205 protein-coding genes, 14 tRNA genes, 1 other RNA gene, 2 pseudogenes and 1 riboswitch (1 of these 223 running past the window's edge) are annotated in these 226355 nt (G+C 73.0%); of the genes and pseudogenes, 57 read left to right on the forward strand and 165 right to left on the reverse strand.

The genetic code is table 11. The annotated features are described in order from the left end of the window. Positions 1-396, forward strand: a 396-nt coding sequence (locus tag ABIB16_RS00005; RefSeq protein ID WP_354435967.1) for a transposase, incomplete at its 5' end; no start/stop codon positions are given. Here the strand turns inward: ABIB16_RS00005 and ABIB16_RS00010 are convergent. From ABIB16_RS00010 to ABIB16_RS00060, 11 genes are all read right to left on the reverse strand, one after another. Next, on the reverse strand, positions 382-666 hold the full coding sequence (locus ABIB16_RS00010) for a hypothetical protein (RefSeq protein ID WP_080696003.1): 285 nt from the start codon (positions 664-666) through the stop codon (positions 382-384). The two genes, ABIB16_RS00005 and ABIB16_RS00010, sit on opposite strands and share 15 nt — an antisense overlap. Before the next feature lie 546 nt (positions 667-1212). Further along, complete coding sequence (gene ribH / locus ABIB16_RS00015) at positions 1213-1695, reverse strand: 6,7-dimethyl-8-ribityllumazine synthase (protein ID WP_036383758.1); 483 nt, start codon at positions 1693-1695, stop codon at positions 1213-1215. Then, a complete protein-coding gene (locus ABIB16_RS00020) occupies positions 1692-3005 on the reverse strand; it encodes a bifunctional 3,4-dihydroxy-2-butanone-4-phosphate synthase/GTP cyclohydrolase II (RefSeq protein ID WP_069941991.1) in 1314 nt (437 codons plus the stop codon). Before ABIB16_RS00020 ends, ribH begins: the two co-directional genes overlap by 4 nt. Next, positions 3002-3658: a riboflavin synthase gene (locus ABIB16_RS00025; protein WP_069941990.1), complete on the reverse strand. Its 657-nt coding sequence runs from the start codon at positions 3656-3658 to the stop codon at positions 3002-3004. The genes ABIB16_RS00020 and ABIB16_RS00025 overlap by 4 nt, the downstream gene beginning before the upstream one ends. Next, positions 3659-4792: a bifunctional diaminohydroxyphosphoribosylaminopyrimidine deaminase/5-amino-6-(5-phosphoribosylamino)uracil reductase RibD gene (gene ribD / locus ABIB16_RS00030; RefSeq protein WP_144879182.1), complete on the reverse strand. Its 1134-nt coding sequence runs from the start codon at positions 4790-4792 to the stop codon at positions 3659-3661. Further along, complete coding sequence (pnuC, locus tag ABIB16_RS00035) at positions 4789-5493, reverse strand: nicotinamide riboside transporter PnuC (protein WP_004167571.1); 705 nt, start codon at positions 5491-5493, stop codon at positions 4789-4791. The genes ribD and pnuC overlap by 4 nt, the downstream gene beginning before the upstream one ends. 82 nt (positions 5494-5575) lie before the next feature. Further along, positions 5576-5720: riboswitch (FMN riboswitch) on the reverse strand. A 94-nt stretch (positions 5721-5814) separates the two neighbouring features. Beyond that, positions 5815-6486, reverse strand: a complete 672-nt coding sequence (gene rpe / locus ABIB16_RS00040) for a ribulose-phosphate 3-epimerase (RefSeq protein ID WP_144879180.1) — start codon at positions 6484-6486, stop codon at positions 5815-5817. A 16-nt stretch (positions 6487-6502) separates the two neighbouring features. Next, complete coding sequence (locus ABIB16_RS00045; protein ID WP_144879178.1) at positions 6503-8134, reverse strand: RsmB/NOP family class I SAM-dependent RNA methyltransferase; 1632 nt, start codon at positions 8132-8134, stop codon at positions 6503-6505. Beyond that, a complete protein-coding gene (locus ABIB16_RS00050; RefSeq protein ID WP_354436018.1) occupies positions 8131-9213 on the reverse strand; it encodes a methionyl-tRNA formyltransferase in 1083 nt (360 codons plus the stop codon). Before ABIB16_RS00050 ends, ABIB16_RS00045 begins: the two co-directional genes overlap by 4 nt. 14 nt (positions 9214-9227) lie before the next feature. Next, on the reverse strand, positions 9228-9812 hold the full coding sequence (gene def, locus ABIB16_RS00055) for a peptide deformylase (protein WP_044659674.1): 585 nt from the start codon (positions 9810-9812) through the stop codon (positions 9228-9230). After that, positions 9809-10795: a PD-(D/E)XK nuclease family protein gene (locus tag ABIB16_RS00060; RefSeq protein ID WP_044659673.1), complete on the reverse strand. Its 987-nt coding sequence runs from the start codon at positions 10793-10795 to the stop codon at positions 9809-9811. Before ABIB16_RS00060 ends, def (ABIB16_RS00055) begins: the two co-directional genes overlap by 4 nt. Before the next feature lie 158 nt (positions 10796-10953). On the opposite strand from ABIB16_RS00060, the gene ABIB16_RS00065 reads away from it, so the two are divergent. The 4 genes from ABIB16_RS00065 to ABIB16_RS00080 all read left to right on the forward strand — a co-directional run bounded on the left by ABIB16_RS00065 (position 10954) and on the right by ABIB16_RS00080 (position 11348). Beyond that, a tRNA-Gly gene (locus ABIB16_RS00065) sits at positions 10954-11027 on the forward strand. Positions 11028-11045: 18 nt separating this feature from the next. Then, positions 11046-11116 (forward strand) — tRNA-Cys (locus tag ABIB16_RS00070). A gap of 58 nt (positions 11117-11174) precedes the next feature. Continuing rightward, positions 11175-11246: transfer RNA gene (locus ABIB16_RS00075), tRNA-Val, on the forward strand. Positions 11247-11274: 28 nt separating this feature from the next. Continuing rightward, positions 11275-11348, forward strand: a tRNA-Gly gene (locus tag ABIB16_RS00080). Between the two features lie 100 nt (positions 11349-11448). On the opposite strand, the gene ABIB16_RS00085 is transcribed toward ABIB16_RS00080, so the two are convergent. Then, a complete protein-coding gene (locus ABIB16_RS00085) occupies positions 11449-12339 on the reverse strand; it encodes a siderophore-interacting protein (protein ID WP_049147987.1) in 891 nt (296 codons plus the stop codon). Positions 12340-12500: 161 nt separating this feature from the next. On the opposite strand from ABIB16_RS00085, the gene ABIB16_RS00090 reads away from it, so the two are divergent. From ABIB16_RS00090 to ABIB16_RS00110, 5 genes are read left to right on the forward strand one after another with little or no spacing between them, the layout of a single operon-like run. After that, on the forward strand, positions 12501-14096 hold the full coding sequence (locus tag ABIB16_RS00090; protein WP_052833454.1) for a pyridoxal phosphate-dependent decarboxylase family protein: 1596 nt from the start codon (positions 12501-12503) through the stop codon (positions 14094-14096). Next, on the forward strand, positions 14093-15418 hold the full coding sequence (locus ABIB16_RS00095) for a lysine N(6)-hydroxylase/L-ornithine N(5)-oxygenase family protein (RefSeq protein WP_044659670.1): 1326 nt from the start codon (positions 14093-14095) through the stop codon (positions 15416-15418). The genes ABIB16_RS00090 and ABIB16_RS00095 overlap by 4 nt, the downstream gene beginning before the upstream one ends. Positions 15419-15423: 5 nt before the next feature. Beyond that, positions 15424-16068, forward strand: a complete 645-nt coding sequence (locus ABIB16_RS00100; RefSeq protein ID WP_223246401.1) for a GNAT family N-acetyltransferase — start codon at positions 15424-15426, stop codon at positions 16066-16068. After that, the gene (locus tag ABIB16_RS00105; protein WP_020624757.1) at positions 16065-17900 is read left to right on the forward strand and encodes an IucA/IucC family protein; all 1836 of its coding nucleotides are present in this window, start codon (positions 16065-16067) and stop codon (positions 17898-17900) included. The genes ABIB16_RS00100 and ABIB16_RS00105 overlap by 4 nt, the downstream gene beginning before the upstream one ends. Further along, a complete protein-coding gene (locus tag ABIB16_RS00110) occupies positions 17897-20602 on the forward strand; it encodes a GNAT family N-acetyltransferase (protein ID WP_044659667.1) in 2706 nt (901 codons plus the stop codon). Before ABIB16_RS00105 ends, ABIB16_RS00110 begins: the two co-directional genes overlap by 4 nt. A gap of 74 nt (positions 20603-20676) precedes the next feature. Here ABIB16_RS00110 and zapE read toward each other — a convergent pair whose 3' ends face one another. Beyond that, positions 20677-21732 carry a cell division protein ZapE gene (gene zapE, locus ABIB16_RS00115; RefSeq protein ID WP_080981737.1) on the reverse strand — a complete coding sequence of 352 codons (1056 nt, stop codon included), beginning with the start codon at positions 21730-21732 and terminating at the stop codon, positions 20677-20679. 223 nt (positions 21733-21955) lie between these two features. Between zapE and ABIB16_RS00120 the strand changes: the two genes are divergently transcribed. From ABIB16_RS00120 to ABIB16_RS00130, 3 genes are read left to right on the forward strand one after another with little or no spacing between them, the layout of a single operon-like run. Then, positions 21956-22849 carry a sulfurtransferase gene (locus ABIB16_RS00120; protein ID WP_044659665.1) on the forward strand — a complete coding sequence of 298 codons (894 nt, stop codon included), beginning with the start codon at positions 21956-21958 and terminating at the stop codon, positions 22847-22849. Between the two features lie 37 nt (positions 22850-22886). Continuing rightward, complete coding sequence (locus ABIB16_RS00125; RefSeq protein ID WP_004167585.1) at positions 22887-23345, forward strand: SufE family protein; 459 nt, start codon at positions 22887-22889, stop codon at positions 23343-23345. Positions 23346-23352: 7 nt separating this feature from the next. Continuing rightward, complete coding sequence (locus ABIB16_RS00130; RefSeq protein ID WP_044659664.1) at positions 23353-23871, forward strand: aminoacyl-tRNA deacylase; 519 nt, start codon at positions 23353-23355, stop codon at positions 23869-23871. A 25-nt stretch (positions 23872-23896) separates the two neighbouring features. Here the strand turns inward: ABIB16_RS00130 and pgsA are convergent, their stop codons facing one another. From pgsA to ABIB16_RS00155, 5 genes are all read right to left on the reverse strand, one after another. Further along, on the reverse strand, positions 23897-24508 hold the full coding sequence (gene pgsA / locus ABIB16_RS00135; protein WP_044659663.1) for a phosphatidylinositol phosphate synthase: 612 nt from the start codon (positions 24506-24508) through the stop codon (positions 23897-23899). After that, positions 24508-25188 (reverse strand): HIT family protein, encoded by a 681-nt coding sequence (locus tag ABIB16_RS00140; protein ID WP_044659662.1) that lies wholly within the window; start codon positions 25186-25188, stop codon positions 24508-24510. The genes pgsA and ABIB16_RS00140 overlap by 1 nt, the downstream gene beginning before the upstream one ends. Beyond that, positions 25185-27203, reverse strand: coding sequence for a threonine--tRNA ligase (thrS, locus tag ABIB16_RS00145; protein ID WP_044659661.1), 2019 nt, complete (start codon positions 27201-27203; stop codon positions 25185-25187). Before thrS ends, ABIB16_RS00140 begins: the two co-directional genes overlap by 4 nt. Before the next feature lie 109 nt (positions 27204-27312). Then, on the reverse strand, positions 27313-31011 hold the full coding sequence (locus ABIB16_RS00150) for a DNA polymerase III subunit alpha (RefSeq protein ID WP_044659660.1): 3699 nt from the start codon (positions 31009-31011) through the stop codon (positions 27313-27315). Further along, positions 31008-31334 carry a DUF6504 family protein gene (locus ABIB16_RS00155; protein ID WP_036338972.1) on the reverse strand — a complete coding sequence of 109 codons (327 nt, stop codon included), beginning with the start codon at positions 31332-31334 and terminating at the stop codon, positions 31008-31010. Before ABIB16_RS00155 ends, ABIB16_RS00150 begins: the two co-directional genes overlap by 4 nt. Before the next feature lie 444 nt (positions 31335-31778). Here ABIB16_RS00155 and ABIB16_RS00160 point away from each other — a divergent pair, with 444 nt between their 5' ends. Next, a complete protein-coding gene (locus ABIB16_RS00160; RefSeq protein WP_354435968.1) occupies positions 31779-32504 on the forward strand; it encodes a DUF6318 family protein in 726 nt (241 codons plus the stop codon). 473 nt (positions 32505-32977) lie between these two features. Continuing rightward, positions 32978-33448 (forward strand): PKD domain-containing protein, encoded by a 471-nt coding sequence (locus tag ABIB16_RS00165; protein WP_004167595.1) that lies wholly within the window; start codon positions 32978-32980, stop codon positions 33446-33448. Here the strand turns inward: ABIB16_RS00165 and ABIB16_RS00170 are convergent. The 3 genes from ABIB16_RS00170 to ABIB16_RS00180 all read right to left on the reverse strand — a co-directional run bounded on the left by ABIB16_RS00170 (position 33363) and on the right by ABIB16_RS00180 (position 35538). Continuing rightward, a complete protein-coding gene (locus ABIB16_RS00170) occupies positions 33363-34232 on the reverse strand; it encodes a hypothetical protein (RefSeq protein WP_240756356.1) in 870 nt (289 codons plus the stop codon). The two genes, ABIB16_RS00165 and ABIB16_RS00170, sit on opposite strands and share 86 nt — an antisense overlap. A 213-nt stretch (positions 34233-34445) precedes the next feature. Next, positions 34446-35267, reverse strand: a complete 822-nt coding sequence (locus ABIB16_RS00175) for an SOS response-associated peptidase (protein ID WP_354435969.1) — start codon at positions 35265-35267, stop codon at positions 34446-34448. A 1-nt stretch (position 35268) separates the two neighbouring features. Then, complete coding sequence (locus ABIB16_RS00180) at positions 35269-35538, reverse strand: hypothetical protein (RefSeq protein WP_041102747.1); 270 nt, start codon at positions 35536-35538, stop codon at positions 35269-35271. Positions 35539-35743: 205 nt separating this feature from the next. On the opposite strand from ABIB16_RS00180, the gene ABIB16_RS00185 reads away from it, so the two are divergent. Genes ABIB16_RS00185 through ABIB16_RS00195 form a run of 3 tightly spaced genes read left to right on the forward strand, consistent with a single transcriptional unit; the run spans position 35744 to position 38147 of the window. After that, positions 35744-36838, forward strand: a complete 1095-nt coding sequence (locus ABIB16_RS00185; protein WP_061867737.1) for an S-(hydroxymethyl)mycothiol dehydrogenase — start codon at positions 35744-35746, stop codon at positions 36836-36838. Then, complete coding sequence (locus ABIB16_RS00190) at positions 36838-37494, forward strand: MBL fold metallo-hydrolase (protein WP_061867738.1); 657 nt, start codon at positions 36838-36840, stop codon at positions 37492-37494. The genes ABIB16_RS00185 and ABIB16_RS00190 overlap by 1 nt, the downstream gene beginning before the upstream one ends. 32 nt (positions 37495-37526) lie before the next feature. Then, entirely contained in the window at positions 37527-38147 is a 621-nt protein-coding gene (locus tag ABIB16_RS00195) for a uridine kinase family protein (protein WP_061867739.1), read from the forward strand. Between the two features lie 31 nt (positions 38148-38178). On the opposite strand, the gene ABIB16_RS00200 is transcribed toward ABIB16_RS00195, so the two are convergent. From ABIB16_RS00200 to nrdH, 9 genes are all read right to left on the reverse strand, one after another. After that, the gene (locus tag ABIB16_RS00200; RefSeq protein ID WP_044659655.1) at positions 38179-38949 is read right to left on the reverse strand and encodes a lipoate--protein ligase family protein; all 771 of its coding nucleotides are present in this window, start codon (positions 38947-38949) and stop codon (positions 38179-38181) included. Beyond that, positions 38946-39812, reverse strand: coding sequence for a thioesterase family protein (locus ABIB16_RS00205; protein WP_134377148.1), 867 nt, complete (start codon positions 39810-39812; stop codon positions 38946-38948). Before ABIB16_RS00205 ends, ABIB16_RS00200 begins: the two co-directional genes overlap by 4 nt. 85 nt (positions 39813-39897) lie before the next feature. Then, positions 39898-40575, reverse strand: coding sequence for a methionine ABC transporter permease (locus ABIB16_RS00210; RefSeq protein ID WP_134377147.1), 678 nt, complete (start codon positions 40573-40575; stop codon positions 39898-39900). Beyond that, complete coding sequence (locus tag ABIB16_RS00215) at positions 40572-41666, reverse strand: methionine ABC transporter ATP-binding protein (RefSeq protein ID WP_134377146.1); 1095 nt, start codon at positions 41664-41666, stop codon at positions 40572-40574. The genes ABIB16_RS00210 and ABIB16_RS00215 overlap by 4 nt, the downstream gene beginning before the upstream one ends. 3 nt (positions 41667-41669) lie before the next feature. Beyond that, the gene (locus tag ABIB16_RS00220; protein ID WP_123244148.1) at positions 41670-42575 is read right to left on the reverse strand and encodes a MetQ/NlpA family ABC transporter substrate-binding protein; all 906 of its coding nucleotides are present in this window, start codon (positions 42573-42575) and stop codon (positions 41670-41672) included. Between the two features lie 507 nt (positions 42576-43082). Beyond that, complete coding sequence (gene nrdF, locus ABIB16_RS00225) at positions 43083-44066, reverse strand: class 1b ribonucleoside-diphosphate reductase subunit beta (RefSeq protein WP_239074567.1); 984 nt, start codon at positions 44064-44066, stop codon at positions 43083-43085. Positions 44067-44315: 249 nt separating this feature from the next. Then, positions 44316-46442, reverse strand: a complete 2127-nt coding sequence (gene nrdE / locus ABIB16_RS00230) for a class 1b ribonucleoside-diphosphate reductase subunit alpha (RefSeq protein ID WP_502915445.1) — start codon at positions 46440-46442, stop codon at positions 44316-44318. A 47-nt stretch (positions 46443-46489) separates the two neighbouring features. Beyond that, positions 46490-46957, reverse strand: a complete 468-nt coding sequence (gene nrdI, locus ABIB16_RS00235; RefSeq protein WP_004167610.1) for a class Ib ribonucleoside-diphosphate reductase assembly flavoprotein NrdI — start codon at positions 46955-46957, stop codon at positions 46490-46492. Between the two features lie 11 nt (positions 46958-46968). After that, positions 46969-47214 (reverse strand): glutaredoxin-like protein NrdH, encoded by a 246-nt coding sequence (nrdH, locus tag ABIB16_RS00240; RefSeq protein ID WP_036313172.1) that lies wholly within the window; start codon positions 47212-47214, stop codon positions 46969-46971. A 411-nt stretch (positions 47215-47625) separates the two neighbouring features. Between nrdH and ABIB16_RS00245 the strand changes: the two genes are divergently transcribed. Then, positions 47626-47931, forward strand: a complete 306-nt coding sequence (locus ABIB16_RS00245; RefSeq protein WP_095354181.1) for a GNAT family N-acetyltransferase — start codon at positions 47626-47628, stop codon at positions 47929-47931. Between the two features lie 9 nt (positions 47932-47940). Here ABIB16_RS00245 and ABIB16_RS00250 read toward each other — a convergent pair whose 3' ends face one another. The 5 genes from ABIB16_RS00250 to ABIB16_RS00270 all read right to left on the reverse strand — a co-directional run bounded on the left by ABIB16_RS00250 (position 47941) and on the right by ABIB16_RS00270 (position 53541). Next, on the reverse strand, positions 47941-48984 hold the full coding sequence (locus ABIB16_RS00250; RefSeq protein WP_036338930.1) for a hypothetical protein: 1044 nt from the start codon (positions 48982-48984) through the stop codon (positions 47941-47943). Positions 48985-49189: 205 nt separating this feature from the next. Continuing rightward, positions 49190-50260, reverse strand: a complete 1071-nt coding sequence (locus tag ABIB16_RS00255) for a DUF305 domain-containing protein (RefSeq protein WP_036338927.1) — start codon at positions 50258-50260, stop codon at positions 49190-49192. 122 nt (positions 50261-50382) lie between these two features. Next, entirely contained in the window at positions 50383-51288 is a 906-nt protein-coding gene (locus tag ABIB16_RS00260) for a class F sortase (RefSeq protein WP_134377145.1), read from the reverse strand. A gap of 157 nt (positions 51289-51445) precedes the next feature. Next, positions 51446-52501: an Ig-like domain-containing protein gene (locus tag ABIB16_RS00265; protein WP_354403022.1), complete on the reverse strand. Its 1056-nt coding sequence runs from the start codon at positions 52499-52501 to the stop codon at positions 51446-51448. A 131-nt stretch (positions 52502-52632) separates the two neighbouring features. Continuing rightward, entirely contained in the window at positions 52633-53541 is a 909-nt protein-coding gene (locus ABIB16_RS00270; protein ID WP_127435147.1) for a LysR family transcriptional regulator, read from the reverse strand. A gap of 145 nt (positions 53542-53686) precedes the next feature. Between ABIB16_RS00270 and gabT the strand changes: the two genes are divergently transcribed. Then, on the forward strand, positions 53687-55009 hold the full coding sequence (gene gabT, locus ABIB16_RS00275) for a 4-aminobutyrate--2-oxoglutarate transaminase (protein ID WP_127435146.1): 1323 nt from the start codon (positions 53687-53689) through the stop codon (positions 55007-55009). Between the two features lie 81 nt (positions 55010-55090). Here gabT and ABIB16_RS00280 read toward each other — a convergent pair whose 3' ends face one another. Continuing rightward, a complete protein-coding gene (locus ABIB16_RS00280; protein WP_127435145.1) occupies positions 55091-55402 on the reverse strand; it encodes a hypothetical protein in 312 nt (103 codons plus the stop codon). Positions 55403-55713: 311 nt separating this feature from the next. Between ABIB16_RS00280 and ABIB16_RS00285 the strand changes: the two genes are divergently transcribed. Then, positions 55714-57027 (forward strand): APC family permease, encoded by a 1314-nt coding sequence (locus tag ABIB16_RS00285; RefSeq protein WP_238692760.1) that lies wholly within the window; start codon positions 55714-55716, stop codon positions 57025-57027. Between the two features lie 82 nt (positions 57028-57109). Here the strand turns inward: ABIB16_RS00285 and ABIB16_RS00290 are convergent, their stop codons facing one another. Genes ABIB16_RS00290 through ABIB16_RS00300 form a run of 3 tightly spaced genes read right to left on the reverse strand, consistent with a single transcriptional unit; the run spans position 57110 to position 61712 of the window. Beyond that, the gene (locus ABIB16_RS00290) at positions 57110-58495 is read right to left on the reverse strand and encodes an NAD-dependent succinate-semialdehyde dehydrogenase (protein ID WP_354435971.1); all 1386 of its coding nucleotides are present in this window, start codon (positions 58493-58495) and stop codon (positions 57110-57112) included. Beyond that, the gene (locus ABIB16_RS00295) at positions 58492-60153 is read right to left on the reverse strand and encodes an APC family permease (protein ID WP_036316957.1); all 1662 of its coding nucleotides are present in this window, start codon (positions 60151-60153) and stop codon (positions 58492-58494) included. Before ABIB16_RS00295 ends, ABIB16_RS00290 begins: the two co-directional genes overlap by 4 nt. Positions 60154-60179: 26 nt before the next feature. Next, positions 60180-61712 carry a flavin monoamine oxidase family protein gene (locus tag ABIB16_RS00300; protein ID WP_041103003.1) on the reverse strand — a complete coding sequence of 511 codons (1533 nt, stop codon included), beginning with the start codon at positions 61710-61712 and terminating at the stop codon, positions 60180-60182. Positions 61713-61873: 161 nt separating this feature from the next. Here ABIB16_RS00300 and ABIB16_RS00305 point away from each other — a divergent pair, with 161 nt between their 5' ends. Beyond that, positions 61874-62566, forward strand: coding sequence for a TetR/AcrR family transcriptional regulator (locus tag ABIB16_RS00305; RefSeq protein WP_036316951.1), 693 nt, complete (start codon positions 61874-61876; stop codon positions 62564-62566). A gap of 96 nt (positions 62567-62662) precedes the next feature. Here ABIB16_RS00305 and ABIB16_RS00310 read toward each other — a convergent pair whose 3' ends face one another. Together ABIB16_RS00310 and ABIB16_RS00315 are read right to left on the reverse strand one after the other, a co-directional pair. Continuing rightward, positions 62663-63742: a hypothetical protein gene (locus tag ABIB16_RS00310; protein WP_256748758.1), complete on the reverse strand. Its 1080-nt coding sequence runs from the start codon at positions 63740-63742 to the stop codon at positions 62663-62665. Between the two features lie 243 nt (positions 63743-63985). Then, positions 63986-64061 (reverse strand) — tRNA-Ala (locus ABIB16_RS00315). 169 nt (positions 64062-64230) lie between these two features. On the opposite strand from ABIB16_RS00315, the gene ABIB16_RS00320 reads away from it, so the two are divergent. Beyond that, the gene (locus ABIB16_RS00320) at positions 64231-65361 is read left to right on the forward strand and encodes an oxidoreductase (RefSeq protein WP_135101373.1); all 1131 of its coding nucleotides are present in this window, start codon (positions 64231-64233) and stop codon (positions 65359-65361) included. Positions 65362-65447: 86 nt separating this feature from the next. Here the strand turns inward: ABIB16_RS00320 and ABIB16_RS00325 are convergent. The 11 genes from ABIB16_RS00325 to ABIB16_RS00375 all read right to left on the reverse strand — a co-directional run bounded on the left by ABIB16_RS00325 (position 65448) and on the right by ABIB16_RS00375 (position 76146). Beyond that, a tRNA-Ala gene (locus ABIB16_RS00325) sits at positions 65448-65523 on the reverse strand. 121 nt (positions 65524-65644) lie between these two features. Next, positions 65645-66310 (reverse strand): histidine phosphatase family protein, encoded by a 666-nt coding sequence (locus ABIB16_RS00330; protein WP_036316944.1) that lies wholly within the window; start codon positions 66308-66310, stop codon positions 65645-65647. A gap of 12 nt (positions 66311-66322) precedes the next feature. Then, the gene (rsfS, locus tag ABIB16_RS00335; protein WP_036316941.1) at positions 66323-66748 is read right to left on the reverse strand and encodes a ribosome silencing factor; all 426 of its coding nucleotides are present in this window, start codon (positions 66746-66748) and stop codon (positions 66323-66325) included. Continuing rightward, complete coding sequence (nadD, locus tag ABIB16_RS00340; protein ID WP_036316939.1) at positions 66745-67392, reverse strand: nicotinate-nucleotide adenylyltransferase; 648 nt, start codon at positions 67390-67392, stop codon at positions 66745-66747. Before nadD ends, rsfS begins: the two co-directional genes overlap by 4 nt. A gap of 74 nt (positions 67393-67466) precedes the next feature. Then, entirely contained in the window at positions 67467-67691 is a 225-nt protein-coding gene (locus ABIB16_RS00345; protein WP_036316935.1) for a hypothetical protein, read from the reverse strand. Positions 67692-67770: 79 nt separating this feature from the next. After that, complete coding sequence (locus tag ABIB16_RS00350; protein ID WP_354435972.1) at positions 67771-69120, reverse strand: glutamate-5-semialdehyde dehydrogenase; 1350 nt, start codon at positions 69118-69120, stop codon at positions 67771-67773. 73 nt (positions 69121-69193) lie between these two features. Next, a complete protein-coding gene (gene proB, locus ABIB16_RS00355; RefSeq protein ID WP_069941379.1) occupies positions 69194-70399 on the reverse strand; it encodes a glutamate 5-kinase in 1206 nt (401 codons plus the stop codon). A 3-nt stretch (positions 70400-70402) separates the two neighbouring features. Continuing rightward, complete coding sequence (gene obgE, locus ABIB16_RS00360) at positions 70403-71950, reverse strand: GTPase ObgE (protein ID WP_020622077.1); 1548 nt, start codon at positions 71948-71950, stop codon at positions 70403-70405. Between the two features lie 169 nt (positions 71951-72119). Beyond that, the gene (rpmA, locus tag ABIB16_RS00365) at positions 72120-72377 is read right to left on the reverse strand and encodes a 50S ribosomal protein L27 (protein WP_002853915.1); all 258 of its coding nucleotides are present in this window, start codon (positions 72375-72377) and stop codon (positions 72120-72122) included. A 51-nt stretch (positions 72378-72428) separates the two neighbouring features. Beyond that, on the reverse strand, positions 72429-72734 hold the full coding sequence (rplU, locus tag ABIB16_RS00370; RefSeq protein ID WP_002853919.1) for a 50S ribosomal protein L21: 306 nt from the start codon (positions 72732-72734) through the stop codon (positions 72429-72431). A gap of 232 nt (positions 72735-72966) precedes the next feature. Beyond that, positions 72967-76146: an Rne/Rng family ribonuclease gene (locus ABIB16_RS00375; RefSeq protein ID WP_354435973.1), complete on the reverse strand. Its 3180-nt coding sequence runs from the start codon at positions 76144-76146 to the stop codon at positions 72967-72969. Positions 76147-76543: 397 nt separating this feature from the next. On the opposite strand from ABIB16_RS00375, the gene ABIB16_RS00380 reads away from it, so the two are divergent. Continuing rightward, complete coding sequence (locus ABIB16_RS00380; protein WP_044659082.1) at positions 76544-77203, forward strand: vitamin K epoxide reductase family protein; 660 nt, start codon at positions 76544-76546, stop codon at positions 77201-77203. An 86-nt stretch (positions 77204-77289) separates the two neighbouring features. Here the strand turns inward: ABIB16_RS00380 and ndk are convergent, their stop codons facing one another. The 15 genes from ndk to ABIB16_RS00460 form a co-directional block, all read right to left on the reverse strand. Beyond that, complete coding sequence (gene ndk, locus ABIB16_RS00385) at positions 77290-77712, reverse strand: nucleoside-diphosphate kinase (protein ID WP_012750845.1); 423 nt, start codon at positions 77710-77712, stop codon at positions 77290-77292. A gap of 75 nt (positions 77713-77787) precedes the next feature. Beyond that, the gene (locus tag ABIB16_RS00390) at positions 77788-78288 is read right to left on the reverse strand and encodes a DUF4233 domain-containing protein (protein WP_073115421.1); all 501 of its coding nucleotides are present in this window, start codon (positions 78286-78288) and stop codon (positions 77788-77790) included. Further along, the gene (locus ABIB16_RS00400; protein WP_354435974.1) at positions 78285-79838 is read right to left on the reverse strand and encodes a bifunctional folylpolyglutamate synthase/dihydrofolate synthase; all 1554 of its coding nucleotides are present in this window, start codon (positions 79836-79838) and stop codon (positions 78285-78287) included. Before ABIB16_RS00400 ends, ABIB16_RS00390 begins: the two co-directional genes overlap by 4 nt. Beyond that, on the reverse strand, positions 79838-83254 hold the full coding sequence (ileS, locus tag ABIB16_RS00405; protein ID WP_354435975.1) for an isoleucine--tRNA ligase: 3417 nt from the start codon (positions 83252-83254) through the stop codon (positions 79838-79840). Before ileS ends, ABIB16_RS00400 begins: the two co-directional genes overlap by 1 nt. A 278-nt stretch (positions 83255-83532) precedes the next feature. Further along, a complete protein-coding gene (locus ABIB16_RS00410; protein ID WP_044659087.1) occupies positions 83533-84168 on the reverse strand; it encodes a TIGR03085 family metal-binding protein in 636 nt (211 codons plus the stop codon). A gap of 80 nt (positions 84169-84248) precedes the next feature. After that, positions 84249-85685, reverse strand: coding sequence for an FAD-dependent oxidoreductase (locus ABIB16_RS00415; protein ID WP_095353789.1), 1437 nt, complete (start codon positions 85683-85685; stop codon positions 84249-84251). Then, complete coding sequence (gene cobA / locus ABIB16_RS00420; protein WP_354435976.1) at positions 85682-86950, reverse strand: uroporphyrinogen-III C-methyltransferase; 1269 nt, start codon at positions 86948-86950, stop codon at positions 85682-85684. Before cobA ends, ABIB16_RS00415 begins: the two co-directional genes overlap by 4 nt. Then, positions 86947-87870, reverse strand: a complete 924-nt coding sequence (locus tag ABIB16_RS00425) for an ABC transporter permease (RefSeq protein WP_044659090.1) — start codon at positions 87868-87870, stop codon at positions 86947-86949. Before ABIB16_RS00425 ends, cobA begins: the two co-directional genes overlap by 4 nt. Beyond that, a complete protein-coding gene (locus ABIB16_RS00430) occupies positions 87860-88585 on the reverse strand; it encodes an ABC transporter ATP-binding protein (RefSeq protein ID WP_354435977.1) in 726 nt (241 codons plus the stop codon). Before ABIB16_RS00430 ends, ABIB16_RS00425 begins: the two co-directional genes overlap by 11 nt. Before the next feature lie 31 nt (positions 88586-88616). Then, the gene (locus ABIB16_RS00435) at positions 88617-89957 is read right to left on the reverse strand and encodes a sulfate adenylyltransferase subunit 1 (RefSeq protein ID WP_354435978.1); all 1341 of its coding nucleotides are present in this window, start codon (positions 89955-89957) and stop codon (positions 88617-88619) included. Then, the gene (gene cysD / locus ABIB16_RS00440; RefSeq protein WP_060974121.1) at positions 89957-90892 is read right to left on the reverse strand and encodes a sulfate adenylyltransferase subunit CysD; all 936 of its coding nucleotides are present in this window, start codon (positions 90890-90892) and stop codon (positions 89957-89959) included. The genes ABIB16_RS00435 and cysD overlap by 1 nt, the downstream gene beginning before the upstream one ends. Before the next feature lie 32 nt (positions 90893-90924). Then, the gene (locus tag ABIB16_RS00445) at positions 90925-91650 is read right to left on the reverse strand and encodes a phosphoadenylyl-sulfate reductase (RefSeq protein ID WP_036316893.1); all 726 of its coding nucleotides are present in this window, start codon (positions 91648-91650) and stop codon (positions 90925-90927) included. Then, positions 91647-93362, reverse strand: coding sequence for a nitrite/sulfite reductase (locus tag ABIB16_RS00450; protein WP_036316987.1), 1716 nt, complete (start codon positions 93360-93362; stop codon positions 91647-91649). The genes ABIB16_RS00445 and ABIB16_RS00450 overlap by 4 nt, the downstream gene beginning before the upstream one ends. A gap of 117 nt (positions 93363-93479) precedes the next feature. Beyond that, positions 93480-94229 carry a sirohydrochlorin chelatase gene (locus ABIB16_RS00455; protein ID WP_036316890.1) on the reverse strand — a complete coding sequence of 250 codons (750 nt, stop codon included), beginning with the start codon at positions 94227-94229 and terminating at the stop codon, positions 93480-93482. Positions 94230-94272: 43 nt separating this feature from the next. Next, on the reverse strand, positions 94273-95067 hold the full coding sequence (locus ABIB16_RS00460) for an SDR family oxidoreductase (protein ID WP_044659094.1): 795 nt from the start codon (positions 95065-95067) through the stop codon (positions 94273-94275). Positions 95068-95206: 139 nt separating this feature from the next. On the opposite strand from ABIB16_RS00460, the gene valS reads away from it, so the two are divergent. Both valS and ABIB16_RS00470 read left to right on the forward strand, forming a co-directional pair. After that, positions 95207-97891: a valine--tRNA ligase gene (gene valS, locus ABIB16_RS00465; RefSeq protein WP_044659095.1), complete on the forward strand. Its 2685-nt coding sequence runs from the start codon at positions 95207-95209 to the stop codon at positions 97889-97891. 360 nt (positions 97892-98251) lie between these two features. After that, positions 98252-98587 (forward strand): DoxX family protein, encoded by a 336-nt coding sequence (locus tag ABIB16_RS00470; protein WP_036316984.1) that lies wholly within the window; start codon positions 98252-98254, stop codon positions 98585-98587. 83 nt (positions 98588-98670) lie between these two features. Here ABIB16_RS00470 and ABIB16_RS00475 read toward each other — a convergent pair whose 3' ends face one another. From ABIB16_RS00475 to ABIB16_RS00505, 7 genes are all read right to left on the reverse strand, one after another. Next, a complete protein-coding gene (locus ABIB16_RS00475) occupies positions 98671-99288 on the reverse strand; it encodes a mycothiol-dependent nitroreductase Rv2466c family protein (RefSeq protein ID WP_036316880.1) in 618 nt (205 codons plus the stop codon). A 62-nt stretch (positions 99289-99350) separates the two neighbouring features. Then, positions 99351-100649 (reverse strand): ATP-dependent Clp protease ATP-binding subunit ClpX, encoded by a 1299-nt coding sequence (gene clpX / locus ABIB16_RS00480; RefSeq protein WP_036316877.1) that lies wholly within the window; start codon positions 100647-100649, stop codon positions 99351-99353. A 167-nt stretch (positions 100650-100816) separates the two neighbouring features. Then, entirely contained in the window at positions 100817-101482 is a 666-nt protein-coding gene (locus ABIB16_RS00485) for an ATP-dependent Clp protease proteolytic subunit (RefSeq protein WP_041104792.1), read from the reverse strand. Between the two features lie 41 nt (positions 101483-101523). Beyond that, positions 101524-102138: a ClpP family protease gene (locus tag ABIB16_RS00490; RefSeq protein ID WP_169577765.1), complete on the reverse strand. Its 615-nt coding sequence runs from the start codon at positions 102136-102138 to the stop codon at positions 101524-101526. 267 nt (positions 102139-102405) lie between these two features. Then, positions 102406-103860 carry a trigger factor gene (tig, locus tag ABIB16_RS00495; RefSeq protein ID WP_041104794.1) on the reverse strand — a complete coding sequence of 485 codons (1455 nt, stop codon included), beginning with the start codon at positions 103858-103860 and terminating at the stop codon, positions 102406-102408. Positions 103861-103902: 42 nt separating this feature from the next. Next, positions 103903-103976, reverse strand: a tRNA-Pro gene (locus tag ABIB16_RS00500). 83 nt (positions 103977-104059) lie between these two features. After that, the gene (locus tag ABIB16_RS00505; protein WP_095353779.1) at positions 104060-104953 is read right to left on the reverse strand and encodes an SDR family oxidoreductase; all 894 of its coding nucleotides are present in this window, start codon (positions 104951-104953) and stop codon (positions 104060-104062) included. A gap of 76 nt (positions 104954-105029) precedes the next feature. Between ABIB16_RS00505 and ABIB16_RS00510 the strand changes: the two genes are divergently transcribed. Continuing rightward, a tRNA-Gly gene (locus tag ABIB16_RS00510) sits at positions 105030-105100 on the forward strand. 122 nt (positions 105101-105222) lie between these two features. On the opposite strand, the gene ABIB16_RS00515 is transcribed toward ABIB16_RS00510, so the two are convergent. Next, positions 105223-106134: an Fpg/Nei family DNA glycosylase gene (locus ABIB16_RS00515; protein WP_095353778.1), complete on the reverse strand. Its 912-nt coding sequence runs from the start codon at positions 106132-106134 to the stop codon at positions 105223-105225. Beyond that, positions 106135-106608: a ribose-5-phosphate isomerase gene (locus ABIB16_RS00520; RefSeq protein WP_044659097.1), complete on the reverse strand. Its 474-nt coding sequence runs from the start codon at positions 106606-106608 to the stop codon at positions 106135-106137. A gap of 194 nt (positions 106609-106802) precedes the next feature. On the opposite strand from ABIB16_RS00520, the gene pepN reads away from it, so the two are divergent. The 3 genes and pseudogenes from pepN to ABIB16_RS00535 all read left to right on the forward strand — a co-directional run bounded on the left by pepN (position 106803) and on the right by ABIB16_RS00535 (position 110589). Continuing rightward, entirely contained in the window at positions 106803-109424 is a 2622-nt protein-coding gene (pepN, locus tag ABIB16_RS00525; RefSeq protein ID WP_268259566.1) for an aminopeptidase N, read from the forward strand. Between the two features lie 91 nt (positions 109425-109515). Further along, positions 109516-109947 (forward strand): annotated as a pseudogene (locus tag ABIB16_RS00530) (OsmC family protein); the annotation flags it as partial. 168 nt (positions 109948-110115) lie between these two features. Beyond that, complete coding sequence (locus ABIB16_RS00535) at positions 110116-110589, forward strand: globin (protein ID WP_218832338.1); 474 nt, start codon at positions 110116-110118, stop codon at positions 110587-110589. A gap of 37 nt (positions 110590-110626) precedes the next feature. On the opposite strand, the gene ABIB16_RS00540 is transcribed toward ABIB16_RS00535, so the two are convergent. Continuing rightward, positions 110627-111337, reverse strand: coding sequence for a DUF8185 domain-containing protein (locus tag ABIB16_RS00540; RefSeq protein ID WP_041104807.1), 711 nt, complete (start codon positions 111335-111337; stop codon positions 110627-110629). 77 nt (positions 111338-111414) lie between these two features. On the opposite strand from ABIB16_RS00540, the gene ABIB16_RS00545 reads away from it, so the two are divergent. After that, complete coding sequence (locus ABIB16_RS00545) at positions 111415-112434, forward strand: acyl-CoA thioesterase (protein ID WP_041104809.1); 1020 nt, start codon at positions 111415-111417, stop codon at positions 112432-112434. 189 nt (positions 112435-112623) lie between these two features. Here the strand turns inward: ABIB16_RS00545 and ettA are convergent, their stop codons facing one another. Further along, entirely contained in the window at positions 112624-114306 is a 1683-nt protein-coding gene (gene ettA, locus ABIB16_RS00550) for an energy-dependent translational throttle protein EttA (RefSeq protein WP_036316848.1), read from the reverse strand. A 91-nt stretch (positions 114307-114397) separates the two neighbouring features. Beyond that, positions 114398-114949: a single-stranded DNA-binding protein gene (locus ABIB16_RS00555; RefSeq protein WP_041105330.1), complete on the reverse strand. Its 552-nt coding sequence runs from the start codon at positions 114947-114949 to the stop codon at positions 114398-114400. 198 nt (positions 114950-115147) lie between these two features. Between ABIB16_RS00555 and ABIB16_RS00560 the strand changes: the two genes are divergently transcribed. Continuing rightward, a tRNA-Arg gene (locus ABIB16_RS00560) sits at positions 115148-115221 on the forward strand. A gap of 115 nt (positions 115222-115336) precedes the next feature. Beyond that, complete coding sequence (locus tag ABIB16_RS00565; RefSeq protein WP_230277802.1) at positions 115337-116782, forward strand: DUF2079 domain-containing protein; 1446 nt, start codon at positions 115337-115339, stop codon at positions 116780-116782. A 36-nt stretch (positions 116783-116818) separates the two neighbouring features. Here the strand turns inward: ABIB16_RS00565 and ABIB16_RS00570 are convergent, their stop codons facing one another. Genes ABIB16_RS00570 through mptB (ABIB16_RS00580) form a run of 3 tightly spaced genes read right to left on the reverse strand, consistent with a single transcriptional unit; the run spans position 116819 to position 121580 of the window. Continuing rightward, positions 116819-118204 (reverse strand): glycosyltransferase family 87 protein, encoded by a 1386-nt coding sequence (locus ABIB16_RS00570; RefSeq protein WP_354435980.1) that lies wholly within the window; start codon positions 118202-118204, stop codon positions 116819-116821. Continuing rightward, positions 118201-119874, reverse strand: coding sequence for a polyprenol phosphomannose-dependent alpha 1,6 mannosyltransferase MptB (mptB, locus tag ABIB16_RS00575; RefSeq protein WP_354435981.1), 1674 nt, complete (start codon positions 119872-119874; stop codon positions 118201-118203). Before mptB (ABIB16_RS00575) ends, ABIB16_RS00570 begins: the two co-directional genes overlap by 4 nt. Positions 119875-119924: 50 nt before the next feature. Then, the gene (mptB, locus tag ABIB16_RS00580) at positions 119925-121580 is read right to left on the reverse strand and encodes a polyprenol phosphomannose-dependent alpha 1,6 mannosyltransferase MptB (protein ID WP_354435982.1); all 1656 of its coding nucleotides are present in this window, start codon (positions 121578-121580) and stop codon (positions 119925-119927) included. 90 nt (positions 121581-121670) lie between these two features. Here mptB (ABIB16_RS00580) and orn point away from each other — a divergent pair, with 90 nt between their 5' ends. The 3 genes from orn to ABIB16_RS00595 all read left to right on the forward strand — a co-directional run bounded on the left by orn (position 121671) and on the right by ABIB16_RS00595 (position 123785). Continuing rightward, positions 121671-122297, forward strand: a complete 627-nt coding sequence (gene orn, locus ABIB16_RS00585; RefSeq protein WP_354435983.1) for an oligoribonuclease — start codon at positions 121671-121673, stop codon at positions 122295-122297. Between the two features lie 102 nt (positions 122298-122399). After that, positions 122400-122475 (forward strand) — tRNA-His (locus ABIB16_RS00590). Positions 122476-122594: 119 nt separating this feature from the next. Further along, positions 122595-123785 (forward strand): tyrosine-type recombinase/integrase, encoded by a 1191-nt coding sequence (locus tag ABIB16_RS00595; protein WP_010078872.1) that lies wholly within the window; start codon positions 122595-122597, stop codon positions 123783-123785. Between the two features lie 116 nt (positions 123786-123901). Here the strand turns inward: ABIB16_RS00595 and ABIB16_RS00600 are convergent, their stop codons facing one another. From ABIB16_RS00600 to ABIB16_RS00635, 8 genes are all read right to left on the reverse strand, one after another. Continuing rightward, positions 123902-124210 carry a hypothetical protein gene (locus tag ABIB16_RS00600; RefSeq protein ID WP_119217353.1) on the reverse strand — a complete coding sequence of 103 codons (309 nt, stop codon included), beginning with the start codon at positions 124208-124210 and terminating at the stop codon, positions 123902-123904. A gap of 271 nt (positions 124211-124481) precedes the next feature. Beyond that, positions 124482-124760, reverse strand: coding sequence for a DUF3263 domain-containing protein (locus ABIB16_RS00605; protein WP_336627654.1), 279 nt, complete (start codon positions 124758-124760; stop codon positions 124482-124484). Between the two features lie 30 nt (positions 124761-124790). Next, complete coding sequence (locus ABIB16_RS00610; protein WP_134376847.1) at positions 124791-124988, reverse strand: hypothetical protein; 198 nt, start codon at positions 124986-124988, stop codon at positions 124791-124793. Positions 124989-125232: 244 nt separating this feature from the next. After that, positions 125233-125685: a PIN-like domain-containing protein gene (locus ABIB16_RS00615; RefSeq protein ID WP_134376849.1), complete on the reverse strand. Its 453-nt coding sequence runs from the start codon at positions 125683-125685 to the stop codon at positions 125233-125235. Then, on the reverse strand, positions 125682-126305 hold the full coding sequence (locus tag ABIB16_RS00620) for a DUF433 domain-containing protein (protein ID WP_134376851.1): 624 nt from the start codon (positions 126303-126305) through the stop codon (positions 125682-125684). Before ABIB16_RS00620 ends, ABIB16_RS00615 begins: the two co-directional genes overlap by 4 nt. Before the next feature lie 82 nt (positions 126306-126387). Then, the gene (locus tag ABIB16_RS00625) at positions 126388-127803 is read right to left on the reverse strand and encodes an HIRAN domain-containing protein (protein WP_336627653.1); all 1416 of its coding nucleotides are present in this window, start codon (positions 127801-127803) and stop codon (positions 126388-126390) included. After that, positions 127793-128401, reverse strand: coding sequence for a hypothetical protein (locus ABIB16_RS00630; protein ID WP_354435984.1), 609 nt, complete (start codon positions 128399-128401; stop codon positions 127793-127795). The genes ABIB16_RS00625 and ABIB16_RS00630 overlap by 11 nt, the downstream gene beginning before the upstream one ends. 256 nt (positions 128402-128657) lie before the next feature. Further along, positions 128658-129245 (reverse strand): MFS transporter, encoded by a 588-nt coding sequence (locus ABIB16_RS00635; RefSeq protein WP_354435985.1) that lies wholly within the window; start codon positions 129243-129245, stop codon positions 128658-128660. A 187-nt stretch (positions 129246-129432) separates the two neighbouring features. On the opposite strand from ABIB16_RS00635, the gene ABIB16_RS00640 reads away from it, so the two are divergent. Continuing rightward, a complete protein-coding gene (locus ABIB16_RS00640) occupies positions 129433-129738 on the forward strand; it encodes an antibiotic biosynthesis monooxygenase family protein (protein ID WP_010078879.1) in 306 nt (101 codons plus the stop codon). On the opposite strand, the pseudogene ABIB16_RS00645 reads toward ABIB16_RS00640, so the two are convergent. Together ABIB16_RS00645 and ABIB16_RS00650 are read right to left on the reverse strand one after the other, a co-directional pair. After that, positions 129657-131648, reverse strand: a pseudogene (locus ABIB16_RS00645) (heavy metal translocating P-type ATPase); the annotation flags it as partial. The gene ABIB16_RS00640 and the pseudogene ABIB16_RS00645 sit on opposite strands and share 82 nt — an antisense overlap. 32 nt (positions 131649-131680) lie before the next feature. Further along, positions 131681-131908 carry a heavy-metal-associated domain-containing protein gene (locus tag ABIB16_RS00650; RefSeq protein WP_036381311.1) on the reverse strand — a complete coding sequence of 76 codons (228 nt, stop codon included), beginning with the start codon at positions 131906-131908 and terminating at the stop codon, positions 131681-131683. A 189-nt stretch (positions 131909-132097) separates the two neighbouring features. On the opposite strand from ABIB16_RS00650, the gene ABIB16_RS00655 reads away from it, so the two are divergent. After that, the gene (locus ABIB16_RS00655; protein WP_354435986.1) at positions 132098-132772 is read left to right on the forward strand and encodes a Crp/Fnr family transcriptional regulator; all 675 of its coding nucleotides are present in this window, start codon (positions 132098-132100) and stop codon (positions 132770-132772) included. Between the two features lie 94 nt (positions 132773-132866). Next, positions 132867-133508, forward strand: coding sequence for a peptide deformylase (gene def, locus ABIB16_RS00660; protein WP_144861618.1), 642 nt, complete (start codon positions 132867-132869; stop codon positions 133506-133508). Positions 133509-133589: 81 nt separating this feature from the next. Here the strand turns inward: def (ABIB16_RS00660) and ABIB16_RS00665 are convergent, their stop codons facing one another. After that, entirely contained in the window at positions 133590-135035 is a 1446-nt protein-coding gene (locus ABIB16_RS00665; protein ID WP_354435987.1) for a glyceraldehyde-3-phosphate dehydrogenase, read from the reverse strand. A gap of 144 nt (positions 135036-135179) precedes the next feature. Between ABIB16_RS00665 and rnpB the strand changes: the two genes are divergently transcribed. After that, positions 135180-135558: RNase P RNA component class A (gene rnpB, locus ABIB16_RS00670), an RNA gene on the forward strand. A 21-nt stretch (positions 135559-135579) separates the two neighbouring features. On the opposite strand, the gene ABIB16_RS00675 is transcribed toward rnpB, so the two are convergent. After that, complete coding sequence (locus tag ABIB16_RS00675) at positions 135580-135894, reverse strand: hypothetical protein (protein ID WP_036381307.1); 315 nt, start codon at positions 135892-135894, stop codon at positions 135580-135582. A gap of 119 nt (positions 135895-136013) precedes the next feature. Here ABIB16_RS00675 and ABIB16_RS00680 point away from each other — a divergent pair, with 119 nt between their 5' ends. Further along, positions 136014-136811 (forward strand): YaaA family protein, encoded by a 798-nt coding sequence (locus tag ABIB16_RS00680; RefSeq protein WP_354435988.1) that lies wholly within the window; start codon positions 136014-136016, stop codon positions 136809-136811. A 34-nt stretch (positions 136812-136845) separates the two neighbouring features. On the opposite strand, the gene ABIB16_RS00685 is transcribed toward ABIB16_RS00680, so the two are convergent. The 3 genes from ABIB16_RS00685 to ABIB16_RS00695 form a co-directional block, all read right to left on the reverse strand. After that, complete coding sequence (locus ABIB16_RS00685; protein ID WP_354435989.1) at positions 136846-137856, reverse strand: reverse transcriptase-like protein; 1011 nt, start codon at positions 137854-137856, stop codon at positions 136846-136848. 81 nt (positions 137857-137937) lie between these two features. Next, positions 137938-138672 carry a zinc ribbon domain-containing protein gene (locus tag ABIB16_RS00690; protein WP_354435990.1) on the reverse strand — a complete coding sequence of 245 codons (735 nt, stop codon included), beginning with the start codon at positions 138670-138672 and terminating at the stop codon, positions 137938-137940. Then, on the reverse strand, positions 138669-139598 hold the full coding sequence (locus tag ABIB16_RS00695) for a Nif3-like dinuclear metal center hexameric protein (protein WP_354435991.1): 930 nt from the start codon (positions 139596-139598) through the stop codon (positions 138669-138671). The genes ABIB16_RS00690 and ABIB16_RS00695 overlap by 4 nt, the downstream gene beginning before the upstream one ends. Positions 139599-139711: 113 nt before the next feature. Between ABIB16_RS00695 and msrA the strand changes: the two genes are divergently transcribed. The 3 genes from msrA to epsC all read left to right on the forward strand — a co-directional run bounded on the left by msrA (position 139712) and on the right by epsC (position 141945). Further along, positions 139712-140293 (forward strand): peptide-methionine (S)-S-oxide reductase MsrA, encoded by a 582-nt coding sequence (gene msrA / locus ABIB16_RS00700; RefSeq protein ID WP_354435992.1) that lies wholly within the window; start codon positions 139712-139714, stop codon positions 140291-140293. Between the two features lie 85 nt (positions 140294-140378). Then, on the forward strand, positions 140379-141314 hold the full coding sequence (gene cysK, locus ABIB16_RS00705; RefSeq protein ID WP_354435993.1) for a cysteine synthase A: 936 nt from the start codon (positions 140379-140381) through the stop codon (positions 141312-141314). 43 nt (positions 141315-141357) lie between these two features. Continuing rightward, on the forward strand, positions 141358-141945 hold the full coding sequence (gene epsC, locus ABIB16_RS00710) for a serine O-acetyltransferase EpsC (RefSeq protein WP_354435994.1): 588 nt from the start codon (positions 141358-141360) through the stop codon (positions 141943-141945). 19 nt (positions 141946-141964) lie between these two features. On the opposite strand, the gene gnd is transcribed toward epsC, so the two are convergent. The 3 genes from gnd to ABIB16_RS00725 all read right to left on the reverse strand — a co-directional run bounded on the left by gnd (position 141965) and on the right by ABIB16_RS00725 (position 145229). Then, positions 141965-143527, reverse strand: coding sequence for an NADP-dependent phosphogluconate dehydrogenase (gene gnd, locus ABIB16_RS00715; RefSeq protein WP_269599840.1), 1563 nt, complete (start codon positions 143525-143527; stop codon positions 141965-141967). A gap of 81 nt (positions 143528-143608) precedes the next feature. Next, positions 143609-144523 carry a polyphosphate kinase 2 gene (gene ppk2, locus ABIB16_RS00720; protein ID WP_010078895.1) on the reverse strand — a complete coding sequence of 305 codons (915 nt, stop codon included), beginning with the start codon at positions 144521-144523 and terminating at the stop codon, positions 143609-143611. A gap of 205 nt (positions 144524-144728) precedes the next feature. Further along, a complete protein-coding gene (locus ABIB16_RS00725; RefSeq protein WP_041103632.1) occupies positions 144729-145229 on the reverse strand; it encodes a hypothetical protein in 501 nt (166 codons plus the stop codon). Between the two features lie 138 nt (positions 145230-145367). Here ABIB16_RS00725 and ABIB16_RS00730 point away from each other — a divergent pair, with 138 nt between their 5' ends. Continuing rightward, positions 145368-145691 (forward strand): hypothetical protein, encoded by a 324-nt coding sequence (locus ABIB16_RS00730; protein ID WP_354435995.1) that lies wholly within the window; start codon positions 145368-145370, stop codon positions 145689-145691. Positions 145692-145938: 247 nt separating this feature from the next. On the opposite strand, the gene ABIB16_RS00735 is transcribed toward ABIB16_RS00730, so the two are convergent. From ABIB16_RS00735 to ABIB16_RS00755, 5 genes are all read right to left on the reverse strand, one after another. Then, positions 145939-146283, reverse strand: a complete 345-nt coding sequence (locus tag ABIB16_RS00735; protein WP_060974034.1) for an AzlD domain-containing protein — start codon at positions 146281-146283, stop codon at positions 145939-145941. Next, positions 146280-147119, reverse strand: coding sequence for an AzlC family ABC transporter permease (locus tag ABIB16_RS00740; protein WP_127445798.1), 840 nt, complete (start codon positions 147117-147119; stop codon positions 146280-146282). Before ABIB16_RS00740 ends, ABIB16_RS00735 begins: the two co-directional genes overlap by 4 nt. 75 nt (positions 147120-147194) lie before the next feature. Further along, a tRNA-Val gene (locus ABIB16_RS00745) sits at positions 147195-147268 on the reverse strand. Between the two features lie 15 nt (positions 147269-147283). Continuing rightward, on the reverse strand, positions 147284-147790 hold the full coding sequence (locus ABIB16_RS00750) for a redoxin domain-containing protein (protein WP_041105380.1): 507 nt from the start codon (positions 147788-147790) through the stop codon (positions 147284-147286). After that, positions 147783-148214, reverse strand: a complete 432-nt coding sequence (locus ABIB16_RS00755; protein ID WP_041105382.1) for a DUF3052 domain-containing protein — start codon at positions 148212-148214, stop codon at positions 147783-147785. The genes ABIB16_RS00750 and ABIB16_RS00755 overlap by 8 nt, the downstream gene beginning before the upstream one ends. Positions 148215-148468: 254 nt before the next feature. On the opposite strand from ABIB16_RS00755, the gene aceE reads away from it, so the two are divergent. From aceE to fabF, 6 genes are all read left to right on the forward strand, one after another. After that, positions 148469-151219 (forward strand): pyruvate dehydrogenase (acetyl-transferring), homodimeric type, encoded by a 2751-nt coding sequence (aceE, locus tag ABIB16_RS00760; protein WP_159228119.1) that lies wholly within the window; start codon positions 148469-148471, stop codon positions 151217-151219. Positions 151220-151343: 124 nt separating this feature from the next. Continuing rightward, positions 151344-152546 carry a PucR family transcriptional regulator gene (locus ABIB16_RS00765; RefSeq protein ID WP_049145790.1) on the forward strand — a complete coding sequence of 401 codons (1203 nt, stop codon included), beginning with the start codon at positions 151344-151346 and terminating at the stop codon, positions 152544-152546. A gap of 106 nt (positions 152547-152652) precedes the next feature. Beyond that, positions 152653-153576, forward strand: coding sequence for an ACP S-malonyltransferase (locus ABIB16_RS00770; RefSeq protein WP_230277807.1), 924 nt, complete (start codon positions 152653-152655; stop codon positions 153574-153576). Between the two features lie 32 nt (positions 153577-153608). Continuing rightward, on the forward strand, positions 153609-154661 hold the full coding sequence (locus ABIB16_RS00775; RefSeq protein ID WP_256748705.1) for a beta-ketoacyl-ACP synthase III: 1053 nt from the start codon (positions 153609-153611) through the stop codon (positions 154659-154661). A gap of 61 nt (positions 154662-154722) precedes the next feature. After that, positions 154723-154968 carry an acyl carrier protein gene (locus ABIB16_RS00780; RefSeq protein ID WP_010078906.1) on the forward strand — a complete coding sequence of 82 codons (246 nt, stop codon included), beginning with the start codon at positions 154723-154725 and terminating at the stop codon, positions 154966-154968. Positions 154969-155144: 176 nt separating this feature from the next. After that, positions 155145-156389 carry a beta-ketoacyl-ACP synthase II gene (fabF, locus tag ABIB16_RS00785; protein ID WP_256748706.1) on the forward strand — a complete coding sequence of 415 codons (1245 nt, stop codon included), beginning with the start codon at positions 155145-155147 and terminating at the stop codon, positions 156387-156389. 34 nt (positions 156390-156423) lie between these two features. Here fabF and ABIB16_RS00790 read toward each other — a convergent pair whose 3' ends face one another. The 17 genes from ABIB16_RS00790 to ftsY form a co-directional block, all read right to left on the reverse strand. Beyond that, positions 156424-156927, reverse strand: coding sequence for a DUF3145 domain-containing protein (locus ABIB16_RS00790; RefSeq protein ID WP_036340144.1), 504 nt, complete (start codon positions 156925-156927; stop codon positions 156424-156426). 170 nt (positions 156928-157097) lie between these two features. Beyond that, complete coding sequence (locus tag ABIB16_RS00795) at positions 157098-158129, reverse strand: tyrosine recombinase XerC (RefSeq protein WP_256748707.1); 1032 nt, start codon at positions 158127-158129, stop codon at positions 157098-157100. 57 nt (positions 158130-158186) lie between these two features. Beyond that, entirely contained in the window at positions 158187-159455 is a 1269-nt protein-coding gene (locus ABIB16_RS00800) for a DNA-processing protein DprA (RefSeq protein WP_354435996.1), read from the reverse strand. After that, positions 159452-161056, reverse strand: coding sequence for a YifB family Mg chelatase-like AAA ATPase (locus tag ABIB16_RS00805; RefSeq protein WP_256748709.1), 1605 nt, complete (start codon positions 161054-161056; stop codon positions 159452-159454). Before ABIB16_RS00805 ends, ABIB16_RS00800 begins: the two co-directional genes overlap by 4 nt. Continuing rightward, on the reverse strand, positions 161053-161472 hold the full coding sequence (locus ABIB16_RS00810; protein ID WP_012750829.1) for a YraN family protein: 420 nt from the start codon (positions 161470-161472) through the stop codon (positions 161053-161055). The genes ABIB16_RS00805 and ABIB16_RS00810 overlap by 4 nt, the downstream gene beginning before the upstream one ends. Before the next feature lie 134 nt (positions 161473-161606). Further along, positions 161607-161930, reverse strand: coding sequence for a DUF2469 domain-containing protein (locus tag ABIB16_RS00815; protein ID WP_002853817.1), 324 nt, complete (start codon positions 161928-161930; stop codon positions 161607-161609). 116 nt (positions 161931-162046) lie between these two features. Beyond that, a complete protein-coding gene (rnhB, locus tag ABIB16_RS00820) occupies positions 162047-162799 on the reverse strand; it encodes a ribonuclease HII (RefSeq protein ID WP_354435997.1) in 753 nt (250 codons plus the stop codon). Beyond that, on the reverse strand, positions 162796-163395 hold the full coding sequence (lepB, locus tag ABIB16_RS00825; RefSeq protein ID WP_036312832.1) for a signal peptidase I: 600 nt from the start codon (positions 163393-163395) through the stop codon (positions 162796-162798). The genes rnhB and lepB (ABIB16_RS00825) overlap by 4 nt, the downstream gene beginning before the upstream one ends. Further along, on the reverse strand, positions 163392-164135 hold the full coding sequence (gene lepB, locus ABIB16_RS00830; RefSeq protein WP_269295294.1) for a signal peptidase I: 744 nt from the start codon (positions 164133-164135) through the stop codon (positions 163392-163394). Before lepB (ABIB16_RS00830) ends, lepB (ABIB16_RS00825) begins: the two co-directional genes overlap by 4 nt. A 36-nt stretch (positions 164136-164171) precedes the next feature. After that, positions 164172-164525 carry a 50S ribosomal protein L19 gene (gene rplS, locus ABIB16_RS00835; RefSeq protein ID WP_002853821.1) on the reverse strand — a complete coding sequence of 118 codons (354 nt, stop codon included), beginning with the start codon at positions 164523-164525 and terminating at the stop codon, positions 164172-164174. A gap of 248 nt (positions 164526-164773) precedes the next feature. After that, a complete protein-coding gene (trmD, locus tag ABIB16_RS00840) occupies positions 164774-165520 on the reverse strand; it encodes a tRNA (guanosine(37)-N1)-methyltransferase TrmD (protein WP_119217375.1) in 747 nt (248 codons plus the stop codon). Between the two features lie 3 nt (positions 165521-165523). Further along, positions 165524-166111 carry a ribosome maturation factor RimM gene (gene rimM, locus ABIB16_RS00845; RefSeq protein WP_101965524.1) on the reverse strand — a complete coding sequence of 196 codons (588 nt, stop codon included), beginning with the start codon at positions 166109-166111 and terminating at the stop codon, positions 165524-165526. 104 nt (positions 166112-166215) lie between these two features. Then, a complete protein-coding gene (locus tag ABIB16_RS00850) occupies positions 166216-166455 on the reverse strand; it encodes an RNA-binding protein (RefSeq protein ID WP_029248213.1) in 240 nt (79 codons plus the stop codon). Between the two features lie 2 nt (positions 166456-166457). Further along, positions 166458-166895, reverse strand: coding sequence for a 30S ribosomal protein S16 (gene rpsP, locus ABIB16_RS00855; RefSeq protein ID WP_036340115.1), 438 nt, complete (start codon positions 166893-166895; stop codon positions 166458-166460). Between the two features lie 200 nt (positions 166896-167095). Beyond that, positions 167096-168682, reverse strand: coding sequence for a signal recognition particle protein (gene ffh / locus ABIB16_RS00860; RefSeq protein ID WP_144860373.1), 1587 nt, complete (start codon positions 168680-168682; stop codon positions 167096-167098). A gap of 123 nt (positions 168683-168805) precedes the next feature. After that, entirely contained in the window at positions 168806-170068 is a 1263-nt protein-coding gene (locus ABIB16_RS00865) for an ammonium transporter (RefSeq protein ID WP_163720867.1), read from the reverse strand. A 194-nt stretch (positions 170069-170262) separates the two neighbouring features. Continuing rightward, on the reverse strand, positions 170263-171471 hold the full coding sequence (gene ftsY / locus ABIB16_RS00870; RefSeq protein ID WP_186313151.1) for a signal recognition particle-docking protein FtsY: 1209 nt from the start codon (positions 171469-171471) through the stop codon (positions 170263-170265). Positions 171472-171542: 71 nt separating this feature from the next. Between ftsY and ABIB16_RS00875 the strand changes: the two genes are divergently transcribed. Beyond that, on the forward strand, positions 171543-172847 hold the full coding sequence (locus ABIB16_RS00875) for an MFS transporter (RefSeq protein ID WP_354435998.1): 1305 nt from the start codon (positions 171543-171545) through the stop codon (positions 172845-172847). A gap of 12 nt (positions 172848-172859) precedes the next feature. Here the strand turns inward: ABIB16_RS00875 and ABIB16_RS00880 are convergent, their stop codons facing one another. Then, complete coding sequence (locus tag ABIB16_RS00880; RefSeq protein WP_235187718.1) at positions 172860-173687, reverse strand: ABC transporter ATP-binding protein; 828 nt, start codon at positions 173685-173687, stop codon at positions 172860-172862. A gap of 47 nt (positions 173688-173734) precedes the next feature. Beyond that, positions 173735-174619 carry an ABC transporter permease gene (locus ABIB16_RS00885; RefSeq protein WP_036313097.1) on the reverse strand — a complete coding sequence of 295 codons (885 nt, stop codon included), beginning with the start codon at positions 174617-174619 and terminating at the stop codon, positions 173735-173737. A 191-nt stretch (positions 174620-174810) separates the two neighbouring features. Between ABIB16_RS00885 and wecB the strand changes: the two genes are divergently transcribed. Next, positions 174811-175944 (forward strand): non-hydrolyzing UDP-N-acetylglucosamine 2-epimerase, encoded by a 1134-nt coding sequence (wecB, locus tag ABIB16_RS00890; RefSeq protein ID WP_254184808.1) that lies wholly within the window; start codon positions 174811-174813, stop codon positions 175942-175944. 26 nt (positions 175945-175970) lie between these two features. Here the strand turns inward: wecB and ABIB16_RS00895 are convergent, their stop codons facing one another. From ABIB16_RS00895 to coaD, 16 genes are all read right to left on the reverse strand, one after another. Further along, on the reverse strand, positions 175971-179195 hold the full coding sequence (locus ABIB16_RS00895) for a glycosyltransferase family protein (RefSeq protein ID WP_354435999.1): 3225 nt from the start codon (positions 179193-179195) through the stop codon (positions 175971-175973). Next, positions 179188-179796: a hypothetical protein gene (locus ABIB16_RS00900; protein WP_354436000.1), complete on the reverse strand. Its 609-nt coding sequence runs from the start codon at positions 179794-179796 to the stop codon at positions 179188-179190. The genes ABIB16_RS00895 and ABIB16_RS00900 overlap by 8 nt, the downstream gene beginning before the upstream one ends. Beyond that, a complete protein-coding gene (locus tag ABIB16_RS00905; protein WP_152634126.1) occupies positions 179793-181526 on the reverse strand; it encodes a hypothetical protein in 1734 nt (577 codons plus the stop codon). Before ABIB16_RS00905 ends, ABIB16_RS00900 begins: the two co-directional genes overlap by 4 nt. Next, the gene (locus ABIB16_RS11340) at positions 181523-182041 is read right to left on the reverse strand and encodes a hypothetical protein (RefSeq protein ID WP_049146032.1); all 519 of its coding nucleotides are present in this window, start codon (positions 182039-182041) and stop codon (positions 181523-181525) included. The genes ABIB16_RS00905 and ABIB16_RS11340 overlap by 4 nt, the downstream gene beginning before the upstream one ends. A gap of 50 nt (positions 182042-182091) precedes the next feature. Further along, the gene (locus ABIB16_RS00915; RefSeq protein WP_160311886.1) at positions 182092-183132 is read right to left on the reverse strand and encodes a glycosyltransferase; all 1041 of its coding nucleotides are present in this window, start codon (positions 183130-183132) and stop codon (positions 182092-182094) included. A gap of 147 nt (positions 183133-183279) precedes the next feature. Next, positions 183280-185238, reverse strand: coding sequence for a glycosyltransferase family 4 protein (locus ABIB16_RS00920; protein ID WP_049146029.1), 1959 nt, complete (start codon positions 185236-185238; stop codon positions 183280-183282). Next, positions 185229-186473 carry a UDP-N-acetyl-D-mannosamine dehydrogenase gene (gene wecC, locus ABIB16_RS00925; protein WP_354436001.1) on the reverse strand — a complete coding sequence of 415 codons (1245 nt, stop codon included), beginning with the start codon at positions 186471-186473 and terminating at the stop codon, positions 185229-185231. The genes ABIB16_RS00920 and wecC overlap by 10 nt, the downstream gene beginning before the upstream one ends. A gap of 91 nt (positions 186474-186564) precedes the next feature. Continuing rightward, positions 186565-188346, reverse strand: a complete 1782-nt coding sequence (locus ABIB16_RS00930; RefSeq protein ID WP_049146026.1) for a glycosyltransferase — start codon at positions 188344-188346, stop codon at positions 186565-186567. Beyond that, positions 188343-189530 carry a glycosyltransferase family 4 protein gene (locus ABIB16_RS00935; RefSeq protein WP_041103158.1) on the reverse strand — a complete coding sequence of 396 codons (1188 nt, stop codon included), beginning with the start codon at positions 189528-189530 and terminating at the stop codon, positions 188343-188345. Before ABIB16_RS00935 ends, ABIB16_RS00930 begins: the two co-directional genes overlap by 4 nt. Beyond that, positions 189520-190665, reverse strand: coding sequence for an LCP family protein (locus ABIB16_RS00940; RefSeq protein ID WP_354436002.1), 1146 nt, complete (start codon positions 190663-190665; stop codon positions 189520-189522). Before ABIB16_RS00940 ends, ABIB16_RS00935 begins: the two co-directional genes overlap by 11 nt. Positions 190666-190715: 50 nt before the next feature. Then, positions 190716-191633 (reverse strand): bifunctional DNA-formamidopyrimidine glycosylase/DNA-(apurinic or apyrimidinic site) lyase, encoded by a 918-nt coding sequence (mutM, locus tag ABIB16_RS00945; RefSeq protein ID WP_145015480.1) that lies wholly within the window; start codon positions 191631-191633, stop codon positions 190716-190718. Positions 191634-191637: 4 nt separating this feature from the next. Next, entirely contained in the window at positions 191638-192300 is a 663-nt protein-coding gene (gene rnc, locus ABIB16_RS00950) for a ribonuclease III (protein WP_012750822.1), read from the reverse strand. A gap of 73 nt (positions 192301-192373) precedes the next feature. Continuing rightward, positions 192374-192577: a 50S ribosomal protein L32 gene (gene rpmF / locus ABIB16_RS00955; RefSeq protein WP_002856390.1), complete on the reverse strand. Its 204-nt coding sequence runs from the start codon at positions 192575-192577 to the stop codon at positions 192374-192376. Between the two features lie 2 nt (positions 192578-192579). After that, positions 192580-193152, reverse strand: a complete 573-nt coding sequence (locus ABIB16_RS00960) for a YceD family protein (protein ID WP_002856392.1) — start codon at positions 193150-193152, stop codon at positions 192580-192582. A 174-nt stretch (positions 193153-193326) separates the two neighbouring features. Next, on the reverse strand, positions 193327-194241 hold the full coding sequence (gene galU, locus ABIB16_RS00965) for a UTP--glucose-1-phosphate uridylyltransferase GalU (RefSeq protein WP_336638600.1): 915 nt from the start codon (positions 194239-194241) through the stop codon (positions 193327-193329). A gap of 68 nt (positions 194242-194309) precedes the next feature. Then, a complete protein-coding gene (gene coaD, locus ABIB16_RS00970; RefSeq protein WP_036338106.1) occupies positions 194310-194783 on the reverse strand; it encodes a pantetheine-phosphate adenylyltransferase in 474 nt (157 codons plus the stop codon). Between the two features lie 132 nt (positions 194784-194915). On the opposite strand from coaD, the gene ABIB16_RS00975 reads away from it, so the two are divergent. Next, positions 194916-196169: an aminotransferase class I/II-fold pyridoxal phosphate-dependent enzyme gene (locus ABIB16_RS00975; protein WP_129867299.1), complete on the forward strand. Its 1254-nt coding sequence runs from the start codon at positions 194916-194918 to the stop codon at positions 196167-196169. 237 nt (positions 196170-196406) lie between these two features. Here the strand turns inward: ABIB16_RS00975 and rsmD are convergent, their stop codons facing one another. From rsmD to ABIB16_RS00995, 4 genes are read right to left on the reverse strand one after another with little or no spacing between them, the layout of a single operon-like run. Then, complete coding sequence (gene rsmD / locus ABIB16_RS00980; RefSeq protein ID WP_336639931.1) at positions 196407-196970, reverse strand: 16S rRNA (guanine(966)-N(2))-methyltransferase RsmD; 564 nt, start codon at positions 196968-196970, stop codon at positions 196407-196409. 3 nt (positions 196971-196973) lie between these two features. After that, complete coding sequence (locus tag ABIB16_RS00985) at positions 196974-199166, reverse strand: ATP-dependent DNA helicase RecG (protein ID WP_354436003.1); 2193 nt, start codon at positions 199164-199166, stop codon at positions 196974-196976. Further along, on the reverse strand, positions 199156-200196 hold the full coding sequence (locus ABIB16_RS00990; protein WP_206480807.1) for a DAK2 domain-containing protein: 1041 nt from the start codon (positions 200194-200196) through the stop codon (positions 199156-199158). Before ABIB16_RS00990 ends, ABIB16_RS00985 begins: the two co-directional genes overlap by 11 nt. Beyond that, positions 200193-201317: an LCP family protein gene (locus tag ABIB16_RS00995; RefSeq protein ID WP_095347298.1), complete on the reverse strand. Its 1125-nt coding sequence runs from the start codon at positions 201315-201317 to the stop codon at positions 200193-200195. The genes ABIB16_RS00990 and ABIB16_RS00995 overlap by 4 nt, the downstream gene beginning before the upstream one ends. 89 nt (positions 201318-201406) lie before the next feature. Between ABIB16_RS00995 and ABIB16_RS01000 the strand changes: the two genes are divergently transcribed. After that, positions 201407-201886 carry a DUF3515 family protein gene (locus ABIB16_RS01000; RefSeq protein WP_063190356.1) on the forward strand — a complete coding sequence of 160 codons (480 nt, stop codon included), beginning with the start codon at positions 201407-201409 and terminating at the stop codon, positions 201884-201886. A gap of 28 nt (positions 201887-201914) precedes the next feature. Here ABIB16_RS01000 and ABIB16_RS01005 read toward each other — a convergent pair whose 3' ends face one another. The 6 genes from ABIB16_RS01005 to leuC form a co-directional block, all read right to left on the reverse strand. Further along, positions 201915-203054 (reverse strand): D-alanine--D-alanine ligase family protein, encoded by a 1140-nt coding sequence (locus ABIB16_RS01005; RefSeq protein ID WP_354436004.1) that lies wholly within the window; start codon positions 203052-203054, stop codon positions 201915-201917. Then, positions 203051-204088 carry an NAD(P)H-dependent glycerol-3-phosphate dehydrogenase gene (locus tag ABIB16_RS01010; protein ID WP_354436005.1) on the reverse strand — a complete coding sequence of 346 codons (1038 nt, stop codon included), beginning with the start codon at positions 204086-204088 and terminating at the stop codon, positions 203051-203053. Before ABIB16_RS01010 ends, ABIB16_RS01005 begins: the two co-directional genes overlap by 4 nt. Further along, positions 204085-204741, reverse strand: coding sequence for a lysophospholipid acyltransferase family protein (locus ABIB16_RS01015; protein ID WP_241247602.1), 657 nt, complete (start codon positions 204739-204741; stop codon positions 204085-204087). Before ABIB16_RS01015 ends, ABIB16_RS01010 begins: the two co-directional genes overlap by 4 nt. 98 nt (positions 204742-204839) lie before the next feature. Next, positions 204840-206168 (reverse strand): UDP-N-acetylglucosamine 1-carboxyvinyltransferase, encoded by a 1329-nt coding sequence (murA, locus tag ABIB16_RS01020; protein WP_036312919.1) that lies wholly within the window; start codon positions 206166-206168, stop codon positions 204840-204842. Between the two features lie 172 nt (positions 206169-206340). Further along, complete coding sequence (leuD, locus tag ABIB16_RS01025; RefSeq protein ID WP_010078962.1) at positions 206341-206946, reverse strand: 3-isopropylmalate dehydratase small subunit; 606 nt, start codon at positions 206944-206946, stop codon at positions 206341-206343. A 3-nt stretch (positions 206947-206949) separates the two neighbouring features. Then, the gene (gene leuC, locus ABIB16_RS01030; protein WP_044659168.1) at positions 206950-208404 is read right to left on the reverse strand and encodes a 3-isopropylmalate dehydratase large subunit; all 1455 of its coding nucleotides are present in this window, start codon (positions 208402-208404) and stop codon (positions 206950-206952) included. Between the two features lie 228 nt (positions 208405-208632). Here leuC and ABIB16_RS01035 point away from each other — a divergent pair, with 228 nt between their 5' ends. Next, on the forward strand, positions 208633-209409 hold the full coding sequence (locus tag ABIB16_RS01035; RefSeq protein WP_078026043.1) for an IclR family transcriptional regulator: 777 nt from the start codon (positions 208633-208635) through the stop codon (positions 209407-209409). A gap of 122 nt (positions 209410-209531) precedes the next feature. After that, positions 209532-210998, forward strand: a complete 1467-nt coding sequence (locus tag ABIB16_RS01040) for a UDP-glucose dehydrogenase family protein (RefSeq protein WP_036312925.1) — start codon at positions 209532-209534, stop codon at positions 210996-210998. Between the two features lie 27 nt (positions 210999-211025). Here ABIB16_RS01040 and ABIB16_RS01045 read toward each other — a convergent pair whose 3' ends face one another. The 15 genes from ABIB16_RS01045 to ABIB16_RS01115 form a co-directional block, all read right to left on the reverse strand. Next, entirely contained in the window at positions 211026-212174 is a 1149-nt protein-coding gene (locus tag ABIB16_RS01045) for a thiamine-phosphate kinase (RefSeq protein ID WP_044659169.1), read from the reverse strand. Continuing rightward, entirely contained in the window at positions 212171-213931 is a 1761-nt protein-coding gene (locus ABIB16_RS01050; RefSeq protein ID WP_036338076.1) for a GTPase, read from the reverse strand. Before ABIB16_RS01050 ends, ABIB16_RS01045 begins: the two co-directional genes overlap by 4 nt. After that, positions 213928-215736, reverse strand: coding sequence for a dynamin family protein (locus ABIB16_RS01055; RefSeq protein ID WP_044659171.1), 1809 nt, complete (start codon positions 215734-215736; stop codon positions 213928-213930). Before ABIB16_RS01055 ends, ABIB16_RS01050 begins: the two co-directional genes overlap by 4 nt. Positions 215737-215842: 106 nt before the next feature. Further along, positions 215843-215915, reverse strand: a tRNA-Glu gene (locus ABIB16_RS01060). A 129-nt stretch (positions 215916-216044) separates the two neighbouring features. Beyond that, a tRNA-Glu gene (locus tag ABIB16_RS01065) sits at positions 216045-216117 on the reverse strand. A gap of 55 nt (positions 216118-216172) precedes the next feature. Next, positions 216173-216244: transfer RNA gene (locus ABIB16_RS01070), tRNA-Gln, on the reverse strand. A gap of 119 nt (positions 216245-216363) precedes the next feature. Continuing rightward, entirely contained in the window at positions 216364-217161 is a 798-nt protein-coding gene (locus ABIB16_RS01075; protein WP_135019811.1) for an HAD family hydrolase, read from the reverse strand. Then, entirely contained in the window at positions 217158-218735 is a 1578-nt protein-coding gene (gene gltX, locus ABIB16_RS01080; RefSeq protein WP_049145177.1) for a glutamate--tRNA ligase, read from the reverse strand. The genes ABIB16_RS01075 and gltX overlap by 4 nt, the downstream gene beginning before the upstream one ends. A gap of 50 nt (positions 218736-218785) precedes the next feature. Then, complete coding sequence (locus tag ABIB16_RS01085) at positions 218786-219580, reverse strand: fumarylacetoacetate hydrolase family protein (RefSeq protein WP_041103184.1); 795 nt, start codon at positions 219578-219580, stop codon at positions 218786-218788. Between the two features lie 194 nt (positions 219581-219774). After that, positions 219775-220020: a YbdD/YjiX family protein gene (locus ABIB16_RS01090; RefSeq protein ID WP_080772545.1), complete on the reverse strand. Its 246-nt coding sequence runs from the start codon at positions 220018-220020 to the stop codon at positions 219775-219777. Position 220021: 1 nt separating this feature from the next. Further along, a complete protein-coding gene (locus ABIB16_RS01095; RefSeq protein WP_041103186.1) occupies positions 220022-222283 on the reverse strand; it encodes a carbon starvation CstA family protein in 2262 nt (753 codons plus the stop codon). Between the two features lie 25 nt (positions 222284-222308). Then, the gene (locus tag ABIB16_RS01100) at positions 222309-223358 is read right to left on the reverse strand and encodes a branched-chain amino acid aminotransferase (protein ID WP_051995178.1); all 1050 of its coding nucleotides are present in this window, start codon (positions 223356-223358) and stop codon (positions 222309-222311) included. Between the two features lie 187 nt (positions 223359-223545). Then, complete coding sequence (locus ABIB16_RS01105) at positions 223546-224622, reverse strand: 3-isopropylmalate dehydrogenase (protein WP_135019757.1); 1077 nt, start codon at positions 224620-224622, stop codon at positions 223546-223548. Positions 224623-224693: 71 nt separating this feature from the next. Continuing rightward, positions 224694-226319, reverse strand: a complete 1626-nt coding sequence (metG, locus tag ABIB16_RS01110) for a methionine--tRNA ligase (protein WP_095353811.1) — start codon at positions 226317-226319, stop codon at positions 224694-224696. Next, positions 226312-226355: the 3' end of a DUF8692 domain-containing protein gene (locus ABIB16_RS01115; protein WP_354436006.1), read on the reverse strand. 646 nt of this gene lie beyond the right edge of the window; the window shows 44 of its 690 coding nt (coding positions 647-690); the start codon falls outside the window, past its right edge — the gene reads right to left on this strand; its stop codon occupies positions 226312-226314. The genes metG and ABIB16_RS01115 overlap by 8 nt, the downstream gene beginning before the upstream one ends.

Consider the following 226355-nt stretch of genomic DNA (forward strand, 5'->3'; position numbering starts at 1 on the left):
GGGGACTCCCCGATGCTGCTTCCTCTTCTGGAGCAGCTGCGCGTGACCCGGCCAGTAGGGCGGCCCCGGACCCGCCCTGCGGCGGTGCTGGGCGATAAGGCGTACTCCTCCCGGGCGATCCGCACCCACCTACGCGCCCGTGGGATCAAAGCGGTCATCCCCGAACCGGCCGACCAGCAGGGCCACCGCAGACGGCGCGGTGCCCGCGGCGGGCGCCCCATTGGCCTCGACGCGGACGCCTACAAGGGCCGCAACGTCATCGAGCGCCAGTACGCGCACCTGAAGCAGTGGCGGGGCCTGGCGACCCGGTATGACAAGTACGCGATCGTCTACCGGTCCGCTGTGGTGCTGGCTGCTGTGATCGCATGGTCCAAACGATTGTCAGACATGCCCTAGGGCTTCGATGACCGCGGCCTGGCTGGGCGTTGCCGGGTTCGTGGCGGCCTCTCGACGCACCGCGTCGCGGATCGCTTCGGGCACTCGCACGTTCAGGGCCACGGTCGGCGCCCCACGCCGCGCCAGGGGCGCATACCCACCGGCCGGGTCCGAGGTCGTTGCCGGTTCTGCGGGGATCACCGCTCCGGGAGCCGGGGTCTGGGGGGCCGGGGTGGGCTTGCGTCGCTGTGCTCGCAGACTCAGGTCGGGCTCAAGCTGCTTCTCGTTCATGCGGTGATCCTTTCGAAGATGAGGCCGGCCAGGTCGGCGTAGGCGGAGGCGACGGGTTCGCGCTTCTCATAGTGGCCCAGCCAGTCGCAGGCCAGACGTGCACCGGGGACGATGGAGCGGGCCGGCACCAGGGGGGTGAGCAGCAGCCCGGTCTCGCGCAGCTCCCAGCAGGGCCATGGACTGTTTGAACGCGGCCACGCTGCGGCAGGCTCCGTGCACCCCGACGCAGTCGTCCGAGGCGGGGCGGGCCGCATAGATCACCCGTCTGCGGCGGTGAACGCGTTGGGGGTCAACGGCCCGCCCTGACGGTCGGGGCAGTGGACGACGAGCTGTGGATGCCGCGAGCGAGACGAAGGGCGGGGGCTTCGCGTCTCCGCCTCTATCGTCGGGTCCCCGCGCCCTCCGGCCGACCCCATCCATGACGGCGCGGGGCTGCCGGCGTTCCGGACGGGCCCGGTTGACCGGCCTGCGATCACCCCACCGGCCCCGGGGACAGGGTCCACGTCGAGAGCAGCCGACCCAGCAGGCAGCCCCGCCCGGCCACCCTCAGTCCCGTGGCGTGACCGAGCGCAGCGCGAGCTCGGTGAGGACGGCCGCCTCGAGGGCCTCGCGTCCCTTGTCCTCTCGGGATCCGGGCAGGCCCGCCCGGTCGCGGGCCTGCTGGTCGGTGTCCACGGTGAGCACGCCGAAGCCCACGGGAACGCCGGTGCGCACCGAGACCTCCGTCACGCCCTGGGTCACGGACTGGCACACGTAGTCGAAGTGCGGGGTGTCCCCGCGCACCACGACGCCGAGGACCACGACGACGTCGAAGCGCTCCGCCAGCCGCGCCGCAGCGACGGTGAGCTCGACGGTGCCGGGCACGCGCACGAGCACGGGCTCCAGGCCCAGGTCGGCCGCGGCGGCCTGCGCCCCGGCGATCAGCCCGTCCATGATCTCCGTGTGCCACTGGGCGGCGACGATCGCCACGTTCAGGCCGCTCGCAGCGGCGGGGTCGGGGGTGAAGGTCGGGGCTCCGGCGCCGCTCATGGGGTGTCCTCCTGGTGGGTGGGGTGGGTCGGGTCGGTGGTCGGGTCATCGGCCGGCGTGGCGGGGCCGCCGGTGGCCGTCGGCGGTTCGAGCACGCGGTCCGCCAGGGCGTGGGCCATGCGGTCCCGCTTGGTGCGCAGGTAGACGACGTTGTGCTCGGTGACGGGCGTGGGGGCCGGGACACGCTCGACGACGTCGATGCCGGCCGCCCGCAGCCCCGCGACCTTCGCGGGGTTGTTGGTGACCAGGCGGATGCGCCGATGGCCGGCGGCCGTGAGGACGGCGGCGGCCCCGGCCCAGTCGCGCGCCTCGGCGGGCAGACCGAGGGCGAGGTTGGCCTCGACGGTGTCCATCCCCTCCTCCTGGAGCCGGTAGGCGCGGATCTTGTTGGCCAGGCCGATGCCGCGTCCTTCGTGGCCCCGGAGGTAGAGGACGGCGCCGCCCTCGGCCGCCGCGCGGGCAAGCGCGTCCTCGAGCTGGGGGCCGCAGTCGCAGCGCAGGGAGCCGAGGACGTCGCCGGTGAGGCACTCCGAGTGCACGCGGACGGTGAGGGGACGCTCCGAGTCGGTCTCCCCCGCCACGAGCAGCAGGTGCTCGGCCCCGGTCTCGGCGTCCACGTGCACGCTCACGCGGAACAGGCCGTGCCGGGTCGGCAGGGTGGCCTCGGCGGGGACGGCGGTCAGGGCCGGCGTCGTCTCCTCCAGGTGGGCCACGAGGTCCTCGATGGAGATCAGCACGAGGCCGTGCTCGTCCGAGAACTCCCGCAGGGCGGGCAGGCGCATCATGGTGCCGTCGTCGTGGACGAGCTCGGCGATGGCGGCCACGGGCGCGACGCCGGCCAGGCGGCACAGCTCGACGCCGGCCTCGGTGTGGCCGCGGCGGGCCCGGACGCCGCCGGGGACGGCGCGCAGGGGGAACACATGACCGGGCCGGGTCAGGTCGCCGGGGGCGGCACCGGGGTCGGCGAGCAGGCGGAGGGTGCGGGTGCGGTCGGCGGCGGAGATGCCGGTGGTGACGCCGGCGGCGGCATCCACGCTCACGGTGTAGGCGGTGCCCTTGGGGTCCTCGTTGACGGTGGTCATGGGCGGCAGGGCCAGGCGGTCGGCCAGGCCGGCCGGCAGGGGCGCGCAGATGACGCCCGAGGTGTGGCGGACGGTGAAGGCGGTGACCTCGTCCGTGGCCAGGGCGGCCGCGTAGATCAGGTCGCCCTCGTTCTCGCGGTCGGCGTCGTCCACGACGACGACGGGCCGGCCGGCGGCGATCGCGGCGATCGCCACGGGGACGGGGTCCAGACGGATGTGCTCGCTCACGGGCGGGCCTCCTCGGTGGGTGCGGCGGGGGCGGAGGGGATGAGCGCGAGGCGCTCGGCGTACCGGGCGAGCACGTCGGTCTCGAGGTTGACGCGGTCGCCCGGCCGCAGGGCGCCCAGGGTGGTGGCCTCGAGTGTGGCCGGGATGATGCCGACCTCGAACCAGTGCGCGGCCGCGCCCGGGTCGGAGACGGCGGTGACGGTGAGGGAGACGCCCTGCAGGGCGATGGCCCCCTGCGCGGGGACGTAGCGGGCCAGGCGGGCGGGCAGGCCGATGCGCAGGGTGGTCCAGGCCCCGTGCGGGGTGACCGCGAGGACCTCGCCGGTCCCGTCCACGTGGCCCTGGACCACGTGCCCGTCCAGGTGGTCGGTGGGGCGCAGGCAGCGCTCGAGGTTGACCCGGTCCCCCGGGGCGCGGTCGCCGAGGCTGGTCATCCGCAGCGTCTGGCCCATGAGGTCTGCACGGAACACGCCGGGGCGCTCCGTGGGTCCGTCGAGGGCCGTGAGGCACACGCCGTCGACGGCGAGCGAGCCGCCGGCGGGCAGCCCGTCGAGGGCGCCGCCGGCGTCGAGGGTCAGCAGGGCGGTGTCGGCGGCCGCGTCGTGCTCGAGGGCGACGACGGTGCCGAGATGGGTGACGATGCCGGTGAACACTCAGTCCTCCTGGAAACGGGTCGGGGCGGGGGCGGTGGGCAGGCGCGGGGCCGGCACCGGGCTCAGGTGGGTCCAGACGTCGACGCCGAGGGCACGGGCGGGGCCGCCCTCCGCGGGGTCGGGATGCCAGCGCGGTCCCTCGGACAGCGTGGCGACGTCCAGGCCGGCGACGGCGGCGCGGCCCGGGCCGAGCAGCAGGGGCGCGGTGTAGACCATGAGCTCGTCCACGAGGCCGGCGCGCAGCCACGCGCCGAGCACGCGGGGCCCGCCCTCGATGAGCACGTGCTCGGCACGGCGGCCGTGGGGCCAGGGCCCGGGATGGGCGGCGAGCGCGGCGAGGACGGCGTGCGGATCGTGGTCCGGCACGTGCAGCAGGACCGGGTGGGCGCGCAGGGCGGCGCCGTCGGGCACGGGCCGGTGACCCTGGACGACGGGCACGGGCTGGTGCGCGAGTTCGGCGCCGGCGGCGTCACGGGCGGTGAGGCGGGGGTCGTCGGCCAGGACGGTCCCCGTGCCGACGACGATGGCGTCGACGCGGGAGCGCACCTCGTGGGCGTGGACGCGGGAGTCCGGGCCGGTGATCCACTGGCTCGTGCCGTCGGCGGCCGCGGCGTGGCCGTCGAGGGACTGAGCGAGGTGCCCGGTCACCCACGGACGGCCTGCGTCGCGGACCTCGCGCCAGCGGGCGGTGAGCGTGAGGGCGGCCGCCTCGCCGGTGGGGCCGGTGACGTGCACCCCGTGCGCGGCGAGGCGGGCCGCGCCGCCGCCGTCGTGACCGGTGGGGTCCGCGACGGCGTAGCGCAGTGCGCCGATCCCCGCGTCCAGGACGGCCTGCGAGCAGGGGCCGGTGCTGCCGGTGTGGTCACAGGGCTCGAGGGTGACGTGCAGCGTCAGGCCGGCGGGGTCGAGGGCGGCCAGGGCCGGATCCGCGGCGCGGGCGGCCCGCCAGCGGGCGAGGGCGTCGACCTCGGCGTGGGCGGTCCCCCGTCCGCGGTGGTGCCCGACGGCCAGGACGCGGCCGGCCTCGTCGGTCAGGACGGCCCCGACGAGGGGGTTGGCGCCGCGCACGCCGCGCAGCGCGGCGTGGACGGCGAGGTCCATGGGGTCGGCGGACGGGGTCTCGGCGGCGCTCATCGGGCGACGTCCCCCTCGGGGCCGTCGGGCAGCAGCGTCTCCACGGCGGGCTTGTCCCGGTCTGTGGCGCGCAGCCACACGAAGAAGCCGATCAGGGTGAAGGCGCCGTAGAAGGCGTACATCACGGCCGAGGCGTAGTAGCCGGTGCTCCACAGCAGGGGCACGCCGACGACGTCCACGGCCACCCAGATCAGCCAGAACTCCACCCAGCCGCGCGCCATGCCGTAGGTCGCCAGCAGCGATCCCACGAACGTCCAGGCGTCCGCCCACACCGGCTCCCACGAACCCAGCGCGCGGAACACGGGGGTGAGGGCGACGGTGCCGACCGCCATGGCCGTCACGAGGAACACGCGCCCGCGCCAGCCGGCCCACTCCGGGGTGATGGCGGGAGCGTCCTCGGCGTGGCCCCGGCGGGCCTGACGCCAGCGCGCCCAGCCGTAGACGGAGACGGCGATGAACATGACCTGTCGGCCGGCCTGGCCGAGCAGGGTGGCGTGATCGGCCCCCGTGAACAGGGAGGCGAGGAAGACCGTCAGGAGGATGAGGTTGCCGAGGATGCCCACGGGCCAGGCCCAGACCCTGCGCGCCATGCCGCCCAGGGCGGAGGCGAGGCCGAAGACGTTGCCCAGCACCTCGCGCATGAGCAGGCCACCGCCGGCGACCGGGATGGTCCAGTTGAACGCGTCCACCAGCCAGTCCATGACCGTGACGCCACCTCCTCGGGTCGGGACTCCGAGGGGTGCGCTCCGCAGCCCTCCCGCGCAGGGCGCGGAACGGCTCCGCCGCGTGCCTCTCCCATCCCGACTGTACGGTCGGCACCGGAATTCCACCGGTCAGGCCGCTCGGCACCGCCTCGGATGAGGACGGGCCGCGCGGTTAGCGGGCTGTCACCGCCGGTGCGGACTTCCACCGCATCTCGGAGCACGTTGCTGTCCAGCAGTATCGCACGCCCGGCCGGCCGGGCACGACGGAAGACGTCGGGCGACGTCCGGCGCGGCGGCCGGGCGACCGCGTCGCCGGGCTCAGTGGCAGGCGCGGGCGGCGGCGGTGCGCAGGCCGACGAGCGCGGCGTCGGGGTCCTCGGCGCCGAACACCGCGGAGCCGGCCACGAACACGTCGGCCCCGGCCTCGGCCGCGCGTTCGATGGTCTCGCGGTTCACGCCGCCGTCGACCTGGAGGGCCAGCGGGGCGGACCCGCCGTCGAGGGCGCGGCGGGCCCGGCGGATCTTCGGCAGCACGACGTCGAGGAACGCCTGCCCCCCGAAGCCGGGCTCCACGGTCATCAGCAGGAGCATGTCCAGCTCCGGGAGCATGTCCAGGTAGGGCTCGACCGCGGTCGCCGGCCGCAGCGCCATGCCGGCCTTCGCTCCGGCCGCGCGCAGCTCGCGGGCCAGTCGGACGGGCGCGGCCGAGGCCTCGGCGTGGAAGGTGACGGACTCGGCCCCCGCTTCCGCGTAGCCGGGCGCCCAGCGGTCGGCGTCCTCGATCATCAGGTGGATGTCCAGCGGCAGGTCCGTGGCGCGTCGGATCGCCTCGACCACGGGCAGGCCGAGGGTGAGGTTCGGGACGAAGTGGTTGTCCATGACGTCCACGTGCACCGCGTCTGCGCTGGGGATGCGGGCCAGCTCGTCGGCGAGGCGGGCGAAGTCCGCGGACAGGATCGAGGGGTGCAGGCGCGGGGCGCGGGCGGTCATGGGCGGGTCCTCTCGGTCAGGCGCCGGGGGCGCGCAGCAGGGCCAGGAACATGGCGTCGGTGCCGTGCCGGTGCGGCCAGAGCTGGGCCGTGCGGGCGACCACATCGGCCGGCTCCGGCGCGCCGGCGGGTTCGGCCTCGTCCAGGCGCAGGTCGTCGAGCGCGACGGCGTCGAGGGCAGTGCGGGCGTCGAGCAGCTCCAGCTCGGGGTGGCGGCGCACGAGGTCCTGGACCTGGACGACGGTCTCCGCGACGTGCGGGGAGCAGGTCACGTAGGCGAGCACCCCGCCGGGGGCCAGGACGGCGACCGCCGCGTCGAGCAGCTCGGCCTGCAGACCGGTGAGCTCGGCGAGGTCGGCCGGGGTGCGGCGCCAGCGCGACTCGGGTCGGCGGCGCAGCGCCCCGAGGCCGGTGCAGGGGGCGTCCACGAGGACGCGGTCGAACGCCGGGGCCGCCTCGGGGGCGTCGGCGATCGTGCGACCGTCCCCGGCCCGGACGGTCCAGGCTCCGGCGGGCACGGCGGCGAGTGCCTGCCGGACGAGGTCGGCGCGGTGCGGGGCGACCTCGTTGGCCACGAGCGTCGCACCCCGCTCGGCGGCGAGGGCGGCCAGCAGGGCCGCCTTGCCGCCGGGGCCGGCGCACAGGTCGAGCCAGCGCTCGGCCCGCCCCTCGGCCGCGGGGACGGGTGCCTGGGCCAGGGCGCGGGCGGTGAGCTGGGAGCCGGCGTCCTGGACGCGGAGCACGCCCTCGCGCACCCCGGGCAGACGGCCGGCGTCGCCGCCGGAGTGCAGGGCGGAGTCCGGGGCCAGCGGCCCGGGTTCGGCGCCGTCGTCGAGGGCCGCGGCGAGCGCCTCGGCCCCACCGGCCACGGGCAGGGCGACGAGGTTGACCACGGGCGGGGCGTTGTCCGCCTCGAGCAGGGCGGCCAGCTCGGCGTCGCGGTCGGCGATGTGGCGGGTGCCGCGGTGAGCGGCCAGGGCCTGGCGCAGCGCGCGGACGATCCACACGGGGTGCGAGGCACGGACGGCCAGGGCGGCGTCGCCGCCGTCGGCGGGGGCGACGTCGGCCAGCCACTCCTCGAGGGGGCGTTCGGCGACCCGACGCAGCACCGCGTTCACAAACCCGGAGGCGCCGGCCCCGATCTCGGCGCGCACGAGGGAGACGGTGGCGTCGAGGGCGGCGTGGGCGGGCACGCGCATGCCCAGCAGCTGGTGGGCGCCGAGCCGCAGGGCGTCGAGCACGGGTGGGTCGATCTTCTCGAGCGGGCGGTCCACGCAGCGGGTCAGGATCGCGTCGTACAGGCCGAGCCCGCGCAGGGTGCCGTAGGCGAGTTCGGTGGCGAAGCCGGCGTCGCGCCGGTCGAGGCGGGCCTGGCGGATGCGCGCCGGGATGACCAGGTTCGCGTACGCGTCCTCGGCATGGACGGAGCGGACCACCCCGAACGCGACGCGGCGCGCCGGGTCGGCGGTGCGGGAGCGCTGTGACGGCGCCTGCGCCGAGTACTTCCGTCCGGCGCCGGAGCGACCCCGGTTGCGGGTGCGCCCCTGCGCGTCGCGGCGGTCCTGGGCGTCCGGCCGGGGTGCGCGGCCGCGTTCCCCGCGGGCCCCTCGCTCGCCCCGGCCCTGTCCTGGCTGTCTCTCGCGGCTCATGCGCGTGCCTCCTCGTCCTGTGCCGTGGCGTTCCGCGCGGCCTCGCGTGCCGCGGCCCGGGCGGCGGCCTCCCGGTGGGCCTGTTCTTCGTGGTGGGCGAGCGCCTCCCCGGCCAGCAGCGCGGCCCCGGCGGCGGCGCCGCGCGCCCAGTCGGCGGCCGGCATCAGCTTCCTGCCCGCCGGCTGGACGCGGGAGAGCCGGACGGCCCCGCCGGACGTGCGCAGCCAGGCGGCCTTCGCGGCCACCAGGATCTGCCCGGGAGCCGCGGCGTCGAGTACGGAGGGCCAGCCGTCGTCGCCGGCGCGGACCGGGGCGACGCCGTCGAGCTTGAAACGGGCCGGGGCGGCGCCGTCGTCCGCGGTCAGCCAGCCCCAGGCGCCGGGCTCGGGGGTGACGCCGTTGATCCGGGCGGCCACCTCGGCCGCCGGGCGGGCGGGGTCCACCAGGCCGTCTGCGGCCGTGAGCTTCGGCGCGTGGGTGGGTTCGCCGCGCTGGGGCGTGGCCGTCGCGGTGCCGGCCGCCAGGCGGTCGAGCACGTCGATCACGAGCGGGCCGCCGCGCTCGGCGAGGTCGGTGAGCACGGTCCCGGCGGTCTCGTCGGCCGCGACGGGGCGGGTGAGTCGGGCGAAGACGGGTCCGGTGTCCAGGCCCTCTTCGAGCTGGAACACGTCGGCGGCGATCTCGGTCTCCCCGGCCATCACGGCGCGCTGAACGGGGGCGGCGCCGCGGTAGGCCGGCAGCGCGGAGAAGTGCAGGTTGAGCCAGCCGTGGCGCGGGATCTGCAGGGCCTCGGCGGGCACGAGCGCCCCGTAGGCGACGACGGCGGCCACGTCCGCCTCGAGCGCGCGGATCGCCTGGAGGGCATCGGCACCCTCGGGTCCGCGGAGTCGGTCGGCCTTGAGCACGGGCAGGCCGGCCTCCTCGGCCACGACCGCGACCGGCGACGGGGTCAGCACCCGCCGGCGCCCGACCGGGGCGTCCGGCCGGGTGAGCACGCCGACGACCTCGTGGGGCGAGTCGAGCAGGGCGCGCAGCACGGGCACGGCGGTCTCGGGCGTGCCGGCGTAGAGCACGCGCAGGGGCGTCGGGGCGGTCATCGGGCGGCTCCTGTTCCGGCGGCGGGGGCGGCGGGGGCGCCGAAGACCGAGCTGACGGCGGCCGCGCGCTCGGCCCCGATGCGGCGGGCGGCGCGGTCCACCTCGCCGGCGCGCATGCGGCGGCGGGCCTCACGGCGTTCCTCGCCGTCGAGGCGGTCGACGTAGAGGATCCCGTCGAGGTGGTCGGTCTCGTGCTGGAGACAGCGGGCGAGCAGGCCGGTCCCCCGGTGCTCCACCGGGTTCCCGTCGACGTCGGTGCCGCGGACGACGGCTTCGGCGGCGCGCGCCGGGTGGTAGCGCAGCCCCGGCACGGACAGACACCCCTCGCCCGGCTCCCGCAGCGCCTGGCCGGCGGTCTCGAGTACGGGATTGACCACGTGCCCGGCGACGCCGGCGACGTCGAACACGAAGACGCGCAGGCCCACGCCCACCTGGGGCGCGGCCAGGCCCACGCCCCCGACGGCGTGCATCGTCTCGATCATGTCCGCCACGAGGGCGCGCACATCCGCGCCCGGGGGCACGGGCGACGCGGCGGTGCGCAGGACGGGGTCGGGGATGGTGCGGACGGGCAGGACGGTCACGCCGTCACCCTATCGCCGCCCTCGGCAGACGCCGGGCGCGACGACGACCCGTCGGGCGCCACGTCCGGGGCGGCGTGGGAGCCGCCGCCGAACGCCGCGGCGCGCACGGCCTGCAGTCCGGTGGCCGCCGACGCCGGGACCGACGGCGGAGGCGGGCCGATGACGCGGAGCGCGGGGCCGGCGTCGTCCACGGCCTGCGCGTGCTTCCAGACCTGGCGCAGGGCCCAGAACTTGTGCCAGTGGCGGGGCAGCACACCGGGGTTGGCCTGGTGCACGGCGACCTCGGTCTCCCCCAGGGCGACGCCGAGCAGCATCTCGGCCTGGCCGTGCCGCCACTCTTCCCAGGTGCCGGCCTCGGGGTCCACCAGGGACTCCTCCGCCTTCAGGCCGGCGGTCAGCTGCATGACCACCTTGGGATCGAGCGCCTTGACCCGTCCGTCCCGCCCCGTGCCCTTCGTCTTGTAGTCGATCAGGCACAGCCGGCCGCCGATCCGGGCGACGAGGTCCAGCGTGCCCGCGTAGCCCACCGTGTGGTTCCAGACGGTGATCTCGGCCGCGATCGGCCGGACGTCGTAGAGGTCCCACCACTCGTCGAAGCGGTCCGCGTAGGCGCCCTCGCCGTGCTCGATCAGCCGGGCCCGGGCCTCCGCCATGGTGTGGGGGCGGCCGAGGGCGCGCTGGGCCACCTGCTCGGCGTAGTCGTGCACGCGGTCCCCGCGCTCGGCCGCGGCGTCCCGGTAGCGGGCGGCGGCGTCGGCGGACTGCCGGGCCACCTGCTTCAGGCGCGCGGCGGAGCCCACGGATTCCGCCAGGCGCGGATCCTGGGTCACGGACTGGGCCGCCATCCACCCGACCCAGCCGTCCAGGTCCGTCTTCTCCATGCCGATCACGGTGGTGATGGACGGGACCTCGGGCAGGCCCGAGAGGGAGCGCGCGTACATGCGCCCGTGGGGGGTCTGATGCGCGAGGCGTGGCTGGGTCATGGTCAGCCATTCTGGCAGGGTCCGCGGACCCCCGACGGGGTGGCCCGACACGCCAGCGGACGCCGATTTTGCATCCGGGCGGAGATGGCCTAGAGTTCTTTCTCGTTGGAAAACGCAGGTGAGCGGCTCGGACGAGCGGATCCCGGCGGCACCGACACGCGGATGTAGCTCAGTTGGCTAGAGCGCCACCTTGCCAAGGTGGAGGTCGCGAGTTCGAATCTCGTCATCCGCTCGCTCAACCTTCACCCCTGGTCGGGTGGCCGAGAGGCGAGGCAGCGGCCTGCAAAGCCGTATACGCGGGTTCGAATCCCGTCCCGACCTCGCAGCCTTCTCCGACCGGGAGTGGCGGCATGTTCACCACCTCTTCGGAGGTGGACGAGCGCGATTGGCGCAGCGGTAGCGCGCTTCCCTGACACGGAAGAGGTCACTGGTTCGAACCCAGTATCGCGCACGGAGACGATCCGTGACGATCGACTCAGGCGGATGTAGCTCAGTTGGCTAGAGCGCCACCTTGCCAAGGTGGAGGTCGCGAGTTCGAATCTCGTCATCCGCTCCCCACACGAAGGGCCCCTCCTGACGGAGGGGCCCTTCGTCGTTCCGGGGCGTGCGGTCGGCCTCGTGCTCGGAGCACGGACGCCGACCGTCGGACGGGATCAGAGCCGCGGGCCGTCCACCCGCCAGTAGCCGCTGAACATGATCGCGCGCTTCGGTGCGATGCCGCGGCGGACGATCACCCGCCGCGCCGCCGTCGCGAGCGACTGCTCGCCGCACGCCCACACGTGGTCGCGGGGCGCGGCGGGGAGGTCCTCGAGGTGCGGCGTGAGCAGGGCGCCCGGCACGGCGTCTCCGCGGTGCAGGACCGTGAGCGTGGCGCCCTCCGGGACCTCGAGGGCGGGGACGTGGTCACGGCCGGGCACCTCCAGGACGACGTCCATCCGGCCCCCGCGCGGCGTGCGACGCTGCGCGGCGAGGGCGGCGGCGATGCTCGGGACTGCGGTCTCGTCCCCCACCACGAGGTGCGACTCCCCCGCCGCCGGCAGACGATAGGCGCCCGTCCCGGTGCGGAAGCCGGCGACGTCGCCCGGACGTGCGGTGCGCGCCCACGTGCCGGCGGGGCCCGCATGGTCGTGCACGACGACGTCGACGTCGATCTCACCGACGGAGGGCCGGTGCTCGGCGACCGTGTACCACCGCAGATCCGGCCGCACGTCCTCGGGGATCCGCCCGACCGCTCGCCGCGCATTGAGCGCCGCGGGATCGGGCATCACGAGCGCCCGCCCCGGGGGCGGGGTGAGCAGCCCGAAGTACTCGTCGCAGCCCTGCGGGGTGAACGTGCGGAACTCCTCCGCGGCGAACGTGAGACGACGCAGCCGGGGGGCGAGCAGCCACGTGGCGCGGACCGTCATGGTCCACTGCGGATACTCGTCGCGGTCAACGGGCATCGCCTGGCCGAGGGCCGCGAGCCCGCGGTAGGCCTTCATCTGCAGGGCCTCGACACGCGAGGGACGGGCGGCAGGCGGGGGGAGGACGGAGGAGCTCGTCATCCGGTCATCATAGGTGAGCCTCACCTTTGCTGGAGTCCTCCCTTTGAATACGTCACGTCATTGTTGCGTATTTGCTTTCTTAGGTAAGGCTTCCCTACTGTGCGGGACGTCCGTGGCGCACGCCGCCCGGAGCCGACGACCCCCTCACGGAAGGCCCTCCCATGCTCCCTCGCCTGTTCGGACTCGGCGATCCAGCCGCCTACCTCGACGCCACCGGCAGGGCGGCCCGGGTGGCCGTCGACACCGCCTACGACCGCGCGGGGGTCCACCCGGACACCCCGTCGACGCACCTGGCCGACGCCGTCGGCGCCGTCGACTTCTCGCAGCCGACGGGCAGCCTCGACGACGCCCTCGCCGAGGTCGCGGAGCTCTACGCCCACCAGACCACCGCCTACCACCACCCGCGCTATGCCGCTCACCTCAACTGCCCGGTCCTGCTCTCCAGCACCGCAGCGGACACCGTGCTCGGGGCGCTCAACACGGCGGTCGAGTCCTGGGACCAGGCCCGCTCCGCGGCGCTCATGGAGCAGCGGCTCCTGGCCGAGGTCGGACGCTGGTGCGGGTTCGCCGCGGGCGACGGCGTCTTCACCTCCGGAGGGTCGGCCTCCAACCTGCAGGCCATGACGCTGGCCCGCGGCCGCGCCGTGCAGCGCCTCACCGGCCACGCCGGGCTCGCCGACCTGCCCGCCGAGGTGCTCGGCTCGCTGCGCGTCTTCGTCAGCGCCGCCACGCACTACAGCATCGCCAAGGCAGCCGGCCTGCTCGGGCTGGGTCGCCACGCCGTGGTCGTCGTCCCCACCGACGCCGCCGGGCGTCTGGACCCCGGGGCCCTGGCCGAGGCGGTCGAACGTGAGGTGGCCGCCGGTGCCGTGCCGATGGTCGTCGTCGCGACGCTGGGGACCACCGACCGCGGCGCCATCGACCCGCTGCCGGCCATCGCCGACGTCGCCGAACGCCACGGGATGTGGGTCCATGCGGACGCGGCCGTGGGCGGGATCCTCGCCGCGAGCGCGGCGACGCGCCACGAGCTGCCGGGGCTGCACCGTGCGGACTCGGTGACGATGGACTTCCACAAGACGTTCTACGTGGGGCTGGCCTGCAGCGCGCTGGTGGTGCGGGACGCCGAGAGCCTGCGCCATGTGACGGTGCATGCGGACTACCTGAACCCGGAGGACAGCGTCCATCCGAACCTGGCGGATCGGTCCTTGCAGACGAGCCGCCGGTTCGACTCGCTCAAGCTGTGGCTGACGCTGCGTGAGCATGGGGCCGAGGCGGTGGTGTCCCTGTTCGCGGGGGCGCGCGAACGCACGCGGCAGGCGTGCGGGATCCTGCGGGCCCGGCCGACGTTCGCGGTGCTGGAGGATCCGACGCTGGTGACAGTGCTGTTCCGGGTGCGGGCCGAGGGACTGTCGGAGGAGGAGTGCACGGCGGTGCAGGCGGCGACGCACCGGGAGCTCGTGGCCGGCGGGCGCGCGCTGATCGCGACGACGGTGGTGGACGGGGTGCCCCATCTGAAGTTCACGATCCTGAACCCCGCGGTCACCTCGGGCGAGCTGGAGGAGCTGGTCGACGTCGTGGAGGAGGCGGCGCTGCGGCACGTCGACGCGGTGCGGGCGAGCCGTCATCGGTGGCGCGGGGTGGCGCGGACCCGTCCGCATGGCCCGTCGGTCGCCGTGTCCTGCACGCTCCCCGCTTCGGCGGGGCCACGTCCGTCCGCGGCGCGCGTGGACGAGCACGGAGAGCAGGTGTGCGCATGAGCCCGGCGTCCACGTCCCCCCGCCGCGTGCTCGCGATCGGGCTGGGCCCGTTCAACCTGAGCCTGGCCGCGCTGGCCCACCCGCTGCCCGACGTCGAGGTGGAGGTGGTGGAGAGCCGCGACGCGTTCGTGTGGCACCCGGGCATGATGCTGCCGGGCGCGCAGATCCAGGTGCCGTTCCTCGCGGACCTGGTGACGTTCGCGGACCCGACCTCCCCGTACTCGTTCCTGGCGTATCTCAAAGCGATGGGCCGGCTGCACCGCTTCTACATCCGGGGTTCCTGGTACCCGCTGCGGCGGGAGTTCTCGGACTACTGCGCGTGGGTGGCAGCCCAGCTGCCCGGCATCGCCTACGCGACCACGGTGACGGCGGTGCGGTGGGACGATCAGGCGGACGAGTTCGTGGTGGAGGCGGCCTCCGCGGCCGGGACCAGCACGCACCGGGCCGACCACGTGGTGGTGGGCACGGGCACGGTGCCGTCCCTGCCCGCGCCGCTCGCGCGCGTCGCGGAGGAGTCGGCCCGGGTCGGCGCGTCCCCCGTGGTGCACACGGGTGAGTACATGGGCCGTCGCGAGGACATCGCCGGGGCCGGGTCGGTCCTGGTGGTGGGCAGCGGCCAGTCGGCGGCGGAGTGCGCCCTGGACCTGCTGAACGCGGGCCACCCGGACCTCACGTGGGTCACGCGCTCACCCCGGTTCTTCGGCATGGAGGTCGGCCAGCTCACGCTCGAGCTGACCTCGCTGGACTATGAGCGGCACTTCGCCACTCTGCCCCGGGCGCGGCGGGATGAGATCAACGCATCCCACCGGTCCCTGTACAAGGGGATCAGCGAGTACACGATCGAGGACGTCTACCACGCGCTGTACGAGCGCCAGGTGGGTCCGCTGGACCCGGCCCGGCTGTGGCCGGGCACGTCGGTGACGGACGCCCGCCTGGTCGCGGGCCCGGGTGCGCCCCGGGTGGAGGTCACCCTGCGCGACGAGGAGACCGGGGTGACCGGGGGGCGCGTGGTGGACCGTGTCGTCGCGGGCACGGGCTACCGCCACCCGGACCATCCGTTCCTGGAGCCGGTGCGGCACCTGCTGCGCGCGGAGGACGGTCGGACGACGGCGAACGCGGACCACGCGATCGACGTGAGCGGCCGCCGGATCTTCGTGCACAACACCGCCGAACAGCCCCTGGGTCTCACCGGCCCGGACCTGGGCATGGCGGCGGAGCACAGCGGCCGCATCCTCAGCACGATCGCCGGCCGCCAGGTCTACGCGCAGGCCGAGTCGATCGCGTTCCAGGACTTCGGTGCCGTCGCGGCGGGCGTCCGGTGAGCGCCGTGACGCCGCCGCAGACCACCGTGGACGGTGCGGCCGCGAGCGCGGCCCGTCGTGTGGAGCTCCGTCCCGTGGGCGCGCAGGACCATCCGCTGCTGCACCGGTGGGTGACGTCCCCGCACGCCGTGTACTGGGAGATGACGGAGGCGGGTCTGGCCGACGTCGTGGCCGAGTACGAGGCGATCGCCGCGCACCCGCACCACCACGCGCACGTGGGGCTCGTGGACGGGACCGCGACCTTCCTGGTGGAGGTCTACGACCCGGCCCACTCGGAGCTGGCCGGACGGTATGCGGGCGCGCCCGGCGACGTCGGCCTGCACGTGCTCGTCGCCCCGACGGACACCCCGGTGCCCGGGACCACGGACCTGGTGATGGCCGCGGTGGTGCGCTGGTGCCTGGCCCAGCCGGGGGCGCGGCGCGTCGTCGTCGAGCCGGACGAGCGCAACGCCGCCATCCGGGCGAAGAACCTGGCCGCCGGGTTCACGGAGCTCGGTCCCGTGGCGCTGGGATCCAAGACGGCGATGCTCTCGATCGCCACGCCCGAGTCCTTCACTGCCAGCCGGATCGGCGTCCTCGCCGCCGGGCTGGACCTCACCCTCCCCGAGCCCCCGCTCCTCCTCACCCCCGACAGGCAGGTGTCCGCATGACCCCCGTCCCCCCGTCCTCCCCGTCCCGCCTGGACGCGCTGACGGCGCCGACCGCCCGGCACGCCCACCGGCTGCTCGTCGCCAAGGCGATCCGCGAGTTCACCCATGAGCGGCTCCTGACGCCGGTGCGCGGCGAGCGGGTCGACGACGCCGGCCGCCACGCCTACACGCTCACCCTGGGCGGGGTGCGGTGGACGTTCACCGCGCGTGCCCTCCCGCTCGAGCACCTCGGCGTGGATCCGGACTCGGTGTGCCGTGCCGGGGATCCGGACGCGGTGGCCGTCGACCGCTTCGTCCTCGACGCGGCCGAGGTGCTCGGGCTGGCCGGCGAGGCGCTGGACGTCTATCTCGAGGAGCTCGCCTCCACCTTCGCCGCCCGGTGCCACACCCTGGCCGGCGAGCGCCCGTCCGCCGCCGACCTGGTGGACGCGGACTACACGGCGGTGGAGGCCGCCATGAGCGAGGGACACCCGGGCTTCGTGGCCACCAACGGCCGCATCGGCTGGGGGGCCACGGAGTACGCGATGTTCGCCCCCGAGGGCGGGCGGGCGCTGCACCCGGTGTGGCTCGCGTTCCCCTCCGAGCTCGGGGGACGGTGGACCTGGCCCAAGACCGCGAGCGCGGGCGCCGCCGTGCCGGCGCCGCCCCCGCCGATCACCGAGGCGGTGGCGGGCCTGTGGGCGGAGCGGGCGGCGGCGCTCGACGTCGATCCGGAGGCGTACACGCTGATCCCGGTGCACCCGTGGCAGTGGGAGCACCGGATCCAGGTGGCGTTCGCCCCCGACCTCGCCGCGGGGCGGCTGGTGCACGTGGGCGAAGACCCGGACGCGTTCACGGCCATGCAGGCGGTGCGCACCCTGTTCAACGCGAGCGACCCGCACGCCCCGCAGCTGAAGACGGCGTTGTCCGTGCAGAACATGGGGTTCGTGCGCGGCCTCTCCCCCGCGTACATGTCCGTCACCCCGGCGATCAACGCGGTGGTGGCCGACCTCGTGGACTCCGACCCCCTGCTCGCGAGGTGGGGCTTCGGGGTGCTGCGGGAGTACGCCTCGGCCGGGTACACCGGGGACGCCTTCCATGCCGTGGGCTCGAAGGGTCCTCACACGAAGATGCTCGCCGCCCTGTGGCGGGAGAGTCCGCTGCCGCGCCTGGCGGAGGGCGAGCGGGTCATGACCATGGCGGCGCTGCTGCACCGGGACGGCGGGGGCCGCTCCGTGGCGGGGGCGCTCGTGGAGCGCTCGGGGCTGACGGCGGCGCAGTGGCTGCACGGGGTGGTGACGGCCTACGTGACCCCGCTGGTGCATCTGGCCGCCGCCTACTCGACCGTGTTCATGCCCCACGGGGAGAACATCGTGCTCCGCCTGCGGGAGGGACGGGTCACCGGCGCCTTCCTCAAGGACATCGGGGAGGAGGTGGTGGTCGGCGCGGACGGCGTCCCGCTCACGGAGCAGACCCGGCGCATCCGCATCGACCTCACCGACGAGGACCTCTCCCTCTCCTTCTTCACGGACATGCTGGACGGCGTGCTGCGCCATCTGGCCGACGTGATGGACGCGGACGCCCTGCTGCCGGCGGAGGAGTTCTACGCCGTGGTGGGGCGGGTCCTCGCCGAGTACACGGCCCTGGGGCTCGCGGATGTGGAGCGCCTCGGCCTGGACGCGGAGGACTTCGCGCACTCGTGCCTGAACCGGTTGCAGCTGCGGAACGCCACGCAGATGGTGGACCTGACGGACCCGTCGGGCTCGCTGCTCTACGCCGGTCGCCTGGCCAACCCGGTGGCCGCGCCGCTGCGCCGCGCGCTGGCGGAGCTCCGGCAGGACGCCGCGGCATGAGCGCGGACGCGTGGACCGGGACGGCGACGGGTGACGTGGCGGGCCGTTGCCACCGGGACGCGCACGGCGTGCCGACGCTCGTGGCCGCGTCCCTGCCCGAGCTGGCCTACCTCCAGGGGTGGCACGTGGCGACGGAGCGGGCCTGGCAGGTCGACTGCGAGCACCGCCGGGTCACCGGCATGAGCGCCGAGGTGTTCGGCCCGCCGGCGGTGGCGAACGACGTCGCCGCCCGGCAGATGGACCTGGACGGTGCGGCCCGCCAGGCGTTCGACGCCCTCGACGACGCGGAGGACCGGGCCTGGTTCACCCGGTTCGCCGACGGCGTGAACGCGGGGCTGGACGCCGGGGCCCGGCGCGCGCCCGAGTTCGCCGCCCACGGGGTGAAGCCGCTGCCGTTCGACCCGCACACGGCGCTCGCCCTGCACCTGGGCTACAACGTCTGGCTGACCAACGCGCCGGCCGCCCTGTTCCGCACCCTGCTGGCCGAGCGCTTCCCCGCGCTCGCCGCGGCGCTGATCTCGCCGCGCCCCGACGCGGACGGCTCGAACGCCTGGGCGGTGCGCGTCGGCGCCGAGGGCGCTCCGCTCGTGGCCGCCGACCCGCACCGGCTGCTCGAGCTGCCCGGCGTCTACCAGCAGGTGCGCCTCGTGGTGGAGGCCGAGCGTCCCCGGGACCGCGTCGACGTCGTCGGCCTGGCCTTCCCCGGTGTGCCGGGCGTCCCGCATGTGGGGCAGTCCGAGCACGTCGCGTGGGTGACGACCTCGGCGATGGTGTCCTCGCTCGAGATGGTCCTCGAGGACGCCCCCGAGGGGCCGGAGGTCCTCGACGCCCGGACCGAGCGGGTGCACGTGCGCGGCGGCGACCCCGTGGACGTGCGGGTGGCCCACACCCCGCGCGGGCGGCTCGTGGACGTGCCCGGCGCCGGCCCGGTGAGCATGCGGTTCCCCGCCTGGGACCGCGCCGACACCGGCCTGCCGAGCGCGCGCCGGCTGCTCACGGCCGCGAGCGCCGCGGAGGCCTGCGCGGTGCTGGACGGGCACGTCGAGCCGGTCAATCGCGTGATCGTCGCGGACCGGCGGACGGTGCTCACCCGGCACGCCGGGGCCGTGCGGCGCCGGGATCGACGCTCGGCCTGGGGTGCGGCGCGGGCCTCCGCGCTGGGCCGGGGCTCCGCCGACGGGTCCCTCGATCAGCGCTGGGTGCGCTGGCCCGCGCCGGCCGCGGCGGACGACGTCGTGGTGGCGGCCAACGAGCCCCACCCGGACACCGCCTGCCTCACCGTGGACGCGTGCGCGCCGTGGCGGTCCCGCCGCATCCGGGAGGCCCTCGAGGCGCTGGCACCGCAGGAGCGGACCGTGGACGCGATGGCCGCCCTGCAGACGGACACCCGGACCCCGGGCGCGCCGCGGGCCTGGCTCGCCGACGCCGTCGACGCGCTCGTCGCGGACGACGTGCTGGCCGCGGAGTCCGTCCCGGCGTGGGCCGGCGACGCCGCCGCCGGATCGGCCGCGGCCCGCTGGTGGCTCCTCGTGGAGCACGAGGTGGCCGCCGCCCTGATCGCGCACCTGCCGCCCGCCTCGCGGGCCCTGCTCGGCGGCCCGTGGGCACCGTGGGGCGACGCCGCCGCATGGGTCGGCGCGGCGCTCGCCGAGCGCGGGCCGGAGCCGCTGCGCGCGGCCCTGGGGGTCGCAGCGTCGACGAGGGACCTCGTGCGGGCCGCCGTCGCCGCCGTCGGCGACGCCGCTGAGCCGCCGGGCCCCGACGACACGGCTCGGACGTGGGGTGCGGCGCATGCCCTGACCCCGTTCCTGTTCACGCACGAGCATCCCGGCGGGCCGGATGTGCCGGGGCTCGCCGACGTGCTCGACACGATCGGGTCCGTCCGGGTGGGCGGCACCGCGGACGCGGTCTGCGCCACCTCGCACGCCCCCGGCCTGGCCGTCGGCACCCACCGCGGGCCAGTGGCCCGGGTCGTGTTCGACCTCGGCGACCGCACCCGCAGCCGGTGGGTCGTCCCGTTCGGCGCCTCCGGTCTCGGAGGCGGGCACGTGACGGATCAGCTGGACGCGTGGGCCGCCGGCCGCCTGCTGCCCGTGCCGTCCGGTCCCGTCCCCCCGTCCGCCGGCAGCGGCGTCGCACCCGCCCGCTCCGTCCCCGGCGGGGCCCCTCCGGGACGCATCGTGGCCGAGGTCGGCGTCGGGGCGTTGGGCCTGACCATGACGCGCGTCCGCCCGGCCCTGGACGCCCCGCTGATCCACGCACTCGTCACGGAGCCGCGGGCGGAGTTCTACGGGATGCGCGGGCACAGCGTGCAGGACGTCGAGGAGGTCTACGACTTCCTCGAGTTCCAGCCCACCCACGCGAACCACCTCGTGTGGCACGGCGGGACCCTCGTGGCCCTCGTGCAGACCTACGACCCTCGCGCGGAGGAGGTCGGCGGCGCCTACGAGGTGCGGGACGGGGACCTCGGATTCCATTTCATCACCGCCCCCGGCGGCCTGCAGGGGCGCGCCCGCGCCACGGCCTACCGGAGCATTGTGGACTGGTTGGGCGCACGCCCCGGCACGCGTCGGCTCGTGATCGAGCCGGACGTCCGCAACACGCGGGCCGTGAAGACCGCCCGGGCTCTGGGCTTCACGGTGGACCGGGAGGTCGAGCTGCCGGGCAAGCGGGCGGCGCTGTGCTTCCGCGCCGTGCACTGACCCTGCCCCGCACACGGCGACGGCGCGCACCCGCCTCGGTGCGCGCCGTCGTCGTGCCGGTCAGGGGCGGTGGCTCACTTGTGCTCGGCCACGCCCGTCTGGCCCTCCCGGACCAGGGCGGTCATGCGGGAGACCGTGCGGAAGTACTTCTTCATGTAGCCGCCGTGCATCATCTCCTGCGTGAACAGGGCGTCGAAGGGCACACCGGAGGCGAGGACGGGCACGTCCTTGTCGTACAGGCGATCCGCGAACACCACGAAGCGCAGGGCCGTGGCCTGCTCCGTGATGGTGTGCACGTCGTGGAGGGCGAGCACGTCCACGTCCTTGACGAGCTCGCGGTAGCGGGAGGGATGCACGCGGGAGAGCATCGCGGTGAGGTCCGCGAAGTCGTCCACGGCGAGCACACCCGCGTCGGGGAAGTTCTCCTGGGCGGTGGCCTCGACGGCGGCGTCGTCCAGCGGCGACGGGGCGGCGGAGAGGCCGCGGTGGCGGTAGTCCTCGCCGTCCACGCGGATGACCTCGAACTGGTCGGCCAGGACCTGGATCTCGCGCTTGAAGTCCTGCGCCGCGAAGCGCCCCTCGCCGAGCGAGCCCGGCAGGGTGTTGGAGGTCGCCACCAGGCGCACGCCGGCGTCGGCCAGCTCGCGCATGAGGCGGGACATCAGCACGGTGTCCCCCGGGTCGTCGAGCTCGAACTCGTCGATGCACACGAGGGTGTACTCCTTGAGCTCGTCCACCGCCTTGCGGAAGGACAGGGCGCCCACGAGGTTGGTGTACTCCACGAACGTGCCGAACGCCTTGGGCCCGGGGGCCGCGTGCCACGTCGAGGCCAGCAGGTGGGTCTTGCCGACGCCGAAACCGCCGTCGAGGTAGATGCCGGCCGGCCCTGCCGCCCGCTTCTTCCCGCCGAACAGGCCGCCGAGGAACCCGCCGCCCGAACCGCCCCGGCCGAGGTCTGCCGCGAACCGGCGCAGCCGCTCCACGGCCTGTGCCTGCGAGGGGTGCGCGGGGTCCGGGATGTAGGTGTCGAAGGACACCGTGCCGAAGCGGTACGACGGGTGGAAGCCGGACAACAGCTGGTCCGGGGTGACCTGCGGCGAACGGTCGGCGAGGTGGACGATCTGAGCCACGGGACACTCCCAGGGTCGACGACGGGGATTCCGGGCCATGCTATCGGGCCGCGGACCCGACCCATGTGACCTCGCGTGTCCCGGACTGAGGGGCCCCTACCCTCTTACGTGACACCGACGTGCCGTAATCTGGCGCGCAGGGCACGGACACGGAACCCGCCGTCGTCGTGCCGCCCGCCCCGGGCCCGTGCGGGCCCGCCCCGACGCGAAGGAAGGCAGTGCCATGACCGATACCGCCGCGAAGTTCTCCGAGTACGCCCACCCCGAGAAGCTGGTGTCCACGCAGTGGGTCGCCGACCATGTCGGCGACGAGGACGTCGTGGTCCTCGAGTCCAACGAGGACGCTCTCCTCTACTCCACCGGCCACATCCCCGGCGCCCAACGCGTCGACTGGCACACCGAGCTCAACGACCCCGTCACCCGCGACTTCGTCGGCCCCGAGGCCTTCGCCGAGTTCGCCGCCTCCAAGGGGATCTCCCGGGACACCACCGTGGTGTTCTACGGCGACAAGTCCAACTGGTGGGCCGCCTACGCCCTGTGGGTGTTCACCCTCTACGGCCATGAGGACCTGCGCCTGATGGACGGCGGCCGTGACAAGTGGATCGCGGAGGGACGCGAGACCACCCGCGAGGTCCCGACCGTGGCCCGCGCCGAGTACCCGGTGATCGAGCGCGACGACCACACAGATCGTGCCGCCCGCGAGGACGTCCTGCAGGCCATCGGGACCACCCCGCTGATCGACGTCCGCTCCCGTCCCGAGTACACGGGCGAGACCACGCACATGGCCGGCTACCCGCAGGAGGGCACCCTGCGCGGCGGCCACATCCCCACGGCGGCGTCCGTGCCGTGGGCGTCCGCGGCCAACGAGGACGGCACCTTCAAGTCCCGCGCCGAGCTGGAGCAGGTCTATCGCGCCGGCGCCGGGCTGCAGGAGGGTGACGACGTGATCGCCTACTGCCGCATCGGCGAGCGGTCCTCCCACACCTGGTTCGTGCTCAAGTACCTGCTCGGCCACGAGGACGTCCGCAACTACGACGGCTCCTGGACCGAGTGGGGCAACGCCGTGCGCCTGCCGATCGCCGTCGGCGAAGAGCCGGGCGAGGCCCCCGCGCGCTGAGCCCCCGGCACGGCGTGGATCACTAGACTGGGACACCATGACCGAGAACCACGCCGTGCCCGCCGCCCTGGCCGAGATCATCGACGACTTCGCCGGGGTGCCCGATCCCGAGAAGCTCGAGCTGCTGCTGGAATTCTCGGACGAGCTGCCGGCGCTGCCGGAGCGCTACGACGGCCACGAGGCCGAGATGGAGCAGGTCGTGGAGTGTCAGACCCCGCTGTTCCTGGCCGTGGAGCTCGAGGGTGAGCCCGGTCCGCAGGCCCCGGTCCGCCTCTTCATCACCGCTCCCCCGGAGGCGCCCACCACGCGCGGTTTCGCCTCCGTGCTCACCCAGGGCCTGGACGGGCTGAGCGCCCTCGAGGTCCTGGACGTGCCCGAGGACATCCCCACCCGCCTCGGTCTGGCCAAGGCCCTCACCCCCCTGCGCCTGCGCGGAATGTCCGCCATGCTCGGCCGCATCAAGCGCAACGTGCGCGAGCAGGCCGGGATCGCCTGAGTCCGCCGTGGGCCAGCGCAAGAAGGATCGCAGCGCCCGGCACGGGGCGGCCACACCGGCCGTCGCCGCCCTCGAGGCCGCCGGGGTCCCGTACCGGCTGCACACCTTCGACGTGGCCCTCGACGCCGGCGGCGAGCGGTTCGGCGTCCAGGTCGCCCGGGCGCTCAGCGTGCCCGCCGACCGACTGTTCAAGACGCTGATGGTGGCGGACCCCGACGGCGCGCTCGCCGCGTGCGTGGTGCCCGTGTCCGGTCAGCTGGACCTGCGGGCCGCCGCCGCGGTGCTGGGCGTCAAGCGACTCGCCCTGGCCGATCTGGCCGTCGTCGAACGCCGGACCGGCTACGTGCGGGGCGGCGTCTCTCCCCTGGGCCAGCGCCGGCCCCACCCCGTCGTCCTGGACTCCTCCGCCCTCGACGCGGAGCTCATGTACGTCTCCGGCGGGCAACGCGGCCTGGATGTGGAGATCGCGCCCGCCGACCTCGTGCAGGTGACGGGCGCCGTCGTCGCGGAGATCGCGGCGGACTGACGGGCGGGTCCTGCGGCCGGGCCGGTCAGACGTCGTCGCGCGCCTGGCGGCGCACCACAGCCATGCGCTGGCCGACGGTGACCAGGGAGGCTGCGGCGAGCAGCCCCAAGGTGACGGCCAGGACGACCGGGGGCAGACCGAGGCCGGTGAGGCCGGCGACCACGAGGGTGGCCACGAGCCGTTCGGCGCGCTCGGCGATGCCCACGTGCGCGTCCCAGCCGAGGGCCTCCGCCTTGGCGCGCACGTAGGAGACGAGCATGCCCAGGGCCAGGCAGGCCCCGGAGAGCGCGCCGACCGCGGGTGCGGCGCCGACGCCGAAGCCCCACAGGCACAGCCCGAGGAACACGGCCGCGTCCTGCACGCGGTCCAGGGTGGAGTCGAGGAACGCGCCCCAGCGGCCGGTGGACCCGGCCTCGCGCGCCATGATCCCGTCCACCAGGTCCGAGAACACGAACGCGGTGATGAAGAGCGTGCCCCAGAACAGGTGCCCCAGGGGGAAGAGCACGAGCGCGCCCAGGCTCACGCCGAGTGTGCCGACGACCGTCACGGTGTCCGGACTGACCCCGGCCCGCAGGAGCGTACGGGCCACCGGGGTGAACAGGCGGGTGGTGACGCCGCGCGCGTGACGGTCCAGCATCAGGCGGGGTCTCCGGCCCCCGGGCGAGGATGCTCGGCCGCGGCACGGGCGTTGGCCGCCCGGCGCGCGGCGTGGTCCCGGGCGGCCCGGTCCCAGACGCCCGCGAGGATCTGCCGGGTCTCCCCCAGGGTCTGCGACATGTTCTTGGTCCGAGCGATGATCGGCAGGAAGTTGCCGTCGCCGGTCCACCGCGGCACCACGTGCTGGTGCAGATGGGCCGCGATCCCGGCGCCGGCCACCGCCCCCTGGTTCATGCCGAGGTTGTAGCCGGACGCGCCGGCGGCCTGGCCGAGGGCGAGCATCGCCGTCTGGGTCAGCTCCGCCATCTCGGCGGCCTCCTCCGTGGTGGTGTCCGTGTACAGGGGCACGTGGCGGTAGGGGCAGACGAGCAGATGACCGGGGTTGTACGGGTACAGGTTCAGCACCACGTAGGCGGTGCGGCCGCGGTGGACGATGAGGGAGTCCTCATCGTCGCGCTGCGGGGCCGCACAGAACGGGCAGGTGTGCTCGTCCTTGACCTGGCCCGTCCCCTTGGACACGTACGCCATGCGGTGGGCGTTCCAGAACCGCTCGAAGGCGTCCGGGGCGCCGGGCAGCTCGAAGCCGTCCGTGGCGGCGGCGTCCGCCGACGCGCGGGCCTGCGCCCGCGCGTCGGATCCGCCGGTGCCGGGGCTGGTCATGGGGTGACCTCGCGCTCGCGCACCGCCTTCACGATGCGTTCGATCGCCTCCTCCACCGGCACGCCGTTGTCCTGGGTGCCGTCGCGGAAGCGGAAGGACACGGCGTTCGCCTCCCTGTCCTCGCCGCCGGCGATCAGCACGAACGGCGCCTTCTCCTTGGCCGCGGTGCGGATCTTCTTCGGGAAGCGGTCCGAGGAGTCGTCCAGGCGCGCCCGGATCCCCTCGGCACGCAGCTTCGCGACGACGTCGTCCAGGTAGTCGTTGAATGCCTCGGCCACCGGGATGGCCACGACCTGCTCCGGGGCAAGCCAGGCCGGGAACGCGCCGGCGTAGTGCTCGGTGAGGACGCCCAGGAAGCGCTCGATGGAGCCGAAGAGGGCGCGGTGGATCATCACGGGGCGCTGACGGGTGCCGTCGGCGGCCTGGTACTCGAGGTCGAAGCGCTCGGGCAGGTTGAAGTCCAGCTGGATGGTGGACATCTGCCACGTGCGGCCGATGGCGTCCCGGGCCTGGACCGAGATCTTCGGGCCGTAGAACGCGGCGCCGCCCGGATCCGGGACGAGCTGCAGACCGGAGGCCTCCGCGACCTCGGCGAGGGTGCGGGTGGCCTCCTCCCAGATCTCGTCGGAGCCGACGAACTTCTCCGGGTCCTTCGTGGAGAGCTCGAGGTAGAAGTCGTTGAGGCCGTAGTCCTTGAGCAGGTCGAGGACGAAGTTGAGCGTGGTGGTCAGCTCCTCCTTCATCTGCTCGCGGGTGCAGTAGATGTGGGCGTCGTCCTGGGTCATGCCGCGCACGCGCGTGAGCCCGTGGACCACGCCGGACTTCTCGTACCGGTACACGGAGCCGAACTCGAACAGCCGCAGCGGCAGCTCACGGTAGGACCGGCCGCGGGAGCGGTAGATCAGGTTGTGCATGGGGCAGTTCATCGGCTTGAGGTAGTAGTTCTGCCCCTGGCGCGTGATCTCGCCGGTCTCGGGATCACGGACCTCGTCGATGTGCATGGGCGGGAACATGCCGTCCGCGTACCAGTCGAGGTGGCCGGACACCTCGTAGAGGTGCTGCTTGGTGATGTGCGGGGTGTAGACGAACTCGTAGCCGGCCTCGGTGTGGCGCCGACGGGAGTAGTCCTCCATCTCCTTGCGGATGATGCCGCCGCGCGGGTGGAACACGGGCAGGCCGGAGCCGAGCTCGTCCGGGAAGGAGAAGAGATCCAGCTCGGCGCCGAGCTTGCGGTGGTCGCGGCGCTCGGCCTCGGCGAGGCGCTCCTGGTAGGCCTTGAGGTCGTCCTTGCTGGCCCAGGCGGTGCCGTAGATGCGCTGCAGCTGCTTGTTCTTCTCGTTGCCGAGCCAGTAGGCGGCGGCGGAGCGGGTGAGCGCGAAGCCGTTGCCGATGAGCTTGGTGGAGGGCAGGTGCGGGCCGCGGCAGAGGTCGCACCACACGGCGTCGCCGGTCTTGCGGTCCACGTTGTCGTAGATGGTGATCTCCCCGGCCCCGACCTCCACGGAGGCGCCCTCGCCGGCGGTGTCCGCGGCATCCTTCTTGCCGAGCAGCTCGAGCTTGTAGGGCTCGTCCGCCATCTCGGCGCGGGCGGTCTCCTCGTCCACGACGCGGCGGCGGAAGGTCTGGCCGGACTTCACGATCTTCTGCATGAGCGAGGAGATCTGCTTGAGGTCCTCGGGGGTGAAGGGCTCGTCGACGTCGAAGTCGAAGTAGAAGCCGTCCGTGATGTACGGGCCGATGCCGAGCTTGGCGCCCGGGCGCAGCTGCTGCACGGCCTGGGCCATCACGTGGGCGGTGGAGTGCCGCAGCACCTCGAGGCCCTCGGGCTCCGTGATGTCCACCGCTTCGACGGACGCGCCGGCAGGGATCTCCCGGGCCAGGTCCCAGAGCAGGCCGTCCACCCGCATGACGGCGGTGGTCGGCTTCTCGCGGAAGAGGTCGAGGCCGGTGGTGCCGTGCGTCACCTCCCGCAGCTCTCCGTCCACGGTCAGCAGGATGTTCTTCGGCTCCGACACGGTGCTCCTTCGAGGTCTGGCTTCGGGATCGGTGGCGTACGGGGGCCACCGTCGGCCGCGTCCCATTCTAGGGGCGCGGCCGGACGGCGGGGCACGGAGGCGGACGGTCTCATCTGTCCGGGGTGGGCAGCAGCTCCCACGTCTCCGGGTGGGGCACCGGGATCGGGGTGTGCTCCGGAGCGGGCCGATCGGGTGCCGTGCGGCCGGGGCGGGCCCCGCCGGCCGGCCCGACGTCGGTGCGCACCTTCACGGGCCAGCCGCCCGTGCCGTGGTGCGGGATGTCCGGCAGGGGCTGCGCTCCGGTGCCCGCCCGGCCGCTGCGGCGCGCGGCGGCGGCTCGGCGGTCCGCCGCGAGCCAGTCCCGCCACTGCTGCCGGGTGGCGTCCAGGTAGTCGGGGTCCGGGAGCGTCTCGGGCCGGTGCAGGTCCCAGGCGCGCACGGCCTGGACGGACACGGCCCGGTCGCCGGTGCGCCGGACGGTGCCCTCGATCAGCAGGAGGCGGGCGGAGAAGAGCATCTCCCCGGAGGCGTGCTGGGCCTCGGTGAAGAAGGAGGCGTCCACGCAGCCGGTGCCGTCGTCCACGGAGAGGAACACCACCCGCTTGCCGCTGCGCATGGGCGGGGTCTGGGTGGCCACGCGCACCCCTGCCACGAGCACCCGGGACTGCGTGCGCAGCCCGAGCAGGTCCTTCGCCCGGGTGACGCCGAGCGCGTCCAGGTACGGGGCGTGGGAGTCCATGAGGTGGGCGGTGACGTCCAGGGCGGTGAGCTCCAGCTCGGTGCGGACCCGGGCGGCCGGGCCCGGGTCCGGGAAGAGCGGGGCGAGGGCGGTGAGCTCGGTGTCCGGCAGGTCCAGGGCCAGCTGGCCCTCCACCTGCCGTGGACGGGCGGACCGCGAGCGCGGGGCGGTGCGGCCGGGGGCGGTGCCGCGGGTGGTGGAGTGCTGGAGTTCGAGGTGGTGGACGAGGTCGGTGCGGGAGGCGCCGCCGGGTGGGAGGAGGCAGTCGAGGGCGCCGAGCTGGGCGAGGCGTTCGAGGTTGCGGGCGGTGGGGCGGGCGCGGTCGCGGACGTCGGCGAGGGAGCGGTAGGGACGGCCGGCGTCGAGGCGGTCGGTCTCGGCTTCGCTGAGTCCGGAGAGGCTGGTGAGGGGCAGGCGGATGCCCCAGCGGCCGGGGGCGCCGTCGTCGATCTCGGGGTGGGCGGGGACCCACTCGACGTGGACGTGGCGGGAGGAGGCGTTGACGTCCACGGGGAGGACGGGGATGCCCATGCGGCGGGCCTCGGCGACCATGAGGCGGGCGGGGTACATGCCGGGGTCGTGTTCGAGGATGGCGGCCATGAAGGCGGCGGGGTGGTGGGTCTTGAGCCAGGCGGAGTGGTAGGTGGGGACGGCGAAGGCGGCGCCGTGGGCCTTGCAGAAGCCGAAGGAGCCGAAGGCGGAGAGGGTGGCCCAGACCTCGTCGATGACTTCGAGGGAGTAGCCGCGGGCGAGGGCGCCGGTGCGGAAGGCCTCTTCGACGAGGTGTTCCTGCGGGCCGCCGAGGAGGCGGCGGTGCTCGTCGGCGCGGGCCAGTCCGCAGCCGGTCATGACGTCCATGGTGCGTAGGACCTGTTCGTGGAAGACGGTGACCCCGTGGGTCTCGGCGAGGACGGGCCGCAGGTCGGGGTGCGGGTAGTGGGCGGGTGCCCAGCCGTGCCGCTGTTCGAGGAAGGGTCGGACCATGTCGGACTGCATGGGGCCGGGGCGGAAGAGGGAGATGTCCACGGTGAGGTCGTTGAACTCGCGGGGGGCGAGTTTGCCGACGAGTTCGCGCTGGCCCGGGGACTCGATCTGGAAGCAGCCGAGGGTGTGGGTGGTGCGGATCATCGCGTAGGTGGCGGGGTCGTCGAGGGGCACCTGTTCGAGGTCGATGCGCTCGCCCGTGGTGCGTTCGACCTCGGCGATCGTGTAGGCGATGGCGGACTGCATGCGCACGCCGAGGATGTCGAGCTTGAGGAAGCCCATGGGGTCCATGTCGTGCTTGTCGAACTGGCTCATGGGCAGGCCCATGCCGGAGGGCTGGACGGGGGTGCGGTGCAGCAGGGTGGCGTCGCCGAGGATGACGCCGCAGGGGTGCATGGAGATGTGGCGGGGCAGGCGGTCGAGGCGTTCGGTGAGGTCGACGAGCAGGTCCAGCTGGCGGTCGCCCTCGGCGCGGCCGGACTCGATGCGGCGGGAGAGGCCGCCGAGTTCGGGCATGCGCTGGAGTGCCTCGCGGAAGTTCGAGGCGGAGAAGCGCCAGAGCTGCTTGGCGATGGCGTCCACCTCGGGTTCGGGCATGCCGAGGGCGAGGCCGGCGTCGCGGACGGCGCCGCGGGCCCGGTAGGCGTTCTGCATGCTCATGAGGGTGGTGCGCTCGGCGCCGAAGCGATCGACGACGGCGCGGTAGATCTCGTGGCGGCGGGCGGACTCCACGTCGATGTCGATGTCCGGGAGGGTGGAGCGGTCGGTGGAGAGGAAGCGCTCCATGATCAGGCCGTTGGCCATGGGGTCGACATGGGAGATGCGCAGGGCGTGGTTGACGAGGGAGGAGGCGCCGGAGCCGCGGGCGGCCACGCGGATGCCCATGCCCTCGATGAGGTCGACGACGGCGGCCACGGTGAGGAAGTAGGAGGAGAAGCCGAGTCGGGTGATGATGCCGAGCTCGTGCTCGGCGCGGTCCTGCAGGTCTCGGGCCGCCTGGCTGGTGCCGGGGAGGCCTCCCCCGGTGTGGAGGTGGGGGTAGCGGGCGAGGAGGCCGGTGCGGGTGCGCTCGCGCAGCACGTGCTCCGGGGGGCCGTCGATGCCGATGACGGCGGCCTCGGGGACGCGGGGCACGCCCCAGCCGAGGTCGGTCTCGGGGTCGAGTGCGCAGGCCTCGGCGAGGCGGCGGGTGGCCTCGAGCAGGGGGGCGGGGCGGTCGTCGGCGGCGAAGGCGACCTCGTGGGCGATGCGGTGCATGGCGGCGGTGGACTTGAGCCAGCCCTGTCCGTTGGGCTGCAGGTCGTGGAGGGCGTCGAGGGAGCTGAGGGCACGGACGGCGTCGAGGACGTCCGCGGTGGCGGCACCGTCCGGGGCCGCGTAGCGCACGGCGTTGGTCAGGACGGCGGGGATGCGGGCCTGGCGGGCGGCGCGGAGGGTCTTCACGGCGTGCCCGGTGTCGAGGCGGCGGCCGGGGGCGGAGAGGTGGGTGACGACGTCGGCGTGGGGGCTGCCTGCGGGCAGGGCCGCCTTCCAGCGGCGCAGGGCGGCGAGGCCGGCCGCGTACCGGCGGCGGGCCAGGTGGCGGCCGACGTCCGAGTCCGGGCCGAGGAGGACGAACAGCTCGGGGGTGGGCGGGTTGTCTCGGTTGGCGGCGGTGGGGACCCGGCCGGCCGCCGCGGCGGCGAGCTCGGCGACGCTGGCCCACGGGCTGCCGCCTGCCGCTCCCCCGGTGGTGCGGGCGTGGGCGGCGGAGACGAGCTCGCACAGGGAGCGGTAGCCGGAGCCATGACAGCCTCCTCGGGCGAGCACGACCACGCGGCCGGCGTTCTCGTCCTCGCTCCACCGGACGGCCAGGTCCACGCCCACGATCGGGGTGATGCCGTGGCGCAGGCAGGCGCCCACGTGCTTGGCCATGCCGTAGAGCCCGTCCCGGTCGGTGCAGGCCAGCAGGTCCATGTCCGCGGCCGCGGCGGCGGCCACGAGGTCCTCGGGCCAGCTGACCCCGTAGTGGGCGCTGAACGCGGAGGCGACGTGCAGGTGGGCGAAGGGTGCGGCGGTGCGTCCGGCCGCGGTGGCCCGGCTCATGCCGACCGCCTCAGGTCCTGGGCGTGCTCGTGGACGCGCACGAGCCGCCACCGGCCGGAGTCCAGGTGGTGGGCGACGTCGAGGGTCTGCAGGGGCGCGGCGCCGGCCCGGGCCAGGCGGACCTGCAGCCGCCACATCTCGTGGTCGACGAGACCGGCGCCGCGGCCCTTCTCCGCGCGGACCTCCTCCGCCCACCAGCGGCGCCGCTCGAACCAGCGCACGGGGCGCTCTGCGAGGACGTAGTCCCGCCCGTTCCAGCGCAGCCCCTGCGGGGTGCCGTCTGCCCCGCACTCCACCGCCACCGACTGTGTGAGGACTCCCATTCTGCTTCTCTCCCTGTGCACTGCTGACCGGACCGACGACGGGGTGCCGTCGGGCGATGGGAGCGCGGCCCGTCCGGCGGACCGGACGCGGGGAAGAAGTGGGAAGGTGGGGCCGCACCCCCGATCGTACTCGAATATGTGTTCGAATGCGATGGAGGCGAACGTAGGGCGGCCGCCGGACACGTTAAGGACGCATGGCCCCCGGGATGGGAGGGACCGAGTCCTGACCGCGGACCTCGACCCGACCCTGGGGCGCACATGCACGAGAAAATCGTCTCTTGGGCCGGAAGAAGTGCGCCGGCACGGTCCTGTGGACAATGCGAGCAGGACCACAATCCGCCTGCGTATACTCCGAACCAACCGGGCCTCGCATGCCACGGGCACCGCGCTGCGGGATCAGCGCGGGAGGCGCGGACACACGACGGACGTCCAGTTGGAGGGGAAATGTCTCTCACCGCACCCGGGCGCGCCCTGCGCCGCCACCGATTCGCCCAGGCCGGCACGCTCAGCGTGGCCTTGGCGCTCGCACTGACCGCCTGTGGCGGGCAGTCCGAGCCCGCCGAGTCGTCGACGACGTCACCCTCGTCCGCCAAGCCCGCCGTCGAGACGTCCGCGCCCGCGAGCACGAGCGAGACCGCGGGCGTCAGCTCATCCCCCACGGCCACGGAGAGCAGGTCCGGCGAATACGTGCCCGCGTCTGCTGACGGCCCCGCGCGGAACGTGCCCAAGCCAGAGATGCCCGCCGCCATGAAGGAAGAGACCAAGGAGGGCGCCGAGGCGGCGATTCGCTATTTCTGGGACGCGCACTACTACGCCGAGCAGACCGGAGACACGGAACTCCTCGACTCTCTCTACAGCGAGTATTGCGAGTTCTGTTCGGTCCGTAGCGACAGCATTGATGGAATTTATAAGGATGGTGGCTGGTACACCGGCACGGAACCTCGAATTGACTCGATGCTCACTGCACAGTCGGAGAACGGGTACATCTCGACGTTGCTCATCACAACTGAAGACGGGACCGGGTATTCCAGTGATGGCTCCATTCCAGAGGACGCCCGAGTCGCACATGCGTCGAAGCAGCCCTGGCTAGTAGAGGTCTCCTACGACACCAACAACGGCCGCTGGGTGATTGATGAAATGACCTACGAGGGTGGAGACCCGTCTCAATGAAGCACCAGACACTGATTGCTATGGCAGCGGCTATCACGCTAGCTAGTGTCGGAGCGACAGGCGCCTGGGCTGTCACTTCGCCTTCCTCCGCCACCTGCAAATCAACGAATATCAATTATTCCGCTCGATCAGACTCTTTTAATGGAACGTCTCACTGTCGTAATGAAAAAAGGCCTGATCGCAAAAGTGCTGTGACCGCGGGGAGCAGGAGTCGAGACTCTGGCAGAGACTCCCACCTAGAGCACAAGACGGTCAGTGCATGCTTCTCAGGGCAGCTGGGCAATCCGGATTTCGAGAGCTGCCGAGAGCAGGAGGACAACTTCTGCCCCGAGGGTTCATGGATCCGGGCGCAGACCATAGACACCCGTCAACCTGATGCGAATCCCGTCTATGGCGCCCCCAAATGTTGGACGGCCAAGGCCTCCAGCAACGGCGCCCCGCCCGTCTCCATCGACGAGGTCCGCACGCTCCTCGTGCTGGAGCCTGAGATCCGGTCGGACAATGGCGGACGCGGGATCCGCAATGCGGAGACGAACTTCTACGCAGACGCCGAGACGCGCACGCTCGTCACCACCCTCAACGGGGTCGAGGTCGAACTCCGCGCCACGCCGGTGAGCTTCCACTGGGATTACGGGGATGGGTCCCCCACCAAGACCACCTCGGTCGCAGGCCAGAGCCAGCCGGAGTTCAACGTCCCCACCCCCACGAGCCACGTGTACGAGGACACCGGGCAGTACACGGTCCGCCTCACCACCGTGTACATCGGCGAATACCGGGAGGCCGGGGGCGAGTGGGTGCTCATCCCGGGCACCATCAGCCTCGACTCGGCCCCTGTCACCGCGAATATCTGGCGCACCATCACCCGCAATGTCGCCGATGACTGCAGCGTCGACTCCTCAGCCTGGGGCTGCACCGGCCCCATCGAATCCGCTCCGGCCGGCTGAGCACAGACCGCGGGGCGGCCGACGGTCTCCCGTCCACCGCCCCGCGGCCCCCTCGTCGGCCGGGTGTGTCAGACCCGGCGCACCCGCCCCCGGGCCATGAGCACGAGTCCCGCGCCGAGGGCCGCGAGCGCTCCGAGCGCGCCCGCCGAACCTCACGCCCGGTCTCGACCGTGTCCGGGGTCGTGTGGGTCTCCTCCCCGCCCGTTCCCTCCCCCGGTTCCTCCCCGGCCACGGGAGCCGGAGTGTCGACGGGCTCCTGCTCGGCGGGCGGCACCGGGTCCGCCTCGCCGGGAGACGGGGCGTCCTCCCCCGCCGGCACGTTCAGGGCCCAAGGCTTCTGCCCGTCCGCGAGCAACTCGACGAGCGCGAAGACGTCGGACCGCGCCGCGTCCTGGGTGATGATGACGTCCTCACTCTTGGTCATCCCGTCCAGCGACCAGTCGAGGACGAGGCGGTCGTCGGTCGGGTATGTCGCGTCGGCGAGGTAGTGAAACCCGGTGAAGGAGTCCACCGTGGTGTCGCGCCAGAGGGCACCCCAGCGCGGACCCCACGAGAGTTCCGCGACCGCCGCGTCGTCGCCCAGGCCTTCGGACCGGAACGGCAGCAGCACGCCCGACTCGGCGTGCTCCAGCGTGAAGAACCACTCGGGGTTGTCCCCGAACACGGGGTCGGCCAGGCTGTGCTCCCCCCACGCGTAGACGAGCCCGGCAGAGGGGCCTCTGTTGCCCTCCGGAGTGCCGGCGGCCTCATCGTAGAGGGCGGCGGCCACCGGGGTGCCGTCCACGGACAGGGCGAACAGGAGATGGCCGTCTCCGGCCTCGCCGTGGCACCCCTCCGAAAGATGCGGCGCTCATACCGGCCCGGTGACACCCACGCTACGCAGAGCCCATTCTCAGGGGGAGTTCAGAACGGTCTCGGATCCGTCTCGATCCGATCACGATGCCGCGGCACCGCGCTCCCGCGTCTCACGGGCCGATCACCGTCGTCGCCCCGTCCCTCAGAGCAGCGTGCCCTGCTGCTCTCTCATCTCCTGGATCAACTCCGGCCCGTTGTTCCGGACGTTCCCCACGGCGCCCTCCACGGGCCGCAGCGACCAGCCCGCCGCGACGTCGTACGCGCGGGCGCACACCTGGCCCACGAGGGCGTCGGCTTCTTCGGCGGACCCGAGCGTGTCCGGGGTGAGCCACCGGTCCATCGTCTCGGCGTCCATGGGCACGGGCAGCCGGTCGTGCAGCTGGCCGAGTGCGGCGAGCACCGGATCGTCGTCGTCCGCGTCGGGCGCGGCCATGGTGAGGATCGTCGTCGAGAGGACCCAGGCGTCCTCCCCCGCGGCCTTCGCCTCGGGGTCCTGCCACCACTCGTACAGGCCGGCGAACCAGATGACCGGCCCCTCGCCGTCCCCGGCCCCGGCCGGGTGCACGTAGTAGGGCTGCTTCTTCGCGGCCCGCCCGTCGGGACCCTCGGCGCCAGGCTCCGGCGTCTTCCACTCGTAGTAGCCCTCCGCCGGTACGGCGCAGCGGCGGGCGCGGACGGCGGCCCGGAACGTCGGCTTGGAGGCCACGGTCTCCGAGCGCGCGTTGAACACACGGGACCCCACGGACAGCCCCTTCGCCCACGGCGGCACCAGGCCCCAGCGGGCCACGTGGATCCGCCGGGTCACCCCGGCACCGCCGTCGTCCGCATGCGCCACGAGGATCGGCACCTCGGCTGTCGGCGCCACGTTCCAGCTCTGGCGCAGCACCAGCTCCTCATTCGTCTCGGCATCGCCCAGGGCCACCAGGTCGCTCGTGGCGCGGGCCATCACGTAGCGGCCGCACACGTCAGCGATCCCTCCCGTCCCGGCCACGCTCGACATACATCCACGCGATGCCGAGGGCGAAGCCCATCATCGCGCAGCCGAGCACAGTGCCCCAGGGCCTTTCGGTGCCCAGTCCGAACACCACCCCCAGGCCGACGCCGATCAGCAGCCCCACCAGTGGGATGCGCCACTGAGCGAGCGCCCCGGTGCCGTTCCGGGCACCGGCCGGAGCCCCGGCTGGAGCCTCCGGAGCTTCGTACGCCTCGTCCTCGTCTCTGCCCTGTCCTGCCACGGTTCGCCCCTCCGTTCACATCGGTGCTGCGGGTCAGGTTGCAGTCTCCCCCGGCCGCCGCGGCGACACCACACACCAGGCCCCCCGGCTGCTCACCGATGCGTCGCACAGACACCTGTGATGGGATGGGCAGAACGAGCCCGCACGTCGCGCCGCCCCACGCATGCGCGGCATCGGGCAGATCCCCACCACCAGGAGGAACAACGTGTCCCAAAAGGTCCGCGGCGTCGTCGCCATGGCGAAGGACGCCCCCGTCACCATCGAGACCATCGTCATCCCCGATCCGGGACCCGGCGAGGCCGTCGTCGACATCAAGACCTGCGGCGTCTGCCACACGGATCTGCACTACCAGCAGGGCGGGATCGGCGACGAGTACCCGTACCTGCTCGGCCACGAGGCCACGGGTGTGGTCTCCGCGATCGGCGAGGGCGTCGACCACGTCAAGGTCGGCGACACCGTGATCCTCAACTGGCGCGCCGTGTGCGGCGAGTGCCGCGCGTGCCGGAAGGGCGAACCGAAGTACTGCTTCAACACCCACAACGCGACCCAGAAGATGACCCTGGAGGACGGCACGGAGCTGTCCCCGGCCCTGGGCATCGGGGCGTTCGCGGACAAGACGCTCGTCCACGCCAAGCAGTGCACCCAGGTCGACGGCGTCGACACGCCCGAGGAACAGGCCGCGGTCGGCCTGCTCGGCTGCGGGATCATGGCCGGCATCGGCGCGGCCATCAACACCGGCGAGGTCAAGCGCGGCGAGTCCGTGGCCGTGATCGGCTGCGGCGGCGTCGGCGTGGCCACGATCGCCGGGGCGAAGCTCGCCGGCGCCACCACGATCATCGCGGTGGACATCGACGCCAAGAAGCTCGCCAAGGCTGAGGAGCTCGGCGCCACCCACACCGTGAACTCGAAGGACGAGGACCCCGTGGAGGCCATCCGCGCGGCGACCGGCGGCTTCGGTGCCGACGTGGTCATCGAGGCGGTCGGCCGCCCGGAGACCTACGAGCAGGCGTTCTACGCCCGGGACCTGGCCGGCCGCGTCGTCCTGGTGGGCGTGCCCACCCCCGGCATGGAGCTGAAGCTGCCCCTGCCGGAGGTGTTCGGCCGCGGCGGCGCGCTGAAGTCCTCGTGGTACGGCGACTGCCTGCCGGAGCGCGACTTCCCGATGCTCGTGGACCAGTACCGCCTGGGCCGCCTGCCGCTGGACGAGTTCGTCACGGAGACCATCGCCCTCGACGAGGTGAACGAGGCCTTCGAGACGATGAAGTCCGGCGACGTCCTGCGCTCGGTGGTGGTGCTCTGATGGCGCGCATCGATCACCTGGTCACCTCTGGCACGTTCTCCCTGGACGGGGAGACGTTCGACGTGGACAACAACGTGTGGATCGTCGGCGGCGCGGAGCAGTGCGTCGTCATCGACCCGGCCCATGACGCCTCGGCCGTCTGGAAGAAGGTGAACGGCCGCCAGGTGCTGGCCATCGTCCTCACCCACGGCCACGACGACCACATCCGCCAGGTCCAGGAGTTCCGCCAGATGGTGGACGCCCCCGTGCTGCTCCACCCCGCAGACCGCATGCTCTGGGACGACGTCTTCCCCGACGAGGAGCCCGACGGCGCGCTCGCCGAGGGCGACGTCCTGCGCGTGGCCGGCGTCGAGCTGCGGGTGCTGCACACCCCCGGCCACTCCCCCGGCTCGGTCTGCCTGTACGCCCCCGCCCTGGGCGAGGCCGGCGACGACGGCGCCCCGACCGGCGTCGTGTTCTCCGGCGACACCCTGTTCCAGGGCGGGCCCGGCGCCACCGGCCGCTCGTACTCGGACTTCGACACGATCATCGAATCCATCCGCGAGCGCCTGCTCCCGCTGCCGGAGGCCACCGTGGTCCACACCGGCCACGGCGACTCCACCACGATCGGCACGGAGAGGCCGCACCTGCAGGAGTGGATCGACCGCGGCCACTGAGGACGCGCCGAGGTGGGGAAGAATGGTCCCCCGTGACCATCCTCCCCGCCTCGCCCCCTCCCTCCGTGATCCTGCTCGGCGGCGCGTCGGGCTCCGGCAAGTCCTACCTGGCCCGGCGGCACGGCCGGCCCCACCTCTCGCTCGATGCCTTCTACCGTCCGCAGTCCGACGACGGCGCCGCGGGCGGGCCCGGCCCCGCGTTCCCGCGCACCCCGTACGGCGAGATCGACTGGGACCACCCCGGAACATGGGATGAGCAGGCGGCGGTGGACGCCGTCGTCGAACTGCTCGAAGAGGGCGCCACGCGCGTGCCCGACTACGACATCTCCACGTCCTCCGTCCGCGGGCACAGCACCGTCGCGCTCGAGCCGGGCGGGGTGATCGTGGCGGAGGGCATCTTCGCCGAGCGCATGCCCGCCGCCCTGGACCGGGCCGGAGTCCGCTACGCGGCCTGGTACATCGACCAGGCGCGGACCACGACGGCGGCCCGCCGGTTCGTGCGCGATGTCGCCGAGCGTCGCAAGCCCGTGCCGTTCCTCGTGCAGCGGGGCTGGTCCCTGTACCGGACGGACGCGGCGCGCCGGGCGGCGGCCGTGGCGGCCGGCTTCACCCCGCGACGCAAGCGGGAGATCATCGCGGATCTCACGGCCTGACGGGCCGCCCGCAGCCGGGCCGCCCGTGCCCTCAGCCGGCGGTGCCCGCGCCGAGGACGGCGAGCTGCTCGTCCACGACCTCGAGCCCGGCGGCGGCGGCCCACGCCGTGTACTCCTCCCGCAGGGCCACGGCGAACGCGGGGACGCTCACCCCGGGACGCACGTCCTCGGCCGCGCCCGCCGTGCGGGGGTCCATGTCCAGGCCGAGCTCCCGGTAGACGTCGACGAGCACGGCCCGCAGCGGGGCGGGGTCGGACACCACCACGTGGGTGGAGAACAGGAACGCCCCCTTCACCACGCGCTGCGCGGAGCCGGCCAGCTTCACCGGGTAGGTCGGCGCAGGACCCTGCACGGAGAACTCACCCGGGCAGTACTCCCCCGGGATCTCGCCCACGGAGGCGGGCACGTCCATGCGCGCGAACGCCCGCACGAACAGGTCGGCGAACTCGGCGAACCGGGCCTGCTGGGTGAGTGCCGCGTCCTCCTGCTGGCTCAGGTGGTCCACCACCAGGCAGCCGTGATGGTAGGCCGCCGCCCGCCCGCCGGCCCGGCGCACCACCGGCGCGAAGCCGTGGGCCCGGGCCGCCGCAGCCGCGGCCGCGAAACCGGGCAGCCGCGCGTCGCGCTGGCCGAACGCGACCGTCGGTTCGGGCACGTAGACGCGGATCAGATCGTCGAGGGCCCTTCCCTCGGCCGCGGCGGCGCGGAAGACGGCCAGCTCGCCCATGGCCCAGTCGAGGTCTTCAGCGGCCCCGAGGGTCCGCTCCTGCACGGCCCAGCGCAGCCGGGGAGCTGGGCTCACAGGCCGCCCTCGACCGGCCAGGAGCGCAGGGTGAGGGTCTGCTCGACGTGGGCGAAGGGGCCGTCGTCGTCGTGGAGGACGGTGCTGGTCAGGCCCACGCCGTCCGGGCCCACCGTGACCTGCCCCGCGAGGCCGAGCCAGTGGCCGGTGGGCTCGCGGTACAGGTGGATCTGCAGGTCCACGTTGGGGAAGAACCACCCGCCCGGCTTCGCCGGCAGGGCGGGGGCGATCCCGTTGGCCGCATCGGTGAGGCTGATCAGGCGCACCAGGTCGCTCGTGCTCTCCCCCGCCACCATCTCGCGGTCCGTGGTGAGCCACACCCGGCCGTGGCCCGGCCCGTGGCCGGGCAGGACGACGCCGTCGAGGGAGGCGATGTACCCGCCTCCCCATCCGTGGAGCGCGTTGTGCGACTGCGCCTGCGAGCGCGGCGGGAGGGGCTCGTCCGGCAGCTGGGCGACGGCGGAGGTGTCCGAGGTGGACAGCAGCCAGGCCCGCAGGGTCAGCACGGTGCGGCCCCGGGCGTGGAGCACGGACTCGACGAGCTCGATGGTGCGGCCCGGACGCAGGGTGCGCGTGACCACCTCGAGCTCGCCCGACCAGAGCGTGCCCAGGATGTCGTAGGAGAGCCGTCCCACCCGCAGCCCGGGGGTGGTCTCGTGCGCAGCCACCTCGTGCAGCAGCAGGCCCGAGACGGCGGCCATGTGCATCTCCTCCTGCCGCCATGCGCCCTGGGCGTGCACGGTGGAGCGCACGCGGGAGGTGCGGACGCCGTCGGCGTCCACGGTGGGCTCACCGAGGCGGACGTAGAAGGCCAGGGGATCGTCGGCGACGGAGGTCGCGGGGGTGGAGGTGATGTCGGTCATGGGCCGAAGTCTGCCAGAACGACGACGGCCGGTGACGTCCCCGCGGGGATGTCACCGGCCGTCTTCGTGCGGACCGAGCCGGGGTTCAGCGGCGCATGACCTTGCGGGCGATGCCGTTGCCGATCAGCTGCAGCGCCTGGACGAACACGATCACCACGATCACGGCCAGCCAGGTGACCTCCGGACGGAACCGGTTGTAGCCCTCCACGATGGCGAAGTTGCCGACGCCACCGCCGCCGATGATGCCCGCCATGGCGGACATGTCCACGAGCGAGATGATCACGAACGTGAAGCCGAGGATCAGCGGGCCGAGGGCCTCGGGCAGCACCACGGTGCGCACGATCCGCATGCGGGAGGCGCCCATCGCGCGGGCGGCCTCGATCACGCCGGGGTCGAGGGAGACGAGGTTCTGCTCCACGATGCGGGCGATGCCGAACGTGGACGCCCAGATCATGCAGAACACCACGGCGGTGTTGCCGATGCCGGTGCCGAGCGTCGCGATGGTCAGCGGCTGCAGGGCGGCGATGAGGATGACGAACGGGATGGGCCGGATGAGGTTCACGATGAAGTTCGTGACCAGGTAGACGGCGCGGTTGGCGAAGATGCCGCCCGGGCGCGTGGTGTAGAGGACGAGCCCGACCAGCAGGCCGAGGACGCCGCCGATGACGAACGCCCAGCCGACCATGTAGAGGGTGTCCCCCACGGCGGTCAGGAGCTCGGGGCCGTAGTACCCCCAGTCGAGGTTCTGGAAACGGTCGATCACTGCTGCACCTCCTGCACGTCCCCGGCGCCGGCCAGGTCCGCGACGAACGCGTCCACCGCGGCGGGCTCACCCGTGAGCGCCACGGTGAGCAGGCCGTACGCGGAGTCCTTGGTGGCGGACATGCCGCCGTGGGCGATCTCGAAGCTGACGCCGCGCGTCGACGCGGTGCCGAGCACGGCCGACACCGCGGCGGCGTCCTTGAGCGAGACCATGATCAGCCGGCCCTCGGTGCGCGCCCGGATGCGGGCCACCTCCTCGGCATTCGGCCGATCCTTGAGCGCCGTGGCCACGAAGGACGCGGCGTCGGCGGAGTGGGCGGGCCGGGAGAAGAGGTCGTAGACCTTGCCGGACTCCACCACGCGGCCGGTGTCCATCACGGCGACGCGGTCGGCGATCGAGCGGATGACCTCCATCTCGTGGGTGATGGCCACGATCGTGACCCCGAGCTCCTCGTTGACGCGGCGCAGCACGGAGAGCACCTCGTGCGTCGTCGAGGGATCCAGGGCGCTGGTGGCCTCGTCCGCGAGCAGGATCTCCGGCTCGGCGGCCAGGGCGCGGGCGATGCCGACGCGCTGCTTCTGGCCGCCCGAGAGCTGCTCCGGGTAGTGCTTGGCCTTGTCCGCCAGGCCGACGAACTCGAGCAGCTCCGCCACGCGAGCGCGGCGCTTGGAGCGTGGCCAGCCGGCCGTGTCCAGGGCGAACTCGATGTTCCCGGCCACCGTGCGGGAGGTCAGCAGGTTGAACTGCTGGAACACCATGCCGATGCGGGTGCGCAGCGGACGCAGCTTCGCCTCGGACAGGTGGGAGACCTGCTGGCCCAGCACCGTGACGGTGCCCGACGTCGGCTTCTCCAGCCCGTTGATCATGCGGATCAGGGTGGACTTGCCGGCGCCGGAGAAGCCGATCACGCCGAAGACCTCGCCGCGTCGCACGGAGAGCGAGACGTCGTCCACGGCCGTGACGCCGCGGCCCTTCTTGGCGGCGTAGACGCGGCTGACGTGGTCGAAGACGATGACCGGCTCCCCCGGGGCGCCCTCAGAGTGGCGCCCCGGGGTGACCGCGTCACGGTCGGACGTATGGGAACCTGCCATGGATCAGGCGTCCTGCTTCGCGATCGCGTCCTGGTACTGCTTCAGGGTCTCGTCGATCTGGGCGGCGTCGAGCTGCACCGGCACGCTCGTGTCGGAGGAGAGCTTCGCGGACTCGTCCAGCACGGCCTGCTCGTGGTACAGGGCCGCGACCTTCTTGTAGGTCTCGTTCTCGCGGTCCGCGCGGCGCACGGCGAAGCCGTTGACGAACGGCTTGGCGGAGTCGGCCTGGGGGTCGTCCTTGAACAGGGCGGTGTTCGTGTCGATGCCGGCGTCGGCCGAGAACGTGTTGTTGATGACCGCGCCCTGCACGGACTCGAGCGCGTTCACGGTCTGCTGCGCGGCCACGGGCTGCACCGTCACGGTGGAGGCGGCCTCGTCGATGTCGCGGACCTCCGGGCGGATGGTCTCGTTGGACAGCTTCAACAGGCCGGCGGCGACGAGCACGTTGATGGCGCGGGCCTGGTTCACGGTGTCGTTCGGGATGGCGACGGTGTCGCCCTTCTTGAACTCGGAGACGTCTTTGTACTTCTTGGAGTACAGGGGCAGCGGGATGATCTCGGTGGTCCCGATCAGCGTCAGGTCCTTGCCGGAGGCCTGGTTGTAGTCGGCCAGGTAGGCGATGTGCTGGAACCAGTTCATGTCGATGTCGCCGTTGTCCAGCGCCGGGTTCGGCTGCGTGTACTCGGTGAAGTTGCGGATCTCGACGTCGATGCCGTGCTTCTCCTTGGCGAGCTTCACCAGGGCGCGGTGCGTCTCGTTCTCGGACACGACGCCGATGCGCACGGTCTGGGCGCCGTCGTCGCCCTTCTTCTCGGCCTGCGAGTTGCAGGCGGTCAGGGCGAACGCGCCGACGGCGGCCAAGGACAGGCCGGCGAAGGAGCGGCGGGAGATGTTCGAGGGGGTCGTCATGGGGTTCTCCTTGGAGGACGGTGCGACGTCGCCGGCGCGGGTGGGCACGGCGGGTGCGGAACGGTGCGGGGTGGGCCGTGCGGTGGGTGATTCCCCGCGGGGCACAGCACGGCGGGCGGGGGGCGAGAGACGCCCCGAGCCGGAGGCCGGGATCCTTTCGAACGCTGCTCTTGCCCGTCCCCCAGTCACCGCGGGCTCCCCTCGAGGGGTCTGCACGCAGCGGAGGCGGGCCGCTTCTCGGTCCGTTGCCACCCGTGAACATGGGGTTGGCGAGCGGCTCGTCGTGGGACCACGTGGACCCGCCGAGGCGGGGTCCACAGCCGCTTCTCCTGAAGCTGGGCCCAAGCCTATCGCAGCGTGTGCGCTCCATCGGGCAGGGCGGTGACGCGCAGCGTCATACTGCGGGGCCCGGGGCCGACGTGTGATGCCCCCGCGAGACGACGACGGCCGGGCGCCTCCGCGGGGAGGCGACCGGCCGTCGTCGGGACGGGGCTCAGGCGGACGGGATCAGAAGTCCCAGTCCTCGTCCTCGGTGTTCTCGGCCTTGCCGATCACGTAGGAGGAGCCGGAGCCGGAGAAGAAGTCGTGGTTCTCGTCCGAGTTCGGGGAGAGCGCGGAGAGGATGGCGGGGTTCACGTTCGTGGTCTCGGCCGGGAACATGGGCTCGTAGCCCAGGTTCATCAGCGCCTTGTTCGCGTTGTAGTGCAGGAACTTCTTCACGTCCTCGGCCAGGCCGAGGGCGTCGTAGAGGTCATGGGTGTACTCGACCTCGTTCTCGTACAGCTCGAACAGCAGCTCGAAGGTGAAGGCCTTGAGCTCCTCCCGCTTCTCCTCCGGCAGGGTCTCGATGCTCCGCTGGTACTTGTAGCCGATGTAGTACCCGTGCACGGCCTCGTCGCGGATGATCAGGCGGATCAGGTCGGCGGTGTTGGTGAGGCGGGCGTGCGCGGAGAGGTACATGGGCCAGTAGAAGCCCGAGTAGAAGAGGAAGGACTCGAGCAGGGTGGAGGCGATCTTCTTCTTGTACGGGTCCTGGCCGTCATAGCGCTCCACGATCAGGCCGGCCTTGGCCTGCAGGTTCCGGTTCTCACGGGACCAGCGGAACGCCTCGTCGATCTCCGGGGTGGAGGCCAGCGTGGAGAAGATCGAGGAGTACGACTTCGCGTGCACCGACTCCATGAACGCGATGTTCGTGAGGACGGCCTCCTCGTGCGGGGTCATGGCGTCCGGGATGAGGGAGACGGCGCCCACGGTGCCCTGGATCGTGTCCAGCAGCGTCAGGCCCGTGAACACGCGCATGGAGAGCAGTCGCTCCTCGTCCGTGAGGTGGGACCAGGACTGGACGTCGTTGGACAGCGGCACCTTCTCCGGCAGCCAGAAGTTGTTGACGAGGCGGTTCCACACCTCCACGTCCTTCTCGTCCTGAATGCGGTTCCAGTTGATCGCCTCGACGAGGTGGGACTGCTGGGTCTCGGTCACGGCAGGGCACATCCTTCAGAAGAATTCGTTGAGAATCCGCGGATTCCGGGGGCTCTCGGGAGCACGGTCATCGGGGCGCGGGTCCGGGACAGTCTAGGCCCGCAGGGGCAGCGGCAGCCACTCGGGCGGGTCCGGGCTCACGACGTCGTGGGCCCGCCCCGCCCGGCCAGGCGCGCCGCCCCACTTCGCGGCGGGAAATCGAGCGCACCTGCGCTCAGAAGCGCGGAATACGCCGGATTTCCCGCCTCGAAGGGCTGGCTGTCAGAGCATGCAGCTGACGCAGCCCTCGACCTCGGTGCCCTCCAGCGCGAGCTGGCGCAGGCGGATGTAGTAGATCGTCTTGATGCCCTTCGTCCACGCGTAGATCTGCGCGCGGTTCAGGTCACGGGTGGTGGCCGTGTCCTTGAAGAACAGCGTCAGGGACAGGCCCTGGTCCACGTGCTGCGTCGCCGCGGCGTACGTGTCGATGATCTTCTCGTAGCCGATCTCGTACGCGTCCTCGTAGTACTCGAGGTTCTCGTTGGTGAGGTACGGCGCCGGGTAGTACACGCGGCCGAGCTTGCCCTCCTTGCGGATCTCGATCTTCGAGGCCACCGGGTGGATCGAGGAGGTCGAGTTGTTGATGTAGGAGATCGAGCCCGTCGGCGGGACGGCCTGCAGGTTGCGGTTGAAGATGCCGTGCTCCATGACGGAGGCCTTCAGCTCACGCCAGTCGTCCTGCGTGGGCAGGGCGATGCCGGCCTCGACGAACAGCTCGGCGACGCGCTCGGTGGCGGGCGCCCACTCCTGGTCCGTGTACTTGTCGAAGAACTCCCCCGAGGCGTACTTCGAGTCCTCGAACCCGCCGAACCGCTGGCCGGTCTCGATGGCGATCCGGTTCGAGGCCCGCAGCGCGTGGAACAGCACCGCGTAGAAGTACATGTTCGTGAAGTCGATGCCCTCCTCCGAGCCGTAGTGGACGCGCTCGCGCGCCAGGTAGCCGTGGAGGTTCATCTGCCCCAGGCCGATGGCGTGGGAGGCCGCGTTGCCCTTGGCGATGGACGGCACCGACTGGATGTCGGACATGACCGACACGGCCGTCAGCGCACGGATCGCGGTCTCCACGGACCGGCCGAAGTCCGGCGAGTCCATGGTCTTGGCGATGTTCATCGAGCCGAGGTTGCAGGAGATGTCCTGGCCCACGTGGGCGTAGCTCAGGTCCTCGTTGTACTCGGAGGCCTCGGAGACCTGCAGGATCTCGGAGCACAGGTTGGACATGGTGATGCGGCCCTTGATCGGGTTCGCGGCGTTCACGGTGTCCTCGAACACGACGTACGGGTAGCCGGACTCGAACTGGATCTCGGCGATGGTCTGGAAGAACTCGCGCGCGTTGATCTTGGTCTTCTTGATCCGCGCGTCGTCGACCATCTCGTAGTACTTCTCGGTCACGGAGATCTCGGAGAACGGCACCCCGTAGACGCGCTCGACGTCGTACGGCGAGAACAGGTACATGTCCTCGTTCTTCTTCGCCAGCTGGAACGTGATGTCCGGGATCACGACGCCGAGGGAGAGGGTCTTGATGCGGATCTTCTCGTCCGCGTTCTCGCGCTTGGTGTCGAGGAAGCGGTGGATGTCCGGGTGGTGCGCGTTGAGGTACACCGCGCCGGCGCCCTGGCGCGCGCCGAGCTGGTTGGCGTAGGAGAAGGAGTCCTCGAGGAGCTTCATCACGGGGATGACGCCGGAGGACTGGTTCTCGATCTGCTTGATGGGCGCGCCGTGCTCGCGGATGTTGGTCAGCGAGAGGGCCACGCCGCCGCCGCGCTTGGACAGCTGCAGGGCGGAGTTGATGCCGCGGGCGATCGACTCCATGTTGTCCTCGATGCGCAGCAGGAAGCAGGAGACGAGCTCGCCGCGCTGCTTCTTGCCCGAGTTGAGGAAGGTGGGGGTGGCCGGCTGGAAGCGGCCGGCGATCATCTCGTCCACCAGGTGGGTGGCCAGCTCCTGGTCGCCCCGGGCCAGGTGGAGGGCGACGACGGCGACGCGGTCCTCGTAGCGCTCGAGGTAGCGCTTGCCGTCGAAGGTCTTCAGGGCGTACGAGGTGTAGAACTTGAACGCGCCGAGGAAGGTCGGGAAGCGGAACTTGGCCTTGTAGGCACGATCGAACAGGCCCCGGATGAACTCGAAGGGGTACTGCTCGAACGTCTCGGTCTCGTAGTAGTCGTTCTTCTGCAGGTAGTCGAGCTTCTCCTCCAGGTCGTGGAAGAACACCGTGTTGGTGTTGACGTGCTGCAGGAAGTACTGGCGCGCGGCCGCGTGGTCGGCCTCGAACTGGATGCGACCGTCGGCGCCGTAGAGGTTCAGCATGGCGTTGAGCTCGTGGTAGCCGAGGTTCTGCCACTCGGCGGGCATGTTCTTCGCCTGGCGGATGAGGTCCGCCTCGGTGGGTGCGGTGGTGGTCATGTCCACAGTCCTTCCAGGCCGCCGCGGACGCGTTCGACGTCGTCGGGCGTGCCCATCAGCTCGAATTTGTACATGAGGGGCACCTGGCACTTGCGGGAGATGATGTAGCCGGCCAGGCAGTAGCCCTCATGGAAGTTGGTGTTCCCGGACGCGATCACACCCCGAATCCAGTGACGGTTCTCCGGGACGTTGAGGAACTTGATCACCTGCTTCGGGACCGCGCCCGGCCCGCTGCCCCCGCCGTAGGTGGGGGTCATCAGGACGTACGGGGCGGTGGCCCCGAGGGTGGGCTCCCGGGTGATCAACGGCAGTCGAGCCACCCGGTCCTCGGGCAGCTCGAGCTTCTCGACGAAGCGGTGCGTGTAGTTGGAGGCGGAGGAGAAGTAGATCAGTCCCGCGTCGGTGGGGACGAGCCCCTGCGCCTCGGCCGAGCGGATGTGGCTCGGGTCCGCGGCGACGGTCATGTCGACTCCGGTCAGGCCACCGATGCCGCGGCGGACTCGGCGAGCTCGGCGATCTTGTCCGGGCGGAAGCCGGACCAGGAGTCGGTCTCGGTGACGACGACGGGGGCCTGCATGAAGCCGAGGGCACGGACGCGCTCGAGGGCGGCGGGGTCCTGGGACATGTCCACGACCTCGTAGGCGATGCCCTTCTTGTCCAGTGCACGGTAGGTGGCGTTGCACTGCACGCAGGCCGGCTTGGTGTACACGGTGACGGTCATGGCGATCCCTGTTCCTTCGTGGTCTCTGGTGGTCTGCGGGTGTCGGCGCGGCGCCCGCGAGGTGAATCACGGGGCGTGCCGAACATCTGCGTCGATACTACATCTAGTGATCACAGCCGGGAACCATCCCTACATGTAGTAGTCACACCGCTGTAGTTACGTATCCCCACCCTCTGCCCATCCTGTCCACACCCTGCTGTGCGAGACGATCCGCGCGGACATGCGGGACACGCCGGGACCGAGGTCGACTGTCCACAGCCGGTGGAGATCTCGGGGCCGGGTTCCCACAGCCGGAAAGTCGGGTTCGCCACGTCCGCGAGCGGCGTGTCCGGCCCCCGCGGACCACTACATGTAGGAGCCCGCCGCCGGCCGGCGTCGGAATACCCCGTGACCACCGGGGGTTGCCCCGGCATGAGCACCTCCCCCACCGTCACCCGCAATGACGCCGAGTCCCGCTACGAGCTCCACGACGGCGGCACACTGCTCGCCGTCCTCGACTTCCGGGACAACGGCGCGGCCGTCTCCCTGAACCGCGCGTTCACCATCCCGGTGCACCGCGGCCGGGGCCACGCCGCCGCGCTGACCGCGGGCGCCGTCGAGGACATCGCGACGAACGGCGGCCCCGCAGGGGGCCGCCGCATCGTGCCGATGTGCTGGTACGTCGCCCAGTGGTTCGACGAGCACCCGGAGAAGAGCGCGCTGCTCGCGCCCCACTGACCGGCGCGGTCAGGCCGCGACGCGGTGCCGGCGCACCACGGCCAGGACGCCCGCGGCCAGCACCGCGACGGCGACGGGCCACGCCGCCGGACCACGCCCGGTCTCGACCGTGTCCGGCACCGTGTGCTCGCCGTCGGCCGGATCCGCAGGGGTCTCGGGCTCCGCCGGCGAGGTGGGAGTGTCGGGATCGGCCGGCTGGCCCGGAGCGTCGTCGAACGGGCCGGCCACGGGGAAGGTCACGAACCCCGGGATCCGCCCGTTCTCCCAGTCGTAGAGGTCCACGCGGGGATCGCCGAACCGCACGGTCACCGTCCGCGTCGTCGTCACGCCGTCCCTCGTGGCCCGCAGGGTGACGGTGTCGGATCCGGTGAAGCCCTCGGGCGCCTGGTACACGTAGCCGCGCGGCCCGCCGGTCTCCTCCTCCGTCACCTCGACGACCCGACCCTCGGCCGGGCCCGCGACGAGCGTCAGCGGCGCCGCCTCATCGCCCGTGTACGAGGAGATGAACACGTGTCGCTCCCCCGGCGCCGCGAGCAGGGTGGTGTCCCAGGCGGTGGGGAGCATGTGGAAGCCGAGCTCATGACGCTGGTCGGCGCGCAGCGGCTCGCCCGGGTCAGCGTCGGTGAGGTCGGCGTCCGGACCGTAGGTGAGGGCGGCCACCTCGCCGCCCAGGACGTAGAGGGTGTAGACGACGGGACCGGTCCCCGACTCGCCCAGGCTCCGCCGGGCCGCGGCGACGTCGAAGTCACCGCGCTCCAACTCGTCGTCGTACGTGAACGGGACCTCGGTCTCGGCGCCGCGGGCCTCCCCCTCCAGCACCGGAGCCACCGTCAGGCGGACGTCGGACTCGTCCACCTCGAACTCGGTGCCGAAGGAGGCACCGGTCTCACCCTCCGCGCCGGCCACGAGGAAGGATCCGCCGGGCAGGCCGTGCTCGGCGGTCCATCCAGCGGGGTGGGCGGGTGAGGCGAGGGCAGGGGTCGCCCCCAGGCCGGTGAGAAGGACGCCGGCGCCCAGGGCGGCGGCAAGGCGGGTCGGTCGGGCGGTGCGCATCGTGCTCCTCCAGGGGTGCGGTGCTGCGACGGGCCGAAGGGTTCTCCGGCTCGGACGCCCGAGGTCGACCGGATGCCGCACTCGCCGCGTCGGCACGAATCTACGCCGCACGGACGTGAGGCGGGTCACCATCCGGTGACGAAGCGCTATCGACTCGGTCACGGCGACGCGCGATGCGGATCGGGCCGCCCGGCCGGCCGGTGTGTCAGCGGGATGCGCTGGGCGAGGGGCTTGCCCCGGAGGAGGGGCGCGGGGTGGCCTGCGCCGTGTCGGCCGGGCTGGGCGACGGGCTCGCCGATGCGGTGTCCCGCCCCCGCTGGTCCTCGGCGTCCCGGCCGGACGCGCTGGCGGAGCCCGACGCGCTGGAGGAACTGGGCGAGCTCGACGACGGCAGCACCGGCTTCTGGGTGGCGCGGAAGTTGCGCACCCGCTGCAGCGGCTCCGGGACGAAGTCCGAGGGGACGGAGCCGCCGTCGGCGCCGGTGCCCTCGATCTTGATGGGGCCGGTGAACCCGGACGGTTCCGCCGTGCGCGCCCCGCTCGACCCGATCACGCCCATCTCCGCGAGCGTCGCGGCCAAGCTCTCCAGCTCCTTGCGGTGGCCCTCGACCACGCTGGAGGCCAGCTCCTTCGCCGCGTCGTCCGAGCCGTCCTCCGCCTCCGTGGCGGAGATCGTCAGCGCGCCCTGATAGAGGCGGCGCATCTGGAGCAGGTAGATCCGTCCTGCCTCCTCCGGCTCGGCGGCGGCCAGCACGTTCTTCTCCCGGTCGGACAGGAGTCCGGCGCGCAGCTCGTCGCCCACGATCTCCGCCGGCTCCGCGTCCTCCGTGGACTCGGGCTGCGCAGACGGGGTCGCCTCGGCACCCGCACCGCGCACGTCATCCGAGGGGACGCCCCAGCCCTCGAGCATCGACTCGAGCCGGCCCGCCCGCTCCTCGTGCTCGGACTTCATCCGTTCGGCGGTGGCCCGGATCTCCTGGTCCACGCCGTCCTTGCCCAGCACCTGATCGGACTGCTGGATCGCGTCGCGGTGGTTGCGCAGCAGCAGACCCGCGAACTGGATGTCCGCCGCGAGCGGGTCGGCGGACGTCTGGCTGGGGCTGGCCAGCACGCCCTCCAGGTAGGTGTTCCCCGCCTCCGTGCCACCGGTCTGTCCGGGCTCCTCGGCGACGCTGCAGCCGCCGGTGGCCAGGGTGATGCTCAGGAGCGCCCCTCCGACGGCCACGCTCCAGCGGCGGGGGTGCACGCGGGCGGGGGCGATGTCGGCTCGGCTCATGGGCGCAGGTCCTCTCGGCGGTCGTCACCCGGTCACGGGGTCAAGGGCGGTCCGACGCGGTCGGCCGCCCCGGCCTCCCCAGGGTACCCCTCCGGCCTCCCGGCCCCGGGGTCGCCGCGGCCTCAGGCGACGCGGGTGGCCTGCACCACCCAGTTGTTGAAGGCGTTCCCGGCCATCCCGGTGCCCGGCACGAGGTCGCACGTGATCAGCGTGACCTTCGCGTCGTCGCCCCCGGGCTCCCATGCCCAGCGGTGCGACGGATCCTGGGTGAGCGCCTCCTTCTCCATCGAGACCGCGTCCGCGTCCGCCTCGAAGGCGGCCTGCGTGCCGTCGTCGTATGTCACCACGACGACGGCACCCGCGCGCACGTCGCCCAGGTTCCAGAACACGTCCCGCACGCCGTGGTAGACGACGTGCCCGGCCAGGACCCCCGCGTACCGGGACCGCTCCCCCGGCGTGGTGCCCCACTGCGGCGGGCCGTACCAGCCGACCGTCTGTGGCTCCGGGTCCAGGTCGCCGCCCTCATCCAACTGCGTGAGGTCGATCCCCGCTCCGACGATCTGCTCGCCGTCCTGGTGGACGTCCACGTGCACGGGCGTCGCCGTGACCTCGTCCCACGGGGCGGCGGGGCCGGAGAGGTGGGCGGCCGCGGCGGGGGTCGGCTCCTCGGACGGTGCCGGCTCCTCGGACGGCGCCGGCTCCTCGGTGGGGGTCGGCTCCTCGGACGGCGTGGGTGTGCCGGCGAGCTCCTGGGTCTCGACGGGAACCGCCGCCTCCCGCGTGGGTGACGCCGAGGACGGGCTCGGCGTCGGGGTCGGGGTGGCCGTCGTTGCGGGGCTGGGCGTGAAGCGTGCCGAGGACGGCGACGGCGACGGCGACGGGGTCGCGGACGCCGTGGCGCTGAGGGTGGGGGCGGCGCTGATCGGCACGGCGCCGACCGCCAGCACCCCGCGCAGCGCGAGGAACACGAGTCCCAGGCACAGCAGCACCAGGACCACCCACAGGGCGCGTCGGACGGTGGTGTTCATCCGGGTTCTCCCCTCGTGTGCATCGACGCGGCCCGCCCGGGGCCGCGTCCGACGACGGCATGGTCTCACGCGCTCCGGCCTCGGCCCGGCGCGTCGTCCGTTCGGGATGGCCGAGGCGACCGGGACGCGGGTGCGCCCCGGCCGCCTCGGTGCGGGCTCAGGCCAGGCCGAAGGTGCGGCGCAGGCGCACCAGAACGCCGGCGGCCAGGGCGCCGATGGCGGCCAGGCCCCACGCGGAGCCGTTGCCGGTCTCGACCGTGTCCGGGACGGTGTGGCCGTCCTCGGCCGGCTGCTCGGGAGCCGGGGCCGCGGGCTCGCCCTCGTCGACGACCGGTTCGGCCGGCTGCTCGGGCTCGGCGGGCTCCTCGGGGGCGGGGGCCGGATCGACCGGCTCCTCCGGGGCGGGCTCGGGTTCCGGAGCCGGCTCGGGGGCGGGCTCGGGTTCCGGAGCCGGCTCCGGCTCCGGCTGCGGCTCGGGGGCCGGCGCCGGGTCGATCGGGGTGGGCGTGGAGTCGCCCGGCAGGTCGAGCACCTCCACGGTGAACTCGACCGTCCGGGTGACGCCGTTCGCGGTCATCACCACGGTGAAGGTGTCGGTCCCGAGGAAGTCCTTCTCCGGGGTGTAGCCGAAGGAGGTCCCGCCGATCTCGACGGTCCCGTGCTTCGGCGCCACGGTGAGCTCGGCGTCGATCGGGCTCGGCACGCCGCCGTCCTCGGTCACGAGGGACTCGACGACGGTCGCGTTCTGGTCCGTGTAGACCCGCCACGTGGCGACCTCGGCCCAGTCCTCGAACGGGATGAACTCCTCGGCCTCGATCGGGGTCATGGTGCCGTCGGCGGCGAAGGCCGCGCCGAAGGCGAGCTGGCCGGCGCCGTAGACGTGCACCTCGTAGGGCTGCGCCAGGTCGCCGCCGAGGACCTGCTCGATGTCGTGCATGAACACGGCGCCCATGTCGTCCTCGGTGATGAAGTCGACCTGGATCTCGGTCTCCTCCCCCGACGCGGTGACGACGACGGCACGGATGTCCTCGGTCGCGAAGTTGTCGTAGAGGACGAACTCCATCAGGTCGTCGTCCGCGCTGACGAACGTGCCGGACGGGGTGCCGTGCTCGGGCGTCCAGGTGGCGGCGTGGGCCGGGGCGGCGGCGACGCCGACGAGGACGGCTGCACCGAGGGCGGCGGCGGACAGGCGGGCGGGGAACTGCAGGGACATGGGGTCCTCCGGTTCGGCGGTGCGGGCGTGGTGTCACCCCGAGTGAGTGCAGGTGACGTGGGTCACGGACACGTCGATCCTATCTGCCACATGTGCATCTGGTGAGCGCCGCCTGGCCGCAGCCGCAGAATTCACTCACTCTTCATGTGGGACGCCGCATCCCCGGGCTCGGCATAGCGGTCCCAGACGAAGGCCTGCAGCCGACGGGCGATCGCCTCCAGCGTCGCGGCGGCGAAGTGATCCTCCCGCCATGCCGCGTGCAGTCGCACCGCGAGCGCCCGCCCCTGCGCGATGACCCGCACCGGCGTCAGCTCGAAGGCCGGGTCCTCGGTGACGACGGCGACGCCCGCCCCCGTCGCGACCAGGGCCTGGGCCACCCGCCCGGAGTTCGCCTCGACGAGGGCCGGTGGCGTGAGGCCCGCCACGGCCACGGCGCCGTCGAGGACGCGCCGCGCCATGAAGGTGCGGGCGGGCGCGACGACGGGCTGGGCCACGAGGTCGTCGAGGGACACCCGCGTCCGGCCTGCCCAGGGGTGGCCCGGGGCGACGTACGCCCAGACCGGCAGGTCCATCAGCGGCAGCGACGCGACGGAGGGAGGCGGCACCGTCGGCATCACCACGAGGTCGTGCCGCGCGACGGCGTCGAGCAGCGAGTCGTCGAGCTGGGTCTCCGCCACGCGCGGGCGCGGGTCCTCCTCGCCGAAGGTGGCCACGAACGGCAGCACGACGTCGATGAGGGTGGTGCCCGGTGCGGCCACGGCCACGTCCGTGAGCCGCCCGGAGGCGAGCGCGCGGGCCGCCTGCTCCGCCCGTCGATGGGCGACGAGAACCTCGCGCGCCACCGGGAGGAACGCCTCGCCGGCCGTCGTCAGCTCGAGCCGGCCGCTGACCCGGGCGAACAGGGGCAGGCGCAGCTCACGCTGCAGCCGCTGCAGCTGCCGACTGAGCGCGGACTGCACGAGATCCAGGCGGATCGCCGCCCCCGAGACCGTGCCGACCTCGGCCACCGTGACGAAGGCCCGGAGCAGTTTCTCCTCCATGCCGGATGAGCATAGCCGCCATGCCAGATGATCACTGGACGGCATGGACTCAACGCCCCACCATGGGAGGACGCGGCCCGACGCGTCGTTGTCGTGCCCACCCGTCGTCCCCGCTCCCCGTGAGCCGTCCCCAGGAGGCACCCCCATGACCGCCACCCCCGACCTCGAGCAGACCCGCCATCTGGCCACCGAGCTGCCCGGCCCTCGCTCCCGTGAGCTCGCCGAGCGCCAGCAGCGTGCCGTCCCGGCCGGCGTGGCCACCACCATGCCGGTGTACGCGGCCCGCGCCGCGGGCGGCATCCTCGAGGACGTGGACGGCAACCGGCTGATCGACCTGGCCTCCGGCATCGCCGTGACCTCCGTGGGCGCCTCCCACCCGCGCGTCGTGGCCGCCGTCCAGGAGCAGGTCGCGCGGTTCACCCACACCTCGTTCATGATCACGCCCTACGAGGGCTACGTGGCCGTGGCCGAGCAGCTGGACCGCACCAGCCCGATCCCCGGCGAGACCCGCACCGCCCTGTTCAACTCCGGCGCCGAGGCCGTGGAGAACGCCGTCAAGGTGGCCCGCGCCTACACCGGCAAGCAGGCCGTGGCCGCGTTCGACCACGCCTATCACGGCCGCACCACCCTGACGATGGCGCTCACCGCCAAGTCCATGCCCTACAAGCACAGCTTCGGACCGTTCGCCCCCGAGATCTACCGCGTGCCCGGCTCCTACCCGCTGCGCGACGGCCTGTCCGGCGCCGAGGCCGCGCAGCGTGCCATCTCCGCGCTGGAGAAGCAGATCGGCGCCGACAACCTGGCCGCCGTGATCATGGAGCCGGTCCAGGGCGAGGGCGGCTTCATCGTCCCGGCCGAGGGCTTCCTGCCGGCCGTGGTCGAGTGGTGCAAGGCCAACGGCGTCCTGTTCATCGCGGATGAGGTCCAGTCCGGCATCGCCCGCACCGGCACCTGGTTCGCCTCCGAGACCGAGGGCATCGAGCCGGACCTGATGGCGACCGCCAAGGGCATCGCCGGCGGCATGCCGCTCTCCGGCGTCACCGGCCGCGCCGAGGTGATGGACTCCGTGCACCCGGGCGGCCTCGGGGGCACCTACGGGGGCAACCCCGTCGCCACGGCGGCGGCGCTCGCCGTGTTCGAGGCCGTCGAGGAGGGCGGTCTCCTGGAGAAGGCCCGCCGGATCGAGCAGGTCATCCGCGAGCACTTCGAGCAGAACGCCGACGACCGCATCGCCGAGGTCCGCGGCCGCGGCGCGATGATGGCGATCGAGTTCGTGGACCCCGCCACCGGCGAGCCGGACGCGACGCTGACCGCCACCGTGGCCGCGGCCGTGCGCGCCACCGGCGTCATCCTGCTCACGTGCGGCACCTACGGCAACGTCATCCGCTTCCTGCCGCCGCTGACCATCGGTGAGGACCTCCTCAAGGAGGGCCTGAGCGAGGTCACGAAGGCGCTGCGGTCCGCCTGAGCCCCCGCCACCGGCGGACCGACGACGACGGCCCCGCATCCCCGTCCGGGATGCGGGGCCGTCCGCCTGTCGGCAGAGGACTCAGATGTCGTCCTCGTAGGCGGGGCCGCCTTCGTTCTCCATGGCCTCGAGGCGCCGGGACTTCTCGGCGGTGAAGATCCGGCGGACCCCCGTGCCGCCGAACTCGTCCTCCGGGACCAGCCCGACGCCGTACTTCCGCAGGGCCTTCTCCAGACGCAGACGCTCGTCCACCCGCAGGTCGGCCAGCCCCTTCTCGAAGCGGCGCAGCTGCTCCTTCTCGAGGCCGGCCGCGGTGGCCAGGGTGCGGACACTGACCTGGGCGAGAGCGCGGCCGGCACGCGCCACGTCGAAGGTCATCGGGGTGGGGTACATCAGACATTCTCGATTCTGCAGTTCTCGACGGGGATCCGATCCATGATGGCCACGCCCCGGATGAAGGGACAAGGGCGCGCCAGCCTAGAACCCGCTGTGCGGTAGGCACCCAGCCGACGGAGACGACCCTGGCCGACGATCGGGGAGAATATGGCGGTCATCACTCCCCCACCCCCGAGAAAGGGGGCTCCATGAGCCACGTGACCTCTTCCCCGCCCGAGACAGGGCCGGGTCTCAAGAAGACCCTCTCGTCGCTCGACGCCTACGCCATGGGCTTCGGCGCCATGATCGGCTTCGGCTGAGTCGTCCTCGTGGGCGGCTGGCTCAAGAACGCCGGCACCTTGGGCTCGATCATCGCGATCGTCTCCGGCGGCCTGATCATGACCGTCGTCGCGCTGGTGTACGCCGAGCTCGTCGCAGCGATCCCGAAGGCCGGAGGCGAGCATCACTTCCTGCTGCGTGGCATGGGCGCGCGGTGGAGCTTCCTCGGCTCGTGGGGCATCACGGGCGGATACATCTCGATCGTCGCGTTCGAGGCCGTCGCCCTCCCCCGCACCACCGCGTACATCTGGCCCGAGATCGAGTCGATCCCGCTGTGGAACGCCTTCGGCTCGGACGTCTACCTCGTCTGGGCGCTGGTCGGCGCCGGGGCCGCCGTGGTCATCACCTGGATCAACTACATCGGCGTCAAACTGGCCGGCATCGTGCAGACGATCGTCGTCGCCACGCTGCTCGTCATCGGCGCACTCCTGGTGTTCGGGGCCGGAACGGGTGGCTCCGTCGCGAACTTCGAGCCGCTCTTCACGGACGCCCGGGGCCTCTTCACGGTGATGGTCGTCGTGCCGTTCCTCTTCGTGGGCTTCGACGTCATCCCTCAGTCGGCCGAGGAGCTCAACATGCCCCCTCGCCGCATGGGCGTGATGATCATCGTCTCGGTGGCCGCCGCGACCCTCTGGTACATCATGGTGATCCTGACGAACGCGTCCTCGATGCCCCGTGAGCAGCTCGTGAACGCCGACCTCGTGACGGCTGACGCCATGGCGGCCCTGTTCCACAGCCCGGCCATGGCCAACGTGCTGCTCGTGGGCGGCCTGGCCGGCATCCTCACCTCCTGGATCGCCCTGCTCATGGGCGCGGCTCGCCTGCTCTACGCGATGGGCGTCTCGGGCATGCTGCCCCGCTGGTTCGGACACATCCACCCGAAGTACCGGACCCCGTCGAACGCGGTGCTGTTCATCGGCGTGCTCTCCATCGCGGCGCCGTTCTTCGGCGCGGGCGCCCTGGGCTGGTTCGTGGACTCCGGCTCCCCGTCCATCGTGTTCACCTACATGATGGTCTGCGTCGTGTTCCTGCTCCTGCGCCGCCGCGAGCCGGAGATGGACCGCCCCTTCCGCGCGGGCGGCGCGACCGCCGGGCGAGTGCTGGGCGTGACCGGTGTGATCCTCACAGCGGGGCTGCTCAGCCTCTACATCCCGGGGATGCCCGCCTCCATCGCCCCGATGGCCTATGCCTTCTTCGGCCTGTGGTGGCTGCTCGGCTTCGTCTTCCTCTTCCGCATCCCGCGCGGGATAACCCCGGGCGAGGACGCAGAGGAGCGTCTACTGGAACGTCTGGCGCGTCGCTGACCCATCGCTCCCGCCACGCCGGCGGGACGCGGACGGGCCCGCCTCCGGTCACCGGAGGCGGGCCCGTCGTCGTCGTGGGGTGTCAGTCCTGGACGAAGTACATCTGCTTGTTGACGAACTCGTCCATGCCGAGCGGGCCGAGCTCGCGGCCGAAGCCGGAGCGCTTGATGCCGCCGAACGGGATCTCCGCCCCTTCTCCCGCCGGCGTGTTGACGTTGGCCATGCCGACCTCGAGCTGCCGGGCGATCCGCTCGGCCTGAGCCTCGTCCTGGGAGAACACGGCGCCGCCCAGGCCGTACTGGGAGTCGTTGGCGAGAGCGAGCGCCTCGTCCGCGGACTCCACCTTGTAGACGACGGCGACGGGGCCGAAGAGCTCCTCGCGGTAGGCGTCCATCTCGGAGGTGACGCCCGTGATCACGGCCGGGGCGAAGCGGGCGCCCGCCTCGTCCGTGACGGTCCCGCCGACGTGGACGGTCGCGCCCTGCTGACGGGCCCGCTCCACCTGCTCGGCCAGGCCCTCGGCGGCACCGCGCGAGGACAGCGGGGTGAACACCGTCGGGTCCTCGTCGGCGGCCTCCCCGGGCTTCATGGCGTCGGCCAGGGACACCAGCTCGGCCACGAAGGCGTCATGGATGTCCGCCGAGACGATCATGCGCTTGTTGGAGTTGCAGGCCTGGCCCATGTTGTACATGCGGGTCGCCCACGCGGTGCGGGCGGCCTCGGCCGGATCCTCGGCGTCGAGCACGATGTACGGGTCCGACCCGCCGAGCTCGAGGACGGCCTTCTTGAGGTGCTGGCCCGCGAGCGCGCCGATCACGGAGCCGGCCCGCTCGGAGCCGGTCAGGGAGACGCCGGCCACGCGCGGGTCGGCGATGAACTCGGCGATCTGGTCGTGCGTGGCGAACACGTTGGTGTACACGCCGGCCGGCACGCCGGCGTCGTCCATGATCTGCTGCACGGCCAGGGCCGAGCGCGGGCAGATCTCGGCGTGCTTGAGCACGATCGCGTTGCCGAGCATGAGGTTCGGCGCGGCGAAACGGGCGATCTGGTAGTACGGGAAGTTCCACGGCATGACGCCCAGCAGCACACCCAGGGGCAGGTGGCGGATCATGGCGCGGCCGCCCCCGTAGGTCTCCATGGGGCGGTCCGCGGCGAGGGTGGGGCCCTTGTCCGCGAAGTAGCCGAAGATGGCCGAGCTGAACTCCGCCTCCTCGACGCCCTCGGTCACGCGCTTGCCCATCTCGGTGGCGATGATCTGCGCGAGCTCGTCTTTGCGCTCCTCGAAGAGGTCCGCGACCTTCTGCACGATGGTGGCGCGTTCCTCGATGGGGCGGGCGGCCCATGCGCGCTGGGCGGTCTCGGCGGCGGCCAGCACCTGGTCGACCTCACCGTCGGCGAGGGCGGGGAAGGTCTCCACGACCTGGTCGGTGCTGGGGTCCTGCACGCGATAGCCGGTGGGGGTGCTCATGAGTGGGTCCTCTCGTTGGGGTCCCGGACCACGGCAGTGCCGTCGTCGTCCGGACGGATGATCGGGATGGGTCGGGTCGAGTCCGTCTGCGGCAGGGTCTCGCCACGGAAGTAGGCCGGGTGGCGCAGCCGCGTCCACATCATCAGTACCACGCCGATGGCCAGCACGCCCATGCCCAGGATGAACACGGTGCCGACACCGAACACGGAGGAGCCGGAGCCGTAGTCGGGGTCGGTGGAGTCCATCGCGGTCACGCAGAACATCACCAGCAGCACGAGGCCGCCGATCAGCGGGAACAGGAAGGTGGTGAGGGCGTTGCCCACCGAGGTGAACCACTCGCGGCGGAAGTACCAGACGCAGGCCAGGGCGGTGATGCCGTAGTAGAAGCAGATCATCAGGCCCAGAGCGGTGATGGTGTCCCACAGGGCGTTCTCGGAGAGCAGCCGCGTGACGACGTAGAAGAGGCCGGCGAAGCCCGCGCACACCCAGGTCGCGAAGGCCGGGCTGTTGAACCGGGGGCTCAGCTCGGCGAAGCGCGCGGGTACGGCCCGGTAGAAGCCCATCGCCAGCAGGGTGCGGGCCGGGGAGACCATGGTGGACTGCAGGGAGGCCAGGGAGCTGACGAGGATCGCGCTGGACATGATCACGGCAAAGGGGCCCAGGATCGGGCCGGCGAGGACCGCGAAGATCGACTCCTGGTTGTCCGGGTTGCCCGCGCCCAGGCCCTCGGAGCCGATGCCCGCCCAGGAGATCACGGCCAGGGCGGACAGGATGTAGACGGCGATGATGACGAACACGGTGACGGCGGCGGCCCGGCCGGGGGTGCGCTCGGGGTCCTTGGTCTCCTCGTTCATCGTGAGGGTCACGTCCCAGCCCCAGAACAGGAAGATGGACAGGGAGACGCCGGCCGCGACCACACTGAAGTCGCCCGCGGTGAACGGGTTGAACCAGTCCAGCTGCACCGGGGTGGGGTCGAAGCCCGCGCCACGGGAGGACTGCGTCAGGGCGGCGACCGCGAACGCACCGAGGGCCAGGATCTGGAAGGCCACCAGGATGTACTGCAGGTGCTTGGTGGTCTCCATGCCGCGGTGCGAGATCCATCCGGCCAGGGCCAGGTACACCAGGGTCAGGGGGATGTTGACCCACAGGTTGCCGGCCAGGTCCGCGATGGCCTGGCTCCCGGTGATCTGGGCGAGCAGCAGGAACGTGAAGTCGACGGCGACGGCCGCCAGGTTGGACAGCACGATCACGGAGGCGGCGATGAGCCCCCAGCCGCCCATCCACCCGACATACGGCCCGAAGGCGTGCGTGGCCCAGGTGAACGACGTGCCGGAGTCCGGCACCCGCGTGTTCAGCGCCCGGTAGCCGAGGGCCACCAGGAGCATCGGGATGAAGCCGAGCAGCAGGATCGCGGGCACGTGGGTGCCGACGGTGCTGATGGTCGGCCCGAGGCCCGAGGTCAACGTGTAGGCGGGGGCGACGACGGAGACGCCGATCACCACCGCCCCGAGCAGGCCGACCTTGCCGGCCTGGAGCCCCTTGTTGCTCACCCCGCCCGGGTTGAGCAGGTTGACCTGCTCGATGGCGGAGGTGGTCGGGTACACGTGCTCGTGTCCCTCATTGTCGACGACGCGGCGTCGTGGGGTGGATGCGCTCATGAGGATGTCCTTGTCCGTCGGGCCGGTCAGCCGGTGGGCTGCCCCGCGTCGGTGGCTTCCCGCTCGGCGATGGCCAGGGCGGCGGCCTCGCCCATGCGGATCGCGCCGTCCACGTGCTGGTAGCCCTCGGCTGCGATGTCCGAGCACGCGTAGTGGATGGGACCGGTCGGGCGGTTCTGGAGGTGGCCCCAGCGGGAGAGCCCGCCGAGGTCGTAGCTGGTGGCGTAGGCGCCTCGGGTCCACTCCTCGGCGGCCATGTCCGAGAGGAAGAACGCGATCGGCTCGAGGGTCCGGGGGCCGAGGTACTCGGCCATGGCGCCGAGGATCGCGGCCTTGCGCTCCTCCTCCGGCAGGGCCCACATCTGCTCCGCGTACACGTCGGACACGAAGCCGACGAGGGTGCCGTGCGGGTCCTCCTTGCCCGGGGCGCCACCGGCCAGGTTCTCGCCGCGGTTGGTGTTGTCATAGATCTCCTGGACGAGACGGCCCCCACCGAAGCACGTGCCGGACAGGCCCTCCTCGCGCCAGAACGGGGTCTCGTACACGGCGTGCACCTTGATGACCAGGCCCATGGAGATGTGCTGGTGCGCGATCTGCTGCTCGCGCGGCATCGGCGGCTCGAAGGAGATGCGGCTGTAGAGGTTCGGCGGGACGGCCAGGACCGCGTAGCGGGCGTGCACCTCGTAGTCGTCAGTGAGCGCCACGACGTCGCCGGCGGCGCCGTCGTGCGCCACGCCGTTGCGCACGTCTGCGGCCACACCGTTCTTCTCGTCCGCGGTGGACGGGTCCGGCTCGGCCCAGCGCAGGGTGCGCACCGGCTGGCCGAGGACGACGTCGTCGCCCAGCTCGGCGGCCATGGCCAGGGACACGGACTGCATGCCGCCCTCGACGCGCTTGTCCAGGATGAAGTCCTCGTCCACCAGGTTGCGGAACGACCCCGCCGAGGCGGACATGAGCAGCGCCTGGAGCAGGGAGAAGGTGTGGGAGGGCTTGGTCAGCATGCCGGAGGCGATGTAGATGGAGACGTTGTCGATGGCCTCCGGGTCGTCGGACTGCTGCTCCAGCCAGTGCCGGAAGGAGATCTTGTCCAGCTCGGCGGCCCGCGGGTGCTCCCACGGGGCGGCGGCGTCGATCTCGGCGGTCAGTTCGTCGATCTTGGCGATCAGGCGATCCATCTCCCGGTCCGTCTTCTCGGCCACCGGGAAGTCGAGGCCGTCGTAGACGTGGCGTTCTCCGCGCGGGTCCACGTAGACGTTGCGACCGTCGCGGAAGCGGGAGAACGTCGGCAGGCCGAGCTCCTCCACCAGGGAGATGAGGCGGGTCTGGTCCGGGGAGATCCACTGGCCGCCGATCTCGATGAAGTGGTCCTTGCCGTCGGCGCCCTCGACCAGGCCGTTCCAGGTGCGGCCGCCGACGCGCCGGCGAGCCTCCAGGACGGTGACGGACAGGCCCTGGGCCTTCGCGGTGCGGGCGGCCATGAGGCCGGCCGGGCCGGCGCCGATCACGACGACGTCGCTCGTCCGGCGCTCGCGGCCGGCGGTGGCGGGGGCGGTGGTCATGGGGTGCTCCTCTGGCGGGGACGGGGCATCGGGCGGGGCCCGGGTGAATGCCGTTCATTTAGAGTGTCGGCGCTCACTGTACGGGCCGCGCGCCGGGAAGGGAAGGCTGGTCCGTAGCCGGCCTGACACCTCCTGCCCGTCCGACGGGTCAGAATGGCCGGATGGACGAGACCACTGAACCGCCCCGGGCGCGCCGCCACCGCGGACGACCTCTCTCCCCCGCTCTGAGCCGCGAAGCGATCGCGGACGCGGCGCTCGCGGTCGCCCGCACCGAGGGATACGAAGGGCTCACCATGGCGGCGGTCGGCCGTCGCCTGGGCGTGGCGCCGAGCGCGCTCTACAACCACATCAGCGGCAAGCATGAGCTGCTCGTCCTGCTGCAGGACGCCGTGATGGGCGAGGTCTCGCTCGTCGAGCTGGAGGCCGCGATCCGGGGCGAGGTGCCCGTCGTCGCCGCCCTGCGGGCGTGGGCGCGCTCCTACCGCGACGTCTTCGCGGCCCATCCGCCGCTGATCCCGCTCATCGCGACCCTGCCGATCGAGGGAGCCCCGTCGACGCAGCGGGTCTACGAGACGGTGTGCGCGGTGCTGGCCCGGACCGGTCTGGCGCCGGAGCAGGTGCTGGCCCGGGTGATCGCGCTCGAGTCGTTCATCTACGGGTCTGCGTACGACGTCGACGCTCCGGCCGACATCTTCGAGGTGGCGGGGGCGCAGGAGCGCCTGCCCGCGCTTGGCGCGGCCGCCGAGGCCTTCCGGGCGGGCGGGGGCACGCGCGCGACGGGGGCGCGGAACCCCTATGCGGACGCACCCTTCGAGGAGGGACTGGACCTGCTGCTGGCGGGCCTCGGCGACTGACGCGCGGGCTGCCGGCCGCGTGTCATGCCGGCACGGACGCGCCGCCCCTGAGCGTAAGAGGGGCGGCGCGTCGAAGGATCTGTGCGCGGCGGGCTGTCAGTCGGTCAGGCCCAGACGACGGCGGGCCGCGACCTGCACTCCCGCGGCGGCGGCGCCGAGGCCGGCCAGCCACCAGCCGGTGGACTGCCCCGTCTCGACGGTGTCCGGGGTCGTGTGCTGCTCGTCGGCGTCGTCCTCGACCGGAGCGGGCTGTTCCTCCTCGTCCCCCGGAGCCGGGGCGGCCTCGTCGCCCCGGAACGCGGCGAGCGCCGCGGCGGTGTCCGGGTCGGTCAGGTCGAGCGGCTTCCCGTTGAGGACGCCGTCCTCGGCTTCGACGAAGCCGTCGTACGCGGCGGGGATCTCCTCGCCGACATGCACCGTGACGGTCTGGACGTGGGCGACGTGCTCGCTGTAGAAGTCGACGGTGAAGGTGTCCGTGCCGACGAAGCCCTCCTCGGGGATGTACCAGGCACGGAGCTCGGAGTGCTCCGAGTCACGGAACGCGAAGACCTCACCGTGGGCCGGCTCGGTCACCACCTCCGCGTAGGTGTTCTCCATCGTCGGCGCGGCGACCATGTGGAGGATCTCGGCGCCCTCCACCCCGGGTGCCAGCTGCATGGCCGAGTCCCAGACCAGGGGCCGGTCCCCGAGGTGGCCCGTCTGCGGGCCGTCGACGGAGTGCACGGCCGCCCCCTGATCGTCGGCGAGGTCGGCGTCCGCCTGGAGCGTGATGCCCATGTTCAACATCTGCCCGTCGGCCACGACGTCGTACCGCACGAGGCCTTCACCGGCCGCGCCGAGCGCGCGGCGGGTCTCCAGGACGTCCACCGCGCCGCCGTCGATGACGTCCAGGGCGGTGAACTCCACCTCCTGGCCGCCCTCCAGGCGGATGCCGTCCTCGGCCACCGGGGTGAGCGTGAGCGTGAGGTCCTCCGGGTCGTAGCCGTCGTAGGTCTGGAAGAAGGCGGCGGTGACGTTCTCGTGGTCGACGGCCTGGAAGTAGCCGGCCTGGGGGCCATGGGCGTCGTCCCAGGCCGCGGCGGGGCCGGCGAGGGCGACGGTGGTGATGAGGCCGGCGGCGGCGACGGCGGCGGGCAGGTGACGGAGGGAGGGACGACGGGTACGGATGACGGACATGGCAGATCCTCACTGAGTCGGCCGGACAGGGGTGGCGGTCCCCGCCTCTGCAGCACCGGTGGTCCGGGCTCCACGGGTGGAGACGCCTCGAGTCTGTCCGCCGAGAGCCTGCCGTGAAAGGGCTGTGCGACGTCGATGCGTGATCGACGCTGGACCGCAACCCGGTCGTGACCGGCGGGTCTCGACGGCGAGCTGGCCGTTACGACGACGAAGGCCCGGTCCGTATGGACCGGGCCTTCTGCCTGGTGGAGGTAAGGGGATTCGAACCCCTGACCTTCTGCATGCCATGCAGACGCGCTACCAACTGCGCCATACCCCCAGGTGGGTGATGCCCCCGTTTCCGGCGGACCGGCCGGAGCACCTGAATAGAATACCCGGCCCGCGGCAACCGCGCAAACCGGCCGAGCGGCGTCGATGGACCGCCGCGGCCCCACGGCCTAGCGTGCAGGGGACGCCCCCATGCCCGCCGCCAGACCAGGAGGTCCTGCATGCCCCCCACCGACGCACCGATCCGCACCGCCCTGATCGGCTACGGGTTCGCCGGGAAGACGTTCCACGTCCCCCTGCTCCACGCCACGGAGGGACTCGCTCTCACCCATGTCGTCTCGAGCCGCCCGGACGCGGTGCACGCGGACCTGCCGGACGTCGTCGTGGTGCCTGACGTGGACAAGCTCCTGGCTCGCCACGACGTGGACCTCGTGGTGATCGCCGCCCCGAACGACCAACACGCGCCGCTCGCGCGCACGGCCCTGAGGGCGGGTAGGCACGTGGTGGTGGACAAGCCCTTCACGCTGAGTCTCGCCGAGGCGCGGGAGCTTCGCGACCTCGCGGTCGAGACCGGGCGGGTGCTGCGGGTGTTCCAGAACCGCCGCTTCGACAGCGACTTCCTGGGCATCGCCGAGCTGGTCCGCTCCGGCCGGCTCGGGGACGTCGTCCACCTCGAGTCCCGGATCGACCGCTTCCGCCCGACCGTCCGGGACCGCTGGCGGGAAGCCGCGGTGCCCGGGGGCGGCATCTGGTTCGACCTCGGACCGCACCTGGTCGACCAGGCGCTCCTGCTCTTCGGTGTCCCCGAACGCGTAGACGCCGACCTCGCGGCCCTGCGTCCGGGCGCCCCGGTCGAGGACTGGGCGCACTGCGTGCTGCAGTACCCGGGCCGGCGCGTGGTCCTGCAGGCGTCGATGCTCGTGGCCGGCGGCAGCCCGCGCTTCGCGGTCCACGGCACGCGTGGCTCCGCGGTGAAGGAACTGCCGGATCGGCAGGAGGTTCAGCTGCGCGCTGGTCTGCTCCCCGGCGCCGAGGGCTGGGGCGTCGATCCGGACCCGATCCTCCTGCACGACGGGGAGGGGAACACCGAGCGCGTCCCCGCGCCGATCGGAGCCCAGCAGCGGTCCTACGCGGGCGTGCGCGACGCGATCCTGGGCCGCGCGAGCAGCGACGCCGCCACCCCCGACCAGGCCGTCGCCGTGATGGCGGTGCTCGAGGCCGCCGTCGCCTCGGCGCGGGAGGGCCGTGCGGTGGAACCCGCACTCACGGCGGCGGAGCGCGCAGCGTACCCCGGCGTGTCCCCCGCACCGACCGCGGCGGAGCGACATCACCGCAGTGCAGAACCGCGGTGATGTCGCGGGGCGGCGGTCGCCTCCCGGCCCCGCACGGGAGTCCGACGACGACGAAGGCCCGGTCCGTACGGACCGGGCCTCCTGACTGGTGGAGGTAAGGGGATTCGAACCCCTGACCTTCTGCATGCCATGCAGACGCGCTACCAACTGCGCCATACCCCCAGATGTGGGCGTCGCCCGCGATGTTCACGCGCCGTTTCCGGCCCGTTCGCCTCGCTGGCAACTCGACCAGCGTACACGGTCCCCGCGCGGGCACCAAATCGGCGTCCGGGCCGAGGCGCCCTCAGATGTTGTAGCCCTCGAAGGTCCAGTCGCCCCAGCCCTCGGCCCCGGTGTCGGCAGTGAACGCGCCCTGCAGCACGGCGGCGCGAGCGTTGCCGATCCGTTCCATCGCCGCGAAGGCCTCGCCCTCGTGACGCAGGAGCAGCCCCGTGGCCGCGCGGATCAGCGCACCGTGGGCCACGACGAGCAGAGTCTGGGCACCACCGTCGCGCGGAGTGTCTGCCCAGTGCGGGGGCACGTGTCCGCGCAGCGCACGCAGGGCCCGCTCGCCGCCCCCGCGCAGGGTCTCCCCGCCCACGGGGCCGGCGTCGAGAGCCGGCTCGGGCCGCCAGAGGCGGTGCTCGTCCGGCCAGCGTTCCGCGATGGAACTGAGCTCCAGGCCCTCCCACTCTCCCCCGGCCAGCTCCATCAGCTCCGGGTCGACGGCCACGGACGCCGCGCCCACCCGGGCTTGGAGGACGATCTCGGCCGTGCGCCGCGCCCGGGCCAGCGGGGAGCACACGGCCACGAGCTCCTCCGCGTCCTCGATCAGGTCGCCCACGGGCCCGCCGGCGGCGCGACGCGCCTGGCCCTCCCCCTCGGCGTTCAGCTCGATGTCCGTGTGCCCCTGGTACCGGTCCAGGGCGTTCCAGTCGGTCTCGCCGTGTCGCAGCAGGATCAGGCGCATCTCCCGGCCCGCTCAGGAGGCGTGCGAGGCGGAGGCGCCGTCGTCCTGGGTGGCCGCGTCCGGTCGGGTGCTCTCCTCCGGCAGGCCGAGGTCGATCGCCGGGGTGTCCTTCCACAGGCGGTCCAGCGCGTAGAACTCGCGGTCCTCGCGATGCTGGACGTGCACCACGAAGTGTCCGTAGTCGAGCAGCACCCAGTGGCCGTCGGACCGGCCCTCGCGACGCAACGGCTTGAGCTGCTCGTCCTTCAGCAGCGCCTCCTCGACGCCGTCGACGATCGCGTTGACCTGACGCTCCGAGGCGCCGGAGGCGATCAGGAAGGCGTCGGTGAGGCCGAGCCGCTCGGCGACGTCGAACGCGACGATGTGCGTGCCGAGCTTGTCCGCGGCGGCGGCCGCGGCGGTGGTGAGGGCGTCCAGGGTGGTCTGGGGAACGGTCACGAGGTCTCCTCTTCCGAGACGTAGAGGTGGTGCTTGGCGATGTATTGGACGACGCCGTCCGGGACGAGATACCAGACGGGCCGGCCCCGGCGGACGCGCTCCCGGCAGTCCGTGGAGGAGATCGCCATGGCGGGGATCTCCATCAGGGAGACGTCGGCGCCCAGGCCCATGTCCGAGAGGTCGTGGCCGGGACGGGTGACACCGACGAAGTGCGCCAGGTCCCAGAGTTCGTCCACGTCCTTCCACGTGAGGATCTGGCCCATGGCGTCCGCGCCGGTGATGAAGAACAGCTCGGCGTCCGGGTGCAGGCGGCGCAGGTCCCGCAGCGTGTCCACGGTGTAGGTCACGCCGGGGCGGTCGATGTCCACGCGGGAGACGGTGAACCGGGGGTTGGAGGCGGTGGCCACCACGGTCATGAGGTAGCGGTCCTCGGCCGGGGAGACCTGCCGGTCCGACTTCTGCCACGGCTGGCCCGTGGGGACGAAGACGACCTCGTCCAGCTCGAACTCGGCGGCCACCTCGGAGGCGGCCACGAGGTGCCCGTGGTGGATCGGGTCGAAGGTGCCGCCCATGATGCCGAGGCGACGACGGTGCGCGCCCCCGGCGGTGGGCGCGGGGACGGGTGTGCGGGAGGCGACGGTCATGCGCTCAGGAGACGAACGGACGGCCCGCCGCGTCGCCCCCGGCGGAGGCGGCGACGCGGCGGGCCGGTGAGACGTCAGTGACCGGAGGTGTGCGAGCCGCGGCCGGTGCCGTGGTGCTGGACCGCGGTGGTGGGCTCGGGCAGGCGCAGCGCGCGGGAGCGCATGGACATGGTGGCGGCCAGGGCGGCCATCAGCAGCGCGAAGACGAGCAGGCCGTACCAGATGGGGTCCATCGGCAGCTCGTTGACGACGTGGTGGCCCTCCTCGGCGGCGGCCAGGATCAGGGAGGTGTTCAGCATGGATGCTCCTCGGTGCAGCGGGTCAGACGGCCGGGCCGGGGCCGGGCCGAAGGGGTCCTGGTGTCCATCGTAGCCCGGCTCAGCGGCGGATCTGCCCGTCGCCGCGCAGGATCCACTTGGTGGTCGTGAGCTCCTCCAGGCCCATGGGCCCGCGGGCGTGCATCTTCTGGGTGGAGATGCCCACTTCGGCGCCGAGGCCGAGCTCGCCGCCGTCGGTGAAGCGCGTGGACGCGTTCACGATGACGGCCGCGGCGTCCACCTCGGTGATGAACCGCTCGGCCGCGGCCAGGTCGTTCGTGACGATGGCCTCGGTGTGGCCCGTGGACCACCGGCCGATGTGCTCGATCGCCTGGTCGAGGGAGTCCACGACGCGCACGGCCATCTCCATGTCCAGGTACTCGGTGCCCCAGTCCTCCTCGGTGGCGTCCACGGCGTCCCGGGCGTGGTCGCCGCGGTCGGCGAGCGTGGGCAGCCAGGCCCGCGCGGCCTCGTCCACGTGCAGCAGCACGCCGGCACGGGTGAGGGCGCGCAGCACTTCTCGGCCCACCTCCTCCGCGTCCCGGTGGAGCAGCAGGGTCTCGGCCGCATTGCACACGGAGGTGCGGTGGGTCTTCGAGTTGAGCACGATGTCCACCGCCATCTGCTTGGGTGCGGAGGCGTCCACGTACAGGTGCACGTTGCCCTCACCCGTCTCGATCACGGGCACCCGGGCCTCACGGACCACGCGCTGGATCAGCTCACGGCCGCCGCGCGGGACGAGGACGTCCACCGCGCCACGGGCGGCCATCAGGGCGGCGACGCCAGGACGTCCGAGGTCGTCGATGCCCTGGATGATGTTGGGGTCGAAGCCCTGGTCCACGAGCGCCTCCCGCAGCACCTGGATCAGGACCGCATTGGTGGACTCCGCGGCCGAGCCGCCGCGCAGGATCACGCCGTTGCCCGACTTCAGGGCGATGCCGGCGATGTCCACCGTGACGTTCGGACGGGCCTCGTACACGGCGCCCACGACGCCCAGGGGCACCCGCACCTGGCTCATCCGCACGCCGTTGGGCAGCGGGCCGCCGCGGACCACGGTGCCCACGGGGTCCGGCAGGCCGGCCAGGGTCTCCAGGGCGAGGGCCAGCGCCTCGACGCGCGCCTTGTCCAGCTTGAGGCGGTCCAGCATGGCCGCCGAGGTGCCGGCCTCGCGGCCGCGGCTGCGGTCCTCGCGGTTGGCCGTGATGATCGCGGCCGCGTTGGCGCGCAGGGCCTCGGCCATGTGGCGCAGGACGGCGTCCTTGCGGACGCGGCCGGCGGTGGCCAGCTCGGGCACGGCCTGACGCGCCCACTCGGCCCGTTGGCGGACGGCCTCCTCGACCTCGGGCGTCGGCGCCTCGGCGTCCTGGCGGCCGGACTGATCCTGGGGTGCGGTGCTCTCGGTGGTCTGCATGCCCCCAGCCTATCGAGCGCCCCGGACGAGGCACGAGGCCCCGGTCCGTCGCCGCGGCCGGAGCCCGTGCCGGTCAGCGCTGCGGCGGAGCCAGGCGCACCCAGTCGTCGGCGTGCACGACGACGCCGTCGTAGCCCGCGCCCAGGTCCTCGCGGAGGTCGGCGGTCGTCCGCCCGAGCATGGCGGGCAGCTGCGACGAGGAGTACTGCACGAGGCCGCGCGCCCGCACCCGGCCATGCGCATCCACGATCTCGACGACGTCGCCCGGCGTGAAGGCGCCCGTGCAGCCGGTGATGCCCGCGGCCAGCAGGGAGCGGCCGCGGTCGATCGCCCCGGCCACCGCGCCGTCGTCGATGATGAGCCGACCCCGGACCTCCGCCGTGAGGCCGAGCCACGCCGCGCGGGCGGACCGGCGGCGGCCGGTGGCGGAGAACCACGTGCCCACGTCCTCCCCCGCGAAGGCGGCGCCCGCATTGGCGGCCGAGGTCAGCAGGGTCGGGATGCCGGTGGTGGCCGCGATGCCGGCCGCGTCCACCTTGGTCACCATGCCACCCGTGCCCACACCCGCGGAACCGGGCACACGCACGTCGACGCCGGCCAGATCGTCGTCCGAGGTGACCTCCGGGATGCGCCGCGCGTCCGGGTGGGAGGGGTGGCCCGTGTAGAGGGCGTCCACGTCCGAGAGCAGGACCAGCAGGTCCGCCTTGCAGAGGTTGGCGGTGAGGGCCGCGAGGCGGTCGTTGTCGCCGAAGCGGATCTCGCGCGTGGCCACGGCGTCGTTCTCATTCACGATCGGCATCACGTCGAGCGTGAGCAGCCGCGACAGGGCGCGGTGCGCGTTCGTGTACTGGGTGCGCCGCATGAGCTCCTCGGCGGTCAGGAGCACCTGGGCCACCTCGGTGTCGTGCCGGCCGAAGCTCGTGGTGTAGTGCGCCATGAGCTTGCTCTGGCCGACCGCCGCCGAGGCCTGCTGGGTGGCGGTGTCCTTGGGGCGTCGGCCCAGCCCGAGGTGGGGGAAGCCGGCCGCGATGGCGCCGGAGGACACGAGCACCACCTGGGTGCCCTTCTGCCGCTCGGCGGCGAGGACGTCCACGAGCCGGTCGATGGCCGCCACGTCCAGGCCGTCCGGGGTGGTCAACGAGGACGAGCCGATCTTCACGACCACTCGGCGTGCGGCCTGCATCGTCTCCCGCGAGGTCACGGGGTTGGCCTGCGGGTCCTCAGAGCCGCGCGTGGCGGGGGTCGGATAGCGGGTGACGACGGTGCGCCGCACGGACATGGATCATCCCTCTCGATCGTCGGTGTCGGTCCACAGGCCGGAGCGTCGCTCGGCCTCCATCTCGGCCCGGGTCGCCGCACGGGCGGCCCGGCGGGCATCCTGCTCGGCGCGCTTCTCCGCGCGGGTCGCGCGGGTGCGCTCGTCGAGCCGCAGGTCGGTGCCCCGGGGCCCGGCGAGCAGCTCGGCTCCCGCGGACAGCGTGGGCTCCCAGTCGAAGACGACGCCCGTGACGTCGTCGCCGATCACGACGGCGTCGCCCGGCCTCGCACCGGCCTTGAACAGGCCGTCCTCGACGCCGGCCCGCTGGAGCCGGTCCGCAAGGTAGCCGATCGCCTCGTCGTTCTGGAAGTCCGTCTGGGCGACCCACCGCTCGGGCTTCTCGCCGCGCACGCGGAACAGCGGCTCGAGGTTGCGCTCCTCGCGGCGGATCGTGAATTCGGCCCGCTCGCCGCGGCGGCGATGCCGGCGCGGCACCTCGACGGGCGCGGCCGGTGCGGGCTCGACCACCCGGGAACGGGCCTCGGCCACGAGCTCGGCCATGGCGTATTTGAGGGCGTCCAGGCCCTCGCGGGCGAGCGCGGAGATGTCGAAGACCCGCAGGCCGCGGCCCTCGAGCTCGTCGCGGACCATGTCCGCCATCGCGGCGCCGTCGGGCAGGTCGGTCTTGTTCAGGGCGATGAGGCGGGGCCGCTCGTTCAGCGGCACGACGCCCTCCCCGCCCTGGGAGAAGACGGGCTCCACCGCGTAGGCCTCGAGCTCGGCCTCGATGGCCTCGAAGTCGGCGATCGGGTCGCGGTCGGACTCGAGGCTGCCGCAGTCGAGGACGTGCACGAGCGCGGCGCAGCGCTCCACGTGGCGCAGGAACTCCAGGCCGAGGCCGCGGCCCTCCGAGGCGCCGGGGATCAGGCCCGGGACGTCGGCCACGGTGAAGCGCACGTCGCCGGCCTGCACGACCCCGAGGTTGGGCACGAGCGTGGTGAACGGGTAGTCCGCGATCTTGGGGCGGGCCGCAGACAGGGCCGCGATGAGGGAGGACTTGCCGGCCGAGGGGAAGCCCACGAGCGCGACGTCCGCCACGGTCTTGATCTCGAGCGTCAGGTCCCGGCTCTCCCCCGGCAGGCCGAGCAGCGCGAAGCCGGGCGCCTTGCGCTTCACCGAGGCCAGAGCCGCGTTGCCGAGGCCGCCCTGACCGCCGGCGGCGGCGACGTAGGTCGCGCCCTCCCCCACGAGATCGGCCACGATGTTGCCCTGCTCGTCCTTGACCACCGTGCCGTCCGGCACCGGCAGCACGAGCGACTGGCCGTTCTTGCCCTCGCGGTGGTCTCCCATGCCCGGCTGGCCGTTCTCGGCGGACCGGTGCGGGGCGTGGTGGTAGTCCAGCAGCGTGGTGGTCTGCGAGTCCACCACGAGGGTGATGTCGCCGCCGTCGCCCCCGTCGCCGCCGTCGGGGCCACCCAGGGGCTTGAACTTCTCGCGATGCACGGAGACGCACCCGTGCCCGCCGTTGCCGGCGGTGAGGTGGAGGACCACGCGGTCCACGAAGGCTGCCATGGGAGTGCTCCTAGGGGCTGGAGGGATCGGACTCAGACGGCCCAGGGGCCGGAGACGCCGACGGCGGGGGCGGGTCCGGTGGATGCCGGGCCCGCCCCCGCCGGGGCGTCAGGGGGTGCGGGTGTCCTCGCCGGGCGAGGGTCCGCACGCAGACCGCACGAGTGTCAGATCACTCCGCGGCGGGGACGATGTCCACGACCTTGCGGCCGCGGCGCTGGCCGAAGGCCACGGAGCCCGCGGACAGCGCGAAGAGGGTGTCGTCCTTGCCGCGGCCGACGTTGCGGCCCGGGTGGAACTTGGTGCCACGCTGGCGGACGATGATCTCGCCGGCGTTAACGTCCTCGCCGCCGTAGCGCTTGACGCCGAGGTACTGCGGGTTCGAATCGCGGCCGTTCTTCGAGGAACTGCCGGCCTTCTTATGTGCCATTGCTGTTGCCTAACCTCTCGGATGCTCGGTTTCGCCGGTGCCGGTGACGGCTCAGGCGATCCCGGTGATCTTGACCGTGGACAGCTCAGAGCGGTGGCCCTGGCGCTTCTTGTAGCCGGTCTTGTTCTTGTACTTCATGATGACGACCTTCTTGCCACGGGAGTGGGAGACGACCTCGGCGGTCACCTTCACACCGGCGGCATCGGCGCCAGCCTTGACCTCGTCCCCGTCCACCAGCATCAGAGCGGGCAGCTCGACGGAGCCACCGGTCTCAGCGGGAACGCGGTCAAGGGTAACGAGGTCTCCGACGGAAACCTTCTCCTGGCGGCCGCCAGCGCGGACAATCGCGTACACCACTTGGGACTCACTTCTCTCGACGTTTCAATGGATCAGATCGGGTTCTGCTCGCCCGCACCTCGACCGCGGCTGCGTCCGGGTCCGGCGGTCCCTCACCGGGACATGCGGGAGCGTGCGGGCGGTGAACACCGATGGTCCAGCATACTCGCTGCCGGGCGTCCGGACCAAACAGAGGCGTGTCGGCGCGTCGCCGCCGCCCGGGGCAGGCCCGGGACGGCGGCACCGACGACGGTCAGCGGCCGCGACGGGCCAGGTCGGCGGCCTTCACGCCGACGCCGAGCATCACCGGGGCGGCACCCTGCGGCTCGGCGGGGGTGGACGCCTCGGCCACGGTCGCGGTGAAGCGGCCGCCCTGGGCGCCGCCGGGCGCGGCCTGGACCTGGACGTGGACGCCGTCGGACGACACGGCGCGACGCGAGCGCCGGCGCGGCGATCCGGGCGCCGGGGCCGCCTGGGCCTCGGCCGGGGCGTCCGCGGCGGACGCCTGTTCCGCGTCCGCCGCGGGCTCCACCGTCGGGTCGGTCGCCGCAGGCTCCACCATCACGGCCTCCTCGACGGCGGCCGGGGCGGCGGGCTGCTCGTGGACCTCGGTGGCGTCCGTGGACTCCTCGGGCGAGGGCTCGGTGGCCTCCACCGGAGCCGCGTCCGTGCGGTCGGCCGTCCGCTCGGCGGACGCGTCCGCACCGGCGGCCGTACGGACGACACCGTCGCTCGAGGCCCGGCGGGACCGGCGGCGCCGGGGCGCCGGGGCATCCTCGGCGGGCACCGGCTCCGATGCGTCCTCCGCGGGCGCGGCCGCCGAGGACTCGGCGTCCGCGGCGTCGTGTCGCGACGGCGTGGCGCGCTCCGCGCCCTGGTCCTCGGCGTCGGTCTCGGTCGAGGCCGCCTCGCCGTCCCGCCGGGACCGCCCACGGCCACCCCGGCGACGCCGGGACCGGCGGGGACGGTCGTCCTGCGCCTCCGCGTCCTCCGGGGACTCGGCCTCGGCGACGGCGGCCACGGCCTCCTCGGCCTGCGCGACCGGGTCCTGGTGCTCGGGGACCTCGGAGGCGGCCGGCTCGGCGGCCTCCTCCTCGGTCTGACGGGGCTGATCGGCGGACGCGGCGGTGCCGTCGTCGTGCGACCGCGCGGCATCCTCGGAGCCCGCGGCCTCGGCGCCGGTGTCCGCCGACTCCTCGGTGCGGCCCCGGCCACGGCGGCGGCCCCGACGACGCCGGCGACGCGGCGTCTCCTCCTCGTCCGCCGCGGCCGGCTCCCCGGCCTCCGCGGGCCCGGTCGACGCGGCCTCGACGGCCTCGGCCACTGAGTCCTCGGCGGCGTCCGCCGCCTGCTCGGCGGGGGCGGGCTCCTGCGCGGGGGTCTCGTCCTCGGCCACCTTGCCGGAGGCCTTCGCGATCGAGTGCAGGGCGACCCGGGCGGCCTCGGCCCGCTCACGGCGCTGCCGCTCGTCCTCGGAGTCGGCGTGCTCGGCGCCCGTCGTCGTGGCCGCGGCGGCGTGGGCGTGCTCGCCCTCGCCGTTGCCCCGGCGCCGGCGACGACGGCGGCCCTCCGCCTCGCCGCGCTGCTCACCGCCGGAGCGGCCCCGCTCGACGGGGGTGTCCTTGATGATGATGCCGCGGCCGGCGCAGTGCTCGCAGGTCTCCGAGAACACCTCCACGAGCCCGGTGCCCATGCGCTTGCGCGTCATCTGGACCAGGCCGAGCGAGGTCACCTCGGCGACCTGGTGCTTCGTGCGGTCCCGGCCCAGGCACTCCACGAGACGCCGCAGCACGAGGTCGCGGTTGGCCTCGAGCACCATGTCGATGAAGTCGATGACGATGATGCCGCCGATGTCCCGCAGGCGCAGCTGCCGGACGATCTCCTCGGCGGCCTCGAGGTTGTTCTTGGTGACGGTCTCCTCGAGGTTGCCGCCGGAGCCCGTGAACTTGCCGGTGTTCACGTCCACCACGGTCATGGCCTCGGTGCGGTCGATCACGAGCGAGCCGCCGGAGGGCAGGTACACCTTGCGCTCGAGCGCCTTGTGGAGCTGCTCGTCCACGCGGTGGGTGGCGTACAGGTCCTCGCCGTCGTGGTCCTCCGGCACCCAGTGGTGCAACCGGTCCAGCAGGTGCGGGGCCACGTAGGTCACGTAGGCCTCGATGTTGTCCCACGTGGCCTCGCCCTGCACGAGCATGGCGGAGAAGTCCTCGTTGAAGACGTCGCGGACCGTCTTGATGGTCAGGTCCGGCTCGGCGTAGAGCAGCTCGGGGGCGAGCACCTTGGTGCCGGACGCCTTCTCCTGGATGCCCTCCCACTGGGCGCGCAGACGGTTGATGTCGTTCTGCAGCTCCTGCTCGGAGGTGCCCTCGGCCGCGGTGCGCACGATCACGCCGGCGTCCTGCGGCAGGTGGTCCTTGAGGATCTTCTTCAGACGCGAGCGCTCCACGTCCGGCAGCTTGCGGGAGATGCCGGTCATCGAGCCTCCCGGCACGTACACGAGGTAGCGGCCGGGCAGGGAGACCTGGCTGGTCAGACGGGCGCCCTTGTGGCCCACCGGGTCCTTGGTGACCTGGACGAGCACGGTGTCGCCGGACTTGAGCGCGTTCTCGATCTTCCTCGGCTTGCCGTCCAGCTGGGCGGCGTCCCAGTTGACCTCGCCCGCGTAGAGCACGGCGTTGCGTCCGCGGCCGATGTCCACGAACGCGGCCTCCATGGACGGCAGCACGTTCTGGACCTTGCCCAGATACACGTTGCCGATCATCGAGTCCTGCGTGGTGTGCGAGACGAAGTGCTCGGCCAGCACGCCGTCCTCGAGCACGGCGATCTGGATGCGCTGGTCGCGCTGGCGCACCAGCATCTTGCGGTCCACGGCCTCGCGGCGGGCCAGGAACTCGGCCTCGGTGATCACGGTGCGGCGACGCCCGCCCGAGCGGGAGTCGCGGCGGCGCTGGCGCTTCGCCTCGAGCCGGGTGGAGCCCTTGACGCTCTGGACGGTGTCCGAGGCGGTGCTCACGGCCTGGCGCGGCGCGCGCACGCGGGTGACGGTGTGCTCGGGATCGCCGGCCTCGCCGCCGTCGAGCTCCATGTCCACCTCGCCGCGGCGGCGTCGGCGGCGCCGGCGGGAGACCACGGCGCCCTCGGCCCGGTCCTCGGACTCTCCGGCGTCCTCGTCCTCGGAGCGCTGCCGGGACGTGGTCTCGGTGCGCAGGACCTCGATCAGGTTCGCCGGCACGGCGAACGGGTCGGTCGGGTCGACCTGCAGCGTCGGCGCGCTCGGCTCCTCGGGCGCGTCCGCGGCGTCGTCGGACGCGGGGGTCCGCTCCGGCTGAACCGCCCCGGCGGCGGTGTCCGCCGCGGTCTGCGTCACGGCCTGCCCGGCCGTCTCCTCCACGCGTTCGTCTGCGCGGGTCGTGTCCTCGTTGTTGGCCGCCATGGCAGCACCTCCCGCCGACCGACGACGCCACACTCGCCGCCGCCCGGCGTGTCCGCGTCCGCCGCCGGCCGCGTTGCCCCGGGCGCCGTGCGCCACGGGTGCGCCGGGAGGCGGACTCCGAGAAGTCATCGGGTGGACCGCGTCGACCGTCAGGGCCCGGCGCGGAACCGCTGCGCCCTCGAGATCGGGGCCTGGGCGTCACGTGCCGTCCGCCGGCCGGCGCACGGACGCACACGGGCGGGGCCCGGCGTCCACCTCCCGCACGATGCTCGACGCGGGGGCGCCTCGGCGGCGGCCCGACGTCGGGCGCGCAGCGGGCTGCCCCGCGGTGTGGCCACGGGACGGCCAGGGCCGATTCTCTCACATCCGCCCCGGGCACGCGCCTAGAATCGTGTCCATGCCTGCGACCCCGCTGACGGACGACATCCGCCTCTCCCCCGCCGACGACATCCCCGCCGAGGAGGCCCGGCTCACCTGGTACGCCCGGCCCGCGGGCACGGCGGCGCTGCTCCTGATCACCTCGCTCGTGGCGCTGACGGCCACCATCATCATCATCGTCGAGCGCGCCCTCCTCACCGCGGACCCGACGCACCGCACGTCCTGCGACCTCAACCCGTGGGTGTCCTGCGGCCAGGTGATGCAGTCGTGGCAGGCCCACACCTTCGGCTTCCCGAACACGTACATCGGCGTGGTCGCGTTCTCCGTGCTCATCACCGTGGGGATGTCCCTGCTCGCCGGCGCCCGCTTCGCCCGCTGGTACTGGCTGCTGATGAACGCGGGGATCCTGGCGGGCTTCGCGTTCTGCGTGTGGCTCTGGTACTCGGCCGTCTACAGCATCGGCACGCTCTGCCTCTACTGCATGATCGTGTGGGCCATGGTCATCGCCCAGCTCGTGCTCGTGACGTCCCGGAACCTGCAGACCGGCACGCTGCCGGCCCCGGCCGGTCTCGTCCGCCTCGCCCGGGAGCTGGCCTGGCCCGTGATCGTGCTCCTCTACGTCCTGGTGTTCGCCTCGATCCTGCTGGAACTGGGCCTCGGGGTCATCGGGATCGACTGAGCCCGCGCTCCCCCACCGGGCACGACGACGGCGGCCGGTCACCCCACCAGGGTGACCGGCCGCCGTCGTGCGGGCCCGGAACGGGCTCAGCCGAACCAGATCGCGAGCTCGCGCTCGGCCGAGAGGGTCGAGTCCGAACCGTGGACGAGGTTCTTCTGGACGGCCTCGCCCCAGTCCCGGCCCAGGTCGCCGCGGATGGTGCCCGGGGCGGCCACGGTGGGATCGGTCTTGCCGGCCAGCGAGCGGAAGCCCTCGATCACCGAGTCGCCCGTGACGCGCGCGGCCACCACGGGGCCGGAGGCCATGAACGCGACCAGCGGCTCGAAGAACGGCTTGCCCTGGTGCTCCTCGTAGTGCCGCTCCAGCATGGCGCGGGTGGGCGTGAGCATCTTCAGATCGGCGATCACGTAGCCCTTGCGCTCGATGCGCGCGAGGATCTCGCCGACCAGGTTGCGGGCCACCCCGTCCGGCTTGATGAGGACGAGGGTCTCTTCGGTGTGGTGCGTCATGGGGTGTGCTCCTAGCGTCGTCGGACGGCCGCGAGCGCGGTCCGGTTCCCGCTCCACCCTAGTGGGGCCCGGGTCTCAGCGTCCGTGCTCGGCCTCCCAGGCGGCCTCGAGGCGGTCGCGCTGGGCGTTCTCGACGTCCATGGCACCGCCCTTGATCACGGCGTACGCCCACGTCAGCGCGAAGAGGGCCCCCACCACGAACATCGAGTACTCCCAGAAGCCGGAGGCCAGCAGGACGGCCTGGATCGCCCAGCCGATCGCGATGCCGACGGGCTTGCGCACCAGGGCGCAGGTCAGCACCGCGACGACGGCCAGCGCGGAGTAGCCCGCCACGAACCACCAGGCGCCCGGCTCGTCCCGGTGCATGCCGAACAGCATGAGCCCGAGGAAGAAGATGAGCACCGCCTCGAGCATGAGGATCGTGGAGGTGAACAGGGCGCGCACGGAGCGTCGGCGCCGGCGAGTGCCGGGGCGCCACTGCCGCTGGGCTCGCGTCTCGCGCTCGGGGCGCCAGGACTCGTCGCCGAAGCGCCCCTGCTCCGGGGCGCCTCCGGTCTCCGGCTGGTCGGGGCTCATCGGTCCTCCTCCGGCCGGCGGCGGGCGCCGGCGTCGTCGCGGTCCTCGAGCAGCTCGAGGATCTCCGGGTCCAGGTCGTCCTCATCGGCGTCCGCCAGCCCGACGGCGTCGAGCAGGTCGGCGGGGTCGAGGCCGCGGGCGGCCACGGTGACGGGGCCGGCATGGCGGGGCTCGCCCACGAGGGTGCGGACCTCGGCGGCCAGGGTGATCGAGCCGAGCACGAGCACCCCGCCGCCGGTGCCGGAGGCCAGTTCGTCCGCGCTCGTCTCCAGGGCCTCCGCGCGGCCGACCGCCCACTCGAGGGCGTCCGGCACGGACTCGGTGGCGTACACGTCGTCCTCGGGCCAGCCGGCGTCGACGGCCATGCGGGCCAGCTCCCCGGCCGGGATGGCACGGGCCGAGGAGGACTGCGTCACCGCGAGGTCCTCCACGTCGTCGCCGAACGCCCGGTAGAGCGCCGCGAGCATGCCCGGCGCGTCCTTCTCCTGGAGGATCCCGACGACCAGCGAGAGGCGGGTGAAGCCGAACGCCTCCTGCACCGCGCGGGCCGTGGCCCGCACGCCGTCCGGGTTGTGGGCGGCGTCCACGATGAGCGTGGGGGCGGTGCGCAGCACCTCGAGCCGGCCGGGCGAGGTGACCTGGGACAGCCCCTCGCGCAGCAGCTCCTCGTCCAGCGGCCGCTCGCCGCCGCCCAGGAACATCTCCAGGGCCGCCACGGCCACCGCGAGGTTCTGCGCCTGGTGCTCCCCGAGCAGCGGCAGGAACAGGTCCCGGTACTCGGCCGCGAGGCCGCGCACGGACACCTGCTGGCCGCCCACGGCCAGGGAGCGCTCGAGCACGCCGAACTCGACGCCCTCGAAGCGGAACGGCACGTCGGCCGCCCGCGCCGCCTCGAGCAGCGCCTGGGCGGCGTCGCGCTCCTGGGCGGCGGAGACGAGGGCGCCGCCGGGCTTGATGATGCCGGCCTTCTCCTCGGCGATCTCGGCCTCGGTCTCCCCCAGCAGATCTGTGTGGTCCAGGGAGATGGGGGTGACCACGGAGACGACGGCGTCCGCGACGTTGGTCGCGTCCGTCACACCCCCGAGGCCCACCTCCAGGACGACGACCTCGACGGGCTCGTCCGCGAACACCGCGAAGCCCAGCGTGGTGACCGCCTCGAAGTACGTCAGCGGGACCTCGCCCGCGGCCTCGAGCTCCGCGTCCACGGTCTGCACGATCGGGAGGATCTCCCCCCACACGCGCACGAAGGTCTCGTCGGCCACCGGGGCGCCGTCGATGCTGATCCGCTCCGTGACGCGCTGCAGGTGCGGCGAGGTGTAGCGCCCGGTGCGCAGCCCGTAGGCACGCAGGACGGCCTCGACCATCCGCGCCGTGGACGTCTTGCCGTTGGTGCCGGTCAGGTGGATCACCGGGGCCGCGTGCTGCGGGTCGCCGAGCAGCGCGAGCACGCGCCGCATCGGCTCGAGCCGCGGCTGCATCTTGTTCTCCGGGGCGCGGGCGAGCAGGTCCCGGTAGACCTCCTCGACCGTGCCCGGGACGTCCGCGCGCATCACGCGTCCGCCTTCGCGACGGTGACGGCCACGGTCTTCATGGCGTCGTCGGCCGGGTCCTTGCGGGGGTCGGCCGCACCGGAGTCCACGAGCTCCAGGTCCACCGTGAGGGTCTCCTCCGCGACGAGGCCGCGGTGGACCTCGAGCGCCGCCACGACGGCGGTGGGGCCCTCGATCCGCGTGCGCACGCGGTCGGAGACGTCCAGGCCGGCGTCCTTGCGGGCCGCCTGCACGGCGCGGACCACGTCCCGGGCGGTGCCCTCGGTGGCCAGCTCCGCGGAGACCTCGGTGTCCAGGACGAGGAAGCCGGCGGTGCCGGGCAGCACGCCCACCGCGGTCCCCTCGGGGGCACCGGTGGAGACGGTGCGCAGCTCGTAGAGCGCGGGGGCCAGGGTCACGGTCTCGCCGTCGGCGAGCGTGACCGCCAGGCCCTCGGCCGTCTCCTCGTACGCGCCGGCGTCGACCGCCTGCTTCACGAGCGGCACCTGCCTGCCGAACGCCTTGCCGAGCTCGCGGAAGTTCAGCTTCAGCTCCGTGCCGATGCCGCAGCGGGCGATCGCCTCCTCCGAGAGCTCGGTGAGCTCGACGTCCTTGAGGTTCAGCTCGTCCGCCACGATGCGGGCGTAGGTGCCCTCGAGGCCCGCCGCGTCCGGGACGACGACGGACAGGCGGGGCAGTGGCAGGCGCACCCGGCGCCCGGCCCCCTTGCGCAGGGCCGAGCCGGCCGAGCTGATGCGGCGCACCGCGTCCATCCGGGCCACGAGGGAGTCCGCCTCGGGCCCGTGGGGGAACAGGTCGGCGTCCGGGTAGTCGGTCAGGTGGACCGAGCGGCCGCCCGTGAGACCGCGCCAGATCTCCTCGGCGATCAGCGGCATCAGCGGTGCGGCGGCCCGGGCGAAGGCCTCCAGGACGGTGTAGAGGACGTCGAAGGCGACGGTGTCCTCGTCGAAGAACCGCTCACGGGACCGGCGGATGTACCAGTTGGTCAGGGTGTCCATGAAGCCGCGCAGCGCGTCCGTGGCGTCCGAGACCTCGTAGGCGTCCAGGCTGGTCTTGACCTCCCGCAGCATGCGGCCCGTGGCGGCCAGGATGTACTGGTCCAGGGGGTCCTCTGCGGTGTGCCGCTCCTGCGCGCGGTACCCCTCGGGGCGGGCGCCGCCGTCGTGCGCGGTGTTCGCGTACAGGGTGAAGAAGTGGTAGGCGTTCCACGCCGGCAGCAGCACCTGGCGGACGCCCTCGCGGATGCCCTCCTCCGTGACGATCAGGTTGCCGCCGCGCAGGATGGGGCTGGCCATGAGGAACCAGCGCATGGCGTCCGCGCCGTCGCGGTCCAGGACCTCCGTGACGTCCGGGTAGTTGCGCAGCGACTTGGACATCTTCTGCCCGTCCGAGCCGAGCACGATGCCGTGCGCGATCACGTTGGAGAACGCCGGCCGGTCGAACAGGGCGGTCGCCAGGATGTGCATGGTGTAGAACCAGCCGCGCGTCTGGCCGATGTACTCCACGATGAAGTCCGCCGGGTTGTGCGTGGGGAACCAGTCCGCGCGCTCGAACGGGTAGTGCACCTGGGCGTACGGCATGGAGCCGGAGTCGAACCAGACGTCCAGCACGTCCTCGACGCGGCGCATGACCGCGCCGGCCGCGGCGGCCTCGGGGTCCGGGTGGGGGCGGGTGAGGTCGTCCACCCACGGGCGGTGCAGGTCCACCTCGCCCTGGGCGTTGCGCGGCAGGCGGCCGAAGGCCTCCTCGATCTCCGCGAGCGAGCCGTAGACCTCCTGGCGGGGGAAGTCCGGGTGGTCGGACTCCCACACCGGGATGGGCGAGCCCCAGTACCGGTTGCGGGAGATGGACCAGTCGCGCGCGTTGGCGACCCACGTGCCGAACTGCCCGTGCTTCACGTTGCCGGGGATCCAGGTGATCTCCTCGTTCAGCTCGAGCATGCGCTCCTTGACCTGGGTGACCTTGACGTACCAGGACGTCACCGCGCGGTAGATCAGCGGCGTGCGGCACCGCCAGCAGTGCGGGTAGGAGTGCTCGTAGGAGGCCTCCCGCGCGAGCCGACCCAGCGAGCGCAGGGCGCGGATGATCGTGCGGTTGGCCTCGAAGACCTGGACGCCGGCGATCTCGCGCAGGTCGCCGCGCCCGACGTCCTCGCGGGCGAACAGCGGCAGGAACCGGGCACCGGAGTCCACGGAGAGCAGCACGGGGATGCCGTTGGCCTCGCACACGCGCTGATCGTCCTCACCGTAGGCCGGCGCCTGGTGGACCACGCCCGTGCCGTCCTCGGTGGAGACGTAGTCGTCCACGAGGATGCGGTGGGCGCCCTCGACGCCGAGGTCACGGCCGTTGACGGTGAAGGTCTCCCCGCGGTGGGCGTCGAACACGTCCGTGAACAGCGGCGCGTAGGCCAGACCGCCGAGGCGGGCGCCGGGGATCGTCTCGGTGACCGCGGCGCGGGCGGCGTCGGCATCGGCGTAGCCGAGCTCCCTGGCGTGGGCGCCCACCAGGTCCACGGCCAGGAGGAAGCGGTCCCCGTCCGCGGTCGCGCCCTCGGGGCCGGCCGGCACCACGGCGTACTGGATCTGGGGGCCGACGGCGAGGGCCGCGTTGGTCGGCAGCGTCCAGGGCGTGGTGGTCCAGGCCAGGACGTGGACGCCGGCCAGGTGCGCGGCGAGCGCCGCGTCGGCGCCGCCGTCGGGCACGAGGGCGGGGTCCGCCGGGAGACCGGTGATCGGGAACGTGACGGTGACCGAGGGGTCCTGGCGCATCTTGTAGACGTCGTCGTCCATGCGCAGCTCGTGGTTGGACAGCGGGGTCTCGTCGTTCCAGCAGTAGGGCAGGACGCGGAAGCCGCGGTAGGTCAGGCCCTTGCGGTGCAGCTCGGAGAAGGCCCAGATCACGGACTCCATGAAGTCCGGGGTGAGGGTCTTGTAGTCGTTCTCGAAGTCGACCCAGCGGGCCTGGCGGGTCACGTAGTCCTGCCACTGGTCCGTGTACTTCAGGACCGAGGAGCGGCAGGCCTCGTTGAACGTGTCGATGCCCATGGCCTCGATCTCGGACTTGTCCGTCATGCCCAGCTGCTTCATCGCCTCGAGCTCGGCGGGCAGGCCGTGGGTGTCCCAGCCGAAGCGGCGCTCCACGCGGCGGCCCTGCTGCGTCTGGTAGCGGGCCACGAGGTCCTTGACGTACCCGGTGAGCAGGTGGCCGTAGTGCGGCAGGCCGTTGGCGAAGGGCGGGCCGTCGTAGAAGACGAACTCGTTCTGCGAGCCGTCCTCGTTCCGGGTGGGACGCTGGTCGATCGAGGCCTGGAAGGTGCCGTCCTCGTCCCAGTACGCCAGGATGCGGCGCTCGATCTCCGGGAAGCGCGGGGAGGCGGGGGTGCGGCCGTCAGGGGCGGAGGAGGCGAGGGGGTACACGGGGGTCCTTTGCGTCCGGGGCGTCGGTTCCGTGCAAGGACGCCCGAGGGCCCGACCCTCCGGCCGGCCGCGGACGCGGTACCACCTTGCTTGCCGGCGTCGGGAGGTCCCCGGGGTGCCGGCCGCTTGATGACTGCTGTGACGGGCTTACCCGTCCGGTTCTACTGGGGCCGTGCGGCCCGTTCTTCCGGAGGCTCGCCGGTGATGGCCGGGTCGACGCCTATGCCCGCCAGTGTAGTGGACGCTGCGCCGGCCCGTGGCCGCGGGGCCGGAGCGCGTCAGAGGGCGGTGCGCACGGCCGCCGACGCGTCGCCGTCGATCTCCACGTGCACGGCGTCCCGGCCCGAGGCCCAGAGGAGGAGCTCCCCGACCTCGCCGGTCACCGTGACGGGCGCCCGCAGCGCCACGGCCCCACGGGTGACGGTGACCGGGGCGCGACCCGGGCCCTGGAGGACCACCGGCGCCGCGGACTTACGCAGGAACAGCGGGGCCATGCGGCGCAGCGAGCGGTAGAGGGCGTCCTCCTCGTCCGGGGAGAACGAGCGCGGGGCGGGCAGCGAGCCGCTGGCCGCGGACTCGCCGCGCCGGACGTCCTCGAGGTGGATGAAGTGCTCGGCCGCGTTCACGTGCCTATCCGCCGCCCGCATGGGGTTCAGCGCCGACGGGCCCGCGGCCCACTCCCGCACGACCTCGGCGTAGTCGCGGCGCTTGGTGTCCGCGGTCAGGCGGTCGAGGTGGCGGGACAGCGGCGGGATGAACAGGGCGGCGAAGGCGTCGGGCCGGCTCTCCCGCAGCCAGAGGTGGGCGGCGAGGTCGCGGGTGCTCCAGCCGCCGCACAGGGTGGGCGCGTCGGGGCCCTTCTCGAGCAGGAGGTCAGCGAGGCGGGCACGTTCGGCTGCGGCGAAGGTGGTCATGGGCACCACGGTAGGGAGCGGGCCGCGGCGCGGGCGAGGGGTGGCCCGCGCCCCGCCGCGGGTCCACCCGACGGGAGGACTCAGCCTTCGGCGCCGAGGAGGACACCCTCCCGGGAGATGCGGGTCATCTCCTCCCGGTCCACGACCTTCACCCGCTCCCGCGCCACCGGCCCGGCCTGCGTGGCCTGCGCACCCAGGGACTTCTCATGGTCATCCAGAGCATGCCAACCGGCCCACGTCGTGTACGGCACCTCACGGGACTCGAGCAGCTCGATCACCGACTCCTCCGACGGCTCCTGGGCCGTCCACAGCCCCGGCTCGTCCTCGATCAGATGCTTGATCGTCTCCAGGGAGTCACCCTTGGTGTGCCCGATCAACCCCACCGGGCCCCGCTTGATCCACCCCGAGGCATACAGACCCGGCACCGGGGCGCCGTCCGCGTCCAGCACCCGGCCCTGCGCGTTCGGGATCACCCCGCGCACCTCATCGAACTCCACCCCCTCCACCGGGGACCCGAAATAGCCCACCGCCCGGTACACCGCCTGCACCGGGTAGTCCACGGTCTCCTGGCTCGGGCGGACCCCACCGGAGCCGTCCAGCTCCATGCGGCGCATCCGCAGGCCGTCTACCCGGCCGTCCCCGTCCTCGTCCAGGAACTCCTCGGGGGCCTGCAGGAAGTGCAGGTGCAACCGACGCGAGGCGCTCTGCTGACGGTCCTCCTGCTCCATGAGCCAGTTCGTCAGCGTGCCCACCATGGTGCGGACCTGGTTGTTCTCCTCGATCGCCTTCTCCGAGGCCTCATCGAAGTCGAAGTCCTCCTCGTACAACACGATGTCCACATCCCGGGAATGCGCCAGCTCCCGCAGCTCCAGCGGGGTGAACTTCACCTGCGCCGGCCCGCGCCGGCCGAACACGTGCACATCCGTGACCGGGGACGCGGCCAGGTCCCGGTACACGTTGTCCGGGATCTCGGTGGGCAACAGGTCCTCGGCATGCTTGGACAGGATCCGGGCCACATCCAGGGCCACGTTCCCGTTGCCGATCACCGCCACCTGCGTGGCCTCCAACGGCCAGTGCCGCGGCACATCCGGGTGCCCGTCATACCAGGACGCGAAGTCCGCGCCACCGAATGAGCCGGCCAGCTCCACCCCGGGCACGTCCAGGGCCGCGTCGCGCACAGCCCCGGTGGAGAACACGATCGCGTCGTAATGCCGACGCAGGTCCGCCAGGCTCAGGTCCGTGCCGTAGTCCACATTCCCCAGGAAACGGATGTCGCCCCGGTCCATGACCTTGTGCAGGGCGTTCACGATGCCCTTGATGCGCGGATGGTCCGGGGCCACCCCGTAGCGGATCAGGCCGAACGGGGCCGGGTACCGGTCGAACAGGTCGATGCTGACACGGAAGTCCCGCTCCTCCTTGGTCAGGATGTCCGCCGTGTACACCCCGGCGGGTCCGGCACCGATGATGGCGATGCGCAACGGGCGGTCAGGCCTCGAGGCCGAGGGGGTCAGGGTCATGCTCGTGCTCCTTCGGAGGTCGGGTTCAGGGTCAAGATCGGGGCAGGGACACCGGCCGCAGGCGCGCCGGTGGCGTAGGGGCTCAGGCGCACGACGTCGCCCACGACGATCACGGCGGGGTTCTCCACACCGACGGCGGCCGCCTGCGCGGCGATGGTCTCCACCGTGCCCACGGTGACCCGCTGGTCCGGCATCCAGCCGCGCTCGATGATCGCCACGGGCGTCGCGCCGTCGAGGCCGCGCTCCGTCAGTCGGCGCGCGGTGTCCGCGAGCCGGCGCACGCCCATCAGCAGGACGAGCGTGTGGTCGGCCCGGGTGGGCACTTCGGACAGCTCTTCGTGGCCGGTCACCAGCGTGAAACCGGTGGCGACGCCGCGATGCGTGACCGGGATCCCCGCGGCGGCGGGCACCGAGACGGCGCTCGTGACACCGGGCACCACCTCGACGTCGACGCCGTGGGCGCGGCAGTGCGCTGCCTCCTCGCCGCCGCGGCCGAGCACGTACGGGTCGCCGCCCTTGAGCCGGACGACGACGCGGCCGGCCCGGGCCTCCCGGACCAGGACGGCGTTGATCTCGTCCTGCGTGGCCAGGTGGTTCCCGGGGGCCTTGCCGACCTCGATCACGGGCACCACCGGGTCCAGCTCGGCCAGGAGGGCGCGCGGGCCCAGCCGGTCGGCGACCACCACGTCGGCCTCCGCGAGCAGCTGCCGGCCGCGCACGGTGATGAGCCCGGAGTCGCCGGGGCCGCCGCCGACGAGGGCCACGCGACCGGGCTCGGCGGACGCGCGCCGCCGCCGCAGCGGCAGCCGCCCCGTGGACAGGGCGAGGGTGATCGCGTCCTTCAGGGCGCGGGCACGGCGAGGGTCTCCCCCGGCGTTGACGGCCACGGTCACGTCCCCGGCCCGGACGACGGCGGGCGTCCAGGCGGCGGAGGACTCGGCGTCGGAGGCGTCGACACACCAGACGCGGCGGGCCTCGGCGTCGGAGGCCACGGCCCCGTCCACGGCCCGGTCACCGGTGACGGTCTGGGCGAACCAGACCCCGTCGAGGTCGGACGGGCGGTAGGGGCGGCGATGCAGGGTGAGCAGGCCGGCCGCCGCGAGCCGCTCCACCTCCTCCCCCGGCTTCGGGGCCACCACGGTAACGAGCGCGCCGGCGTCGAGGAGGGCACCCACGCGGCGGCCGGCCACGCGCCCGCCGCCCACGACCAGGACGGGCCGGCCGAGCAGACGCAGGGAGGTGGGGTACAGATCGGACGCGGTCATCGCGTGCTCCCTTCCAGCAGCCCGCGGCGGCGCAGCATGCGCCGCTCGACGGGGCCGAATGCGGCCAGTTCGACGAGGACGCCGACGGCCAGGATGGTCAGGACGGCGCAGAGGACGACGGCGAGGTCGGACGCGGCACGTCCCTCGTGGAGCAGGGTCCCGAGTCCCACGCCCATGGGCCCGCCGACGGCGATGATCTCGGCGGCCATGAGGCCTCGCCACGCGAAGGCCCAGCCCTGGCGCAGGCCGGAGACGAAGGCGGGCAGGGCGGCCGGGAGGACCACCAGCAGGGCGGTCTCGAGACGCGAGGCGCCCAGCACCCGGGCCGCGCGACGCAGCTGCGGTGGCACCTGGTCCGTGCCGGTGGTGAGGCCGGCGACCACGGCGGGGACGGCGCCGGTGAGCATCACGAAGTACGCGGTGGCGTCGCTGAGGCCGAACCACAGCACCGCGAGCGGCACCCAGGCCACGTTGGGCAGCACCATCAGGGCCGTGAGCAGCGGGCCGAACGCCCGCCGCAGGACGCCGACCTGTCCGAGCACGAGGCCCAGCCCGACGCCGACGACCACGGCGAGTGCGAAGCCCACGACGGCGCGGCCCACCGACGTCGCCACTGCCTGCTGGACGAGGCCCTGCGCCCACAGCGTCCCGAAGGCCCCGACGACGTCGCCGGGACCGGTGATCGGCTCACCGCGCGCACCGGCCAGCCACGCGAAGGCCTGCCAGATCGCCACGAGCAGGACGACGGCGGCCACCGGGAGCAGGACCCGGCTCCAGTCCCACCCGGCCAGACCCGTCCGACGGGTCGAGTCGACGGCCTGGAGCGCGTCGAGGCCGCTGTCGAGCTCGCGCAGCTCGTCGTCGGTGGCGGCCCCCGGCGCGCGGCCGGGGGCGTCGAGGGTGGGGGTGTCAGTGCGCATGGCGACGGATCTCCTGACCGAGTCGGGCGGTGATGGCGGCCGTGAGGGCGGCCGCGGCGGGCGCGTCGTGGCGGGCGGCCGCGGGCACGTCCCATTCGGCGACGACGCGACCCGGACGTGAGGACAGCAGCAGCACCCGCTGGCCGAGGCGGACGGCCTCGGCCACGTTGTGGGTGACGAACACGACCGTCCGACCGGTCTGCCGCCACACGCGCTCGAGCTCCCCATGCAGCAGGTCGCGGGTGATCGCGTCCAAGGCCGCGAACGGCTCGTCCATGAGCAGCAGGGGGCGGTCCTGGGCGAGGGCCCGGGCCAGGGCGACGCGCTGGCGCATGCCGCCGGAGAGCTGGTGGGGTCGCAGGTCGGCGGCGTCGCCCAGGTGGACGAGGCGCAGCAGCTCCCCGGCACGCTCCCGACGCTCCGCCGCGGGCACACCGGCGAACCGGAGGGCGAGCTCGATGTTGCCGCGGGCGGTGAGCCACGGGAAGAGGGCGGCGTCCTGGAACATGAACGCGGCCCCCTCCCGGGGAGTCTTGACGACGCCCGCGGTGGGCGCCTCGAGCCGGGCGATGAGGTTCAGCAGGGTGGACTTGCCGCATCCGGACGCGCCGAGCAGGCAGACGAACTCACCCGGCTCGATCCGCACGGAGACGTCCTCCAGCACGGGCGTGGGCCCGCCGAAGCTCTTGCCCACGTCCTCCATCACCACCGTCATGACCGCTCCCCTCGCGCCGTCGTCATCCGGATCAGGCCTCGTCGCCGCCGCGCACCATGCCGGCGGCGAGCGTGGCCCCGTCCTGGGGGTCGATCACGAGGAACGCCCCGGTGCGCCGATGCACGGCGTAGGGCTCCACGGGCAGCGGCGCGGCCAGGTGCAGGCGCACCTGTCCGATGTCGTTGAGCCCGAGGGTCTCGGCCGGGTCGAGCCGCAGGGTGTCCAGGTCGAGCCGGCCGGCCACCTCCTGGACGAGCGCCCGGACGACGGCGGTGCCGTGCTTGACGAGGACCTGCTGCCCGACGCGCAGCGGCGCGGCGGAGAGCCAGCACAGCGCGGCGGCCACCTCCGCGGTGGGACGCGGGGCGGTGTCCGCGGCGGCGATCGTGTCCCCGCGGGCCACGTCCACCTCGTCGGCCAGACGCAGGACCACCGACTGCGGGGAGGAGGCCTCCTCGAGGGATTCGCCGGCGGCGTCGACGCCCACCACGGTGGTGGTGCGCACCGGCTGCCCCGGGGTGAGGACGGCGACGGCGTCCCCGGGCCGGACGGTGCCCGCCACGACCTGCCCGGCGTAGCCGCGGTAGTCGCGGAAGACCTCCGGGTCGAGGCCGGGGGCCAGGGCGCCCTGGGGGCGCACCACGAGCTGCACCGGGAAGCGGAAGGAGGCCGCGGCGTCGTCCTCGGCGTCCGCCCCGGGCAGGGACTCGAGCAGCTCCATGAGCGTGGGGCCGGTGTACCAGTCCGTCCGCGCGGAGCGGGTGACCACGTTGTCGCCCTGGAGGGCGGACACCGGGACGCTCACCGCGTCGGAGAGGCCGAGCTCCCGGGCCACGCGCCGAACGTCCTCGGCGATCGCGGTGAAGACCTCCTCGGAGTAGTCCACGAGATCGATCTTGTTGACGGCGACGATCACGTGCGGCACCCGCAGCAGGGCCACCACGCTCAGGTGGCGTCGGGTCTGCTCCAGCACGCCCTTGCGGGCGTCCACGAGCAGCACGACGGCGTCGGCCGTCGAGGCGCCCGTGACGGTGTTGCGGGTGTACTGCACGTGCCCGGGGCAGTCGGCCAGCACGAAGGTGCGCCGGTCCGTGGCGAAGTAGCGGTATGCGACGTCGATCGTGATCCCCTGCTCCCGCTCGGCGCGCAGGCCGTCGGTCAGCAGCGCCAGGTCCAGCCCGCCCTCGGCGCCGCCGAAGCCGCGCTCGGCGGAGGTGCGGGCCACGGCCTCGAGCTGGTCGGCCAGGACGGCCTTGGAGTCGTGCAGGAGGCGGCCCACGAGGGTGGACTTGCCGTCGTCGACCGAGCCGGCCGTGGCCAGGCGGAACAGGGTCCCGGCGGGGGCGTGCCGGTCCAGCAGTGCGGTGCTCATCAGAAGTACCCGTCCTTCTTGCGATCTTCCATGGCCGCCTCGGAGATGCGGTCGTCGGCGCGGGTGGCCCCGCGTTCGGTCAGGGTGGAGGCGGCGACCTCGAGCACGACGTCCTCGACGGTGGCGGCCTCCGAGAGGACGGCGCCGGTGCAGGACATGTCGCCCACCGTGCGGTAGCGCACCGTCCGCGTGGTGACCTCCTCGTTCTCGGCCGGGCGGGAGTGCTCCCCCACGGCGCGCCACATGCCGTCGCGGCGGAAGACCTCCCGCTCGTGCGCGTAGTAGATGGAGGGCAGCTCGATGCCCTCGCGGGCGATGTACCGCCACACGTCCAGCTCGGTCCAGTTGCTGATGGGGAACGCGCGGACGTGCTGGCCGGGGGTGTGACGGCCGTTGTAGAGGTTCCACAGCTCGGGGCGCTGGTTGCGCGGGTCCCACTGGCCGAACGCGTCCCGCAGGCTGATGATCCGCTCCTTGGCCCGCGCCTTGTCCTCGTCACGGCGGCCTCCCCCGAAGACGGCGTCGAACCGGTTGGTCCGGATCGTGTCCAGCAGGGGGGTGGTCTGCAGGGTGTTGCGGGTGCCGTCGGCGCGCTCACGCAGCTCGCCGCGGTCGATGTACTCCTGCACGGAGCCCACCACGAGCCGCAGGCCGAGCCGCTCCACCGTGCGGTCGCGGAACTCGAGGACCTCGGGGAAGTTGTGGCCGGTGTCCACGTGGACCACCGGGAAGGGGATCCTGCCCGGCCAGAAGGCCTTCGCGGCCAGGTGGAGCATCACCACGGAGTCCTTGCCGCCCGAGAAGAGCATGGCGGGGCGCTCGAACTCGGCCACCACCTCGCGGATGATGTGGATCGCCTCGGCCTCCAGGGCGTCCTGGACGTCGGGCCCGGCGGGGCTCACGGTCCCCGGGTCGGGGGCATGGGTGAGGGTCATCGTGTCTCCTTGGTCTGTCTCGGGTGCGGCGCTCAGACGTGGATGCCGCACTCGGTCTTCGCGGTCCCGGCCCAGCGCCCGGCTCGGGGGTCCTCCCCGGGGGCGACGGGGCGGGTGCAGGGGCGGCAGCCGATCGAGGGGTAGCCGTTCTGCAGGAGCAGGTTCACGGGCACGTCGTGGTCCGTGGCGTAGCCGACCAGGTCGTCGAAGCTCCACGGGGCGACGGGGTTGACCTTGACCATGCCGTGGGCCTCGTCCCAGCCCACCAGCGGGGTGTTCGTGCGCGTCGGCGCCTCGTCCCGGCGGACGCCGGTGAACCACAGGTCGTATCCGGCCAGCGCCCGGTTGAGGGGCTCGACCTTGCGCATCGCGCAGCACAGCCCCGGGTCGCGGGCGAACAGGTCCTTGCCGTGGCGCTCGTCCTGCTCGGCCACGGTCAGCTCCGGGAGCACGTCCACCACGGTGACGGCGAGGCGGCGGGCCACCTCGTCGCGCGTCGCGAGCGTCTCGGTGAAGTGGTAGCCGGTGTCCAGGAAGAGGACGTCCACGCCGGGCATCCGCTGCGCCACCAGGTGCGGCAGGACGGCGTCGGCCATGGAGCAGGCCACGGCCGCCCGGCGGAGGTCCACATGGCGGGCGGCCCAGTCGACCACCGCCTCGGCGGGGGCGTCCCAGCCGAGCTCGGCGGCGCCGGACTCCGCGAGCGCCTGCAGGCGCTCGAGGTCCTCGGTCGGACGGGTGGGGGGAACGGTGCTCATCGGAGGGCCTCCTCGTCGACTCGGTGCGCCCACCGGGCGAAGGTCTCGCCCGGCTCACGCTGCTCGTCGTACCGGCGGACGACGCGCTCGACGTAGTCGACCAGCCCGTCCGCGCGGACCTTCAGGCCGCGGACGCTGCGTCCGAGGCCGGCCTCGGCGCGGTCCACGGAGGCCAGCCCGCCGCCCAGGTGGACCTGGAAGCCGGGCGTCTGGCCGCCGTCGTCGTCCGGGAGCAGCTGGCCCTTCAGGCCGATGTCCGCGGTCTGGATGCGGGCGCAGGAGTTGGGGCAGCCGTTCACATGCAGGCTCAGCCGCTCGGGGAGGCGGTCGGCGAGGTCGGCCAGGCGCTCCTCGAGCTGGGCGATCGCGGCGGTGGCGGTGTCCTTCGTGTCCACGATGGCGAGCTTGCAGAACTCCAGGCCCGTGCAGGCGATGGTGGAGCGGCGGAATACGGACGGCTCCGGGTCCAGTCCCAGCTCCTTCAAGCCGGCCACGACGGCGTCCACCCGGTCCCGCTCCACGTCCAGCACCACGATCTTCTGGTGGGGGGTGGTGCGCAGCCGCGTGGAGCCGTGGGCCTCGAGCAGGTCCGCGAGGGCGGTGAGGGTGGTGCCGCTGGAGCGGCCGACGACGGGGGCGGCGCCGATGTAGAAGCGGCCGTCCTTCTGCTCGTGGACCCCCACGTGGTCGCCGGGACGGGTGGGCGGGGCCGGGGCGGGTCCGTCGGGCAGGGCGTAGCCGAGGTACTCCTCCTCCAGCACGGTGCGGAACCTCTCCGGCCCCCAGTCCTCGAGCAGGTACTTCATGCGGGCCTTGTTGCGCAGGCGCCGGTAGCCGTAGTCACGGAAGATGCTCACGACGGCGTGCCACACCTCGGGGGCGCGCTCGGCCGAGACGAAGGCACCGATCCGGTCGGCCAGGCGGGCCTTCGTGGACAGGCCGCCGCCGACCCACAGGTCGTAACCGGGGCCCAGCTCGGGGTGCACCACGCCGATCAGGGAGACGTCGTTGATCTCGTGGACCACGTCCTGGGAGGGGTGTCCGGTGATGGCGGTCTTGAACTTGCGGGGCAGGTTGGAGATCTCGAGGTCGCCGATCCAGCGGTCCGCGATCTCCCGGATCACGGGCGTGGGGTCGATGATCTCGTCCGCGGCGATCCCGGCCACCGGTGAGCCGAGGATCACGCGCGGCACGTCGCCGCAGGCCTCGGTGGTGGACAGGCCCACGGACTCCAGGCGCCGCCAGATCTCGGGGACGTCCTCGACGCGGATCCAGTGCAGCTGGACGTTCTGCCGGTCGGTGATGTCCGCGGTGTCACGGCCGAAGTCGGTGGAGATCCCGCCGATCACGCGCAGCTGCTCGGTGGTGAGGTCGCCGCCGTCGATGCGCACGCGCAGCATGAAGTAGCGGTCCTCGAGTTCGTGGGGCTCCAGGGTGGCGGTCTTGCCGCCGTCGATCCCCTGCCGACGCTGGGTGTACAGGCCCCACCAGCGGAAGCGGCCGTGCAGGTCGTCCGAGGGGATCGAGTCGAAGCCCTCGTGGGCGTAGACCTGCTCGATGCGCTCGCGGACGTTCAGGCCGTCGTCCTGCTGCTTGAACTCCTCGTTGTGGTTCAGGGGGGCGGTCCCGTCCACCTTCCACTGGCCGTGCGGCTTGGCGGAGGGACGGCGCGGAGTGCGCGCCGGCCTCGACGTCTCGTTCACCTGGGTCATGGCCGCCACGCTAGGAACCCGGCATGCCGGCCCCAAGATCGTCGACGCGGTTCGTCACGTTCCCGGGGCCGGGCCGCGGCGGGGACCCGGTCCGGCCCCGGTCGTGTGACGGACGGCTCAGCGGCCTCCGGCGGCTCCCCTCGGGGCCTCTACGAGGGCGGACCGCAGCCGGTCCAGGGCGATCCGCGCCACCAGCGGATGCGGCAGCAGGGGGTCGGTGACCGCGTCCGCGCCGGCCTCGCCGAGCCGGTCGTGGAAGTACCCGGGGGCCAGCAGGTGGGCGGCCACCACGGCGCGACGGCCGGCGGCGTGCACCCGGGCGACGGCGTCGGGCACACGGGGGGTCGCCGCCGCCCCGAACGCCGCGGTCACGGGCAGTCCCGTGGCCCGGGCCAGGGCCCCGGCCAGGGCGTGCACCTGGGCCTGGCCGTCCGCGGCGCGGGTGCCGGCCGCCGCCAGGATGACGTCCGATGTCGCGGCCTCACCGGCCGGCACCGCCCGGGCCACCCGCTCGGCCAGAACGGTCACCAGGCGCGGCTCGACGTCGTCCCCGGCCCCGGCCAGCGGTGCGGCGGCGATCGTGCCGGGTCGGGCGGCTGCGGCGTGGTGGATGTCGTGGTGGACGTGATGGCCCAGGGACAGCAGCAGCGGCACGATCACGGCCGGCTCCCCCGGGGGCAGGGCCGCCACGACCTCGTCGAGGGAGGGGCTCTGCACGTCCACGTAGGCCTCGTGGACCTGGGCGCCCGGCCCCTCGGCGGCCAGGAGGGCCGCCAGGTCGGCACGGAGGCCGTCGATCACGTCGCGGCCGGCCGCGTCGTGCGTGCCGTGGGCGCAGGCGATCACGTGCAGCACGGGCGCGCTCATGCCGAGCCCACCGCGTCGGCCCACACGTTCTGCGGCCCGCCGCTCACCGGCGGATCACCTTGTGCTGGGCGGCCTGGGCGACCGGCCGCATCACGATCTGATCCAGGTTCACGTGGTGGGGCAGCTCGACGGCGTGGACGCACACCTCGGCGACGTCCTCGGCGGTGAGCGGCTTCTCCACGCCCGCATACACGGCGTCCGCGGCGGACTGGTCGCCGCCCAGGCGGTTGCGGGAGAACTCCTCGGTGTGGACCATGCCCGGGAGCACCTCGATCACCCGCACGTTGTGCTCGGCCTCCTCCAGGCGCAGCGCGCCGGTGAGCCCGTGCTGGCCCATCTTCGCGGCGTTGTAGCCGGCGCCGCCCTCGTAGGCGGTGACGGCGGCGGTCGAGGTCAGGTTGAGCACGGTGCCCTCGCCGTGGGCGCGGAGCATGGGCAGGAACGCCTGGCACATCGTCAGGGTGCCGAGCACGTTGACGCGGTACATCCACTCCCAGTCGGCGCGGTCGCCCACGCCCACCGCGTCCGTGCCGAGCGCTCCGCCGGCGATGTTGACGAGGGTGTCGGCGCCGCCGTCGGCCTCGACGCGCGAGGCCAGCGCGGCGACGGCGGCCTCGTCCGTGACGTCCAGGGCGGCGGGGACGACGTCGCCGCTCACGCCCTCGGCCCGGGCGTCGGCAGCGAGGGTCTCGAGGCGCTCGGCCCGGCGGCCGACGGCGTACACGCGCCAGCCGCGGCGGGCGAGCTCGAGGGCCGTGGCGCGGCCGATGCCGCTCGTGGCCCCCGTCACGACGGCGGCGCGGGCGGGGTTCTTCGCAGGTTCATGGGTGTGGCTCACGCCTCCGACCGTAGCCGAGCCGTGCCGTTCGGAGCACCGCCCCGTTCACCTCCGCCAGGTCGACCGACTGGAAGGGCGGGACGTCCCGGGCATCGTCGCAGGCCCGGCCCGCCGCCCCGGTCATGGGAGGATGGCGGGCATGGCTGAGAACACGCAGGGCACAGACACGCCCATCGACGCATCGACCCCGTCCACCCCCGCCGCCGGCGCCGTGGCCGTGCCGGACAAGCCGGCCCTCGAGGGCCTCGAGGAGAAGCTGACCGCCCGCTGGGCCGACGAGCGCACCTACGCGTTCGACACGCAGACCACCCGCGAACAGGTCTACTCGATCGACACTCCCCCGCCGACCGCCTCCGGCTCGCTGCACGTGGGCCACGTCTTCTCCTACACGCAGACCGACGTGCTCGCCCGCTACCAGCGCATGAACGGCAAGAACGTGTTCTACCCGATGGGCTGGGACGACAACGGCCTGCCCACCGAGCGCCGTGTGCAGAACTACTACGGCGTCCGCTGCGACCCCGCCAAGCCGTACGTGGAGGGCTACCGCCCGCCGGAGAAGCCGGCGAAGAACCAGCGCGACTGGGACGTGATCTCCCGCAGGAACTTCATCGAGCTCTGCGAGGAGCTCGCCGTCGAGGACGAGAAGGTCTTCGAGGACCTCTTCACCCGTCTCGGCCTGTCCGTCGACTGGGACATGACCTACCGGACCATCGACGACGTCTCCCGCGCCGTCTCCCAGCGCGCCTTCCTGGCCGGCATCGCCTCGGGCGACGCCTATCTGGCCGAGGCCCCCACCATGTGGGACGTGACCTTCCGCACCGCCGTGGCCCAGGCCGAGCTCGAGGACCGCGAGGTCCCCGGCGCCTACCACCGCTACGCCTTCACCGCTGCGGACGGCGAGCAGGTCTTCATCGAGACCACCCGCCCCGAGCTGCTGGCCTCCTGCTCCGGCCTGGTCGCCCACCCGGACGACGAGCGCTACCAGCACCTGTTCGGCACGACCGTCACCTCCCCGCTGTACGGCGTGGAGGTGGAGGTCTTCCCGCACCCGCTGGCCAAGCCGGACAAGGGCTCCGGCATCGCCATGGTCTGCACCTTCGGCGATCTCAACGACGTCACCTGGTGGCGCGAGCTGCAGCTGCCCACCCGCACCCTGATCGGCCGTGACGGCCGGTTCGCCGCCGACGCCCCCGAGTGGATCACCACGGACGCCGGCCGACAGGCCTATGCGGACACCGTGGCCGGCAAGACCGTGTTCTCCGCCAAGCAGGGTGTGGTGGACGCCCTCACCGCGGCCGGCCTGCTGGACGGAGAGCCGAAGAAGATCATGCACGCCGTGAACTTCTACGAGAAGGGCGACAAGCCGCTCGAGGTCGTCACCTCCCGCCAGTGGTACATCCGCAACGGCGGCCGCGACGCCGACCGCCGCGCGGAGCTGATCGAGCGCGGCCGCGAGCTCTCCTGGCACCCGGAGCACATGCGCCACCGCTACGAGAACTGGGTCGAGGGCCTCAACGGTGACTGGCTCGTCTCCCGCCAGCGCTTCTTCGGGGTGCCGATCCCGGTCTGGTACCCGCTGGACGCGGAGGGTGAGCCCGACTATGAGAACCCGATCCTCCCGGCCGACGAGCAGCTCCCCGTGGACCCGGCCGCCGAGGCCGCCCCGGGCTACTCCGAGGACCAGCGCGACGTCCCCGGCGGCTTCACCGGCGACCCGGACGTCCTGGACACCTGGGCCACCTCCTCGCTGACCCCGCAGATCGTGGGCCGCTGGTCCCGTGACGAGGCGTTCTTCAACAACGTCTTCCCGTTCGATCTGCGCCCGCAGGGCCACGACATCATCCGCACCTGGCTGTTCTCCACCGTGGTGCGCGCCCACGCCCTCAACGGCTCCGTGCCGTGGACGGACACCGCGCTCTCCGGCTGGATCCTCGACCCGGACCGCAAGAAGATGTCCAAGTCCAAGGGCAACGTGGTGGTCCCGACCGACATCCTGGACCAGTTCGGCTCGGACGCCGTCCGCTACTGGGCCGCCTCGGCCCGCCTCGGCGCGGACACCGCCTACGAGGTGGCGCAGATGAAGATCGGCCGCCGCCTGGCCATCAAGCTGCTCAACGCCGCCAAGTTCGTGCTGAACCTGGGCGCCACGCAGGACGCCGTCATCCGTACGGCCGACGACGCCGCGGCCGTCACCAACCCGCTGGACGCCTCCCTGCTGACGCGCCTCGCGGCCACCGTGGAGCAGGCGACCCGCGCGTTCGAGGCCTACGACTACGCGCGTGCCCTCAACGTGACCGAGCAGTTCTTCTGGGCCTTCACGGACGACTACGTGGAGCTCGTGAAGGACCGTGCCTACGGTGGCCACGGCGAGGCCGAGCAGGCCTCGGTGGTGACCACGCTGGCCACCACCCTGGACGCCCTGCTGCGTCTGCTGGCCCCGTTCCAGCCGTTCGCCACCGAGGAGGTGTGGAGCTGGTGGCGCGCCGGCTCCGTGCACACCGCCGCGTGGCCGGGCGCCGCGGACGAGGTGGCGGCCCTGTCCTTCGCCGCCTCCGCCGGCGACGCCGAGGTCCTGCCCACCGTGGCGCAGGTCCTGGGTGGCATCCGCAAGGCGAAGTCCGAGGCCAAGGTGAAGCAGCGGACCGAGGTGCGCTCCGCCGTGGTGACCGGACCGGCCGACTGGCTCGAGAAGCTGCGCGGCGGCCTGGCGGACCTCAAGGCGGCCGGCAACATCGCGGACCTGTCCCTCACGCAGGGCGAGGCCGGCGAGTCCGCGCCCCTGACCGTCTCCGACGTGCAGCTCGCACCGGTCGACGACGACTGACCCGCGCCGCGCGTTCCCGGACGGTGTCTCGGGAGCGCACGCGGCACGACGACGGCCCCGTCGCCCATCACGGGCGGCGGGGCCGTCGTCGCGCCCGTGCTGCAAACCCGAGTCTGCCGTCAGCGTGGGATGTTCGTGGCCCGGATCCGGTAGGGCACAGCACGCGTCGGACAGTCCGCCGCCGGATCGGAGTTCGTCGGGAGGCGGCCCTCCCGGGGGTGTCGTGGTGCACCTCCCGGTCGTGCTCCTGCCGCATGTCGCAGTGCGGTCACCGCGGCAGGGGTGGACACTGAGAGGATGAGACCGACACCCGATCCCGCCCCGGCCGGCCGCCGCGCCTGCGACTCCTCCGCCCGGCGGATGTCCGCCGCCCTCGCCGCCATGGGCGTGCTCCACTTCGTCCGACCTGAGCCCTTCGACGGGCTGATCCCGCCGTTCCTGCCCGGCTCGGCCCGCGCGTGGACCCACGGCTCCGGCGTGGCCGAGCTGGCCGTGGCGGGTCTGCTGGCCGTCCCGCGCACCCGGCGCGCGGGCGGACGCGCCGCGCAGGCGCTCTTCCTCGGCGTGTGGCCCGGCAATGCGTGGATGGCCTGGCGGTGGCGACGCCGGCCCTGGCCGGCGCAACTGGTCTCCCTCGGGCGGCTGCCCCTGCAGGTCCCCCTGATCCGCGCGGCCGGCAGAGTGGCGCGCAGCTGACCCCCGCCGCCCCGCACCCCGACGACGCCGGCCCCACACCTTCGCGCTGAAGGTGTGGGGCCGGTCTCGTGCGAGCCGGGGGCTCAGTCGAACTGCGGATCCGTGGTGCGGGCCCGCTTGATCTCGTAGAAGTACGGGAAGTCGGCCAGGGCGACGGCGCCGTCGAAGATGCGGCCCGCCTCCTCGCCGCGCGGGATGCGGGTCATCACGGGACCGAAGAAGGCCGTGCCGTTGAACGCCACGACGGGCGTGCCGACGTCGTTGCCCACGAGGTCCTCCGCCTCCTTCTGGCTGGCGCGCAGCTGCTCGTCGGCCACGTCGGTGCGGGCGGCGTCCAGGATGTCCGCGTCGTGGCCCAGCTCCTCGAGGGCCTCGGCCACCACGGCCTCGTAGTCCGTGCGGCCCTGCTCGTGGATGCGGGTGCCGACCGCGGTGTACCACGGGCCGAGCGCCTCGGCACCGTGCCGCTCGCGCACCTGCACGGCGGCGCGGGCCGGCAGCCAGGCCTTCTCGAGGCGGGCCAGGTAGTCGGGGTCCAGGTCGCGGCCCTCGTTCAGGACGGCGAGCGACATGATCTTGAAGACCACCCGCACGTCGCGCACCTTCTGGACCTCCAGGATCCACCGGGAGGTGATCCAGGCGAACGGGCACGTGGCGTCGAAGTAGAAGTCGACGGTGGGCTGCTGCGTGGTGTCGGTCATGCTGTGCTCCTTGCGGTCAGGGAGCCGTCTCGGCTCCGGTCGGTCCTGCTGGGCGACGGCGGTCAGGCGCTCCGGCCGCGTCGACGTCGTTCCACCTCGGCCGGGATGAGCGTGGGCTCGGCCTCGCCGCGCACCACGTCCCCGGAGATGACGACCGTGCCCACATCCGAACGGGAGGGCAGCTCGAACATCACGGGCTTGAGGACGTTCTCCATGATGGAGCGCAGGCCGCGGGCGCCGGTGCCGCGGGCCTCGGCCTGGGCGACGACGGCGTCCAGGGCGTCCTGCTCGAACTCGAGCTCCACGCCGTCCATGAGGAACATCTTCTGGTACTGCTTGAGCAGGGCGTTCCTCGGTTCGGTCAGCACCCGCACGAGCTGTTCGTGCGTGAGGTCCTCGACAGTGGTGATCACGGGCAGGCGGCCGATGAACTCGGGGATGAGGCCGAACTTCAGCAGGTCCTCCGGCCGCACGTCCGCGTAGGTGACGTCCCCCGCGCCCAGGTGGTTCAGGGGCGCGCCGAACCCGATGCCCTTGCGTCCGGCACGGGAACCGATGATCTCGTCCAGGCCCGCGAACGCGCCCGCCACGATGAACAGCACGTTGGACGTGTCGATCTGCAGGAACTCCTGGTGGGGGTGCTTGCGCCCGCCCTGCGGCGGCACCGACGCCACCGTGCCCTCGAGGATCTTCAGCAGGGCCTGCTGCACCCCCTCGCCGGAGACGTCCCGGGTGATGGAGGGGTTCTCGGACTTCCGCGAGATCTTGTCGATCTCGTCGATGTAGATGATGCCCTGCTCGGCCTTCTTCACGTCGTAGTCCGCGGCCTGGATGAGCTTGAGGAGGATGTTCTCCACGTCCTCGCCCACATAGCCGGCCTCGGTGAGGCTGGTGGCGTCCGCGACCGCGAACGGGACGTTGAGCCGCCGGGCGAGGGTCTGCGCGAGATACGTCTTGCCGGAGCCGGTGGGGCCGACCATGAGGATGTTCGACTTGCCGACCTCGACGTCCGCGAGGTCGTCCCGCTCGGTGAGGCGGTCGGCCAGGTCACCGCCCCGCGCCTGCGGCCCACGCACGCGCTTGTAGTGGTTGTACACGGCGACGGCGAGGGAACGCTTGGCCGCCTCCTGACCGATCACGAAGCTCTCGAGGTGGTCGAAGATCTCCTGCGGGGTGGGCAGGACGGTCTCGTCCGCCTCCGCCGCCTCGCCGAGCTCCTCCTCGATGATCTCGTTGCACAGCTCGATGCACTCGTCGCAGATGTAGACACCCGGGCCGGCGATGAGCTTGCGCACCTGCTTCTGGCTCTTCCCGCAGAACGAGCATTTCAGCAGGTCAGCGCTCTCTCCGATACGCGCCATGGTGGTACTCCTCGAAGGCCGGGCGGAGACGTCCGCCCCGCGCGGGCGTCGTCGCTGTCAGATTCCGTCCAGCATACGGCCGTGGACGGACACGTTAAGGGACCGGGTCCCCGGTCGGCGCCGAGGGGCCCGGCCGCGCGGCCGGACCCCTCGGCGGGCGTCGTCGGTCAGGCAGACGGGCGGGTGATCTTGCGGGAGGCGAGGACCTCGTCCACGAGGCCGTACTCGAGGGCCTGCTCGGCCGAGAGGAACTTGTCCCGGTCGATGTCCTGCGAGACCTCCTCGGGCGTGCGGTTGGTGAGGGAGGCCAGCGTCTCCTCCATCCACACGCGCATCCGGTTGATCTCCTGGGCGTGGATCTGCAGGTCCGTGGCGGTGCCGCGGTCGCCCTGCATCGCCGGCTGGTGGATCAGCACGCGCGCGTTGGGCAGCGCCAGACGCTTGCCGGGGGCGCCCGCGGCCAGCAGCACGGCCGCGGCGGAGGCGGCCTGGCCCAGGCACACGGTCTGCACCTCGGGGCGGATGAACTGCATGGTGTCGTAGATCGCCGTCATGGCCGTGAACGAGCCGCCCGGCGAGTTGATGTACAGGGTGATGTCACGTTCGGAGTCCATCGCCTCGAGCACGAGCAGCTGGGCCATCACGTCGTCGGCCGACGCGTCGTCCACCTGCGCGCCGAGGAAGACGATGCGGTCCTCGAAGAGCTTGGCGTAGGGGTCCTGACGCTTGAAGCCGTAGGGGGTGCGCTCCTCGAACTGCGGGAGGATGTAGCGCGCGTCCGGCGTGGGCAGGGAGGGCATCCCGGTGGGGAGCCCGGCGGGGAACTGGGTCATTCTTGGTCTCCTGGAGAGGGTCGGGACGGTCCGGGCCGGGCTCAGCCCCGGACGCCGCCGCCGCCGGTCACGGACGCGGCACGGTCGGCGATGTGGTCGATGAAGCCGTACTCGAGGGCCTCCTGCGCGGTGAACCACTTGTCACGCGCGTTGTCCTCGAGGATGGTCTCCACGGACTGGCCGGTCTGCTCGGCGGTCAGCTCCGCCATCACCTGCTTCATGTGCAGGATCAGCTGGGCCTGGATGCGGATGTCCGACTCGGTGCCGCCGATGCCGCCGGAGGGCTGGTGCATCAGCACGCGGGCGTGGGGGGTGGCGTAGCGCTTGCCCTTGGTGCCGGAGGCGAGCAGGAACTGGCCCATGGACGCGGCGAGGCCGGTGGCCACCGTCACGACGTCGTTGGGGATGTACTGCATCGTGTCGTAGATCGCCATGCCCGCGGTGACGGAGCCGCCCGGGGAGTTGATGTACAGGTAGATGTCCTTCTCCGGGTCCTCGGCCGAGAGCAGGAGCAGCTGGGAGCAGATCGCGTTGGCGTTGTCGTCACGGACGTCCTCGCCCAGCCAGACGATGCGCGACTTCAGCAGCTGGGTGTAGAGGAAATCCTCGCGCTGCGCCGGGTCCACCGAACGCATGCTGGGGGTGATGTCGGTCATCACTTCCGCCTTCCTGTCGAGATGTCCACGGGCCTCCCGAACGGCGGCCGCTCGCGCGGACGGACGGGTCCCTGATCGAGTCCGACACTAGCCGGGCGTCCGGGCCAGCGCGCGGGACGCCGTCGGCGTTTCGCTGTTGGCGCAGGTTGTCGCGGACCCCGCCCGGGGCCGCCCACCGGGGCCCCGGGACGACGACGGCGCCCCCACCGGCGTGGGCGGGGGCGCCGTCGTCGTGGCTCGGCGGGGGTGCGTCCCCACCGGCCGGGATCAGGCCTGCTCGGCCGCCTCGGCGTCGTCGGCCTGCTCGGCCGGGGCCTTCTTGGCCGTCGACTTCTTCTTGGCCGGGGCCTTCTCGGCGGGCTTCTCCTCCGCCTCGTCGGCGCCCTCGGCCTCGGCGCCCTCGGCCTCAGCGTCGAGGGCCTCCTGGCCGCCCGGGGTCACGAACGCCGTCAGGTCCACGGCCTTGCCGTCGGTGTCGGTGACCTCGGCGTACTCGAGGACCTTGGCCAGGGCCTTGCGGCGGCGGACCTCGCCCATGATCATCGGGATCTGCCCGCCCTGGTCGAGCATCATGGCGAACTGGTTCGGGTCCATGCCGTACTCGGAGGAGGTGGCGATGATGTACTCGATCAGCTCACCCTGGTCGACCGTGACCTCCTCGGCCTCGGCGACCTCGTCCAGGATGACCTCGTTGGCGAACGCCTCGCGGGTGTTCTGCTCGAGCTCGGCACGGTGCTCGGCGGTGTCGTGGTCGTCGCCCGCGGTGTGGCCGCCGGCGGAGAAGTGCTGCTCGACCTGCTCGGCGATGACGCCGTCCGGCACCGGGACCTCGACGAGCTTGGCCAGCTCCTCGAGGACCTTGTCGCGGGCCTCGACGCCCTGGCGGTTCACGGCCTCCTCGGCGGCCTGCTTCTTCAGGTCCTCCTTGAGCTCGGCGATGGTGTCGAACTCGGAGGCCAGCTGGGCGAACTCGTCGTCGGCCTCGGGCAGCTCGCGCTCCTTGACGGCCGTCAGCTCCAGCTTGACCACGGCGGTCTCGCCGTCGTGCTCGCCGCCGTTGAGCGTGGTCTCGAAGGTGGCGTCCTCGCCGGCGGACAGGCCGTCGAGGGCCTCGTCGATGCCCTCGAGCATGGTGCCGGCGCCCACCTGGTAGGACAGGCCCTCGGCCTGGTCGACCTGCTCGCCGTCGACCGTGGCGGTCAGGTTCATCGTGACGAAGTCGTCCTGCGCGGCCGGGCGGTCCACGTCCTTGAGGGAACCGAAGCGCGAGCGCAGGGCGTCGAGGGCCTTCTGCTCGTCCTCCTCGGTGGCCTGGGCGGGCTCCACCGTCACCTTGAGGCCCTTGTAGTCGGGCAGCTCGATGGTCGGGCGCACGTCGAACTCGGCGGTGAAGGCCACCGGGCCCTCGGCGTTCTCCGCGTCCGGGGTGGCGGTCACGTCGACCTCGGGGCGGGAGATCGGGGTGAGCTCGGCCTCGGCGATGGCGGCGGAGAACCAGGTGTTCAGGCCCTCGTTGACGGCCTGGTCCACGACGATCTCGCGGCCGAAGCGCTGCTCGATCAGACGTGCCGGGATCTTGCCCTTGCGGAAGCCCGGGATCTGCACCTGGTTGGCGATGTCCTTGAACGCCTTGTCCAGGGCGGGCTTCACCTCCTCGAACGGCACCTCGACGGTCAGCTTGACGCGGGTCGGGCTGAGGTTCTCTGCGGTGGACTTGACCACGGATGACTCCTGTTGGTGGTGGTGGATGGTCTTGACGTCGAGTCGGGGTGACAGGATTTGAACCTGCGGCCTCACGCTCCCAAAGCGCGCGCTCTACCAAGCTGAGCTACACCCCGCCGTCGTCCCCGACGCCGGCGGGCTCACGCGGTGGAGGCTCGCCGGGCACCCGAGGGACTGCCCGAGGGCAGACTGTGGAATCCTAGCGCGCCGTCTCGCGCCCCGCGAAAAGCCGCGATCGCCGGCCCGTGAAGCCGTCCATCGTGGCGTTGACCCCGAGGACGTCCATCGTGCGGTCGAAGACGGGCGCCGGCAGGGCGCGCAGGGGCGCGATCAGGCCGACGGCGCGCGGGAGCAGCAGGCGGGTGCGGCCGGCCTCGACGGCGTCCAGCACCTCCTGCGCCACGTGGTGCGGATCCAGCACGGGCAGCAGCCAGGGCACCCGGCTGCGCACGCCCGCGAACATCCCGGTGTCGATGTAGAAGGGGCAGACGGCCAGGGAGGTGACGCGGCTGCCGTCCTTGCGCAGCTCCGCGGCGAGGGACTCGGCGAACCCGACCGCGGCGTGCTTGGTGGCGGAATAGTCCGTCTGGCGTGCGACGCCGACCAATCCCGCAGCCGAGGCCACCGTGACCACGGCCCCGCGGTCCCGGGCCCGCATTCCGGGCAGGACCGCCCGGGTCAGCCAGTACGGCGCGAGTGCGTTCACCTCGAAGGTGCGGCGGATGCCGTCCTCCGTGGCGTCCTCGAGGCGCGCTCCCGTCACGACGCCCGCGTTGTTCACGGCGACGTCCACCTCTCCGGCGCGGGCGGCGGCGGCCTCGACGGCGGCCGCGTCCGTCACGTCCACGCGCTCGGCCTGGGCGTCCGCGCCCTGAGACCGGATCTCGGCGGCGACGGCCTCAGCCCCCTGCAGGTCGAGGTCCCAGACGACGACGCGGCCCGCGCCGCGGCGCGCGGCCCCCAGGGCGATCAGTCGACCGATGCCGGACGCGCCGCCCGTCACGAGGACGGTGGCGCCGCGCAGGGACAGGGGACGACGGCCGGCGAGGGCGGACGCGGCCCTGCGGAGGGCGGGACGGGAGCCGTGCATCATGCCTCTTCCCCCACGGCCGACGCGGGCCCGCCGTGATACGGTGTCAGCCGCTGGTCCGCGCCGAGCGCGGCCCCGCGGGGATGTAGCTCAATGGTAGAGCCCCAGTCTTCCAAACTGGCTACGCGGGTTCGATTCCCGTCATCCCCTCCGGACCTCATGAGCCGGGTCATCGTGTGCACACGATGGCCCGGCTCATGGCTTTCTCGGGTGCGTCGTCGTCCGCGCCGGTGCCTTGACCGCTGTGCCCGGTCGGGCCTGCTACAGGCCCCTCAGCTCTGACAGGTGAGGCACCGGTAGAGCTTCCGGGCCGCCATCTCCTCCACCACGATCGTCTCGCGCCCGCACACGAGGCAGGCCAGGCCCTGCCGCTGGTACACGTAGTTCGCATGCTCGGGCCAGGCCGCTTCGGCAGGGATCCCCGGCCGGTGCTCGGGCCGCGTGGTGACGATCCGCCCGAGCCGCACGCCCTCCCGCATGAGCGCGGCGTTGTCCGCCCAGAGGAATGCCAGGTCCGACGCGGAGACCTCCCGGGCCGGCCGCCACGGGTCGATGCCGGCGCGGAACAGCGCCTCGGCCCGGAAGATGTTGCCGATCCCGCTGACGGCCGCCTGGTCCATCAGCACGACGCCGATCGGCCGCCGTGTCCGCCGGGCGAGGTCGTAGAACGGCGCGGGATCGTCGTCGCTCAGCGGATCCGGGCCCAGGCCGGCGACGACGTCGGCAGCCTCGGCCGGAGTGAGCGCGCGGCACCGGCTCGCGCCGATCAGGTCGGCCCAGCCGTGCTCGGCGCGCAGTCGCAGCCGGACCGTGGCGGCCGGCGGCGGGGGCTGGACCCAGCCGTCGGCGTCGCGAGCGGGCTCGGCGGCCGGGGCGCCGTCGTCGTGGACCTCCCGCTCGCCGATCCGGCGGGGTGCGCCGATCGAGGACGCGGCCGCGAAGTCCTGATCCCCGCCGAAGGTCCACGCCCCGTACATGCCCAGGTGGACGTGGAGCACGTGGCCGCCGGAGACGTCGGCGAAGAAGTGCTTGCCGTGGGCCCGGGCGCGCTTCAGGACCTGGCCGTCGAGCAGGGCGGCCCCCTCGGCGAAGCGGCCCTGCGGACTCGTGGCGCGGATCCGGCGGCCGCCGAAGACGTCGGTGAACTGGCGCGCGAGACGGTGGACGGAGTGGCCCTCAGGCACTCACATCAGCACCTCTCCGGTGGTCTCGTAGTGCGCGATCTTCCCGATGCGGCGCACGTGGCGCTCGTCCTGGGAGAACGGTTCGGCCAGGAACGCCTCGATGAGCTCGGTGGCCTCCTCGAGCGAGTGCTGTCGACCGCCGACGGCCACGACGTTCGCGTCGTTGTGCGCGCGGGCCAGCCGCGCCGTGTCCAGGTTCCAGGCCAGGGCGGCTCGGACGCCGGCCACCTTGTTGGCGGCGATCTGCTCGCCGTTGCCGGAGCCGCCCAGCACGATGCCGAGCGAGTCCAGTCCCTGCTCGCGGTCGGCGACGACGGCGCGGGCGGCGTTGATGCAGAAGCCCGGGTAGTCGTCCTGCGCGTCGTACTCGGTGGGTCCGTGGTCCACCATCTCGTAGCCAGCGGCGGTGAGGTGCTCCACCAGGTGGGCGGACAGCTCCATGCCGGCGTGGTCGGTGGCGATGTGGACGCGCATGCGCAGACTCCTTAGGGGCGGTGGCTCGGGGTCCCCGCCAGTCTAGTGAGGGGCGGGGCATCCAGAGGCCGACGACGACGTCCGGGCCAGGTGGCACACTGGGGAGCACCGTGCCGTGGCCCCCATCACAGGTCCCGGCCGTGCCGCATCCACCCGACCCCAGGAGGAGTCCGACCGTGACCACCGCCGCCGCCATGAACATCACCCGCGAAGAGGCCGCCGCGCGCGCGGCCGCCCTCACCGTGGACGCGTACGAGGTGAGCCTGGACCTCACCCGCGGAGCGGAGCACTTCCACACGGCCACCACCGTGACGTTCGCGGCCACGCAGGACGCGGTGGGCACCCACACGTGGATCGACTTCGTGGCGGAGCAGGCTCCCACGGTGACCCTCAACGGCGAGGCCCTGGACGTGGCGGACTTCGACGGCGCCCGACTGCGGATCGGCCCGCTGGCGGCGCAGAACACCCTCGTGGTCGACGGGCTCGGGGACTACAGCAACACCGGCGAGGGCCTGCACCGGTTCGTGGACCCCGTGGACCAGGAGGTCTACCTCTACACCCAGTTCGAGGTGCCGGACTCCCGCCGCATGTTCGCGGTGTTCGAGCAGCCCGACCTCAAGGCCGCGTTCCGCTTCACGGTGACCGCGCCGGCGCACTGGGCCGTGGTGTCCAACCAGCCGGAGGCCTCCCGCCGCACCCTCGGCGTCGTGGCGAACGAGGAGAACCCGCAGGGGGTGGACGCCGCGGTCTGGGAGTTCAAGCCCACCCCGCGCATCCCCTCCTACATCACCGCGCTCGTCGCCGGCCCGTACGCCTCCGTGCACTCGGAGCTGACCAGCGCCGACGGCCGCACGATCCCCCTCGGCGTCTACTGCCGCGCGTCGCTGGTGGAGCACCTGGACGCGGAGAACGTCTTCGAGCTCACCCGCCAGGGCTTCGAGTTCTTCGAGGCCCAGTACGGCCACGCCTACCCGTTCGAGAAGTACGACCAGCTGTTCGTGCCCGAGTTCAACGCCGGCGCGATGGAGAACGCCGGCTGTGTGACCTTCCTCGAGTCGTACGTCTTCCGCGGGACCGTGCCGGAGGCGCTGATCGAGCGCCGCGCCATCACCATCCTCCACGAGCTGGCCCACATGTGGTTCGGCGACCTGGTCACCATGCGCTGGTGGAACGACCTGTGGCTCAACGAGTCCTTCGCCGAGTTCATGTCCACGCTCGCCGCCGCCGAGAACACGCAGTACACCAGCGCCTGGACCACCTTCTCTTCCATGGAGAAGAACTGGGCCTACCGCCAGGATCAGCTCTCGTCCACGCACCCCATCAAGGCCCGGATCCGCGACCTCGACGACGTGCTCGTCAACTTCGACGGCATCACCTACGCCAAGGGCGCCTCGGTGCTCCGCCAGCTCGTGGCCTGGGTGGGCCAGGAGAACTTCATGGTCGGCGTCCGCGCGTACATCGCCAAGCACGCGTGGCAGAACACGGAGCTGCCGGACCTCATGACCGAGCTCGAGGCCGCGTCCGGCCGCGACCTGGCCGAATGGACCCGCGTGTGGCTCGAGACCTCGGGCGTGAACACGCTGCGCACCGAGGTGGAGACGGATGAGGCCGGCACCATCACCGCGCTGCGTCTGCGCCAGAGCGCCCCGGACGGCTCACCGTCGGCGCCCGGCGACGACGTGCTCCGCCCCCACCGTCTGGCCGTGGGCTTCTACGACGTGGACGAGGCCACCGGCCGCCTGATCCGCACCGAGCGCTTCGAGCTCGACGTGGCCGGGGAGGTGACCGAGGTCGTCGAGGCCGCCGCCCGCCGTCGTCCCGCCGTGATCCTGCCCAACGACGACGACCTGGCCTACGCCAAGCTGCGCCTCGACGACGCCTCGTGGGAGGCCGCGTCCACCCGTCTGAAGGATGTGGACGGCTCCCTGGCGCGCACGCTGCTGTGGGGGGCGGCCTGGGACACCGTGCGCGACGGCGAGGCCTCCGCCGCCTGGTTCGTCGACCTCGTCCTCGCCAACGTCGGCCACGAGCGGGACTCCTCCGTGGTGCAGACGCTGCTGCGCCAGCTCGCGACGGCGATCGGCCTGTACCTGCCCGAGGACCAGGCCGAGGCCGTGCGGGTCGCGGCGGCCGACCGTCTGTGGGGCCTCGTCGCGGAGGCCGAGGACGGCTCGGACAACCAGCTGCAGTTCGTCAAGGCGTTCGCCCTGCACGCGCGCACCACGGCGCAGCTGGACCGCCTGTCCGCCCTCGTCGACGGCACCCGCACCGTGCCCGGGCTGGACCTCACCACGGACCTGCGCTGGGAGCTGCTCACCGCGCTGGTGGCGGCCGGCCGCGCCGGGGAGGCCGAGATCGCCGAGGCCGAGCGCGCCGACGCGACCGCCACGGGCGCGCTCGCCGCGATCCAGGCCCGGGCCGCCGTGCCGACGGCCGAGGCGAAGCGCGCGGTCTGGGACCGGGTGATGGCCGGCGAACTGTCCAACACGGAGCAGCGCCAGGCCCTGATCGGGTTCGCCCGGGTCCATGACGCCGCGCTGATCGCGCCCTTCGCGGACGCCTACTTCGAGGGCGTCGAGGCGATGTGGGACTCCCGTTCTCACGAGATGGCCGAGACCGCCGCGACGCTGGGCTACCCGACCGCCCAGGTCACCCCGGAGATCGCCGACCGCGCCACCGCCCTGTCCGAGCGGCTGGCCGACACCCGCGCGGGGCTGTCCCGCGTCCTCGCCGAGGGCCGGGACGAGACGATCCGCGCCCTGGCCGCGCGCGAGCACGCGACGGCGCACGTGCATCAGGTCCACGCCGGGGCCTGAACCGGGCGGGGGCTGGTGGGCATTCCACGGAAGATGCCCTCCAGCACCGCCCCCGCCGCCGTCGAGGCGCGGGCTGGCTAGGCTGGAACCCATGAAGCACACCTTCTCCCTGCGCACCGAGTGGACGGGCGACCGCGGCTCGGGCACCTCCGGCGTCCGCGACTACGACCGCTCCGTGGTGATCCAGGACGCCGCCGTCGGCGAGATCCAGGCCTCGGCCGCCCGCCCCTTCCGCGGCGACGACTCGAAGTGGAACCCGGAGACCCTCCTGCTCGGCGCGCTCGCCGAGTGCCACGTGCTCTCGTACCTCCATGTCGCGGCGACCTCCGGGGTCGTGGTCACGGGGATGACGTGCGGGGTCGAGGGCGAGCTCGAGGTGGACGGCGACGGCGCCGGGCGGTTCATCGCGATCACGCTGCGGCCCGAGGTCACGCTGCAGGACGAGGCCGACCGGGAGCGGGCCGAGGCCCTCCACGCCGAGGCGCACCGGCTGTGCTTCATCGCGAACTCGCTCTCAGCCCCGGTCGCCGTCGAGCCGGCCCGCCCCGAGGCCCCGCCCACCGGCACGCCGACGCTGCCGGACCACTCCGCGCGCCTGGGCGCCCCCCTGGCGGTGCTGCGGCCGCGCGTCGCCAAGGGCCCGTCCCGTGTGACGGGCCTGGCGGAGCGGCCCACCGAGGTCGAGCCGGTGATGCACGAGGGCACCCCCGCCCCGGTGGACCAGGTGCGCGCCCGCGACGCCGCGGCGGGCCCCGCCGGTGCGACCCCGGGGACCCCGGCCGCGCCCGGTCAGGCCACCAGCTTCTACGACGCCGTCGGCGGCCGCCCGACCTTCGACCGGCTGACCGCCGAGTTCTACGCCCGCGTGCGCGAGGACGAGATCCTCGCCCCGATGTATCCGCAGGACGACTTCGAGGGCGCCCAGCGCCGGCTGCTGATGTTCCTGGAGCAGTACTGGGGCGGACCGCGGACGTACTCCGAGGAGCGCGGCCACCCCCGCCTGCGCATGCGCCACGCCCCGTATCGGATCGACCCGGCCGCGCGCGACGCGTGGCTGCGCCACATGCGCGCCGCCGTGGACACGCTGGAGCTGTCACCGCTGCACGAGGCCGAACTCTGGGACTACCTGGAGCGGGCCGCCCACTCCCTGCAGAACTCGGCCTGACCGGCCCGCGGTCCGCGCCCCGACATGGGGCGTGGGCTCACACCGCCATGGCGGGGCGGCCCAGTACGAAGCCGCCGGGGGTGTCCAGGCGCGTCCACGGCCCCGCCGTGCTGAGCCGGGCGCGGCCGCCGGGCCGCAGGAAGCCCAGCGCGTGCGCGCCGAAGGCCATGCCGGCCGGGAACTGCAGCGCCTCGCCCCCGAGCAGGGGTCCCCACATCTGCGCCCGGACCTTACGGACCAGCGCCTCCCCCGGGTTCTCGGGCAGGGCGTCCCGCACGGCGTCGGCGCCGCGCGTGGCCACCTCGGTCAGCTCCTCATCGGCGACCTCGGCCACGGGCGTCCAGCCACCGCGCGGCGGGGTCAGCGCGGTCCAGGTGACGTGCTCGCGGCCCGGCGGCACGGCGAAGGCCAGGTCGACGGGGTCCTGGCCGCGCATCCGGGCGGTGCGCTCGGTGACGGAGCCCAGGGCGACGACGGCGTCCAGCTCCGCCACGCCGTCGGCGGTCGCCAGGGGCACGGTGCGCAACCCCAGGACGACGGGCACCCCGTCTCCGAGCCCGGCCGGCTGCAGCACGGAGACCCACTGGGCGAGCATCGGGGTGCGGGAGCGCCCTGCCTCAGGCACGACGTGCAGGCGCATCCCCGTGTCGGCGACGCGACGGGCGCGGGTGGCCAGCTGCTCGAGGTCCCGCACAGCGCGGTCGTCGACGAAGCGGAGGACTGGTGCGGCGGCGGAGTGCTCGGTCATGCAAGCATTGTCCCAGGTCCGTCGCGTCCCGGGCCGCCCCGCCGTCGCGGGGTCCATCCACGTCGAAGGAGCCGTTCGTGCCGCAGCGCCATCCCCGTCCCCGCCCCGGTCGCGCACCGGCCCGCCCGGCCTCGGCCCCGAAGGACCCCACCGACGTGCTGCGCGGGATCCTGGAGCTGACGCCGGCCGCGCAGGACCCGGTGACGGGTCAGGTCCGCTTCACGGGCACGACCCCCCGCCAGACGCACGGCCGGGTGTTCGGCGGCCAGGTGCTCGCCCAGGCGCTGGCGGCCGCCTCCCGCACGGTGCCGGCCGCCCGCCCCGCCCACTCGCTCCACGGCTACTTCATCCGCCCCGGGGACGCGCTGCAGCCCATCACGTTCACCGTCGAGACGCTGCGGGACGGCCGCTCCTTCTCCGTCCGCCGGGTGCTGGCCTCCCAGAACGAGAAGGCCATCCTCGCCCTGACCTGCTCCTTCCAGGAGCCCGCCGGCAGCGCGCTGGACCACCAGGTGGCCATGCCGGAGGGAGTGCCCCGGCCCGAGGACCTGCCCACGACGGCGGACGTGCTGGGCGGCATCAACCACCCCGTGGCCCAGGAGTGGGCCTGGTCCCGGCCGTTCGACATCCGCCACGTCACCCCGGCCATCTATGTGGACCCGGCCGCGGAGACCGAGAACCGCAACATGGTGTGGATGAAGACCTTCACGCCCCTGGCGGACGACCCCGCGCTGCACCTGGCGGCGCTCACCTACGCCTCGGACTACACGCTCCTCGAGCCGATCCTGCGGCAGCACGGCGTGGCCTGGATCCAGCCCGGCATGTCCGCGGCCTCCCTCGACCACGCGATGTGGTTCCACCGGCCCGCCCGCGTCGACCAGTGGCTGCTCTACGTCCAGGACTCCCCCAGCGCCCAGGGCGCGCGCGGCCTCGGCACGGGCGCCGTGTTCGCCGAGGACGGGACTCTCGTGGCCACGGTCGCCCAGGAGGGCATGATCCGCCTGCCCGAGGGGGCCGCCGCCCGGCGGGCGCGGGTTCGTGGCGCGGCCCAGCGCATGGCCATGCGAACGGTGCTGCGCCGCAGCTGGCGGCGCTGACCCGGCGGTTCCACGGGGGGTGAGGCTGCCGATCGGGCCCCGCCACGGGTGAGGCGGCTCGACGTCCGCGCCGCGCGCGGGCCGTTCATGGTGGTCGACGTGCACCCGCCCCGGGACGACGACGGCCCGTCGCGATCGCGTGATCGCGGCGGGCCGTCGTCGGCGCGGCGCCCGGGGGCAACGGCCGGCTCAGTCGCGCGTGAGCTTGCGGTGCGTCACGCGGTGCGGGCGGGCGGCCTCGGGACCGAGCCGATCGACCTTGTTGGCCTCGTAGGACTCGAAGTTGCCCTCGTACCAGTACCAGTTGGCCGGGTCCTCCGCGGTGCCCTCATAGGCCAGCATGTGGGTGGCCACGCGGTCCAGGAACCAGCGGTCGTGGGAGACGACCACCGCGCAGCCCGGGAACTCGAGCAGCGCGTTCTCGAGGGAGGTCAGGGTCTCCACGTCGAGGTCGTTGGTGGGCTCGTCGAGGAGCAGCAGGTTGCCGCCCTCCTTGAGGGTCAGGGCCAGGTTCAGGCGGTTGCGCTCACCGCCGGAGAGCACGCCGGCCTTCTTCTGCTGGTCCGGGCCCTTGAAGCCGAACGCGGACACGTAGGCGCGCGAGGGCATCTCGACGTTGCCGACCTTGATGTAGTCCAGGCCGTCCGAGACGACCTCCCACAGCGACTTCTCGGGGTCGATGTTGGAGCGGGACTGGTCCACGTACGAGATCTTCACGGTCTCGCCGATCTTCAGCTCGCCGCCGTCCAGGGGCTCGAGGCCGACGATGGTCTTGAACAGGGTGGTCTTGCCGACGCCGTTCGGGCCGATCACGCCGACGATGCCGTTGCGGGGCAGGGAGAAGGACAGGCCGTCGATGAGGACGCGGTCCCCGAAGCCCTTCTTCAGGTCCTTGGCCTCGATCACGACGGTGCCCAGGCGCGGGCCCGGCGGGATCTGGATCTCCTCGAAGTCCAGCTTGCGGGTCTTCTCGGCCTCGGCCGCCATCTCCTCGTAGCGGGCCAGGCGGGCCTTGGACTTCGCCTGACGGCCCTTCGTGTTGGAGCGGACCCAGTCGAGCTCCTCGGCCAGGCGCTTGGCGAGCTTGGCGTCCTTCTTGCCCTGCACCTCGAGGCGGGCGCGCTTGGTCTCCAGGTAGGTGGAGTAGTTGCCCTCGTACGGGTAGAGGCGGCCGCGGTCGACCTCCGCGATCCACTCCGCGACGTGGTCGAGGAAGTACCGGTCGTGGGTGACGGCGATGACGGCGCCCGGGTAGGAGGCCAGGTGCTGCTCGAGCCACAGCACGGACTCGGCGTCCAGGTGGTTGGTGGGCTCGTCGAGCAGGAGGAGGTCCGGCTTCTCCAACAGCAGCTTGCACAGCGCGACGCGGCGCTTCTCGCCACCGGAGAGGTTTGTGACCGGCTCGTCCCCCGGGGGCGTGCGCAGGGCGTCCATCGCCTGCTCGAGCTGGGAGTCGATGTCCCACGCGTCCGCGGCGTCGATGGCGGACTGCAGTTCGCCCATCTCCTCCATGAGGGCGTCGAAGTCCGCGTCCGGGTTCGCCATCTCCTCGGAGATCTGGTTGTAGCGCTGGATCTTGCCGTAGATCTCGCCGACGCCCTCCTGGACGTTCTCGAGCACGGTCTTGGACTCGTCCAGCTTGGGCTCCTGCATCAGGATGCCCACCGAGTAGCCGGGAGAGAGCCGCGCCTCGCCGTTCGAGGGCTCGTCCAGCCCGGCCATGATCTTCAGGATCGTCGACTTGCCGGCGCCGTTGGGGCCGACCATGCCGATCTTCGCCCCGGGGTAGAACGACATGGTGACGTCGTCCAGGATCAGTTTGTCGCCCACCTTCTTGCGGGCCTTGACCATCGTGTAGATGAATTCCGCCATGCGGCCCAGGCTAGTCGGTGGCCGCGGGATTCCACTCATCGTGCCGATCCCGCGACCACCGAGCCCGCTCCCCCTCCGTGCCGCCCCGTGGTCAGGCGACGCCGGCCGCCGCCGGCTCGCGCTCGGGGGCGCCCGCGTCCGACTCGTCCGGGCCGGTCGAGGCCGGGGCGTCGCCACCCTGGAACCCGTCCGGCAGGCCCGCGCTGAACCCGTCGCCGACCGCGCCGGCCCGCCCGCCCGACGCGTCGTCGTCGCGCGGGGCCGACTCGGGGCGCGGCACGGCCGCGCGCTGGCTGCGCTGGAACGCCGCCGAGCCGAAGCCCAGGTCCAGCCCGACGGCGTCCGCCACCACGTCCACGGACGTGCCGGAGCGCTCGCCCGAGGACCAGTCGCGGACCCGGAGTCGACCGGTGACGATCACGGGGTTGCCCTTCTTCACGGACTGGGCGGTGTTCGAGCCGAGCTGGCCGAACGCCGAGATGCTGTACCAGTTGGTGTGGGCGTCCACCCACTCGGCGGTCTCGCGGTCGAAGCGCCGCTCGGTGGTGGCCAGGCGGAAGCCGGTCACGGCGGCCCCCGATGCGGTGTGGCGGGTGGCGGGGTCCGTGGCCACGAAGCCGCGCACGGTGATGAGGTCCTGCATGGTGTGCCTCCTGGGCTGGGCCCCGGTGGGCGCCGGGGCGGGTCGTCGGTGCATCGGCTGATCCGCCATGGCCAGACAACCCCACCGCGGGGCACCCCGGCAGGATCGGGGCCGGTCTGGGGACGCGCGGAGGTCCCCGGGCGACTGTGCAGGAGCCGACGGCGCCGCGGCCGGCGGCCGTTAGACTGACACGGCCCAGCCCCAGTAGCTCAGCTGGACAGAGCAGCGGCCTTCTAATCCGCCGGTCGGGGGTTCGAATCCCTCCTGGGGCACCCAGACCAGGGGCGGAGCCGTCCGAGCACGCCCGACGACCGCCCGAAGGAGACCGTCCTGGACCGTCTGCGCTCCTGGCTCCGCGCCCCGCGACCCGCCGTCCCCGAGGTCCGTGTGACCCGTCGCGAGGGCGTCCAGCTGGCCGCCCTGCTCGTCGCGGCCGCGGCCCTGTACGTGACGCACTCCTTCCTGCGGTACGCCACCTACGAGGCCAAGGGCTACGACCTGGGCATCTTCGACCAGGTGGTGCGGCAGTACGCGCTGTTCAACGCCCCCCTCAGCTCCGTCAAGGGCGTGGACTTCCACATCCTCGGCGATCACTTCCACCCGATCCTCGCGCTGCTGGCCCCCTTCTACTGGGTGTGGCCGGACCCCCGCATGCTCGGCGTGGTCATGGCGCTGGCCCTCGCCGCGTCCGCCGTGCCGGTGTACCTGTTCGCCCGTCGTCGCACGGGACACGGGGTGGCCCTGGCCGCCGTCGCCGCCCTGCTGCTCTCCTGGCCCTTCCAGGCGATGGTGAACTGGGACTTCCACGAGGTCACCCTCGGCGTGCCGATCCTCGCCTGGCTCGTGTGGGCCCTGGACGGGCAGCGGGCGTGGCTCGCCACCGGCCTGGCGGCGCTGCTGCTCACGGTCCGAGAGGACATGGGCGTGACCCTGCTGGCCGTGGCCCTGGTGATGGCGATCCGGCGCTTCTGGCCGCAGGCCGCGGTCACCGCCGTGCTGGGTGTGCTCGGCTACTGGTTCGCCACGTCCGTGGTGATCCCCCACTACTCCCCCACCGGGGCGTTCGGCTACTGGCAGTTCACCGCCCTGGGCCCGGACATGCGCAGTTCGGTCCTGTTCCTGCTGACCCAACCGTGGAACGCCGTCGCGGTGCTGTTCGACCACCCGCTGAAGGTGGCCCTCTGGCTCCTGCACTTCGTCCCGCTGCTGTTCCTGCCGGTCCTGAGCCCGCTGACGCTGATGGCCCTGCCGATCCTGCTCTCGCGGCTGTTCAACGACCGGCTCAACGTGTGGGCCCCCGTCTACCAGTATGACGCGATCCTCGCCCCGCTGCTGCTCATGGCCGCGCTCGAGGCGGCCCACCGGCTGGCCGGACGCCGGGACGCGCTGCGCCGACTGCCCGCCGTCCTCGTCTCCACGGCACTGGCCACCGGCCTGATCGGCACCGCGTTCTTCCCGCAGGTGTACCCGCTGCACCGCACGATCGTCGGCGACATGACGATGACGCAGCACGCCCGCGACCTCGACCACGCGGTCGCGCTGATCCCGGACGGGGTGTGCGTCGAGGCCGCCGACAACGCCGTGCCGCACCTGACGGCCCGCACCCACGTCGGGCTGCACGGGGACATCGGAGACGAACTGGCCACGTGGATGATCGTGGACACCTCGGTGCCCGAGCTCGGCGGCTGGGACCCCCTCACCCCGGAGCAGGCACTGGCCCGCGCCGAGCGGCTCGGCTTCGAGCGGGTCTGGTCCGCGGGCGACGTCGTCGTCCTGCACCACCCGGACCGCGCGGTCTCGCCCACCTGCACGACGTACCTCGAACACCGCTGAGCCGCGCCCCACGGCGTCGGCGGACCCGCCCCGCCGTCAGCGGTCCGCGGACCCGCCGAGCGGCTGCAGGCCGCGTCCGGCCGGGGGAAGGAGCAGTCGGTCACGCGCACCGGTGAAGACGCCGGCGTGTGGGTCCTCCGCCACCCCCGGGGCGATCTCGGGGGCACCCTGGTCGAGGGCGGTGCGGCGCACCGGGTCACGGGCAGGGTCCAGGACGTCCTTGACCACCGTGGTCATGAGCCACACGAGGGCGACGATGTGCGCCACGATCCCCGAGGCGTACCAGGCGGTGATCCACCAGGCGCCGCCGGCGAACGCCCCGTCCGAGGTGATGCGGGCCGACTCCATCCACACCCCGCCCCAGTGGTAGACCTCCACGGCCTGCCAGATCCAGAACGCGCGCCACCGCGGCGTCGCGAGGACCACGAGCGGGATCAGCCACATCACGAACTGCGGCGAGTACACCTTCCCCCACAGGATGAAGGACGCCACGATCAGGAAGCACAGCTGGGCCATGCGCGGACGGTGCCGCGCCGCGAGGGCGAGGTAGGCGATCCCCGCGCAGCACACCAGGAACAGGCCGTTCTGGAGCGTCGTGAACGTCTCCCCGGACCATCCCGTCCAGGCCAGCGCCAGCCAGGTCGAGGAGAAGGAGACCGCGCGGTCCCCCGAGAACGTGTAGAAGCGGGACCACTGGTCGAACGCCGTCAGCATGAACGGGAGGTTCACGGCGAGCCAGGCCGCCGCCCCGGCCACGGCCGCCTTCACGAACCCGGCCCAGCGGCCCGTGCGCAGCGCCAGCACGAAGATCGCGCCGAAGAAGAACAGCGGGTACAGCTTCGTGGCGGTGCCGAGTCCGATGAGCAGGCCGGCGAGGGTCGGACGGCCCGCCGTCCACGCCCACAGGGCCAGGGCGGCCAGCATCACGGCCCACAGGTCCCAGTTGAGCATCGAGGTGAGGATGATCCCCGGGGCCAGGGCCACGAGGAGGGCGTCCCGGGAGCGGCCTCGCGCGGTGTACGCGGTCGCGACGACCAGCACGATCCAGCAGAGCACCACGCCGATCGCGTTGACGTCGAAGTAGGTCACGGTGCGCTCGTGCAGGTCGCCGGAGGAGGGCACGAGCCACATGGTCACGCCCGCGACCACGGCCAGCAACGCCGGGTACTCCATCCACTGCTCGGGTGGCAGCGGCGTGTAGAAGGGGAAGTGGCCGTCGGAGAGGCCACGCGTGGGGAACAGCTGGGCGAAGTCCGAGTAGCACATGTGCGCGTGCACGCCGGGGGCCGCCCAGCCGTTCACGCGGCACCACTGCTTGGTCAGCACGCCGACGGCGGCGGCCACCACGGTCAGGCCGACGAGCAGGCCGACCCAGCGGGCGCTCGGGCGGGTCGGGGCGGGACTGCGGGGGTGGGAGGTCACGGTCTCTCCTGGGGGATGCGGGTGGACGAGGAGGCGGGGTGCGCGGCGGTCGACGGCGGCCCGTCGGGCGGTGCGTCCGGCGGCACGCCCGCCTCCGGAGGCGTCGACGACGCCGCCTCGGCCCGCGGCTCGACCACCTCCAGGGGAGGACGCCGCCGCCCGGGGAACAGGGGCGCGGTGACGGGATCGCGGTGGATGATCCATCCGATCCCCGCGAGCATCAGGACGAGGGTGAACACGCGAACGGCCAGGACCGGCAGCCACTGCGCCACGGAGAGCTGGTCCACCACGCCGACGCCGGTGAGCAGCAGCACCGCGAGCGCGGTGACCCACCCGAGCCAGCGGGGATGGTCGGCGCCCCACGACAGCGGGCGGAGGGCGCACGCCAGCAGCGGCAGGACCCAGAGCAGGTACCACGGCTGGATGATCGGGGCGGTGGCGACGGCCACCACGAGCACGGCCGCCGCGCTGAACACCGGGTCCAGGGGCCGGCGGCGCAGGGCCAGCCACGCCGTGAAGCCGAGGGCCGACACCGTCATCACGGTGTAGAAGGCCGCGGCCACGTCGCGCGCCCCCAGGGGCGTCACGGCCTCGACGACCGCGCCGAGCAGCAGACCGAGCAGGCCCACGGGGGCATACGGGAACGCCGCGTCCCCGCTCGTGAGCATAGCCGGGACCCAGCCGAACCAGAGGCCGGAGCCGGCGCCGAGGATCGTGAGGACGGCCAGGGAGATCACCGCCGTCGTGAACCACGGGCCGAGCCGGTCCCGCCGGCGCAGGCGCGGATCAGCCGCGCGGAAGCGCTCCCAGCCGGTGGGCAGGAGCATCGCCACGAACGGCAGCACGAGCGCCGTGAGCGGCTTGATGGCCACCGAGAGGGCGATCAGCACGATCCCCCACAGCGCGTGCACGCGCCGGCGCGGCCGACGCACCATGAGCACGATGCCCGCCAGCATCAGCCCGGACATCAGCGCGTCGTTGTGCACGCCGGCGATCATGTAGAGCAGGAACAGGGGGTTGGCCACGCACACCCAGGCCGCCCACGCCCCGCACCGCCCGGCCGCCTCGGCCAGGCGGGGCACGGCCCACAGGCACAGGGCCAGGCCCGCGAGCGCCAGGAGCCGGAACGCGGTGACGGAGAGCTCGATGTTCCCGCCCGTGACGTGCCAGACGGCCTCCGCGCACAGCAGGAACAGCGGACCGTACGGGGAGGGGGACTCGGCCCAGATGGAGTCGGCGCCCTGCATGAACCAGCCGGGCAGGGCGGACACGCCCTGCGTGTAGGGGTCGAGGCCGAGGGCGAGGAGGCGGCCCTGCTGGAGATAGGAGAACACGTCCCGGGAGAAGATCGGCAGGGCGAGCATCAGCGGGGCGGACCACCACCAGGCGGCCCGGGCCACCAGCCGGCCGTGCTCCTCCCAGCGGCCCCGCAGCGCGCGGCCCAGCTCGAGCCAGGATCGGACGAGGAGCAGCGAGCCGGCGGCCAGCAGCACGGTGCTGAGCAGCACGCCGGGCAGGTAGACCCGCAGCGGGTTGAGCAGGGTGGTGCCGGAGAACACCGAGTCGGGCGTCATCGGCAGCCACCCCACACCCCAGGAGCCCGCCGTGATGAGCACGGACGCCCACGTGCCCCGGCGGACGGCCGCCTCCGGCTCGGGCTGCGCCGCCACGCGGCTCGGACGGGGCCCTCGGGCGCCGGTCGTCGCGGGGGCGGCGGGCCTCACTCCCCCGGCTCCACGGGTCGAGGGGCGCCACGGAGCCGGGCCAGGCCGGCGCGCACGGCGGGGCGCACGTGCCAGTGGTCCTTCACGAACCGGCTGGTGCGGCGGTCCACGACGAGGATCCACAGCAGACACACGGCGGAGACGATCAGGGACACGGCCTTGACCTGGTCCGCGATGTCCAGGAACTGCCAGGTGAAGAGCTGGTCCGACGCGCCGAACGCCAGGAAGTAGCCGACCGTGAACACGACCCACTTGATCTGCCAGTTGTCCCGGATGCCGATCACGGCGAAGAACGGCAGCAGCCACAGCAGGTACCAAGGCTGGATGATGGGCGAGAGGATCACCAGCGCGGTGAACGCCCAGGTCATGCGCGTCATCACGCGGTCCTGGCGGCCGAGGAACATCAGGGCCAGCACGATGAGCACCGAGAGCACGCGTCCGGCGGTCTTGTACACGCCTTCGACGGCCTGCACGTCCGCCCCCTGTCCGAGGAGCTCGCTCGCCCCCACCGTGATGAGGGACAGCATGCCGATCGGCCCCCACGGCACGGTGCCCGTGCCCGTGCCGACCATGACGGCCACCCAGCCGAAGCCGAAGCCGTTGAGCACGCCCACCAGGGCCATGAGGCCGAAGGAGATCCCGGCGGTGAGGGCCCAGAAGGCGAACCGGCGCGGCCATCGGGCCGTCGGGCCGGCCCACAGCAGGCCGATGAACGGGAGCAGCACGAGGGTGATGGGCTTGATGCCCAGGGACAGGGTGACCAGCACGACGCCGGCCACCCCCCACGCGATGGACTGCCCGGGCCGCTGGGGGCGGAGCGGATGCCCGGCGCGCAGCGCGCACCACGTGCCGGCCAGGGCGAGGCCGACCATGAGGGCGTCGTTGTGCCCGGACGCGACGAAGCTGATGGTGAAGAGCGGGTTGGCGGCGCTGATCCACTGCGCCCACGCATCGTTGACGCCCAGCCGGCGGGCGAGCAGTGGCACGAAGACCATGATCAGCGCGACGCCGGCCACCGCCACCAGGCGGAACAGGAAGATCGCCAGGTCCGGGTTCATGTCCCCCGAGATCGCGACGACGGCCTGCTCGATCCAGAGGAAGATCGGACCGTACGGGGTCTCGGAGTCCGCCCAGGTCGCGTCCGCTCCGAGCTGGAACCAGTTGGACAGCGAGGAGATCGTGTCCACGTAGGGGTCCTGCCCCGCCTCCATGAGACGGCCCTGTCCCACGTAGGCGAAGATGTCCCGGCTGAAGATCGGCAGGGCCACGACCTGGGGCAGGCACCACAGGACGGTGGCGAGGTTGACCGTGCGCAGGGCGCCGCGGCCGAAGGGGCGGATCGTCTGGCCCAGCCGCAGCCAGGCCCAGAACATCACCCAGCAGCCAAGGGTGAGGAGCACCGTGCCGGCGAGCACGCCGCCCTCCTGGGTGCGCCACGGAATCAGCCACTGCCAGCGGTTGATCGGGGAGGCCGAGGCCAGCCAGCCGACGGAGTACGAGCCCGCCACCAGGAGGAGGGAGCCGAGGGTCCCCACGAGGATGGGCCACCAGTCCGCACCGGCGACCTGGGGGTCCGTGCGGAGGCCGCCGATGCCGACGTACTCCGGCCGGTGGGCCGTGGACCCGGACGGACGCGGGGTCGACACGCTCATGCGACGGGTCCTTCCGTGCGGTCCTGCGAGGGCGCGCGAGGGCGCGGCTCGCTCGAATCTACCATCGTGACACGCGAGTAGCCTGGGGGCATGAGCGAGACGAGCATCCCCACGCCGGAGAGCGCCCCCCTGGTCTGGATCGACTGCGAGATGACCGGCCTGCACCCCCAGGTCGACGAGCTCGTCGAGGTGGCGGTGCTCATCACGGACGCCGAGCTGAACATCCTGGACGAGGGCATCGACCTGGTGATCCGTCCCTCCGCGGCGGCCTTCGAGCAGATGGACCCGTTCGTCCGGGACATGCACACCACCTCCGGCCTGCTGCCGGAGCTGGCGGAGGGCCTCGAGCTCGACGACGCCGCCGCGCGCGTCCTCGAGTACATCGCCGCCCGCGTGCCCGCCGGCAAGGGCCTGCTGGCCGGCAACACGGTGGGCCAGGACAAGCTGTTCCTCGCCCGCTACATGCCCGCCGTCGTCGACCACCTGCACTACCGGATCGTGGACGTGTCCACCGTGAAGGAGCTGGCCCGCCGCTGGTACCCGCGCGCCTACTACCAGGCCCCCGCCAAGACCGGCGGCCATCGCGCCCTCGGGGACATCAAGGACTCCATCACCGAGCTGCGCTACTACCGGGCCGCCGTCATGGCCCCCGCCCCCGGCCCCACCACGGAGGAGGCCCGCGCCATCTCACAGGTGGTGTCCGGGGCGCAGGCCTGAGCCGGCACCCCGGCCCCACTGCCCCGATTCGGCGCTGCGCGGGATCTCGTGTACTGTGGACCCCGCTGCGTCGCGCGGATCCGTCCGTGTGAAGCAGGCGTGGTGGGCGTAGCTCAGTCGGCAGAGCGTCTGGTTGTGGTCCAGAAGGTCGCGGGTTCAATCCCCGTCGCTCACCCCACCGTAAGGCCCGGAATCATGCGGATGATTCCGGGCCTTATCTCGTCTTGGTAGTGCTGTTGGGTAGTGCTCGGTCCCCACGGGGTACGCACATCATCGGAGAGCACCAGGAGAGATGCGTTGGCTACCATCCAGACGCGCACGAACAAGGCCGGCCGGACCACGTACCGGGTCGGCTTCTACGAGGCCGGCCGGTTCCAGTGGCTGCCGGCCCTCGCCCGCGAGGCCGGCGCCCAGCGCGTCAAGGCGATCGTGGAGGACCCGCGGCAGGGGCCCACGGTGGCCCGCCGGATCCTCGAGGCCCAGGTGGACAGTGCCCCGGGCATGCCCACGCTCGCCGAGTTCTTCCCGCGGTACATCGAGCACCGCGGGCTCCGCTGCACCCCGGGCACCCTGGCCGGGTACGAGGCAGAGGCCGCGCGCACGTTCCTGCCCCGCCTCGGCGAGCTGCCCGTGGACATGATCGACCGCCGCACGGTGGCCGAGTGGATCCGGTGGCAGCTGCAGCAGCCCACGGCCCGCTGGCGCGCGGCCGCCGCCCGCGCCGCGGCCGCCACTCCCCCGCGGCCCGAGCCGCCGCTGGCCACGGTGTCTCCGAAGACGGTCCGCAACGCGCACGCCCTGCTCTCCGCGGTCCTCGGCCTCGCCGTCCAGGAGGGCATCCTGCCAGCCAACCCCGCGCGCGGCGCCGACCTGCCCGACGACGACGTCGAGGAGGAGCGCGGCATCTTCAGCCGAGCCGAGTGGGCGCGCTTCTACGCAGCCATATCCGAGTCGTACCAGCCGCTGCTGATCGTCCTGCTCGTCACCGGCGCCCGCTGGGGCGAGGCCACCGCCCTGCAGGTCCGCGACCTCGACGTCGCAGCCAGCGTCATCCACGTGCGCCGCGCCTGGAAGAAGGGCAAGGAGGGCGCCGTCCTCGGCGTCCCCAAGACCGCCCGCGGCCGCCGCACGATCATGCTCCCCGACTGGGCCGTCGAAACACTCGAGCCATTGGCCGCCGGCCGTGCCGCCGACGAGTTCCTCCTGACCGCCCCCGGCGGCGGCGTCATCCACCGCACGAACTTCGTCGAGCGCCACTGGAAGCCGGCGCTCGCGGCCGCCGGGATCGCCAAGCACCTGACCCCGCACAGCCTGCGGCACACGTTCGCCTCGTGGGCCCTCATGGATGGGGTCCCCGCACAGGTCGTCCAGCACCGCCTCGGTCACGAGTCGCTGCAGACCACCTCCCGCGTGTACGCGCACCTGCTGCTGGACGCCCAGCGTGCCGCGGTCGACGCGATCGGCTGGGAGCCTCCCCCCGGCGCCTGACCCCTGGCGCAGCGAGAGGCCCCGTCCAGCTGGCTGCTGGACGGGGCCTCTCTTGCGCTTCCCTTCGCGGCCTCCACGCTCCCCGAGGGGGCGGACACGTTAAGCGGCCGGCGTGGTCACGGGCCCGTCACGATGGCGTCGCACTCCACCGAGGGCAGGTCACCGGTCTCGCTTGTCTCGCGGTCCAGGGGTGTGCGCGCGTTCAGCACGGTCAGGCTGCAGGCCACCCGGCCCTCGCCTAGAGCATCGTCGGCATACGCCGCCACCTGCACCCGGTCGCCCAACTTCGCCTGCGGCACGTCCAGGATCAGCCACTGACCAGGCCCGGCGTGCTTGGACGGGATCCGATCATTCGGCGGCATGGTCATGGTGGCGAGTTCGCCGTTGACTGCGACGCTCGCGCGGACCCTGATCGACCGCGTCACGCTTGGGTCGTCGGGTACCCACTGCAGGAGTGCAGAGACCGACACGGGGCCCTGCGAACGCGCGGGCTGGGCAGCTGCCGCAGCGCGCGAGGTGGATGGGGCAGGGCTGGCCGAGGTGGCCGCTGCACTGGTCGTGGGGCCGGGGGTGGCGGGAACATCAGCTCCGCATCCCGTGAGCGCGAGGCCGAGTGCGGCGCACAGGGCGGCTGCGCGGCAGCGGATGGAGGACATGGACGGCCCCTTCGTTAGGTGAGAGTGATCACAGCGTAGATCAACCTTCAGAGGCCACCGCCGCCCGCACCGCGCGCTCGCGGGTCAGCCGAGCCTCCCTGGCCCGCCGCGTGATCACCGGGTAGACGGCGATCGCCACCGGGTCCTCGGACAGCACCGCCACGCGCATCGTCAGCGCCGTCCCCCGCAAGCCGACCAGATGCTCAGCAGCCCGGTCACGCGCGGCCCCGTGCCGCCACCGCCGCCCCCACAGCTGCAGCACCATGTGGTCACGCACGGACAGGCAGCCGGCGCTCGCGGGCGCCTGGGTGGTGGTCATGTCGAGAAGGTACGTCCGGGGTCGGACAGGCTAGACGGTCTCGCGGTGCTCGGGGATCCGGGCGGCGAGGTGCTCCCGCTCGGCCCGGGTCAGCCCGGCGAGCCGGTCGGTGAGCACGAGCGGGGTCACCCACAGCTCGTCGGCGAGCTCGTCCAGGCTCATGGCCCAGGGCAGGGCGTCGGCGAGCTGTTCGAGTGTGATGAGCTGCCGGGCCGCGGCCGCGCGCATGGCGTGCTCGGCGGCTGGCAGCCGCGGTGGCCGTGCTCGAGGTGCACGAGCTCGTGGGTGAGCGCGCACCGCCGCTCGGCCTGTGTCATGCGGGGGTCGAGCCAGACCAGGTCCGCGCCATTCGTGGCGGCCGGGACGGCCGCATGCGGGCGGGACCACACGACGACGACGTGGCTCAGCGCGCGCAGCGCCCTCCAGGGGTGGAACATGCTGGCATCCTGGCCGTGACGGCGGACACGTTAGATCAAGCGGCCTTCTTGACCAGCCGGTCACGGAACGAGATCAGCGGGCTGCTCTTCACGCGGGGACCGATGCCGATCTGCACGTTCGAAAGCCGCACCTGGAGCGGACTCTCGGTCGATTGGACTAGCTCCAGGACATCGGGCATGGCTGACACGTAGGTGGACGTGGCGATAGCGAGGCTGCGGATGCCGGGCTGATGCGACTGCTTCCGCCCAATCCAGTGGATCCCGTGCTCAAGCAGTGCGTCGAGTTCCTCGAGGTTGTCCATGATCTGTGCCCGGTCCTGGGTCAGGAGCGCGTTGTATCCGCGAGCATGCATGGCGGCAAAGAGCTCGACGTCGAGCAGGCCAGCCAAGCCAACCGCCGAGACGTGCTCGAAGGTGTGAGCTGGGTGGAGCATAGTGAGCGGGGCGCAGATGCCAGCGTGCTCATTCTCGTCGACGAGGAACTTCATGCGGCCTGCCCCCCGCTCTGCCGCACCTGGAGGTCGAACGACAGGGCGTCAGCAGCGGCCTCCGCGGATACCGTCGGGTAGAAGGCGGGCAGGAGATCAGTGGTGAGGTCCCCATCGCGGACGAGGTCGGCCACGACATCGTAGGGGACGCGCGTGTCTTCGATCGTCGGCCAGCCGCCCATGCGGCCGGGAACGACTGCAAGGTGAGGACGCGGGTGCTCGAAGTCGATAACCTCCTTGCCCTGGAGGTTCGTGAAGGGGCGGAAGACCTGGGTCAGGGGGATGAGGGCCCGCTGGCCCTTGCCCTCGACGAGTTCGAGGGCTTCGTCGCCGATGAGCACTTCAACGCTCCGCCCGTCGGTGGCGAAGGTGTACTGCGAGGGATGATCGGTCAGGTCGTACTCGTGACGAAGGGTGTGCATGGCCCGCACGATCCGCTGGTTGGACGTCTGGGCGCGCAGGTAGACAATCGCGCGAAGGGCCACGAGGTCCCGGAACGAGTAGAGCAGCGGCCGGTCGGCATTGCCTTCCGGGACGAGGACGCCGCTTCGTTTCCAGCCATGAAGCTGGGCAGGGCTGGCGCCCGTCAGCGCGGACGTGAGGGCGAGTGGAAAGCTCACGTGAGTTCACCTCCTTCCCGTGAGACACGTTGAGTGTCCCACGTGATCCTGACCCTGTAGCCGCGGCGCGCGGTCCCGGCCCTCACATCTCCTCCCCATCGCCGGGGTCCTGGTTCTCCTCGCCGACGTCGCCCCACTCCCGATCCTGCCAGTCGCGGGAGGGGTGGCCCGTGCCGTGGGGGTCGATGTCGAGCACCTTGGCCTTGCGTAGCTGGTCGGGGCCAGAGATGAGCACCAGGAGGAGCGTGAAGAGTGTCAGGAAGGGGCCGATGCCTGGGACGCCAGACAGGATGAGTCCGAGGACAGTGAGGCCAGCGATCAAGAGCCACGCGGTTCGTCGGGGTTGCTTGCCGGCGCTGGAGCGGTCGCGGTCGTCGACGAAGACCTCCTTGCCCTTGACGGTGTAGTAGATCGGGGTGCGTGGCCCCGTCCCGATGCCGAGCCGGGTGACCTCGTCGCTGAGAGGGACGGGAGTCGGGTTGGCAGGGGGCTGGGGCTTGCCCGGCTTCTTCTCCGCGCTTGGGGTGGAGGGGCTCGGCGTCGTGTCTAGCTCGGCTGGAGACGTGGAAGCGAACCGCTGGTCGAGTTGGTCGCGCAGCCGGGCGACGGAGTGACTGCCCACGGCCCGGGATCGGCCCTTCGTCTTGGGCTCGCCCTGGTAGGCGTCAGGCACCTCGTAGGAGTGAGCCTCGGGCACCAGATGAGGGAACAGGGGCATCTCACGCAGCCACTCGTCCGACAGCTCCGTGGACTTCGCGCCCTTGATGGTGAGCTCGGCTGCGAGCCCGGAACCGGTGATGGTCCCCCAGACGCCCACGACTCGCCCCATACCCTCGGCGTGCTCGATCACGGGGAGGTAGTGAGCCGACGTCGCCGCGGTGAGCTCGCCGCCCTTCTCCCCGTCGAGGCGGACCTCCACGGTGCGCCGCACATTCCCGTTGCGCAGCATCGACTCGGCCTTGTGGAGTGTGAGCATCACCGGCCCCTTGCCGGACTTCGGCACGTACTCGAAGAGATGGTCGAAGTACTGGTCTTCCTTCACGACCTGGTACGTCTGCCGCCCATAGGGCAGCGCAGACGTCGTGGCCGGGTATCCCGAATTCAGCGGAGTGAGCCACTCCGGTTCGGGGAGACCCACACGTACGTTGAGCTCCGCCTCTCCGTTGAACCCGACGTAGGCGTAGATCCGCGCGTTCGTGCGCAGAACAGCACCGGAAGCCACCACACGCTTGACCGGCAGGTGGTAGTCGGCAGCAAGTTCCCGTGAGAGATAGCCGATCACACGCCCCTTGGCGCGCACAGACACCGCCCGCCGGTCGTACGGGTTATCCGGCTCGGGCACGACCTCCACAGGCACGGTAGCTTCCACAGGAGCTCCGTCCGCGGGGAGCCGCGGCAACACTCGAAGTATCGCCTCCCGGTATGCGAACTCACCTACGAGCTCCACTCCGTTGTACCCGCCATGCGGCAGTTCGTAGTGTGCCTTCTCAGCCATCATGGCCCCCCTCTACGTCTTGGCTCTCTAAACCGACGTCGCCCCATTCCCGGGCCTGCCGGTCGCGGGTCAGCTCGAAGTCGGGGTGTGCTGCCAGATCGAAGTCGGCCGGCGCGTCGGCCGCCGCGGTCTTTTGTTCAGCGCCAGCGTCACCGCCGCGCGCTCCCCCGCGCTCGGCCGTGCCGCGCTCGCGGTCCTGATCCTGGTCTGCGTGGTCGCGCTCGTCATGGTGGTCCGTCCTACGTCGGTCGAGCATGACCCGCAGGACTGCAGCGAGCAGCTCCTGGTCATACGTCGATAGGTCAGGGGATTCCTGAACGACGTCGAGGACCGACGGGTGAAGAGCCGAGTCGAGCTCCACCCCCATGGACTCCAGCGCTGCGGTGGCCACGTGGGCCACGGGAACCTTCAGCACGAGCGCGAGCATCGTGATGTTCTCGCCCTTGATCGAGGTGACCGGGGTGGACTTGAGCCGCGCGAAGCTGGTGTGGCTCATGTCGTACCCCGCGTGCTCGGCGCGGGCGGCGAGGTCACGGAGGGACCAGCCGTTCCGCTCCTGGGCTGACGCGATCAGCCGGCCCAGCGAGTGCACGTCGTTCATGGCGACCAATCTGCGGGGCGACGCCAAGGGGAGCAACCGGCCTCGGACACCCGCTGTTGCGTGGGAGTGGACACCGAAACGGTAGCAACAAAGGGGGTGTTGTGCCGCATGGCAGCGCGGATACGGGGCGATCAGCACGGACCCGGCGAAAGTAGGTGGGCACCTGGGCCGACTCGCTGTGCCGTTTTGCTGGACACCACGTCACGCGAAAGGCGACAGACTTGGCGCAAGTCATTCACCTGCCACCCGGTGAGCTCTACATGAAGTTGCGGGATCGCAAGCGACTCCAGCGCCTGATGACCGTCCAGGACGTCTCGGCGCGGCAGCTGGCACGCGCCGCCGGCTGGAAGTCACACTCGTATATGAACCGCCTGCTCAACGGCCAGGCCGAGACGCTCGCGCCCGAGATCACGGGACCCCACACGCCGAACGCCACCGCCCGGTGCCGGCCGCGGAACACGGCGTTCACGGTGGAGAGCGTGGAGGGCATGATGAACGCCGCGCCCACGGCCTGGACGGCCCGTGCCCCGATCAGCGCGTCCCCGCTGGAGGCGGCCGCCGCGAGCAGGCTGCCGCCGACGAACACCACGAGCCCGGTGAGGAAGAGCCGCTTGCGACCCCATCGGTCCGCGAGATCGCCGGTGGAGAGCAGCAGCACGGCGTAGAGGCTGTTCACCCACTGCGCGTCGGTGAGGTCCAGGTGCAGGTCGGCGATGATGGCGGGCAGGGCGACGCCCACGATCGTGCCGTCGAGCACGATGAGGCCCAGGCCGATCGAGAGGACAGCGAGGCCGATCCAGTCGCGTCTGCTCGGCGCGGGGGCGGAGGTCTCCGTCGATGTCATCGACGACCCTTTCGGCGAGAGGGGGCTGGTCGGGGCCCCCGGCAACCGGTTCCACGGCTCAGCGTCGCAGGGGCGACGCCGCCGGGCCTCAACCGATCGACGGACTCCCGGTCCGCAGCCGGGCGTAGAGTCGGCCGGTGAGGGCGTCGACCCGACGCCGCACCCCCGCCGACGAGGAGGCCTCCCCGTGTCCGTCGTGAAGATCAACGCCATCAGCGTCCCCGAGGGCGCCGGCCCGGAGCTCGAGAAGCGGTTCGCCGCCCGCAAGCACGCGGTGGACCAGGAGCCGGGCTTCGAGGGGTTCCAGCTGCTCCGGCCCACTGCGGGCGAGGACCGCTACTTCGTGGTCACGACGTGGGCATCGGAGGAGGACTTCCAGCGCTGGCGGGACGGGCGCATGCCCGCCGCGCACGCCGCCGAGCAGGGCGGCCGCCCGGCGCCGGTCGCCACGGGCGCCGACCTGCTCGAGTTCGAGGTCGTGGACCTGGGGTGATCGCGGCGCCGCAGCAGGCGCATCGCGTTCACGATGACCAGCAGCACGGACGCCTCGTGCACGAGCATGCCGACGGCCATCGTGACGCCGCCGGCGAAGACGCCGGCCAGCAGGGCCGCGACGGTCACGAGGGAGATCGCGATGTTCTGCCGCATCACCCGCACCGTGCGCCGGGCCAGATTGAGGGCCTGCGGCAGCCGCTCGAGCCGGTCGCCCATCAGGGCGATGTCCGCGGTCTCGATGGCCACACCGGAGCCGGCCGCGCCCATGGCCACGCCGATGTCCGCCGTCGCCAAGGCCGGGGCGTCGTTGACGCCGTCACCGACCATCGCGACGACGCGGCCCTCGGCCTGCAGGGCCTCGATCGCCTCGAGCTTGTCCTGGGGCAGCAGGCCCGCCCGCACGTCGTCGACGCCCACCTGCCGGGCCACGGCCTGCGCGACGCCGGGCTGGTCGCCGGTCAGCATCACGACCTCGTGGACGCCGATCCCGTGCAGCGCCCGGATCATGCCCGCGGCCTCGGGCCGGAGGGTGTCTGCGATGGCGAGGACGCCGAGCGGGATGCCGTCGACGACGACCGCCACCGGGGTCCGGCCCGCCTCCGCAAGCTCGGCCGCGACGGTCTCGACCCGGTCGGTCGCGGCCGGATCCACGCCGCGCTCGCGCAGCAGCGCCACGTTGCCCACGGCGACGACACGGCCGTCCACCTCTCCGGTGAGCCCGCGGCCGAGGACGACGTCCACATCCGTGGCCAGCGGGCCGTCCAGCAGGCCGCGGTCCCGGCCCGCCGCGACGACCGGCGCGGCCAGCGGGTGGTCCGAGGCCGCCTCGAGCCGTGCGGCCCAGCGCAGCACCTCGTCCTCGGCCCCGGGCTCGAACGCGACGACGTCTGTCAGCTCGGGGGTGCCCGACGTGAGGGTGCCGGTCTTGTCGACGGCGACGGCGTCGACCTTCGCGGAGCGCTCAAGGAACTCCCCTCCCTTGATGAGCACGCCGTCCTTGGCGCCGCGGCCGATCCCTGCCACGATCGCGACCGGGATGGAGATCACGAGGGCGCCCGGGCAGCCGATGACCAGCAGGGTCAGGGCCAGGGGGACGTCCCGCGTGATCAGGCCGGTCGCGAAGGCCAGCACCATGATCGCCGGGGTGTACCAGCGGGAGAAGCGGTCCATGAACTGCTGGGTCCGCGCACGGGCCTCCTGCGCCGCCTCGACGCGGTGGATGATGCGCGCCAGCGTGGTGTCGGCGCCGACGCCCCGGGCCTGCACCTGCAGCAGGCCGGCCGTGGCGACGGTGCCCGCGTACATGGCGTCACCGTCGGTCTTCTCCGCCGGGATGGACTCGCCCGTGATGGATGCCTCGTCCACGGCGCCGACCCCGGTGAGCACCACGCCGTCCACCGGCACCCGAGCGCCGGCCTTGACGAGGACGGTCGCGCCGGGGGCCACCTCGTGGGCAGGCACGGTGCGCTGGGTCCCGTCTGCGTCCACGACGACGGCGGTCTCGGGCGCCGTGGAGACGAGGTCCGCGAGCGCCGAGCGAGTCTGAGACAGGGTCGCGTCCTCGAGGGCGTGGCCGAGGGCGAAGAGGAAGGTCACGGCGGCGGCCTCCCAGAAATTGCCGAGCAGTGACGCGCCGATCGCGGCGGTGGCGACGAGCAGGTCGATGCCGACGGTCTTCACCCGCAGGGCGGCGATCGCGTCGCGCGCGATCGGCAGGCCGGCCACGACGGCGGCGGCGAGCATCAGGCCCGCCGCCACGAGGTGTCCGGTCCCGTGGGCCAGCTGCTCGGGCGCCAGCACGAGCGAGACGGCGATCAGCAGGCCGGCCACCACGGGGCGCCGCCAGCGGCGGGACAACGCGAACCGGGCACGAGGGCGGCCCGGACGTGTGACGGCGGGGGTGGACATGGCGGACTCCGTTCGTCGGGGGCGGGGCGGTGTCAGAAGGCCGACGGCCGGGCGGTGTAGCCGACCTTGGCGACGGCCTCGACGAGGTCCTGGGCAGTGGTGGTCTGCGGGTCGTGGTCGACCTCGATGCGCTGGGTCTCGAAGTGGACCTGCGCGCCGGTCACGCCGGGCAGGGCGTCGAGGGCCTTCTCGATCTTCCGGACGCACGAGGGGCAGCTGAAGCCCTCGGCGCGGAGCAGGGTGTGCGTGGTGGGGGTCATGGTCACTCCTGTGGGTCGTCACCGGCGCGGCCGCCGATGAGGCTGAGCGGACGGGCGGGTGCCCGGTCCGATCCCCGGCCTCCGGGGATGTCACTGACGCTACGAAGGGGACGGCGGGCCCGCCTTGACCGCGGTCAAGCCGCCGTGTGGGAGGCTGATGGCGTGCGTATGGACCTGCCCCTCGCCCCCATGGACGAACCAGAGCCGTGCGCGGCCCGGGTCCCGCTGTTCACCGGGCTGGATCTGGAGCAGCTGCGCCGGGTCTCCGCCCTGGCGCGGCCGCTCGTGCTCGAGGCCGGCGATGCCCTGCACCTGGCCGGTGACCGCACGGACCGCCTGTGCGTCGTGCACAGCGGCCGCCTGGCGCTGACGCTCGGCTCAGCGACCGGCCGGGAACGCGTGGTGCGGATGGTCGAGCCGGGGGACTCCGTGGGCGAGCACGAGTTCCTCACGGGCGAGCCGGCCCGGCACGGGGCGCGCGCCGTGGCCGCGACCCGCCTGTGCACCTTCTCCCACGCCGAGGTCGCCCGACTCCTGGCCCAGCATCCGGGCATCGGGGGACGCGTGATGCGGACGCTGGCCGTCCGCCTGGCCGAGGCGGAACAACGGCTGGCCTGGGAGCGTCAGCCTGTCACCGCGCGGATCGCCGGACATCTGCTCGGCCTGCCGGCCCTCCGGGACGAGGCCGACCTCGTCGTGGTGCTGGCCGCGCCGAAGAAGGACGTCGCCTCGCTGCTGGGCACCACCCCCGAGGCGTTCAGCCGCGGGCTGCGCCGCCTCGCCGACGACGGCCTGATCGCCATGGCGGGCCCGCGGGTGGCGCTGCTGGACCCGGATGCGCTGGAGGCCCTCGCCGCGGAATGACGGCCGTCGTCGTGATGTCCCCGGCGGTAGGCTGGGGACTCCCCCGTCCCCCTACCCACGCAGGCCCGCAGCCCGGGCCGGGAAGCGCAGCGCCATGGCCTCCATCCGTCCCGTCACCGTCTACGGCGAGCCCGTGCTGCACCGGCGCGCGGCCGAGGTGGAGGTGATCGACGACGAGATCCGCGAGCTGATCGAGGACATGTACGTGACGCAGGACGCCGCGCACGGCGTGGGCCTGGCCGCCCCGCAGGTCGGGGTCGGGCTGCGGATCTTCACGTGGACGTTCCCGGACTCCGGCGACGCGCCGAACGTGGGCCACGTGATCAACCCCGTGCTGACCCACCTGGACAAGGCCCCGCGGGAGGACCCGCACCCGGACGAGCACACCGAGGGCTGCCTCTCGGTGCCCGGGCTCGGCTTCCCCCTGCAGCGCCCGACCCGCGTGCGCCTGTCCGGCCAGCGCGTGGACGGGGAGATGTTCGAGTTCGAGGCCGAGGGCTGGTTCGCGCGCATCATGCAGCACGAGTACGACCACCTCAACGGCACCCTCTACGTGAACCGGCTCGAGGGCAAGTGGCAGCGGCGCTGGAAGCGCGCGCAGCGGGCCGAGCGTCTGAACGTGCCCGGTGTGACGTGGCTGCCCGGCACGGACGAGGACCCCTTCGGCCACGACGCCGACGACCACGCGGACCACGAGCACGGCCCCGACGGCGACCACGGGCCCAAGGAGGCCTGAGCTTCGGTTCGACGTCCGACCCGTGCGGATACGACGACGGCCCGTCCCCTCCGCGGGGACGGGCCGTCGCTCATCGGCGGGTCAGGCCTGCGGGAAGGCGGGGACCTGCTGGCCCGCCATCTTCTCCACCACGCGGATCACCTGGTGCGAGTAGCCGTACTCGTTGTCGTACCAGACGTAGAGGATCGCGTTCTTGCCGTCGTTGTTCACGAGGGTCGCCAGGCCGTCCACGACGCCGGCGCGGTCCGAGCCGACGAAGTCGGTGGACACGACCTCCGGGGAGTCCACGTAGCCGACCTGGCCGCGCAGGGGGCCGGTGAGGGACTCCTGCTTCAGGCGGGCGTTCAGCTCCTCCACCGAGGTGGGCTTGTTCAGCTCGAGGTTCAGGATGGCCATGGACACGTCCGGGGTGGGGACGCGGATGGCGTTGCCGGAGAGCTTGCCCTTGAGCTCGGGCAGGGCCTTGGCCACGGCCTTGGCGGCACCGGTCTCGGTGAGCACCATGTTCATGCCGGCGGCACGGCCACGACGGGCGCCCTTGTGGAAGTTGTCCACGAGGTTCTGGTCATTGGTGTAGGCGTGCACGGTCTCCACGTGGCCGTGGTCGATGCCGTAGTCGTCCTGGATGACCTTGAGCACCGGGGTGATGCCGTTGGTGGTGCAGGAGGCCGCCGAGACGATCGTGTCCTGGGGCGTGATGTCGTCCGAGTTCACGCCGAACACGATGTTCTTCATCTCGCCCTTGCCCGGGGCGGTCAGCAGGACCTTCGCGGCCCCCTTGGCCTGCAGGTGCTGGGACAGGCCCTCGTCGTCGCGCCAGCGTCCGGTGTTGTCGACGACCAGCGCGTCCTTGATGCCGTAGGAGGTGTAGTCCACCGTGGTCGGGTCGTTCGAGTAGATGACCTGGATCTCGGTGCCGTTGGCGGTGATCACGCCGCGGTCCTCGTCCACCACGATCGTCCCGTCGAACGGGCCGTGGATCGAGTCGCGGCGCAGCAGGGAGGCGCGCTTGATCAGGTCGTCCTCCGAGTTCTTGCGCACGACGACGGCACGCAGGCGCAGCTTGGAGCCACCGCCGGCGTGGTCGAGGAGGATGCGGGCCAGCAGGCGGCCGATGCGACCGAAGCCGTAGAGCACGACGTCCTGGGTCTCGCCCAGGCCCTCACCGGCCTTGCCCTTGACCTCGGCGAGCTCGGCGTCCAGGAAGGCCTGGACGTCCTGGCCCGAGGCCTTCTGCTTGGCGGCCAGCTCGGCCAGGTCGATGGTGGCGGCGCCCAGGTCCATCGCAGCCATGGCCTCGACCAGCGGGTAGGTGGACTCGACGCTCAGCGGAGCCTGCTGCACGCGGCGGGCGTAGCGGTGGGCCTTGATGATGTCGATCACGCCGCGGTTCACGAGGGAGCGCCCGTAGATCGAGGTGACCACGTTGTGCTCGCGGTACAGGGTGCCCAGCAGGGGGACCATCTTCTCCGCGAGCTTCTGCTGCGTGTTCCACTCGGGGGTCTGGGTCGAGGCGGTGTCTGCCACGGGAGTCCTTCCTTGAAACCTGGCGGGGCCGTCCTGGGCAGGCCCCATCCCCCGACCTCGTTGTCGGCGGGCGCCTCCATTCTAGGCGAGGACGCGTCCGCAGCGGCCCCGCGGCCTCGGCGGGGCGTAGACTGGTCGGTCGGGACGGATCGGCGGACGGCCGCGTGCCCCTGCGGGGGTGCGAGGAAAGTCCGGGCACCGCAGAGCAGGATGGTGGACAACATCCACCCGGGGCGACCCGCGGGCCAGTGCCACAGAGAGAAGACCGCCTCCGCGCCGTGTGCGCGGCGGTAAGGGTGAAAGGGTGGTGTAAGAGACCACCAGCGGCCCCGGTGACGGGGCCGGCTCGGTAAACCCCATCCGGTGCAAGGCCGAACAGGACGCGTCACGAGGGCTGCTCGCCCCAGCGTCCGGGTTGGCCGCTCGAGCCCGTCAGCGATGGCGGGCCCAGATGGATGGCCGTCACCTCGCGCGGGGCAACGCGCGCGAGGCACAGAACCCGGCTTACAGCCGGTCCGTCCCGCCTCACGGCCCCCGGCTGGGGTCAGAACCCCTCGTCGTCGAGGATCCGCTCGAACTCGAGCTCCACCACGTGCTCGCGCTCCCGCTTGTCCAGCAGCCGGTACCCGTACGACTCGCCGATCGAGACGACCTTCGCCAGGCTCGGGCGTCGCCGGTCCCGGGGCCATTCGAGCGTCACGCGGTCCTGCCCCGTGAAGGTGCGCTCCCGCAGGCGGTGCTCCAGAGCGGAGGCGTGCGTGCGCTCCCGCCCGCTGGAGCGGACCCCGAGCCACACGGCGGCCGCGATCACGAGCAGGACGAACGGGTACACCACGCCGAACACGTTCATGGCGGTCATCGGGCGACTCCTGGGATGCGGGGCGGCTGTGCGGACCCCACCACTGTGCCAGGTCCGGACGACGACGTCGGCCCGGCCCGTCCGCGCGTCGGCCCGGGGCGCCTGGCTAGGCTGGCCCGGTGCTGATCCTGCTGCCGCCCTCCGAGGGCAAGACCGCACCCCGCTCCGGGGCCCCGCTCGACCTCGACGCCCTCGCGCTGGCCGATGACGCCGCGGTCACGGGCGCCCGCGCGGACCTGCTCACGCGGCTCGCCGCGGTCTCGGCCGCCCCGGATGCCCTGACGACCCTCGGCGTCGGGGCGTCGCTCGCCCGCGAGGTCGAGGCGAACACGCGCCTGGCCTCGGCCCCTGCCGCCCCCGGTCACCGGGTGTTCACGGGGGTGCTCTTCGATGCGCTCGACCATGCCTCCCTGTCTGCGGCGGCGAAGCGTCGCGCCCGCGCGTCCGTGTTGGTCTTCTCCGCGCTGTTCGGCGCCACCGCGCTGGCAGACCGGATCCCCGCCTTCCGGCTGCCCGTCGGCGCGAGGCTGCCGGGGCTGCCCGGGCTGGCCGCGCACTGGCGCCCCGTGATGACCCCCGCCCTCGACGCGCTCGCCGCGCGGGACGGCGGGCCCGTCGTCGACTGCCGCTCCGGCGGCTACGCGGCCCAGTGGCGGGCACCGGCGGAGCGGACCCTCGCGGTCGACGTGTTCCAGCTGCGCGACGGCGAGCGGACCGTCGTCTCGCACTTCGCCAAGCACACCCGCGGCCTCGTGGCCCGCGCGCTCCTGGAGGCGGGGGCGCGGGAGACCTCGACGCTGGACCGCGTGGCGGACGTGGTCGCACGGGCCGGGGACGGCCCCGGCTGGGAGGTCGAGCTGGCCCGGCCGTCCGCCGCGAAGCCCGGCACGCTGCGGGTGATCCTGCCCGAGGGGTGATCCCGGACGAGGCGCGGTCTGCCCGGACGCGGCCTCAGTCCTCGACGGCCACCAGCTCCACCTCGAAGCCGTCCGCGGTCTCGAGGTAGGCGGCGTAGTGGTCCGCTCCCCCGGCGTGCGGGTGGCGGTCCTCGAAGAGCAGGCGGAACCCCCGGCCGCGCGCGGCGGCGGTGAGCTCGTCCACGCGGGAGCGCGACCCGGCCCGGAAGGCCAGGTGGTTCAGGCCCGGGCGGGTGCGCTCGTGGGCGCCCGCGGCGACGTCGGGCCCGGCCTCGAGCACGAGGTATTCCCCCGCGCCCTGGTACGTCCGGCCCTCGGCCCACCCCTCGCCCGGCACGTAGCCGAGCTCGCCGAACAGCCAGCCGAGGCTGGCCTCGGCTGCCGCGAGGTCGGCGACCCAGATCTCCACGTGGTGCAGCCGACCCGTGGGCGCGGGCGCCGGGGTCGCATCCCCCGGCGACGCGACGGCCTCGGGCCCGTCCGCCTCCACGGCCCGGACGTCCGCATCGGCGTCGAGGCAGGACTCGGCCACCGCCGACGCGGAGGTCGTGGACGCTTCCGCGGCGGTCGACCCCGCCGCCGCGGGAGCCGCAACGGGCACCTCTGAGGCGCCGGCGTCCCACTGCTCGCCTCGCGCGCCGGCGTCCATGGCCTCGTTGGAGAGGCGGTCGGCGTCCTTGTTCCGGTTGCGCGGGATCCATTCGTAGCTGACGCGCTCGGGGGGCAGCACGGACCGGGCCTCGGCCGCGAGGCGCCGCATGTCCTCGTGCTTGATCTTCCACCGCCCGGACATCTGCTCCACCACGAGCTTGGAGTCCATCAGCACGTGCACCCGCGCCTCGGGGTCGAGGTCTCGGGCCATCCGCAGCCCGGCCACGAGCCCGGAGTACTCGGCCACGTTGTTCGACGCCTTCCCCAGCGGGGCGGCGTCGGTCCGGAGGATCTCGCCCGTGGCCGGGTCGCGCACCAGGGCGCCATAGCCGGCGACGCCGGGGTTGCCCCGCGACCCGCCGTCGGCCTCCACCTGCAGGACTCGTCCGCTCACCGTGCGCCTCCTCGTGTCCGTGGTCGCGCCGTCCGACGCGGCCCCCCACTCTACTGATCGCGCCGGGGGCGGGGCCCGGGGTCAGTCCCGGATGAGGATGGCGCCGGACTCGGGGCAGCGGGCGACGGCGGCCGGCGGGAGGGCCCGGATGCACGCGACCTCCGCGGGCGACAGCTCCGTGCCCGCGGCCGCGGACCGGTTCCCGACGAGCCGGGCCGCGCCGATGCCGCCGTTGCGCTCCCGCGCCTGCTCGTACAGGGCCAGCAACGACGCGGGGAACTCCGCGGCCAACGCCGCCCGGCGCTGGATGAGGTCCCGGCCACGCTGGGTCACGGCCTGCCCCTCGCGGCGCACCTCCGCCGCGCGGGCCTCGACCTCGGCCCGCGCCCGCTCCAGGGCGGCGTGGCCCTTCGAGAGCCGGGACTCGGCGGCGTCGGCGGCCTCCATGGCCTCGAGGGCCGCGGCCTCGTGGTCGTCGAGCAGTGCGGTGAGCGTGTCGTCCTCGTGCTGCATGGCCTGCAGCTCCTTGGGCCCGCCCTGGCCCGTTTCGAGCCGCTCCCGGGTCCGGTCCCGACGGGCGCGGGTGGCGGCGGCCTTCTCGGTGGCCTCGGCCCCCGCCCGGTCGGCGGTGCGGGCGGCGTCCTGCAGACCGGGCAGCGCCTCCTCGAACTCCTGCGCACGGGCGCGCAGCCGGGCGTGCTCCGGGTCCGCCTGGAGCCGACGGACGGCGGCGCGGGCCTGGTCCAGGGCCGTGTCGAGCTCCTGGAGCTCCAGCAGCCGGGCCTGGACGGCCGGCGGTGCGGTGACCTCACTCATGCGTGACTCCCCTCGTCGGCCCGCTCTCCCCCGACCAGGAAGTCCCAGGGGTCGCTGCGGTGATCTGAGAACAGGGTGGTGACGCCCAGTCCCCGCTCCACCAGGGCGGCCTCCAGGGCGCGGGCGCCGTGCTCGAGCCACAGGGACTCGCTCGCCCAGTGCGAGACGTCCACGAGCGCGGGACGTCCCTCCCCCGACGCTGCCGTCTCCCGGGCCTCCGAGGCCGGGTGGTGGCGCAGATCGGCGGTCACGTAGACGTCCGCGCCGGACGCGCGGACCGCGTCGAAGAGGCTGTCTCCGGCACCGCCGCACACGGCGACGCGGCGGATGCGCTGGGCGGGGTCGCCCGCCACGCGCACGCCGCCGGCCGTGGCGGGCAGCGCCGCGTGCACGGCCCGGGCGAAGGCGGCCAGGTCGGTCTCCTCGGGCAGGTCGCCCACCCGGCCGATGCCTTCGGCCCCGGTGCCGGCGGCGGAGGCCGTCAGGGGCGAGAGCGCTCCGGTGACGCCGACGGCACGGGCCAGCACGTCCGAGACGCCGCCCACGACGGCGTCGGCGTTGGTGTGCGCGGCGAGCAGGGCGATGCGGTGCTCGATCAGGGTGTGCAGCAGGCGGCCCTTGGCGGCGGCGGCATGCCCGACGGCGGCGACGGACGAGGTCCCGCGCAGCAGGAGCGGGTGGTGGGTGACCACGAGGTCGGCCCCGCGGGCGACGGCCTCGTCGGCCACGGCCTGCACGGGGTCCAGCGCCCACAGGACGGTCCGCACCGGCGCCTCCGGGCGCCCGGCCACCGGCCCGACGGCGTCCCACGGCTCCGCCAGCTCCCGCGGCCACAGCCCCTGGACGACCTCGAGGACGTGCCCGAGCGTCGGTGGGGCCAGGGCATGCACCGGCGAGGCGGGGACGGCGGGACGGGACACGGTCATACCGGCCATGATGGCCCACCCGGCCCGGGCACGCACGACCCGACGGCCCTGGGTGACGGCACGGGGCGGCCTCGTCGGGAATGAAAAGCGCGGCCCACGTTGCTGTGCCTGCCATGACCGACTCCCCCCGTACCGAGCCCCTCGGCGCCTCCGACGCGCCCGCCGACGTCCGCGAGCTGACGCTCGCCGGCGGCTGCTTCTGGTGCCTCGACGCCGTCTACCGTCGCGTGCGGGGCGTGCTCGCCGTCGAGTCCGGCTACACCGGAGGCGACGACCCCGCCCCGAGCTACGAGTCCGTGTGCACCGGGACCACCGGCCACGCCGAAGCGGTCCGCGTGCGCTTCGACGCCGCCGTCGTGCCGCCCGAGGTGATCATGGACCTGTTCTTCACCGGCCACGACCCCACGTCGTTGAACCGCCAGGGGGCCGACGTCGGCACCCAGTACCGATCGGCCGTCTTCGCCCACGACGAGGCCGAGGCCCGGTTCTTCGCGGACGAGATCGCCCGGGCGCAGGCGAACTATGACAGCCCCATCGTCACACGCGTCGAGCCGGCGTCCGCGTGGCACCCGGCCGAGGAGATTCACCAGGACTTCTATGCGCGGCGCCGTTCCAACGGATACTGCCGTGTGGTCATCGATCCGAAGCTCGCGAAGGTGCGCCGGAACTACTCCGCGTGGCTCGTGGACGCCTGAGCGGCGCCGCGGCTCGATAGCCTGACGCAGGAACACCCACTAGATCGCCCGCGCCCCGAGGCGCACCACCACCGGAGGTATCACCATGGCCCGCATCCTCGACGACATCACCCAGGCGGTCGGCAACACGCCCCTGCTCCGGCTGAACCGCCTCGCGAAGGACCTGCCCGGCGACGTCGCCGTGAAGGTCGAGTTCTACAACCCGGCCAACTCGGTGAAGGACCGCATCGGCACCGCCATCGTCGACGCCGCGGAGGCGGCCGGCGAGCTGACCCCCGGCGGCACCATCGTGGAGGGCACCTCCGGCAACACCGGCATCGCCCTGGCCATGGTCGGCGCGGCGCGCGGCTACCGCGTGATCCTGACCATGCCCGAGACCATGTCCACCGAGCGCCGCGTGATGCTCAAGGCGTTCGGCGCCGAGATCGTGCTGACCCCCGGTGCAGACGGCATGCGCGGCGCCCTCGAGCGCGCCCAGGAGATCGTCCGCAGCACCCCGAACTCCATCTGGGCCCAGCAGTTCGCGAACCAGGCCAACATCCAGGCCCACTACACGGGCACCGGCCCGGAGATCTGGGACGCGTCCGAGGGCGCCGTGGATGTGTTCATCGCCGGCGTCGGCACCGGCGGCACCATCACGGGCGCGGGCCGGTACCTGCGCGAGCAGAAGCCGGACGTGAAGCTCATCGCCGTCGAGCCGGCCGACTCCCCCATCCTCTCCGGCGGCCAGGCCGGCCCGCACAAGATCCAGGGCATCGGCGCGAACTTCGTGCCGGAGATCCTGGACACCGACCTCTACGACGAGGTCTACCCGGCCACCTTCGAGGAGTCCATCGAGACCGCCCGTCGGCTCGGGACCGAGGAGGGCATCCTCGGCGGCATCTCCACCGGCGCGATCATCTCGGCCGCCCTCAAGGAGGCCGCCAAGCCCGAGTCCGAGGGCAAGCTGATCGTCGCCATCGTGTGTGACTTCGGCGAGCGCTACATCTCCACCGCCCTCTTCGAGGACATCCGCGGCTGACCGCCGCCCGCTCACCGACCGCACCGACCCGAAGGGGCCGCCCGTGGGACTGTTCTCCCGCATCAAGGAAGACATCGCGACCGTCCGCAGCCATGACCCGGCGGCGCGCGGTGACCTCGAGGTGGCCCTCGTCTACTCGGGTCTGCACGCCGTGTGGGCGCACCGCGTCGCGCACCGGATGTGGCGGCACGACCGGTTGAAGATGCCCGCCCGCGTGCTCTCGCAGGTCACGCGCGTGGCCACGGGCATCGAGATCCACCCCGGCGCCTCGATCGGTCGCCGGTTCTTCATCGACCACGGCATGGGCGTCGTGATCGGCGAGACCGCGGAGATCGGCGACGACGTGATGCTGTACCACGGGGTCACCCTCGGCGGCCGCTCCCTGGCCAAGGTGAAGCGGCACCCCACGCTGCGCGACGGCGTCGTGGTGGGGGCCGGTGCCAAGATCCTCGGGCCCGTCGAGATCGGGGAGGGGACGGCGGTGGGCGCCAACGCCGTCGTCGTGAAGGACACCCCCGCCGACGCGATCGCCACCGGCGTGCCGGCCACCGTGCGCCCGCGCAAGGGCCCGGCCGAGGGCAAGCCGCTCGTGGACCCCGCGGAGTACGTGGACCCGGCCCTCTGGATCTGAGGGCCGGGCCCCCGCCGGGTCAGTCCTGCGTGGGGTCGCCCTCGGTCGGCTGCGGCATGACGACGGGCACGCCCTCGCCGTCCACCTCGGTGCGGTCGCCGGACCACAGCGTGTGGAAGGAGCCTTCGCGATCGACGCGCAGGTAGGTGTGGGCGCCGAAGAAATCGCGCTGGCCCTGCACGAGGGCGGCCGGCAGGCGGTCGGCCCGCAGGCCGTCGTAGTACGCCAGGGCCGAGGAGAACACCGGCACCGGCACGCCCGCGGCGACGGCGGTGCCGACCACGCGGCGCCAGGCCGGCAGGGCCTCGGCGATCGCCTGGGCGAACTCGGGGGCGAAGAGCAGGTTGAGCGGCTGGCCGGGGGCGCGGGTGCCCGGCGCCGGGTGGCGGGAGGTGTCGCGGCCGCCGAAGGCCTGCATGATCACGTCGAGCAGGTCGGCGCGGATGATGCAGCCGTCCCGCCACAGCGAGGCGATGGTGCCCAGGTCCAGCGACCAGCCGTACTCCTCGGCGGCGGCGGCGAGCATGTCCATGCCCTGCGCGTAGGCCACGAGCTTGGAGGCGAACAGCGCCTGGCGCACGTCCTCCACGAACGTGTCCGTGTCCTGCGGGGCGCGCTGCGCCTCCTCGTCGACGCCGGCCGCGAGGGTCTCACGGGCGACCTGGCGCACCGCGCGCTGAGAGGACAGCGAGCGGGCGAAGACGGACTCGGCGATCGCGGCCACCGGGGAGCCGACGTCGAGACCCGAGATCGCGGTCCAGCGGCCGGTGCCCTTCTGCCCGGCCTCGTCCACGATCACGTCCACGAGCGGGCGGCCCGTGGCCGCGTCCACCTGGGCGAGCACCTCGGCCGTGATCTCGATGAGGTAGGAGGCCAGGTCGGTCTGGTTCCACGCCGTGAACACCTCGGCCTGCTCGGCGGGCTCGAGGCCGCCCACGCGGCGCAGCAGGTCGTAGGCCTCGCCGATGACCTGCATGTCCGCGTACTCGATGCCGTTGTGGACCATCTTCACGTAGTGGCCGGCGCCGTCCGTGCCGACCCAGGCGCAGCACGGCTCCCCCTCGAACTGCGCGGAGATCTTCTCGAGCATCGGGCCGAGGGCCTCGTAGGACTTCTCCGGACCGCCGGGCATGATCGCCGGACCGTGCAGGGCACCCTCCTCGCCGCCGGAGACACCGACGCCCACGAAGTGCAGGCCCTTCTCGGCGAGGGCCGCCTCGCGGCGGCGGGTGTCCTCGTAATGGGAGTTGCCGGCGTCGATGACGATGTCGCCCTCGTCCAGCAGGGGGACGAGCTGGTCGATGACGGCGTCCACGGGGGCGCCCGCCTTGACCATGATGAGCACCCGGCGCGGCACGGCGAGGGACTGCACGAGCTCGGCGAGCGTCTCCGTCGCCACGAACGCACCCTCGTCACCGTGCTCGGCCACGAGCTGGTCCGTGCGGGCCCGGCTGCGGTTGTGCAGGGCCACCGTGTAGCCGTGGCGGGCGAAGTTGCGGGCGAGGTTCGCGCCCATCACCGCCAGGCCCGTGACGCCGATGTCGGCGGCGCCGACGGGGACGGTGGTGGTCTGCTCGGTCATCGCGGGTGGCCTCCTGTGGCTCGGACGGTGGGACGGGCCGTGCCGGACACGGACCCGCCCCCCAGCCTACGTCGACCGCGGTCAGTCCCCCACGGCGTCGCGGCCGCGGCGCACGATCAGCGGGTCCGGGGTGCCGACGACCTCGTGGTCCTTGCCCTCGTACTCGAACTGGGACAGGAAGTAGCGCATCGCGTTGAGGCGGGCCCGCTTCTTGTCGTTGGAGCGGATGGAGATCCACGGGGCGTGGTCCGTGTCCGTGTGGAGGAACATGGCCTCCTTGGCCTCCGTGTACGCCTCCCAACGGTCCAGGGACTCGAGGTCCATGGGCGAGAGCTTCCACTGGCGGACCGGGTCGATCTGGCGGATCGCGAAGCGCGTGCGCTGCTCGGTCTGTGTCACGGAGAACCAGAACTTGGTGAGGTGGATGCCGTCGTCCACGAGCATCTTCTCGAACAGCGGCACCTGGTTCATGAAGCGGCGGTACTGCTCGTCCGTGGCGAAGCCCATCACGCGCTCGACGCCGGCGCGGTTGTACCACGAGCGGTCGAACAGCACGATCTCGCCCGCCGTGGGGAAGTGCTGGATGTAGCGCTGGAAGTACCACTGGCCGAGCTCGCGGTCCGAGGGCTTGTTGAGGGCCACGACGCGGGCGGTGCGGGGGTTCAGGTGCTCGGTGAAGCGCTTGATGGTGCCGCCCTTGCCGGCGGCGTCGCGGCCCTCGAAGACGATGATGTGGCGCTGGCCGGTGTCCTCGCCCCAGTACTGCAGCTTGAGCAGTTCGATCTGCAGGCGGTACTTCTCCAGCTCGTACTCCTCGCGCGTCATGCGCGTCTCGTACGGGTAGTCCTCCCTCCACGTCTCCACGGCACGGCCCTGCGGATCGATCAGGTCGGGATCGTTGGTGTGGCCGTCCGAGACGGTGTAGCCGCCGTCGCGCAGCTTGTCGATGAACTCGCGGAGGTTCTCGCGGGGGGCGTCGGGCTGCAGCAGCTCCATGGACCGTCTCCTTCACTGGGTGCGTCACCGTGCCCGTCCGTCCCCCTCCTCGGTACGACGGCGGCGGGCCGCGGCCTGTGCTCTGTCCACCATTATGGGCGGGCGGCGGACGAGGAAGCCGGGCCCGGCAGCGCAGCCGCGTGAACAGCAGGTGAACCCTGGGAGGCGAACGGTCGCGGCCCCGGGCCGACGAGTGTCGGCCTGCTCAGCCGCGCGGGCCGACGCCCAGGAGCTCGTCGATCGCCGCGACGGCGGCACGCGCCGCGTCGACGTCGGCGAACTGCGCGACGGCGTCGTCGTACCGGCGGTGCCCGGGAAGCTTCAGGCCGACGGAGGCGCCGTCCGTGGCCGGGAGGATCCAGATCCGGCCGCGCGGCTCGACGTCGCGCTGCTCGGCCACGTCGGCCTCCTCGAACTCGCGGTCGTAGCCGGCCCACTCGACACCGGGCCTCGGGGTGTCGGCGCCGTCGAGGACGTCGCGGCCGCCCATGCGCAGACAGGTGACGGACTGCAGGAGCGCGTCCAGGGTGCGGGCGGCGGCCTTGCCGGCCAGCTCGTCCTGGAAGAGGGCGAGGATGGACCATTGCCCGTCCTGGAGGAAGAGCATGGTCTGCTGCGCCTCGCCCCCGGTGATGACGGCGAGGTGACGGGCGGCGCCGTCGGGACGTGCGGGCAGCTTCCAGAAGCCGAGGGGGGTCGCGGACATGCGCTCCACCCTAGTGCGCCCCGGACGCCGACGACGCGCCGCTGCCCGGCCCCTGCCCCGCATCCCGGGTTGAGTTGTCGCGGGTGCGCGGGCCCGTCACCCGCGACAACTCAACCCGGGATGCGGGAGGGTGGGCCGATGGGCCTGCTCCGCGACCTCCTCACCCGCCGCTCCGCCCGCGACCGCTCCTCCGACCCGACGGCGACGCTCGGCCGACACCTCGACAACGCCGCGGCGATCGTGGCCGCCGCACGCCGGGCGGACGTTCCCCTCGCGGTGGCGGCGGCCCTGGCCGAGCTCGAGTCCGGCGGCCGGAACGTCTTCGGGCACGACGCCGGCGGTGTGCACAGCGCCCCGCGCGGGACGGACGTCCCCGTAACCCGGGAACGCTACGAGGAGCTCGTGGCCCGGGTGGCGCAGGGTGAGAAGTCCAACGGCGTGGGGCCCGCGCAGATCACGTGACCGCCGTACTTCGCGCAGGCGGCGGAGCACGGCCTCCACCTGTGGGAGCCGGAGGACAACCTGGCCTTGGGGCTGGAGATCCTGCGCGGTCACCTGCGCGGCGACCTCTCCGCGGAGGGGATCGCCCGGGCGGGGACGCTCTACAACGCCGGGACGCTGTCAGACGGGGTCACCGCCTACGGCCGGCGCCTCGCCGCGGCGACCCGCGCATGGGCCGAACGCCTGGGCGAATCCGCCCCGCCGCCGGTCAGGCCAGGTTGACCAACAGCACGTACGCCAGCGTGCCGGCGGCGATCGAGACCAGGGTCCGCCGCCCGGCCAGCAGATGCACGACGACTGTCACCGCCGCCGCGATCAGCGCGTGGGCCACCCGCGTCCCGTCCACGGGCTCTCCAGGGGCCAGCGCCGCGGCGTCGAGCAGCATCACGAGGGCCAGGATGGTCAGCACGCCGGCAGGCATCCACACCGCCAGCCGCGCGGCGAGCACGGACTCCCGCAGCGGCTGCAGCAGTGCGAACGGCACCGCGCGCAGGCAGAAGGTCACGAGGCCCGCGACGACGGCCGCGGCCACCAGGTACGCGGCGCCGGTCATCGGGGGTCCTCCTCGACGCCGGGCTCGGCATCCGTGACGGCCCGCTCCCCCGCCGCGGCGACGACGGGCACCGGCCCGGTGACGGGCACGGGCTCAGGCAGCGGCAGGGCGGTCCCGCGCGCGGCGAGCACGTGGAACGCGATCAGCACCGCGGCGTAGAGGGCGAAGGCGACGACGAGCACCTGCGCGGGCGCGAGCAGCAGAGCCACCCCGACGGCGACCGCGGCCGCCAGCACGAGGGGCAGCTGGGCCCGCGTGCGGGCGGCGTCCATGGCGAGCACGATGAAGAGGGCGACGAGCGCGAACTCGAGGCCCTCGACCGGCACGGGCAGCAGCCACGCGACGGCCACCCCGGCGAGGCCCCCGAGCACCCAATACGCATGCAGCGCGATCTGCATGGCCAGCAGCCGGGGCGCCGTCCAACCGCGGGGCTGGGCGGCGGCGATGGCGTAGGCCTCGTCGATCAGGGCGCCCATCGAGTAGATCCGCGCGAGGCGCCCCCGGACCACGCGCAGCGGGAAGCTGAACGCATAGAACACGTGGCGGAAGTTCACAAGGAACACCGTCACGGCGATCGTGAGCAGCGGCGTGCCCGCCACCACCAGCGAGACGAGCAGCAGCTCGACGGACCCGGCGAACACGACCACGGAGAACAGGGGTGCGACCCACGCGGGCAGCCCGGCCTGGACCACGAGCATCCCGAAGGCCACGCCCAGGGGGAACAGGCCGAGGCCGGCGCCCAGCGTCACGGCGACGCCGGAGCGCACCTCGGCCCACCGCGAGGGCGGAGCGAAGGCGCGCGAGGACGCTGACGAGGAGCCCATGATGGTGAGCATGCTCTCATAGGCGCCTGACGGGCGGTCGGCATGACGGAGCCGCGGCGTCACGCCGTGTCATGGCCCCGCGATCGGTGCACCCGGAGGGACTCGAACCCCCGACCCTCTCGGTGTAAACGAGATGCTCTGACCAACTGAGCTACAGGTGCCGGTGTCCGTCCAGGCTACCGGTGAGCGAGCAGGTCGCGCGTCGCCGCCTCGTGCTCGCCCCGGGTGCGTGCCTGCCCCGGGGCGGCGACCACGCGCGCGACCTCGACCCCGTCCGCGTCGAGCAGCATGGAGACGCGGCGGGGCCGCCCGGTCTCCGCGTCGAAGACGTCGAGGGCACGGCAGGCCGCGCCGTGGGGCCAGAAATCGGAGAGCAGGGTGAGCGGCTCCGGCAGTGCCAGCTCCTCGCGGACGCGGCGCAGCACGGGGGCGGCGTCACACGAGACCACGCGGACAGCCACATCGTCGACCGCCACGTCCCCGGCGAGCGCCCCGAGCCAGCCGAGCTCGTCCGTGCACACCGGCGTGAACGCCCCGGGCAGGAAGACGAGCCACGTGCCCCGCGGCGCGGCCGCGTCCTGGGGCCCGCGCGTCGGCGGCCACGGCCACCTCTGGCCGTGGTCGTCGCGCAGCGCGGGGACGACGTCGGCGCCCCGCGTCCCGCCGGACGGGGGCTCAGCCACCGCGCTTCTGGACGAGCTTCTGAGCGGCCCAGTCCTCGGAGGCACCGGCCCCGGTGGTGGCGTGCAGGCCCGCGGTGGAGGCGGCCTCGGCGACGTCCGCCGGGCTGACGTGGCCGGGGCGCCCCTTGCGGGGGGTCATGATCCAGACGGGGCCGGCATCGAGGGAGCGCTGGGCGTCCACGAGGGCGTCCGCGAGATCGGTGACGTCGCCGTCGTCCGCGCGCCACCAGAAGAGGACCGCGTCCGCCGGCTCCTGATCCTCCTCGGTCAGCAGCTCCTCGCCGAGCGCGTCCTCGAGCGCGTCACGGAAGGTGACGTCGACGTCGTCGTCGTACCCCCACTCCTGCACCAGGTCGCCCCTCGAGAGGGCGAGCTCCGCCAGCAGGGCGCTGTCCGTCGAGGTCGGCGTCGACCCAGCCTGCATAGTGTCCGGTCCTCCTTGATGGTGGCGGGCACTGCGGCCCGCGCCGTCGAGCGGGTGATGATGACCACCATACGCCGTGGACGCCGCCGTTCCGGGGCCTCCGGCCGGGCGGACGCGGCGGCTCCGGTCTACTCTGGGGAGGAACAGACGCACTCTCCGGGCGACGCGCCCGGCTCGGCGTCGCGGGCCCGGACCGGATCGTCTGCCCGCAGCCCACCGCGGAGCACCCCTCCGCACGAGAACCAGGAGGCACCGTGAGCGCAGCCGAAGAGAGCTCGCAGATCCGCAGCGGTCTGACCGACCAGCTCCCGGACAAGGATCCCCAGGAGACGTCGGAGTGGATCGAGTCCCTCGACGGACTCATCGAGGAGCGCGGCACGGAGCGGGCGCAGTACATCATGCGCTCCCTCATGCAGCGCGCGAGCGCCCAGTCCGTCGCCCTGCCCTACGTGACCACCACGGACTACGTGAACACGATCCCGGCGGACCAGGAGCCGGAGTACCCGGGTGACGAGGAGCTCGAGCGCCGCTACCGCAACTACCTGCGGTGGAACGCCATGGCCCTCGTGCAGCGCGCCCAGCGCGACGCCGTCGGCGTCGGCGGCCACATCTCCTCCTACGCGGGCCAGGCGACCCTCTACGAGGTGGGCCTGAACCACTTCTTCCGCGGCCAGGACCACCCGGGCGGCGGCGACCACATCTTCTTCCAGGGCCACTCCTCGCCGGGCAACTACGCCCGCGCGTTCCTCGAGGGCCGCCTGACCGAGCAGGACCTCGACGGCTTCCGCCAGGAGAAGTCCCGCCAGGGCCACGCCCTGCCCTCCTACCCGCACCCGCGGATGATGCCGCACTTCTGGCAGTACCCCACCGTGTCCATGGGCCTGGGGCCGATGAACGCCATCTTCCAGGCGCAGACCAACCGGTACCTGCACAACAACGGCATCAAGGACACCTCCGACCAGCACGTGTGGGCCTTCCTCGGCGACGGCGAGATGGACGAGCCCGAGTCGCGCGGTCAGCTGCACGTCGCGGCCAACGACAAGCTCGACAACCTCACCTTCGTGATCAACTGCAACCTGCAGCGTCTCGACGGGCCGGTGCGCGGCAACGGCAAGATCGTCCAGGAGCTGGAGTCCTACTTCCGGGGCGCCGGCTGGAACGTCATCAAGGTCCTGTGGGGCCGCGAGTGGGATCCGCTGCTCGAGGTCGACGACGAGGGCGAGCTCGTGCGCATCATGAACGAGACGCTCGACGGCGACTACCAGACCTACAAGGCCGAGTCCGGCGGCTTCGTGCGCGACCACTTCTTCGGCCGGTCCTCCGTCACCAAGGAGATGGTGGCGGACATGACCGACGACGAGATCTGGGGCCTCAAGCGCGGCGGCCACGACTACAAGAAGGTCTACGCCGCCTACAAGGCCGCCATGGAGCACAAGGGCCAGCCCACCGTCATCCTGGCCCACACCATCAAGGGCTACGGCCTGGGCAAGTCCTTCGAGGGCCGCAACGCCACGCACCAGATGAAGAAGCTGACGGTGGACGACCTCAAGGTGTTCCGGGACCGCCACCGCATCCCGATCTCGGACGAGCAGATCGAGAAGGACCCGTACAACATCCCGTACTACCACCCGGGTGCCGACGCCCCGGAGATCAGGTACATGATGGAGCGGCGCAAGGAGCTGGGCGGCTTCGTGCCGGAGCGGCGCAGCGACTACCACGCGATCCCGCTGCCCCCGGAGTCCGCGTACAAGCAGGCCCGCAAGGGATCGGGCAAGCAGCAGGCCGCCACGACCATGGCGTTCGTGCGCCTGCTCAAGGACCTGATGCGGGACAAGAACATGGGACCGCGCTTCGTGCCGATCATCCCGGACGAGGCCCGCACCTTCGGCATGGACTCGTTCTTCCCGACCGCGAAGATCTACAACCCCAAGGGGCAGAACTACCTGTCCGTGGACCGGGACCTGTTCCTGTCCTACAAGGAGTCCCCGCAGGGGAAGATCTACCACGTCGGCATCAACGAGGACGGCGCCACCGCGGCGTTCAACGCGATCGGCACGGCGTACTCCACGCACGGCGAGCCGATGATCCCGGTGTACATCTTCTACTCGATGTTCGGCTTCCAGCGGACCGCGGACAACATCTGGGCCGCAGGCGACCAGCTCGCGCGCGGCTTCATGATCGGCGCCACCGCCGGGCGCACCACCCTCGCCGGCGAGGGCACGCAGCACATGGACGGTCACTCCCCCGTCCTGGCGTCCACGAACCCGGCCGTGAAGCACTACGACCCGGCGTACTCGTACGAGATCGCCCACATCGTGCGCCAGGGCCTGGAGGACATGTACGGCGACCACGACCGTGGGGACGACGTCCGCAACGTCATCTACTACCTCACGGTGTACAACGAGCCGATCACCCACATCGAGGAGCCCGAGGGCCTCGACGTGGAGGGCCTGCTCAAGGGCATCTACCGTCTCTCCGAGGGCCAGGGCGACGGCCCGAAGGTCCAGCTCCTGGGCTCCGGCGTCTCCGTGCCGTGGGCGCTCGACGCCCAGCGGATCCTCTCCGAGGAGTGGGGCGTGAACGCCTCCGTGTGGTCGGTGACCTCCTACAACGAGCTGTACCGCGACGCCGTCGCGGCGGAGAAGGACGCCCTGAAGGACCCGTCCGCCACCCCGCGCGTGCCCTACGTGACGCAGGCGCTGCAGGGGGCCGAGGGCCCGATCGTGGCCACCTCGGACTACTCCACCTCGTGGACGAACCAGATCCGCCCGTTCGTGCCGAACCGCTTCTCGGCGCTCGGCGCCGACGAGTTCGGCTTCGCGGACACCCGCGCCGCCGCCCGTCGGTACTTCCTCATCGACACCCACTCGATGGTGGTCCGCGCGCTGCAGCTCCTCGAGGAGGAGGGCGAGGTCGAGCGGGGCACGGCCGCGAAGGCGCACGAGAAGTACCGCCTGGACGACGTCAACGCCGGCACCACCGGCATCGCGGGCGGCGACGCCTGACCCGCACGACGCGGGGAGGCCGACGCCCTCCCGACCCGACGCCGGCCGCCCGCCTCCGCCACGGAGGCGGGCGGCCGGCGTCGTCGCTGTAGGAACCCCACAACACGCGCCTAGGATGGAGCGCATGCCCGAGCCCCGCCCCGCCGCCCCTCGCCCCGTGAGCACCGACGGGCTGGCCCGCCTCCGGAGCCACCTGGGGGCACTGAACACGGCGGTGCTGCAGCGGCTGGACGCCACCCTGCCCTGGTACCGCCGACTCACCCCGGACGAGCGCAGCGCCCTCGGGCTCGTGGCCCAGCGCGCCCTGCAGGGCTTCCTCACGTGGTTCGAGCGGCCCACCTCCACGGGCCACGTCCTGCAGGACGTCTTCGGGCCCGCGCCCACCGATCTCACCCGGGCGATCTCGCTGCATCGGGCCCTCCAGCTCATCCGGACGATGGTGGACGTCGTCGAGACGCGGGTGCCGGAGCTGCTGGCCGAGCGCGACCAGGCGCCCGTCCGCGAGCACATCCTCCACTACTCGCGCGAGGTCGCGTTCGCGCTCGCAGACGTGTACGCCCGGGCCGCGGAGATGCGCGGCGCGATGGACTCGCGGCTCGAGTCGGTCCTGCTGGACGCGGTGCTGCGCGGGCAGGACCCGGACGAGATCCGGCACCGGGCCACCGCATTGGGCTGGCGTGGGGACCACGACGTGATGGTCATGGCCGGTCTCGCCCCGGGGCAGGACAAGCCCGCGTTCATCCCGGACCTGCGGCGGGCCGCGGCGAGGCTCGACTGCGACCTGCTCGTGGGCGTGCAGTCCGAACGGCTCGTCCTCGTGGTCGGCTCGGTGCGGGATGCGCGGGCGGTGGGCGAGGCGCTCGCGCCCTGGTTCGCGCCGGGACCGGTGATCGTGGGACCCGTCGTGGACTCGCTGGTCTCGGCGCACGTCTCGGCGCGGCACACCCTCGCCGGGCTCAGCGCCGCGGCCGCCCACCCCCGGGCGAGCCGGCCCACCCCGGCGGAGGACCTGCTGCCCGAGCGGGCGCTGCTGGGCGACCCCACGGCCCGGGAGGCCCTCGTGGACGGGGTGTTCACGCCCCTGGCCGACGCCGGCACCTCCCTGCTGGAGACCGTGGACGCATACGGCGCGCTGGGCCACTCGCTCGAGGGCACGGCCCGCGAGCTGTTCGTCCACGCGAACACCGTGCGGTACCGCCTCAAGCGGGTGGCCGAGGTGACCGGCTGGGACCCGCTGGTCCCCCGCGACGCGTACGTCCTGCAGACCGCGATCACCCTGGGCCGGCTCGCGGGGGCGCGGCAGACGACCGGGGACGGGTCGGACTGAGCCGGGGCGGCGCACACCCCCGCTTGTAGAAACCCTCCAAACCGACTCGCCGTGCTTCGTGGCGCGATCTGCCCGGATCGGCGGCCGATCCTGACACGATGGAGGAATGCTTGCCATCGTGTGCCCCGGACAGGGGTCCCAGACGCCCGGCTTCCTCGCCCCCTGGCTCGAGCTGGACGGGACCCGCGACCTGCTCGCGTCCCTCTCCGACGCCGCGGGCGTGGACCTGATCCGCCACGGCACCGAGTCGGACGAGGAGACCATCAAGGACACCGCCGTCGCCCAGCCGCTGATCGTGGCGGCCGGCCTGGTGGCCGCCGCGGCCCTCGAAGCGGACGCCGCCGCACCGGAGTCGACCGTCGTGACGGGCCACTCCGTGGGCGAGATCACCGCGGCCGCCGTCACCGGCGTGCTGTCGCCCGCTGAGGCCCTCTCGCTGGTGCGCGTGCGCGCCACCGGCATGGCCCGGGCCGCCGCGGCCACGCCCACGGGCATGGCCGCCGTCGTGGGTGGGGACCAGGACGAGGTCCTCGCGGCCATCGACGCGGCGGGCCTGACGCCCGCCAATGTCAACGGCGCCGGCCAGATCGTCGCCGCCGGCACCGCGGAGGCCCTCGGCGCGCTCGCCGAGTCCGCCCCCGCCCGCGCCCGCGTGATCCCGCTCAAGGTGGCCGGCGCGTTCCACACGGAGCACATGCGCCCCGCCGTGGACGACCTCGCGGCCCACGTCGCCGACCTCTCCCCCTCGGACCCGCGCCTGCCCCTGCTGTCCAACCGGGACGGCGAGGCCGTCGAGTCCGGCACGGACGTGCTCGCCCGGATCGTGGACCAGGTCACCCGCCCGGTCCGCTGGGACCTGTGCATGGCGACCATGGCCACGCGGCAGGTCACGGGCGTCCTGGAGCTGCTGCCCGGTGGCACACTGACCGGACTGGCCAAGCGCGGTCTCAAGGGCACCGCGCAGCTCGCCGTGAAGACCCCCGAGGACCTGGACGCCGCGCGGGCTTTCCTGGCCGAGCACTCGGCCTGAACCCCGCGCACCGCCCGGCAGAGAGAGGCACCATGACCGTCACCCTGAAGCAGCACGAGCGCCCCGCGGCCAGCCGCATCGTGGCCGTGGGCGCCTACCGCTCGGCGAACCTGGTCCCCAACGAGGACCTCATCGGCCCCATCGACTCGTCGGACGAGTGGATCCGCCAGCGCACCGGCATCGTCACGCGCCAGCGCGCCACGGCGGAGGAGACCGTGCCCGTCATGGCCGTGGGCGCCGCCCGGGAGGCCCTCGAGCGGGCCGGCCTGCAGGGCTCGGACCTGGACGCCGTGATCGTCTCGACCGTCACCTTCCCGCACGCCACCCCCTCGGCCGCGGCCCTCGTGGCGCACGAGATCGGGGCTACCCCGGCGCCCGCCTACGACGTCTCCGCCGCGTGCGCCGGCTACTGCTACGGCGTGGCCCAGGCCGACGCGCTCGTGCGTTCCGGCACCGCGCGGCACGTGCTCGTGGTCGGCGTCGAGCGCCTCTCCGACGTCGTGGATCCCACGGACCGCTCCATCTCCTTCCTCCTGGGCGACGGCGCGGGCGCCGTGATCGTGTCGGCCTCGGACGAGCCGGGCATCTCCCCCTCGGTGTGGGGCTCGGACGGGGAGCGCTGGTCCACGATCTCCATGACGCACTCGCAGCTGGAGCTCCGCGATGCCGTGGAGCACGCCCGCACCACGGGCGACGCCTCGGCGATCACCGGCGCGGAGGGGATGCTCTGGCCCACGCTGCGCCAGGACGGGCCCTCCGTCTTCCGCTGGGCCGTGTGGTCGATGGCGAAGGTGGCCCGCGAGGCCCTCGACGCCGCGGGCGTGGAGCCCGAAGACCTCGCCGCGTTCATCCCGCACCAGGCCAACATGCGGATCATCGACGAGTTCGCCAAGCAGCTGAAGCTGCCGGAGTCCGTCGTCGTGGCCCGGGACATCGCGGACGCCGGCAACACGTCGGCCGCGTCCATCCCGCTGGCCATGCACCGTCTGCTGGAGGAGAACCCCGAGCTCACCGGCGGCCTGGCCCTGCAGATCGGCTTCGGCGCCGGGCTGGTCTACGGCGCCCAGGTGGTCCGCCTCCCCTGAGGCGGCGCCGTCTGATTCACTGATCACGTACACCCCACACCCCTACCGAAGGAGACGCCCCATGGCTTCCAAGGAAGAGATCCTCGCCGGCCTCGCCGAGATCGTGAACGAGGAGACCGGCCTCGACACCGCCGAGGTGCAGCCGGAGAAGTCCTTCACGGACGATCTGGACATCGACTCGATCTCGATGATGACCATCGTGGTCAACGCCGAGGACAAGTTCGGCGTGAAGATCCCGGACGAGGAGGTCAAGAACCTCAAGACCGTCCAGGACGCCGTCGACTTCATCGACGGCGCCCAGGCCTGATCGGCCCACGACGGCGGCGGGCCCGGCCCGCCCCGTCCCCTCGGTGAGCGCCGGGGGCGCGTGAGCGCCCCCGGCCCCCGACACCCTCGACTTCCGGCACCCCGGCGAGCGCCGCGCGTCGTGCCGACGACACCCCTCCGCCCGATCCCCACTCGAGACCCAGAGGCAGCAGACCCATGACCCGCACCGCAGTGATCACCGGCCTCGGCGCCACCACGCCCATCGGCGGCGACGTGCCCACCTTCTGGTCCCACGCCCTGCAGGGCGTCTCCGGTGCGCGCACCATGGAGCACGACTGGGTGGAGAAGTACGAGCTGCCCGTCACCTTCGCGGCCGAGCTGACCGTGCCCACCTCCGAGGTCCTCTCCAAGGTGGAGCAGAAGCGCCAGGACCCGGCCACCCAGATGGCGACCGTCGCCGCGCGCGAGGCCTGGAAGGACGCCGGCCTCGAGGGCGCGGAGGTCGACGGCGACCGGCTCGCCGTGGCCTTCGGCACCGGCATCGGCGGCGTGTGGACCCTCCTGGACGGCTGGGACACCCTGCGCGAGCGCGGCCCGCGCCGCGTGCTGCCCATGACCGTCCCGATGCTCATGCCCAACGGCGCCGCCGGCGCGCTCTCCCTCGAGTTCGGCGCCCGCGCCGGCGCCCGCACGGTGGTGTCCGCGTGCGCCGCCGGCACCGAGGCGCTCGAGACCGCGCTGCTGCTCATCCGCTCCGGCCAGGCCGACGTCGTGATCTGCGGCGCCGCCGAGGCCGCCGTGCACCCGCTGCCGATGGCCGCGTTCGCCGCGATGCAGGCGCTGTCCAAGCGCAACGACGACCCGCAGGCCGCGTCCCGCCCCTACGACGTGGACCGCGACGGCTTCGTCCTCGGCGAGGGCGCCGGCGTCATGGTGATCGAGTCGGAGGAGCACGCGAAGGCCCGCGGCGCACGCGTCTACGCCGAGCTGGCCGGCACGGGCGTCAGCTCCGACTCCCACCACATCACCGCGCCCGAGCCCGAGGGCCTGGGCGCGACCCGTGCGATGCGCGCCGCTCTGAGGTCGGCCGACATCACCCCCGAGGACGTGTGCCACGTGAACGCCCACGCGACGTCCACGCCCAAGGGCGACGCCCCGGAATACCTGGCCATGCGGGCCGTGTTCGGCGACCACCTGGACCAGGTGCAGGTCTCGGCCACGAAGTCCCAGACCGGCCACCTGCTGGGCGCCTCGGGGGCGATCGAGTCGATCCTGTCCGTGCTCGCCGTGCACCACGGCCAGGCGCCCGTGACCATCAACCTGGACCACCAGGACCCGGAGATCCCGCTGAACGTGGTCACCGGCTCCCCCGCTCGCCTGCCCGAGGGGCCGCGCGTGGCCGTGAAGAACTCGTTCGGGTTCGGCGGCCACAACGCGGTGGCCGTGTTCCGCAGCGTCTGAGCCGGAGCGCCGCCCGCGCCAGCCGGGCGAAGGCTCAGACGGCGCGGTGCAGCCAGCGCACGTTGGCGTGGGCGGCGGCCAGCCGGAACGGCTCGAGCTCATCGTCCCAGGCCTCGCCGAGCGCGAGGGAGAGTTCGTGCATCAGCACGCTGGGGTCGCCCGCGCCGGCCTCGTAGGCGTACCGGATGCGGTCCTCGGAGACCATGATGTTGCCGGAGACGTCCGTGGTGGCGTGGAAGATGCCGAGGTCCGGGGTGTGGGACCAGCGCGAGCCGTCGACCCCGGCGGACGGCTCCTCCGTGATCTCGAAGCGCAGGTGCGGCCAGCCACGCAGAGCGGAGGCCAGACGCGCGCCGGTGCCGGCGGGCGCCGTCCAGTGCACCTCGGCGCGGTGCTGGCCGGGCGCGACCGGCTGACCCTCCCACTCCACCGAGGTCGCGGGGCCGAGCACGGAGCTCAGCGCCCACTCCACGTGGGGGCAGAGGGCGGTGGGGGCGGAGAGGATGTGGACCACGCCGCGGGTATGGGTGCTGGTCATGGATGCCTCCGAGGGTGCGATGCGGTGCGTCTTCCCCTACGACCACGTCGCGGCTCCGGTGGATCCTGGGGCCATTGTGCACCAGGGATGCTGGGCCGGCAACGAGGCGGCGCGGCGCCCTGCGTGTCGCGGTGGCGCAGTGGAGGGGCCGGGGGCGCTCCGGGGAGGCGTCAGGCGCGTGGGTGGGCCTGCCGGTAGCCCTCGCGGAGGCGATCGATCGAGACGTGTGTGTAGACCTGCGTGGTGCGCAGGGACGCATGGCCCAGCAGCTCCTGCACGCTGCGCAGGTCGGCGCCGCCGTCGAGGAGGTGGGTCGCGGCCGTGTGGCGCAGCGCGTGGGGCCCGCGGGCCGCGGTGTCCCCCAGGCCCTCGAGCGCCCGGTCGACGACGGTGCGCGCCTGGCGCACCCCCAGCCGGCCGCCGCGTGCGCCGAGGAAGAGGGCGGGGCCGGAGTCCGGCCGGGCCAGGCGGGGGCGACCGAGCCGCTGCCACGCCTGGAGGGCGCGGCCCGCGGGTGCGCCGTAGGGGACGGTGCGCTGCCGGTCTCCCTTGCCGGTCAGCCGGACGACGCCGCGGCCGGCCTCGAGGTCGTCCACGTCCAGGGCGGAGAGTTCGGCCACCCGGGCGCCCGTGGCGTAGAGCAGCTCGAGCAGGGCGGCGTCCCGCAGGGCCAGCGCGTGGGCGGCGGGGTCGTCGCCCGCGGCGGCGGCGTCCACACGCTCCTGGGAAGCCGCGAGGAGCCGGGTCGCCTGCTGCTCCTGGAGCACGTGGGGCAGCGTCCCCTCGGGTCGGGGCGAGCGCAGCCGCAGGGCGGGGTCGTCCGAGCGCAGGCCCTCGCGGCGCAGCCAGGCCGTGAAGGTGCGGACGGCGGCCACCCGGCGGGCCAGGGTCGCGCGGGCGAGGCCGGCCCCGCTCATGGCCGCCAGCCAGCCGCGCAGGTCCTCGATGTCCAGCTCGGCGAGGACGTCCGGTGCGCTGGACGCGTGGCGGGCAGGGGCGTCGTCGTCCACGGCGGGCGCCGCCGCGGTGCCGGCGACGTGGTCGATGAGGGCGCGCAGATCGGCGAGGTACGCGCGCACGGTCTGGGGGCTGCGGTTCCGCTCGTGGCGCAGGTGCTCCTCGAACGCCTCGAGCCAGGCCGTGTCCCGGGGCGAGGGGGCGCGCGGGACCGGGACGGGACGGACGGAGGACGACGGGGTCATCCCCCCACTCTGCCATCCGCCCCAGGGCGGCGCCGCCCGGGAGCACGCGGCCGGAGGTCATCCCCGCCGCCACCGGTCCTCGACCCGTTCGGCCAGGCCCGCCCGCTGCAGCCGGGACAGGCACGCCAGGACGGTGGGCAGCGCGAGCCCGGCGCTGACGGTGATCCGGTCGACGGGCACCGCCTGGCGCAGGGGCAGCGCCTCGTGGACGAGGGCCTCCTCCATCGTGAGCCCGTCGGTGGGCCGCGCGGCGGGCTCGGGAGCTGCCCGGGTAGAGGTCCTCCCGCCCGCGCCGCCGCTCCGGGCGGGCCCCTGACCGAGCAGGGCGAGGGCCTCCTGCTCGGTGGTCACGAGACGGGCGGGGCTCTCCTGCAGCAGACGGTGGCAACCGGCGGAGCTGGGCGAGGTCACGGGGCCGGGGACCACGCCCACCTCGCGGCCGAGGCCGAACGCGTGGCCCGCCGTGTTCTGCGCTCCCGACCGCCAGCGCGCCTCGACCACCAGCACGGCCCCCGCGAGCGCGGCGATGACCCGGTTGCGCTGCAGGAACCGGTACCGCGTGGGACTCGCACCGGGCGGCATCTCGGACACGAGCAGCCCGGCGGCCATCACCGCGCGAAGCAGGTCCTCGTGGCCGGCCGGGTAGAACCGGTCGAGGCCGCCGGCCAGCACCGCCACCGTGGGCGGGACGCCGTCGCGATCCGCCGCGTCTTCCGGTGCGGCGGGCGCCTGCAGCGCGGCCCGGTGGGCGGCGCCGTCGATGCCGTACGCACCGCCGGAGATCACGCACGCGCCCTGCTGGACGGCGTGGGCGGCGCAGCGGGCGGTCACGGTCCGTCCGTACGCGGTCGCCTCCCGGCTGCCGACGACGGCGAGCATCCGGTCCGCGGGAGGCAGCGTTCCGGAGCCGCGGAACCACAGGCCCAGGGGCGCCTCCTCGCCCAGGTCCGCCAGGGCGGCGGGCCAGGCGTCGTCCTCGGGGATCAGCAGGCCTCCCCCGAGCCGGTGCAGAGTCACGAGGTCACGCTCCGGCTCCAGCCGGGCGGCCCGGGGCGCCCAGCGGGCCAGCCCCGCGGCCCAGCGCCGGGGCAGCGTGTCGGGCGCGCCGGCGAGATCGGCGAGCAGATCGCGCTCGGCGGGCTGGATCGTCTCCCGGCCCGTGAGCAGGGCGAGCGCCCGCTCCGGCCCCAGCGCCGTGACGGTCTGCACCGCGAGCGCGTCCCCGGGCTCGACCAGCCGGGTCAGGGCGGCGCGGGCGAGCCGGGCGGCGTCCGGCCGGCGCGGCCCGGCGACGTGGCCTGCCGCCGGGGTGACGTAGGTGGTCATGCGTCCTCCTCGTTCTGGTGGCGCAGCGTGAGTGCCACGTCGGTGTCCTCGGGTGCGGGCCGTTCGGCGCCGCGCAGGTCTGCCAGGGTCCAGGCGAGGCGCAGGACGCGGGCGTGGCCGCGCGCGCTCAGCAGGCCCTGGTCGACGGCGTCGTCCGCGGGCCGGCGGGCCGCCCGGGGCACGGCGTACGGGCCGTGCCGCAGCACCCCGGCGGGGACGTGCGCGTTGCGGCGCAGCCCGGACGGGGCGAGCCCGCGCTCGGCGGCGGTGGCCCAGCGCCGGGCCTGGCGGTCGGCGGCCGCGGCGACCCGGGCGGCCACCTGCGACGTGGTCTCGGACGCGGGCGCCCCCGTGAGCTGCCGCGCTTCGACGGGCCGCACGGTGACCTGCAGGTCGACGCGGTCCAGCAGCGGCCCGGAGAGCCGCTGGGCGTAGCGGCGGCGTTCGGGCACGCTGCACCGGCACTCGACGCCCGTGCCACCGCCCTTGCCGCACGGGCAGGGGTTGGCGGCCAGCACGAGCTGGAACCGGGCCGGGTAGACGACGGCGCCGAGGGCCCGGTGCAGCAGCACCTCCCCGGACTCGAGGGGCTGGCGCAGCGCCTCGAGGGTGCGCCGTTCGAACTCGGGGGCCTCGTCCAGGAACAGCACGCCGCCGTGGGCGAGGGAGGCCGCTCCCGGCCGGGCGAGGCCGCTGCCGCCGCCCACGAGGGCCGAGCGGGACGCCGAGTGGTGGGGTGCCTCGAACGGCGGGGTCCGGTCGATCTCGCCGTCGAACCCCTGGGCCGTCCCGCCCCTGCGCCGGACACGGGCGTCGCCGCCGCGGAGGGAGCGCAGGGCGGCGCACTCGAGCGCGGTGCGCCGGTCCAGGGGAGGCAGGATTCCGGGCAGGCGCTCGGCGAGCATGGTCTTGCCCGCCCCCGGGGCGCCCATGAGCAGCAGGTGGTGGGCGCCGGCGGCTGCGACCTCGAGCGCGAACCGGGCCTCGGCCTGTCCGGCGACCTCGGCGAGGTCGGGCACCGCACGGGCCGGCTCCGGTTCCGGGGCTGTCACCTGCCGTCGGGCCGGGCGGTGGGGCGGCTCTCCGTCCGGTTCCCCGCCGAAGGCGCGGATGACGTCGTGCAGATGGGCGAAGCCGCGGACCTCGGCGCCGGGGACCAGTCGGGCCTCGGCCTCCGCATCCTCGGCGACGACCACCTCGGAGCACCCCGCGTCGACGGCGGCCAACACCATCGCCACGGTCTCCGGCGAGCGGTGCAGGGCGCCGTCGAGGCCGAGCTCGGCCAGGAACACGGGCCCCTCGACGTTCCGCACCCGCCCGTCCGCGGCGTAGGCCGCCAGGACGATCGCCAGGTCGTGGCACGCACCCCGCTTGTGCACCCCCGCCGGCAGCAGGTTCACGGTCAGGTGCCGCCGGGTCAGGGGCAGTCCGGCGTTGCGCGCGGCGGAGCGGATGCGGTCCCGGCTCTCCTGCAGCGCCTGGTCCGGCAGGCCGAGGAGGGTGAACCCGGGCAGGGACTGGGCGATGTCCGCCTCGACGTGCACGACCTCCCCGCGCAGACCCGCCAGCGTGATGGAGCGGGTGCGTCCGATGCCGCTCACGGCCGCACGTCCTGCAGCAGGTCGAAGCGGATCCCTCCCGTGCGCGGCACCAGCACGGCGACGGCGTCGACGCGCCAGGGCGTCCCCCGGCGGTCCGCGGCGTGGGCCCGCACCCACGCCGCGGTGAGGCGGTGCAGCCGGGTGAGCTTGCGCCGGTCGATCGACTCGAACGGGTCGCCGAAGGCCAGGCCCGAGCGGGTCTTCACCTCGACGCCCACCCACCAGCCGGCGTGGTGGGCCACGATGTCCAGCTCTCCGGCCTCGCCCCGCCAGTTGCGGTCGGCGATCACGTAGCCGCGCTCGGCGAGCCAGCGCGCGGCGGCGTCCTCACCGAACCGGCCCAGCGCCGTGTGCGCGCGGCTGGCGCGCCTCTCTCCGGGCGGCTGCGCCCCGATCCGTTCCGCGGTCCCCGTCATCCCGACCACCTCCTGGGCACCAGGGTGGTCCCGAGCAGGGTCGCCGGGTCCGCGACGGCGAGGATTGTGCGGGGCCTGACGCCTGTGCAGGAGTGGACGTCGGCGTCCCGCCCTCGGGGCCGATCAGGCGTGGGTCAGCTCGGCAGCTGGCCGTCCGGCGGGACCGTCAGGTCCTCGGTGGGCAGCTCCTCGATGTTCACGTCCTTGAAGGTCAGCACCTTCACGCGCTTGATGAACCGCTGCGTGCGGTACACGTCCCACACCCAGGCGTCCTCGAGCAGGATCTCGAAGAACACGTCCCCGTCCGCCTGGCGGGGCGTCAGCCGCACGTCGTTGGCGAGGTAGAAGCGCCGCTCGGTCTCCACGACGTAGCGGAACAGGCCCACCACGTCCCGGTACTCGCGGTAGAGCAGCAGCTCGGCCTCGGCCTCGAAGTCCTCGACGTCGTCTGCGCTCATGACATGCCTCCTCAGTGTTCGCCGCGCACCCGCGACAGTCCGGGCACGCACGACCTCCATCCTCCCCCGTCCGGGGGTCGCACGTCGAACGGGCGGCCACGCCCGGCCCCGGGGACTCAGTCGAACAGGGTGGGCGGCCCCTCCGCGGGCGCGCCCGGCAGCCCGAGGTTCCAGCTGCGCCGGTGCTGCTCGCTCGCCCCGCGCTCGGCCAGGGCGGCCCGGTGCGCGGCCGAGCCGTACCCCTTGTTCCCGGCCCACCCGTACCCGCGGTGCTCGGTGTCGAGGGCGATCATGACGTCGTCGCGGGCCACCTTCGCGGCGATCGACGCGGCCGCCACCGTCGCGCACCGATCCTCGGCCCGCACCAGCATCGTGGGCACGGGCGGCAGCGGACGCGGCGCGGGCGCGGGGCCGGCGTCAGGGTCGGAGCGGCTCAGCCAGTCGTCCCGGCCATCGAGCACGAGGGCGACCGGCTCCTGCCCCACCGCGGCGCACAGCGCCGCCCACGCCCGGCGCCCGGCGAGACCGAGGGCCGCCGAGATCCCGAGCGCGTCGATCTCCGCGGGGCCGGCCTCGCCCAGCGCCACCCCGGCCGCCCAGTCCTCGATCTGCGGGACCAGGGCGCGCCGGCGTCGGTCCGTGAGCGCCTTGGAGTCGCGCACCGGAGGGATCTGCCCGGCGGCGGGCAGCCACGCGGCGCACACCCCGACGACGACGGGCCCGGCCAGCGCGCCCCGGCCCACCTCGTCCATGCCCGCCACCAGCACCCGGTCCGCTCCCCGCGCGGCGAGGGCCGGCGCGGCCAGCCCCGCCTCGACGTCCAGGCCGGCGCGCACCGTCGGCCGGCCACCGCCCCGGCGGGCGGTCACGTGCGAGCCTCCGGCGCGGGCGCGTCCGGCACGGTGGCGAACGCGTCGGGGTCGGTGCCGGCGCCGCCGATCCGGTCCAGCGGCCAGACCACGAACCGGGCGCGGCCCACCACGTCGTCGAGGGCCACGAACCCGCCCCCGGGCCCGGCGCGGTGCGCGCGGGAGTCCGCCGACGCCGAGCGATGGTCACCGAGCACCCACAGTCGCCCCGCAGGCACGGTCACCTCGAACGCCTCCTGCGCGGGCGTCTCCCCCGGCGCGAGGTACGGCTCCTCCACGGGCACCCCGTTCACGCGCAGCGTCTCCTCGCCGGGCGTCCAGGAGACGATGTCCCCCGGCAGCCCGACGGCCCGCTTGATCACGTGGCCGCCCCCGGGCAGCCAGCCCTTCGTGTCTTCGAACACCACCACGTCACCGCGGCGCACCGGGAACGGATCCGGGGTGAGCAGCGTGGCGACCACGCGGTCGCCGGCCCGCAGCCCGGGCTCCATGGACGAGGACGGGATGGCGTACATGCGCGCCAGGAAGGCCCACGCCAGCACGCAGGCGAGTACGGTCACGGCGGCCGCGATCAGCGCGGTGCGGCGCCCCGTCACGGCGTGTCCCCGGAGGGGGCGTCCACGGTCCCGCGGCGGGACAGGGGCCACACGATCTCCGCGGCCCGGCCCTCGACCCGCTCGAGCGGGATGAGCCCGCCGCCGGGGGCGCCCAGCAGTGCGCGGGAGTCCCGGGAGGCGGCGCGGTGGTCGCCCAGGACGACCATGCGCCCGTCGGGCACCTCGAAGGACCAGGTCCCCGCCGCGGCCGGCTCGTCTGCGGTCACGGGCCTGCCGAGATAGGGCTCGTCCAGCGGCTCGCCCTCGCGCAGCAGCCGCCCGTCCGGGGCGCAGCACTCGAGACGGTCCCCCGGCAGGGCCAGCACGCGCTTGACGAACACGTCCTCGGCCGCGCCGACGCCCCACCACCGGGCGACGTCCTCCAGACCGCGCTCCAGCGATCCGGCCGAACGGTACGGCGCCAGGCTGCCGGCACCGTCGAACACCACCACGTCCCCGCGTTGCAGTCCCTGCCCGCCGGCCGCGGCGGCGTCCACCCGCACGCGGTCACCGGGCTGCAGGGTCGGCTCCATCGACCCGGAGGGGATGAGGTAGACGGGGCCGGTGAGGGCTCGCAGCACCGCGGCCACCACGACGGCGGCCACCACGGTCAGGCCGAGCCACGCCCACCAGCGGCTCGCGCCGGAGGCGGGGGCCGCCGTCGGGCCCGAGGAGGAGCCGGCCCCGGACACGACGGAGCCCCGTGACCGGCGGGGGTCACGGGGCTCCGAGGTGCGCATGGGTCGATCACCGGTCGGCGGGGCCGACCGGGATGATCACTTGGCGTCGGCGCGCTTCTCGCGGATGCGGGCGGCCTTGCCGTGGCGGTCGCGCATGTAGTACAGCTTCGCGCGGCGCACGTCGCCCTTGGTGACGACCTCGATCTTGTCGATGACCGGGGAGTGCACCGGGAACACGCGCTCCACGCCGATGCCGAAGGACACCTTGCGGACGCGGAAGGTCTCGCGCACGCCGTAGCCCTGACGGCCCATGACGTAGCCCTGGAACACCTGGACGCGGGCGGTCTTGCCCTCGATGATGTTCACGTGCACCTTGACGGTGTCGCCGGGGGCGAACTCCGGGATGTCGTCGCGCAGCGTCTTCTTGTCGAACGAGTCGAGAATGTGCATGTCGTCTCTCCTGGCGGATGCCACAGGTCAACCGCGTGGTATGCGGGCGCACGGCCCGTCCACGTCCGCATGACGAGGGGGCCGGGTCCCGAGCCGAGGGCCGGGCTCCGCACGTGGGGTGCGGTCCCGGGGTCCGATCCGTTGACGCGCGCCCCCTGTGGCAGGTCGGGCGTCCGGCGGACACGAGGATCCATTATGCCACAGCCGACGACGTCGCGACGCCCCTCCAGCCCGTCGGGCGCGACGGGTCAGGCCTCAGAGCCGTACGCCGCCCACAGGTCCGGTCGCCGCTCGCGCGTGCGCTCCTCCTGCTGGGCCCGACGCCAGGCCGCGACCTTGCCGTGGTCGCCCGAGAGCAGCACGGGCGGCACCGCACGGCCCCGCCAGTCCGCGGGCTTGGTGTAGACCGGGTACTCCAGCAGGCCGTCCTCGTGGGACTCCTCGACGAGCGAGGCCGGGTTGCCCACGACGCCCGGCACGAGGCGGCCGACGGCCTCGATCATCGCCAGCGCCGCGACCTCGCCGCCGTTGAGCACGTAGTCGCCCAGCGAGACCAGCCGCACCTCGAAGAGCTCCTCTGCCCAGCCGAAGACGCGCTCGTCGATCCCCTCGTAGCGGCCGCACGCGATCGCCACGTGCTCCCGGCCCGCCAGTTCCCGGGCGAACCGCTGGGTGAAGCGCTCCCCCGAGGGCGTCGGCACGAGCAGCACGGGGCGGTCCCCCGGCTCCGCCGACGACGACTCGGCGGGGGCCGGTGACACGGGCCCCTGGGCCGCCACGTGCTCGAGCGCGAGCGCCCACGGCTCCGGTTTCATCACCATGCCGGCGCCGCCGCCGTAGGGCGTGTCGTCCACGGTGCGGTGCCGGTCGACGGTGAAGTCGCGCAGGTCGTGGACGTGCACGTCCACGAGGCCCTCGCGGCGGGCACGGCCCAGCAGCGAGACGTCGAGGACCGCGAGGTACTCGGGGAAGATCGTGACGACGTCGAAGCGCACTGCTCAGTCCTCCGCATCCGCATCGGCGGGCCCGTCTGCGGCGTCCTCGTCCTCGCCGGTGGCGAGCTCGAGCAGCCCCGGCGGCGGGGTCAGCACGAGCACGCCGGCCTCGGGGTCGATCTCCGGGACGATCTCCTCGACGAAGGGCACCAGGGCCTCCTCCTCGACGCCGTCCAACGCGACGTGCAGCAGGTCCTGGACCGCCCCGGTGGTCAGGGCCGTGACGACGCCGACGCGGTCGCCCTCGACCCGCACCTCGAGGTCCACGAGGTCCTCCTCGTACCACTCGTCGGACTCCTCGGGCGCGGCGGGAACGGCGAACAGCTGGGCGCCGCGCAGGGTCTCGGCGACGTTGCGGTCCAGCGACTCGGCGAAGCCGACCACGAGGATCTGCTTGTTCCACCGGGCCCGGGTGACGGTGAGCTCCGCCGGCAGGCCCGGGGCGCCGTCGCGCACCACGAGGCGCTCCCCGGGGGCGAAGCGGGCGTCCGGGTCGTCGGTGAAGACCTGCACGGTCACCTCGCCGCGGATGCCGTGCGGCTTGCCGATGCGGGCGACGCGGACGAGGTCGTCCTGGGCTGCGGGACTCATGGGCTCTCCTGGGTGGGACGGTCGGTGACGGGAGGGGGCGGGGCCGCAGACGACGACGGCCCGCCGGCCCGGTGAGGGGCGGGCGGGCCGTGCGTCACGGGCCGTCAGGAGCGGCGGTCGGTCTCCACCACGTCCACGCGGACGGGGTGGCCGGCCAGGCCGTCCAGCACGGTGCGCAGCGCGGTGGCGGTGCGACCCTGGCGGCCGATCACGCGACCCAGGTCCTCGGGGGCCACGCGGACCTCCAGCATGTCGCCGCGCCGCTGGGAGCGGGCGTCCACGCGGACCGCCTCGGGCGTGTCCACGATGCCGCGCACCAGGTGCTCGAGGGCCTCGGTCAGCATGGTCACTCGGACTTCTCGGCGTCCTCGGCCGGGGCCTCAGCGGCCGGAGCCTCGGCGGCCTGCTCGGACTCGGCCGGGGCCTCCTCCTGCTTCGGCTCCTCCGGCAGGATGACCGAGCCCTTCTCGGGGGCCACGAAGGCCTCCTTCTCGGACTTGGACTTCAGGGTGCCCTCGGCGCCCGACTCGCCCTTGAACTTCTGCCAGTCACCGGTGACCTTCAGCAGCGCGGCGACCTGTTCGGTCGGCTGGGCGCCGACGGAGAGCCAGTACTGGGCGCGCTCCGAGTCGATCTCGATGAACGAGGGCTCCTCGGTGGGGTGGTACTTGCCGATCTCCTCGATGGCACGGCCATCGCGGCGGGTGCGCGAGTCCATGACGACGACGCGGTAGAACGGGGCGCGGATCTTGCCGAACCGCTTCAGACGAATCTTGACAGCCACGAGTGTGGTTCTCCTTCAGTGGATCTGGGGGGCCGGGGCACGACGCCGCGTGGGGGCAGCGGGCGTCGACGACCTGGCACACGGAACGGAGCGCAGCGGAGGATAGAGGGTCGTCCGGGCTCACGCTCAGTACCGTGCCATTCTGCCAGATCGGGCGGGCCGGTGCACACCCGGCGCGCCGCGACCGGGCAGCGGGCGACTCAGCGGTCCTTGAGGTACTTCTCGAAGCCCGCCGGCAGGTTGAGGGTGGACGGGTCGAAGCCCTCCATGCCCGCGCCGTCGCGGCCGAACACCGCCCCGGCCTGCGCCTGGGCGGCGCGGGCGCGCCGCTCCTCGATCGCCTTGCGCTCGGCCGCGGCCTTGGCCGGGTTGCCGGACTTCACGCGATCGCGCTTCGCGTTCTTGCCCTTGCCCTTCGTCTTGCGGGAGGCGCCGCCCGGCATCCCGGGCATGCCCGGGATGCCACCGCCGGCGGCCATGCGCTTCATCATCTTCTGCGCCTCGGCGAAGCGCTCGAGCAGGCCGTTGACCTCGGACACGCTCACGCCCGAGCCGCGGGCGATGCGGGCACGGCGCGAGCCGTTGATGATCTTGGGGGCCACGCGCTCGTGCGGGGTCATCGAGTGGATGATCGCCTCGACGCGGCCGATCGACGACTCGTCGAACTGCTCGAGCTGCTGCCGCATGCCCTGGGCGCCCGGCATCATCATGAGCATCTTCTTCAGCGAGCCCATCTTCTTGAGCTGCTGCATCTGGGCGAGGAAGTCGTCGAGGGTGAAGTCCTCCTGGTCCGCGAACTTGCGGGCCATCTTCTCGGCCTCGCTGCGGTCCCAGTTCTGCTCGGCCTGCTCGATCAGGGAGAGCACGTCGCCCATGTCGAGGATGCGCGAGGCCATGCGGTCCGGGTGGAAGACCTCGAAGTCCTTCAGGCCCTCACCCGTGGAGGCGAACATGATCGGCTTGCCGGTCACGTGGCGGACGGACAGCGCGGCGCCGCCGCGCGCGTCGCCGTCGAGCTTGGTGAGCACGACGCCGGTGAAGCCGACGCCCTCGTTGAACGCCTGGGCCGTGGCCACGGCGTCCTGGCCGATCATCGCGTCGATGACGAAGAGCACCTCGTCCGGGTCCACGGCGGCGCGGATGTCTGCGGCCTGCTGCATGAGCTCGGCGTCCACGCCGAGGCGGCCGGCGGTGTCGATGATGACCACGTCGTGGTACTTCGTGTTGGCCTCGGCGACGCCGTCGCGGGCCACCTGCACCGGGTCGCCGGTGGCGGCCTCGAACTCGGAGGAGACGCCGGGGTGCGGCGCGTAGACCGGGACGCCGGCGCGCTCGCCGCCGACCTGCAGCTGCTTCACGGCGTTCGGGCGCTGGAGGTCGCAGGCCACGAGCAGCGGGGTGTGGCCCTGGGACTTGAGCAGGTGGGCGAGCTTGCCGGCGAGGGTCGTCTTGCCGGCGCCCTGCAGGCCCACGAGCATGATGACGGTGGTGCCCGTCTTGGCGTGCTGGATGCGCCGGGTCTCGCCGCCGAGGATGCCCACGAGCTCCTCGTTGACGATCTTCACGACCTGCTGGCCCGGGTTCAGGGCCTGGGCCACCTCGGCGCTGAGGGCGCGCTCCTTGATCTGCGCGATGAACTGGCGGACCACGGGCACGGCGACGTCGGCGTCCAGGAGGGCGCGGCGGATCTCGCGTGCGGTGGCGTCGATGTCCGCCTCGCTCAGCCGCCCCTTGCCCTTGAGGCTGCGGAAGGTGGCTGTGAGGCGGTCGGACAGGGAGTTGAACACGGCGGGTGTGATCCTTCGAAGCGGGGTCGACTGATCCGGACGCGGTCGGTCGCGGGCGCCGCGGCATCCACCGCGGCGCCCGCCAAGCCTAGCAACCGACCGGCCTCACCCGTCCGCGGCGGCTCACCGCGCCTCCGCGGGGACGGGCACCCCGCCGAAGCCGACGTCGTAGGCCGACTCGTCGTGCAGGGTCAGATCGACGCCCCGCTCCTCGTCCTCCTTGCTCACTCGCAGGCCCATGGTCCCGCGCAGGACCAGGGCGATGACCGTGGTCACCACGGCGGTGAAGACCACGGCGACGAGCACGGCCACCGTCTGGGCCACCAGGAGACCGGCGTCTCCGCCGTAGAACAGGCCCGCCCGGCCCTCGTCCGGCAGGGCGAAGAAGCCGATCAGCACGGTGCCCAGGATGCCGGCGGTGAGGTGCACGCCGACAACGTCGAGCGAATCGTCGAAGCCGAGGCGGTACTTGAGGTTGACCGCGAGCGCGCTGGCCGCGCCGGAGACCAGGCCGATCACCACGGCCCCCAGGGGGCTCACATAGGCGCACGCGGGCGTGATGGCGACCAGGCCCGAGACGATCCCGGACGCGGTGCCGATCGAGGTCGGCCGGCCGCGGCGCAGCCACTCCACGAACACCCAGCCGAGCATGCCGGCGGCGCCGGCGGCGAGGGTGTCCACCCAGATCAGTCCGAGCTCGTCGACGCCGCCCGCCGCGCCCCCGTTGAACCCGAACCAGCCGAACCAGAGCAGGGCCGCGCCGAGCATGGTGAACGGGACGTTGTGCGGCCGGTGGCCGGGGTCCACGCCGAAGCCGTGGCGCTTGCCCAGCAGCAGCGCGAGCACGAGGGCGGCCACGCCGGCGCTGATGTGCACCACGAGGCCACCGGCGAAGTCGAGGGCCTCCCCCAGGCGGGCGCCGATGGCGCCGTCCTCGGAGAGGAGCCCGCCGCCCCACACCATGTAGGCCAGCGGGGCGTAGACGACGGTGGTCCAGACGGGCACGAAGACGCACCACGTGACGAACTTGAACCGGTCGGCCACCGCGCCGGAGATGAGGGCGACCGCGATGATCGCGAAGGTGGCGCCGTAGGCCGCGGCGACGAGCCCGCCCTCGGCCATCGTGCCGGTCAGCCCGAGGTCACCGGCGGGGTTCCCCACCACCCCGGCCCACCCGTCGCCGCCGGTCATCCCGTGGACCCACAGGACCCAGACGACTCCGACGAGGCCCATCGAGACGAAGGACATCATGATCATGTTGAGCGAGGACTTCGCGCGGGTCATGCCGCCGTAGAAGATGGCCAGTCCGGGTGTCATGAGCAGGACCATCGCCGCGCTCGTCACCATCCACACTGTCCCTGCGTCCAGGACGTTCGACTCCTCCATGGGGGTCTCCTTCGGTCCGGGCCGCGAGCCGGGGGCGAACGCCCGTCCCGCGGCGTCGCTGCCCGGCCCCGATCGGGGCCGATGGAGGGACGATACCGGAGGAGTGGGCCACGCCACACGTCGATGACGTCTCCGTGACTGAACAGGGCCCCTCCCGACGTCGTCGGGAGGGGCCCTGGACCGGGTGCGGGACGTCAGTCGGTCAGCAGTGCGTCCACGAAGCCCTCGGCGGTGAACGGTGCGAGGTCATCGGGGCCCTCGCCGAGGCCGATCAGCTTGACGGGCACGCCGAGCTGGCGCTGGATGGCGATCACGATGCCGCCCTTGGCGGTGCCGTCCAGCTTGGTCAGCACGATGCCGGTGACGTCCACGACCTCGGCGAACACCTTCGCCTGGGTCAGGCCGTTCTGGCCCGTGGTGGCGTCGAGCACGAGCAGGACCTCGTCCACCTCGGCCTGCTTCTCGATGACGCGCTTGATCTTGCCGAGCTCGTCCATGAGGTTGGCCTTGTTCTGCAGGCGGCCCGCGGTGTCCACGAGCACGACGTCGACGCCCTCGGCGATGCCGAGCTCCACGGCCTCGAAGGCGACGGACGCCGGGTCGGCGCCCTCCTTCTCGGAGCGGACGGTCTCGACGCCCACGCGGGCGCCCCACGTGGCGAGCTGCTCGGCGGCGGCGGCGCGGAAGGTGTCGGCGGCGCCGAGCACGACGGTGCGGTCCTCCGCCACGAGCACACGGGCGAGCTTGCCCACGGTGGTGGTCTTGCCGACGCCGTTGACGCCCACGACCATGGTCACGGCGGGGCGGTCGCCCTTGCGGGTCGCGGCGAGACGGCGGTCCATCGAGGGGTCCACCATCGCCACGAGCTCCTCGCGCAGCAGGGTGCGCACCTGCTCGGGGTCACGCGTGCCCTCGACCGTGACGCGGGCCTTGAGGCGGTCGACGAGCTCCAGGGTGGGCTCGGTGCCGAGGTCCGCCATCAACAGCGTCTCCTCGATCTCGTCCCACACGTCGTCGTCGATGCGGTCCTGGGACAGCAGCGCCAGCAGGCCCTTGCCGAAGACGTTGTTGGACTTGAGCAGGCGGGCCCGCAGGCGGGCCAGGCGCGAGCCGGCGGCCTCGGGCCGCTCGTACTCGGGCTTCGCCGGGGCGGTCTCCGCCTCCTCGACGACGGCGGGCTCCGGCTCGGCGACGACGGGCGGCGCCTCGTCGACCTCGGGGCGTTCCAGGACGGCGGTGGAGCCCGACGGGGCCGCGTGCCGCGGGCTCGGGCGCGGGTCGTCCGCGTCCCGCACTTCCTGGTACGACCCCTTCGGCGGGGCGGGGCGCCGGTCCAGCAGGCCGACGAGCACGCCGCCCAGCAGCAGGGCGGCCACGACTGAGACTATGAGCACGATTTCCACGGGCCCAGTCTGTCACACGGGCCGTCGCCCGCCCCGGGCCGCACACCCGGCGCCGTGCGAAGATGGCGGTCATGCCGTCGTCGTCCGCCCGCTCCTCGCGGGTCCCCCTGCCCCGTGAGATCAAGGTCCTCGTCGCCGCCGCGTTCATCATCGCGATCGGCTTCGGCATCATCGCCCCGCTGCTGCCGCAGTACGCGGCGACGTTCGACGCGTCCGCCGTCGGGGTGGCCGCCGTCGTGTCCGCGTTCGGGCTGACCCGCCTCCTGTTCGCCCCGGTCTCCGGCAAGCTGACGAACCGGCTCGGCGAGACGCCCGTGTACATGACGGGCGTGCTGATCGTGGCCGCGTCCATGTTCCTGATCGCCTTCGCGCAGACCTTTCCGCAGCTGCTCCTCTTCCGGGCGCTCGGCGGCATCGGCTCCACCCTCTTCACCGTGTCCGCGATGGCGTTCCTGGCCCGCAAGTCCCCGCCCACGATGCGCGGCAGGATCTCGGGCGCCTACGCGTCCGCCTTTCTGATCGGCAACATCGTGGGGCCGATCGTGGGCTCCGCCCTGGCCGTATTCGGGTACCGGGCCCCGTTCCTCATCTACGGCAGCTCCCTGGTGGTGGCGGCGGCCCTCGTGTTCTTCCTGCTCAAGGACACCCGGCTCGCGGACCGCGCCGTCCGCGACGTCCGCCCCGCCATGCCGATCCGGGAGGCCCTGGCCAACCCGTCCTACCGGGCCGCGCTGGTCTCCTTCTTCGCCAACGGCTGGGCGACATTCGGGGTGCGCAACTCGGTGATGCCCCTGTTCGCGGCCACCGCGTTCGCCGGCACGGGCCTGCTCGGCTGGCAGGTGGACGGGGCGATGATGGCGGGCCTGGCCCTGTCCGTGTTCGCGCTGGGCAACGTGGTGGCCGTGTCGTTCAGCTCCCGGCTCTCCGACGTGCACGGACGCAAGCCCCTGATCCTCACGGGTCTGCTCGTGATGGCCGTGACCACGGGCGCCATCGGCTGGGTCGGCACTCCGTCGCTGTTCCTGATCGCCTGCTTGGTCTCCGGCGCCGGCACGGGCACCCTGAACGCCCCGCAGCAGGCGGCCATCGCCGACGTCGTGGGCCAGGGGCGGCGCTCCGGCGCTGTGATGTCCACCGCCCAGATGTCCGCAGACCTGGGCGCCATCTCCGGCCCGCTGCTGGCCGGGCTCGTAGTGGACACGGCCGGCTACGGATGGGCGTTCGCGCTCACCGGCGGCGTCATCCTGCTCGGCGCGCTCGCGTGGTGGCGCGCCCCGGAGACCAATCTGCCGATCGTGCCCGGCGGGCCCCGCACCGGGTCCCTGCCGCTGGTCCGCCCGGAGGACGCCCGGGTGACCCCGCGCGAGGACGGGTGAGGTCGGGGCGCATCAGTCGGCGATGACGCCGGACGGTCGTCGGCCGCCGGTCCACCGCACGGCCACCCGTTCAACGCCCGCACGCGCTTCGGCTAGCAGTCGTTCCGCGACCTCGTCCGCGCCGTTGGACCGATGTCGGGTGTAGCGGGCGTAGTTGCCTGTGACGACCTCGGGGTTCCCGTCCATCGTCAAGATCCCCTGCTCAATCCAGATGACCCGCGAGCACATCTGTTTGAGGGTGGTGAGTGAATGGCTGACAAGGAATACGCACCCTGCCCGAGCTCGCAGTTCATCGATACGAGCACGCGTGCGGGCCCGGAACTGGGCATCGCCGGTATTCAACGCCTCGTCGATAAGCAGAATGTCCGGATCGACGGAAGTGGCGATAGCGAACTGCAGACGAGACGCCATGCCCGACGAATATGCCTTCAAAGGCAACTGGAGCGCCTGGTCGTCCAGTCCCGCGAGACGGACAACACCGTCGCGCTTCTCTGCCGCTTCCGCCGTGGTCATGCCCATGGCGAGGCACCCGAGACGGATGTTGTCCTCCCCGGAGATCTGACGGACGAGGGCCGCGTTGACCCCTAGCATCACCGGTGTGCTGGTGGCGTAGACCCGGCCGGTCGTCGGATGGATCTCGCCGGTGATGAGCTTCATGAGGGTCGACTTGCCCGAGCCGTTAGTGCCGATGATTCCGACGGACTCACCACGCTCCACAATGAGAGACAACGGAGCCAGCGCCTGAACCTGATCCGTGCGGACGCCTCGGACCCCGCGCAGCATCCCGCCGATGCCGGCTCGACGCGCGCCGGTGTCGGACGACCGAACCGTGTACGTCATGCCCGCCTCGTCCAAGACGACGGCGGGATCGAGTGGACGTGGCCCGCTCATCGTTCCTCCCCGTAGGTCTCTTCGGCACGCCAGAACACCACGAGACCGACGACTGCGACGAGCGCGGCCCAGCCAGCCAGCACCAGCCAACGATGAGGTTCGGCGTCCTGACCGTACAACAGCGACTGGCGAGCGATGTCCAGCACGCAGTACAGGGGGTTCAGATGCATCGCCGTCTGCACGATCGGCTGTGCATCGAAGCGCTCGACACTGAAGAACACGGCGGACAGGTAGAGCCAGATGCGCATCCCGAACGCGATCAGGTTCGCCAGATCCGGCCAGTGGGCCACGAAGCGGGCCAGTACAAGCGAAAGGCCGACGTTGAAGAGCGTTTGGAGGGCGAGCAGGGGCACCAAGAGGAGCCAACGCCACGTGAAGACTTCCAGCGGCGGGATGGCCAGGATGAGGACGACCATCACGGCCAGCGTCGGAACGAACTCGAGCAGAGCCCGCAGATTGGTCGCGAGAACGAGGGTCGCCCGCGGGAAACGGAAGGCCCGCACCAACGTCAGGTTGGAGCTGACCGCCTTCGACCCGGCCGTGATCGCCTGCGAGGAGTAACGGAAGAAGAAGACCCCGACGATGAGGTAGGCGATGAAGTTCGGAATGCCCCGGCCGGTGCCCAGGAGAACACCGAAGACGAGGAAGTAGGCACCGCCGTCGAGGATGGGGTTGAGCACCATCCATAGCCGGCCCAGAGTGTTGACGGCGTTGGCCCCGGAGATGCGCGAGCGCGAGTCGAACAGGATGAAGGAGCGGTAGCGGAAGAGTGAGAGGACATAGTCGCGCAACGAAGGCCGCGCGCCCACGACGCCCAGGGGCGCCGCGTCGACGACCACCGTGTTCATCGGGCCGGACGCGGCCATGCCGGTTCCGCTCATGACAGGCACCTCCATGCGACGACCAGCTGGCTGGGGTGGACCCTTGCCGCCCGCGATACAGGGACGGCTTCCAGCGGTGCCGAGACCTCGTCGCGGCACCGTAGAAGTATACTCGCCGGGGACCGGCATCCCGCCGCACGGGGCCGGTTTCCGTCATCCCTCGAGGTCAGGAGAATCCCGCCGTGAAGGTCATGCCCATCTACGGAACCCGCCCGGAGGCCATCAAGGTGGCCCCCATCGTCAAGGCGCTGCAGGCCGACGAGCGGTTCGAGTGCGTGGTGACCGTCACGGGGCAGCACCGCGAGATGCTGGACCAGGTCAACGAGCTGTTCGGCATCGTCCCGGACCACGACCTGAACATCATCCAGCCGCGCCAGACCCTCAACGGCGTGTTCGCCCGCACCCTCGACGGGCTCGACGCCGTCCTCGAGCAGGAGCGGCCGGACGCCGTCGTCGTCCAGGGCGACACCACGACCTCGACGGCGGGCGCCGTCGCCGCCTTCAACCGCGGCATCCCCGTGGTCCACGCCGAGGCGGGCCTGCGCAGCTTCGACATCCTCTCCCCGTTCCCGGAGGAGGCCAACCGCAAGATCACCAGCCAGATCTCGGCGCTGCACCTGCCCCCGACCACCGTGAGCCGGGACAACCTGCTGCGCGAGGCCGTGGCCGCGGAGGACGTCTACGTCACGGGCAACACCGTGATCGACGCACTGCTGGAGGCCGTCGGCCACCAGGTGCCGTTCGAGGACGAGCGTCTGGCCGAGCTGGAGGCGTCCGGCCGTCGCGTCGTCCTGGTGACGACCCACCGGCGCGAGAACCAGGGTGACGCGATGCGCGGTGTCGGGCGCGCCCTGGCCCGCCTGGCCGCGGACCACCCGGAGGTCACCTTCGTCCTGCCGGCGCACCGCAACCCGGTGGTGCGCGAGGCGATCCTGCCGGAGATCGAGGGCCGCGAGAACGTGCTCGTGACCGAGCCCCTGGCCTACGGCGAGTTCACCCACCTGCTGTCCGTGGCCACCGTCGTGCTGACGGATTCCGGTGGCGTCCAGGAGGAGGCTCCGTCGCTGGGCAAGCCCGTCCTCGTGATGCGTGAGAACACCGAGCGTCCCGAAGCCGTGACCGCCGGCACCGTGCGCCTGATCGGCACGGACGAGGAGGTCGTGGTCACCGAGGTCACCCGTCTGCTGACGGACGAGGCCGCGTACACCGCGATGTCCCAGGCGGTGAACCCCTACGGCGACGGCCGCGCGGCAGAGCGCACGGTCTCGGCGATCGCAGAGCTGCTCGGCGTGGGTGAGCGGCTGCCGGCCTTCGACGGAGCCTGAGCGGCCCGCGCGTTCCCGAGGCGGGTTCAACGCGTCTCGGGGACCCCCAGCATGCGCATCGCTAGGCGGACCCTGTCACCGGGTCTCAGCACATGCTCTTCGCCGCTCCGGACTCCCCAGGGAGCCGTGGACACGGCGACCTGCGACGGCACGATGCGCACGTCATGAAGGCGCTGGACGTCGTCCGGATGGGCGGTGACCACCGCGTCGACGCGCCGAGCCTGGGCGATCCCCGCCGAGTCCAGACCCTCGTGACCGAGGTCGACGATCGCGAGCGGGGTCGCATGGCGGCGCACATGTGTGATGAAGGCACCCAAGGGTCCGGTGTTCCCCTCGGACGCGCGCCACGCGTTGCGGGGATGCAAGACCTGCGCGTCGAGGAGGGCCACGTCCAGTCGGGGCACTGTCTGCTCTCGCCATCGACCGAGCGAGAGGTTCACGGGCTCGCCCCACGACCGGCCCACGAGATCCCCGAGAGAGCGCCCGATAACGCCCACCCGGCGGGGACGGTCGAGATCTGCCATGCCGATGAACGTCTCGAAGGGCACCGGTAGTCGCTCCGCGGGCCCGGCCCCGATGAGCCGAGTGGCGGAAGCGGCAGCCAGTAACGCTAGGCGTCCTTGAGGTGTAGGCGCGTCCGGCAAGGCGCGCATCCGCATCAACAAATCGCGGGCCGCTGGCTCGCTGGTGAGGTCCCATACGAAGGGGATCCCGAGCCACCCAGCGACGGCGCCGCCCGCTAGCGCCAGCATCTCATCGCCGATCACGGTGAGGGCTGTCGCCCGGTTCTGAGCCCCGATACGGAAGGCCTGATCGACCAGTCGGTCAAACTCTGCGTTCACGTCGTCGAGGATGTCGCCGCGTCCGACCGCGATGTCTCCGCTCCTCGTAACGTACGTTCCGGCCGGTCCCTCCGTGAGGGTCAGGGAACGCGCGGAGTCTGCACCGGCCGCCAGCGGGAGGAGCGGGGGGACGCATGGCGCCGACGGAACGAGCCGGTGTGCCCGTTGCGCCAAGGCCGAGTACCCATTCACGTGCGCGGCGAGACGACGCACGTCCTCCGGTTGTGCCCATGCCGGGCGCGACTCTTCTTGGGCCACGGCGGCGGCCTGCTCGACACGCCCGTCCCGAAGTAGGCGGCCGACGCGGTTCCAGTCGGCCCGCCCCGCGAGTGCGGTGGCCACGGGCCGGGCCCGCTGGAGGTGTTCCGGGGAGGGCGGCCCACCCGGCCTTTCCCCATGCAGGATCAGGCGGAGCCAGTGATCGACGACAGCCCCTGCTTCGTAGCGGGTCGCGAACTCGATGGCAGATCGAGCAGCAGAGTCATAGGCGTCCCGGTCGCCCGCGGTCCGGTGGATGCGGTCCGCTGCGGACGCGGCGTCTGTCACGAGGCTCTCGGGCGGGAAGATCTCGTCCGATCCCTCACGGCGCCACACGACGGGGACGGCGCCTGAGGCCATGCCTTCGGCCGGGGCGAGGTGGAAGGTCTCACGGGTGCTGGGGGACAGCATCCAGCCGATGTTCCGGAACCAGTTGCCCATGTCCGGTCCGAAGTCGTCGAACACCACGGCCCGGCGGAGCCGGGGATTGGAACGCAGCCGTTCATAGTTGGCCAAGTATGTGTCGCGACGCAACGGGTGCCGCCACACGTACGGATAGTTCCACGGGTGCCGTCCGCGGAGGTGGAGTACGAAGCGGTCGTCCCGTCGCAGGAGTTCTTCAAGGAGATCGAGGGCACGATCCATGCGCTTGAGTTCGGGCACGTACCCAGCCAATCCCAGGTGGAACCGTGCGTCGGCCGTCTTGGGTCGGCGTAGCTCCGCCGACTGCACCGAATTCGGGATGACGGCTGTCTGCTCAACCCGCCACCCGGTCGTCACGACGGCGTCGGCACGGTAGAACTCCGAGGCGAAAACGACGGTGTGCACGCGGTCCATGACGATGTCGTGGATCAGCGGATTGCGCAGCTCGTACCCGTGCAGGTGCACGATGAGACGCTGGTGTTCTCGAATGTGCTGGCTTGCCCACACAGCATTGCGGCTGGCGAACTCGCAGATGACGACGTCCGCCCATGCCAAGAGCTCCGCGCTGTTCGGGGTGGGCCGATCACCGTTGGTCTTCCACTGGTCTACTCGCACCTCGGCGTCAGGGCGCAGGATCAGTGCCTCGACAAGGTCGCCAGCGAACTTGTAGTCAGCGCCGACGAACAGGACCTTCAATGGGGCGTTCGCATGGGCGGGAACGGTGGAGAGCGCCGGAACGTGGGGGGCGAAGGCCTGGGCCACCCGGTTGATGGGAGCGGCACCGAACGTCGTCCCGCCCGCGTGCTGGTCGGCCCAATCGAGGGCTGCGCTCAGATTGTCTCCGGGAAGCTGGCCGACCGGCCTTCCTGAGACCTGTGGGGGCACCGCTCCGGGTTCGGCCCACACCTGCGCGCCGACGGCGGCCGCCCACGCGAGCAGGTCCTCCGCACGACTGTCCTGGGGCGTCGACCATCGTGGCAGGACAGTGACGGTGCGGCGACCTGCCGCGACCCTCGACAGCTCGGCACCGCCGTCGATGAGGGACGCTCCGGGGATGCGGGCCAGATGCCGCTGCCCCGCTTCGGACCGCACGGCCACGCGGAGGTCACCGGGCGCGACGACGAGGACCTTGCGAACGTGCCGGCGTGCCCTGACGGCGTCCGAGTACTCGCGGAGAACGTGTGCCCCCTCAGAGCCCAGGAGTCCCGCATGGAGAACGAGGATCGCCTCTCCCGGCTCGTGCGGTCCCTCGACGCGGTTGCCTCCAAATGAGACCGCCTCGACCTCCTCGGCCGTGAATCTCGGCATCACCACGACCTTGCCGGCGGCGTTCCACAATGTGCTCTCGACGGCGGAGCGTGACGCCTCGTCGAAGACGACGACCCGACGCGACTCGGCGACCGCCCGTCCTACGCCCGCTGCGGACAAGCCACGGGGCATTAGCGGAGTGCCCGGGTCCGTCTGGACGACGGTCCACACCTGGAACCTGTCCCAGCCTGCGGCTCGGAGCGCCGCAGCGGACTCCACGTCGACGGCGAGCAGGACGTCCACGTGAGCGGACGAGGTCCGGACGACCTCGGTGGTGGACACGACAGCGGCACCGGCGGCCCGCAGCTGGGCGATGAGACCGGGCTCCCAATCCGGACGCTCGGCCACGGCGACGAGCCGGAAGGAGCGACCCGCGAGGGGACCTTCGGGCGTCGGTGCAGGGGTGTCAGCCTCACCCATGGAGTTCTCCTATCTGGTCGTCGTCTTCCCTCGGCATGAGGCCGGCGTGTCTCCGCAAGGCGGCGAGCAGCCGGCTCACCGGCGCGCCTTCGGTGTCCGGAAGCCACAGATCATGGTCTACCCGCAGCCCCGGCAGACGTGTCTGGTCTGCCGAGCCATCTGGCGGGGGGACCAGGTAGACCACTCCCCCTCGCTTCTGGATACGGACAGCGGTGGCGTGCAGGTCGAGCAAGACCCCGTGCCGATGGGGGCTGTCAGTACCGCTCCATGCGCCGCCCGCGAACGCGTCGAAATCGATGACCATCCGGTCGACGAGAGCGCGGCGGTCCTGCGCCTCCGTCATGCCCGGAGCACCACGCATCACCCGGTGGTGTTGCTCGATCTCTGCCGTCAGCGCGTCGCATGCCACGACGAGCACCGTCTCAGCGACGACGGCCCCGGACAGTGGGCCGGTGGTCTGGTCGTGGCCGGTGAGCGCCAAGGGGTCGACGCGGAACGTCGTCTCGTCGACCGGGGGCGTGCCGGCTCGTCCGACCACGTCCAGGAGCCGGTCGCGGTCGCTGTCATAGGCCCTGTGGGATCCTCGGCCCGTTGTCGTCATCTGCGTTCCTCCTGCTTCGCCTCGACGCGTTCCCAGAGAACGTCTCGCGCTGCGGCCGGATCCCCGAGGGGGGTCTGGAGCGCCGTCGGCATGGTGCTGAGCATGCTGCCGTCCTCGACCAGGGCCCACACCTCCGCTTGGGATCCGCGGTAGTCACTCCATTTGGACGGGAGGAACGGATTCCTAGTATGGCGTGACCCGGACTGGGCGTCATTGACGACGAGGTAGTCGAATTGGCGGGTGACTGCGAGGAAGTCCAGGTACGGCAAAGAGGCGTTGAAACGGACGAGGTGCTCCATGCCGTGGGCGCCCACACCGTCTTGAGCCCGACGTACGAGGGCGTCGAACTGGGCCTTGGAGAAGCCTGGTGGGCGTGTGGCCAGGCCGCCCTCCGGGACGAAGTTGGTGAACACGTGCAGCCGGATCCGGTCGCGGATGTGCTGAGGGAGCATGGCCATGGCGAGGGTGATGTCAGTGATGCCCCGCGTCACGTAGAACTCACCAAAATAGGCCACATTGACCATAGTGGGATCCACTTCGTACGTGACGGGACGGGCATCGTAGTACTCCAGCGGCAGTGTCGGGTGATGCGACACCTCGGCCCGCCCCTGCACACGCTCTCGCAGCGCTGGACTGTAGATGTGGTCCAGCATCTCGGCCATCTGGTGTTCGTTCGTGAACAGAATGCTGTCGGCGAGTGCGTACGGGAGGATCTCGGCTAGTCCGAAGATCGAGAAGTGCTCGTCAGGGATGCGTCCGAAGTCGGCTTCGACGGGCGCGGTGAGTCGTGCAAGCATCGGGTCGGAACGGTCGAGCAGGTCACCGCGCCGCTTCCCCTGGACGTCCAGGGACAGGGGGTCGGAGAACTCCGCTGTCCATATCAGTTCCGGGTGGGCCTCGTGGATCAGTGCCCCCGCATAGTGCGACGGGGCCCAATTCGCTCGCGTGTACAGGCGCTCGTACCGGGCGCCGGCGGCGATCCAGGCATCAGCTTGGTCCCTGGCCTGTGCGGCGAAGTCGGCGAAAGCGTGCCAGGACGCCCAGGAGGGGCGCATTTCGAGATACCGCCGGCGTGCCAGATAGGGCCGAGAGATCATGCCGATCGTCGGGTCGACCTTCTTGTGGTGGAGGAACGAGCACGCGATGACGTCGCTCGTGTGCCCGAAGACGCGGAGCCGCTTGGAGGCCACGCTGGACCCGGTGTCGGCGAACGGTTGGAAATTGTAGAGGACGCTCAGTGTCGATGCAGGCGCCCGGAGACGGTCCCACGGCACCGCCCACCCCGAGGGGTCGACGGTCAACCGGTCGAATAACTCCCGCCGGTACGACTCGTCCGACCCCGCGATCTGCTCAAGCGCGGACGCGACGAGGTCAACCACCTGGTCGAGGAGGCGCGCGGCGTCCTTCTCGCCCGCTATGGCGGCACGCACCACGGTCAGAAGCGTCCCCGCGTCGGCTGCGGGGTCTCCTGCAGGACACCACGTGGTGGTGCCGGTGTCTCCGGCACCGCTCGCGATGATCCGCACCGAGCCATCAGCCAGCAGACCCACGCGTTCAACGAGGAGGGATACCTCGTCGATGGTGTCGAGGGTCGACGGCCAGTCTCCGGCCAGGAGGTCCAGCGCCGACGCCACACCCTCCGCGCCGACGCTGAGGCCCGTGCGCGGAGTCCCAGCAGGCCCGGACAGAGGCAGATGAACGAACGTCACCGCATCGGGTCGTGCGCTCACGCCTGCCGGCCCCCACGAGGGGCCTCGGCGAGGTGGGCGACCTCAGCACGCAGTACGGACAGCTCGTGGCACACACCGACGAGCGCCTCTGCCACCGCGATGGAGGAGTCCGAACGGTCGTCGGCGACGTCGGTTGGACCCGCTCCCGACACGGGACGAAGCTGTCTGCCCATCGTCTCCTCCCGAAGCGACACGAGCTGTCGGTTGATACGGGTCAGAGCGGCCATGGTCTCGCGGCCGACCTCGACGGAGGCCGCCGGGCCGGGTGAGGTGGTCGGAGCTGCCGCGCGGCCACGGCCGCCGGCGCGACGGATAGCCACGCCCATGAACCGGCGCATCCGTCGAGCATGGACCGGGATCAGGACGGACGCGACGACGGCTCCTAGCCCGAGCAGTGCCACCACCAGGCGGAACTGACCGAGGAGGCCGAGAACGGCCACCGCCACGCCGATGATGCCCATTGCCGCAAGGCAGCCGACGTAGAGAACTTTCTCCAGGGAAGGTCCTGGCTTCATGAAGGGCTCCTTCGAGAGAGACGTCGATGTCATGTGGACCCGAGCGCGCATCAGGCGGCCCAGAGTCGCGCCCGCAGTACTTGGGCGAAGCGTTCCCCGATCAGGTCGGGGTCATGCTGCCGAGCGAAGTCAGACGCGGCATCTCGAGCCTCAGCGCTCAGCAGTCGGTCCGCGGCCCGAAGACCGGCTGTCATGCCCGGCACCGTGTGGTCCTGGAAGAACTCCGTGAACTCCGGTTGCAAGACCGCAGGGAGCACGCCAACGCGTGCGGCCAGGACCGGAAGCCCGTAGGTCGGCCCCAACAGAGCACCACCGGAGTTCAACGCGCGCAGATGGGGCAGGACGGCCATATCGGCGGACCGTAGCAGATACTGGACACGATCCCCTGGGACCGGGCCCGCCTGCACAAGCACACGCGGGTTCGTCCGCAGGCGTTTCACGAGCGCCCGGGTGTGAGGGGACGTATCTGCCGGGCCGGCGACGACAAGGCGGCGCGGGGTGACATCCTCACGGCACAACTGGTCGAACGCATCGAGCAGGGTGTCGATGCCCTTGTACGCCTTGATGGCACCGAGAGCAACGTAGACGACCTCGTCCTCGTGAATCCCCAAGACCCCGCGGGCCTCGTCGCGGCGCACCGTGTCGGGGTAGGCCCCGGCATAGCTCGGATGGGGGGCGACGACGGTGCGGGCCGAGTCCCAGCGGAGCGATTCGCCCAGAACGTCCGCTGTGTCTGGGTGCATGACATGGATCAGGTGTGCACGATCGGCCACGCCCTGTTGGAGGCGACGCTCCTGCTCGAGATGCACGGCATCATGGGGAAGGACGTTGTGCACTGTCCACACCACACGCCCGTCGGCGTCGATGAACCCGTCCACCCGTTCGAGGAACCGATCGACCCGGGCTCGTGCGTCGGCACCGTCACGGGCCCCGGCCAGGACGGGATTCAGCCAGTGGAGGTGGACGCCTACGCCGGAGGTCTCCGCCCGGACGGCGAGGAGCGGATCGAATCCGTCAACCGACAGGACGGGGGTGGTGACGATGTCCTGCGCGGCCATCCCGCGGTACAGCAGTTGCTGATAGGGGTTCATCCGGGCGACGGGAGCGCACCCGAGAAGGTAGGGGCGGGCGGCGGATTCCCCGCCGCGCCCACGCCGGTGGCCACGCAGATGTGCCATCGCTTCGTGGAGCGGAGATCCGGGTTCCCTCGCGAAACCTCGATATGTGAGAAGCATTCCTCACCCCTCTCCCGCACGACGGCGCGCGTTGATTGCTGCGTGGTATGCCCTGTCATATCGTGGCCCGTTGTGGACCCATTGCCGCTCGGCCTCCACCCACTCCCGGCCGGCCGCTCCGAGGCGTTGCCGCTCGGCCGGGTCCTCCAGGAGCCGTGCAATGGTCTCGGCCAGCGCCATCACGTCGCCGACTGGGAAGGTGAGGCCACGCCGGGGTGCCGCGACGATCTCACGGAGTGCGGGCAGGTCGGACACCACCACCGGACGCCGAAGAGCCATCGCCTCGAACGGCTTGAGCGGCGTGACGTAGCGTGCCGCGCGTTCATTGATCCGTGGCACGACGAACACATCGATGAGTCCATAGAGAGCCGCGACTTCCTCGTGATCGACGGGTCCCGTGAAGACCACTCGATTCGCGATTCCCAGCTCCCGTGCGAGCGCCCGCAGCTCGTCGAACCGCCGACCACCGCCCACGAGCACGCACTGCGCCTCGACGCCCCGCTCTTGCAACAGCAAGGCCGCGCGGATGAGTAGTTCGTGGCCTTCGCGGGGATGGTCCATATTCGACACGTAGCCGAAGGTGGGCAGAGTGATCCCATGGCGAGCCGCAATCGCCGGGTCGCGAGGCGCGGGAGTGAACCGGTCCAATTGCACCCCGTTGGGGACGATGTCCACTTTCTCCGCCGGGATTCCGCGAGCAACGATCTCGTCCTTCATCGCCTCGCCGAGGGTGAGCACGCGGTCGGCGGCAATCATACACCGCGTCTCCACCTCGCGCCGACGACGGAACACCTCACTGCGCTCCTCGATGTCGAGGTCGGGTGTCCAGTTTCCCTCGAAGAACGACCGCACCTCGTACACGAGGGGCAAGCCCGTCTTCTCACGAAGGGCGAGCCCGACCAGGGCGGTCTCATATCCTCGTCGGCCGGACGAGACGTGCAGGACATCGGGCCGGACGTTTCGCACGTGGTCGAGAGCGAGGAACGCGAAGTCCTCTAGCCACCGATCGAATGGAACCCCACGGTAGGAGGCGCCCGTGAGGATACGTCGATGTTCGATGCCATCCACTTCTTCCACCGTAGATGGCCGCCCCTCCGTCAGGCCTTCCGGGAATCCAGGCTCCGTTAGCACCACAGGAGTCCATCCGGCGTCCTTCTCGGCCAGCAGATTCCATTGCGTCCGCGATGTGAACCCGTTGGACAGGTAGGGGCGAGACTCCTTCAATAGGTGCAGGACGACGTTCGTGCCGCAGCCTGACACCGCTTCCACCGGGCCGGGCAGCCGGGGCAGCCACCCGCTCAGCTCGGTCATGCGGCCGTTCACGTCGACCGCGGCCCGCGCCATCGAGGTGTTCGACGATGCGAGCTCAGCCGTCGCATCGAGGGCGGTCGAGATCTGGCCGTCACGCAGCGCCAGCCCGCGCAGCTGCTCGAAGTACGCCGTGCGCGCAGGCCCTGACGGATAGTGCCGTTCGAGAACCGACAGCCAGATCCGGGCGCGCTCGGAGTCGAGCTCACCCGGGAGCATGGTCATGGGTCCCGCGCCCGCGAGAGTTGGCCCCACGGCTTCGTCCCGCAGACGGAGGAATTCAGCCAGCGCGTCACGCGGGGCGAGCACGCCGTGTTTCAGTCCGATCCGGGTCGCCCGCTTGAGTGCGGAGCCCGTCGACGCGCGACCCGCACGGTAGTCACGGTAGACACTGCCGAGCTCCCGTCGGATCTTGCGCCAATGCCGGTCGAAGGCACCTTCCAGCCCACCGGGGCGGTCCACACCGAGTGCCTCCGGCCGTCGATCCGCAGCGAGGCTGCCGGTGAGAAGATGGGTGAGTTCGTCGTGGACCCGGACCAGCTCCCCTTCAAGCGCTTCACGGCTGGGGCGGCTATCGACGACCGCGTCCTCGATCCGCCCGGGGTGCGGTTCGACCCTCGGGTCGGGGGAGCCGTCGTGAGATGTCAGCGCCACTGGCCGCGCGTGTCGATGACCTTCTTGCCCTCGGTGGTGGTACCGAGGCTGGCGAACGCGTCGTGGTCCACCAGTAGCAGGACGACGTCCGCCTCCCGAATGCCGTCTTCAGCCGGGACCAGCTCCACGTTGTCACGGCCGGCCAGCGCAGCGGGCAGTTCCTCCACGTGCGGCTCCACGACGAGGATGCGCGAACCGGTGAACTGCTGCGCCACCTCGATCGCGATGTTCAGGGCAGGCGATTCACGCAGATCGTCGATGTTCGGCTTGAATGCCAGACCGAGGACGGCCACCACGGGGGCACGGCCGGTGGCCTGCTGCACGTCGAACGCGGCGGCCTTGGCCTGTTCCACGACCCACTTCGGCTTGCCGTCGTTGATCTCGCGGGCCGCACGGATGATGCGGGCCGTCTGCGGTGCGGCGTCGACGATGAACCACGGGTCCACAGCGATGCAGTGGCCGCCCACGCCGGGGCCCGGCTGGAGGATGTTGACACGGGGGTGGTGGTTGGCAAGCTCGATGAGCTCCCACACGTCGATCCCCAGGTCGGAGCAGATCAGGGACAGCTCGTTCGCGAAGGCGATGTTCACATCACGGAACGAATTCTCGACCAGCTTGGCCATCTCCGCGGTGACGCAGTCCGTCACGAGGATCTCCCCCTGACAGAACGCCTCATACAGCTGCTTGGCGCGCTGCGCGGCCTCCGGCGTGGACCCGCCCACGATGCGGTCGTTCGTGACGAGCTCGATCATGACCCGGCCGGGCAGCACCCGCTCCGGGCAGTGGGCGAAGTCCAGGGTGACGCCGTCCAGGTCCGGCCGTGCCTCGCGGATGACGGCGGCCATGTGCTCGGTGGCGCCGGGGGGCGAGGTGGACTCCAGGATCACGAGCTCGCCGCCGCGCAGCTGCGGGGCGAGACCGCGGGCCGCAGCCTCGATGTAGCCGAGGTCCGGCGAATGGCCGTCCTTGAAGGGCGTCGGGACCGCGACGATGTACGCGTCGGCCTGCGGCGTCTTGAGGGACGCGGACAGTCGACCGGCCTTGACGTTGCGCTCCACGAAGTCCGCCAGGTCCGGCTCCACGAAGGGCACGGTGCCTGCGTTGACCGCGTCCACGGTGCGCTGGCTGACGTCCACGCCGTGCACACGCACGCCGTTCTCGGCCAGGATGGCAGCTGTCGGCAGCCCGATGTAGCCCAGGCCGATCACGGCCACGTCCTTGATCTGCGTCGTCATCTAGAGGTCCTCGTTCGTCTAAGCGGTGGCAAGGGCAGAATCCGGCGCGGGCCGGACTCCCCGTGATGCTCTGTCGAGTATAAGGATTAGTTCAGGCAGACGGCGCCGTCACGCCCAGGCGCCGGTAGAGGGCGTCATAGCGCCGGGCGTTCGCCGCCCAGGTCCGATGCCCGAGCACCCACTCCCGCGCCCTGGCTCCAAGGCCGCGGGCCGCGGCGGGGTCGTCGAGTAGCGCCGCCAGGGCGGCGGCCCACGCCTCCGGTTCCTCGGCCGGCAGCACCCGTCCGGTCACGCCGTCCTCGACGATCTCGCTCAGCGCGGGCAGGTCCGAGACGAGGACGGGCCGGGACGTGGCCATGGCCTCCAGCGGCTTCATGGGCGTCACCGCCCGGGTCACGCCCGTGTCCTTGCGAGGCACGCAGAAGACGTCGAGGGCCTGGTGCCACACGGGAGCCAGGGAACGGTCCACCCGTCCCGGCGCGAGCAGCCGATCCTCGATCCCCAGGTCGGCCGCAAGCCGGCGCAGGGCCGGCAGGGCAACGCCGTCCCCCACCACGGCCAGCCGCAGGCGCGGCCTCTCGTCGACGAGCGCGGCGACGGCACGCACAAGGTCGTCGAGTCCCTCGTACGGCACCACGGAGGAGACGGTGCCGACGATCTCGTCGTCCATGGACAGCCCGAGACGGCGGCGAGCATCCTCGCGTGGGGCGGGCTCCTCCAGGAAGGCGCCCCCCACCCCGTTAGGGCTGAGCACGACGGCGTCCCGGTCCATGCCGGCCGCGGCGATGCGGCGGGCCATCTGCTCACCGAGCGTCACGACGCCGTCGGCAGAACGCACGGCGTCGTCCTCGCGGGCCGTGAACAGGGCGTAGCGGTCGGAGCGCAGCGCCTCGGGTCCGCGCGTCGAGGCCCAGGTGTCCGCCAGCTGCCCGCGCACCTCGTACACCCACGGGACGCCCACGGCCTCCGCGACCGCGCGGGTCACCACGGCGTTGACCCAGTGGGTGGTGGTGTGCAGGACCGCCGGGCGGCGCTCGAGGACCAGATCGAGGAGCATCCGCGCGTGCTGAGCCAGCCGTCCGTCGAATCCCCGGGCCAGGCTCGAGGGCAGGAGGCGGTGGTACACGATGCCGTCCACCATGTCGCGTCGGGCGGCGGTGAGCACGCCGGTCTGGACCGGCCAACCGAGCCGGGTGACGGCCTCTACGTGCCAGCCCTCGTCCCGCAGCGCGCACGCGAGGCTGTGGCTGCGTTGCGCGTATCCGGAACCGGTGTGGGGCAGGGAGTTGGTCAGGACGAACAGTGCCGAGCCCGGGCGGGGCCGATATCCAACGGCCCGGTCCCGGTCTGCCCGCGGCAACGGCAGGGCGCCCCCGCGCAGAGCACGCACCTCGGAGGCGAACCGGGCTCGCACGACACCGTCCCGGCCGGTGCCGCCGAGCAGGGAAATGGCCGCCTCGACGTCACCGCGGTGCCAGGCCACGCGGGCCCTTGCGGCGGCCAAGCCCGGCGTGTCGACGGGCACGGCGTCGAGGACGGCTTGGGCCCGGTCAGGCTCCTGCGCGGCCGTGAGCACGTCCGCCAGTCGCACCCGATCTGGCGCGCCGGCGGACGGCAGGACCGCCTCGACGTGCTCGAGGAGGTCCACGTGCCGGCCGGCGGCCGCGAGACCCACGGCGCCTAAGACCACGCCGGGGCGTGCGGGCAGGGACTCTGCCAGGCGCCCCAGGCCCACGCGTGCCGCGAGCGGCAGGCGACGGCTGATCTGCAGGCCCAGGACCGCCGGGTCGTCCCGCAGGTGGTCGACCACCGTCCGCAGGACGAGTGGCGCGTGGCCGAGTGCGCGGACGGAATCGAGGAGGATGGAGGTCATGCGTGTCTCCTGTAGTCGGGGACGAGCTGCCCCAGCAGCCGGACGTAACGCCGGGCGACGCTCGGCAGGTCCGCGTGCCGTCGGACCCACGGGCGGCCGCCCTCCCCCACGTCAGTGCGAGCCGGATCGTCGGCGAGCGCGGTCAGATGCGCGACGAGGTCAGCTACCCGTGGGCCGATGACGTCGGCTCCCCCGGCGTCCTCGAGGGTGCGGGCCGCCTCGCCGGTGACCATCCCGGTGACGTGCCGGCCGACGGCGAGCACCTCGTAGGTCTTCGACGGCACCGTGTGGCGGAAGCTGGGCCAGTCGGGCCGCAGCGCCACGACGAGTGTGTCCGCCCAGGCGTACTGGGCCGCCGCATCCTCGCCGTAGCAGGCAGGAAGGATCTCGGCCGGGGAGCCGAGCTCCGCGTTACGCGCCTCGAGCTCGCCGCGCCGAGTGCCGGCGCCGACGAGCCGGACCCGCACCCCTGGCCGGCTCTGGCGGAGTTCGGCCGCCGCCTCCACGAGCCGTTCGAGCCCCTGGCTCTCACCCATGTTGCCGAGGTAGAGGACGTGCAGGTCCCCGGGCTCGCGCCTCCGAGCAGGTGCCCACGCCAGGCCTGCGAGTTCGACGCCGTTGCACAAGGTCTCGGCACGCTCGACCCCCCGCCCGCGCAGCGTCTCCGCGAAGCCGTCCGTGACGGTCACCACGAGTCGGGCCGCGCGCTGACCGCCGGTCACGACACGCTCCATCGCGGCGCCCAGCAGGCCCTGGTGCACCCCGGCCTCGTGGGCGAGATCCGGCCAGGCGTCACGCATCTCCAGCACGAGGGGGCGGCGCCAGAGGCGGGAGAGCACGACGCCGGGCACCACCACGGGCAGGGCGGGCACGGTGGCCACCACCACGTCCGGGCGTCGGGTGGCCATCCCACGGGGGATGGCGAGCAGGGCGTGCACCACCGCCTCGGCGAAGCGGCCGTTGCGACCGGCCTCCCCCAGGGGCAGGCGAGGCGTGGGCAGGACGTGTTCGCCGTCGGGCCCGGCGAAGGGGCGCACACCCCCGGGCGCGACGACGTCGACGTCCCAACCCGCCGACCGCAGCGCCGCCACGACCGCACCCCAGCGACGCGCGGGCGGGGTGCGCTCGGGCCGGTAGGAGTGGGAGACCAGCAGGAGGCGGGGGCGGCGCGGCTCAGTCGTCACAGGGGTCCTCCCCGAGGGCGGGTGCGGGCGTGGTGCCGGTCAGCAGGGTCAGCACGGGGGCGGGCCCGCCGGCGGCCTGGGCCTTCTTCTCCTTCTGGGGCTCGTGCTCGTCGACATAGCGCTGGACGTCGTCGTCCGCGAGGGCGGAGCGCAGGTCCGCCAGCTTGTCCTCGTCGAGCTCGACGATGGCGTCGCCGTTCGGCCCCTCCGCGAAGCCCTTGCGAGGCACCGTGAACATCTCGACGTCCTCGCCGCGGACGTCGCGCAGCTGCCACGCGAGCGAGGCGATCACGCCCGACGTGAGCCCCTCGTCCACACCGAGGTGGTCGGAGAACGTGGCGACGACCTCGGTGGTGCGGGCGGGATTGCCCAGGATCTGCGGGCTGAGGAAGCGGTCCATCGCCCCGGCCAGGTAACGCTGCTGGTTCTTCACGCGGGTGACGTCACCGTCGTCGAAGGCGTGCCGTTCGCGCACGTAGCGCAGGGCGGCGGTGTCCTGCAGCAGGATGTGTCCGCGCGGGTAGTACGAGGGGTTGGCCTGACCGGAGGAGAAGGCCTGCGGGTTGCAGACCTCGACGCCGCCCAGCGCGTTCGTCACGCCCCGGAAGCCCTGGAAGTCGACCTCGAGGACGTGGTGGATCGGCACTCCCAGCAGCAGCTCCACCGTGTCCACGGCGAGCGCGTAGCCGCCCGTGTCGAAGGCCGAGTTGATCTTCGCCTCACCGTGGCCGGGCACGGTGACCCACGAATCCCGCAGCACGGACATGACGTAGACCTGGCGTCGGTCCGCGGGGATGTGCACGAGCATCATGGTGTCCGAGCGCTGGCCCATGTCCTGCTCGCCCTCGCCCTCGCGGGAGTCGGAGCCCAGGACGAGCACGTTCAGCGGGCCGTCCCCGGCCGCCTGCTCGAGCGCCCCCACGTCCACCGTCTGCCGGTGGTCGTCGAAGATGCGCCCGAGCGAGCCCGCGTACCAGGCGCCCAGACCGAGCAGCGCCGCGAGCAGGACGGCGAGCACGCCGACGACCCACGGCCAGCGCCGGCGGCGCCGCGCGACCGGCGAGGCGTCGTCGCGCGGGGACTCGGGACGCGGCAGGGGCTCGGGCGTCCAGGACGCGGCCGGGGGATGGCTCACTCGTGTCTCCTGCTCGAGGTCGGGGGTCAGCCCAGTCTACGGACGCCCCGTCAGGCGTCGGCCACCGCGGCCCGGCGACGGCGCGGCCTGGGCTGGCAGCGCGGGCACAGGTGGCTCGCACGGTTCATGAACGGCTCGCGCACGATGCGGGAGTCGACCCCCTCGGCGGCGCAGCGGCGACACGGCTGCCCGGTGCGCCCGTAGGCCGCCAGGGAGCGGGCGAAGTAGCCCGATCGCCCGTCCACGTTGACGTAGAGCGCGTCGAAGCTCGTGCCCCCCACCTCCAGGGCCCGGCGCATCACGTCCTGGACGGCCGCCAGGAGGCGCAGCGTGTCCGCCCGGCGCATGCGCTCGGTCGGGCGCTCGGGGTGCAGGCGGGCGCCCCACAGGGCCTCGTCCGCGTAGATGTTGCCGATCCCGGAGACCAGCGACTGGTCCAGCAGCGCGCGCTTGAGGGTGGAGCGGCGCCGTGCCAGGCGCGCGTGCACGGCCACGGGGTCGAACAACGGGTGCAGCGGGTCCAGGGCGATGTGGGCGGCCGTGGTGGGGATCCGCTCGCCGCCGGCGGCGTCGTCGGGCCGCAGCGCGTCGAGCCACCAGCCGCCGAAGATCCGCTGGTCCACGAACCGCAGCTCGCGGGCGGAGCCGTCCGCCGCGGTGACGGGCAGGCGCAGGCGCAGGTGTCGCTGGTCGGCGGCCCCCGGTTCGTCCACGAGGATCTGCCCGCTCATGCCCAGGTGCACGACGACGGCGTCGTCGCCCTCGGCCAGGGGCAGCCACAGGAACTTGCCGCGGCGAGCCGGCTCGGCCAGCCGGGCGCCGCGCAGCCGCTCCCGGAGGGCGTCCGCACCGCCGGGGCTGCGACGCAGCGAGCGGGGGTCGAGGACCTCGAGCTCCGCGGCGACGGCGTCCGTGGCCCACCGGGCCAGGCCGCGCCGGACGACCTCGGCCTCGGGCAGCTCCGGCACGGGCTCAGCGCCCCGCGGCCGGCAGATCCGCCTCGAGGGCGGGCCAGGAGGCGGCCGCGGCGTCCCGCTCGGCCTGCTTCTTGGAGCTGGCGACGGCGGAGCCGTACTCGCGCTCGCCGACGACGAGGGTGGCCCGGTAGCGGGGGTCGTGCGCGGGGCCCTGCCCCTCGATCGCGTAGCGGACGGCGCCGAGACCGTGGCGGCTGGCGGCCTCGGCCACGACCGTCTTCCAGTCGGTGCTCTCGCGCAGCAGGTCCGGCTCGTCCAGCAGCGGCACCACGTGGCGGTGCACGAGTGCGGCCGCGGCCACGGCCCCGTGGTCCACGTAGACGGCGCCGATGAGCGCCTCGAGGGTGTCGGCGAGGATCGAGTCCTTGTCCGCCCCGCCGGTGCGGCGCTCCCCCGTGCCCAGGCGCACGAACGGGCCGATGCCGATCCGGCGCGCCACCTTCGCCAGGGCACGCGTGGACACGACGGCGGCCCGGCGGCGCGCGAGGTCGCCCTCGGCCAGGTCCGGGTACACCGTGAAGATGTGGTCGGTGACCACGTAGCCCAGCACCGAGTCCCCGAGGAACTCGAGGCGCTCGTTGGTGGGCAGCCCGCCCTGCTCGTAGGCGAACGAGCGGTGCGTCAGAGCGCGTTCGAGCGTCCCGGCGGTGATGTGCACGCCGAGACGCTCGAACAGCTCTTCTGGCTCGGGCGCGGGCTCAGGCCCGCGGCGAGCCGATGGGGACGCCATCTCAGGCGTCGGCGACCTTGCGGCCCTTGTACTCGAAGAACAGGGGGGTGCCGGCGGCGTCGGTCTTCAGCTCGGCCTGGTGGGGCAGGCGGTACGAGACGCGACCGTTCTCGACGGACTTCACCAGGGCGGGCGCGGTGGCCTTCCACTGCGACCGGCGGGCACGGGTGTTGGCACGGGACATCTTCCGCTTCGGGACTGCCACGACTATCTCTCTTCTGTCTCGGTGATGGAGGTCTCTGAGGTGCCCGCGAGGTGGGCCAGGGCGGCCCAGCGCGGGTCCACGCGCTCGTGGGCGTGCCCCTCGGGCGCGTCCTCGAGGCGGATGCCGCAGTCGGCGCACAGGCCCTCGCAGTCCGGCCGGCACAGCGGCTGGAACGGAAGGGCGATGACCACGGCGTCCCGGAACACGGGTTCCAGGTCCACGGTCTCGCGCACCACGAGCGGCTGCTCGCCGGCGTCGTCCTCGGACGTGCCGGTGAGGTACAGCTCCTGCAGGTCCACGGTGATCCCCTCGTGCAGCGGGCGCAGGCAACGGCCGCACTCGCCCTTCAGGGTCGCGTCCGCGGTGCCGGTGACGAGGACGCCCTCGTGCACCGACTCCAGACGCAGGTCCAGTTCGACGGGGTCCCCCTCGGGGATCCCCAGCAGCGGCGTGGAGACGCCCGCGGGGGCGGGCCACTCGGCCGTCAGCTCGCGCTGGACTCCGGCCCCGCGCGTCAGATCGCGCACGGGGATCACCCACGGCGAGTCGGCGCCGTGGTGCTGGATGCTGTCCATGGTCGCTCCTCTCGGCGGGTGGGACGGCGGGGGTACACGGCCCGTCCGCACGCCCTCTGCGGGGATGCGATGCGGCCTGGACACGGGTCCAGCCACGACGGACCGACAGCCCATCCTACCGGGTGGGTCCGCCTCGGCCAAAGCCAGCGGCGGTCCGCGCGTCGCCGGCCCGGCTCAGAGCCCGGCGGTGAACTCCCGGAGCCAGGCCCGCAGGTCGGCCCCGAGGTCCTCGTGCCGCGTCCCGAACTCGATGACCGCCTGCAGGTAGCCGAGCTTGTCCCCCGTGTCGTAGCGGCGGCCGTCGAAGACGACGGCGTGCACGCCGCGGCCCTCGCCCTCCTCCGTGGCCAGCCTCTGCAGCGCATCGGTGAGCTGGATCTCCCCGCCGCGGCCGGGCGGGGTCTCGTCCAGCACGTCGAACACCTGCGGGGCCAGCACGTAGCGGCCGATGATCGCGAGGGTGGAGGGGGCGTCCTCGCGGGCCGGCTTCTCCACGAGTCCGGTGACGCGGACGACGTCGTCGCCCTCCCCCGGCACGGCCTCCACCGCGGCCACGCCGTAGGCCGAGACGGCCTCCTCCGGGACCTCCATGAGGGCGATCACGGAGCCGCCGAGGCGCTGCTGCACGTCGATCATGCGCTCGAGCAGCGCCTCGCCGTCGCCGATGATGTCATCGCCCAGCAGGACCGCGAACGGCTCCTCGCCGACGTGGCGGCGTGCGCAGTTCACCGCGTGGCCGAGCCCGAGGGCCTCGCCCTGACGGACGTAGTGGATGTCCCCCACCAGGTCCGACTCGCGGATCTGCGAGAGCCGCGTGGCGTCGCCCTTGCGCTCCAGCGCGGCCTCCAGCGCGGGATGGCGGTCGAAGTGGTCCTCGAGGGCCCGCTTGTTCCGGCCCGTGATCATCAGCACGTCCGCCAGGCCCGCACGCCGGGCCTCCGACACCACGTATTCGATGGCCGGGCGGTCCACCACCGGCAGCATCTCCTTCGGCATGGCCTTGGTGGCCGGCAGGAAGCGGGTGCCCAGGCCGGCGGCCGGGATCACGGCCTTGCGGGTGCGGGGGCGGGAGGGGGGCGGGACGGTCATCGGCGGTTCTCCTGCGGTGGATGCGGTGGGACGAGCGGAGGGGTGGCCCGCGGGCGGGCCGGGCGGGGTCAGGCCCCGCCGTCGAGGCCGCGCAGGACCGCGGCCGGGACGAACTCGGCGACGTCGCCGCCGAGTCCGTGGACCTCCTTGATGAGCGAGGAGGACACGTGGGTGTACCGGGCGTCGGCCGGGAGGTAGACCGTCTCGACCCCGGTGAGGTGGCGGTTCATCGCGGCCATCGGGGCCTCGAACTCGAGGTCGGCGCCGCCGCGCAGCCCCTTGACGATCGCGTCCGCGCCGATCTGCCGGCAGAACTCGGCCAGCAGGCCCGGGCCCATGGGCCGGACCGCGACACCGGCGAGGGAGGACACCGTCGCCTCGATCATGGCGATGCGCTCGTCCACGCTGAAGCGGTACGTCTTGGCCGGGTTGGAGGACACGGCGACCACCACCTCCTCGAAGAGGTTCGCGGCTCGCGCGATCACCTCGACGTGCCCCTTGTGGAGGGGATCGAACGAACCAGGGCAGACGGCACGACGCATGGGTGCCAGCCTAGCGGGGGCCGCGCCGAGCGGCGACGGGCGCCCGTCCGGTCCGGCTCCGGCGCGTCGCGGTCGTGACCGACGCGGCAGGCGCCGCCGTGTGCGGTCCGCGGCGATGGGTACAGTGCGGCCATGGACGGAACCCAGCCCACCCCCGGATCGGCACGGCACGACGTCGACGTGGACGCGCCGTGGCGTCGCACGGCGGCGGCCGCGGGCCTGCTCGGTGACGCCGGCCCCGTGCCCACCGTGTTCGAGACGATGACGGGCCTCGCCGTCGAGCACGGGGCCGTGAACCTCGGCCAGGGCTTCCCCGACGCCGACGGCCCCGACGCGCTGCTGCGGCTGGCGGCCGACGCCGTGCTGGCGGGCCCCAACCAGTACGCCCCCGGCACGGGCGACCCCGCGCTGCGGCAGGCCGTCGCAGAGCACCGCCGGCGCCACTGGGGCGTGACGGAGGACCCCGCCACGCAGGTCATGATCACCACGGGTGCCACCGAGGGCATCGCCGCGACGGTCCTGGCGTTCGTGCGCCCGGGCGACGAGGTCGTCACGGTCGAGCCGTTCTACGACTCGCACGCCGCCACGATCGCCCTGGCCGGCGCCCGGCACGTGAGCGTGCCGGTGGAGGCGCCGGACTTCCTGCCGGACCCGGCACGGGTGGCCGCGGCGATGACCGACCGCACGCGCCTGCTCATCGTGAACACGCCGCACAACCCCACGGGCGCGGTCTATCCGCGGGAGCTGCTCGAGGAGCTCGTGGCCCTGTGCCGGTCCCGGGGCGTGCTGATCCTCGCGGACGAGGTCTACGACCACCTCGTCTACGAGGGCGAGCATGTCGGCCTGCGCTCGGTCGCGGGCGCCGAGGACATCGCCCTGACGGTCTCCAGCGCGGGCAAGGCGTTCGCGGTCACCGGCTGGAAGGTCGGCTGGCTGACCGGCCCGGCCGAGCTCGTCGGGGCCGCGCGCGCCGTCAAGCAGTTCCTCACCTACTCCTCCGGCCCCGCCTTCCAGCGCGCGCTGGGTGCCTATCTGCCCACCGACGACGCCGAACGGCACCTCGCCGGCCAGCGCGAGCGGTACCGCGACGCCCGGGATCGGCTCGTGGCGGGCCTGCGGGAGGCGGGCCTGGACCCGGTCGTCCCGGCGGCGGGCTACTTCGTCGTCGTGGACCTGGCCCCGTGGGGTGTGACGGACGCGGCCGAGGCCGCGGTGCGGTGGACGCGTGAGGCCGGCGTCACGGGCATCCCCGTGGGCGCGCTCTGCCGCCCGGACGGAGGCCACCTGCGGTCGTGGCTGCGGCTGGCGTTCTGCAAGTCCCCGGATGCGATCGACGAGGCGATGCGCCGCCTGGCCGATGCGGCCCCGCGGCTGCGCGCGGCCTGACCCCCGACGCTTTCGTTGACGAAACGGCGGCCCTCGGAGCACTTTCGTTCGGGAAACGGCGGCCCCCGGAGCATTTTCGTTCGGGAAACGGCGGCCGCCGTGCTCGCGGTTCCGTGCTGAGCCCAGTCCGTTCCGCCCTCCCGTCTCCCCGGTGAGAACGGGCCGAGACGCCGCCGTTTCCCGAACGAAAGCAGGCCGACACGCCGCCGTTTCCCGAACGAAAGCGGGTGGGCGGGGTCAGCGCTCGTCCTGCCAGAGGTACAGGGCGGTCTCGCCGTAGACGCGCACCTCGACCTCCTCGAGGCCGCGCGGCCGGCGCGGCGCCGCGTCCCGGGCCGCCCGCTCGAGCACGAGCAGCCCGCCCGGGGCGAGCCGCCCGGCCGCCGCCTCCACCACCGCCTCGAGCGGCGGGCCGGCGACCGGGTACGGCGGGTCGGCCAGGATCAGGTCCACGGACACGGCCTCCGCCGCGAGCGCCTGCTCCACGCTCCCGGCACGCACGCGCACGACGTCGGCCCCGCGCGCCCGGTTGACCAGCGCGGCGTTCGCGCGGCACGCGGTCACGGCCTTCCGGTCCCGCTCGACCAGCAGCACCGATGCCGCTCCGCGGCTGGCGGCCTCGCACCCCAGGGCGCCGGAGCCGGCGTAGAGGTCGAGCACGGCCGTCCCGTCCAGCCAGTCGCGGGCCTCGAGCCAGGAGAACAGGGCCTCCTTCGTGCGATCCGTGGTGGGGCGCGTGCCGGTGCCGGGGACGGCGGTCAGGGGACGCCCGGCGGCCGCGCCGGCGATGATGCGGGACATGGCTCAGCCCTTCTCGAGGTAGTCGGCGGCGGTGAGGTGCTCGGCCTCCCAGCGGGCCACCTCGGCGGCGAGCGCCGGGTGGGCGGAGAGCCCCGGGCCGGCCGCCATGACCTGCGCGACGGCGTCGGCGGCCACGGCGATCAGCGGGGCGTCGGCGATGACGTCCACGTGGTGCAGCCCCGAGGCCAGCCCGGACTGGGCGGCGCCGAGCACGTCGCCGACGCCGCGCTGGGCGAGGTCCTCCTGCGCGATGCGCATGCCGTCCTGCTCCTGGGCCAGGACTTCGAGCCGGCGCAGCGACGGGTGCCCGTCCGGCAGGCGCGTGGCCAGCAGGCAGACCGCCGCCCCGGGCCCGCGGCCCACGCGGCCGCGCAGCTGGTGCAGGGTGGACAGGCCGAAGTCGTCGGCGTCGAGGATCGCCATGACCGTCGCGTTGGGCACGTCCACGCCCACCTCGATGACGGTGGTCGCCACGAGCACGTCCGTCGCCCCGCGCGCGAAGGCCTGCATCGCCGCGTCCTGCTCGGCCTGGTCCATGCGCCCGTGCACGGCGTCGATCCGCAGCCCCGCCAGCGCCGGGAGACCCCGCAGCCGGGGTGTCATCTCCTCCACGTTGGCGTGGCCCGGGTCGGCGTCGTCGGGGTCGATGCGCGGGCACACCACGAACGCCTGGTGGCCGGCCGCCACGTGCTCGGCGATCAGCTCCCACACCCGGCCGATCACGCGCGGGCCGTGGGCCATCCGCGCCACGTGCGTGGTGACCGGCTGACGCCCGGACGGCAGCCCCTCGAGCACCGACAGGTCCAGGTCGCCGAACACCGTCATCGCCACGGAGCGCGGGATGGGCGTGGCGGACATGACGAGCAGGTGCGTGCCGGGGTTGGCCCGCCGCAGGGCCTCGCGCTGGTCCACGCCGAAGCGGTGCTGCTCGTCGACGACGGCCAGGGCCAGCTCGGCGAAGCCCACCTTCTCGGAGAGCAGGGCGTGCGTCCCGACGGCGATGCCTGCCTCACCGGAGGCCAGGGCCAGCAGCGCCTCGCGGCGTGCGGCGGTCTTGAGCGAGCCGGTGACCAGCGCGACCCTCGTGGCCGGGCCGTCGCCGGCCCCGAGGGTGCAGGCCTCGGCGAGGGGGCCCATCAGGCGCAGCAGGGCGCGGTGGTGCTGCGCGGCGAGCACCTCGGTGGGCGCCACCAGGGCGGCCTGGCCGCCGGCGTCCACGACCTGCAGCATCGCCCGCAGGGCCACGAGCGTCTTGCCCGCGCCCACGTCCCCCTGCAGCAGCCGGCTCATCGGGGCGTCCCGGGCCAGCTCGGCGGACAGCTGCTCCCCCACCGCCACCTGGCCGGGCGTCAGCGCGAACGGCAGGCGGGCGTCGAGGGCCTCGAGCAGGCCGCCGGGCCGCGGCGGGCGGGGCACGGCGGGCACCGCCCGCTCCCGGTCCCGGCGCCAGGCGAGTGCGGCCTGGACGAGCAGCGCCTCACGCAGGGCGAGCGCGGTCCGCGCCGGGCCGGTGGCGGCGACGTCGTGCGGGGCGTGCAGGTCCCGGTATGCCTGGGCGGTGCCCGGCAGCGGCGCGTCCAGGTCGAGCGCCGCGGCGGCCTCCGCGCGGATCCGCTCGGTGAGCAGCTCGGGGATCCGTCCCAGGTCGACGGTCTCGAGCACCCGGGCGACGGCGGAGCGGACCGTCCACGACGGCAGCTTCCCCGTGGCCCGGTAGAGCGGGACCGGTCGCACGTCCACCTCCCCCGGGGCGACGTCGTCGTCCAGGAGGGCGAAGTCCGGGTTGTTCAGCGTGATCCGGCCGCGGTACTCGGTCGTGCGGCCCTGGAACATGGCGGTCATCCCGGGGGCGAGGCGGCGGCGGGCGTCGTGGCCGTTGAAGAAGGCCATGGACAGGCTCGCCCCCGGCACGCCGGCCACGGACGGGTCAGCGACGGTGACGTCCACGATGAACCCGGGCCGGCTGTGCATGCGCCGCGTGGTCACCGACTCCACGACGGCGACGACGGTCACCTCGGCGTCGTACGGCAGGGCGGCGATGGGGGTGAGCTCGCCGCGCTCGATCCAGCGGTGCGGCACGTGGTCCAGCAGGTCCCCGACCGTGGTCAGCCCGAGCTCCTTCTCGAGGCGGGCGGGCAGCTTCCCGCCCAGCACCTCGGACAGGGGCAGGTCGGTGACGGGGGCCTCAGCGGCCATGGCACCCATCCGGTGCGGCGTCGTCGCCGTGCGACGGCTCGGCCAGGTCGGTGACGGCCAGGCCCTCGACGTCGCCGGCGGCCCGCAGGGGGCCGATCGCGTCCTCGGCGCGGGGCACGTGCACGTGGACCCGCCACGGCACCCGGCCCTGCGCGTCACGGGCGGTCCCGACGGGGGCGAGGATCACGGCGTCCCCCACGTCGGTCAGCCGTCGGCGCAGCTCGGCCGCGGCGAGCGGGGTGAGCGTCAGGGTGCCCATCACCTCGACGGCCCCCTCGGTCGGCGCCTCCGCCGCGGCGGCGGGCTCGCCCTCCGCGGCGTGGGCGCCCTCGACGTAGCCGGGGAGGGCGGTGGCCAGCTCCTCGTCCACGGGCGTGCCCGTGACGACGGCGCGCAGCGCCTCGAACACCCAGAGCAGCCCGACGGCGCCGGCGTCCACGACGTGCGCCCGGGTCAGCGGGGCGAGCAACGACTCGGTCTCCTCCACGGCCTGCACGCAGTCGGCCAGCATGAGGGTCACGGCCGGACCGAGCCGCACGGCCGGGTCCGCGTCGCCGGCCACCGCGGGCGTGTCGGGGGCCTGGGTGGACGAGCGCGCGAGGCTGCGGGCGGCCGCGGAGAGCACCGTGAGGATCGTCCCCTCGCGCGGATCCGACAGGGCCTGCCGGGCGGCCCGGTCGGCGGCTCCGAACGCCGCCGCCAGGGCGAACGCGTCGACGCGCTCCCGGCCGCGCAGGGGCTCGGCCATCCCTGCCAGGCCGACCGCGAGCAGCATGCCCGAGTTGCCCCGGGCCGAGTCCAGCGCGGCCGCGCCCGCGTGCGCGAGCACGGCGCCGGCGTCGTCCTGTGCGGGGCAGGCGTCGGCCGCGGTGCGGGCCGCCGTCAGCGTGGCGAGCATGTTCGTGCCCGTGTCCGCGTCCGGGACCGGGAAGAGGTTCAGGGCGTCGAGTCGCGGCGCGGCCCGGCCCACGAGCTCCTCCGCGAGCGCGAGCCAGTGCCGTACCAGTGACGGCCGGGACGGCGTGCTCACTGCGCGACGGCCTCCCCCAGGGTGCCGGTGCGGATGCCCTCGCCCAGGCGGGCGATCGCCGCCCAGTCCGGCCACACGACGTCCTCGCCGGTGTCCGTGTAGCCCACGCCCACGGACGGCACCGTGCTGGTCACGATCGGGGCGTCGCGCGCGTCGCGCAGGGACCACGCCAGGTTCGCGAGGGTGCTCGAGTCGAGCTCGTCGTCGAGGGTCAGGAAGGGGGCGAACTCCTCGACGGCGGCCTGCACGCGGCTCGGGTCCGAGAGGGTGTCGCGGGAGAGGAACGCGGCCACGATGGCCTTGACCAGGCGCTGCTGGTTCTCCACACGGTCGAAGTCGCTGCGCGGCAGGTTGTACCGCTCCCGCGCGTAGGCCAGGGCCTTGTCCCCGTCCATCTGCACGGTGCCCGCGGGGAAGTCGATGCCGCCGGTCGAGACGAAGGCGCTGGGGTTGTCCACGCTGACGCCGCCCAGGGCGTCCACGAGGCCCTTGAAGCCGGCGAGGTCCACGGCGATCACGTGGTCCACGCGTGCCTGGAACATGTTCTCCGCGGTGGCCACCGTCAGCGGGATGCCGCCGTACTGGTAGGCGGCGTTGACCTTGTGGTCCCCGTGTCCCGGGATCGGCACCCACATGTCGCGCATGATGGACATGACCTGGATCTCGCTGCGGTCCCCGGGCACGTGGACCCACATGAGGGTGTCCGACCGGCCGGCGGAGTCACGGCCCTCCGCGCCCGCGTCCTCGCCGACGAGCAGCACGTCGAGGGCCTGCTCGTCCGCCTTCTCGTCCGCGTCCGGGGCGACGGGGCCCTGGGCGCCTTCGGCGGCCTGGTCCGCGTCCATGCCGGGCGGCGGCGCGGTGGGCTGCTGGGCGGACGCCCCCGCGGCGCCCGGGCGGCCCGACTCGGCGGGGAACGCGCCGCCGTCGAAGCGCTGGGTGTCCTGGTCGATGATCCGGGCGATCCCGCCGACGTACACCGCCGCCGCGATGCCCACGGCCAGCAGCGCCACGAGCACCACCGCCAGGGCGATCAGCCACGGGCGGCGACGACGACGGCGCCGCCCGACGGCGACGTCCTCCTGCGGGGGGCGGGGGCGGGGGTCCGCGGTGCTGCTCACGTGGGCTCCTGAGGCGGGGACGGGAACGGTCCCGCCCATGCTAGGGCACGGGCCCCCGCGGGTCCCGGCGCCGCACGTATCCTGGGCGGATGGAATCCCGCCGTCTGCGTCGTCTCGTGCCCCTCCTGACCGCGATCGCCCTCGGCGCCACGGCCTGCACCGGACGGGTGGCCACGGTGGAGGCCGCGCCCCACGCCGCTGACCCGGCGTGTGCCCCGGCCATGGTGGCCATGCCCGACGCCCTGGGCGACCTCGACCTGCGCCCCACCGACAGCCAGGCGACGGCCGTGTGGGGTGACCCGGCCGCCGTCGTCCTGCGCTGCGGCGCCGAGGTCCCCGGCCCCACCACGGACCGCTGCATCTCCGTGGACGGGATCGACTGGGTCATCCGGGACGAGGACGAGAACTGGCGGATCACCACCTACGGCCGTGACCCGGCCGTGGAGGTGCTGTTCGGCAAGGACCAGGCCAGCTCGGACACCGTGATGGTGGGCCTGTCCTCGGCGGTCGCGCAGATCGAGCCCAGCGGCGGCTGCGTCAGCGTGCAGGACGCCACACCCGTCGGCTGAGACCGGCGCGGGCCGGCCGCGGGCCGCGTCAGTGCAGGCCGACGCCCCGCTCGAGGGCGAGGTCCAGCAGCTCCGAGATCAGATCGTCGTAGGACAGGCCCGTCCGCTCCCACATGGCCGGGTACATGCTGATGGGCGTGAAGCCCGGCATGGTGTTGATCTCGTTGACCACCCAGCGCCCGTCCGGGGTGAAGAAGAAGTCGCAGCGGCCCAGGCCGGACCCGTCCACGGCCTCGAAGGCGCGGATCGCCAGGGCGCGCAGCCGCTCGATCTCCTCCCCCGGCAGCTCGGCCGGGCAGGACAGCTGGGTGCTGCCGGTGTCCTGGTACTTCGACTCGAAGTCGTAGAACTGCGTCTCGCCCTCGTCGTGGGCCACGACGATCTCCCCCGGCAGCGAGGCGCGCGGGGCGGCGGCGCCGTGCCCGTCGAGGACGGCGCACTCGATCTCGCGGCCGACGATGCCCGCCTCCACCACGACCTTGGGGTCGAAGCGACGGGCCTCCTCGACGGCGGCGCGCAGACCCGCGGGCTCGGTGACGCGGGTGATGCCGAAGGACGAGCCGGCGCGGGCGGGCTTGACGAACAGCGGGTAGGCGAGCGCCCCGGCGCGGGCGAGGGCCGCCTCCGGATCGCGCGCCCAGTCGCGGGCGGTGATGGTCTCCCACGGGCCGACCTCGAGGCCGGCGGCCTGGAAGGCGACCTTCATGAAGTGCTTGTCCATGCCGACCGCGGAGGCGAGCACGCCGCAGCCCACGTAGGGCAGACCCAGCGACTCGAACATGCCCTGGAGGGTGCCGTCCTCGCCCCAGGGGCCGTGCAGCAGCGGGAACACGACGTCCACCGGGCCCAGCGAGGAGCCGTCGGCCGCGGTCAGCTCGACGGTGCCGTCCGGCAGGGCGCGCAGGCTCACCGGGGCCTCGGGCTCCGGCACCTCCGGCAGGGCGTCGCCGTCCAGGCGGAACGAGGCCACGTCCAGCTCGTCGTGCGACCACAGGCCGGAGCGGGCCACACCCACCGGCACGACGTCCCAGCGCTGACGGTCGGCCGCGTGCAGCACGCCCGCCGCGGTCACGCAGCTGATGGGGTGCTCGCTCGAGCGGCCGCCGAAGAGCAGGAGCACGCGGGGACGCGCGTCGGCGGCGGCCTCCGGGGCGGGGGTGGCGGTCATGCGGTGCGTCCTTCCGACTTCAGGTCACGGGCGAGCAGCAGCTCGGCGAGGCGGTCCACGGCCACGTCCCCGGCGACCACCCGGTCCATCAGCTCGCTGATGGGCATCTCCACACCGTGGGCGCGGGCGGCGTGCACGATGGCGGAGACGGACTTGATGCCCTCGGCCGTCTGGCTCATGGCGGCCACCGCCTCCTCCGCGCTGAGGCCGGTGCCGATGTGGCGGCCGGCCGTGCGGTTGCGGGAGAGGGGCGAGGCGCACGTGGCCACGAGGTCGCCCAGGCCGGCGAGCCCGGCCATGGTGGCCGGGTCGCCGCCGAGCGCGACGGCCAGCCGGGTGGTCTCGGCCAGGCCCCGGGTGATGACGGAGGCCTTGGAGTTGTCCCCCAGCCCCTGCCCGTCGCAGATGCCCACGGCGAGCGCGATGACGTTCTTCACCACGCCGCCGATCTCCACGCCCACGACGTCCATGTTCGTGTAGGGCCGGAAGGTCCGGCCGGCTGTGAGGGCGGCGATGCGCTCCGCCGTCGCGCGCGAGGCCGAGGCGACCACCGTGGCGGTGGGCTCGCCGCGCGCGATCTCGAGGGCGAGGTTGGGTCCGGAGACCACCGCGAACCGGTCCGGGCTGAGGCCCAGCTCCTCCGCGCAGACCTGCGACATCCGCGCGTCGGTGCCGCGCTCGAGGCCCTTGACGAGGGAGACCACGACGGCGTCCGGGGCCAGGTCGGCGCGCACGGTGCGCAGCGTCTCGCGCACGTGCTGCGCGGGCACGGCCACCATCACGACGCCGGCGCCCCGGACCGCCTCGGCGGCGTCGGTGACGGCGCGCACGCAGGTGGGCAGGGTGATGCCGGGCAGGTACTCGGGGTTCTCGTGTCGCTCGGTGATGGCCTCGGCGACCTCGGCCCGCCGGGACCACATCACGATCTCGGACGCGCGGGCGGACTCGGGGCTGGTGCTCAGGCCCAGGACGCGGGCGAAGGCCGACCCCCAGCTGCCGGCCCCGAGGACGGCGACGGTGCGCGGATCGCTCATGCCCCGATCACCCGCGCTCCGGTCGCGGGATCCCAGCGGCCCTCCGGGGCCGGTTCTCCGCGCAGCTCGGCGACCAGGTCGGTGATCGCGGCCATCATGCGGCCGGTGCCCTCGCGCAGGGTCCCCGCCGTCACGGGGCGGTCCCGCAGGTCCGCGAGGTCGACGGGCGCGCCGACCCGGATCCGGGCGGTCTTGCGCGGGAGGACGCGGAGGGAGCGGCCGCCGTACGGCAGCAGCTCCTGGATGCCCCACTGACCGACGGGGATGAGCGGGGCGCCGGTCTGCAGGGCGAGGCGCACGGCCCCGTTGCGCCCGGCCATGGGCCAGCCGTCGGGATCGCGGGTGACGGTGCCCTCCGGGTAGACGATGATCGCCCGGCCCGTGGCGACGGCCTCGCGGGCGGCGGCGAGCGAGCGGCCGCCGTCGCGGGTGCGCTCGACCGGGATCATGCGGGTGGCCTCGAGGACCTGCTTGAGCACGGGCACCTTCCAGAGCTCGGCCTTGGCGAGGAAGGTCGGCAGCAGGCCCTGGTTGTAGACCATGTGGGCCACGGAGAGCGGGTCCACCTCCGAGATGTGGTTGACGGCGAGGATCGCGCCGGTCTCGGGCAGGTGCTCGGTCCCCTCCCACACCTGGCGGACGAGGGCCCGCATCGCCGGTCGCACGATCGCCCCCGGGATCACGTAGGGGGCCCGCGCGGCACGCGTCGGACGACCCCCCGCAGCGGCAGGGCTCTGCGCGTCCACGCCGCTCACCGGTCGCGTTCGGTCAGCTCGACGTCGGCGCCGAGGCCCTCGAGCTTCGCCATGAAGTGCTCGTAGCCGCGGTTGATGATCTCCAGGCCCGTCGCCGTGGAGGTGCCCTCGGCGGTGAGGGCGGCGATCAGGTGGGAGAAGCCGCCGCGCAGGTCCGGGATGTCGAACTCGACGCCGTGCAGCGGCGTCGGGCCGGAGATCACGGCCGAGTGCAGGAAGTTGCGCTGACCGAAGCGGCACGGCACGGAGCCGAGGCACTCGCGGTGCAGCTGGATGGAGGCGCCCATCCGCACGAGGGCGTCGGTGAAGCCGAAGCGGTTCTCGTACACGGTCTCGTGCACGATGGAGACCCCCTTGGCCTGGGTCAGCGCCACCACGAGGGGCTGCTGCCAGTCGGTCATGAAGCCGGGGTGCACGTCCGTCTCGAGCACGAGCGGATTGAGGTCGCCGCCGGCGTGCCAGAACCGGATGCCGTCGTCGACGACGTCGAACTCGCCGCCGATCTTGCGGTAGGTGTTCAGGAACGCCGTCAGGTCGCGCTGCTCGGCGCCGCGGACGTAGATGTCCCCGCGGGTGGCCAGGGCGGCGGAGGCCCACGAGGCGGACTCGTTGCGGTCGGACAGCGCGATGTGGTTGTAGCCGCGCATCTCGCTCACGCCCTCGATGCGGATGGTGCGGTCCGTCTGCACGGTGATGATCGCGCCCATCTTCTGCAGGACGGCGATGAGGTCGTGGATCTCCGGCTCGACGGCGGCGCCCTTGAGCTCGGTGATGCCCTCGGCCTTCACGGCGGTCAGCAGCACCTGCTCGGTGGCTCCGACGGAGGGGTACGGCAGCTCGAGCTTGGCGCCGTGCAGGCCCTTCGGGGCGGAGATGGAGATGCCGCCCGGGCGCTTGTCCACGACGGCGCCGAAGTTGCGCAGCACGGCCAGGTGGTAGTCGATCGGGCGGTCGCCGATCTTGCAGCCGCCGAGGTCGGGGATGAAGGCCTCCCCGATCGCGTGCATGAGCGGGCCGCAGAAGAGGATCGGGATGCGCGAGTCGCCGGCGTGGGCGTCGATCTCGGCGGTCAGGGCCGACTTCACCCCGGCCGGGTCCATCGTGATCCGCCCGGTCTCCTTGTCCCACTCCACGGACACGCCGTGGATCTCGAGGAGGGAGCTGACGACGTCCACGTCCTTGATCTCGGGGATGTTCCGGAGCACGGACGGCGAGTTGCCGAGCAGGGCGGCCACCATGGCCTTGGGCACCAGGTTCTTGGCGCCGCGCACGGTCACCTCACCGGTCAGCGGCTTGCCGCCATGGATGGTCAAGAGCTTCGCCATGCGCGTCCTTCCTCAGCGCGGCCGCAGGGCCACGGTCTCGGCCACTCCGCCGGAGCGGGGAGGTCTCTGAACGGGACCGCCCGCCGCGTGCGGCGGGCGGTCCCGGAATCGACTCCCAGCATAGGGCGTCGCCGGGCACGCGCGGCAATGGTGCGCTCCCGGCGCCGGCCGGTCAGCCGGCCGTGCGGGCCGGCAGGGTGGTGGGCTTGTACGCGGGGCGGTCCGCCTCATAGGCATCGATCTCGGCCTGGTGCCCCAGGGTGACGGCGATGTCGTCCAGGCCCTCGAGCAGCCGGCGACGGGTGTCGTCGTCGATCTGGAAGGGGGCGGTCACATCCCCGCACTCGACGGTGCGTGTGACGAGGTCCACGGTGACCGTGGTCCCGGGACGGTTCTCCAGCTCCTTCCAGATGCGCTCGACGTCCTCCTGCTCCACCTGAGCCGCGACGAGCCCCTGCTTGGCGGAGTTGCCGCGGAAGATGTCCGCGAAGCGCGGGGAGATCACGGCGCGGAAGCCGTAGTCCTTGAGCGCCCACACGGCGTGTTCGCGCGAGGAGCCGGTGCCGAAGTCGGAGCCCGCCACGAGCACGGTGCCCCCGCTGAACGGCTCGGTGTTCAGGATGAAGTCGGGGTCCTGGCGCCAGCCGGCGAACAGGGCGTCCTCGAAGCCCGTGCGGGAGATCCGCTTGAGGTACACGGCCGGGATGATCTGGTCCGTGTCCACGTTCGAGGCGCGCAGCGGCACGCCGACGCCGGTGTGGGTGGTGAACTTCTCCATGGCTCAGGCCTCCTGGAGGGTGAGGGCGGGCAGGTCGGACGGGCTGGCGAGGCGGCCCAGCACGGCGGTGGCCGCGGCGACCACCGGGGACACCAGGTGGGTGCGTCCGCCCTTGCCCTGCCGGCCCTCGAAGTTGCGGTTGGAGGTGGACGCGCAGCGCTCCCCCGGGGCGAGCTGGTCCGGGTTCATGCCCAGGCACATGGAGCAGCCGGCGAACCGCCACTCGGCCCCGAAGTCCTCGAACACCCTGTCCAGGCCCTCGTCCATGGCCTGCAGACGCACGCGCGCCGAGCCCGGCACGACCATGACGCGCAGCCCCTCGGCCTTGCGCCGGCCCCGGACGACCTCGGCGAACGCCCGCAGGTCCTCGATGCGGGAGTTGGTGCACGAGCCCATGAAGACGGTGTCGACCTCGACCTGCTTCATCGGCGTGCCGGGGGCCAGGTCCATGTAGGACAGCGCCTTGCGGGCCGCCTCCTGGGCCACCGGGTCGGTGAAGTCCTCGGGCGCGGGGACGGTGTCGTTCAGGCTCACGCCCTGACCCGGGTTGGTGCCCCACGTGACGAACGGCTCCAGCGTGTCCGCGTCGATGACCACCTCGGCGTCGAACTCCGCGCCCTCATCCGTGGCGAGGGTGCGCCAGTGCTCGACGGCGGCGTCCCAGTCGGCGCCCTCGGGGGCATGGGGCCGTCCCTTCAGGTAGGCGAAGGTGGTCTCGTCCGGGGCGACCATGCCGGCGCGGGCGCCGGCCTCGATGGACATGTTGCAGATGGTCATCCGGCCCTCCATGGAGAGGTTCCGGATGGCCTCACCGCGGTACTCGAGCACGAAGCCCTGGCCCCCGCCCGTGCCGATCTTCGCGATGACCGCGAGGATGATGTCCTTGGCCGTCACACCCGGGCGCAGCGTGCCGTCCACGGTGACCGCCATGGTCTTGAAGGGCTTCAGCGGCAGGGTCTGGGTCGCCAGGACGTGCTCGACCTCGGAGGTGCCGATGCCGAACGCCAGGGCGCCGAACGCACCGTGGGTGGAGGTGTGGGAGTCGCCGCAGACCACGGTGAGGCCGGGCTGGGTCAGGCCCAGCTGGGGGCCGACGACGTGAACGATGCCCTGCTCGGCGTCGCCCAACGGGTGCAGGCGGACGCCGAACTCGGCGCAGTTGGCCCGCAGGGTCTCGATCTGGGTGCGCGAGGTGGGATCCGCGATCGGCTGGTCGATGTCCAGCGTCGGGGTGTTGTGGTCCTCCGTGGCGATGGTCAGGTCGGGCCGACGCACCGGACGCCCGGCCAGACGCAGCCCCTCGAAGGCCTGCGGGCTCGTCACCTCGTGCACGAGGTGCAGGTCGATGTAGAGCAGGTCGGGGGTGCGGGAGGCGCCCTCGCCCCCGCCGCGCACCACCACGTGCTCGTCCCAGACCTTCTCGGCCAGCGTCCTGGGCCGCGTCGTCGCCGTCGTCATGTGCCGCACCTTCCTGCTCACGCACCTGTCAGTCGTCGCCCGGCGCGGGGCGCCGGTGCTCACGGACCACTGTGGGGCGCGGCGGGGCTGTTCTCGACCACGCGGCGCGATATTCCACATCGTGAGATTTCGTCTCACATGCCGGACGCGGCGGAGGCCGGCCCGGTCGCGCACGTCGCGCGCCGACATCCCCGGCCGTCCGCGCAGTGAGACGACTACGATCACCCCATGACCACCGAGCCCGTGCGCCCGCCCACCGAGGACGACCTCATCGGCCCCTCGCTCCACCGGCATCCCAGCGGTGTCGGCGTGGTGGACAAGTCGGTGGCGATCCTTGACGCGCTCGAGTCCGGCCCGGCCACGCTCGCCCAGCTCGTCATCGCCACCGGGATCGCGCGGCCCACGCTGCACCGGCTCGCGGCCGCCCTCACGCACCACCGCATGGTGGGCAAGGACCTGCAGGGCCGCTACGTGCTGGGCACCCGCCTCGCCGAGCTCGCCTCCGCCGCCGGCGAGGACCGGCTCACCACGGCCTCCGGCCCGGTGCTGCTGTGGCTGCGCGACGCCACGGGCGAGAGCGCCCAGGTGTTCCGTCGGCAGGCGGACTCCCGCGTGTGCGTGGCCAGCGCGGAGCGGCCCTGGGGCCTGCGCGACACCATCCCCGTGGGCGCTCGCATGTCCATGAAGGCCGGCTCCGCCGCGCAGGTGCTCCTGGCCTGGGAGGACCACGAGCGGCTCGTCGAGGGGCTGGCCGGCGCCGTGTTCACACCCACCGTCCTCGCGGCGGTGCGGCGGCGCGGCTGGGCCCAGTCCCTGGCCGAGCGCGAGCCCGGGGTCGCCTCGGTGTCGGCGCCGGTGCGCGGTCCCAGCGGCCGCGTCATCGCGGCGGTCTCGATCTCCGGCCCCCTCGAGCGGCTCTCCCGACAGCCGGGCCGGCTGCACGCGGACGCCGTCGTCTCCGCCGCGACGCGGCTCACCGAGCTCATCCGCGCCGGCGAGGCCTGAGGCCCGCCCGCGCCACCGACGGGACGCGCCGCCGAGACACCCCGTTCTTCCCGCGTTCACCCGCGGGGCCTAGCGTCAGCCAGGTCCCCGACCGCCGCCCCCGCACCACCGAGGAGTCCGCCGTGACCGAGACGACCGCGCCCGCCGCCCCCGCCGAGCAGGAGGCCGCGCCGCGGCTGTCCGTGATCGGCACGGGCTATCTGGGCGCCACGCACGCCGCGTGCATGGCCGAGCTGGGCTTCGAGGTCCTCGGCGTGGACGTGGACCCGGCCAAGATCGAGCGCCTGGCCCGCGGCGAGGTGCCCTTCCACGAACCCGGCCTGCCCGAGCTGCTGCGCACCCACGTCGCCTCCGGGCGGCTGCGCTTCACCACGGACGTCGCGGAGGCGGCCCGCTGGGCGGACGTCCACTTCATCGGCGTCGGCACCCCGCAGAAGGTGGGCGAGACCGCGGCGGACCTGAGCTATGTGGACGCCGCCGTCGCCTCCCTCGCTGCGGCGATCGACCGCGACGCGCTGATCGTCGGCAAGTCGACCGTGCCCGTGGGCACCGCGCGCCGCCTGGCCGAGCTCGTGCGCACCGTGCGCGCCGAGGCCGGGCTGCCGGGCGAGGTCGAGCTCGCCTGGAACCCCGAGTTCCTGCGGGAGGGCTTCGCCGTGAGGGACACGCTCACCCCGGACCGCCTCGTCATCGGCACGCACGGGCCCCGCGCCGCGGGCATCCTGCGCCGGGTCTACGCGCGGCAGCTCGCGGACGACACCCCGTGGATCAGCACGGACCTCGAGACGGCCGAGCTGGTGAAGGTGGCCGCGAACGCCTTCCTGGCCACGAAGATCTCGTTCATCAACGCGTTCTCGGAGATCACCGAGAACGTGGGCGGGGACATCGGCACCCTTGCGGACGCGATCGGCCACGACGCGCGGATCGGACGCCGGTTCCTCAACGCGGGCGTGGGGTTCGGGGGCGGCTGTCTGCCCAAGGACATCCGCGCGCTCCAGGCGCGCGTCTCCGAGCTGGGCCTGGACCGGACCATGCGGTTTCTGGCGGAGGTGGACGACATCAACCTGCGCCGCCGTGACCGCGTGGTGGACCTGGCGGTGCAGGTGCTCTCCGCGGCTCGCGACGGCCGGATCCGCCGGGCCGAGGCCTCCGGGCCCGCCCCCACCCCCGCGAGCGTGCAGGTGCTCAACGGCACGCGGATCGCCGTGCTGGGCGTCACGTTCAAGCCGGACTCCGACGACGTCCGGGACTCCCCCGCCCTCGACGTCGCCAACCGTCTCTACACGGCCGGCGCCGACGTCCGGGTGTACGACCCCGAGGGCAATGCCAACGCGGCCGCCCGCTTCCCGCGGCTCGACTACGTGGACTCGCTCGAGGCGGCCGTGGACGGCGCCGAGCTGACCCTGCTGCTGACCGAGTGGCGCCAGTTCCGCGAGATGGATCCGGACACCGTGGGCGCACGCGTGGCCTCCCGCCTGCTGATCGACGGGCGCAACGTCCTGGACGTCGCCGCGTGGCGCGAGCACGGGTGGGACGTCATCGGCCTCGGCCACCGCTTCGACCCGGAGCGACTCCTCCGCGCGGCCTGACCCGCCCGCGGACCCCGGCCCGGGCGCTCAGCCGGCGAACGGGTCCCAGCCGGACTCGGACAGGGGCCGGTGCCCGGTCGGCGGCCGGGCCCCGTCCGGCACGAGCCGGCCGATCCGCGTGAACCCCCGGGGCAGCTCGGTCTCGGGCCACGCCAGCCCCAGGAGGCCGTAGTCCTCGCCCCCGCCGGTCACGAGCGCCTCCGGACTGGTCCCGGCCAGGGCGGCCACGCGGCGCAGGGGTGCGGCGGTCGCCGCCAGCCAGGCCTCGTCCAGCCACGGTGCCGGCGCGGGTCCGGCCCCGCCGGTGGCGGCCGCCATGCGGTGCGCGTCCTTGCCCAGGCCGTCGGAGACGTCCATGAGGGTGAGCAGGCCGGCCGTCACCGCGGCGGGTCCGAGGGCCAGCGGCGGGCGGGGTCGCAGCTGGGCGCGGACGGCGCGGGCGAGCTCCCGCGGTGACGGCCGGTCGGCGGCGGGGAGGGCGTCCGCCCGTCGCTCCAGCTCCGCGCGGTCGGTGAGCAGCAGGGCGAGCCCGGCGGCGGCCCACCCCGGCCCCGGGGGCGCGGCGGCCCGGGGACCGTCCGGCACCGCCTGGGCATGGACGAGGTCGGCGCCCTCGGCGAGCACGCGGTCCCGGTCCGCCGCGGCCGGCGTGCGGCACAGCACTCCGCCGGGGTGCGGGTCCCCGAGCACCGTCACCGCGGCGTGGACCCGTCCGCCGGTGCCCAGGTCGCCCCCGGCCACCCGGCAGTCCGGCGCGCCGAGGTGACGCACCGCGCCCACGATGCCCGCGGCGAACGACCGCACCCAGGCGACCGGCGTCGTCGGCGGCAGGGTGAGGGCGGTGACGAGCGCGGAGGCGGTCCCGCCCATCGCGTTGACGTCCGAGAGGTTCTGGGCGACGGCCTTCCAGCCGGCGTCGTGGCCGCGGGTGCGGGGGCCGGCCGGCCAGCGGTGCAGGAAGTCCGTGCCCTCCCCCATCGCGTCCGTGGAGATGAGCGTCCCGCCGCGGGGCGCGGGCACGAGGGCGGCGTCGTCGCCCGGGGCGACGGTGCCGGCGGGCCAGTGGCCGTCCCGGACGGCGGGAGCGAGCCCGGTCAGGACGACCTCCAGCAGCTCGGCCTCCGTGAGGTCGCCGACGGTCGCCCCCGCCGCGGCCGCGGGGTCGCGCACCGTCATCGGCGGCCCCGCCGGACCGGGGCGCCGGAGGCCCGGGCGAGGGCGTCGCGGAAGGCGCGGAAGCGGTCCACCTCGGCGCGCACCGGGTCGACGACGAGCCGCCGGCCGACGTCGGTGGTCGCCTCCTCGAGGCGGCGGCGCGCGTGGCGTCCCCGCGCCGCGGCGGTCCACCGGGTCAGGGGGATCGCCAGCAGGGCCAGGAGCACGCCGAGCGCGAGGCCGCCGACGAGCAGCAGCGTCGGGAGGGGGAAGCCCTCGACCGTGGGGGCGGGCGGCAGGGGGAACTGCAGGTACCCGGCCAGGGCGAGGACGCCCAGCCAGCCGGCGCCGACGACGGCGGTGAGGAGGGCGAGCCACTGCAGCACGTCCAGCACGGGGTGCCACCAGCTGCCCCGACCGGCCCCGAGGTCGGTGGCGGCGATCGCCTGGTCCACGGCGCCGGGGAGCTCCTCGGCGTGCTCCCGGCCCGCGCGGCGGATGGCGGCGGCCCACGGCTCGGAGGCTCCCGCGCCGGCCGCGGCGGCCAGCGTGCGGACCGCGCCGTCGACGACGGCCCGCTGGGTGCCCGAGCGCTCGGGCAGGGAGGTGCGGTGCAGCGCGGGGTCGCGGGCGACCTCGTCCCGGTCGCGGCGGGGGGCGGCGCTCTCGGGCATCAGGTGCAGGCGCCGCAGGGGGTCCGCGCGGAAGGAGTGCATCCAGCGCAGCACGGGCCAGCTGGTGCGCTTGGCCGAGCGCAGCCGGTACGAGCCCTCCACCGCCCGGACGACGGCCGGCACGCCGCCGGCCACGGCCAGCTCGCGCCCGAGCCGCTGCTCGTCCCCGGGCCCGACGCCGGCCGGCTCGCCCTCGCCCGAGGCGGCGGCGAGGTCCGCGGCACGGGCCGCGACGTCCGCGCCCAGGCGTTCGGCGGCCGCGCCGCGCTGGGCGACGATCGCCGCGACCTGCCGGCCGACCTCCTCGAGGCCCTCCCCCGTGCGCGCGGACACGGGCAGCACCCGGACGTCGCCGAGGCCGTGGCCGGAGAGCATCCGGCGCAGCGAGGCCAGCACGACGTCCCGGTCACGCACCGAGAGCCGGTCCACCTGGTTGAGCAGCACGAGGGTGACGGCCGCGTGCGAGCCCATGGTCGCCAGGAACTCGCGGTGCAGCACGGCGTCCGCGTACTTCTCCGGGTCCACGACCCACACCAGCACGTCCACGTGGCCGGCCAGCCGGGAGGTGATCTCGCGGTTGCCCCGCTCGACCGAGTCGATGTCCGGCAGGTCCAGCAGGATCAGGCCGGTGGCGTCGGCGCCGTCACGGCGGCCGAAGCCGAGGAAGCCGGGGCGGCCGTCGTCGAGCACGGGCGCCTCGTCCAGCAGGTGGCGGCGGCGCACGCCGAGCCAGTCGAGCAGCGCGGCCGCGCCGCCGCCCTCGCCGGTGCCGTCGCCGTGCTCCGCGTCCGGGTCCAACCCCTGTCCCCGGCCCACGCCCCAGACCGCGGCGAGCGGCTCGGACGTGGTGGGCCGGGTGGCGGCCACGCGGGCCAGGTCGCGGCCGGTGAGCGCGTTGAACAGGGAGGACTTGCCGGAGCCCGTCGCCCCGAAGAACCCGACCACGGTGTGCTCCGCGGAGAGTGCCTGGCGCTCCCCGGCCGCGCGCACGACGGCGTCGGCCCCGGCCACGACGTCCTCGGGCAGGCGGCCCGCGGCCAGCTCGGCGGCCTCGCCGAGGGCGTCCAGGCGGGGGGCCAGGGCGGGGGTGTCGCGGCGGCTCATCGGGGCTCCTCCCCCGCCTCGGCGGCGGACGGGGCGTGCTCGGGCCCGGTCGGGCCGTCGACGCCGGCGGCCACCCCGCGGCGCAGCACCGGCACGAGGGCGCGCAGCTCCTCGGTGGCCTGCGGCTCGCGCTCGAGGTGGAGCAGCGGCAGGAAGCGGTCCGCGAGCACGGTCTCGAGGAAGGCCCGCACTCGGTGCTCGAGCAGCTCATCGGCACGCCGGGCCATGCGGCGCACGGCGTCCTCGCCGAAGATCGACTCGAGCAGCTTCTGCCCGACGACGGCGGCGCCGCCGGCGATGCCGACCTCGATGCCCGCGAGTCCGCCGGTGGAGGCGAACGAGATGATCATGAGGGCCACGGCCGCGCCGTTCACGCCGGTGGCCGCCAGGCGGGCGCGCGTGCGCTTGCCCGCGCCCTCCTCCTGGATCAGCGCCAGCACGTCCGACTGCCAGTCCCGCACGACGTCGGCCGCCCGCGCCGACGTGTCCGGCGCCAGGGCGCCCAGGTCGCGCCCGGCCACGAGGGCCCGGCCCGCCGGCTCGGACGCCCAACGCCGCTCGATCTGCTCGGCGGCCGCGGCGGCCGCCTCGACCATCACGGCGTGCAGGCCGGTCTCGAGCGCGGTCTCGACCTCTTCGGGCGGGGCCGGGCGCCCGCGCACCAGGGCGCCGAGGCGGTCCCGCAGCCGGCCGATCGTGGTCTCGACGCCGCGGAAGAACTCCCCCGTGCCGACGAAGTCCTGCCAGCGGGAGAGCACCTCGCCGCGCAGCAGCGTGCCGTCCGAGGTGGCCTCGTGGACCCGGCCGACGGCCTGGTCCGTGGAGTCCCCCACGATCCGGGCGAGCAGGTCCGCGGCGTGCCGCTGCTCCTCCTCGGCGCGGGCCAGGTCGGCGACGCGGGCGGCCAGCTGGCCCAGCACGCCGTCCACGGTCCGGCGGGCGACAGCGCCGCGCGCCTGGGCGTCGGCGGCGAGGGTCTCGAGCCAGGCGCGCAGGCCCGCGACGTGCTCCTGCGGGAGCAGACCGCGCTCGTCGAAGCGGGTCTCGGGGATCACGTGGATCCGGGCGTCGGCGAGGCCGCGCTCGGTGAGCATGCGCCGCAGGTCCGGGGTGATGTCCTCCGCCGCGCCCTCGGGCACGCGGCCGAGCACGACGGCCACGGTGATGTCGCGGGCGGCGGCCTCGTCCAGCAGCTGCCAGGGCACGGCGTCGGCGTAGCGGTGCGCCGTCGTCGTGAAGATCCACAGGTCGGCGGCCTCGAGGAGCTGCCGGGCCAGCGCGCGGTTCTGGTCCGCCACGGAGTCGATGTCCGGGGCGTCCACGAGGGCGATGCCTGACGGCAGTGCGGGCTCGGCCACGAGCGCGACCGTGTCCATCGCGGACTGGTCGGGTTCGACGGGGCCGGCGGCCGCGTCGCGGTGCACGCTGACGCGGGCGAGGTCGGGCAGCACCCGCGGGCCCGTGAACCAGTGGGCGTCGGCGGGGTTGTGCAGCAGCAGCGGCTGCCGCGTGGTGGGCCGCAGGGCGGAGGAGCGGGAGACCTCGTGGCCGACGAGCGCGTTCACCAGCGTGGACTTGCCCGCACCGGTGGAGCCGCCGACGACGGCCAGCAGCGGCGCGTCGAGCGAGTCGAGGCGGGGCAGCACGTAGTCGTCGATCTGGTGCAGGGTGCGCTCTCGCTCGGCGCGGTCCTGCCCTGCGGTGACGGTCTCGAAGGGCAACTCGAGCGCGGCGAGGTGCTCGCGCACGCGGCGGACGGCCGTGTCGACACCGAGGTCTGGGACGTTCTGATCCGTGTGTGGCACGTGGGCCATCGTCTCACGGGCGCGCGCCGGCCGCCCATCCCGCCGGCCCGGCGGACGGAGACGACGGAAGCCCGGTCCGCAGGGACCGGGCTTCCTGTCACTCGGGTGACCCCAGCGGGATTTGAACCCGCGTTACCGCCGTGAGAGGGCGGCGTACTAGGCCGCTATACGATGGGGCCGAGCGCGCTGTCCGCGTGTGCGGAAGCGATGCCGTGGAGACCTTCTGCTGCGCCTGCGTCTCCTGTTCAGGCGGCGGATGCGTTCATCCGCCCGTGCCGTTCCGGTCTGAGGACCGGGCGGCGACTGCGTGACCCCAGCGGGATTTGAACCCGCGTTACCGCCGTGAGAGGGCGGCGTACTAGGCCGCTATACGATGGGGCCGTGCGCCACGTCCGAGCGTCTCCGCCCGTGCGCGTTCACTGAGTCCGAAGACTCGCTGGGGTACCAGGACTCGAACCTAGAATGACGGTACCAGAAACCGTTGTGTTGCCAATTACACCATACCCCACTGTCGGTCAAGCATGCCTGACCGATGTGCATCATATTCATGAGCTCCGTGTTCCCGGATCTCTCCGGCAACGAGTAAGAACTCTACACCCTCCGGGCGGCGCGTGCAAAATCGGCGGGTCAGGCCGCCAGCCAGGTCCGCAGCCCGCCGATCGCCCGCATCCGCCAGCACGCGTGCTCCTCGTCCCAGAGCGGCTCCTCCGCCCCGCCGTGGGCGGGGGCGTCGGGGCTCATCCACACCGGGACGAGCCCCGCCGACCGGGCCCCCTCGACGTCGTGACGCAGGCTGTCCCCCACCATGAGGGTACGTCCCGGGTCCGTGCCCAGGCGGGAGCAGCCGGCCAGGAAGGGGGCCGGGTCCGGCTTCGGGGCCCCGGCCGTGTCCGAGCCGATCAGCACCTCGACCCACTCCAGACCGAGGGCGTCGGCCTTGCCGCGCTGGTAGGTCTCCACGTTGTTCGTGACGATCCCCACGCCACGGCCTGTTCCCCGCACCTCGGCGAGCACGTCGGCGGTCGCGGGGAACAGCGCCCAGTGCCCGCGCACGACCTCCTCGTAGTCGGTGGTCCACAGGCCGTCGAGCGGGGTCGCCGCGTCCTCGGGCACGCCGAGCGCGCGCAGGGCGTCGGCCACGCGGGCCAGCCGCTGCTCCTCGAACGTCAGCTCCCCGGCCACGTAGCGCCCGTAGTGGCCGCCGACGTCGGACGCGAAGGCGTCGGTGGCCTCGGCCAGCACCGCCGGGTCGACGTCGGCGGCCCCGGCCCACTGCCGGCGCACCGTCGCGTCGAACGCGGCGTGCTGGGCGGAGCGCAGATCCAGCAGCGTGTCGTCCAGGTCGAAGAGGACGGCGTCCCAGGCCGGCGGCGCGGGCGCGCCCGCGGACCCGCCGGCCGGCGTCGTGCTGGCGCCCCGGCTCATGCGTCGGCGGGCCGGCCCTGGTCCAGGCCCTGCTCCGCGGCGAAGCGGTCCAGGCGGGCGAGCGCGGAGTCGCGGCCCAGGATCTCGAGCGACTCGAAGAGCGGCGGGGACACCTTGCGGCCGGTCACCGCGACGCGCACCGGGCCGAACGCCTGGCGCGGCTTGAGGCCCAGGCCGTCGATGAGGGCGGCCCGCAGCGCCGCCTCGATCCGCTCGGTGGTGAACTCGTCCTCGGGCAGGGCGGCCAGCGCCTCCCGGGCCGCGGCGACGGCGGCCCCCAGGTCCGCCGGCATGCCCTTGAGGGCGCCCTCGGCCGTCCGGACGTCCCGGTCCGCCGTGAAGAGGAAGGCGAGCATCTCGACGGCCTCGCCGAGCAGCTGCACGCGCTCCTGCACGAGCGGGGCCGCGGCGGTGAGGATCTGCATCTCCCGATCCGTGAGGTGCTCGCCCACGAGGCCGGCCGCGTGCAGGTAGGGCACGAGACGGTCACGGAAGTCGGCCACGTCGAGCATGCGCACGTGCGTGCCGTTGATCGCGATCGCCTTCTTCTCGTCGAAGCGGGCGGGGTTGGCCAGCACCTTGTGCACGTCGAAGTGCTCCACGAACTGCTGCGGGGTGAAGATGTCCTCGTCCGCGGAGAGGGACCAGCCCAGCAGGCCGAGGTAGTTCAGCAGGCCCTCCGGGATGAAGCCGTTGTCCCGGTGCAGGAACAGGTTGGCCTGCGGGTCGCGCTTGGAGAGCTTCTTGTTGCCCTCGCCCATCACGTAGGGCAGGTGGCCGAACACCGGCATGTACCGGGCGACGCCGATCGCGTACAGGGCGCGGTAGAGCGCGATCTGGCGCGGAGTGGAGGAGAGCAGGTCCTCGCCGCGCAACACGTGGGTGATGCCCATGAGCGCGTCGTCCACCGGGTTCACGAGGGTGTACAGCGGCGAGCCGTCCGCGCGCACCACCACGAAGTCCGGCACGGAGCCGGCCTTGAAGGTGATCTCCCCGCGCACCAGGTCGGTGAAGGTGATGTCCTCGTCCGGCATGCGCAGCCGCCAGACCGGCGCGCGGCCCTCGGCCTCGAAGGCGGCGATCTGCTCGTCCGTGAGGTCGCGGTCGTGGCCGTCGTAGCCGAGCTTGGGGTCGCGGCCGGCGGCCCGGTGACGGGCCTCGGTCTCCTCGGGGCTCGAGTAGGACGGGTAGATGTATCCGCCGGCCTTGAGCTTCTCGATCACGTCCGCGTAGATCTGCCCGCGCTGGGACTGACGGTACGGCTCGTGCGGGCCGCCGACCTCGACGCCCTCGTCCCAGTCGATCCCGAGCCAGCGCATCGCCTCGAGCAGCTGCTGGTAGGACTCCTCCGAATCGCGCTTGGCATCCGTGTCCTCGATGCGGAACACGAGGGTGCCGCCGGTGTGCCGCGCCCAGCCCCAGTTGAACAGGACGGTGCGGATCAGCCCCACGTGGGGGGTGCCGGTGGGCGAGGGGGCGAAGCGCACGCGCACGGGGGTCTCGGCGTCCACCTGGGGGACGTCGGCGAAGGGGGCGGGGGCGTTCTCGGACACGGGAGCGGTGGCGTCAGTCATGATGCCCCGAGTCTACGCGGGGGCCCGGACGGCGTCGTCGGGCGCCCGCGTCAGCGGCGGAAGACGGTGGCCAGGACGCCGATCCCCTCGACCTCGGCCTCGACGCGCTGGCCCTCCTGGACCGTCCCGACCCCGCCCGGGGTGCCGGTCAGGATCACGTCGCCGGGCAGGAGGGTGAACATCTCCGAGGCCGCGGCCACGAGCTCGCGGACGCCGAAGACCATGTCCGCCGTCGTGCCGTCCTGGCGGGTCTCGCCGTCGAGCCGGGACGTGATGCGCAGGCCGCCGGCCGGCTCCACGTCCAGCTCGGTCTCGATCCACGGGCCCAGCGGGCAGGCGCCGTCGAAGCCCTTGGCGCGGGCCCACTGCAGGTCGGTGCGCTGGGCGTCGCGGGCGGTGAGGTCGTTGCCCACGGTGTAGCCGAACACGACGTCGTCCACGCGGCTCACCGGCACGTCCTTGCAGATGGTGCCGATGACGACGGCAAGCTCGGCCTCGTAGGAGACCTCGTCCGACCAGCTCGGCAGGGTCACGGGCTCGTTCGGACCCACCACGGAGGTGTTCGGCTTGAGGAAGAACTGGGGCGAGGTGGGCACCTCGTTGCCGAGCTCCTTGGCGTGGTCAGCCCAGTTGCGGCCGACGCCGACGATCTTGGAGCGCGGGATGATCGGCGCCACGAGGCGCACGTCCTCGAGGCGGTGCGTGGTGCCGGTGGGCTGGATCCCGTGGAAGAACGGGTCGCCCTGCAGGGCGGTGATGCTCAGCTCGGCGGGGTCGGCGTCGGCCGGGCCCTCCACGATGCCGTAGGTCGGTTCGGCCTGGTCCACGAAACGGGCGATGCGCATGCCTGCCAGCCTAGTGGGTGAGCAGCGGGCGCCGTCGCCGGACACCCCACCCGATGCCGACCCCGCTGACGCCGCGAGCCAGACGATTCGGCCGCGCCCGACGGCCCGGGGCGACCGATTCGTCTGGCTCGCGGGCGGATTCGTCTGGCTCAGCGGGGTGCGGTGCGGCGCGGTGCAGGGCGGGTCGAGACCGCTCAGCAGCAGCGGCTGCCCGGATTCGCCTGCTGGCGGGCGTATTCGGCCCGCCAGAATTCCCGCTCGGTCATCGGTGCCCGCCCCGGGTGGTGGGCCCGGTGATGGGCCACGTAGGCGTCGTACTTCCCCTCACCGGAGAGCTGGCGGACCCACCAGCGCGCCCGGGCCCACACCCCGGGCCGTGACGGGCCGGCCGAGCCCTCCGCGGTGGAGGGCCCGGCCGGCGTCGCGCGCGGATCGGCCACGTCAGTGACCCCGCACCGGCTGCCGGTCCGCCGGCAGGGCGTCCCACTGCCGCTGCAGCTCCTTCTCCTCGGCCGTGGCGAACAGCCCGGCCGGGGCGAAGCGCTGCGAGGGCACGTACGGGTCCTGGTGGTCGATGACCTCGGTGCCGCGGAAGGCGCGCACCGTGGCGAGCACCGACGTCGTGATGACGATCAGCGCCAACACCAGGAAGACGACGGAGAGCGTGCCCTGGATGAAGGTGTTGCGGACCACGGCCTCCATGGCCGGCACGGACTTCGCGGCGCCGAAGCTCGTCTTCCCCGCCGCCAGCGCGTCCTGGAACGCGCGATGCTGCGCCCAGTAGCCCACCGCCGGGATGGAGGAGAAGATCTTCTGGAACGACGCCACGGTGGTGACCACGGTGATGAACGCCAGCGGCAGCGCCACGATCCACAGGCCCCGGAAGTGCCGGCGGCCGGCCACGATCGCCAGGACCACCGCGAGCGCGATGGCCGCCAGCAGCTGGTTGGCGATGCCGAACAGCGGGAACAGCGTGTTGATGCCGCCCAGCGGGTCGGTCACGCCCATGATCAGCACGGCGCCCCACGCGGCCACCATGATGCCGGTGCACACCCAGGCGCCCACGCGCCAGCCGGTGTCCTTGAAGCGCGGGACCACGTTGCCCAGGGAATCCTGGAGCATGAAGCGGGCCACGCGGGTGCCGGCGTCCACGGCGGTGAGGATGAACAGCGCCTCGAACATGATGGCGAAGTGGTACCAGAAGCCCATGAGGGCCTCGCCGCCGATCAGCTGGCCCATGATGATCGAGAGCCCGACGGCGAGCGTCGGGGCGCCACCCGTGCGGGAGACGACCGTGTCCTCGCCCACGAGGTTCGCCAGCGCGGTGAGCTGCTCGGGCGTGACGTCCACGCCGGCCAGGCCCAGGCTCATCACCCAGGCGGCCGCCGTCTCGGGGGTGCCGCCGGTGAGCGCGGCGGGGGCGTTCATGGCGAAGTAGATGCCGCGGTCGATGGACACGGCCGCCACGAGCGCCATGACCGCCACGAAGGCCTCCATGAGCATGCCGCCGTAGCCGATGAAGCGGGTCTGGCGCTCCTTCTCCACCATCTTCGGGGTGGTGCCCGAGGCGATCAGCGCGTGGAAGCCGGACAGGGCGCCGCACGCGATGGTCACGAACAGGAACGGGAACAGGGAGCCCGGCCACACCGGACCGGTCTGGCCCGAGGCGAACTCGGAGATCGCCGGGGCGGTGATCTGCGGCTGCACGATCACGATGGCCACGGCGAGGCCGGCGATCACGCCGATCTTCATGAAGGTGGAGAGGTAGTCGCGGGGGGCGAGCAGCAGCCACACGGGCAGCACGGCGGCCACGAAGCCGTAGATGATGATGCCCCACGCGATGGTCACGCGGTCCAGGGTGAACAGGGCCGCGCCCCACTCGGTCCCGGCCACCCAGCCGCCGCCGATGATGGCCGCCAGGAGCAGGACGAACCCGATCACGGAGATCTCGGTGATGCGGCCCGGGCGGATCCAGCGCAGGTACACGCCCATGAAGAGCGCGATCGGGATGGTCATGGCCACGGAGAACACGCCCCACGGGGACTCGCCCAGGGCGTTGACCACCACGAGGGCCAGGATGGCCGTGATGATCACCATGATCAGCAGGGTCGCGACGATCGCGGCGGTGCCCCCGACGCGGCCCAGCTCGTCCCGGGCCATCTGGCCGAGCGAGCGGCCGCCGCGGCGCATCGAGAAGAACAGGACGAGGTAGTCCTGGACCGCGCCGGCCAGGATCACGCCGACGATGATCCAGATGGTGCCGGGCAGATAGCCCATCTGCGCGGCGAGCACGGGGCCCACGAGCGGACCGGCGCCGGCGATGGCCGCGAAGTGGTGGCCGTAGAGCACGCGGCGGTCGGTGGCCACGTAGTCCCGGCCGTCGGCCCGGTACTCGGCCGGGGTGGCGCGGGTGTCGTCCGGGTGGACGATCATGCGCTCGACGTACTTCGAGTAGAAGCGGTAGCCGATCGCGAACGTCGCCACGGCGGCGAACACGAACCAGATCGCGTTGATCGTCTCGCCGCGGTGCAGGGCGAGCATGGTCCAGGCGACGCCGCCGAGCAGGGCGACGGCCACCCAGACGGCGATCTTCGCGGGCGTCCAGCGGGGCCGGCCGGCGGCCTCGGTGGGCGGGAGGTCTTCCGGCGTCGTGGCCGGGAGTGGGGCGCCCTCGGCGGCCGCGGAGGAGCGGTGCGAGCTCACGGGGGTCTCCGTTCGTGGGGTGGGGTCAGACGAGGCGGTGCAGCCAGCCGTGGCGGTCCTCGACGCGCCCGGTCTGGATGCCCTCGAGCTCGGTGCGGATCTTCAGGGCCACGTCGGCCCCGCCGGCGGACTCGATCACGTCGTCGCCGTCGAGCAGACGGCCGATCGGGGTCACGACGGCGGCGGTGCCGCACGCGAAGACCTCGGTGATCTCGCCCGAGCGGACGCCCTCGGCCCACTCGGCGAGGGTGACGCGACGCTCCTCGACGGTCAGGCCCATGTCCCGGCCGAGCTGGAGGATCGAGGAGCGGGTGACGCCCTCGAGGATCGTGCCGGTGAGCGCCGGGGTGACGAGTCGGCCGTCGGCGTGCACGAAGAACACGTTCATGCCGCCGAGCTCCTCGATCGCGTCGTCGTTGTACTGGTCGAGGAACACGACCTGGTCGGCGCCCTGGGCCGCGGCCTGCAGCTGGGGCAGCAGCGAGGCGGCGTAGTTGCCGCCGGTCTTGGCCGCGCCCATGCCGCCCTTGCCGGCGCGGGCGTAGTCGCGCGAGACCCAGATGGTCACCGGCTTGAGCTCGCCGCCGAAGTAGTTGCCGGCCGGGGAGGCGATCACCATGTACCGCACCTGCCGGGCCGGGCGGACGCCGAGGAACGCCTCGGAGGCGAACATGAAGGGGCGCAGGTAGAGGGACTGGCCCGGGCCGGTGGGCACCCAGGCCCGGTCCGCCTCGAGCTGGGCCCGCAGCGAGCCGAGGAACAGCTCCTCGGGCAGCTCCGGCAGGGCCAGGCGGCGGGCGGAGCGGTTCAGGCGGGCCGCGTTGGCCTCGGGGCGGAACGTCCACACCGAGCCGTCCTCGTGCCGGTAGGCCTTCAGGCCCTCGAAGATCTCCTGGCCGTAGTGCAGCACCGCGGCCGAGGGGTCCAGGGACAGCGGTCCGTAGGGCTCCACGCGGGCGTCATGCCACGCGCCGCCGTCCTCGTCCCAGGTCCAGTCGATCGAGACCATGTGGTCCGTGAAGACGTTGCCGAAACCGGGGTCCTGGAGGATCTCGACGCGCTGCTGATCGGACATCGGGGACAGATGCGGTTGCCGCGTGAACACGGTCTCGGACACGGTGGGATCACTCCTCGTGACGGTGGCAGATGGGGACGGCTCCGGTGCCGGGCACGACGCGCGGGGGGCCACGGCGCCGGGCGTGGCACACGCCACAGGCCGTCGCCCCATCCTAGACCCGGCGTCGACGCGCCGAGCCCGCGCGTCAGACCCGCGCGGCGACGTCGGCGCCCACCTCGGCGGTGGTGCCCCGCGCGCCGTCCACCCGGTCCTTCAGGTGCGCCCACACGGCGGTGCGCACGCGCGCGGCCGCGCCGGCCTCGCCCACGTGCTCCAGCAGCAGGGCGGCGGAGAGGATGGCGGCCACGGGGTCGGCGATCCCCTGGCCCGCGATGTCCGGGGCGGAGCCGTGGACCGGCTCGAACATCGACGGCGCCGTGCCCTCGACGTTGATGTTGCCGGAGGCGGCGAGCCCGATGCCGCCGGTCACGGCGGCGGCGAGGTCCGTGATGATGTCCCCGAACAGGTTGTCCGTCACGATCACGTCGAAGCGGGCCGGGTCCGTCGCCAGGAAGATCGTGGCGGCGTCCACGTGCATGTAGTCCCAGGTGACCGCGGGGAAGTCGGCCGCCACGGACTCCACGGTGCGGCGCCACAGGTGGCCGGCGTGGACCAGGACGTTGTGCTTGTGCACGAGCGTGAGGCGCTTGCGCTCGCCCGCGTCGGCGCGACGGAAGGCGTCCTCGACGACGCGGCGCACGCCGAACGCCGTGTTCACGGAGACCTCCGTGGCGATCTCGTGCGGGGTGTCCACGCGGATCGCACCGCCGTTGCCCACGTACGGCCCCTCCGTGCCCTCGCGCACCACGGTGAAGTCGATCTCGCCGGGCGCGGCCAGGGGGCTGACGGCGCCGGGCAGCAGGGTGGCCGGGCGCAGGTTCACGCCGTGGTCCAGCGCGAAGCGCAGCTTGAGCAGCATGCCGCGCTCGATCAGCCCGGACGGGATGCGCTCGTCCCCGGGCGCGGCGCCGACGGCCCCGAACAGGATCGCGTCGTGGCGGCGAAGGGACTCGAGGACCTCGTCCGTGAGCGCCTCGCCGGTCTCGAGCCAGTGCTCCGCACCCAGCGGATACGGGGTGAGCCGGGCCTCCGGACGCCCCTCGGCACGCAGCGCCGCCTGCAGGACGGCGGCGGCCTGGTCGGTGACCTCGGGGCCGATGCCGTCGCCGCCGATGACGGCGATGTCCAAGGGGTCTGCGGAGCTGCGTGTGGTCTCGGTCATGGCCCTCAGGCTACGCGCGGCACGCGTGAGGACCACATCGTGTGACACCCGGTCTCACCCTCCGGACGGACTCAGTCCTCGGCGGGCTCCTCGTGCCGCGGGAAGACCGGCTGCGGGGCGGGCAGCGGGGTGCCGGGGACCAGGTCCTCGTGGAACGCGGCGAAGGACCGCGGGCCGGTGCCGGACGCGCCGGTGCGGCCGGCGTCGCCCTCGGCGGGGACGCCGAGCAGGTCCAGCAGCCGCGAGGCCGAGCCGGGCATCACCGGCTGCGCGAGCAGGGCCACCCGGCGCACGGCCTGCAACGTCACGTACAGCACCGTGCGCATGCGCGGCTCGTCCGTCTTGCGCAGCACCCACGGGGCCTGGTCCGCGAAGTAGGCGTTGATCTCACCGAGCACGCGCCAGGTCTCCTCGAGCGCGTCGTGGAAGTCCTGCACCGCGTACGCGGACCGGGAGCGCTCCAGCAGGGCGTCGACCTGGGCCAGGACGGCGCGGTCCGCCTCGGTGAACTCGCCCGGCTCGGGCACGGCGGCGCCGCAGTTCTTGGCCACCATGGACAGCGAGCGCTGGGCGAGGTTGCCGAGGTTGTTGGCCAGGTCCGCGTTCTTGCGGCTCACCACGGCCTCGTGGCTGTAGGAGCCGTCCGCGCCGAACGGGAACTCGCGCAGCAGGAAGAAGCGAATGGCGTCCAGGCCGTACCGGGCCACCCATTCCCGCGGGTGCACCACGTTGCCCAGGGACTTGGACATCTTGGCCCCGTTGTTGTTCAGGAAGCCGTGGATCATGACGCGGCGCGGCAGCTCGAGGCCGGCCGACATGAGGAACGCGGGCCAGAAGATGCAGTGGAACCGGGAGATGTCCTTGCCGATCACGTGCAGGTCCGCGGGCCAGTAGCGCGCGAACGCCTCCGGGTCCTCCGCCGGCCAGCCCGCGCCGGTGAGGTAGTTCGTCAACGCATCGACCCAGACGTAGGTGACGTGGTCGGCGCGCCGGTCGGCGTCGCCGGCGTCGGGGTCCGCGGGCGCCGGCAGGTCGATGCCCCACTGGAAGGAGGTCCGGGAGATGGACAGGTCCTCGAGCCCGGCCTCCACGAAGCGGATGACCTCGTTGAAGCGGTACCGGGGGGCGGCGAAGTCCGGGTGCTCGCGGTAGTGGTCCAGCAGCGGCTGCTGGTACTTGGACAGGCGGAAGAAGTAGGACTCCTCCTCCGTCCACGTCACCTCGGTGCCGGTCTCGACGGCGCGGCGCACCCCGTCCTGACCCACCTCGGTCTCGTCCTCGCCGAAGTAGCGTTCGTCCCGCACGGAGTACCAGCCGGCGTAGGAGCCGAGGTAGATGTCCCCGTTGGCCTCCATCCGCCGCCAGATCTCGCGGACGGCCTCGGCGTGGTCCGTGTCCGTGGTGCGGATGAAGCGGTCGTAGGAGATGTCCAGGACGTCGTCGTCCATCTCCTTGAAGACGGCGGCGTTGCGCGTGGCCAGCTCGAGGGCGCTCACGCCCTGCTGCTGCGCCGTCTGCTCCATCTTCTGGCCGTGCTCGTCCGTGCCGGTCAGGAAGCGCACGTCCCGCCCGTCGAGCCGCTGGAAGCGGGCCATCGCGTCCGAGGCGATGTACTCGTAGGCGTGGCCGATGTGCGGCTCGCCGTTCGGGTAGGAGATGGCCGTGGTCAGGTAGTACGGGGCGCGGGCGTCAGTCACAGTCGTCGAGTCTACCGGCGGGGCCGGGGCCCGCGC

The sequence above is a fragment of the Micrococcus sp. UYEF5 genome (genome assembly GCF_040546065.1).
Taxonomy (GTDB): Bacteria; Actinomycetota; Actinomycetes; order Actinomycetales; family Micrococcaceae; genus Micrococcus; species Micrococcus luteus.

Bases quoted from the DNA above. Each gene is read 5' to 3' on its own strand.
- ABIB16_RS00450 (WP_036316987.1), bottom strand. From the start codon at position 93,362: ATGACCCAGGTGAACGAGACGTCGAGGCCGGCGCGCACTCCGCGCCGT.
- ABIB16_RS00090 (WP_052833454.1), top strand. From the start codon at position 12,501: ATGCTCCCTCGCCTGTTCGGACTCGGCGATCCAGCCGCCTACCTCGAC.
- leuD (WP_010078962.1), bottom strand. From the start codon at position 206,946: ATGGAGAAGTTCACCACCCACACCGGCGTCGGCGTGCCGCTGCGCGCC.
- mptB (WP_354435982.1), bottom strand. From the start codon at position 121,580: ATGAGCGTGTCGACCCCGCGTCCGTCCGGGTCCACGGCCCACCGGCCG.
- ABIB16_RS00975 (WP_129867299.1), top strand. From the start codon at position 194,916: ATGGACGGAACCCAGCCCACCCCCGGATCGGCACGGCACGACGTCGAC.
- rpe (WP_144879180.1), bottom strand. From the start codon at position 6,486: ATGACCGCCCGCGCCCCGCGCCTGCACCCCTCGATCCTGTCCGCGGAC.
- ABIB16_RS00875 (WP_354435998.1), top strand. From the start codon at position 171,543: ATGCCGTCGTCGTCCGCCCGCTCCTCGCGGGTCCCCCTGCCCCGTGAG.
- ABIB16_RS00345 (WP_036316935.1), bottom strand. From the start codon at position 67,691: ATGCTGAACACCTCCCTGATCCTGGCCGCCGCCGAGGAGGGCCACCAC.
- nrdE (WP_502915445.1), bottom strand. From the start codon at position 46,442: ATGCCCGCCGAGTGGCAGAACCTCGGCTACCACGAGCTCAACGCCATG.
- ABIB16_RS00535 (WP_218832338.1), top strand. From the start codon at position 110,116: ATGCACGAGGGCACCCCCGCCCCGGTGGACCAGGTGCGCGCCCGCGAC.
- pepN (WP_268259566.1), top strand. From the start codon at position 106,803: ATGAACATCACCCGCGAAGAGGCCGCCGCGCGCGCGGCCGCCCTCACC.
- msrA (WP_354435992.1), top strand. From the start codon at position 139,712: ATGACCGACTCCCCCCGTACCGAGCCCCTCGGCGCCTCCGACGCGCCC.
- ABIB16_RS00625 (WP_336627653.1), bottom strand. From the start codon at position 127,803: ATGATGGCTGAGAAGGCACACTACGAACTGCCGCATGGCGGGTACAAC.
- ABIB16_RS01005 (WP_354436004.1), bottom strand. From the start codon at position 203,054: ATGACCGCCACCCCCGCCCCGGAGGCCGCCGCCGACGCGCGTCCCCGC.
- cysK (WP_354435993.1), top strand. From the start codon at position 140,379: ATGGCCCGCATCCTCGACGACATCACCCAGGCGGTCGGCAACACGCCC.
- ABIB16_RS00730 (WP_354435995.1), top strand. From the start codon at position 145,368: ATGGGCCTGCTCCGCGACCTCCTCACCCGCCGCTCCGCCCGCGACCGC.
- nrdF (WP_239074567.1), bottom strand. From the start codon at position 44,066: ATGTGCCCTGCCGTGACCGAGACCCAGCAGTCCCACCTCGTCGAGGCG.
- ABIB16_RS00300 (WP_041103003.1), bottom strand. From the start codon at position 61,712: ATGACCACCGCCCCCGCCACCGCCGGCCGCGAGCGCCGGACGAGCGAC.
- ABIB16_RS00555 (WP_041105330.1), bottom strand. From the start codon at position 114,949: ATGCAGGACCTCATCACCGTGCGCGGCTTCGTGGCCACGGACCCCGCC.
- ABIB16_RS01000 (WP_063190356.1), top strand. From the start codon at position 201,407: ATGGAATCCCGCCGTCTGCGTCGTCTCGTGCCCCTCCTGACCGCGATC.
- ABIB16_RS00695 (WP_354435991.1), bottom strand. From the start codon at position 139,598: ATGACCGTGTCCCGTCCCGCCGTCCCCGCCTCGCCGGTGCATGCCCTG.
- ABIB16_RS01050 (WP_036338076.1), bottom strand. From the start codon at position 213,931: ATGAGCCGCCGCGACACCCCCGCCCTGGCCCCCCGCCTGGACGCCCTC.
- ABIB16_RS00485 (WP_041104792.1), bottom strand. From the start codon at position 101,482: ATGACCCAGTTCCCCGCCGGGCTCCCCACCGGGATGCCCTCCCTGCCC.
- rsmD (WP_336639931.1), bottom strand. From the start codon at position 196,970: ATGTCCCGCATCATCGCCGGCGCGGCCGCCGGGCGTCCCCTGACCGCC.
- ABIB16_RS00045 (WP_144879178.1), bottom strand. From the start codon at position 8,134: ATGAGCCGCGAGAGACAGCCAGGACAGGGCCGGGGCGAGCGAGGGGCC.
- ABIB16_RS00520 (WP_044659097.1), bottom strand. From the start codon at position 106,608: ATGCGCGTCCACATCGCCACCGACCACGCCGGCATGGAGCTGTCCGCC.
- ABIB16_RS00255 (WP_036338927.1), bottom strand. From the start codon at position 50,260: ATGAGCCGAGCCGACATCGCCCCCGCCCGCGTGCACCCCCGCCGCTGG.
- ABIB16_RS00205 (WP_134377148.1), bottom strand. From the start codon at position 39,812: ATGACCGACATCACCTCCACCCCCGCGACCTCCGTCGCCGACGATCCC.
- ABIB16_RS00885 (WP_036313097.1), bottom strand. From the start codon at position 174,619: ATGAGCGGAACCGGCATGGCCGCGTCCGGCCCGATGAACACGGTGGTC.
- ABIB16_RS00900 (WP_354436000.1), bottom strand. From the start codon at position 179,796: ATGACGACAACGGGCCGAGGATCCCACAGGGCCTATGACAGCGACCGC.
- ABIB16_RS00305 (WP_036316951.1), top strand. From the start codon at position 61,874: ATGGACGAGACCACTGAACCGCCCCGGGCGCGCCGCCACCGCGGACGA.
- pgsA (WP_044659663.1), bottom strand. From the start codon at position 24,508: ATGCTGGACCGTCACGCGCGCGGCGTCACCACCCGCCTGTTCACCCCG.
- ABIB16_RS00775 (WP_256748705.1), top strand. From the start codon at position 153,609: ATGACCGTCACCCTGAAGCAGCACGAGCGCCCCGCGGCCAGCCGCATC.
- ABIB16_RS00780 (WP_010078906.1), top strand. From the start codon at position 154,723: ATGGCTTCCAAGGAAGAGATCCTCGCCGGCCTCGCCGAGATCGTGAAC.
- ABIB16_RS00140 (WP_044659662.1), bottom strand. From the start codon at position 25,188: ATGACCAGCCCCGGCACCGGCGGATCCGACGCGCGGGCGCAGGCCCGC.
- ABIB16_RS00310 (WP_256748758.1), bottom strand. From the start codon at position 63,742: ATGTCCGTCATCCGTACCCGTCGTCCCTCCCTCCGTCACCTGCCCGCC.
- obgE (WP_020622077.1), bottom strand. From the start codon at position 71,950: ATGGCAGCCTTCGTGGACCGCGTGGTCCTCCACCTCACCGCCGGCAAC.
- ABIB16_RS00110 (WP_044659667.1), top strand. From the start codon at position 17,897: ATGAGCGCGGACGCGTGGACCGGGACGGCGACGGGTGACGTGGCGGGC.
- ABIB16_RS00390 (WP_073115421.1), bottom strand. From the start codon at position 78,288: ATGAGCCCCGACCAGCCGGAGACCGGAGGCGCCCCGGAGCAGGGGCGC.
- ABIB16_RS00125 (WP_004167585.1), top strand. From the start codon at position 22,887: ATGACCGAGAACCACGCCGTGCCCGCCGCCCTGGCCGAGATCATCGAC.
- ABIB16_RS00425 (WP_044659090.1), bottom strand. From the start codon at position 87,870: ATGCGCACTGACACCCCCACCCTCGACGCCCCCGGCCGCGCGCCGGGG.
- nadD (WP_036316939.1), bottom strand. From the start codon at position 67,392: ATGACCGTCGCCTCCCGCACACCCGTCCCCGCGCCCACCGCCGGGGGC.
- nrdI (WP_004167610.1), bottom strand. From the start codon at position 46,957: ATGACCGTCGCCGCGGACCCGAGCCACATCCGCTCGGCCGAGGCGCAG.
- leuC (WP_044659168.1), bottom strand. From the start codon at position 208,404: ATGACGACGGCGACGACGCGGCCCAGGACGCTGGCCGAGAAGGTCTGG.
- ABIB16_RS00615 (WP_134376849.1), bottom strand. From the start codon at position 125,685: ATGAAGTTCCTCGTCGACGAGAATGAGCACGCTGGCATCTGCGCCCCG.
- ettA (WP_036316848.1), bottom strand. From the start codon at position 114,306: ATGGCGGAATTCATCTACACGATGGTCAAGGCCCGCAAGAAGGTGGGC.
- ABIB16_RS00930 (WP_049146026.1), bottom strand. From the start codon at position 188,346: ATGACCTCCATCCTCCTCGATTCCGTCCGCGCACTCGGCCACGCGCCA.
- ABIB16_RS00095 (WP_044659670.1), top strand. From the start codon at position 14,093: ATGAGCCCGGCGTCCACGTCCCCCCGCCGCGTGCTCGCGATCGGGCTG.
- gnd (WP_269599840.1), bottom strand. From the start codon at position 143,527: ATGACCGAGCAGACCACCACCGTCCCCGTCGGCGCCGCCGACATCGGC.
- ABIB16_RS00105 (WP_020624757.1), top strand. From the start codon at position 16,065: ATGACCCCCGTCCCCCCGTCCTCCCCGTCCCGCCTGGACGCGCTGACG.
- ABIB16_RS00350 (WP_354435972.1), bottom strand. From the start codon at position 69,120: ATGCAGACCACCGAGAGCACCGCACCCCAGGATCAGTCCGGCCGCCAG.
- ribD (WP_144879182.1), bottom strand. From the start codon at position 4,792: ATGAGCGCCGCCGAGACCCCGTCCGCCGACCCCATGGACCTCGCCGTC.
- ABIB16_RS00540 (WP_041104807.1), bottom strand. From the start codon at position 111,337: ATGACCGAGCACTCCGCCGCCGCACCAGTCCTCCGCTTCGTCGACGAC.
- ABIB16_RS00810 (WP_012750829.1), bottom strand. From the start codon at position 161,472: ATGACGGGGACCGCGGAACGGATCGGGGCGCAGCCGCCCGGAGAGAGG.
- orn (WP_354435983.1), top strand. From the start codon at position 121,671: ATGAGCGAGACGAGCATCCCCACGCCGGAGAGCGCCCCCCTGGTCTGG.
- ABIB16_RS00815 (WP_002853817.1), bottom strand. From the start codon at position 161,930: ATGAGCGCAGACGACGTCGAGGACTTCGAGGCCGAGGCCGAGCTGCTG.
- ABIB16_RS00675 (WP_036381307.1), bottom strand. From the start codon at position 135,894: ATGACCGCCATGAACGTGTTCGGCGTGGTGTACCCGTTCGTCCTGCTC.
- ABIB16_RS00475 (WP_036316880.1), bottom strand. From the start codon at position 99,288: ATGACCGACACCACGCAGCAGCCCACCGTCGACTTCTACTTCGACGCC.
- ABIB16_RS00295 (WP_036316957.1), bottom strand. From the start codon at position 60,153: ATGAGCGCATCCACCCCACGACGCCGCGTCGTCGACAATGAGGGACAC.
- rimM (WP_101965524.1), bottom strand. From the start codon at position 166,111: ATGAGTCCCGCAGCCCAGGACGACCTCGTCCGCGTCGCCCGCATCGGC.
- ABIB16_RS00245 (WP_095354181.1), top strand. From the start codon at position 47,626: ATGAGCACCTCCCCCACCGTCACCCGCAATGACGCCGAGTCCCGCTAC.
- ABIB16_RS00445 (WP_036316893.1), bottom strand. From the start codon at position 91,650: ATGAGCACCGTTCCCCCCACCCGTCCGACCGAGGACCTCGAGCGCCTG.
- ABIB16_RS01075 (WP_135019811.1), bottom strand. From the start codon at position 217,161: ATGAGCCGGGGCGCCAGCACGACGCCGGCCGGCGGGTCCGCGGGCGCG.
- lepB (WP_269295294.1), bottom strand. From the start codon at position 164,135: ATGCGCACCTCGGAGCCCCGTGACCCCCGCCGGTCACGGGGCTCCGTC.
- ABIB16_RS00265 (WP_354403022.1), bottom strand. From the start codon at position 52,501: ATGTCCCTGCAGTTCCCCGCCCGCCTGTCCGCCGCCGCCCTCGGTGCA.
- murA (WP_036312919.1), bottom strand. From the start codon at position 206,168: ATGGCGAAGCTCTTGACCATCCATGGCGGCAAGCCGCTGACCGGTGAG.
- def (WP_144861618.1), top strand. From the start codon at position 132,867: ATGGCCTCCATCCGTCCCGTCACCGTCTACGGCGAGCCCGTGCTGCAC.
- ABIB16_RS00755 (WP_041105382.1), bottom strand. From the start codon at position 148,214: ATGCAGGCTGGGTCGACGCCGACCTCGACGGACAGCGCCCTGCTGGCG.
- ABIB16_RS00410 (WP_044659087.1), bottom strand. From the start codon at position 84,168: ATGACCACCTTCGCCGCAGCCGAACGTGCCCGCCTCGCTGACCTCCTG.
- ABIB16_RS00635 (WP_354435985.1), bottom strand. From the start codon at position 129,245: ATGACATCGACGGAGACCTCCGCCCCCGCGCCGAGCAGACGCGACTGG.
- ABIB16_RS00650 (WP_036381311.1), bottom strand. From the start codon at position 131,908: ATGACCCCCACCACGCACACCCTGCTCCGCGCCGAGGGCTTCAGCTGC.
- wecC (WP_354436001.1), bottom strand. From the start codon at position 186,473: ATGACGACGCAGATCAAGGACGTGGCCGTGATCGGCCTGGGCTACATC.
- ABIB16_RS00455 (WP_036316890.1), bottom strand. From the start codon at position 94,229: ATGAGCGCGCCCGTGCTGCACGTGATCGCCTGCGCCCACGGCACGCAC.
- ABIB16_RS00505 (WP_095353779.1), bottom strand. From the start codon at position 104,953: ATGATGCACGGCTCCCGTCCCGCCCTCCGCAGGGCCGCGTCCGCCCTC.
- ABIB16_RS00790 (WP_036340144.1), bottom strand. From the start codon at position 156,927: ATGACCAGCACCCATACCCGCGGCGTGGTCCACATCCTCTCCGCCCCC.
- ABIB16_RS01100 (WP_051995178.1), bottom strand. From the start codon at position 223,358: ATGTCCGATCAGCAGCGCGTCGAGATCCTCCAGGACCCCGGTTTCGGC.
- cobA (WP_354435976.1), bottom strand. From the start codon at position 86,950: ATGACCGCGTCCGATCTGTACCCCACCTCCCTGCGTCTGCTCGGCCGG.
- ABIB16_RS11340 (WP_049146032.1), bottom strand. From the start codon at position 182,041: ATGAAGCCAGGACCTTCCCTGGAGAAAGTTCTCTACGTCGGCTGCCTT.
- ABIB16_RS00220 (WP_123244148.1), bottom strand. From the start codon at position 42,575: ATGACGACCCCCTCGAACATCTCCCGCCGCTCCTTCGCCGGCCTGTCC.
- ABIB16_RS01035 (WP_078026043.1), top strand. From the start codon at position 208,633: ATGACCACCGAGCCCGTGCGCCCGCCCACCGAGGACGACCTCATCGGC.
- galU (WP_336638600.1), bottom strand. From the start codon at position 194,241: ATGACCGTCCCGCCCCCCTCCCGCCCCCGCACCCGCAAGGCCGTGATC.
- ABIB16_RS00630 (WP_354435984.1), bottom strand. From the start codon at position 128,401: ATGAACGACGTGCACTCGCTGGGCCGGCTGATCGCGTCAGCCCAGGAG.
- ndk (WP_012750845.1), bottom strand. From the start codon at position 77,712: ATGACGCACCACACCGAAGAGACCCTCGTCCTCATCAAGCCGGACGGG.
- ABIB16_RS01010 (WP_354436005.1), bottom strand. From the start codon at position 204,088: ATGAGCGATCCGCGCACCGTCGCCGTCCTCGGGGCCGGCAGCTGGGGG.
- ABIB16_RS00915 (WP_160311886.1), bottom strand. From the start codon at position 183,132: ATGAACCCCTATCAGCAACTGCTGTACCGCGGGATGGCCGCGCAGGAC.
- ABIB16_RS01085 (WP_041103184.1), bottom strand. From the start codon at position 219,580: ATGCGCATCGCCCGTTTCGTGGACCAGGCCGAACCGACCTACGGCATC.
- cysD (WP_060974121.1), bottom strand. From the start codon at position 90,892: ATGACCCTCACCCATGCCCCCGACCCGGGGACCGTGAGCCCCGCCGGG.
- ABIB16_RS00800 (WP_354435996.1), bottom strand. From the start codon at position 159,455: ATGACCACCTACGTCACCCCGGCGGCAGGCCACGTCGCCGGGCCGCGC.
- ABIB16_RS00270 (WP_127435147.1), bottom strand. From the start codon at position 53,541: ATGGAGGAGAAACTGCTCCGGGCCTTCGTCACGGTGGCCGAGGTCGGC.
- ABIB16_RS00190 (WP_061867738.1), top strand. From the start codon at position 36,838: ATGGCGCGCATCGATCACCTGGTCACCTCTGGCACGTTCTCCCTGGAC.
- ABIB16_RS00320 (WP_135101373.1), top strand. From the start codon at position 64,231: ATGCCCCCCACCGACGCACCGATCCGCACCGCCCTGATCGGCTACGGG.
- ppk2 (WP_010078895.1), bottom strand. From the start codon at position 144,523: ATGGAGCTGCTGCAGCCCGACGCCCCCCGCGAGAACCTCCGCGAGTTC.
- ABIB16_RS00740 (WP_127445798.1), bottom strand. From the start codon at position 147,119: ATGCTCACCATCATGGGCTCCTCGTCAGCGTCCTCGCGCGCCTTCGCT.
- ABIB16_RS01015 (WP_241247602.1), bottom strand. From the start codon at position 204,741: ATGCGGGCCCTCGTCCGCCAGGTGTGGGAGGGGACCGAGCACCTGCCC.
- wecB (WP_254184808.1), top strand. From the start codon at position 174,811: ATGCCCATCTACGGAACCCGCCCGGAGGCCATCAAGGTGGCCCCCATC.
- clpX (WP_036316877.1), bottom strand. From the start codon at position 100,649: ATGGCGCGTATCGGAGAGAGCGCTGACCTGCTGAAATGCTCGTTCTGC.
- ABIB16_RS00895 (WP_354435999.1), bottom strand. From the start codon at position 179,195: ATGGGTGAGGCTGACACCCCTGCACCGACGCCCGAAGGTCCCCTCGCG.
- ABIB16_RS00155 (WP_036338972.1), bottom strand. From the start codon at position 31,334: ATGGGAGTCCTCACACAGTCGGTGGCGGTGGAGTGCGGGGCAGACGGC.
- gltX (WP_049145177.1), bottom strand. From the start codon at position 218,735: ATGACTGACGCCACCGCTCCCGTGTCCGAGAACGCCCCCGCCCCCTTC.
- ABIB16_RS00865 (WP_163720867.1), bottom strand. From the start codon at position 170,068: ATGGAGGAGTCGAACGTCCTGGACGCAGGGACAGTGTGGATGGTGACG.
- coaD (WP_036338106.1), bottom strand. From the start codon at position 194,783: ATGCGTCGTGCCGTCTGCCCTGGTTCGTTCGATCCCCTCCACAAGGGG.
- ABIB16_RS00985 (WP_354436003.1), bottom strand. From the start codon at position 199,166: ATGGCCGCTGAGGCCCCCGTCACCGACCTGCCCCTGTCCGAGGTGCTG.
- ABIB16_RS00725 (WP_041103632.1), bottom strand. From the start codon at position 145,229: ATGTCCGCGACCCCCCTCGGCTTCTGGAAGCTGCCCGCACGTCCCGAC.
- ABIB16_RS00120 (WP_044659665.1), top strand. From the start codon at position 21,956: ATGACCGATACCGCCGCGAAGTTCTCCGAGTACGCCCACCCCGAGAAG.
- ABIB16_RS00280 (WP_127435145.1), bottom strand. From the start codon at position 55,402: ATGTACCCCACCCCGATGACCTTCGACGTGGCGCGTGCCGGCCGCGCT.
- ABIB16_RS00010 (WP_080696003.1), bottom strand. From the start codon at position 666: ATGAACGAGAAGCAGCTTGAGCCCGACCTGAGTCTGCGAGCACAGCGA.
- nrdH (WP_036313172.1), bottom strand. From the start codon at position 47,214: ATGACCGTCACCGTGTACACCAAGCCGGCCTGCGTGCAGTGCAACGCC.
- rplS (WP_002853821.1), bottom strand. From the start codon at position 164,525: ATGCACATTCTCGACTCGTTCGACAAGAAGACGCTGCGCGACGACATC.
- ABIB16_RS00150 (WP_044659660.1), bottom strand. From the start codon at position 31,011: ATGAGCCGGGCCACCGCGGCCGGACGCACCGCCGCACCCTTCGCCCAC.
- ABIB16_RS00430 (WP_354435977.1), bottom strand. From the start codon at position 88,585: ATGACGGTGGTGATGGAGGACGTGGGCAAGAGCTTCGGCGGGCCCACG.
- pnuC (WP_004167571.1), bottom strand. From the start codon at position 5,493: ATGGACTGGCTGGTGGACGCGTTCAACTGGACCATCCCGGTCGCCGGC.
- rpmA (WP_002853915.1), bottom strand. From the start codon at position 72,377: ATGGCACATAAGAAGGCCGGCAGTTCCTCGAAGAACGGCCGCGATTCG.
- fabF (WP_256748706.1), top strand. From the start codon at position 155,145: ATGACCCGCACCGCAGTGATCACCGGCCTCGGCGCCACCACGCCCATC.
- ABIB16_RS00490 (WP_169577765.1), bottom strand. From the start codon at position 102,138: ATGACCGACATCACCCCCAGCATGCGTTCGGTGGACCCGGCGCAGCGC.
- ABIB16_RS01105 (WP_135019757.1), bottom strand. From the start codon at position 224,622: ATGACCGAGACCACACGCAGCTCCGCAGACCCCTTGGACATCGCCGTC.
- ABIB16_RS00655 (WP_354435986.1), top strand. From the start codon at position 132,098: ATGGACGAACCAGAGCCGTGCGCGGCCCGGGTCCCGCTGTTCACCGGG.
- proB (WP_069941379.1), bottom strand. From the start codon at position 70,399: ATGTCCGTGCGGCGCACCGTCGTCACCCGCTATCCGACCCCCGCCACG.
- ABIB16_RS00610 (WP_134376847.1), bottom strand. From the start codon at position 124,988: ATGCGCGCGGCCGCGGCCCGGCAGCTCATCACACTCGAACAGCTCGCC.
- ABIB16_RS00735 (WP_060974034.1), bottom strand. From the start codon at position 146,283: ATGACCGGCGCCGCGTACCTGGTGGCCGCGGCCGTCGTCGCGGGCCTC.
- ABIB16_RS00330 (WP_036316944.1), bottom strand. From the start codon at position 66,310: ATGCGCCTGATCCTGCTGCGACACGGCGAGACCGACTGGAACGCCCTG.
- ABIB16_RS00215 (WP_134377146.1), bottom strand. From the start codon at position 41,666: ATGGCAGGTTCCCATACGTCCGACCGTGACGCGGTCACCCCGGGGCGC.
- ABIB16_RS00400 (WP_354435974.1), bottom strand. From the start codon at position 79,838: ATGCGCGCGGACGTCCCGGGCACGGTCGAGGAGGTCTACCGGGACCTG.
- ABIB16_RS00415 (WP_095353789.1), bottom strand. From the start codon at position 85,685: ATGACCCTGACCCCCTCGGCCTCGAGGCCTGACCGCCCGTTGCGCATC.
- ABIB16_RS00850 (WP_029248213.1), bottom strand. From the start codon at position 166,455: ATGCTGACCGAGGCCCTCGAGCACCTGGTGCGCGGCATCGTGGACACG.
- ABIB16_RS00160 (WP_354435968.1), top strand. From the start codon at position 31,779: ATGTCTCTCACCGCACCCGGGCGCGCCCTGCGCCGCCACCGATTCGCC.
- valS (WP_044659095.1), top strand. From the start codon at position 95,207: ATGGCTGAGAACACGCAGGGCACAGACACGCCCATCGACGCATCGACC.
- gabT (WP_127435146.1), top strand. From the start codon at position 53,687: ATGACCGCCACCCCCGACCTCGAGCAGACCCGCCATCTGGCCACCGAG.
- ABIB16_RS00470 (WP_036316984.1), top strand. From the start codon at position 98,252: ATGTCCGCCGCCCTCGCCGCCATGGGCGTGCTCCACTTCGTCCGACCT.
- ABIB16_RS00375 (WP_354435973.1), bottom strand. From the start codon at position 76,146: ATGGCGGCCAACAACGAGGACACGACCCGCGCAGACGAACGCGTGGAG.
- ABIB16_RS00260 (WP_134377145.1), bottom strand. From the start codon at position 51,288: ATGAACACCACCGTCCGACGCGCCCTGTGGGTGGTCCTGGTGCTGCTG.
- ABIB16_RS00880 (WP_235187718.1), bottom strand. From the start codon at position 173,687: ATGACGTACACGGTTCGGTCGTCCGACACCGGCGCGCGTCGAGCCGGC.
- ABIB16_RS00960 (WP_002856392.1), bottom strand. From the start codon at position 193,152: ATGGACAGCATCCAGCACCACGGCGCCGACTCGCCGTGGGTGATCCCC.
- ABIB16_RS00060 (WP_044659673.1), bottom strand. From the start codon at position 10,795: ATGACCCAGCCACGCCTCGCGCATCAGACCCCCCACGGGCGCATGTAC.
- ABIB16_RS00380 (WP_044659082.1), top strand. From the start codon at position 76,544: ATGCCTGCGACCCCGCTGACGGACGACATCCGCCTCTCCCCCGCCGAC.
- ABIB16_RS00770 (WP_230277807.1), top strand. From the start codon at position 152,653: ATGCTTGCCATCGTGTGCCCCGGACAGGGGTCCCAGACGCCCGGCTTC.
- ABIB16_RS00795 (WP_256748707.1), bottom strand. From the start codon at position 158,129: ATGACCCCGTCGTCCTCCGTCCGTCCCGTCCCGGTCCCGCGCGCCCCC.
- ABIB16_RS00690 (WP_354435990.1), bottom strand. From the start codon at position 138,672: ATGAGTGAGGTCACCGCACCGCCGGCCGTCCAGGCCCGGCTGCTGGAG.
- ABIB16_RS00765 (WP_049145790.1), top strand. From the start codon at position 151,344: ATGCCCGAGCCCCGCCCCGCCGCCCCTCGCCCCGTGAGCACCGACGGG.
- ABIB16_RS01045 (WP_044659169.1), bottom strand. From the start codon at position 212,174: ATGACGGTGCGCGACCCCGCGGCCGCGGCGGGGGCGACCGTCGGCGAC.
- ABIB16_RS00605 (WP_336627654.1), bottom strand. From the start codon at position 124,760: ATGACCACCACCCAGGCGCCCGCGAGCGCCGGCTGCCTGTCCGTGCGT.
- ABIB16_RS00435 (WP_354435978.1), bottom strand. From the start codon at position 89,957: ATGAGCACCGCACTGCTGGACCGGCACGCCCCCGCCGGGACCCTGTTC.
- ABIB16_RS00290 (WP_354435971.1), bottom strand. From the start codon at position 58,495: ATGAGCACCCCCACCGGCTATCGCGTGCAGGACCCCAGCACCGACCAG.
- ribH (WP_036383758.1), bottom strand. From the start codon at position 1,695: ATGAGCGGCGCCGGAGCCCCGACCTTCACCCCCGACCCCGCCGCTGCG.
- ABIB16_RS00085 (WP_049147987.1), bottom strand. From the start codon at position 12,339: ATGACGAGCTCCTCCGTCCTCCCCCCGCCTGCCGCCCGTCCCTCGCGT.
- ABIB16_RS00250 (WP_036338930.1), bottom strand. From the start codon at position 48,984: ATGCGCACCGCCCGACCGACCCGCCTTGCCGCCGCCCTGGGCGCCGGC.